Source organism: Streptomyces sp. NBC_00647 (assembly GCF_045207245.1).
Lineage (GTDB): Bacteria > Actinomycetota > Actinomycetes > Streptomycetales > Streptomycetaceae > Streptomyces.
This window is the reverse complement of record NZ_CP109040.1, coordinates 3151767-3382452: the sequence shown is the minus strand read 5'-3', so window position 1 is coordinate 3382452 and position 230686 is coordinate 3151767. Positions and strand designations below refer to the sequence as shown.

Sequence of the window (230686 nt, the reverse complement as noted above, 5' to 3'; positions counted from 1 at the left end):
CACCGCGTCCAGCCAGAAGTGGTTCGCGGTGGCGACGATGACCAGCAGAGTGGCCGCCGGATAGAGGATGCCGAGGATGCGGGCCCAGGGCGCCGAGGCCAGCGCGAAGAGGGTCAGGCCGCACCACAGGGACCAGCCGATGTGCATGGACGGCATCGCGGCGTACTGGTTGGACATGTGTTTCAGGTCGCCGGAGGCCATCGAGCCCCAGGTCTGGTGGACCATGACCGTGTCGACGAAGGTGCCGCCGGTCATCAGGCGGGGTGGCGCGAGCGGGAAGAAGTAGTAGCCCACGAGAGCCACCGCCGTGGTCGCGAACAGGACAAGCCGGGCCGCCGCGTAGCGGCCCGGATGACAGCGGTACAGCCAGACAAGAACACTCAGCGTCACCACGAAATGCAGCGTCGCGTAGTAGTAGTTCATGCCGATGATCAGCCATGTCACCGAGTTCACGGCGTGATTGACCGACTCCTCGACGGCGACGCCGAGGTGGTGTTCCACCTGCCAGATCCAGTCCGCGTTGCGCAGCGCTTCGCGTCGCTGCTCCGGAACGGCGTTCCGGATCAGCGAATACGTCCAGTAACTCACGGCGATGAGCAGGATCTCGAACCAGAGGCGGGGGCGACGCGGGGCCCGCATACGACGCAGGAGCTTGTTCCCCGCCTTCTCCTCCGCGACGGGCTGTGGAGTGGCCTGCTCCCGGCCTTCCAGTGTCGTCACGGTCGTCTCACCCATAGGCACAGAGTCTGCCAGAAAAGCCTTCCCCCACCGATCATCCCTTGGTCGGGTCCTGGTCGCACGTTCTACGCCCGGAGGAGGCACAAGGCCCACCGGCCATCCTTCCTAGGGACGATTCCGGTCCCCAGGGGCAGAAGCGGTCGAACCGCGCACCACCAGTTCCGGCATGAACACGAATTCGCTGTGCGGCGCGGGCGTCCCGCCGATCTCCTCCAGCAACGTGCGCACCGCGGCCTGTCCCATCGCGGGCACCGGCTTGCGGACCGTCGTGAGCGGCGGGTCGGTGAAGGCGATCAGCGGCGAATCGTCGAATCCGACGACCGAGATGTCCTTGGGGACCTCCAGGCCGCGCTGGCGTGCCGCCCGTATCGCGCCGAGCGCCATCATGTCGCTGGCGCACACGATCGCCGTGCAGCCGCGGTCCATCAGGGCGCTCGCGGCGGCCTGGCCGCCCTCGAGCGTGTACAGCGAGTGCTGGACCAGTCGCTCCTCGACATCGGCGGGGCTCAGGTTCAGCTGCTCCTGCATGGTGCGCACGAAGCCCTCGATCTTGCGCTGCACCGGCACGAACCGCTTGGGGCCGAGGGCGAGTCCGATGCTGGTGTGCCCGAGCGAGGCGAGGTGGGTGACCGCGAGGGCCATCGCCGCGCGGTCGTCCGGCGAGATGAACGGCGCCTGCACCTTGGGCGAAAAGCCGTCGACCAGGACGAACGGGACACCTTGACCACGCAGTTGCTCGTACCGCTGCATGTCGGCGGAGGTGTCGGCGTGCAGGCCGGAGACGAAGATGATGCCGGCGACCCCGCGGTCGACCAGCATCTCGGTCAGCTCGTCCTCGGTGGAGCCGCCCGGGGTCTGGGTCGCGAGGACGGGGGTGTAGCCCTGGCGCGTCAGGGCCTGCCCGATGACCTGCGCGAGGGCAGGGAATATCGGGTTCTCCAGCTCGGGGGTTATGAGGCCCACCAGGCCCTCACTGCGCTGCCGCAGGCGCACCGGGCGCTCGTAGCCCAGTACGTCGAGCGCGGCCAGGACGGACTGGCGGGTGGTCGCGGCGACGCCCGGCTTCCCGTTCAGGACGCGGCTGACAGTCGCCTCACTGACCCCCGCCTGGGCTGCGATGTCGGCAAGCCGTGTGGTCACAGGATTGGACTGTACCGGTCGCATCTCACCCTGCCCACCAACCAGACGCCGTGTGCGGGCGGTTGATCGGCCCGCTCCGGGCTGCTGCGTCATCGCGCTCCCTCGTGTTCTGGTCGGCTCGGCGTCCCGTGCGTGCGCCGCGGGAAAGGGGTGGCTCCTGCAAGGCGCTGAAGGGCGATGATCCCCCGTACCGGACAGCGATGGCAAGAGCTTGCAGAGTCTTGCACAGAGGCCCACATGTCTGCTGAGCGGCGTGATACCAGGGTTTCGGGGTGGACGCCACGAGGTCACGGCGGCGTAACTCTCGACAGCTCTTGCACTTTTTTGCTGCAAGGTCTTTCGCGTCGCTTACATGGCTGTTACGTTCACGTCGCCCGGCGGACGCAACGGCGCAGTCGGCAAGTCGGCAAGGGGATCGGGCGGGACCGATTCCCCACCTACTCGGGCTTTCACCCTCAAGGAGATCTCATGCGGCGTGGCATAGCGGCCACCGCGCTGGTGGCGTCCTTCGCCCTCGCGGCGACGGCCTGCGGCGGTAGTGACAGCGGCAGTGACAAGTCGGGCGGCCCCACCACCATCACCTGGTGGGACACTTCGAACGCCACCAATGAGGCGCCGACGTACAAGGCCCTGGCCAAGGAATTCGAGAAGGCCAACCCCAGCATCAAGGTCAAGTACGTCAACGTCCCCTTCGACCAGGCGCAGAACAAGTTCGACACGGCGGCCGGTTCCAAGGGCGCCCCGGACGTGCTGCGTTCCGAGGTCGGCTGGACCCCGGCCTTCGCGAAGAAGGGCTACTTCCTGCCGCTCGACGGCACCGCGGCCCTCGCGGACCAGGCGAAGTTCCAGCCCAACCTGATCGAGCAGGCGAAGTTCGACGGCAAGACCTACGGTGTGCCGTTCGTCACCGACACCCTCGCGCTCGTCTACAACAAGGCGCTGTACAAGAAGGCCGGCATCACCGAGGCCCCCAAGACCTGGGCCGACCTGAAGACCGCCGCCGCGACGATCAAGAAGAAGACGGGCGTCGACGGCTACTGGGGCTCGACCCAGGCCTACTACGCGCAGTCCTTCCTGTACGGCGAGGGCACCAACACCGTCGACGCCGACGCCAAGAAGATCACGGTGAACTCGCCCGAGGCCAAGAAGGCCTTCGGCACCTGGCAGGGTCTGTTCTCCGGCAAGGGCCTGCACAAGGCGGACACCACCGCCGACGCGTACGCCCACATCCAGGACGCCTTCGTCAACGGCAAGGTCGCCTCGATCGTCCAGGGCCCGTGGGAGATCACCAACTTCTACAAGGGCTCGGCCTTCGCGGACAAGACGAACCTCGGTATCGCCACCGTCCCGGCCGGCTCCACCGGCAAGGCGGGCGCCCCGACCGGCGGCCACAACCTCTCCGTGTACGCGGGTTCGGACAAGGCCCACCAGGAGGCCTCGCTGAAGTTCGTGAAGTTCATGACCTCCGCGAAGTCGCAGTCGACGATCGCGCTCAAGAACTCCACGCTGCCGACGCGTGACGACGCCTACACCGCCGAGGTCAAGGCCGACCCGGGCATCGCCGGCTACCAGGGTGTCCTCCCCGCCGCCCAGCCGCGCCCGGCGCTTCCCGAGTACGGCTCCCTGTGGGGCCCGCTCGACACCGAGCTGCCGAAGATCGCGGGCGGCAAGGAGTCCCTGGACAAGGGCCTGAGCAACGCCGAACTGGCGATCGCCAAGCTGGTCCCGGACTTCAGCAAGTGAGCCCGTGTGGCCGCCGGATCCTTCCCCGGCCCGACTCCGGTCGGGCCGGGGGGAACCCCCAGGACATTCGGGGGAACGGATCCGGCGGCCACCGGCTGTGTGCGCCCAACTCCTGATCTTGCAGAAGGTGTCGAACCATGACAGTCGCCATCGACCGAGCGACCGGCAAGCGCCGCGGTGACCGAGCACCGCGTCCCGGCCGGATGCAGCGTCTGAAGCACTCGTACCAGAAGTACTGGTATGCGTACGCGATGATCGCCCCGGTCGTCGTCGTACTCGGCGGATTGGTGCTCTATCCCCTGGTGCGGGGCCTCTATCTGACGTTCACGGACGCCAACAGCCTCAACTCGGCCCGCACGATCGGCGTCAACCACATCGACGCCACCTACAAGTTCATCGGCCTGGACAACTACAAGGACATCCTGTGGGGTCCGACGTCGTACGACCGCTTCTGGTCGCACTTCATCTGGACCATCGCCTGGACCGTCCTGTGTGTCGCCCTGCACTACTGCATCGGCCTCGGTCTCGCGCTGCTGCTCAACCAGAAGCTGCGCGGCCGGACGTTCTACCGGCTGATCCTGGTGCTGCCCTGGGCCGTGCCGACCTTCGTCACCGTCTTCGGCTGGCGCTTCATGCTCGCCGACGGCGGCATCATCAACGCGATGCTCGACGCGGTGCACCTGCCGGCGCCGGCGTGGCTGGAGGACACCTTCTGGCAGCGCTTCGCCGCGATCATGGTCAACACCTGGTGCGGTGTGCCGTTCATGATGGTCTCGCTGCTCGGCGGACTGCAGTCCATCGACGCCACCCTGTACGAGGCCGCCGAGATGGACGGCGCGAACGCCTGGCAGCAGTTCCGCTACGTGACCCTGCCGGGTCTCAGGTCGGTCAGCTCCACCGTCGTGCTCCTCGGCATCATCTGGACGTTCAACCAGTTCGCGGTGATCTTCCTGCTCTTCGGCAACACCGCGCAGGACGCGCAGATCCTCGTCACCTGGGCCTACTACCTCGGCTTCGGACAGCAGCCGCGCGACTTCGCGCAGTCGGCGGCCTACGGCATGCTGCTGCTGGCCATCCTGATCGTCTTCACCTCCTTCTACCGCCGCTGGCTGAACCGCAATGACCAGCAGCTCGCGATCTGAGGCAGGAGTCTCCATGAGCACCACCACACTTCAGACGCCTCCGGCCGACCAGACCTCCGGGTACGAGGAGGCGCCCCGGCCGGCGAGCAAGCGCGGTCAGCGCGGCATCGTCCGTTCGCTCGTCTCCCACGGCATCCTGATCGTCGCGAGCCTGGTCGCGCTGTTCCCGATCGCCTGGCTCGTCTACCTGTCCCTCGGCCCGGACAAGGACGACTATCTGCACCCCGAACGCATCTGGGACACGATGACGTTCGACAACTACTCCTTCGTGCTCCAGCACACGAACTTCTTCGAGTGGATGAAGAGTTCGCTCATCGTGTCGCTCGGCACCACGGTCGTCGGCGTGATGGTCGCGGCCACCACCGGCTACGCGGTCTCGCGCATGCGCTTCCCCGGCTACAAGAAGTTCATGTGGGTCCTGCTGGTCACCCAGATGTTCCCGATCGCCGTGCTCATCGTGCCGATGTACCAGATCCTCTCGGACCTGCAGCTCATCGACTCCTACCTCGGCCTGATCCTCGTCTACTGCTCGACGGCGGTGCCCTACAGCGCCTGGCTGCTCAAGGGCTACTTCGACACCATTCCGTTCGAGATCGACGAGGCCGGCCGCGTCGACGGGCTGAGCCCCTTCGGCACCTTCTTCCGGCTGATCCTGCCGCTCGCCAAGCCGGGTCTCGCGGTGGCGGCGTTCTACAACTTCATCACCGCGTTCGGTGAGGTCGCCTTCGCCTCGACGTTCATGCTGGACGACTCGAAGTACACCTTCGCCGTCGGACTGCAGAGCTTCGTCAGCGAGCACGACGCGCAGCGCAACCTGATGGCCGCGACGGCCGTACTGGTCGCGATACCCGTCTCCGCCTTCTTCTACCTGGTGCAGAAGAACCTGGTGACCGGACTCACCGCGGGCGGAACGAAGGGCTGATCCGCCGAGGAGATCCCTGTTCGCCCAAGACTCCCGCGCGCTCGACGCGCGCGGGTGGCGGCCGCGGTGCCCATCCGACCCCGCCGGTACCGCGGCCGCCTCATTCCCCCCGCCCCGACGCCTTCGCCCCGTGCTCAGGGCTTCGCGTGAGCAGGGGGTCGCCCCCACAGCCGTTTCCTCCCCGCACCCGACCGCGTTCGGGTGGGAGGACCCCCATCGCATCAAGGACGCCATGAGCCAGCACTCCGCCGACCAGGCCCCGAACTCCGGTCTCGCCACCGTCGCCGCGCACCGCGACTGGTGGCGCGACGCGGTGATCTACCAGGTCTATCCGCGCAGCTTCGCCGACAGCAACGGCGACGGCATGGGCGACCTGGAGGGCGTACGCTCCCGACTTCCGTACCTGCGCGACCTCGGCGTGGACGCCGTGTGGCTCAGCCCCTTCTACGCCTCGCCGCAGGCCGACGCCGGCTACGACGTGGCGGACTACCGGGCCGTCGACCCCATGTTCGGCAACCTGCTGGACGCCGACGCCCTGATCCGCGACGCCCACGGTCTTGGCCTGCGGATCATCGTCGACCTGGTGCCCAACCACTCCTCCGACCAGCACGAGTGGTTCAAGCGCGCCCTGCGCGAGGGCCCCGGCTCCTCGCTGCGCGACCGCTACCACTTCCGGCCCGGCAAGGGCAAGAACGGCGAACTGCCGCCCAACGACTGGGAGTCCATCTTCGGCGGCCCGGCCTGGACCCGGGTCACCGAGCCGGACGGCACCCCGGGCGAGTGGTACCTGCACCTCTTCGCGCCCGAGCAGCCCGACTTCAACTGGGAACACCCGGCCGTGGGCGACGAGTTCCGCTCGATCCTGCGCTTCTGGCTGGACATGGGCGTCGACGGCTTCCGTATCGACGTCGCGCACGGCATGGTCAAGGCGGAGGGCCTGCCCGACCTCGGCGACCACGACCAGCTGAAACTGCTGGGCAACGATGTCATGCCGTTCTTCGACCAGGACGGCGTGCACGAGATCTACCGGCAGTGGCGCACGATCCTCGACGAGTACTCCGGCGAGCGCATCTTCGTCGCCGAGGCGTGGACGCCCACCATCGAGCGCACCGCCAACTACGTGCGCCCCGACGAGCTGCACCAGGCCTTCAACTTCCAGTACCTGGGCACCCATTGGGACGCGGCCGAACTGCGCTCCGTGATCGACCGCACGCTCGACGCGATGCGTCCGGTCGGCGCCCCCTCCACCTGGGTGCTGTCCAACCACGACGTGACCCGGCACGCCACCCGCTTCGCCAACGAGGCCGGCCTCGGCACCCAGATCCGCACCGCGGGCGACCGGGCGCTGGGTCTGCGCCGGGCGCGCGCGGCGAGCCTGCTGATGCTGGCCCTGCCCGGCTCGGCCTACGTCTACCAGGGCGAGGAGCTCGGCCTGCCCGACGTCGTCGACCTGCCGGACGAGGCGCGCCAGGACCCCGCCTTCTTCCGGGGCGCCGGACAGGACGGCTTCCGCGACGGCTGCCGGGTGCCGATCCCGTGGACCCGCACCGGCTCCTCGTACGGCTTCGGCGACGGCGGCAGCTGGCTGCCGCAGCCCGCCGAGTGGGCCGAGCTGAGCGTCGAGGCGCAGACCGGCACGGAGGGCTCCACCCTGGAGCTGTACCGCGCCGCGCTCGCCGTCCGGCGCGAGCGCTCCGACCTCGGCGCGGGCGAGACCGTCAGCTGGCTCGAGGCACCGGAGGGCGTCCTCGCCTTCCGGCGCGGTGAGTTCGTGTGCACCGCGAACACCGGGAGCGAGGCCGTGTCGGTCCCCGCGTACGGCCGGGTGCTCGTCGCGAGCGGCGAGGTGACCCTGTCGCAGGACGGCGGGGCGAAGCTGCCCGCCGACACGACCGTGTGGTGGGCTGTCTGATCCACGCGTGAGCGGTGCTCCGGTCCTGACCACTGGAGCACCGCTCGTCCGATGGGTGTCCTGACCCATGCGTGAGCGGTGCTCCGGACCTGACGGCCGGAGCACCGCTTCCGTGTGTGTGCCTAGTTCCAGGTGTCGCTCACGGCGTACCCGGCGCCCGAGCCGGTGGTGTAGGCGCGGTTGCTCCCGGACTCCCAGGTCACCGTGCCCGACGCGTCCTTCTTGATGTACTTGTACGTGAACGACGTCGACTTGGGCACGATCACGAGCCGGCCCCAGTACGGGTAGGACGCCGAGGACAGCGGGATCGCGTCGGCGGTGTTCCAGGAGCCGAGCGACGGGACCGACCCGACGACGTAGACGTTGGTGCCGTAGACGGTGGTCGCGGTCACGCCGAAGGTCAGGTCCGTCGCGTCCGCGTCGGCCACGTTCCAGGAGTTGTCCGCGGCCACGGCCGTCGTGCCGGTGGTGAGTGTCCGGTTGGCGTTGGATTCCCAGGTGACGTTCCCCGAGGAGTCCTTCTTGATGTACTTGTACGCGATCGCGCTGTTCCCCGGCACCGACACGTCCGTCTTCCAGACCGGATAGCCGGACGAGGACAGCTTCACCGCGTTCGCCGGGTTCCAGCCGCCCAGCGCCGGCACCGAGCCGACCACGTACACGTCCGTGCCGGAGGCGGTCGACGCGTACTCGCCGAAGGTGGCCGTGACCGTGCCGGTGCCCGGATCGGTGCCGCCACCGCCGCAGTTGACGGTGCAGACGTAGTCCGGGTCGTAGAACGCGACGGCGCCCTTGGCGGGCACGGTCAGCGAGGCCCGGCCGCCGGTCACCGTGACCGAGGTGGCACCGCTGTCGATCACGTTCGGATAGGTGCCGTCCGCGAGACCGGTCGTATACGTGGACGTGTTGGCGCCCGAGCTGTTGTTGACGGCCACGAACCCGGCGCCGCCCCGGCCGAAGCCGATCACATTGGACGCGGGGGACTGCCAGTTGGCGACGGAGTACCCGGCCGCCGCGTTGTGCCAGCCGATCATGCCGGAGACCGCCGCTCGCGGTCCAGGCAGTACCAGCCGGAGGCGCAGTCGGTGTCGGTGACGAAGCCGCCCGAGTTCGGCGGGGCCTGGTCGCTCTGGCCGAAGGTCCAGCCGGAGTACACCGACGGCCTGCCGTAGCCGCGGGCCAGCTGGAAGACGTTGGCGAGGACGGCCGTGGCGCCGTCCTTGTAGCTCAGGGAGTAGCCGTTGCGCTCGGTGTCGTGGTTGGTGACGAACGTGTTGGAGTTCGCTTCGGCGGCCAGTCCCCAACTGCTGCCGAAGCTGGACAGGTTGGCGATGTCGCCCTGGAACTGCGCCTTGACCTGCGAGGCGAAGGTGAAGTCGAGGACGTCACCGGTGCCGTAGTACTCGTCGATCGAGGGCGGTGTGCCGGGATAGACCTCCTGGGTGATGTACGGCGCCGAACCCGAGGTCGTGGTGTGCAGTCCGGCGACGATCGCGCTCATGTCGGCGGCCTCGATGTGCTTGGCCGCGTCGACCCGGAAGCCGTCGACGCCCAGGTCGATCTGCTGGTTCAGGAAACCGGTGATCTTCGCGCGGACGCCGATCTCGGCGGTGTCCAGGTCGGGCAGGCCGAGGAGTTCGCAGTGCTGGACCTGGTAACGGCTGGTCCAGTCGGTGATGGTCGTGGTGCAGTCGTCGCTGTCGGCCGGGTCGTAATCAGGGGTGTCGTACTTGTTGGAGACGACCGTGCCGTTGTAGCCGGTGCCGGTCTGCGCGGCGGTGTGGTTGATCACCGCGTCGGTGTAGACCTTGATGCCGGCCGCGTGACACGTGTCGACCATGGACTTGAAGGCGGCCGCCGTGCCGAAGCGGCTGTTGAGGTCGTAGGAGTACGGCTGGTAGACGTCCCACCAGTAAGAGCTGGAATGTTTCAGCGACTCGGCCGGCGGGGCCACCTGCACCGCCCCGTATCCGGCCGGGTCGAGGATGTTCGTGCACTCGGACGCGACCGACTTCCAGTTCCACTCCCAGAGGTTGGCGATCACATCGCCGTTGGGGACACCGGTGTCTGCCGCGGCGGCCTGCTGGGCCGGCAGCGCGGCCAGCCCGCCCAGTGCCAGCGCGACGGTGACCAGCAGCCGGGGGATCCTTCTTCGTCGTAAGGCCATCGGGATGCGGCTCCTCTCCGGATCCGGTCGGCACGGTCGCGGGGCGCGGGGCCGACCCGTGTGGAGCGTGGGACCGCCGAAGGGGGCGCGTCAATAAGGGAGTTGGAAGTTCTTTCGACATCTTGCTGAAACTTGATTGCAAGCGGTACGTTCCGATCCCCCCACCCGCACGACGAAGTGCAGGAGCACACACACATGGCAAGGAAAACGCTTGCGGCCTCGTTCGCCCTCGCGGCGGGCCTGGCGGTCTCGGTGACCGTTCCCCCCGGTACGGCGGCGGCCTCGCCGCCGGGCACCAAGGACGTCACCGCCGTCATGTTCGAGTGGAAATTCGACTCGGTCGCCAAGGAATGCACCAACACGCTGGGCCCCGCCGGATACGGCTACGTCCAGGTGTCCCCGCCCGCCGAGCACATACAGGGCTCGCAGTGGTGGACCTCGTACCAGCCCGTCAGCTACAGGATCGCCGGCCGGCTCGGCGACGCCACCGCCTTCAAGAACATGGTCAGCACCTGCCACGCGGCCGGTGTGAAGGTCGTGACGGACACGGTGATCAACCACATGTCGGCCGGTTCCGGAACCGGCACGGGCGGTTCTTCGTACACGAAGTACAACTACCCGGGCCTCTACTCCTCCGCCGACATGGACAACTGCACGTCCTCCATCAGCGACTACACCAACCGGTCCAACGTCCAGAACTGTGAACTCGTCGGTCTCGCCGACCTGGACACCGGCGAGGACTACGTCCGGTCCGCCATCGCCGGATACATGAACACCCTGCTCGGCTACGGCGTCGACGGCTTCCGTATCGACGCGGCCAAGCACATGCCGGCCGCCGACCTGGCCAACATCAAGTCCCGGCTGAGCAATCCGTCCGTCTACTGGAAGCAGGAGGCCATCTACGGCGCGGGCGAGGCCGTCCAGCCCACCGAGTACACCGGCAACGGCGACGTCCAGGAGTTCCGCTACGCCTACGACCTCAAGCGCGTCTTCAACAACGAGAACCTCGCCTACCTGAAGAACTACGGCGAGGGCTGGGGCTACATGAGCAGCTCGGTCTCGGCCGTCTTCGTCGACAACCACGACACCGAGCGCAACGGCTCGACACTCAACTACAAGGACGGGGCGAACTACACCCTCGCCAACGTCTTCATGCTCGCCTACCCCTACGGCGCACCCGACATCAACTCCGGCTACGAGTGGTCCGACGCGGACGCCGGACCGCCCAACGGCGGTACCGTCAATGCCTGTTGGCAGGACGGCTGGAAGTGCCAGCACGCCTGGCCGGAGATCAAGTCGATGGTCGCCTTCCGCAACACCACCAGAGGGCAGTCCCTCACCAATTGGTGGGACAACGGCGGCGACGCCATCGCCTTCGGCCGCGGCAGCAAGGGCTTCGTGGCGATCAACCACGAGACCTCCTCGCTCAGCCGGACGTACAGCACCTCGCTCGCCGCGGGAACGTACTGCAACGTCCAGAACAACACGAGCATCACGGTGAACAGTTCTGGCCAGTTCACGGCGACGCTGGGTGCCAACACGGCCCTCGCGATCTACGCGGGCAAGTCCAGCTGCTGAAACATCTTTCTGCACGTTGCAAGACTCTTGCTGTAAACCTTGCGTGAGCGATACGGTCACGCGGGCGTTCGGCATCGTGGCCGAAACGCTGCGCGGGGTCGGACCCGAGTACGCCGTAATCGCTAGGAGTTCACAACTGTGGACCTGATACCGAGAGGGCCGGCGCGCCGCACAGGCCGCCCCAGGCTGCGCGCAGCCGTCCTCGCCGCCGCATTGGCCGTATCGCTTGCGCAACCCCTCGTGGCGCGGGCCCAGACCCCGCCCGCACCGCCGTCGGACGCGAAGCTCGCCGCCGAGCCCTCGCGACACGATTCCACCCGTGACCAGTTCTACTTTGTGATGCCGGATCGTTTCGCCAACGGCGACACGTCCAACGACGAGGGCGGACTGACCGGCTCCCGGCTGTCGACCGGCTACGACCCCACCGACAAGGGCTTCTACCAGGGCGGCGACCTCAAGGGTCTGACCAAGCGGCTCGACTACATCAAGGGCCTCGGCACCACCGCCATCTGGATGGCGCCGATCTTCAAGAACCAGCCCGTCCAGGGCACCGGCAAGGACGCCTCGGCCGGCTACCACGGCTACTGGATCACCGACTTCACCCGGGTCGACCCGCACTTCGGCACCAACAAGGACCTGGAGACCCTGATCTCCAAGGCCCACGCCAAGGGCATGAAGGTCTTCTTCGACGTCATCACCAACCACACGGCCGATGTCGTCGACTACGAGGAGAAGTCCTACGGCTACCTCTCCAAGGGCGCCTTCCCGTATCTGACCAAGGACGGGAAGCCGTTCGACGACGCGGACTACGCGGACGGCCGCCACGGCTTCCCGTCCGTGGACGCCGACTCCTTCCCCCGTACGCCGACGGTGCCCGCCGCGAAGAAGAGCGCCAAGGTGCCGTCGTGGCTCAACGACACGACGATGTACACCAACCGCGGTGACTCCACCTACGCCGGCGAGTCCACCACGTACGGTGACTTCTCCGGCCTCGACGACCTGTGGACCGAACGTCCCGAAGTGGTCAGCGGCATGGAGAAGATCTACGAGAAGTGGGTCCGCGACTTCGGCATCGACGGCTTCCGGATCGACACCGTGAAGCACGTGAACATGGAGTTCTGGACGCAGTGGGCGACCGCCCTCGACGCGTACGCCGCCAAGCACGGGCGCAAGGACTTCTTCATGTTCGGCGAGGTCTACTCCGCCGACACGTCGATCACCTCGCCGTACGTCACCCAGGGCCGTCTCGACTCCACCCTCGACTTCCCCTTCCAGGACGCGGCCCGCTCGTACGCCTCGCAGGGCGGTAGCGCACAGAAGCTGGCGTCCGTCTTCGGGGACGACTACAAGTACACGACCGACAAGGCCAACGCCTACGAGCAGGTCACCTTCCTCGGCAACCACGACATGGGCCGCATCGGGTACTTCCTGAACCAGGACAACCCGAAGGCGACCGACGCCGAACTGCTGAAGAAGGACAAGCTCGCCAACGAGCTGATGTTCCTCAGCCGCGGCAACCCCGTCGTCTACTACGGCGACGAGCAGGGCTTCACCGGCTCCGGCGGTGACAAGGACGCCCGCCAGACGATGTTCGCCTCCAAGGTCGCCGACTACCTCGACGACGACGAGATCGGCACCGACCGCACGCACGCGAGCGACGCCTACGACACGAGCGCCCCGCTCTACGAGCAGATCAGCGCTCTCTCCAAGCTCCGCAAGGACAACCCCGCCCTCACGGACGGTGTCCAGACCGAGCGGTACGCCGCGGACGGCGCCGGTGTGTACGCCTTCTCCCGTACGGACGCGAAGACCGGCACCGAGTACGTCGTCGCCGTGAACAACGCCGACGAGGCGAAGAAGGCGACGTTCGCGACGGGCTCGGCGAACATGAACTTCCGCGCCGTGTACGGGGCCTCGGCCTCGGTGAAGAGCGACGCGGACAAGAAGGTCGACGTCACCGTCCCGGCGGGTTCGGCGATCGTCCTCAAGGCCGCGGGCCGGCTCGCCGCCCCCGCTTCCCAGCCGACGCTGACGCTGAAGGCCCCGGCCGCGGGCGCCACCGGCACCGTCGAACTGTCGGCGGACGTCACCGGCGGACAGCTCGACCGGGTCGTCTTCGCCGCCCAGACCGGCAACGGCAAGTGGCGGACCCTCGGCTCCGCCGACCACGCCCCGTACAAGGTCACCCAGGCCATCGGCGAGGAGGTACCGGCCGGAACCGCCCTGCGCTACAAGGCCGTCGTGATCGACTCGGCCGGACGCACGGCGAGCGCGACGGCCGCCTCGACCACGGGCACCCCGCCCGCCGAGGAGATCCCCGCGGCCTCCTCGCGCGACTACGCGGTCGTCCACTACAAGCGCACCGACGGCGACTACACCGACTGGCGCCTGTACGCCTGGGGCGACATCGCCGACGGCGAGTCCACGACCTGGCCGGCCGGCCACGACTTCGTCGGCCGGGACGCCTATGGCGCCTTCGCCTACGTGAAGCTGAAGCCCGGCGCCTCCGGCGTGGGCTTCCTGGTCATCGACAAGGACGGCAACAAGGACGTCTCCGCCGACCGCACCATCGACGTCACCAAGACGGGCGAGGTCTGGCTCGAGCAGGGCAAGGAGGCCGTCCTCACCGAGCGGCCCGACCTGCCCGCCCAGGACAAGACCAAGGCGGTCCTCCACTACCACCGCGCCGACGGCGACTACGCCGGCTGGGGTCTGCACACCTGGACCGGGGCCGCGACGCCCACGGACTGGACGAAGCCCCTGGAGCCGGTACGGACCGACGCCTACGGCGCCGTCTACGAGGTGCCGCTCGCCGAGGGTGCCACCAGCCTCAGCTACATCCTCCACAAGGGCGACGACAAGGATCTGCCCACCGACCAGTCGCTCGACCTGACCGCGAACGGCCATGAGGTGTGGCTGCTGAACGGCCAGGAGAAGTACCTGCTGCCGCAGCCCGCGGGCAGCGCGGCCGCCCTCGACCTGACCACCTCCAAGGCGGTCTGGATCGACCGGAACACGGTCGCCTGGAACGGCTCCGAGGCCGCCGTGTCCACCCAGCTCCTCTCCTCCCGCGACGGTTCGATCGCCGTCAAGGACGGCGCGCTGACCAGCGACGACGAGCACTGGCTGCGACTGAACAAGACCACCCTCACCGACGCCCAGAAGGCGAGGTTCCCGCACCTGAAGGCGTACACCGCCTGGTCCGTCGACCCGCGCGACCGCGACCGGGTGCGCTCCGCGCTCGGCGGCCAGCTCGTCGCCTCGCAACGGGCCGCGAACGGCGCCGTGCTCGCGGCGACCGGTGTCCAGATCGCCGGCGTCCTCGACGATCTGTACGACGCGAAGAGCGCGCGGCTCGGGCCGGTGTTCCGCGACGGCGTTCCCACCCTCTCGGTGTGGGCCCCGACCGCGCAGTCGGTCAGCCTCGACCTCGACGGCTCCACCGTCGCCATGAAGCGCGACAGCGCCTCCGGCGTCTGGTCCGTCACGGGCAAGCGGTCCTGGACCGGCAAGCCCTATCGCTACGTCGTGAAGGTGTGGGCGCCGACCGTCCGGAAGGTCGTCACCAACAAGGTCACCGACCCGTACTCGGTCGCCCTGACCACCGACTCCAAGCGCAGCCTGGTCGTCGACCTGGACGCCAAGTCCCTCGCCCCGTCCGGCTGGTCCTCGCTGAAGAAGCCCAAGGCCGTGCCGCTGAAGGACGCGCAGATCCAGGAACTGCACATCCGCGACTTCTCGGTGGCGGACAAGACCGTCCCCGCGAAGGACAAGGGCACCTACCGCGCCTTCACCGACAGGAGCAGCGACGGCTCGAAGCACCTGAGGAAGCTGGCCGCGTCCGGCACCTCGTACGTGCACCTGCTGCCCGCGTTCGACATCGCCACCATCCCCGAGAGGAAGGCGGACCAGCAGACCACCGACTGCGATCTCGCCTCCTACGCCGCCGACTCCCAGAAGCAGCAGGAGTGCGTGGCGAAGACCGCCGCCAAGGACGCCTACAACTGGGGCTACGACCCGTACCACTACACGGTCCCCGAAGGTTCCTACGCCACGGACCCCGACGGCACCCGGCGCACGGTCGAGTTCCGCGACATGGTCAAGTCCCTGAACGAGGACGGCCTGCGGGTCGTCATGGACGTGGTCTACAACCACACCGCCGCGAGCGGCCAGGCCGACACCAGCGTCCTCGACCGGATCGTCCCCGGCTACTACCAGCGGCTGCTCGCCGACGGCAGTGTCGCCAACTCCACCTGCTGCGCCAACACGGCCACCGAGAACGCCATGATGGGCAAGCTGGTCGTCGACTCGATCGTCACCTGGGCCAAGGAGTACAAGGTCGACGGCTTCCGCTTCGACCTCATGGGGCACCACCCCAAGGCCAACATCCTCGCGGTCAGGAAGGCCCTCGACGCACTCACGCCCGCGAAGGACGGGGTCGACGGCAAGAAGATCATCCTGTACGGCGAGGGCTGGAACTTCGGCGAGGTCGCCGACGACGCCCGGTTCGTCCAGGCCACCCAGAAGAACATGGCCGGGACCGGGATCGCGACCTTCTCCGACCGGGCCCGTGACGCCGTCCGCGGTGGCGGTCCCTTCGATTCCGACCCCGGTATCCAGGGCTTCGCCTCGGGCCTGTTCACCGACCCCAACTCCTCGACCTCCAACGGCACTCCGGCCGAGCAGAAGGCCCGGCTGCTGCACTACCAGGACCTCATCAAGGTCGGCCTGACCGGCAACCTGGCCGCGTTCCGCTTCACCGACTCCGCGGGCAAGGAGGTCAAGGGCTCCGAGGTCGACTACAACGGTCAGCCGGCCGGCTACGCGGACGCTCCCGGCGACGCGCTCGCCTACGCCGACGCGCACGACAACGAGTCGCTGTACGACGCGCTGACGTACAAACTGCCCGCGACGACCGGCGCGGCGGACCGGGCCCGGATGCAGGTCCTGGCGATGGCGACGGCCACCCTCTCGCAGGGACCGTCCCTCTCCCAGGCCGGCTCCGACCTGCTGCGCTCCAAGTCCCTGGACCGCAACTCCTTCGACAGTGGTGACTGGTTCAACGCCGTCCACTGGAACTGCCAGGACGGCAACGGATTCGGACGCGGGCTGCCGCCGGCCGCCGACAACACCTCCAAGTGGCCCTACGCCACACCGCTGTTGACATCCGTCAAGGTGGGCTGCGCGCAGATCGACGGCGCCTCGGCCGCCTACCAGGACCTGCAGCGGATCCGTACGAGCGAGGACGTGTTCTCGCTCTCCACGGCCGGACAGGTGCAGTCGACGCTCTCCTTCCCGCTGTCAGGGAAGGACGAGACCCCCGGGGTGATCACGGTGCGCCTCGGCGACCTCGTGATCGTCTTCAACGCCACCCCCGAGAAGCAGGAGCAGACCGTCGGCTCCCTGGCCGGGAAGGCGTACAAGCTGCACCCGGTGCAGGCGTCGGGCGCGGACCCTATCGTCAAGTCCTCGTCCTACGCGGAGAAATCGGGCACCTTCGCCGTTCCGGGCCGAACGGTGGCGGTTTTCACCCGAACCTCGTGACAGCGGGCTAGCTTGGTGGGGGCGGAACCGGACACCCGGAGCAGATCCGGTGGCCGGAGCCGCCCTCACCAACACCCGTGCCTCGAGAGACTGTTCCCATGGACGGTGACGACACGACGTCCACCGGCCCGACGGCGGACACCGCGTCCACCGTGCTGGTCGTCGACGACACGGCGACGGGCCGCTACGCGCTCGGCGCCGTGCTCAGCCGCGCCGGGCACAGCGTCATTCCGGTGGCCAGCGCGGCCGAGGCGCTCCTCGAACTCGACGTACGACTGCGGACGGGCGTCCTGCCCGATGTGGCCCTGGTGGACGTGGGGCTGCCGGACATGAACGGCTTCGAGCTGTGCCGCAGGCTCAAGTCACGGCCGCAGATGGCCGCCCTGCCCGTCGTGCACTTCTCCGCCGTCTCGGACGGCCCCGCCTACCGCTGCCTGGGCCTCGACGCCGGCGGCGACGCCTACCTCTCGGTCCCCGCCGAACCCCGGGAGATCCAGGCCGTCGTGGGCGCCGCGGTGCGTGGCGCCAGGATGCGGGCCGACGCCGAGACGCTCGTACGACGGCTCACGCTGTTGTCCGAGACGATCGTCGCCGTCCAGACCGCGCGCTGCCCGGCGGAACTCGCCGACGCCGCCGCCGAGGGGACCGCCCGGCTCACCGGCACCCCGGCCGCCGTGTTCGTGCTCGCCGAGGACGGCGAGCTGTACCGGGGACTGTCCCGGAGCAGGGCGCGGGCGGCGCTGCCGGACTCCGGCGCGCACGAGGCCGTGGCCCGGCTGATCGGCTCCGCCATGGCCGGACGCGGCGGGGTGCGCGGCACGGTCGTGCCCGCCCCCCTGTGGCCGGCCGGCTTCTTCCGGCCCGGCGCGGCAGAGGACGCCCGGCTCGTCCTCGCCCGCACCCCCGACGGCACGACACCGGTGTGCCTCGCCACGCCCGCGCACACCGGCCGCGACAGGGCGCCGGAGACCGGCAGACTGGTGGTCCGGCTCGCCCAGGCCACCGCCCTGGCCGCCGAGCCGCTGCTCAGGTACCAGGTCGAGCGCCATGTCGCACTGACCCTGCAACACAGCTTCCTGCCCCAGGAGTTGCCCACGATGCCGGGCGTCGACGTCGTCGTGCGCTATGTCCCCGCCTCCCGGCAGACCGAGATCGGCGGAGACTTCTACGCGGCGCTGCCCACCTCCCACGGCGTGCTGACCGCCGTCGGCGACGTCGTCGGGCACTCCCTCGAGGCTGCCACGGTGATGGTCGAGATCCGGCACGCCCTGCGCGCCTACTGCGTCGAGGACCCCGACCCCGGCGTGCTGGCCGGGCGGCTCGACCGGATGCTCCAGCGCTACCACCCCGATGTCACCGCCACCGTCTGTCTGGTGCTGGTCGACCCGGTGAGCGGGCGGGCCCGGATCGCCAACGCCGGGCACATACCGCCGCTCCTCGTCGGCGACGACGCCACCGCCGAGTACGTCAAGGCCCGGGGCCCGCTGCTCGGCCTCGGCCTGGACCGCCCGCCGCCCACCGAGGCCGTCCTGATGCCCACCGACCGGCTCCTCATGGTCACCGACGGCCTCATCGAGACGCGCGGCACCGACCTGGAGGTCTCCATGGAGCAGCTGCGCCGCGCGGCGTCCGCCGCCCCACGGGGGACAGCGGCGCTCTGCGACGCCCTCCTCGACTGCTTCGGCCGGGGCAGGGAGGACGACATCGCGCTGCTGGCGATGCGGCTAGGGTGATCGGGACCGTCCCTGGAATCAGGAGTGCTCATGCCGCAGATCACCGTCGACTACTCCGCGCCGCTCGAAGACGCCTTCGACCGGCCCGGGTTCGCCCTGGCACTGCACGCGGAGGTGGTCCGGACGGTCGCCGCGAAGATCGGCGGGTGCAAGACGCAGTTCCGCCGGACCGAGGACACCGTCGTCGGCGCGGACGCCGGAGGGCACGCCGTCGTCCATGTCACCCTCGGTCTGCTCGCCGGGCGGACGGAGGAGGCCAAGGCGAAACTGACCGAGGCCGCGCTGGAGCTGCTGAAGACGCATGTGAAGCCGGCCGAGGGCGTGGAACTGCACGCCTCGGCCGAGGTGCGCGACCTCGACCCGTCGTACCGCAAGTTCGAGGCGTAGTTCCCAGGGCGGAGTCCCAGGGCTCCGGGGCGAGTCCGGCCCGTACGGGCCGCCCCCGCCGCTCCTAGGGCGCGGGGGGCGAGGCGAGCGCGAGCAGCCGGACGACGAGGTCGGTGAACGGCCCGTCGCCCGGCTCGCCGCTGAGGCCCTTGCGCAGCAACTCGGCGACCTCCGGGTCGTAGGCGGCGCTCACCGCCGCCAGGGCGGCGAAGTCGTGCACGAGCTGGACCTCCAGCTCGCCGCGCGGAATCCGCCGCCCGTCCAGCCAGATCAGCGCGGTCGACTCGACGAGCGAGATCCAGGAGCGGATCACCAGTTCCAGCCGCGCGGGCGGGTTCTCGACGTCCAGGTGCGACAGGATCTGGAGGTAGGCGGCCTGCCGCACGGCGTCGACGAGGGCGTTGGTGGTCGACGAGCCGACGGCCGGGCCGCCCCGCATCAACGCGGCGAAACCGGGCCCGTGGTCGTCCACGAAGTCGAAGAACCGGCGCATCACCCGCAGCAGCCGTGCCCCCAGCGGCCCTTCGCGGGACTCCACGAACCGGCCCGCGAGATCGTCGGCGGCGCGCTGCAACGCCGCCTCGTACAGACTGAGTTTGCCCGGAAAGTAGTGGTACACGAGCGGTCGCGAGATGCCCGCGGTCGAGGCTATCTCGTCGATGGAGACCTCGTCGGGCGAGCGTCGGCTGAACAGTTCGAGGGCGACGCCGATCAACTGCTGCCGTCGCTCCTCGACACCCATCCTGCGGCGTACCCCGGTTGTCATGCGAACACCTTACCGATCGGATCCGGCCCGGAACGGGCCGGTCCGGGCCGGGGACGTTCACATGTCCAGCACGATTCTCCCACTCCGCGTACGCGAGACACAGATCAGCATCGAGTCGTCACGCTCCGCGTCCGTCAGCAGCTCGTCCCGGTGCTCGATCTCCCCCTCCAGGACCCGCTGTTGGCAGGTCCCGCAGAATCCCTGCTCACAGGAGTAGAGCGTGTCGGGCAGTTCCGCGCGGACCGCGGCGAGGACCGACGTACCGGCCGGCACGGTCACCGTGCGTCCGCTGCGCCGCAGTTCGACCTCGAAGGCGGTGTCGCCCTCGCCGGACGCGAGGGCCGTGAACCGCTCCACGTGCAGTGTGCCGCCCTCCGGAATCCGCGCCTCGACCGCCGCCGTCAGTCCGTCCGGACCGCAGCAGTACACCACCGCTCCCCGGGGGAGGTCCGCGAACAGCGCGTCCAGGTCCGGCAGCCCGTCCTCGTCCTCCGCCACGACGGTGACCTTCGTACGGTCCAGCTTCTCGATCTCCTCCAGGAACGGCATCGAGGCGCGCGTCCGGCCACCGTACAGCAGCCGCCAGTCGGCGCCCTCCCGCAGTGCCCGCAGCATCGGCAGGACCGGGGTGATCCCGATCCCGCCCACGACGAAGACGTACGCCGGAGCGTCCACGAGCGGGAAGCGATTGCGCGGTCCGCGCACCTCGACCTCCATGCCCTCCCGGAGCCGTTCGTGCACCTCGCGCGATCCGCCCCGCCCGTCCTCGACCAGTCGGGTCGCGACCGTGTACGAGGAGGTGTCCTCCGGGTCACCGCACAGCGAGTACTGCCTGACGAGCCCCGACGGCAGCACCAGATCGAGATGGGCCCCCGGCTCCCAGGGCGGCAGGTCCGCTCCCTCCAGGCGCAGTTGGACGACGCCGTCGGCGACCCGCTCGTGCCGGGCGACCAGCAGCCGCAGGGCCCGCGAGCGGGGCCGGCCGGAGACCGGGTTCTCCAGGGCGGGCAGCGGCCACAGCGGTGACTCCCCGATCCGGCGGCGCAGCGCCCGCCGGACGATCAGCGCCGCACCCGCGACGGCCACGACGGTCCGCGCCTTGGGCATCACGCGGCACCAGCGTCCTTCTCGGCGGCCGAGGCAGCCGTCGCTGCCGGTGAGGAGGCCAGATACGCGACCGCCTGCTCGGTGGAGCCCTCCTGCGAGGGGTGGTACGTGCGGCTGAGATAGCGGGGGATGGACTTGAGCATGTCCCCGGTGGACGGAAGCACGCCCCGTTTCCCGCCGACGTAGAAGTCCTTGAAGCTCGCCCGGCCGTTCGCCAGGGTCGGGTCGTTCTCCATGAAGAACCGGGTACCGCGCTGCCACAGGAAGACGAGCGCGGTGAACGCGGTCGCCCACGTCCGCGCGCGCCGCCGGTAACTGCCGTCGACATGCAGGAACAGCTCGAACGCCACCGAGCGGTGCTCGACCTCCTCCGCGCCGTGCCAGCGCAGCAGGTCCAGCATGGTCGGATCGGCGCCTCGCCGGTCCAACTCCTCGGCGTTCAGGACCCAGTCGCCGAGGAACGCGGTGTAGTGCTCGATCGCCGCGATCAGGGCGACCCGCTCCAGCAGCCACCATTTCCGCGCCTTGCCCGGGGGCAGCGTCCGGTCGCCGAGCAGCTTCTCGAAGAGCCAGTCGACCTGTGCGGTGTACGGCGTCGGGTCGAGCCCCAGCTCCTTGAGGTGCGGCAGCACCTCGTCGTGCGCCTGCGAGTGCATCGCCTCCTGCCCGATGAACCCGATGACGTCCGCGCGCAGCCGCTCGTCACGGATGAGGGGGAGCACCTGCCGGTACACGTGCACGAACCACCGCTCGCCGGCCGGCAGCAGCAGATGCAGCACATTGATGGTGTGCGTGGCGAACGGATCGTCCGGCACCCAGTGCAGCGGTGTGTCCTCCCACGAGAACGACACCTTCCGCGCCTTGAGCGCCGTCCACTCGGACTCGACCGGCAGGGGCAGCCGGGCCTGCGTGTTAGACATGGCGTCAATGTACTGACGGGTAGGCGCACGGAGAACCCCCGTGCGCCTAGTTATTTACGTCTGTGTCAGCAATGGGTCCGGCGTGACGGCGGCGGCCGGGGTGGAGAGTGGCGCCGGGCTCAGCGCAGCCCGGTGATGCCCCGGCCGTCCTCCAGGGTCCCCTTCAGCTCGGCCTGCGCCCCCTGCTTCGTCCGTACGGCGAGCTGGGAACCCTCCGCCGACCCGCGCACCCCGCCCGTCGCGTCGACCGACGCCGTGTCCCTGCTGCCGGCCGCGAGGAGATACCAGGCCCCCGCCCCCGACTTCCACAGCACACCGGCCAGTACGTGCGGGTCGCGGGAGCCGCAGGCCGGGGAGTTCTCGGCCTTCGCGGCGACCGCCCCGTACGTCCCGCCCGAGGTGCGGAACTGGGCCAGCACCCGGGTGCCGCCGCCCCGCCAGGTGTCGGCGCGGGTGCACACCCACTCCGCCGATCCGCTCGCGTCGGGCAGCGGCTGCCGCGCGTACTGCCAGGCGTTCACGGACCGCACGCCCTGCGAGCGCACCGAGGCGAGGGAGCACGAGAACGGCGCCCACCCCCGCAGGTCCTGGGCTCCCGACGCCTCCCGGGGCGCGGCGGGCCGGCCCGAGGTGAGGTGGGCCGGGGTCAGCTCGCCGAGGTCCGTCAGCAGATGCGTGCCGGAACGGTCCTTGATCTGGAGCACGTTCCACGAGGTGCACGCGCCGGTCCGCGGCGGACCGGCCAGCGGGGAGGTGGCGCCGTCCGCGGACAGGGTGAGGTCCATCGCCCCGGCGGAGGGTTTCAGCAGGTCGCGCTCGGCGGCCTTCTTCACCCAGGGGGCCGTCAGATACCGGACGTTGCCGTCGGCCCGGCCCAGCACCACCGCGCTCGCCTCGGCCCCGCTCGCCCCGTCGACCCGCGCGAAGTCGAGGGCCGCGCCGCCCGTGCCGTCCCGCGGCTCGGCGTAGCGCGCGATGCGCAGACCGTCGTAGAGGAGCACCACCCGTGCCTGGTCGACCTCGCCCGCGTACAGCAGCTGGGGCGGGCCGGGCGGGGCGCCGGAGGGTGTGCCGGGCGTCGCCGAGACCTGCACGGACTCGCCGGGCCTGGCCCAGACGGCGAGCGCCCGGCGCAGGAGCGCGGTGTCCTCGACGAGGTCGCCGCGGGCCGGCCACACGGAGAAGTCGGTGCGCGCGGAGGACTCCCAGGCCGCCGCCGCGACCCGCTCCAGCCTGGCGGGGTCGAGGGCGGCCTCGGCGGCCGGGTTCTGCGCGTAGGAGGGAGCCGCGGCGCCGTCCGGGCCCCAGCCGTCGCCCGGCAGTCCGAGCAGGGCGCCGCAGACGGCCACGGCGGCGGTGGCGGCGAGGGCGGCCTTCATGTGCTGCCTGCGCCGCATCAGGTCGGTGGGCCGGGCGTGCAGCGAACAGGGGTCGAACTCGGGGGAGTCGAGCAGTGCGTCCCGCGCCTCGACGCTCGCGGCCTCCTTCAGCGCCGCGGCCGGGTCCGCGACGCCGGCCGCGGACAGCATCCTGCGCAGGTTCGCGTCGGACAGCTTCTCCAGGCCGCGCAGCACGTACGCGGCACGGGCCGGCCCCGACAGCGCGGACAGCCGCTGGTCCAGAGCCAGTTCCTCGGCCCCGCCCGAGCGCGGGAAGAGCCGCAGGCCCCAGACATGGGGGAGCAGGGGCGGCAGCTGGGACCGCTTGGGCCACGCCCGTCGCTTCAGCGGCAGCCCCGCCTCCAGTGCCGTACGCACCACCCGCAGGCGTACGAAGGCGTAACCCGGGTCGCCGTCGCGGCCGCCGCCGCTCTGCTGTGCCGGAATGACCGAGGCGTCGCCCGAAGCGCGGCCGCGCGGCAGCGCGCGCTGGGTGAGGGCGTGCGCGGTCAGCACCCGGCGGTTGCGGCCGAGGCTCGGCGGAAGCACCAGATAGGCCAGCCGGACCAGCCGCGGGTAGTGCTCGACCAGCGCGGCCTCGGCCTGCTCGACGTCGACGACCGCTCCGGAGGAGGCTGCGGGGCGCGGGGCTACATCCTGTGACTGCACGTTCAGCAGAACGAGCGAATCGGTGGATGGTCACAGGCCCCGCCTAGTCCTGCGAGTCCTCGGGCTCCACGAGCAGTCGCGCGTAGTTCGCCATCGACCGCTGGTAGCGCGGCAGATGGGGGGCCAGCGCGCCGATCACCAGGGACAGGCCCTCGCGTTCGCGGCCGAGGTCGGCGAGGCAGAGCGCCAGACAGGCCCGCACCGCGTCGTCCAACTCGTCGGAGGAGCCGACCAGTTCGGGGGACAGCAGCTTGACGCCCTCGTCCGCCTGTCCGATGTTCCGCAGCGAACTGGAGAGCTGGATCTTCGCGCGCCGGCCCTTGTATCCGCTCAGGCCGAGGGCCAGTGCCTCCCGGTACAGCGGTACGGCCTTGTCCGAGTGGCCCGTCGAGTCCCAGGCGCAGGCCTGCTCGAAGGGGCCGAGGGGGCTGTCCGCGGGCAGTTCGGCGACCAGGGCGTCGATCACCGCCCGGAAGTCCGCCGCCCGCTCTTCCTCGTAGTCGTCGAAGCCGGCCCAGGCCGCCGCCGTACGCTCTTCCCAGTCTTCGTTCACGGGTGACACCCTCGCACAGCTGTACCCCTGGCGGTATCGGGTTCACCACCGGGAACGGCGGCCGATTGAGCACGGGGCCGCCGGGAGCCGTATCGAAGGCAGAGCCCTCGCCGGGGCTCTCCTCGGCGTGAACGCCGACAGGTACCGGAGGAACGTATGAGGTTGACACGCGAGAAGCTTCTGGCCGGGGCGGCCGTGGCCGCCCTGCTGGCACTGGCCGGCTGCGGCGGCGGCTCGGACGACAAGGGCGCGGGAGCGAAGGAGACCGTCCCTGCCACGGCGACCGGCAGCCTGGAGGACCTGGCGGCCGAGGTGAAGTGCAAGCCGGACATCCAGACCGACGCGGACGAGATCCGCCAGGGCGTCTGCAAGATCAGCGCCGGCAAGTTCATCCTGGCGACCTTCGCCACGGACCGCGGCCAGCGCGAGTGGCTCAACGGGGCCAAGGACTACGGCGGGTCGTATCTCGTCGGCGCCAAGTGGGTCGCCGTCGGGGACCAGAAGATGGTCACGACACTGCGCGGTCAGCTCGGCGGGACCTTGGAGGAGGGGGCCTCGCACCACTCGGGAGGCAGTGGTGGTGGGGGAACCGAGACCGAGCACTCCGGTCATCACGCCGGCTGACCGCGCAGGACTTGGGGAGAAAAGAGAGCCGGTGGCGGGATGTCCCGCCACCGGCTCTCTCATGGGGGCTACCTACAACGCTGGCCGTTGTTGATGCAATTGACCATCTTGTTCATCAGCTTGTCGTCGAAGACGTTGATGAAGTCGTCGTGGTCGGTGGCGGCCTTGTGCAGCTGCTCGGGGAAACCGTCCACCGCGTAGGCGTTCTTGATCTGCCCGTTGGTGAGGGTCGGGGCCCGGAAGCCGTAGACCAGCCGCATCGTCAGCTGCGGGATGGCCTTGAAGCCGTTCGCGCAGTTGCCCTGGGCGTCGGCGAAGGCCACGTGGGTGCGGTGGTTCGCGCTGTCGGCGTTCACCCCGTCCCAGCAGCTCTGGAAGGCGAAGGTGCGGACCACGGTGCTGCCGCGCGGGCAGATCGGGTACTGCGCCGTCAGCTGGACCTTGTTCTCGAAGCCGGTGCAGCTCCAGTGGGCGTTGGCGTTCGCGAGACCGTTGGTCGTGGTCTTCGCGTCACCGGTGATGATGCGCAGGAACTTCGGCATCGCGACGACCTTGCTCTTCGCGTTGCCGACGAACTTGATCTGCGCCTGCTTCACCTGCTGGATCTTGCCGACGTTGAGTTCCTTGCCGCCGCCGTCGTTGTTCTGGTCGAAGTCCTGCGTACCGTTCTGGATACGCACGACCGGCCAGTAGTACGACGACTTGTCGCCCTGGTTGGCACAGGAGGTCTGGGCCGCCGCGAACGTGTCGTTGTTGGCGAAGGCGTCGTTCGACTGGTTGCCGACGTAGTCGTGCAGGTGGTGCGCGCCGTTGGTGACACCGGGCGCCACGATCACGTTGTCGGTGTTGAACTTCTTGTTCGCGTTGACACCGCAGGAGCTCGAGAACGTGCCGGACGAACCGCCGGCCTGCGTACGGGCCTTGCCGGCCACGTTCGGCTGGACCTTCGTGATGTCCACGAAGTCGGCCGCCACCGGACCGTTTCCGGCCTGGCCGCCGTTGCCCGCCTGCGCACCGCCGGCCGGAGCGCTGGCACTGGCACTGGCGCCGGCACCCGCACCCGCACCCGCACCCGCACCGGCACCCGCACCTGCGCTCGCGCTGGCACTCGCCGACGGACTGGCCGCGGCGCCGCCGTTGTTCTGGCCACCGGCGTTCGTCTGGTCCGCGGGCGCACCCGTGCAGGTGGAGAGACCGTCGAGCCAGCCCGGAGCCCTTCCGCCGACCCGGTTGATCTCCAGCTTGATCCGGTCGATGATCACCGACCGGTTGTTCTTCAGCGGATTGAGGATGGAGTTCTGAACGAAACTCGCGTCCCTCGTCTGCGCGTCCCGGGTGGTGGCCAGCCGCTGGTAGGCGGCGGTGATCTGCTGGTCGAGCGTGGCCAGTTCTCCGTCGACCTCACCCCGCGCCTGCTTCGGAACGTTGGTCAGCTTCTGACCGACATCCGGACAGGTGATCGTCGCGACCTGCGCACCGGCGGCCTTGGTGGTGTTGGTAGACGAGTTCTTCTCGTGTGCCGAGGCGTAGAAATTCGCCCAGACCAGCCCACCCCCGCCGATCGCGAGCGCAGCCGACGCGGCAATGGCACGAACGGCCAGCGGCGAACGGCGTTTTCGTATGTTGCGTCCCATGGAACTCCTCTGACTTCCTTGCGGGGCAGCGAGGCGCCCGACAGGAGTGAAGCGGCTCCTTTCCATACGCACGAGGCGGGTGAGGTGTTCAGGAGCCTCCAAAGAAACTTAGAAGTTCGTGAGACCAATTCGGGCACAATGGGCTCAGAAGCCCCCGAATTCACGAGAGTTGATCTGCTCATTCAGGTTTGACAGCGCTTTTTGACTGAAATTCAGTGAGCCGCCTCGGATCGAATGGGCGAACATCGCGAGGACGCTTCGGTGACCGTCGTCCGAGACTCCGCCTCGGCGAAGACGGTGGCGATGTGCCGGATGACCGCCCGCCAGGGAAAAGGGAGTTGGGCGGTGATCGCCCACTCGGCCGCCCCGTGCCGTCAGGCCGGGCCCTTCCCGTCGCCGGGGCGTGAACCACCCGTGGAAGCGATCTCGAAGCGTGGAAGCGATCTCGAAGCCGTATGCCCGAAGTATCCGGAGCGGGCCGTCGCGACGGGAAAGGATCCGCCGACCGAAGAGGGCGGTCATGGGGCCGAACACCGTGAAGGGGGCAGGCCGACGCCCACCCCCACCACGTGCGGTCATGCCGAACGGGGTCAGGAATTCCCGGGTGTCCGCATCCCGAGGACCTTCGCCTCCATCGCCGGATCCAGTCCCACCGGCGGCCGGTCGGCCCGCACGGGCGCCACCCCGCCGCGCGACCGCAGCCAGCTCCAGGTGTCGGCGACCGTCTCCTCGACCGGGCGGCACCGCAGCCCCGCGCTCACCGCCCGGGAGACGTTCGCCGAGAACAGCGCGGCCTCGAAGTCAGTCCCGGGCGGCACCCACACCGGCAGCTGGGTCCACGGCTCGATCCCGGCGGAGAGAACGGCCTCGGGCTCTGTCCAGCGGAGCTCGGCAGGCCCCCCGGTGGTCCGCACGCACGCGTCGAGCAGCGCCCCCATCGTGCTGTGACCCGAGGGGCCGACCAGGTTGTACGCCCCGTCGCGTTCCTCCTCCACCGCCCCGAGCGTCCACTCCGCGAGGTCCCGGACGTCGATGTACTGGAGCGGCAGATCCCGCGGCCCGGGAGCGAGCACGGGACCGCCCGCGGCTATCCGGTTCAGCCACCAGGGCAGCCGCCCGATGTTCTCGTACGGCCCGAGGATCAGTCCGGACCGTACGAGCACGGAGCGCTCGGTGCCGAAGGCGTCGAGCACGGCCAGCTCCCCGCCCCGCTTGTCCCGGGCGTAGTCGGTCCCGTCCGCGTCGGCCGACGCCCCGTCCACGAGCTTCGTGTCCTCGTCGTACCCGGCTTCCGGGGGCCACGCGTACACGGAACAGCTCGACACGTACACATGCCGGGACACCCGTCCGGCCAGCAGACGTGCCGCGTCCCGGACGACCCGGGGCGCCCCCGACCAGGTGTCGACGACGGCATCCCACTCGTCCGAGGTGCCGGCGAGCGCCGCGAGGCCGTCCGGCGCCGTGCGGTCACCCAGCAACGACCGCACCCCGGCAGGGGGCTGGTGCCGTCCGCGATGGAAGACGGTGACCTCCCATCCCCGGCCGAGCGCCGCCTCCACGACGGCGCGCCCCACGAACTCCGTACCGCCCAGCATCAGAAGTCTCCGTGTCATACGGACGACTCTGCACGGACTCCCCGCGCGGTGGCACGGGAATCTGCTGACAGGCGAATCATGGAAGGGAGAAGGCCCGGCCGGAGCGGTCGACGCCCCGGTGGGAGGCGTGACGTCCGGCCGGAGCCGTCCACAGCTCGTCGATGGGCCCCGGCGTCAACGGCCCGTCGGCGGAGCGTACTTGTAGCCGACGCGACGCACCGTCTGGATCGCCTGGCGGTGCCCCGCCCCGAGCTTGCGGCGCAGCCGGGCGACATGGACGTCGACGGTCCGCCCGTCCCCGACGTGCCCGTAGCCCCACACCGTGGAGACCAACTGGTCGCGGGTGTGCACCCGGTGCGGATGCCGGACGAGATGCGCGAGCAGCTCGAACTCCAGGTAGGTGAGATCCAGCACCTGCCCGTCGATCTCGGCGGTGCGCTGCACGGTGTCGATACGCACCAGCGGCTCGGCGCCGCCGTCGGCGACGGCCGGCGGCTCGGCCCGGTCCGTCACGGCGACCGGGAACAGGGGCTGCTGGTCCGCCGGTACGAGGACCAGGTAGCCGATCATCGGCGGCTGCCCCGGCAGGACCGGCAGGGCGTGCTGGGGAGCGGGCAGCCAGGTGGCGCCCGGCGGCAGGAAGTCGGCGACGTCCACCACCTCGTCCCGGTCGACGGCACGCAGTCGGTGCCGTCCCGGAGCGGTCGAGGGGGTGGGGGCCGTCGCGACGGAGGAGAAGGAACGAGTGGTCGCCATGAGAGGTCAGCTCTTTCGCGCGAGAAGTTCGTCGGAAGGTCGACGACCGCGAGTTCGTGGTCGGGGCCGTCGAGGACGTACGTCGTGCGCGCTGGCCGAAGGCCGGGGTGTACGGCTTTAGAGGGCCGGCGCGTTCATCGCGCGGCAACACACCCGGTCGAAGTCGTGGTGCTGACGAGAAGGCCAGAAGGGCTCGAGGTCATGGCGACCCGTCGCGGTGTACTTCTGGATGCTGGCCATGCCTCCATTGAAGCAGAAGCCGGAGCCCGGCAGGAGACCTCTCTCAAGGGCCGGACGCTTCCTTGGCGCGAACTTGACGGTGCGAACCCCTGCGGCGTGTCTCAGCCGACCAGGCGCTTGTGCCATGTCAGGGCCGTGACGCGGATCGCGGTGTCGGGGGAACCGTCCCACTCGGCGGACAGGCCGGCCGCGCCGAGCGCCGCGACGACCTCGCGCCCGACCGCCGCCGTGGTCTCGGCCGACCCGTCGAACCCGCCGTAGAGCAGGGTCAGTCCGTGCCCCGCGGCGGCGCTCTCCGTGCACTGGGTGTGGAAATAGACGAAGCCGTGGGCTCCCTCGCCGCGCTCCGCGGCCATCTCGGCGGTGCCGCAGCTCCGGCAGCAGGTGAAGTTCTCGCGGGCGGTGATGCCCCGCGCGTCGAGCCCCTCGAACACCTCGGTGAGGCGCTCGGGATCGGTGGCTCCCTCCCACGCCTCCTGCTCGGCCAGCCGCTCCGTCCACAGCCGGTCCACCAGCTCCCGGGCCTGCGCCCTGGACACCGGACGGTGGTCGCCGTCGACGAGATACTCCTCGGCGTCCTCGGTGAGCCGCGCCCGGTCGTCGTACCCGCAGCGCAGCAGCTCCCGGATCCGGGCCTCGACCTCCACCCGCACGTCCTCGGGGAGTTCCGGGATCTCCTGCGGGGCGTCGTGGCCGAGCGGCTCCCATGCGATGCCCGCGTCCCAGCCGTCTTCCTCGCGGGCCCATCTCTCCATGGCGTCCGCGACCCGGTCCCGGTCGCCCAGAGCCGTGCCGAAGAAGCGGTCGCGGCCCTCGCGGTGCTCCAACTGGTACGCGCCGCCCTGCTCGTGCCACACCTGGACGAAGACGTCCGGGCGGTCCGGTATCCGTTTCACGACCACGTAGCGGTCGCCGTCACCGCCGATCCGGTGCACCAGTTCGCGCAGCCGCCCGGCCGAAATCCGCGCGTGCTTCTGCCCGTTCTCCGTCTCGGCCTTGATGGCGAGGGACTCGTCGCTCTGCATGGATCAAGACTGGCACGCCCCACTGACAACGCGACGGGCGGACCGACCGACGGCCGGACCGAGCGGCGGCCGGACCGACCGAAGGGGGGCGCCCGCCGGTTCGGCGGGCGCCCCCCTTCGTGAGTGAGCGGGATCAGACCTGGCCGGCCTTCTCCAGGGCGGTGCAGCAGGTGTCGACGATGAGGCGCGTCACGACGTACGGGTCGACGTTCGCGTTAGGGCGGCGGTCCTCGATGTAACCCTTGCCGTCCTTCTCGACCTGCCACGGGATGCGGACCGAGGCACCGCGGTCGGAGACGCCGTAGCTGTACTCGTTCCACGGGGCGGTCTCGTGCAGGCCCGTCAGACGGTCGTCGATGCCGGCGCCGTAGTTCTTGACGTGGTCCATCGGCTTGGAACCCTCGCCGAGCGACTCGCACGCGGTGATGATCGCGTCGTAGCCCTCGCGCATCGCCTTGGTGGAGAAGTTGGTGTGCGCGCCCGCGCCGTTCCAGTCGCCCTTCACCGGCTTCGGGTCCAGCGTCGCGGAGACGCCGAAGTCCTCGGCGGTGCGGTAGAGCAGCCAGCGGGCGACCCACAGCTGGTCCGAGACCTCGAGCGGCGACAGCGGGCCGACCTGGAACTCCCACTGACCGGGCATGACCTCGGCGTTGATGCCGGAGATGCCGAGACCCGCCTTGAGGCAGTTGTCCAGGTGTGCCTCGACGACGTCACGGCCGAAGATCTCGTCCGCGCCGACACCGCAGTAGTAGCCGCCCTGCGCGGCCGGGAAGCCGCCCTCGGGGAAGCCGAGCGGGCGCGAACCCTTGAAGAAGGTGTACTCCTGCTCGATGCCGAAGATCGACTCCTGGGCGGCGAACTTCTCCGCGACCTCGGCCAGCGCGGCACGGGTGTTGGACTCGTGCGGCGTCATGTCGATGTTGAGGACCTCGCACATGACGAGGATGTCGTCGCCACCGCGGATCGGGTCCGGGAAGCTGGCCACGGGCTTGAGTACGCGGTCCGAGGCGTGCCCCTCGGCCTGGTTCGTCGAGGAGCCGTCGAAGCCCCAGATCGGCAGCTCAGCACCCTTGGCGTCGTCGGCCAGGATCTTCGTCTTGGAACGGAGCTTGGCCGTCGGCTCGGTGCCGTCGATCCAGATGTACTCAGCCTTGAAGCTCACGGGCCACATCCTTCGGGGTGGGTCTTGAGTCGCACTTGCGGGTGCTGCGGCGCTGCGGCACTGGGGCGCCGCTGGGGATGCCCGGCAGCCTGTCAACCAGCGATTTCCCGATCATTGCCCGAATGTGAACCCCGTGTTACCTGGGCTGTGTGTGCCCGGTCTCACACCGCCCGCCCCGCTGCCGCCGTCGGCGTGCGGGCGTTCGCGACCGCGATCGGCCGGCCCGTCGCCCGCCCGGTCCCGCAGGTCCGGGGGAGAACGCCGGGCGGACGGCTCGTATGCGATGCGCGTGGGAGCGGTACGGGGGATGTGGTCCCGTTCCGCCCCGGTTGCCTGCCCATGCGAAGGCCCTGCCGCTTCCGATCCGGGGGAATCGGCGACGGCAGGGCCTTCGACCCGTTCTGCCCGTTACCCGACCTTCTCGATGCGGGCCTTGCGGATCAGGAACTTGCCCGGTTCCCGGACCTGCTCGAAGGCCGCGTTGTTCAGCAGGACGCAGCTGCCGGAGACCGAGGTGACCTCGACGGTCGTGGACTTGTTGTTGTCCAGGTTGGTGACCTTCAGCTTCGTCCCGGCCGGGAACTGGTTGCTGGACGCGGCCGGCGCGCCGCCCTCGCCGGAGAGCGTGACGGTCGAACCGTTGCAGACCTGCTGGCCGGTGGCGGCGCCACCGCCGGCGTTGTTCGCGGGGGCGGACTGCGCCGGAGCCGAGGGAGCGGGCGCGGCCTGCGCCGGTGCGGACTGCGCCGGCTGCTGCGGGGCGGTCTGGGAGTCCTGAGCCGATTCCCCGACCGCGCAGTTGGACGCTTCCTGCTGAACCTTGATCTGCGCGATGACGGCCTCGCGGTTGGCGATCCGTGCCTCCGACTGCGCGTCGGGGGCGGCCCGCTGACCCTCGATGAACTTCTGGTTGTTGCCGAGCGCGGTGGCCAGACCCGCGCAGACCGTCGAGGACTGCGCGTTCTGCACCGACGCCGCGTTCGAGGTGGCGGCCAGGGCGAAGGCCCCACCGCCGGCCACGGTCACCGCGCTGACCAGCAGAGCGATCTTCTTCTTGGTGCTGAGAGTTCTCCTACGCGACATGCGCGCCTCCAGAGCGAGGGGGAGGGAGCGTTACGCCGCTATGTACGAGATACCGAACGGAGTTACTCAACGGTTTCGGCAATCACTTAAGTAACCTGAATCACACGGGAGTTGAGCGGCGCGGACACCGGCCGTCCCGGCCCGTTACCGGGACAGGGCGTCGCGCACCGCCTCGTCCGTGCGGCCCACCACCGCGGTCCCGTCCTCCGCCGTGATGATCGGCCGCTGGATGAGCTTCGGGTGCTCGGACAGCGCCTTGATCCACCGGTCCCGTGAACCGGCGTCCCGCGCCCACTCCTTGAGCCCCAGCTCCTTGGCGTCGGCCTCCTGGGTCCGCGTGATGTCCCACGGTTCGAGGCCCAGGCGGTCGAGGACGCCGCGGATCTCGTCCTCGCTCGGCACGTCCTCCAGGTAGCGGCGGACGGTGTAGTCGGCGCCCTCGGCGTCGAGCAGGCTGATCGCGCTGCGGCACTTCGAACAGGCCGGATTGATCCAGATCTCCATGCCGCACACGTTACGGGAGACACCTTCGTGTTCTGGTGTCACGGCGCTCTCAAAGCGCTTGTGGCCAGCGGCTTTTGTCAGTGCCCGGCGGTAGAATAGAAGCAGTGTTCGAGGGTGTCGCCGGGGGGTCCGGACGGCACCCTGACCGCGACAGGAGGATGCCTGTGCCCGCTGCCGCACTGAAGCCGCTGCCCACTCAGTCCACATCCAAGAGGGCGGTCCTGCTGGACCTGCCGTACGAGCCCGTGCCGAAGCGCCCGCTGCCGCCGGGGCGCCCCCGCGACTGGTATGTCACGCACAACCGCCGGCTGAAGGCGATGCGACTCGCCATCGCCCTGCTCGACTCCGGCGTGTACGTGCCGAACCAGGCCCGCAACGAGAAGATCCGCAGCACCGCGGAAGTCATCGGCGTCCACCCGCCGTCGGACACCACGTGTCACATGGTGCGTGCGCTGATGAGGTACGCGCGCTGAGGAGTCGAGCGAGCTGATCACCGGTGCCGGGTGGCTCCCGCCCCGAGGCGGGGTCACCCGGTACCGCCGGTCACCCGGTACCGCCGGTCACCCGGTACCGCCGGTCACCCGGTACCGCCGGTCACCCGGTACCGCCGGTCACCCGGTACCGCCGGTCACCCGGTACCGCCGGTCACCCGGTACCGCCGGTCACCCGGTACCGCCGGTCACCCGGTACCGCCGGTCACCCGGTACCGCCGGTCACCCGGTACCGCCGGTCACCCGGTACCGCCGGTCACCCGGTACCGCCGGTCACCCGGTACCGCCGGTCACCCGGTACCGCCGGTCACCCGGTACCGCCGGTCACCCGGCACTCGTACCGGTTGTCGCACGGGAACCGTGGCGGTCTCGCTCGGTGCTCACTCGGCTGACAACTCCCGCTCCAGGGGCGTCCGGAAGCGCGGAGTGACCCGGGTCCGTCCCACCCACGCCTGAAGACGCTCGGCCTCCGCGGAGATCGCGGCCCGTGCCTCGCTGCCGACACCCCCGGTGTCCAGCAGCCGCCAGACCATCTCGCCGTCGGGCCGCTGCGCCCACCCCCCGACGACCCGGCCGTCCCACCACACCGTCGGCCCGACGTTGCCGCTGCGGTCGAAGAGGGCGGGCTGCAGGGACGGGTCGAGATACCAGTCCCGCTCCTGCCGGCTCATGGGCGTCGGATCGAGGCCGGGCAGCAGGGCGGCCCACGGTGCCTCCGGCCCCGCGACCGGGCCCTCGTCACCGGCCGCCACGTACCCCGTGAGCCCGTCGTCGAGCGAGACGGCCACCGCCCCGATCGCGGCCAGTGTCCGCCGTACGTCGGTGACCTTCCAGCCCGTCCACCACTTCAGGTCGGCCTCCGTGGCGGGCCCGCACGCCGTGAGCCAGCGGCCCAGCAGCTCGGACCGCGCCTCGGCGGGCGGGAGGTGCGGATGCGGTGGCGCGACCGCCCAGCGGAACTGGCTCGACGTCCACGAACCGAGCGGGCGCCCGCGCACGACCCGGCCCTCGACGCCCAGCACCCGCATCAGCCGGGACGAAACCGGCTGCGGACTCTCGTAACTCTTCCCGGCCCCGTAGAGGAACTGCTCCTTCAACCGCGGCTCGTCCCCGGTGAGTTCGTTCACCGTGGCCTGTCCGCGCCGGGCCAGCGCGGCGAGCGCGGACGCCTCGACCTCCGTGAGCCACTCCTCGGTCAGCCGTCCGTCGCTTCCGCGGACCATGTCCTTGACCAGCCCCGCCCGGGCCTTCGCGGCGATGTCGAGCCCGGTCGAGGCGTGCACCACGGCGGCCAGGCCGGTGGGGAACACGAACACGGTGTGCCGCATGCCGTGCATCCGTACGAGCGTCCGGTCCTCGTACAGCGCCCGGTCGACCTGCGCCACCGTCTCCCCGCCGTCCGTGAGACGCGCGCCCACCGCCAGGTACACCGTCGCCGGGTCGGTGCCGTGCAGCGCCACCAAGGAGTCCGCGACCTCCTCGGGGGTCGCCGCCCGCGCGGAGCCCGCGAGCCGCTGCCGCAGCCCGAGCCGTGCCCGTCGCTCCGCCACCCCGATGTGCCGCGGCTTCCCCGTCACGTCGCCTCCGTCCCGTCGGCTCGCACTCCCTGCTCCCCATCCTCTCGAACGCCCGCCCGTCACCGCGCGGGACTCACCCGTTCGCCGTAGCCGGGCATGCGGCGGCCCTGCCCGCGGCCTTGACTGGGGCCACCGCGAGGAAGCGGGATCCGGAGGCGCACCAGGACCACATGGGGAGAGACGATGCATCAGAGGAACGGCATACGAGGACCGGTCCGCCTGATCCTGGCCGTGGCCGTGGTGGCGGCCCTGGCCGCGCAGCTGACCGCCTGTTCGGACGACAGCAGCCCCTCCGACACCGCGTCCAAGGCGGCGTCCGCCGCTTCCAAGGCCGCCTCCGCCGTCTCCCAGGCCGCGTCCGCCGCCACCGAGGCCGGTGACGCCCTCGCCTCCGCGACCGCCGAGGCCGGCAAGAAGTTCGACGAGTTCAAGAACGGCGCGGACGCCAAGGGCGAGGTGAAGCTCGGAGGCGACGCGAGCCCCGACTCCGACGGGCGCGTGAGCGTGAAGGTGACCGCCACCAACCCCACGTCCTCGGCGAAGTCCTACGTCGTCCAGGTCGACTTCCGCGACCAGAGCGGCAACCTCCTCGACACGACCGTCGTGACGGTGGACGACGTCGCGGGGGGCGCTTCCAAGGACGCCACCGCCCGCAGCAACCGATCCCTCACCGGCGACGTCAAGACCGCTGTCGCCCGCGCCGTGAGGCACTGACGGATGCTCCGGAACAGTGTCACGGCCACCTCGGCCGACCGGGCCGCCCGGGGCCGCGCGGCACGCAAGCGCGTCACCCGTTCCGCGCACGGAACCTGGATCCCCGCCGCCGACCGCCCCGATCCGGTCGGCCTCCTGCAACAACAGGGCAGGGACCGGCTTCCGGAACTCCTGCCGATCCGGTACGCGCGGATGGCGGCGTCACCGCTCGCGTTCCTGCGCGGGGCCGCCGCCGTCATGGCCGCCGACCTCGCCGCACAGCCGCACACCGGGCTCACCGTCCAGCTCTGCGGAGACGCCCACCTGCTGAACTTCGGCCTGTACGCCTCCCCGGAACGCTCCCTCCTCTTCGACCTCAACGACTTCGACGAGACCTTCCCCGGACCCTTCGAGTGGGACGTCAAACGGCTCGCGGCCAGCGTCGCGGTCGCGGCCCGTGAGAACGGGCACAAGGAGGAGCACGTCTTCGGCGCGGCACGGGCCGCGGCCGGGCAGTACCGCGAGTCGATGCGACGGCTGGCCCGGCAGGGCGAGCTGACCGTCTGGTACGAGCACATCGACGCCGATCTGCTGCTGCCGCTGGTCCGCTCCGGCCGCCGGCGCCGACGCGTCGAGGCGACCCTCACCCGGGCCCGCCGCCGCACCAGCCTGCAGGCGCTCGGCAAACTCACCGAGATCGTCGACGGACGCCGCCGCATCGTCCACGACCCGCCCCTGCTGGAACCGGCCGGCAGCCTCGACACGGCCTCGCTCCGCAAGATCTTCAGCGACTACCGCTCCACGCTCCCCGAGGAACGCCGACTCCTCCTCGACCGCTACCGGTTCGTCGACGCCGCCCGAAAGGTCGTCGGTGTGGGCAGCGTCGGCACCCGCTGCTTCATCGTGCTGCTCGCCGGACGGGACGCCGACGACCCGCTGTTCCTGCAGATCAAGCAGGCGGGACGGTCCGTACTCGAAGAGCATCTGCCCATCGGCCCGTACGTCCATCCCGGGCGCCGCGTCGTCGCGGGGCAGCGGCTGATGCAGGCCGCCGGCGACATCTTCCTTGGCTGGACGACCGGCCCCGAGGGGCGGGCGTTCTACTGGCGCCAACTGCACGACATGAAGGGGTCCGCGGACATCGCCGGCATGAACCCGGGCGAACTGCGCACCTACGCCCGGCTGTGCGGAACGGCCCTGGCCCGCGCGCACGCCCGTTCCGGCGACCGCATCGCGATCGCCGCGTATCTCGGCGGCGCCGACACCTTCGACCGTGCCGTCGCGGCCTTCGCGCTGCGCTACGCGGACCGCAACGCCGCCGACCACGCGGCACTGGGCGCGGCGGTGATCGCGGGCGTGGTCCGGGCGGCCCCGGGCGTGTGACACCTGCCGGTGCCGGCCGTCCGGAGCCGGATGCGGGACCCCGGGACCGCGCCGGCCTCCGCGCCCCGCGGAGCCGGGGGCGGCGCGCGGCCGTTCAGACCCCGGCCGCCGCCCTCCGCACTGGGTCGCCGAGTCCGGCGAGGACGAGGTCCACGAGCCGCCGCCGGTCCTCGGCGTGGTCGCGGAACCAGAGGCCCAGCATGTGCTCCGCGTCGGGCAGTTCGAAGCGGGTGAAGCGGGCACGCGCGGTGAGCGCGTCCGCGACGGCCTCCGTCACCGCGGGCGGGATGACCGTGTCCGTGCCGGGTACGGCGAGCACCGCCCGGCCCCCGTACGCCCGCAGGACGTCGAGCGCGGGAGCCCGCCGCCAGCTGTCCGGCGTACGGATGATCCGGCTGAAGCGGCTGTCCGCCGCTCCCGCGCCGTCGTGCCGGGCGGCCGGCTCCTCGTCCTCGAACGGAACCGGCCAGGCCTCGGCGCCGTACACCGCCGGTGCGCACAGTACGAGCGCCACCGCGCGATCCCCGTAGTGCCGGGCGAGATCGGCCACCGTCTGGCCGCTCATGCTGAACCCGACGAGGATCAGCGGGGCGCCCGCCGGAACCGTCGCGTCGATGACCGACACGGCCTGCTCGAAACGCCGCCGAAGGCTCAACTCGCCCAGCTTGCCGGTGCTTTCACCGTGCCCGGAGAAGTCGAAGGCGAGCCCCGAGCAGCCGCGGGCCGCGAAGTCGTCGAGCAGCGGGAGCAGTCGCTCCTTGCTGCCGTTGCCCGCGCCGTGCAGAAGGACGGCGGTGGCCGCCCCGTCACCTCCGCCGCTCCCGCTGACGCAGCTCAGTCGTTCGCCGTCGTGGTCGTGTGTGAAGGGAGAGAGCATCTCCCCATTCACTCATGATTCACTCATGCCGATCACGCGGTAACTCGCCTTCCGGGAAACGGGCTTGACGCGAAACGGCCGGCTCAGGAGGAGACTGGAGCGCCGCCGGAGTCCGGCTTGGTGGTGCTGATCGTCGGCGAAGCGGCCGTGGCACCCGCTTCCTTTGCGGTTGTGGCACCCGCTTCCGCTGCGGCCGTGGTGCCCGCTTCCGCTGTGGCCGTGGTGCCGGTCTCCGGCGCCGGGGTGGTGGCGCCCGCCTTCGCCTGTGCCGCCGCGACCGCGTCGCGCAGCGCGTCCTCCTGCTCCTGGCTCAGCGACGTCTGCACCAACTGGCCGCCGAACTCGGCGATCTGGGGGATCACCTTGTCCCCGGCCGCCTGCTTGACCAGGACGAACAGCGCGGCGGCGCCCGGCCGCAGATTCTGGCTCAGATCCTTCATGAAGTTGTCGTTGATCCCGGTGTCCGTGACCGCGCCACCGGCGGCACCGGCCGCGGCGCCCACCGCCGCGCCGAGCAGCGGCGCCAGGAAGAGCAGCCCGATGACGCCGCCCCACAGCGCGCCACCGGCCGCACCGACGGCCGTGTGGCTGACCGCCTGGTGCAGCTTGATCCTGCCGTCCTCGCTCCGCTCGACGACGACCGCGTCCTCCAGCTCGACGAGGTGCTGCTTCGACAGATCGAACAGTTTGGCGCGCACCTGGTTGGCGGTGGCGACATCGTTGTACGCGACGACGAACAGATTGCTCATGAGGGGCACCCCTTATGTCGATTTCGTTCGACTTTATAGCGATATCGGACGGGGTGCAGTCGGGAGAAATCCAGATGCGTACGGGTGACCACGCTCCCTACGCTGAAGGCGTGTTCCGGAGCAGCAGAGCACCGCTTTCCGCCGGACAGGCATCAGTTCGCGGTCGCGGGGCTACTCTCTACGCACCGACGGACGGCCGCCACCCCCAGCGCCTCGTCGGCACATCCAGAAGCCGTCAAGGCCTTCACTCACGCATACAAGGAGTCCCGTCATGGGCACCTTGATCTTCTCCGCGACCGTGATCCTGGTCGTCATGGGTTTCTCCAACCACACCCTCTGGCTCGCGGCGATCGTCCTGCTCTTCCTGTACGTCCGCTACGGCCGTACCGGGGGAGGCACGTTCACCGCTGGATCCGCGGGCCCCGCCGGATCCACGGGGTCCGCCCCGCAAGGCTCCGCCGGCTCCGCGGGCCGCACGGACTCCAGCTACCGGGCGTACCGCGACCGTCGTGACCGCCAGGCCAAGTGGGAGCGCCGCTACCGGCGCGAACGCCCGCTGGAGGCGCGCCGCCAGGAACGCCAGTAGTAGCCCCGACGCGCCGGGGCCTCACAGCCCCGGCGCGCCCCAGATCGGGAACCAGCGGGCGAGATCCTGCTCGATCCGCAGATCGTCGACGAGCACCGTGGCACTCACCGCCACCGAGGTCGGATGCTCGGTGTCACTACGGTCACGGTGGTCGTTCCTTCGTAGGGGGCCGCAGAGCGCCACGTCGGTAGTCTCCGAGGGCATGGCTCCGGCTGCTGTGGGACCTGCGCACCACGGCGCGCGGTCAGCAAGGACACCGCTTCTTGTAGCTGCTCGGGTGTGAAGCCCGACTGGATGACGGCCTCGATGAGCACGTCCGGAAGGCCTTGGGGCTTCGGTGGCAAAGACTCACCCCCTCTCCTGCCCAGGGTGGAGTCGTCCTGCTACACCTTCAGACGCTCCGGGACGAACAGCTCGAAGGAATTCCGGCGGCAGAGAAACTGGACGCCATTCTTCCGCATCAACCTCTCCAGTTCGGGCACTTCAGCCGACTCCCAGAGCTGCCGCCAGGTCTGCCCGAGGCTGCGGTACTCCCATCTGTCACCGGTCGGTTCCTCGTGCAGGAATTCGTACTCGGCGTTCAGTTTGTCGAGCATCCTTTCGGCCTGGGGGCGCGTCAGGGCCGTTCCGTAGCGTCGGCCGGGTTCCATGTCCGTCATGATGACGGACACCAGTTCCTCGATCTCGCGCATACGGGTCCCGTGGCCTTCGACTACGACGTAGATCCGCTCTTCCGCCTCGATGTCACCGAACCGTTCCATCAGGTGATGCTCGAAAGTGGCCAGCAGGCGGCCCGGCTCCCAAGACGCCTGATCCTCGCAGCCGTACCGAGTCCTCCCGCCCACCGTGCGAGGGCTGACGCATCGGAATTTCGGATACTCCTTTCGGCCGTTCTTCGTCTCCCTGCGAGACACGTGCAAGCGCATCTTTCCCCTGCAGTACCCGCAGAGAACGACGTCCAGGAAAGGGGTTACGTTGATGGGAGGGGAGACCGGGAATGAGCGCTCGCTGAGGTGGGCCTGAATTGTCTTCCACTCCTCGTCGGTAAAGATCGGTTCCGCCATGCGGATCTTGCTGCCGTTTTCCTTGATGATGGGGACGGTCTCGTAGTACTTCTTCCCGGAGACGGGACGGCTCTCCATCTTCCATCCCATCAGGGCTTCGCTCTTGAGCATCTTGCGGATGCCGGCCGCTGTCCACGCGTACTCGCGTCCTGAGTCGGCGATGCGTCTGGACGGACGTGTGCCCCGTGGAGTCGGCTCCTTTCGACTGTTCAGAGCATTGGCGATCTCGGCGGCAGTCTCCGGTGAGTCCTTGGCGAGGAGACGCTTCGCGATCTCGCGAATGACGTCGACCTGTCGGGGATTCTGGCGAAGGTGAGCAGCCCCGTCCTCCCCCCTGCAGACCTCGAAGCCGTACGCAGGCATACCTCCCGGCCAGCGCTGCTGCTCCCGAATGCTCTCTCGGAAGCTCTTGACGCGTAGGGACGTGTTACCGGCCTCCATCTCCGCAAGGACGGAGAAGAGAGAGATGATCACGTGCTGGAAGGGGCCGGTCATGTCGAAGATCGGTTCAGTGACCGAGGCGAAGGTCTTCTTCCCGTGGCCATCCGCCCAACGGAGCATGTCCTGCATGTCCGTGACTTTGCGAATGAAGCGGTCCAGCTTCCAGAACAGGATGAGGTCGAATTCCGGGGCGCGTTCCTTGAGCCAATGTCCTAGTTCGGCTCGATCCATCGGGTGTTGTTTTGTCGCCGAGACGTGTGCGTCTCGCGCTGTACCGACCTCAACCCAGTTGAGCCCATGGGAGACCTTCTCGGTGATGTATGCGCGGGCGTCCGCGAGTTGCCGTTCAAGGCTGGTGGATTCGTCGGTCAGGTAGCTGATTCGCAGTGATACGAGCACCCTGACGGGTTTCCGCCGCCCGAAGGGGTCTGCGGCTGAGCCGATTGCCGTGTCGAACGTGGTCACGGCGAAGAACCTACGTGCCTACTTCGCCGGTACAAGGCTTTCTTGTATCTGTAGACACTTTCGGGTGACTGTTCAGTCGATCAGTCCCGGCGCGTCCCAGAGCGGGAACCAGCGCGTCTTGTCCTTCTCGATGCGTAGGTCGTTCTCCAGTTGGGCGGCTACCTGGAACTCCAGAGAGTTGTCGCGTTTATGCTGACCGGGGAGTGTACACAGAGGATAGAACGAACCACGTTTGTAGAGGTAGACGAGGCCCAGGCGCCGTTGTCCGCTGTCCCTGAAACCCACCACGGAACAGAGCAGCTGGGGTCCGAAGCCGGAGCCCTCCAGGGCGCTGTTGACCGCGTGCAGATCGCTCACCAGCGCCGGCAGGTCCTCGGGTGTGCGGCGGGAGACGAGCCACGAGTACCCGTACTCGTCCCGGCCGACTTCCACCGGCGGACCCGTCCGACCGGTGTCCGCGTCGAGCAGGGCCTGTGCCTCCCGGTGCGCCTCGGCGAATGCCGCGCCCTCGGCGGACGCGAAGCACACCGCGCCCGTGCCGGTCGGGGTGAACCCGGCCGCCGCCTGGAGGGTCACGGCCGCCGACGGCAGTCCGAAGAGCTGGTCGAGGTCCGGTGCGGCCGGTTTGCTGCGGCCGAGCAGGATGTCCAGGAACCCCATACGGTCAGCCGGCCTCTCCGGGGGACGGGGCGATCGCTCCCGGCGCCGCGGGCTCGCCCAGCTCGGCGGAGATGCGGGCCAGTTGTTCGAGCCGCTGCTCCAGGCTCGGGTGGGTCGAGAAGAGGTTGGCGAGGCCCGGCTGGGCGCCGAGCGCGGGCGTGAAGTAGAAGGCGTTGAACGCCTGCGCGGTCCTCAGGTCCTTCGTCGGAATCCGGCCGATGTCCCCGGTCACCTTGGTCAGCGCCGACGCCAGTGCCGAGGGGCGGCCGGTGAGCAGGGCCGCGGCACGGTCGGCGGCCAGCTCGCGGTACCGGGAGAGCGCCCTGATCAGCAGGAAGCTGATGGCGTACACCGCCGCGGACACCGCCATCACCACGGTGAAGAGGGCCACGGTGTTCTGGTCCTTCTGGCCCCGGCCGCCGAAGAGCTGCGAGTAGAACGCGAACCGCACGATCAGTCCGGCGAGGACCCCGAGGAACGACGCCACGGTGATCACGGCGACGTCCTTGTGCGCCACGTGCGACAGCTCGTGCGCGAGGACGCCCTCGAGCTCGTCGGGCTCCAGACGGCGCAGCAGCCCCGTGGTCACGCAGAGGACGGCGTGATCGGCGTTGCGCCCCGTGGCGAACGCGTTCGGCATGTCGAGGTCCGACACGGCGACCAGCGGCTTGGGCATGTCGGCCACGGCGCACAGCCGGTCGACCACGCCGTGCAGCTGGGGATACTCCTCCCGCTCCACGATCCGCCCGTGCATGGCGTACAGCGCGATCCGGTCCGAGAACCAGTACTGCGCGACGAGCAGGCCGCCCGCGATCACCACGACGAGCACCCACGACTTCAGCAACACGATCAACGCGGCGACGAAGGCCACGTACAGCAAACCGAGCAGGAACAGCGTGACCGTCATCCGCACGGTCAGCCGCCGATCGCTCCGGAACCGGCTCTGCATCTGGTATCACCCCGCAGTCAGGCACTCGTCCCGCTCTCCATTGTGCGCCCGGGGTCCCCCATGAACAGGTGCCGATAGGCCCCGCTATGGGCAAAGAACTCCCCGGGAAGGGGGCGGCCGGAAAGGCCGGAAAGGGACGCCGTCGGGGAGAAACACGCCGGCCGTGCCCCTCCCGGAGGAAGGGCACGGCCGGTGGTGTGCGGCTGGAGCGACGGGCTTACACGTCGAAGTACAGCTCGAACTCGTGCGGGTGCGGACGCAGCTGGAGCGGCGCGATCTCGTTCGTGCGCTTGTAGTCGATCCACGTCTCGATCAGGTCGGACGTGAAGACGTCGCCCGCGAGCAGGAACTCGTGGTCGGCCTCGAGGCGGTCGAGGACGGCCGGGAGCGAGGTCGGGACCTGGGCGACGCCCGCGTGCTCCTCGGGAGCCAGCTCGTACAGGTCCTTGTCGATCGGCTCGGCCGGCTCGATCTTGTTCTTGACGCCGTCCAGGCCGGCCATCAGCAGGGCCGCGAACGCCAGGTACGGGTTGCCGGAGGAGTCGGGCGCGCGGAACTCGACCCGCTTGGCCTTCGGGTTCGAGCCCGTGATCGGGATACGCATGGCAGCGGAGCGGTTGCGCTGCGAGTACACCAGGTTGACCGGGGCCTCGAAGCCGGGGACCAGACGGTGGTACGAGTTCACCGTCGGGTTGGTGAAGGCCAGCAGCGACGGGGCGTGCTTGAGGATGCCGCCGATGTAGTAGCGGGCCATGTCCGACAGGCCCGCGTAACCGGTCTCGTCGTAGAACAGCGGGGAGCCGTTGCTCCACAGCGACTGGTGCACGTGCATGCCCGAGCCGTTGTCGCCGAAGATCGGCTTCGGCATGAAGGTCGCGGTCTTGCCGTTGCGCCAGGCGACGTTCTTCACGATGTACTTGAAGAGCTGGAGGTCGTCGGCCGCGGCGAGCAGCGTGTTGAACTTGTAGTTGATCTCGGCCTGGCCGGCGGTGCCCACCTCGTGGTGCTGGCGCTCGACCTGGAGGCCGGACGCGGCCAGCTCCAGGGAGATCTCGGCACGGAGGTCGGCGAAGTGGTCGACCGGCGGGGTCGGGAAGTAGCCGCCCTTGTAGCGGACCTTGTAACCGCGGTTGTCCTCGAGCGCACCGGTGTTCCAGGCGCCGGCCTCGGAGTCGATGTGGTAGAAGGACTCGTTCTCGGCGGTCTTGAAGCGCACGCTGTCGAAGACGTAGAACTCCGCCTCGGGACCGAAGTACGCGGTGTCGGCGATACCGGTCGACGCGAGGTAGGCCTCGGCCTTCTTGGCCACGTTGCGCGGGTCACGGGAGTACTGCTCGCCCGTGATCGGGTCGTGGATGAAGAAGTTGATGTTGACCGTCTTGTCGCGGCGGAAGGGGTCGACGCGCGCGGTGGACAGGTCGGCGCGGAGCGCCATGTCGGACTCGTGGATGGCCTGGAAGCCGCGGATGGAGGAGCCGTCGAACGCGAGCTCCTCGGCCGGGTCGAAGGCCTCGGCCGGAATCGTGAAGTGCTGCATCACGCCCGGCAGGTCGCAGAAGCGGACGTCGACGAACTTGACGTCCTCGTCCGCGATGTACTTCTTGGCCTCGTCGGCGTTCTGGAACATCCAGCTCCTCCTACTCCCGCCCACAGTGGACCGGGGTGGTAGTTCGTTCGTGCGGCCAGTGCGGTGGCACACGCTGGAGCCGACCATAGGGACGGGGGATTTCTCAAGCGTGACCCATTTGTTTCACCCAAGTTAACCGACTCGGGTCGGCCGGGCCCCTCCTGTCCGTATGGCAAAACGGGCCCAGTACCGTGGACGGGTGGACAACAGGCAAGCAATCGGATCGTGGCTCTCGGGTCCTCGCGCGGCGGCGGAGGAAGCCGGTGTCGACTTCGGATACCGGGGAGAACAGCTCGGTCTCCCGGAGCACGGACCGGGCTCGATCGCCCGCCCCGGCCGCCGTCTCGGCGCCCTCGCCGTCGACTGGGGCCTGTGCCTCTTGATCGCATACGGGCTGCTCACCGACGGCTACGACCAGGCGACGGGCAACTGGGCCCTGCTCGTCTTCTTCGTCCTCGGGCTGCTCACGGTCGGCACCGTCGGTTTCACTCCGGGCAAGCGCCTGTTCGGCCTGCGCGTCGTCCCCGAGGGCGGCGGCCGCCTGAACCCGCTGCGCACCCTGCTGCGCACGGCGCTCCTGTGCGTGGCCGTCCCGGCGCTGATCTGGGACCGCGACGGCCGCGGTCTGCACGACCGCCTGGCCCGCACGATCGAGGTCCGCATCTGACACGTCCGGCGCGCGTCGCGCCCCGCGACACACGGGGCGCACCGAGCGGCGCCGACGACAGGCCGCTACGACGACCGTCCGCTGTGACCGGCTGATCCGCTCCGGCGACCGATCCGCTACGACGACCGATCCGCTACGACGATGGGGCGCCCGGAGAATCTCCGGGCGCCCCATCGTCGTAGAACGCGTAGAACGTGTCGGTGGAGGGTCAGCCCTTCGGGCCGCCGCGCGGCATCCGCATGCCCTTGGGCATCGGACCCTTCGGCAGGGGCATGTTGCTCATCAGGTCGCCCATCGCGCGCAGCCGGTCGTTGGTCGCGGTGACCTGAGGGCCGGCGAGCACGCGCGGCAGCTTCAGCATCGTCGTGCGGAGCCTCTTCAGCTCCACCTGGCCCTCGCCGGTGCCCACGAGAATGTCGTGCACCGGGACGTCCGCGACGATCCGCGCCATCTTCTTCTTCTCGGCGGCCAGCAGGCTCTTCACCCGGTTCGGGTTGCCCTCGGCAACCAGCACGATGCCGGCCTTGCCGACCGCGCGGTGCACCACGTCCTGGCTGCGGTTCATCGCCACCGCCGGGGTCGTGGTCCAGCCTCGGCCGATGTTGTCGAGCACCGCCGCGGCTGCGCCGGGCTGTCCCTCCATCTGCCCGAAGGCGGCCCGCTCGGCCCTGCGTCCGAAGACGATCGCCGTCGCGAGGAAGGCGAGCAGAAGCCCGAGAATGCCCAGATAGATCGGGTGACCGATCAAGAAGCCGATCGCGAGGAAGACACCGAGGGTGAGAATTCCGACAGCCGCGAGTACAAGACCGATCTTGGAATCGGCCTTGCGGGTCATCTTGTACGTCAGGGCGATCTGCTTGAGTCGCCCGGGGTTCGCAGCGTCCGCTGCGGTTTCCTTCCTCGCCATGCCCACGAGTCTACGTGGCCCGTGAAGTGCGGACGACGGCAGTACCGGGCGAGCGGGGCCCCGGTACCGGGGGAGTGGCGATCAGGAGCGCGTCGAGACGGATTCCAGCACGCGCTGAGCCTCGACCCTGTCCTTGGCACGGCGACGGTCCTCCAGGACGGAGGTCCAGGCGTTGCGGCGAGCGGTGCGCTGCCCGCTGCTCATGAGCAGCGACTCGACGGCACGGAGTGCATCGGTGAACGAAGGAATCGCGGTGGCGCGTACGGGCGCGGCCTGCATGATGGAGGTCCCCCCTCGGGATCGGCGGCTCGGACGGGGCGGTGCGTGACGTGGAACCAGGGTCACTGATTGGTGTTACCAGTACGTGACTGAGCGGTCAAACACCAATGAAGCCTTGCTGCCGCGGGTCCTTTTCCTGGCGCGCTCCTGACGTCGCGTTCAGCTGCGGGGATGTCGCGGGGGGTGTGAACGGCCGGTTGTGAAGGGCGAGTTGCTTGTGCCCGGATTCACACGAAAGCGGTGGCACCGAGTGCCACCGCTTTCCTTTCGCAACGTGCGCCGTCCGGAGTACTCAGACCGCCTGGGAGGCGACGTACGCGCCACGCTTCTCGACGGCCATCTGGTACAGGCGGCCGGCCCGGTACGAGGAGCGGACCAGCGGGCCCGACATGACGCCGGAGAAGCCGATCTCCTCGGCCTCCTCCTTCAGTTCCACGAACTCGTGCGGCTTGACCCAGCGCTCCACGGGGTGGTGGCGCACGGAGGGGCGCAGGTACTGCGTGATCGTGATGAGCTCGCAGCCCGCGTCGTGCAGCTGCTGGAGCGCCTCGCTGACCTCTTCGCGGGTCTCGCCCATGCCGAGGATCAGGTTCGACTTCGTGACCAGACCGTAGTCACGGGCCTCGGTGATGACCTTGAGGGAGCGCTCGTAACGGAAGCCCGGACGGATGCGCTTGAAGATCCGCGGGACCGTCTCGACGTTGTGCGCGAAGACCTCGGGGCGCGAGGAGAAGACCTCGGCGAGCTGCTCGGGCTCGGCGTTGAAGTCCGGGGCGAGCAGTTCGACCTTGGTGCGGCCGGCCTCGCGGCCCGCCGTCTGGGCGTGGATCTGGCGGACCGTCTCGGCGTACAGCCAGGCGCCGCCGTCCTCCAGGTCGTCGCGGGCGACGCCGGTGATGGTGGCGTAGTTCAGGTCCATCGTGACGACGGACTCACCGACGCGGCGCGGCTCGTCGCGGTCCAGCGCCTCGGGCTTGCCGGTGTCGATCTGGCAGAAGTCGCAGCGCCGCGTGCACTGGTCACCGCCGATGAGGAAGGTGGCCTCGCGGTCTTCCCAGCACTCGTAGATGTTGGGACAGCCGGCCTCCTGGCACACCGTGTGCAGGCCCTCGCCCTTCACGAGTGCCTGCATCTTCGTGTACTCGGGACCCATTTTCGCCCGGGTCTTGATCCACTCGGGCTTGCGCTCGATGGGGGTCTGGCTGTTCCGGACCTCCAGGCGCAGCATCTTGCGTCCGTCGGGTGCGACTGCGGACACATCGGCTCCCTGTAACTTCGATTCTTCGGCGTACACCAGAGTACGCCCGTACGGTTCTCGGCCCCCGAGGTGGGCAACCTTCGGGAGCAGGGGTGCATTCCCGTGGGGTTCCCGCCGTGGGGGCGCGGGCTCTAGGCCGGCGCTCGTTCCACGGTCCGCGGCTTCAGGTCCGCGTGCTCGAGGATGTCTCTGAGGTGCTTCTCGGCCACCGGGAGGACCTCGGCGATGGTCACGTCGCGGCCCAGCTCGCCCGCGAGCGAGGCGACGCCAGCGTCCCGGATGCCGCAGGGGATGATCCGGTCGAACCAGGCGTTGTCCGGGTTCACGTTCAGGGCGAAGCCGTGCATGGTGACGCCCTTGGCCACGCGGATGCCGATCGCGGCGATCTTGCGGTCCTCGCGGCGCTGGCCCGCGTTGGACGGGGCGTATTCCGGGCCGTTGAGCCGCGGGTCGAACTCCTCGTCCTGGAGCCGCGGGTCGAAGTCGAGGGACAGGCCCCCGAGCGCGGACCGCTGTTCGGCGGGGTCCTTGGCGTCACCGAGGATCCAGACGCCGCTGCGGCCCTCGACCCGGCTCGTCACCAGGCCGAAGTCCGCACACGTACGGATAAGGGCATCTTCGAGGCGGCGTACATGTGCTACGACGTCCACCGGGCGCGGGAGCTTCTGGATGGGGTAGCCCACCAGCTGGCCCGGACCGTGCCAGGTGATCTTGCCGCCGCGGTCCACGTCGATGACGGGCGTGCCGTCCAGGGGCCGCTCGTTGTCCGCTGTGCGCCGGCCCGCTGTGTACACCGGCGGGTGCTCCAGGAGCAGGCAGGTGTCGGGGACCTCGTCCAGGAACCGGGCTGCGTGAACGCGGCGCTGCTCGTCCCACGCCTCCTGGTACTCGACGGCCTCGGCACCGAATCCCATGCGGACGAACCGCAACTCACTCACGGCAAGCGCCTCCCTCGAAGCTTCCTCGGGCACGTGGTGGTCCCCGTGCGGGGCGCGCGGAAGAACCTTTCGTCAGGTACGTAACGCGCCCACGCCACTGTACGTCCGTCCGATACGCGTCAGCCCGACGGCTAATCCTCACACGATCGGATGAATGAATGTCGAAGCGTGCGATGGCGTGCTCACTCTCCGCTACATTCGCGCCGTTCACGAGGCCATAAGGGCTGCTCACAGGCAATCCGGGCACCAGGCGGTCTCGGGGAGGCGAAAGCACGTTCCACGCTGCCCCGAGACCCCTTGGAGACCCGAAGGCAGGAGACCGCACCGCAGATGACGGAACGACCCGCGCAGCGCACGCCCAATCGACAGCTCGCCGCGCTCATCGCAGAAGCGGGGTTCTCCAACGCAGGTCTCGCCCGTCGCGTGGACCAGCTCGGGCTCGAACACGGACTGGACCTGAGATACGACAAGACATCCGTGACCCGGTGGCTGCGGGGCCAGCAGCCCCGCGGGACCACTCCGGCGCTCATCGCCGAGGTCTTCACCCGCCGCCTCGGCCGACGTCTGAGCGCGCAGGACCTCGGGCTCGACGCCTGCGCGCCGGTGTACGCGGGGCTGGAGTTCGCGTCGACCCCGGAGGAGGCCGTGGACATCGTCAGCGGCCTGTGGCGCAAGGACTCCGGCAGCCACGCCGAGCTCCGCAAGATCGCCTTCACCCCGGCCGGACTCGTGGTGCCCAGCCGGGACTGGCTGATCGGCCGGGCCGACGACCGGGTCGCCCGCGGCGACCAGCCCTCCCGTGTGCCGGCCCAGGGCCGCCCGGCGTCGCCCAAGGTCACGGCACCGCCCGAACCGGGCGGCCCCGCGTCCCGGCAGCGCGGCCGGACCGAGCGGGGCCCCGGCCAGCGGGTCACCGGCGGGGACATCGCCGCGCTCCGCTCGGTCGGCGAGCTCTTCCGCGCCCTCGACCACGCCTACGGCGGCGGCCACGCCCGCCAGGCGCTGGTCCGCTATCTGGAGCACGAGGCCGAGCCGATGCTGCGCGGCGCGTACGGCGAGCAGACCGGCCGGCACCTGTTCGCGGCCGCCGCCGACCTCACCCGGCTGGCCGGCTGGACGTCGTACGACATCGGCGCGCACGGACTCGCGCAGCGGTACTTCGTCCAGGCGCTGCGGCTGGCGCAGGCCGCGGGCGACCGGGTGTACGGCTCCTACGTGCTCATCACGATGAGCCGGCAGGCCGTCTACCTCGGGCACGGGCGCGAGGCCGTGCAGCTCGCGCGGGTCGCCCAGCAGGGCCTCGGCTCGGGGGGCCCGCACGTGGTGCAGGCGCTGCTGCACGCCGTCGAGGCGCGCGGCCACGGGGTGCTCGGCGAGGTGCGGGCCTGCACGGCCTCCCTGGTCCGGGCCGAGCGCGCGCTGGAGGCGTCCCGGTCCGGCGACGAGGTCCCGCACTGGGCCCGGTTCTTCGACGAGGCGCAGCTCGCCGACGAGTTCGGGCACTGCCACCGGGACCTTCAGCAGTTCCGGGCCGCCGCGCAGCACGCCGAACGCTCGCTGCAGCTGCGGGCGCCCGGCTACGCCCGCAGCCGGTTGTTCTGCCGGGTGGTGCTCGCCTCGGCGCGGCTCGGGCTCGGAGAGCTCGACCAGGCCTGTCTGCTGGGAGCGGAGGCCGCGGGTCAGGCGGCCGAGATGCGGTCGGCTCGGGCCGTCGAGTACGTACGGGACTTCGAGAAACGGCTCGAACCGTACCGGGACGCCGCACCCGTCCGGGGTTACCGGGACAAGGTGGCCGCGCTGAGCTGAGCGGGAGTCCGGGGGCGTCCCCGGCCTCCGGCCTGGGGTGCCGGAGACCGGGAAGTACGCATCCCCGGCGGGGGAGTCGGTTCCGCCGCGGAGGGCTCGGATCCCCCGCCGGAGGCCGGTCCCTTCGGGAGGGGGCCGATCCCCCGTCGGGGGCTGGGTCCGTCCGAAAGGGGCTCGGATCCCGCGGCGAGGGCTCCGTCCGGAGGGGCCGGATCTCCCGTCGGGGGCCGGGTTCGTCCGGGAAGGGCTCGGATCCCCCCGGCGGGGGGAACCGGGCCCGTCCGCGGGGGAGCTCGGATTCCCTGCGGGGGAGCCGTGGTCCGGCCGCCGGGCGCGGTCCGCGGCTCTCCCGGAGCAGGTCCGTCGTCCGCGCCCTCCCGGCGGCCCCGGCCCCGGGTCAGGCGGCCGCGGATTCCAGGTGCTCCGCCAAGGGGGCCGGGCGGACGTCCAGGTCCGTCAGGAGTGCGTGGGCGGCCCGCCGGGCCGAGTGCAGCGCGCCCTGCACCGTGCTGGTGTCCCGGTGGTCACCGCACACGTACAGGCCCGCGAGCAGCCGTACCGGACGGCGTGGGTCGTGCGGTGGCGGCATCGCCGGTACGGCCTCGGGTTCGTGATGCACCGCCAGCAGTTCCCATCGGGTCGTCGACGTCCCGTAGAGGCGGGCCAGTTGGGCGCGGACCATCGCGTCCAGGTGGGCGGCGGCGGGCGGTGTGCCGAGCACGGTCGAGGAGATCAGGGCGCGGCCCGCGGGTGCCCGGGTGGGGTCGACCTGGCTGACGACCGCCGTGTGCGCCACCGGACCGCTGCGGTCCGCGTCCAGGAGCAGCGCCGGGTCGGCGAGCGGGGGTTCGTCCGTCGTGTGGTGCAGGACGGTCACCGGATGGAAGGCGGGGACGTGCAGCCCGGGCAGGAACTCGGCGGCGGCCCGCGCCCCGGTCGCCAACAGGATGGCCCGGCAGCGGAGTTCGCCGTGGTCCTTCGTCGTCACGCTGGTCGTGGAGACGGAGGTGGCCTCGACGCCCGTGTGCACGGTGCCCGGCGGAAGGGCGGCCGCGAGCAGTTCGGGGAGCGCGTCCGCGCCGCCCTCGGGCAGACACAGCCGGCCCGTCGCGAACGAGTGCAGCGCGAGGTCGGCGCACCGGCTCGACGTCCGCAGCGCCGGATCGCACAGCAGGGCGGCGAGGAGGGGGCGCAGAAGGGTGTCGACCGTACGGGCCGGGAGGCCCCGGGAGGCCAGCGCCTGCTCCGCGGTGAGGTCGGGGCGGGCGAGCAGGCGCTCCGGCGGAGTGGCGGCGAGACGCGCGAGGGCCGTGGCCAGACGGGACTGGTCGAGGGGGCCGCCGAGCGGTCCGGGGCGGGTGGTTCCGCGTGCCGGACGGGCCAGCGGAAGCCGGGGGGCGCTCGCGAGGGCGCGCGCCGTGGTGAGTGCGCCCCTCGCGCTCCGGGGAGTGCCGGGCGCGCCCGCGTGGTGGTGCCGGCCGTCGCTGTGCAGCAGCACCCCCGGGGAGAACGGGCGCAGGGCCAGGGCGTCCAGGCCCGGGGTATGGCGCAGTTCGGGGTACGAGGTGGACAGGAGCCGGCCGAGCCGGTCCAGCCGGAAGCCGTCGACTTTCTCCGTGGACATACGGCCGCCCACATGAGGGGCGGCCTCCAGGACGGCGGTCCTCAGCCCCGCCCCGGTCAGATGCCGTGCGGCCGCGAGACCGGCGACACCGGCTCCCACGACGACGACGTCCACGTCTTCCGCGATCTCCGCCATGTGCGCGGCTTGGCGTGCGGGCTCTAGCACGTGCCCCTCCTCGAGGTTGCGCGGGCCGGTGGGGACGTCATGCCCCCAACACGCTTCAGGGATACCCGAGTTCGGATCGAGGGTGCGAGGTGCGGGCGTACGGGGGAAGTAGCGCGGATGCCGTGCACGGGGGCATGGGGGGTGCATGTGCCACCCCGGCGGAGGGGGCGGGACCCACCGGGGGCGGAACACCCGGCCGGGGAGGAGGACGTGGTGCGGGCGCCCCTTCTCAGTCCAGCGCGGCCCGCAACGCCCCCTCGATCGAGGGGAACGCGAAGGTGAAGCCCGACTCCAGGAGGCGGGTGGGCAGGACGCGCTGGCTGCCCAGGATGTCCTCGGCCATGTCGCCGAGGGCGAGGCGCAGGAGCGGGCCGGGGGCGGCGAGGAGGGTCGGGCGGCGCAGGACGCGGCCCATCGCCTCGGTGATCTCGCGGTTGGTGAGCGGGTCGGGGGCGGTCAGGTTCACCGGGCCGGAGACGGACTCCGTGTCGATGAGATGCCGGATCGCGGCCACCTCGTCGTGCAGCGCGATATAGCTCCAGTACTGGCGCCCGTCCCCCATCCGCCCCCCGACGCCCGCCCGGAACAGCGGGAACAGCTTGGCCCAGGCCCCGCCCTCGCGGGACACCACGAGCCCGGTCCTGGGCAGCACCGTGCGCACCCCCGCCTCCTGCGCGGGAGCCGTCGCCTCCTCCCACTCCACGCAGACGGAGGGCAGGAATCCGTCGCCGGGCGGCGCCGACTCGTCCACCGCGCGGTCGCCCGTGTCTCCGTAGAACCCGATCGCGCTCCCGTTGACGAAGACCCGCGGCGGTTCGTCGAGCGACGCTACCGCCTCGGCGAGCGTCGCCGTCCCGAGCACCCGGCTGTCCCGGATCTTTCGCTTGTACGTCGTCGTCCAGGGCCGCCCGGCGACCGGGGCTCCCGCCAGATTGACCACCGCGGCACATCCGAGGAGCCCCACGGCGTCGACCCGCTGCCGCTGCGGATCCCATCGGACCTCGTCCCGCGAGCGCGGCTCACGGCGCACGAGCCGGACCACCTCGTGTCCGTCCGCGCGCAGGGAGCGCGCCAGCGCGGAGCCGATCAGGCCGGACGCGCCGGCGATCACGATGCGGGAACCCGGGGGCAGCGGTGAATCGCTCATGGGTCCATCCTGCCCGCGCGGCCGCGGACTTCACCGGAACGGGCCTCAGCGCGGCGGCCGTACAGTGATCGGCATGTCAGCTGCTCCCCTCATACGCACCGCCACCCTCGACGACGAGGACGTGCTCGGCCGGCTCGACCGCGACACCTGGTCCACGCTGCACGCGGTCATGCCCCGCCCCCGGCCGCCGTACGAGCCGTTCTACAGCGAGCGGTTCGGTCCCCGGGACCATTTCGTCGCCGAGCTCGACGGCCGGCTGGTGGGATACATCCGGCTGGGCTTTCCGACTCCGCTCGCCTGCAACGCGCACGTCCGCCAGATCCTCGGACTCGCCGTCGCCGACGAGGCGCGCGGCGCCGGGGTGGGCCGCGCGCTGCTGCGGGCGGTCTGCGAGGAGGCCCGCCGTCAGGGCGCCCGGCGCATCACGCTGCGCGTGCTCGGCCACAACACCCCGGCGCGCGGGCTGTACGAGTCCGAGGGGTTCGTCGTCGAGGGGATCCTGCCCGGGGAGTTCCTGCTGGACGGCGCGTACGTGGACGACATCCTGATGGGCCGCGCCCTCTGACCACGAGCCGGGCACCCCGACGGTCGCGTGGGAACACCGGCGCCCCCGGCCGGGGCCGGGACGGTGCTCCCGGGGCGGCGTCAGGACGTGACGAGGTCGCCCGTGTCGACGCGGGCCGTGGCGTGTGCCGCCTTCCGGGCGTCGCCCGCGACCTCGCGCGCGGTCAGGACGTAGCCCGTCTCGCTGTCCGAGGTCGAACGGGCGAAGACCACGCCGTAGACCTTGCCGTCGGTGGTGAGGAGCGGGCCGCCGGAGTTGCCCGGGCGGACGGTCGAGCGGATCGAGTAGATCTCGCGGGTGACCGTCCCGGTGTTGTAGATGTTCTGGCCCGTCGCGTTGATGCGGTTCGCGACCGTGGCCGCCTGGAGATCGAGGCCGCCGTCCTGCGGGTAGCCCGCGACCACCGCGGCGTCGCCGCGCGAGGCGACGCCGTCGAAGGGAAGGACGGGCGCCCGCAGACCCGGCACGTACAGGACGGCGACGTCCTTCTGCGGATCGAAGAGCACCACCCGCGCCGGGTAGGGGCGTCCGACCCCGCCCACCCGCACGGTCGGCCGGTCGATGCCCGCCACCACGTGCGCGTTGGTCATCACGCGCCGGGCGGAGTAGACGAAACCGCTGCCCTCGCGCCCCTGGTTGCCCGAGACGCCCTCGACCTTCACGGTGCTCAGCTTGGCGGCGTTCGCCGCTGAGTCCGTCACGCTGTCCCCGGAGGGCTTGGCGACACCCGCCGTCGGTTCGTTCTCGAACGGGTTGAAGACCTGCGGGAAGCCCGCCTCGGTGAGCGCCGAGGTGGCGCGCGAGAACCAGGTCGGCGTGGTCTCCGGCATCGTCTTCTGCACCGCGCCCAGCAGCGCCGAGTTGCGGATGGACTGCGTCACCACCGTCGAGGAGGACGCGCCGAGGACGCTCGCCGCCACCCAGGCCACCAGCAGCACGGCCAGCGTGTTCGCCGCGGCCCCGCCGATCCCGTCGGCCACCCGCAGCGGCCCCTGGTCCAGCTCGCGGCGCAGCTTCAGCGCCAGCCGCCCGGCCAGCTCGTGGCCCACCACGGCGGGCACCAGCACCGTGAGCACCGCCGTCACCGTCGCCGCCGGTGTCCCCGCCGTGACCAGGTCCATCACCCAGGGCAGCACCCATACGCCGATCACTGCGCCGCCCACGAAACCCGCCAGCGAGACACAGCCGGCGACCAGTCCACGGCGGTACCCGGACGCCGCGTAGACCAGGATCACCAGCATCAGCAGGAGGTCGAGCACGTCCACGGAGCCGCCTTTCTCTAGGGCCCCTTAGTACGCGCCGGGCGGGCCCAGTGATCAGCCACGCGCGTTCGGTGCCGCGGAAACGGCCACACACCCGTGGACCTGTAGAAACGTCCCGGACACGCATGATGGTTCCACCAGGTGGCACACCACACATCGCGGCCCGCGCGGATCCGGGTCAGGGTGGCTCCATGCGTGTCTTCCGGAAGACGCGGGGGCCCCGAATACGGAGCGGGGAGCGGGCACACCGCTCCCCGCTTCACGGACGTCCGGCCCACCGGGCCCGCGGAGTCCGCATCCGTTCGGGGCGGGCGCCCCGCGCCCCCGCGCCGTCCCGCGTACGCCCCGGGTGGCCGGTGCGGCTGCCGCGACCGCTGCTCGTCCTGCTCGGCTGCGTACCCGGCCTGCTCGCCGTCCTGGCGCTGGTGATGTGCGCGGCCGGAGTGGACCGTACGGCGGCCCGCGCCGCCGTCCCGCCTCCGGTCGCGGCCCGGCCCGCCGTGGACCGCCCCGCCGTCCGGCCACCCATCGTGCCCCGGTCGACGTGGCTCGACGCCGCGAGCACGCGCGAGCAGCCGCCGCCCCACTACGACGACCGCGTCGTCGCGGTCTTCGTCCACCACACCGACTCGCCGAACTCCTACGACTGCGCCGACGTGCCCCGCATCATCCGCGACCTCTACGCGGGCCAGACCGGCGCCAAACAGTGGGACGACATCGGCTACAACTTCCTCGTCGACCACTGCGGCACGATCTACGAGGGCCGCGCGGGCGGCGTCGACCGGCCCGTCACCGGGGCCCACGCGCAGGGCTTCAACCACCGCACCGCCGGTATCGCCGCGATCGGCACCTTCACGGCGGGAACACCTGTGCCGAGGGTGATGACCGACGCGATCGCCCGCCTCGCGGCCTGGAAACTCGGGCTCGCCGGGGCCGACCCCCGGGGCACGGTCCGCCTCGTCTCCAGCAACAGCCTCAGCCGGTACCCGTCGGGCACAGCGGCCGTGCTCTCCACCATCTCCGGTCACAACGCCGGCTTCATGACCAGCTGCCCGGGCGCGGCCCTCACCGCCCGCCTCCCCGAGATCCGCGCCCTGGCCGCCCGCTACCAGGGCCGCTGACCGTCCGACGGAGCCCCCGCGCCGGTGGCCGGCCGACAGTCACAGGTACGCCCCGGACCGCTCACAGACTCCCCAGAGCCCCGCGACCTAGCGTCGTCGTACGCACTGACCGGAGGTGGGGATCATGAGGATCAGTCGGACGGAGACCGCGGGGCACGCGGGGAGCGGGGCGGGCGCGCGGCACATCGAGGGCGCGGAGGGCACAGAGGGCACAGAGGGCACGGAGGGCACGGGGAACGCGGAGCCGGCGGGCGGCTGGGCGAAGGCCGCGCGCGGCCCGTGGACGGTGGTCTGCGCGGTGGCGACGGTCGTCCTGGGCCCGGCGGCGGTCACGGCGTCCACGCTGGACCAGGCCAACGCGGCCCCGCTGCACCACGGGGTGCGGGCCGAACATGCGCGGGCGTACATCCCCTCGGACCTCGTCCGCCGGCGCACGGCGGCCTGAACCCGACAGACCGGCCCGCGGGACGGACGCACCGGGGCCGGGGGCGGGCGGACGGATCGGGACTGAGGGACGGACGCACCGGGACCGGGGGCGGACGGACGGAGCGGGACGCCCGAGTCTGTGCGGTCCGCGCCGCCGGTCAGTCCTCCCTGAACCGCTCCCACAGCTTCGGGTAGCGCTCCGCGATGACGGACTCGTTCTCGAACTCGAGCGGGGTGCCCTCGGGCTCGGCCGCCGCGGCCGGGATGCCCAGGGCGGGCGCGACGGCACCGGTCAGCTGCTCGTAGGCCTCGTCGGCCGCGTAGCCCAGCTCCTCACCGTCGCCGTCGATCTCCTCGTCGAAGTCCTCCAGGACCTCGGCGAGCGTGTCGGGGTCGTGCATCGCGCCCTCGAAGACCTCCCGGCCCTGGCCGATCAGCCAGCAACGGAAGAAGTCGAAGGCGTCGTCGCTGGCCCCGTCGAGCAGCACCCAGGCGGCGCCCCACAGATCCCAGCGGTACGCGCGGTTGTAGCGGGACTCGAAGTGCCGGGCGAAGTCCAGGACCGACTCCGGGTCCAGCTGGACGAGCCGCTCGACGAGCAGGTCGGCCTGTTCCTCGGGGTCGCCCTCGGCAGTCTCGCGGGTCGAGTCCACCAGCTGCCAGAACTCCGTCTCGTCCATCACGGGTCAAGCATCGGGCCTGTGCGGGAGGGACGCACGTGGAGTGGCGCAGATTGTTATGCATGCACATGCCGAAGGTAAAACCACCGGGTTCGTACGGATTTCAAGGGGTCGGCGCCGAGCGATTCCGCGGAGCCCGTGATCACCTGTAGAGCACCGCCGATCTGGCCGCGTCCCGCGCGCAGCGCTCGCGCAGACTCGCCGGAGCGAGCACTTCGACCTCCGGCCCGAGCCCCCACAGCTGCGTATGGGCGACCTCCTCGGACTCGACGGGCAGTGTGAGGGTCACCCAGCCCTGCCCGTCGGGGGCGCCGGACGCGCTCAGCCCCTCTTTCGCGGACGCGGGATCGAGGACGTACGGCAGCCGTCGTACGCCGTCGGGTGACAGCCGTACGACGACCTCGGACCGCAGGACGGACCGGGCGAACTCCTCGGCCCGCTCCCCCCAGAACCCCGGCAGGTCGAAATCGTCGTCCCGCCGGAACCGCTCCGCACCGGGGTCGACGGCGGTGAACCGGTCGATCCGGTACACCCGGAAGGCCTGCGTGTCCGCGACCCGCGCGCACAGGTACCAGACGCCCGCCTTGAGGACGAGCCCGTACGGTTCGAGCGCCCGCTCCACCACCGACTCGCCCCGCCGGTAGCGCGCGAGGACCGGGCGGTCGTCCCACACCGCGTCCGCGATGGAGGGCAGCAGCTCCGGCGTCCGCGGCTCGCTGAACCAGGCGGGCGCGTCCAGATGGAACCGCTGCGCCGCCGTCCGTGAGGCGTCGCGCACGGAGGGCAGCAGCGCGGCCGACACCTTCAGCCGGGCCGCCGAAGCCGTGTCCTGAAGACCCATCTCGCGCAGAGCCCCCGGTACCCCGCTCAGGAACAGCGCCTCGGCCTCGCTCCGCGCCAGGCCCGTCAGCCGTGTCCGGTACCCGCCGACCAGGCGGTAGCCGCCGGCCCGCCCCCGGTCCGCGTACACCGGGACCCCCGCCTCCGACAGCGCCTGTGCGTCCCGCGTGATCGTGCGCTCGGACACCTCCAGCTCCCGCGCCAGCTCGGCCGCGGTCATCGACGCACGGGTCTGGAGCAGCAGCACCATCTTGATCAGACGAGCGGCACGCATGTGTTCATGATGCCGGGCCCCACTGACAACGAGGGGACAAGAGGGGACAAGGAGACGTGGAGGGGAGGGGGAGGAGAGGAGAAGAGAGGAGAAGGGAGAGGAGGAGAAGGGAGCGCGGGCCCTGCCGGGCGTCGCGAAGGACGGGCCTGGGGTACGGCGAAGGGGTACGACGGCCGCCGTACCCCTTCACCGAGTCCTGCCGGGTGCTACAGGCCGTAGCGCTCCCGGGCCTCCTTCACCGCCGACGCCTTGACCTCACCGCGGCGGGCGAGCTGCGCCAGCGCCGCGACGACGATCGACTGGGCGTCCACCCCGAAGTGGCGGCGGGCCGCCGCGCGGGTGTCGGAGAGGCCGAAGCCGTCGGCACCGAGCGAGGACCAGTCCTGCTCGACCCACTGGGCGATCTGGTCCGGGACCTGGCGCATGTAGTCGGAGACCGCGAGCACCGGGCCCTCGGCGCCCTGGAGCGCCTGGCGGACGAACGGCACCCGCTCCTCGCCGCGCAGCAGGGCCGCGTCGGCCTCCAGCGCGTCACGGCGCAGCTCGGTCCAGGAGGTCGCGGACCACACGTCGGCGGCCACGCCCCACTCCTCGGCGAGCAGCTTCTGGGCCTCGAGGGTCCAGTGGATCGCCGTGCCGGAGCCGAGCAGCTGGATGCGCGGGGCGTTCGCCGCGGCCACGTTCAGGCCCGCCGACTCCGCGGTGTTGAAGCGGTACAGGCCCTTGAGGATGCCCTCGTCGATACCGAGACCGGCCGGCTTGGCGGGCTGCGGCATCGGCTCGTTGTAGACGGTCAGGTAGTAGAAGACGTCCTGGTCCTCGCCCGGGGCCGCCTCGCCGTACATCCGGCGCAGACCGTCCTTGACGATCGCCGCGATCTCGTAGGCGAAGGCGGGGTCGTAGGACAGTGCGGCCGGGTTGGTCGCCGCGATGACGGGGGAGTGGCCGTCGGCGTGCTGCAGGCCCTCACCGGTCAGGGTCGTACGACCGGCCGTGGCGCCGACCAGGAAGCCGCGGCCGAGCTGGTCGCCGAGCTGCCACATCTGGTCGGCCGTGCGCTGCCAGCCGAACATCGAGTAGAAGATGTAGAACGGGATCATCGTTTCGCCGTGCGTGGAGTACGCGGTGGACGCTGCGATGAAGTCCGCCATGGAACCGGCCTCGGTGATCCCCTCGTTGAGGATCTGGCCGTCCCTGGCCTCCTTGTAGTACATCAGCTGGTCGCGGTCGACCGGCTCGTACGTCTGGCCCTTGGGCGAGTAGATGCCGAGGGACGGGAAGAGCGACTCCATACCGAAGGTACGGGCCTCGTCCGGAACGATCGGCACCCAGCGCCTGCCGGTCTCCTTGTCGCGGACCAGGTCCTTGACCAGCCGGACGAACGCCATCGTCGTCGCCAGGTTCTGCGTGCCGGAGCCCTTGTCGAAGGACGCGAACGTCTTGTCGGCGGGGGCCGGCAGCGGGGCCAGGGCGTGCGTGCGGCGGGCTGGGGCCGGGCCGCCGAGGGCCGCGCGGCGCTCCTGGAGGTAACGGACCTCCGGAGAGTCGGCGCCCGGGTGGCCGTAGGGCACCACGCCGTCGACGAACTGGCTGTCGGAGATGGGCAGTTCGAGCAGATCACGCATCTGCTTGAACTCGTCCGTCGACAGCTTCTTCATCTGGTGGTTGGCGTTCTTCGACGCGAAGCCCTCGCCGAGGGTGTGGCCCTTGACCGTCTGGGCCAGGATGACCGTCGGCGCGCCCTTGTGGGCGAGGGCGGCGCGGTAGGCCGCGTACACCTTGCGCGACTCGTGGCCACCGCGGGAGAGGTGGAAGCACTCGAGGATCTTGTCGTCGCTCAGCAGCTTCGCCATCTCGACGAGCGCCGGGTCGGCGCCGAAGAAGTCCTGGCGGATGTAGGCGGCGTCGCGGGTCTGGTACGTCTGCACCTGCGCGTCGGGTACCTGGCGCAGGCGGCGGACGAGCGCGCCCGTGGTGTCGAGCTGGAACAGCTCGTCCCAGGCCGAGCCCCACAGCGACTTCACGACGTTCCAGCCGGCGCCGCGGAACTGGGCCTCCAGCTCCTGCACGATCTTGAAGTTCGCGCGGACCGGGCCGTCGAGGCGCTGCAGGTTGCAGTTGATGACGAAGGTCAGGTTGTCCAGACCCTCGCGGGCGGCCAGCGCGAGTGCCGCCGTCGACTCCGGCTCGTCCATCTCGCCGTCACCGAGGAAGGCCCACACGTGGGACGCGGAGACGTCCTTGATGGCGCGGTTGGTGAGGTAGCGGTTGAAGCGGGCCTGGTAGATCGCCGACAGCGGGCCGAGGCCCATGGAGACGGTCGGGAACTCCCACAGCCAGGGCAGCCGGCGCGGGTGCGGGTACGACGGGAGGCCGTTGCCGCCCGCCTCCTGGCGGAAGTTGTCCAGGTGGTGCTCGTTCAGGCGTCCGTCGAGGAAGGCACGGGCGTAGATGCCGGGGGAGGCGTGGCCCTGGATGTAGAGCTGGTCGCCGGACCCGTCACCCTCCTTGCCCTTGAAGAAGTGGTTGAAGCCGGTCTCGTAGAGCCAGGCCGCGGAGGCGAAGGTGGCGATGTGGCCGCCGACGCCGTGCTTCGCGCCCCGGGTCACCATCGCGGCCGCGTTCCAGCGGTTCCACGCGGTGATCCGGGCCTCCATCGCCTCGTCGCCGTCCACGACGGGCTCGGCGGCGGTGGGGATGGTGTTGACGTAGTCGGTCTCGAGCAGCTTGGGCAGCGCGAGACCGTTGCCCTCGGCGCGCTCCAGCGTGCGGCGCATCAGGTACGCGGCACGGTGCGGCCCGGCCGCCTGGGTGACGGCGTCCAGGGAGGCCTGCCATTCGGCGGTCTCCTCGGGGTCGCGGTCCGGGAGCTGGTCGAGCTCGCTCGGCTGGATAGCGGTGGGGTCGGTCATTGCGCCGCCTTCCGGATGCGGAGGGGGGTTCCCTCATCGGCAAGGGGTTTTCGGGTGTGCCCTTGGTCTATGGCAGGACAGGGCGGAGGGCTCTTGTAGGAGCCCGTCGGTGACTGTAACTCCCTGATCGATGATCGATCAAAGGATTCCGAGGGAAAACCTCGTCAGATCGCGAAAGTCGGCACGGGGTGCCTGGAAGCCAGGCACGGGGTGCCGTGAAAATCGTTGGTTCTCGCAGGTGAGAGCACGGTTGAGCGCGGCTGCGCTCCCCTGCGCCGACCCCGGCCGGCGGCCCTCACGGGCGCGGGGCGCACCCGAGGACATGGGCCTTCACGAGGTCGGCGATCAGCGGATCGCGCCGCCGGAAGGCGTCCACGAGGGCCTCGTGCTCCTCCGCGTACGACTGCTGCACCGTTCCCAGCCACCGGATGGACAGGGCCGTGAAGACCTCGATGCCGAGGCCCTCCCAGGTGTGCAGGAGGACGGAGTTGCCGGCCGCCCTGACCAGCTCGCGGTGGAACCCCACGGTGTGCCGCACCTGACCGGTCCCGTCGGCCAGCCGGTCGGCCTCGTACAGCGCCGTCACGTGCGGCTCCAGCGCCGAGCAGTCCTCGGCGAGCCGCTCGGCGGCCAGCTCCGCGGCGATGGCCTCCAGACCGGCTCGGACGGGGTAGCTCTCCTCCAGGTCGGCGGCCGTCAGATTGCGCACCCGCACGCCCTTGTTCGGCGCCGACTCGATCAGCCGCAGCGACTCCAGCTCGCGCAGCGCCTCCCGCACCGGGGTCTGGCTGACCTCCAGCTCGGTGGCGATCCGCCGCTCCACGATCCGCTCGCCCGGCTTCCAGCGCCCGCTGACGATCCCCTCCACGATGTGCTCGCGGATCTGTTCGCGCAGCGAGTGGACGACGGGCGCGGTCATGAAGGCTCCTTTGGGAGGGGTGCGGAACCCCGGGGGCGTTTGACGTTTAGACAATAAGGCCGTGGCCCGCTCGGTGAGGGGCGCATGGCGGCGCTTTCCCGCAGGTGAGACGAGACTTACACGCTGTCAGAGTGTTCCCGGCCGTAAAGACCTGTACCGGGTGATGTCCGGACTCGTCACGTCCGTGCCACTCCGGGAACCCGGACGTCCCGGACTCGGTGGCGATGGTCAGAGGGGGCGCCGGCGGCGGCACCCCCGGTCGCCTCGGGGGATGTCATGAATGGTCGGATACGCGCACGGGGCCTCGGCCGGACGGTCACGGCGGCAGCGGCAGCGGCAGCGGCGGTGGCACTGGTCACCGGTGGGGCGACGGGCTGCAGGCCGATGGACACGGGGGCGGATTCGCGGCCGGGCGACGTACGGACCGCGGGGGCGGTCGCCGGGGCGGGAGCGGCCGGTCCGTCGGGCTCGGCGGGGTCCGGTACCGCTCCTTCGGGGGCAGCGGGGGCAGCGGGGGCAGCGGGGGCAGCAGGGGCAGCGGGGTCCGGGAGCCCGGGAGCCGGTGTCGCGCGGCAGCCCGCCGGTCCCGGGGGCGCCTGTGTCTTCGTCAAACCGGACGGCGCCCAACGGCTCGGCCACACCGGCTGGGGCTTCCGCGTCACGGGTACCGACCGCTGGGAGTACGGCGCCGTCGAGAACCCCTCGAACGCCCTCTACACCCCGCCCGGCGGAGACATCGGAGCCTGGCACGCGCGGGGCACCTACGCCCGGATGCTGGGCGACATGTCCCGCGGCGGGCTCCTCCGGGCTCGTGCCTCCGGCCGATCGGCGGGGACCCCCGTGGCGGGTGGGCCGGCCCACCCGTACAGCCGCTACCGCTGCACGTCCTCCCCACGCGGCGACGTCACCGCGGCCCGCGTCATGATCCGCACCGTCGCCGGCCGCGGTTTCCTGGTCGGCGTCGACCCCCGCACGGGAGAGTTCGGCTCCCGCGACTGCCTCGACGCCACGTACGACATCCTGAAGGCCTACCGTGCCCGGCACCTGACGCCCGCGTTCCCTGCGGAGATCCCGAACGTGTGGGTGGAGACGCTGGTGCTGTGGAGCGACCACGAGGTGACACCCGGGTAGGCCCACACCCGGTGGGGACCAGGTCCGCATCCGGTGGAAACACGGCACCCCCGCCCGGAGTTCCGGACGGGGGTGCCGCGGCAGCGCGTGAGCGGTGGGGGCTACAGGCCGAGCTCGACCTCGAACTCGCCCGCCTCCAGGATCGCCTTGACCGCGGTCAGGTAACGGGCCGCGTCGGCGCCGTCCACCAGACGGTGGTCGTAGGAGAGCGTCAGGTAGGTCATGTCGCGGACGCCGATGACGGTGCCCTCTTCCGTCTCGATGACGGCCGGACGCTTGACCGTGGCACCGATGCCCAGGATCGCGACCTGGTTCGGCGGCACGATGATCGTGTCGAAGAGCGCGCCGCGCGAGCCGGTGTTGGAGATGGTGAAGGTCGCGCCGGACAGCTCGTCCGGAGTGATCTTGTTCGCCCGGACCTTGCCCGCCAGGTCGGCGGTGGCCTTGGCGATACCCGCGATGTTCAGGTCGCCCGCGCGCTTGATGACCGGGGTCATCAGGCCCTTCTCCGAGTCCACCGCGATACCGATGTTCTCGGTGTCGAAGTAGGTGATCGTGCCCTCGTCCACGTTGATCCGGGCGTTGACGGCCGGGTGGGCCTTCAGCGCCTGGGCCGCCGCCTTCACGAAGAACGGCATCGGGGAGAGCTTGACGCCCTCGCGGGCCGCGAAGGAGTCCTTCGCCTGCGCGCGGAGCCTCATCAGCTTGGTGATGTCGACCTCGACGACCGAGGACAGCTGCGCCTGCTCGTGCAGGGCCTTCACCATGTTGTCGCCGATGACCTTGCGGATGCGGGGCATCTTGACGGTCTGGCCGCGCAGCGGGGAGACCTCCAGGACCGGCGCCTTCTTGGCGGAGGCGGCCGGAGCGGAGGCGACCGGCGCCGGAGCGGCGGCCGCGGCCTTCACGGCCTCGGCGGCCGCGATGACGTCCTGCTTGCGGATACGACCGCCGACGCCGGTGCCCTTGACGGCGGCCAGGTCGACGCCGTTCTCGGCGGCGAGCTTGCGCACCAGCGGGGTCACGTACGCGCCGTCGTCACCGGCGGTCGCGGCGGGCGCCGGAGCCGGGGTGACGGGGGCGGGCGCGGCGACCGGCGCGGCCGGGGCGGGCTGGACCGGAGCCGGCGCGGCGGCGGCCGGAGCCGGGACGGCGGGGGCGGCCGGAGCAGCCGGAGCAGCCGGAGCCGCAGGCGCCGCAGGCGCCGCGGCGGGGGCGGCCGGAGCGGCCGGAGCGGCAGCGGCCGGAGCCGCGCCCGGAGCGCCGATGACGGCCAGCTTCGCACCGACCTCGGCGGTCTCGTCCTCGCCGACCACGATCTCCAGCAGCACGCCGGCGACCGGCGCGGGGATCTCGGTGTCGACCTTGTCCGTGGAGACCTCGAGCAGGGGCTCGTCCTCCGCGACCTCCTCGCCGACCTGCTTCAGCCAGCGGGTGACGGTGCCCTCGGTGACCGACTCGCCCAGCGCGGGCAGCACGACGTCGGTACCGGAGGCGCCACCGGCCGGAGCGGCGGGGGCGGCGGGCGCGGCCGGGGCCGCGGGAGCCTCGGCGACCGGGGCGGGGGCGGCCGGAGCGGCGGCCGGGGCCGGAGCCTCGGCGGCGGCGGGAGCCTCGGCGGCGGCGGGAGCGCCCGTGCCGTCGTCGATCACGGCCAGCTCGGCGCCGACCTCGACGGTCTCGTCCTCGGCGACCTTGATGGACGCCAGGATGCCGGCGGCGGGAGAGGGGATCTCGGTGTCGACCTTGTCCGTCGACACCTCCAGCAGCGGCTCGTCGGCCTCGACGCGCTCGCCCTCGGCCTTCAGCCAGCGGGTGACAGTGCCCTCGGTGACGCTCTCACCGAGCGCCGGAAGGGTTACGGAAACCGGCATGGTTTCTGTTGCTCCTTATTGGGGTCTCCCCTTGCTCGATCGGGATCGAGAGCTCGGGGAAGGTGCGGAAGTCTGTGGTCGTCGTCGCGCCCTGCTCGACGCGGTGACTGGGTGCAGCCGCCGGCCGGGGGGACCGGCCGGTGGCCGCGATCAGTCGTGCGAGTGCAGCGGCTTGCCCGCGAGGGCGAGGTGGGCCTCGCCGAGCGCCTCGTTCTGCGTCGGGTGGGCGTGGATGAGCTGAGCGACCTCGGCCGGCAGCGCTTCCCAGTTGTAGATCAGCTGGGCTTCGCCGACCTGCTCGCCCATGCGGTCGCCGACCATGTGGACGCCGACCACGGCACCGTCCTTCACCTGGACGAGCTTGATCTCGCCCGCGGTGTTGAGGATCTTGCTCTTGCCGTTGCCCGCCAGGTTGTACTTGAGAGCGACGACCTTGTCCGCGCCGTAGATCTCCTTGGCCTTGGCCTCGGAGATGCCCACGGAGGCGACCTCGGGGTGGCAGTACGTCACCCGGGGGACACCGTCGTAGTCGATCGGGACGACCTTCTGGCCGGCCAGACGCTCCGCGACCAGCATGCCCTCGGCGAAGCCGACGTGCGCGAGCTGGAGGGTCGGGACGAGGTCGCCGACCGCGGAGATGGTCGGGACGTTCGTCCGCATGTACTCGTCGACCAGGACGTAGCCGCGGTCCATCGCGACGCCCTGCTCCTCGTAGCCGAGACCGGCCGAGACCGGGCCGCGGCCGACGGCGACGAGCAGGAGCTCGGCCTCGAACTCCTTGCCGTCCGCGAGGGTGACCTTGACACCGTTCTGGGTGTATTCGGCCTTCGAGAAGAAGGTGCCCAGGTTGAACTTGATGCCGCGCTTGCGGAACGCGCGCTCAAGAAGCTTGGAGGAGTTCTCGTCCTCGACGGGGACGAGGTGCTTGAGGCCCTCGATGACCGTCACGTCGGTGCCGAAGGACTTCCACGCCGAGGCGAACTCGACGCCGATGACGCCGCCGCCGAGCACGATCGCGGACTGCGGGACGCGGTCCAGGACGAGCGCGTGGTCCGAGGAGATGATGCGGTTGCCGTCGATCTCCAGGCCCGGCAGCGACTTCGGCACGGAGCCGGTCGCGAGGAGCACGTGGCGGCCCTGGACGCGCTGCCCGTTCACGTCGACGGAGGTCGGGGAGGACAGACGGCCCTCACCCTCGATGTACGTCACCTTGCGGGACGCGATGAGACCCTGCAGACCCTTGTACAGGCCCGAGATGACGCCGTCCTTGTACTTGTGGACGGCGGGTACGTCGATGCCCTCGAAGGTGGCCTTGACGCCGAACTGCTCGCTCTCGCGGGCCTGATCGGCGATCTCGCCCGCGTGGAGCAGGGCCTTGGTGGGGATGCACCCCCGGTGCAGGCAGGTACCGCCGACCTTGTCCTTCTCGATCAGGGCGACGTCCAGGCCCAGCTGCGCTCCGCGCAGCGCCGCGGCGTAACCGCCGCTACCGCCGCCGAGGATCACTAGGTCGAAAACGGTGCTGGCGTCGTTCGCCACGTCACGTCCTCCATGCATGTGCGCCGTACGCCGGGCACCGTTGTCCCTTGCGGGTGGTTGACCGGTCGGTCGGCTGGTGTCCGGCCGCTCTTTCTTCGGCCCTGTGGTGGGGGCCCTGTCCTGCCGAGAACCCATCTTCGCACTTGTCGAGGGCGAGCGAGACGCCGGGCCGGTGTGTGGGACGTCTGATCCATCACGTCGACGGGGTGCGGAGCCGGGTGAACCTGCGGATTTCGTCGAAGGCGAAACCCCCGTACGGCCATACGAACGGCCCCGGGTGAGGGAACACCCGGGGCCGTGCGCCGTACGAAGGCTCAGCCCAGGTCGCCGGCCGCCGTCAGTTCGGCGAGGCGGACCAGGGTGCGGACCGCGGAACCGGTACCGCCCTTGGGGGTGTAGCCGAACGGACCGGCCTCGTTGAACGCGGGGCCCGCGATGTCCAGGTGCGCCCAGGTGATGCCCTCGCCCACGAACTCGCGCAGGAACAGACCGGCGACCAGGCCGCCGCCCATGCGCTCACCCATGTTGGCGATGTCGGCGGTCGGGGAGTCCATGCCCTTGCGCAGGTGCTCGGGCAGCGGCATCGGCCAGGACTCCTCGCCGACCTCCTCGGCGGCCTCGACGATCGAGGCGCGGAACGCGTCGTCGTTGGCCATCACGCCGAAGGTGCGGTTGCCGAGCGCCAGCACCATCGCGCCGGTCAGCGTCGCCACGTCGACGATCGCGTCCGGCTTGTCCTCGGACGCCTTCCACAGCGCGTCCGCGAGGACCAGCCGGCCCTCGGCGTCGGTGTTGAGGACCTCGACGGTCTTGCCGCTGTACATGCGCAGAACGTCACCCGGGCGGGTGGCGGAGCCCGACGGCATGTTCTCGGCGAGCGCGAGCCAGCCGGTGACGTTGACCTCGAGGCCGAGGCGCGCGGCGGCGACCACGGCGGCGAAGACCGCGGCGGCGCCGGCCATGTCGCACTTCATCGTCTCGTTGTGCCCGGCCGGCTTCAGCGAGATGCCGCCCGAGTCGTAGGTGATGCCCTTGCCGACGAAGGCGAGGTGCTTGGTCGCCTTGGCGGAGGTGTACGACAGCTTCACCAGGCGGGGACCGGCGGCCGAGCCGACGCCGACGCCGAGGATGCCGCCGTAGCCGCCCTTGGCCAGGGCCTTCTCGTCGAGCACCTGCACCTTGATGCCGTGCTCCTTGCCGGCCGCGGTGGCGACGGCGGCGAAGGACTCCGGGTTGAGGTCGTTCGGCGGGGTGTTGATGAGGTCGCGGGCGCGGTTGAGCTCCTCGGTCACGGCGGTGGCGCGCGCGATGGCCGCCTTGTACGCCGCGTCCCGGGGCTTTCCGCCGAGCAGCGCGACCTCGCCGAGGGGACCCTTGCCGTTCTTGGCGGCGTCGCCCCGGCCGGTCTCCTTGTAGGCGTCGAAGCCGTACGCGCCCAGGCGGGCTCCCTCGGCGACGGCACCGGCGTCGGCGGCGTCCGTGATCGGCAGCGCGAACGCGGCCTTCTTGGCGCCGGCGAGCGCGCGGGCGGCGACACCGGCGGCACGGCGCAGCGCCTCCGCGTCGAAGCTGTCGTCCTGCTCCGGGACCGCTCCCAGGCCGACGGCCACCACGACAGGGGCCTTGAATCCGGAGGGTGCGGGCAGCTTGGTCACCTCGCCCTCGGACCCGGAGGCGCCGAGGGTCTCCAGGATTCCGGCGAGCCCGCCGTCGTACGCCTTGTCCACGGCCTCGGCGCCCGGTGCGACGACCGGGCCCTTGGGGCCCTTCGCGACACCGACGACGATCGCGTCGGCCCGCAGACCGGACGCTGCGGCGGTGCTGAGAGTGAGAGCAGTCACGGTGGTGAGATCTCCGCTTCCATTGAAGTTCGTGTGGCCGAGTGGGGGTGGGTCGACCGGGCCCGACGGCTGACCCTAGATCCGTCCTCGGGGGCGGTCCTTGCCGGGGCCCCTGACAGGGCGGGCGAAGTACCCGGGACGAGCCTACGCTCGGGGCCGGGTTTCGCTCATTTCTGCGGGCGTTCACCCACAAGTGGCGCGGTGCTGGATTCCCGCCCCTCACTCCTGGTGACCTGAGACACACTCATCGTGTTCCAGTGGGCATGTCGCCCACTGCTTCGCACGATTTCCACAGATCCCCCTCGATTTCCACTCGAAGGGGATCTCCAAGGGGGAGGCGCCACATATGGCACAAAGTCTGCATCGCTGGAGAGGGACGGCCGCCGTTCTGGGGGCCGCCGGACTCCTGGCGCTGGGAGTGGGGGCACCCGGCGCATCCGCGGCCACCGCGCCGCGGATCGATCTCAAGGTCCTGGTCCTCGACAATGGCGCCGGCCAGGTCGGGGCCATCACCGCGGAGCTGAAGAACTCCGGAATTCCTTACACCACGGTCAATCTGGGTGACGCAGGCCGCCCGACCGTCAACGCGACGTTCCTGAGCGACACGGTGAACGGCGTCCCGCGCGCCAAGTACCAGGGCGTCGTCCTGCCGAACGAGGCGCCGTTCGGCCCGGGTTCGGCCGAGCAGACCGCGTTGGAGACGTACGAGAAGACGTTCGGGATCCCGCAGGTCGACGCCTACACCTGGGCACACCCCGAGGTCGGGCTCGACTACACCGACCAGAACGGCGGCTGGTCCGGCGTGCTGGACGGCGCACAGACCCAGGTCACGGCGGCGGGCACGACCGGCCCGTTCCGCTACCTCGACGGACCGCTCACCTTCGAGGACAACGACCCGGCGGTGCAGGAGAGCTACGGCTACGCGGCCCACCCCAGGGAGGGGTTCACCAGCTACCTGAACGCGCCCTCCGGCGGTTCGATGCTCGGCCAGTACGAGCACGACGGGCGCCGCGAACTCGTGGTGACCTTCGCGTACAACCAGTACCAGAAGCAGTTCAAGGTCCTCGCGCGCGGCATCGTCGAATGGCTGACGCAGGGCGTGCACCTCGGACAGAGCAGGAACTACTTCTCCGTCCACGTCGACGACGTCTTCGCGCCCGACGCCCGCTGGGACTCCCAGCGCAACTGCACGCCCGGCGACATCGACTGCGCGGGCGGCGACGGGGAGGACAGCACCACGCCGATCCGGATGACCGCGGACGACGCCGCCTACGCCGCCCAGTGGCAGGCCGACCACGGGTTCACGCTCGACATGGTCTTCAACGCGGGCGCGGGCGAGGAGTGGAAGGCCGAGAACGGCGGCACCGACGCCCTCACCACCCAGCTGCTCGCCGACAAGGCCAAGTTCCGCTGGATGAACCACACCTACACGCACCCGTTCCTCGGCTGCGTCCAGGACACCACGACCGTCCCCTGGACCTGCTCGAAGAACGCCGACGGCTCGACGAAGTACATGAGCCGGGCCGACATCTCCGCGCAGATCTCGCAGAACAACAACTGGGCGGCCTCCCACGGCCTCTCCATCGACCGCACCGAGCTGGTGACCGGCGAGCACTCGGGTCTCAAGACGCTGCCCCAGCAGCCCAACGACAACCCGAACCTCGCGGGCGCCCTCTCCGCCAACGGCGTCAAGTGGACCGGGTCCGACAACTCCCGTGAGCCCGAGCAGCGTGCGGTGGGCAACGCGCTGACCGTTCCCCGTTACCCGATGAACGTGTACTACAACGCCGGAACGGCCGAGGAGATGGCCGACGAGTACAACTGGATCTACAGCTCCCAGGCCGACGGCGGCAGTGGCATCTGCGAGAACAACGCCACGTCCACCTGTCTGCCGGCTCCCCTGAACACGTCCACCGGCTACGCCGACTACATCGTCCCGATGGAGGCGCGCACCGCGCTCGGGCACGCCATCGGCAACGACCCGCGCCCGCACTACGTCCACCAGTCCAACCTGGCCGAGGACCGCATCCTGTACCCGGTCCTGGACAAGGTGCTCGCCGGGTACCGCGCCCTCTACGCCGACAACGCCCCGCTGCAGAACCCCCGGCAGAGCGCGATCGGCACCGAGATGCAGCGCCGCACCGCCTGGCAGGCCGCGGTGGCGAACAACAAGGTCACGGCCTACCGCGTCGGCAACACCGTCACGGTCACCGCCCCGTCCGGGACCCTGATCCCGGTGACCGTGCCTGAGGGGACCAAGAAGCAACTCCTGGTCGGCACGGCCGCGTTCGGAACGCCGTACGCGGGACAGCGCAATGACTGGACCAAGCCGGAGCTCCTTCAGTCCGCACTCAAGCTGAACCTGCCCGCTTAGGCACGGCAGCTCCGCGGCTCGACGCGCACCCCGGTCCGACCGGCCGGGGTGCGCGTCGAGCCGTGCACCGGGGGCCGGGGGGCTCTCCGGAAGAAACAGTCCCAGGGGGGAACCACACATGATGCGCACCGGCCGTCATGTCACCATGCTCACCGAAGGCACCTATCCGCATGTCCACGGCGGGGTCAGCACCTGGTGCGACCAACTGGTCAAGGGCATGCCGGAAGTCGACTTCCACATCGTCTCGCTCACCGGCAGCGGCCGCGAACCCGTGACCTGGGAACTGCCGCCCAACATCTACCGGCACACCTCCGTACCGACCTGGGGGCCACGGCCCGGCCGCGCCCGGCCACCGCTGGGCCGCGCCCTCCGCCGCTTCACCGAGACCTACGAGCGCTTCCTGTTCGCCTTCCTCGACCCTGACACGCCAGAGGACTTCGGTGACGCCCTGTACGAACTGGCCGAACTCGCCCGTGCCGGACGCCTGTCGGCCGCCCTGCGCAGCGAATCGGCGCTCCGCTCGCTGATGTTGATCTGGACGATGCCGCATCTGCCGACGGCCGCCGCCCGGCCCACCGTGCACGACGCGCTCACGGCGACGGACCTGCTCGAGCACGCGCTGCGCCCGCTCGGTGTCCGCATCCCCGAGGACTCCGTCGCCCACGCGGTCAGCAGCGGACTCGCCACGCTGCCCGCCCTCGTCGCGCACCACCTGGACGGGGTCCCGTTCCTGCTCACCGAGCACGGCATCTACATGCGCGAGCGCTATCTCGGCTACCGCGCACTCCAACAGCGCTGGCCCGTCAAGGCGTTCATGCTCGGCTTCTACCGCGAGCTGAACTCCCTCGGCTACCGAGCCGCCGACCTCATCACCCCCTGCAACCAGTACAACCGCCGCTGGGAGGAACGCGGCGGCGCCGACGGCGACCGGATCCGCACGGTCTACAACGGCGTCGACCCGCACGCCTTCCCGCACGCCGGCCCCGAACCCGCCGTGCCCACCCTCACCTGGTGCGGCCGGGTCGACCCCATCAAGGACCTGGAGACACTCCTGCGCGCCTACGCCGTGGTGCGCGCCGAACTGCCCGACACCCGGCTCCGGTTGTTCGGTCCCGTGCCGCCCGGCGGCGAGGCGTACCGGACCCGCCTGGAGAAACTCGCCGCCGAACTGGGCGTCACCGACGGACTGACCTTCGAGGGCCGCATCACCGAGGTGTGGCGCGCCTACGCGGCCGGTCACATCGTCATGCTGTCCTCGATCTCCGAGGGCTTCCCGTTCTCGATCATCGAGGCGATGTCCTGCGGCCGTACGACGGTCTCCACGGACGTGGGCGGGGTCCGCGAGGCGGTCGGTGACACCGGCATCGTCGTCCCGCCGCGCGAGCCGGAGAAGATGGCCGCCGCCGCGCTCACCCTGCTGCGTGACGACGAACGACGCCTGGATCTAGGAGAGTTGTCCCGCCAGCGGGTCATCGACCGGTTCACTCTGCGCCGTTCCGTCGACGCCTTCAGGACGGTCTACCAGGAACTGGCGGGCCGGCCCGAGGTGTACGAGCCCGCCGTCGAGACCGTGGACGACTGGACCGTCGAACTGCGCGACCCCTGGTACCAGGCCGTCGCCACGGACGGGACCGGCTGGTGAGCGGCTCCCTGCACACGCCGCCCGGGGCCCACCGGGACACGCGTGCCCGGGTACCGAGCCAGCGCCGCTCGACGAGCTGGGCGCATCCCGACCCGATCGACGAACTGGCCGAGAGTCTCGGGGAGTTCGTCTCCGCGGCCGTCCACCCCGACGAGGTGGCCGCGCTGCTCGAATCCGACGGTCTGTCGGACGACCAGATACGCGAACGGTACGGCGTCAAGAACTCCTTCGCCCTCGCGGAGGAGTTGTTCGAGCGGGTCGACCGTGCCTATCCCGAACCGGAGGGCCCGGCTCACGACCCGTGGCGGATCGGACTCCTCGGCTGTCTCCTGAGGGGCATCGTCTTCGCCCTGCCCGGCCTCGGCTATGTCCTCGCGGCACCGCTTCTCGCGGGGCCCAAGGGCGCGTTCGGGCTTCCGGCCGGCACCGTTCCGATGCTCGCCGGGGCGTTGTGCGGGTGGACCTGGAACCAGGGGCTCGCGTACCGCGCGTACACCTGGATGGGGCTCGGCGACCGCACGGCCGCCCGCCGCGCGCTGCTCGTCGGGACACCGGTCGGCGTCCTGCTCGGTTCCCTGGTGGCCTTCGCGGCGGCCGGTACGGCCGGCGGGGGCGCCGTGGCCTTCGCCGCCGGGCAGTCCGGCTATCTGGGCGCGGCCACCGTCCTGCTCGTGACGGGCCGGGAGCGCACGCTGCTCGCCGCCCTGACGCCCATGACGGCGGGCGCGATCGTCACCGTGTTCCAGCCGGTCCCGGACCTGGCGCGGGTGGCGTTGCTGCTGGGCTCGCTGGCGGCGGTCGCCCTGCTCGGTCTGCTCGAAGTGGCGCCCGCCGTCAGGGAGTCGGGGGAGGGGAGCTGGAGCGCGGGGCTTCTCGCGCTGTTGCCGTACGGGAACGCGCCGGGCGGCGCGGAGCCGTCCGGGCGGGCCGGTGAACCGCGGGCGGCCTCCACGGGCCGGCCGTCCGCCAAGGTTTCCGAGGCAGACCCGGCCCGCCTCGAGGGCGTCGTAGCGCGGCTGCGCGCCCGCAGGTCCGCCCCGCGCCGGCACGCCGGCACCCTCCCGTACGCCCTCTTCGGGCTCGGCAGCGGTGTCCTCGTGCTGTACGCGGCACTCGGAGACGTCCTGACGGGAGCCCGCGCGTCGGTCGCCGCACCGGCCGCGGTCGCGCTGACACTCAGCATGGGGCCCGCGGAGTGGCTGCTGTTCCGGTTCCGCAGCGGGAGCCTGGCCGGGCAGCGTTCCAGCACGTCCGCGAGGCGTTTCCGGCGCGCCACCGGCGGTGCCCTGGTCCGCTGCCTGGCCGGCTACCTCGCCGCACTCCTCGTGCTCGGCCTCGGCACCTCCGCGCTGTGGCCGCACGCGCCCACGACCGCGGACGGGGTCCGGCTCGCCGGACTGCTCCTGCTGGGTGTGGTCATGTGGACCGGGCTGCTGCTCCAGTCCTTCGGCGCCGTCACCGGCACGGCCGCGATCGTCTGTGCCGCCGCGCTCGCCCAGACCGCGGCCCTCGCGACGCACACGGGCGACGCGCACTGGGTGGGCCTGATCGTGTACGGCACGGCGGCCGGCGCCCAGACCGCGCTCGTCTGCGCCCTGCTGGGAAAGGCGACGGCCCACCGATGAACCCGCCGGCCACCGGCACGCGGAGGAGAGCCCGCCCATGAGCCCGCCCATGAGACCACCCCTGAGCCCTTCCCCGAGCGCGCCCGGCGGCACTCCGGGCGCGCCGACCTCGAAGACCCTTCTCGTCCCGTACTACGAACACCCTTCCGTCCGCCCGGCCGAATGGGACGCGCTCGTCGCCGCCGCGCCCCGGCTGCACGGCGTCGTGCTGAACCCCGCCAGCGGACCCGGCAAACGTCCCGACCCGGCGTTCGCGGCTGTCGCCGGGCGATTGCGCGCGGCGGACGTCCGGGTGCTCGGCTATGTCGACACGGACTACGGGCGCAGACCGCTCGCGGACGTCGTACGCGATCTGACCCGGCATCGCGACTGGTACGGCACCGACGGCACGTTCCTCGACCAGGCCGCCGCCGTGGAGAGCGAGTTCGGGTACTACCGGCGGCTGGCGGCGGCGGCCCGGGGACTCGGCGGCGGCCTCGTCCTCAACCACGGCACGGCACCGCACCCCTCGTACGCCCGGATCGCCGACGTGCTCGTCACCTTCGAGGGCACCTGGACCAGCTACCGCAGGAGACCCCCGCCGCCGTGGACCGGTGCCGGGGCGAGCCTCTGCCATCTCGTCCACGGGGTACCGGCCGGCGCCGACACGGCGGCGCTGGCACGCGAGCGGGGGGCCGCGCTGTACTGCGCGGTCCCCGGTGTGGGGGACCACCCCTGGGGCACGCTGCCGCACGCCCTGGCGCCCGTCCCGTGAAACGCCCTCCGCCCCAGTCCCGCCACCCGAAGCCGGGCGCGACGCTTAAGGAGTGGTGAACGGGGGCGGGGTGCCGGGCATGCCGCGCCCGAGGCCCGTCACCGCGGTTCCCGACACCCGGTCCGCCAGCGAGCGGCGGCTCGGGGCGAGCACGGGCAGCGCGTTCAGGAAGAAGATCACGACGGCGACGGTCCACACCAGCACCGAGAGGACGAACTCGCCCTCCACCAACAGGATGCAGGCCACCGCGTACACGGCGACGTCGGCCGTCGTGGTCACCGCGGCCCGCAGCGCCGCACGGCGCGGAGCGGACGGCGTGACCTTCAGGCCGAGCAGGGCCTTCCCGACGGTCCGTCCGGTGAGGGCGAGCGCCGACCACTGGTAGAGGAAGGTCGCGACCACCAGCAGCCCGAAGGCCTGCTCCACGTCCCGGACCGCCCTGCGCCAGAGCGAGAGCCCGAACCCCTCGGAGGCGCCGACGACATCGCCGCGCGAGGTGAGGAGGTCCCAGCCGCCGCGCGTCGCGAGATCCGGCACGTCCGCCACGAGCGCGGAGACGCGGTGGAAGGTGAGCACGGCGAGCGCGGACGCCGCCGCGAGCACCAGCGCGAAGTCGATGAACCACGCCATGAGGCGCCGAGATTTCGGCAGTGGCAGCACGTTCGGCACAGACGTCCCCCGATCACGATCCGTTGTCTGTTCGGCCGCTCAGATTAGTGGGGGCGCCGGCTCGCGGCGGCGTTCGCCGGTGATCGTTCCAGGCCGGTGACAGAACGGTGATCAGCCCAGCGAGAGAACCACGAGCGCGGTCGTCGCCGCCGTCTCCGCGAGGCCCCCGAACACGTCGCCGGTGATCCCGCCGAAGCGGCGGGTGCAGTGCCGCAGCAGCAGTTCGGCGGCCACGCAGGAGGCGCCCGCCGCCACCGCGGCGCGCACCAGGTCGTACGACCCGACGAGCGCGCCGCCACCCGCCGCCGCGCCGGTCACGGCCACCGCCACCAGCAGCGCGGCGCGGGGCGGAACGGTTCCCGCGACCGCCGCGCCCAGGCCCTCGGGCCGGGCCGCGGGCACCCCGGTGCGGGCGGCGAGCGTGAGGGCGAGGCGGGCCACGGTGGCCGAGACGACGGCGGCGAGGGCACCCCGGGCCCAGGAGGAGTCGTAGGCCTGGGCGAGTGCGGCCACCTGGGCGAGCAGGACGAACATCAGGGTGATCACACCGAACGGGCCGATGTCCGACTGTTTCATGATCCGCAGCGCGTCCTCGGCGGGCTTGCCGCTGCCCAGCCCGTCCGCGGTGTCGGCGAGGCCGTCGAGGTGCAGGCCGCGGGTGAGCGCGGCCGGTACGGCGGCGGTGGCCACGGCCGCGAGCAGCGGGCCGGCGCCCATGGCCAGCAGTGCCAAGCCCACCAGGGCGGCGCACGCCCCGACCACGACCCCGGCCAGGGGGGCGCACAGCATGCCGCCGCGAGCCGCGTCGCGGTCCCAGCGGGTCACCTTCACGGGGAGCGCGGTGAGGGTGCCGAAGGCGAAACGGAGGCTGTCGGGGAGAGAGGCCCCGGAGGCGGTCTTGGACATCGGCGCAGGCTACCCGGACGCCCGGAGGGCGGATACAGCGGCGATGGATAAAGTTCGCATATGGGTCATTGGTTGCAGCGGAACATCGTCGAGCCCGGGAAACTCCCCCTGTTGCTGGCGCTGGCCTCGTTCGTCCTGACCTTCGTGGTCACCCGTGTCGTCGTGCGGCTCATCCGCGCCGGCAAGGGGCCCTTCGGCAACGTCAAAGCCGGTGATCTGCACATCCACCACGTGGTGCCCGGCGTCGTGCTCACGGTGATCGGGGGCTTCGGGGCGGTCGCCAGCAGCCGGTACGGGTTCTGGCCGTGCGTGTGTGCCGTGGTGTTCGGCATCGGAGCGGGCCTCGTGCTCGACGAGTTCGCGCTGATCCTGCACCTCGACGACGTCTACTGGACCGAGGCCGGGCGCAAGAGCGTCGAGATCGTGGTGATCACGGCGGCCCTGGTCGGGCTGATGCTCAGCGGCTTCTCGCCGCTCGGCGTCAACGACACCACCGACCAGGAGTTGCAGGACCGCGCCAGCGTGATCGTGACCATCGCCCTGAACTTCCTCTTCGCGCTGATCGCCCTCAGCAAGGGGAAGGCCCGCACGGCCATTTTCGGGGTGATCATTCCCTTCATCGCCCTGATCGGCTCGATCCGGCTGGCCAAGCCCGGTTCGCCGTGGGCCAAGCGCTTCTACCGGCGCCGGCCGCGCGCCCGCGCCCGGTCCCGGCTGCGCTTCTACCGGCACGACCGCCGCTGGGCGGGCCCCAGCCGCAAGGTTCAGGACTGGATCGGCGGCAAACCCGACCCCGAGCCCGCCCGTTCCCTGTCCGAAAGGCCGTGACGCGCCGCGGAGACACAGCACATCACCAGTACCGCCGCGATGGCCGCCAGGTGTTCCTTGCCCGCCAGGTTGTCCTTGAGGAGCACCTCGACCACCATGGCGCCGATCACCACCCCCGCCGTCACATACGCCCGGTAGCGCCAGCCGAGGAACACGGCGAGGCCCACCACGGCCGCCGACGGGCCGGTGTCGACGACCTGGGCGTCCGCCCCGGGCAGACCCAGCGGATGGTGCGGGCCGAGGGCGATGCCGACGCGGGCGTAGAGCGTCCCGGCCAGCGTGGCGACGTACGCGATGACGAGCGTGCGCCACCAGCCCAGACAGATCTCGGCGATCCCGAAGACGAGGAGGATCTGCGCGAGGGCGCCCCACACGGGCAGATCCAGTGCCGGTACGAACAGGGAGAGCGGAGTGCGGAGCAGGGCGAGCGGCAGCGGTTCCTCGGCCCGGACGGAGCCGGCGTTCTGCACCAGCTGATAGCCCCAGGACTGGTTCTGGACGAACTGGAGAACCGCCGTCAGGCACACCGCGCCGAGGGTCATCGGAACCGCCCGCCACCGCCTCGCCACCAGGGCCCGGCGCGCGGTGACGTACAGCGGACCCCACTCGGCGCGGGCCCAGCCGGCGAGCCTGCTCATCCGGCGGCCCCCACGGCCCGTCGCGCACCGGTCCCCGGCGGTCTCATCTGTGCGATTCCAGGTGCTTGCGGTGCAGCCACTTCGGCAGGCCCGGCGCCTCCAGGAACCCCTCGGCGCGTGCGGACGCGACACCGATGCGCAGCAGGTCGGCGCTCTTCTCGAAGAGCAGGAACCGCGGCTCCCAGATGGGCCGGTACTTGGCGTTGGCCCGGTACAGCGACTCGATCTGCCACCAGCGCGAGAAGAAGCTGAGCAGCGAGCGCCACAGCCGCAGCACCGGTCCCGCGCCGAGCCGCGCTCCGCGTTCGAAGACCGAACGGAACATGGCGAAGTTGAGCGAGACCTGGGTGATCCCGATCTCCTGGGCGCGCCGCAGGAGTTCGATCACCATGAACTCCATCAGCCCGTTCTCCGCGTCGCGGTCGCGCCGCATCAGGTCCAGCGAGAGCCCGTTCGGCCCCCACGGCACGAAGGACAGCACTGCCCTCAACCCGCCCTCGGCATCGGTGCATTCGAGCATCACGCAGCGCCCGTCCTCGGGATCGCCGAGGCGGCCGAGCGCCATGCTGAAGCCGCGCTCGGTCGCGCCGTCGCGCCAGTCGTCCGCACGCCTGAGCAGATACGCCAGCTCGGCGGCCGGGATGTCCTCGTGCCGTCGGATGCGCACCCGGTACCCGGCCCGCTTGACCCGGTTGTAGGCCTGCCGGACGGTACGCATGGCCCGTCCTTCGAGGGTGAACTCGGCCGTCTCCACGAGGGCTTCGTCGCCGAGCTCGAGGGCGTCGAGACCGTGCCGGGAGTAGATGGTGCCCGCCTCCTCGCTAGCGCCCATCACCGCCGGGATCCAGCCGTGCTCCCGGGCCTCGGCGAGCCAGGGTTCGATGGCGCCGGGCCAGGCCTCCGGGTCGCCGATGGGGTCGCCGCTCGCCAGGGACACCCCGCCCACCACGCGGTACGCCACCGCCGCCTTGCCGGTGGGCGACCAGACCACGCTCTTCTCCCGGCGCAGCGCGAAGTAGCCCAGCGAGTCCCGGTCGCCGTTGCGGTCGAGCAGGGCGCGCAGCCGCTTCTCGTCGTCCTCGGTGAGCGGGTCGACGGCACGCCGGGAGCGGAAGGCCGCGTAGAGGACGGCGAGCACCAGCAGGGTGCTGAGCACGTTGATGCCGACCACGACCCAGTTGGGCGTCGAGATCCCGGGGTAGTGGGAGTCGTCGGCGGCGACCGAGACGAGCCGCAGGGTGCCGTAGCGCCAGCGGTCCAGGAAGGTCGAACGGTGGGCGTCGTGCGCTTCGTTGGTGACCGTGACCAGCAGCGCGGCGAGCAGGGAGGTGACCAGCAGCCCGCCGACCGCGACGGCCGCGGCGAGCTTCGGGTTCGACCGGTCGCCCTTGGCGTAGAACTCCCGGCGGCCGACGGCGAGGGAGCCCACGAAGGCCGCGGTCAGCACGAGCGACACCCAGTTCTGCGCGTACTGGCGGATCTCCGGGAATGCCATCGCGACGGCGAACAGCAGCAGGAACATGCCGCTCAGCACGGAGTTGAGGATCCACGCGGCCCGCTTGCGCCGCCGCATCGTGATGGCCAGGAACATCGTGAACACCCCGGAGGCGAATCCGGCGGTCAGCAGGTACGGGGTGAAGTAGTTCTCGGTGTTGTGCCGTCGTACGTCCTGTCCGAGCGACACCCACACGGCGCTCAGAAAGTTGATGAACGTGACCGCGCGCAGATACCAGACGGCGAAGGCGGCGGACCGCCGCGAGGCGGCCGTGGACCGCCGGTCCCCGTCGTTCCGGCGGACCGACGCCCGTTCCTGGTCAACGGCAATTCGGGCATCTCCCATAAAGCGCGATGATATGGGGCATTGTGCCCCGCGCGGGGGAGGGCCGGTGCGGGTGGTGCCCCGCCGGGCGGCGGGTCCTGCTCCTACCGATGCCCCGGGGGTGCTCGGCTGCCGGGGCACCGGTTCTCATGGCCCCGGACCGGGGGCCGGGCGGCACCTCGTCCCGGCCCGGCGCCCGATGGCGGGCGTCGGGCCCGGGTGCGGCCTCGAAGCGGAGGCCGGCGACTTCGGTCGGCGCGCCGTCCCGGCCGGGACCTGGGGAGTTGGCGTCGAAGCCGGGTGCCCCGGGCCGAGGACGCCGGCTCCGGTCGGTGAACCGTCCGGGACGGGCCCGGGGAGTTGGCCCCCGCCCCGGGTGTGCCCCCGGGGCGGGGGCGGCCGGCCCGGTCGGTGAACGTCCTGGGCGGGGCCGGTGAGTCGGCGTCGCGCGTGGGCGCTCCCGAGGGCGGGGGCGGGCAGTCCGGCCGGCCGGTCGTCCCGGCGCGGGCCGGACGGTCGGCGCCGGGTACGGGCGCGGCCTCGGAGGCCGGGCGGCTACGCGTCCCGCCCGGGGGTCGGGGAGTCGGTGTCGGGCCCGGGCGCGGTCTGAGCACCGGGGGCGGACTCGGCATCAGCCTCCGACCGGGAGCCGGTCCCGGAGTCGGTTCCTGAGCCGGTCCCGGTCCCGGGGTCGGTCCCTGAGTCGGTCCCGGTCCCGGGGTCGGTCCCTGAGCTGGCCCCGGTTCCTGAGCCGGTTCCTGAGCCGGTCCCGGTGTCGGTTCCTGAGCTGCCCCCGGTCTCGGTGTCGGTTCCTGAGCCGGTCCCGGTCTCGGTGTCGGTTCCTGAGTCGGTCCCGGTCCCGGTGTCGGTCCCTGAGCCTGCCCCGGCCCCTCAGTCGGTTCCTGAGCCGGTCCCGGAGTCGGTGTCGGTTCCTGGGCCGGTCCCGGAGTCGGTGTCGGTTCCTGAGCCGGTCCCGGGGTCCGTGTCGGTCTCGGTGTCGGAAGCGGTGTCGGGCTCGGAGTCTTGCTTGGGGTCTGCTTCCGGGGCCGTCTCCGCCTCCGGAGAGGGGGCTTCCGGAAGGTCCGCCGCGAGGCTCGCCGCGGCCTGGACCAGCGGCAGCGCGAGCAGGGCGCCCGCCCCCTCGCCCACTGTCACCCCGTGGTCGAGCAGCGGTTCGAGGGCCATCCGGTCCAGTGCCTTGGCCTGCGCCGGCTCCCCGCTGCTCTGCCCGGCCAGCCACCAGTCCGGCGCGCGGAAGGCGACCCGCTGTCCGACCAGCGCGCACGCGGCCGACACGACTCCGTCGAGAATCACCGGCATCTTGCGCACCGCGCTCTGCAGCAGGAATCCGGTCATCGCCGCCAGATCGGCCCCGCCCACCGTCGCGAGCAGCTGCAGCTGGTCCCCGAGCACGGGCCGGGCCCGCCGCAGGGAGTCGCGCACGGCGGCGCACTTGCGCATCCACGCGAGGTCGTCGATGGCCTGCCCGCCCCGCCCGGTGACGACGGACGCGTCGGTCCCGCACAGCGCCGCGACCAGGACGGCCGCCGCCGTGGTCCCGCCCACGCTGATGTCGCCGAGCACCACCAGATCCGTACCGGAGTCCGCCTCCTCGTCCGCGATGGCGACCCCGGCGCGGAAGGCGGCCTCCGCCTCCTCCAGGGTCATCGCGTCCTCGACGTCGATCCGGCCCGAACCGCGCCGGACCCGATGCCGCACGACCTCGTCGGGCAGCCCCTCGGGATCGGTCTCCAGCGCCATGTCGATCACGCGCACCGGCACGCCGAGCCGGCGGGCCAGCACCGACGCCGGGCTCGCGCCCTCCAGGACCGCCCGCACCAGCCGGCCGGCGCTGCCCGCGGGGCGCGCCGACACACCGAGGGCGGCGATCCCGTGGTCGCCCGCGAACAACACGACACGCGGGTGCTCGATCGGCCGCACCGGCACAGCGGACTGCGCCGCCGCCAGCCATTCACCCAGGTCGTCGAGGCGGCCCAGTGCCCCGGGCGGCACGATCCGGCTCTCCCGGCGCGCCTCGGCGTCTCGGCGTACGCCTCCGTCGGGACGCTCGATCAGATCGGTGAAGTCGTCGAGATTAAGCGAGCTCATTCGCCGAACAGTACCGGCACCGATCGAACACGTCCGCGCCACGTCGATGCACTCCGTATCACCTTCGGATACGTACCGTTTGTGTCGGATTGTCGTACGGCTCGTCCCCGACAGGAGCGCCCATGCCCCCCACCACGCAGCCGATCGCCGAACGCCGTGCCGCCTACGCGGCCGAACTCGCCCAGGGCACCGCCCGGTTCCACGAACCGCGCCGCGCCGACTGCCCCTGGTGCGGCTCGAAGCGCCTGCGCACCCGGCTGCGTACGCCGGACCTGCGGCAGCGCAAGCCGGGGACGTTCGTGGTCGACGAGTGCGGGGACTGCTCCCACGCCTTCCAGAACCCCCGGCTCACCGCGGAGGGGCTGGCGTTCTACCACCGGGACGTCCGGGAGGACGGCCACGAGAGCCTCGCCGAGCGGCTGCTCGGCGCCCGCGGCGGAACCGGACGCCACCTCGCGGCGGCCCGCGCCATGCTGCCCTTCCCGGAGCCGGAGAGCTGGCTCGACATCGGCACCGGACACGGGCACTTCCCGGCGGCGGCCAAGGAGGTCCACCCGTACACGTCCTTCGACGGGCTCGACCCGACGCGGCGCGTCGAGAGGGCACGGGCGGCGGGACGGGTGGAGGAGGCGCACGTCGGGCGGCTCACGGACCCGCGGATCGCCGAGCGGCTGCGTGCCCGCTACGACGTCGTGAGCATGTTCCACCATCTGGAGCACACGCCCGACCCGCGCGAGGAACTGCGCGCCGCGCTGGCGGTGTTGCGCCCCGGCGGGCACCTCCTCGTCGAAGTCCCCGACCCCGAGTGCGCGTTCGGCATGCTGCTCGGCAAGTGGTGGGTGGCGTACGGCCAGCCGCGCCATCTGCACCTCATGCCGCTGCCCAATCTGCTCGGCGAACTCGAGTCCCTCGGCTGCGAGGTCGTCGCGACGGACCGCCGGGAACCGCACATCCCCCACGACCTCTCCGGCGCCCTCGCCCTGGCCCTCGGCCGCGCCCTCCCCGGCCCCGACACCCCGTGGCGCCCGACACCCCCGACCCCTCTCCAGCACACCGTGCGTCAGGCCCTGGCCCGGGTGTCCGTTCCGCTCCTCGCCTCGACCGCCGCGCTGGACCGTCTGATGGCCCCGCTGCTCCGTCGCACCCGCTTCTCGAACGCGTACCGCATCGTCGCCCGCAGGCAGACCTGAGAGCGCCCGTCCGGGGTGAACGGGGGCGAGCGCCCGGCGGAGGCGAAGAACGCGCGTCCGCCGGCGCGGAGTTCGGCAGTGGTCAGCCCCGCAGCTTCAACGCCTGCCCCGCCACCACCAGCAGCACGTGCTCGCACTCCCCGGCGAACCCCGCGTTCAGCCGCCCGAGTTCGTCGCGGTAGCGGCGTCCGGAGGCCGTGGCGGGGACGATGCCGGAGCCCACCTCGTTCGAGACCGCGACGACCGTGCGGCGGGTGTTGCGGACCGCGGCGACGAGCTCCTCCACGCGGGCGCGCAGGGCGCGTTCGCCGCCGCCGGACCACTCGGCGTCGTCCCAGGCGTTCACCGAGTCCATGGCGTCCGTCAGCCACAGCGAGAGGCAGTCGACGAGCAGCGGCGGACCGTCCTCCGCGAGGAGGGGGACCAGGTCGCAGGTCTCGACGGTGCGCCAGGAGCCGGGCCGCCGCTCACGGTGGGCGCTGACCCGCGACGCCCATTCGCAGTCCCCGTTGCGCGAACCTCCGGTGGCGACGTAGAGGACGTCGGGGAACGCCTCCAGCCGTCGTTCCGCCTCCACCGACTTGCCCGAACGCGCCCCGCCGAGCACCAGCGTCCTGCGCGGCACATCGGGCACGTCCTCGTAGACGCCCACGTCGAGGGTCATCCCGTCGGGCACGGCCCGCGCGCCGGCCGCGGCGAGCCGCCGCCGCAGTTCGGGACCCGGGGGCACGTCGTGGTCGAGGTGCACCGCGATCACGTCGGTCGTCGGGCCGACCGCGCCGACCGCGCGCAGCTTCGCCAGCGCGTCCGGCCGCCCCACCACATCGAGGAGCACCATGTGGTAGGCGTCGCCGTTCTCGTCCATTCCGGCCGGTGCCGCCCCCGGCGGCAGGTACAGCAGCCGCTGCCCGTCCGGTCCGGTCACCGCGTACCCCGTGCCCGGCGCGTCCATCGGCACCGCCCACACGCGGTGTCCCGTCATCAGCGCCAACTCCCGTCCGTCGGGCACCCGGCCGGGCTGCGGCAGCCCTGCCGGCACCTCCACGGCGGGGCCGTCGTGCGGATGCGAGAGCAGTACCTGCCGTACGCCGCCCAGCGAGTGTCCGGCGCGGGCGGCCGCGAACGCGGCGCCGGGGGTGAGATCGAGGAGCAGTGTGCCGTCCACGAGCAGCGCGGTGGCCGCCCGCGCCCTCTCGCCGAGCGCGGTCGCGCAGGCAGCGCAGGGACAGAAGGGGCGGGGCAGGCCCGCGGGGGCACCGGTGCCGAGCAGAGTCAGTTCCACGCCGTCGATTTTTGCGTGTCCCCGCAGGTCTTGCGCGTCCGGCTAGGCTTCGGACGGGAGCCGGATCTTGTCCGGCGTCCGCTGTGCAGTGTGCTCACACCTTGGAGGCGTACATGGCGGCATGGACGTGGCGGTTCGAGAAGTCCGACGGGACAGAGGTCCAACCCGCGGTGCAGCCCGAGGAGTTCACCACCCAGGGCGACGCCGAGTCCTGGATCGGCGAGGTGTGGAAGGACCTTCTGGCGGGCGGCGCGGACCAGGTGTTCCTCTTCGAGGACAGCACGCAGATCTACGGTCCGATGAGCCTGCACGCCGAGCCGGAGTAGGCCGGTCGGGGTTGCCGGGGGCGCACCCCGGCAACCCGTCACCGCCCACCCGACCCGGGAACGACCGGTCGTCCGGTGCCGACGGGCAGGGCCGTCGTCCCGTTCTGCGGGGGAGCGGCAGCCGGCCGGCTCCGTCGGGGACGGTCGCCTTTGGGCTTTGCCGGGCAGGGAGTCCCGACGGTCTCCGGGGCGTTCGGGCTCGCCCGGGGTATCCCGTCTCGCTCTGAAGGGGGTTGCCCCGGACCTGCCGGGAGAGGGGCGTCAGCCCCGCACGCCGCACAGGTGCAGCAGCGCCGCCACCTGGCGGTACGGATCCGTCCGCCCGGCCCGCTCCTCCGCCGCCAGCAGCGTCTCCGCGTCCGGCGGCAGCGGCGTACCGTCGGCGGCCGTGTCCGTGAAGACCCGCACGCCGTACCAGGCGTGCAGCGGAGCCCCGATCCCGGCGAGCGTGCCGGTCAGCGTGGCGAGCCGGTCGGCGCGGACGTCGAGGCCGAGCCGGTTCGTGTACGCGGTCGTGTCGAACGAGGCCAGCGTCGTCGCCCAGTCCCCGCCGAGCCCGGGCCGCATGGCCAGCGCGTCCGCGTTGCGCACCAGCAGCGAGAGCAGCCCGCCGGGGGCCAGCATCCGGGCCATGCCCGCCAGCAGCGCGTCCGGATCCTCGACGTACATCAGGACGCCGTGGCACAGCACCACGTCGAAACTGCCCGGCAGGAAGTGGACGCCGGTCTCGCGCCCGTCGCCCTCGATGAGGCGCACCCTGCCGCGGATGCCCTCGGGCTCGGCGGCCAGGGCCTCCCGGGCCACGGCCAGCATCGTCGCGTCCTGCTCGAGCCCGGTCACCTGATGGCCGGCCCGGGCGAGCCGCAGGGCCTGCGTGCCCTGGCCCATCCCGACGTCGAGCACCCGCAGCCGCTGACCCACCGGATAGCGCCCGGCTATCTGCTCGTCGAGCTGCCGGGCCACCAGTTCCTGTCGTACGACATCACGCAGCCCGCCCAGCTTGTTCAGCCAGGCATCCGCCGCGCCCCCGGAGAAAGACGTCGTGCTCAGGGCCGCTCTCCGCGCTTGACCTGCGGCTTCGGCAGCCGGAGTCGACGCATCTGGAGGGTACGCATCAGCGCGTAGGGGACCGCGCCCTTCTTGGGCAGGTCGGGGAAGCGCGTGTTGAGCTGCTTCTTCAGGCGGATCGCGATGCCGATCGAGTCGACCACGATCATCACGATGACGACCAGCCACAGCAGCAGCGCGATGTTCTGGAGCGAGCCGACCCGCACCATGCTCAGGACGAGGATGACCACGGCCATCGGCAGGAAGAACTCGGCGATGCAGAAGCGCGAGTCCACGAAGTCACGCGCGAACCGGCGCACCGGGCCCTTGTCGCGTACGGGCAGATAGCGCTCGTCGCCACTGGCCAGCGCCTGGCGCTGCTTCTCCATCTGGGCACGGCGGTCGTCACGCTGCCGCTTGGCCGCCTCCTTGCGCGTCGTCGGCGTCTGGGCGACGCTGCGACGCTGGGTCTGGGCCTCACTGCGCTTGGGCGTGGGGCGGCCCTTGGGGGCCTGCGGATCACGGGTCACTTTGGAGTCGGTCACCGGCGCCTTGTCGGCGGGGGCCTTCTCTTCCTTCGCACGGCTACGGAACACAAAACCCAAGGGTACGGGGTCCGCGGGCATGGACGTCGTTCGAGTGGGGAACGATCCGGCAACGCCGTGCGTCTGTAGTGGGACAGAGGGGACGTCCTTCCTGGGTGGACCCCGGGTGTCACCTACTCCCTACGCCGGAGTGGTGGAGAACGCAGTCGTCCTTGGGGATGAGCGCATCCGTCCCCGAACAGTGCGGTAATGGATGCAGGGCCCGTACTGTGGGTCCTGTTGCAGTACCTGGAGCTGGAGTCCGTCAGAAGGGGGCGCGCGAAGCCCATGAGCGGTGTCATGAAGCGTATGGGGATGATCTTCCGCGCGAAGGCGAACAAGGCCCTTGACCGGGCCGAGGACCCGCGCGAGACCCTCGATTACTCGTACCAGAAGCAGCTGGAGCTGCTCCAGAAGGTCCGGCGCGGTGTCGCCGACGTGGCGACCAGTCGCAAGCGTCTCGAACTGCAGCTGAACCAGCTCCAGAACCAGTCCTCCAAGCTGGAGGACCAGGGCCGCAAGGCTCTCGCGCTCGGTCGCGAGGACCTGGCCCGTGAGGCGCTGTCGCGCCGTGCCGCGCTCCAGCAGCAGGTCACCGACCTGGAGACGCAGCACCAGACCCTGCAGGGTGAGGAGGAGAAGCTCACCCTCGCGGCCCAGCGTCTCCAGGCCAAGGTCGACGCCTTCCGCACCAAGAAGGAGACGATCAAGGCGACGTACACGGCGGCCCAGGCACAGACCCGGATCGGGGAGGCCTTCTCCGGCATCTCCGAGGAGATGGGCGATGTGGGGCTTGCCATCCAGCGTGCCGAGGACAAGACGGCGCAGCTCCAGGCGCGGGCCGGCGCGATCGACGAGCTGCTCGCCTCCGGAGCGCTCGACGACCAGTCCGGGCTGGCCAAGGACGACATCCAGAGCGAGCTGGACCGCCTCTCCGGTGGTACGGATGTAGAGCTGGAGCTGCAGCGCATGAAGGCGGAGCTGGCCGGCGGCTCCTCGTCACAGCAGGCGATCGAGGGCGGCAAGGGCCAGTCCCAGCCGTCGTCGCAGCCCCAGGACACGCCGCGCTTCGACAAGCAGTGACCGACAGGGCCCACGCCTGAGGAGGGCGACATGATCGTACGGATCATGGGGGAGGGGCAGGTGAGGCTGGACGACGGCCACCTCACCGAACTGAACAAGCTGGACGACGAGCTGTTCTCCGAGATGGAGCGCGGCGACGAGTCCGGCTTCCGTCGCACCCTGGGAGCCCTGCTGGACGCGGTGCGCCGCGCCGGGAGACCGCTCCCCGACGACTCGCTGGAGCCGTCGGAGCTCATCCTCCCCTCTCCGGAGGCCACGCTCGAAGAGGTCCAGGAGATGCTCACCGGCGACGGCCTGATCCCCGGCTGAGCACCACCTCTCCGACCGAGCCCGGCCGCTCCCCGCTCGCGCGTGCCCCGGGGAAGGCCCGGGCGAGCGGCCGACCCGAGACAGCACCTGCGGGCCCGGCCCGACACCCGCTGCGCCCGGTCCCCGGCCTGATACACCCCGTCCACCCACCCGGCGGCCCCCACTTCCGCAGCCGGCCGGGCTCGGCATCACACGACCGATCCCCGCCTGGCCCCCGGCCCGGCGAGAGCGCGCCGCCCGGCCCGCCCGCCCCGGGTGCCCTCCCCGCTCCGCAGCCCGGCGATGGTGGCATCGCTCGGCCGGTCCCCCTGGCCGCCGGCCCGGGTAGAGCGCGCAGCCCGTTCCGCCTGCCCGGGCGGGTCCCCATTCCGCAGCCCGGGGAGGGTGGCATCGCTCGGCCGGTCCCGCCTGGGCGACGGCCCGGCGGCAGCGCACCGTACCGGCCGGTTCCCGGCCCGGCAGGGCCCCCGTACCTTTGACCGGGTGAGCACCCTGGAGCGCACGAGGGACTGGCTGCGTGCCCACCCCCTCGCCCTGGACGCCGCCCTCGCCGCAGGCGTCCTCGTCTGCATGGTGGCCGGCTCCTTCGTCGACCCGCACGGCGCCGACGGCACGACCTGGGGCGCCCGCACCCCGGACGCCCTCAGCCTCGCCCTCATGGTCCTCGGCGCCGCCGCCCTGGTCTTCCGTCGGCGCGCCCCGATGAAGATCCTCGCGGCCACCGTCGCCCTCTCCCTGGTGGAGCTGGTCACCGGCGACCCCCGGGCCCCGGTGGCGATGTGCGCCGTCGTCGCCCTCTACACCGTGGCCTCGGCCACCGACCGCCCCACCACCTGGCGCGTCGGCCTGGTCACCATGACCGTCCTGACGGCCGTCGCGATGCTCGCCGGGCCGCTGCCCTGGTACGCCCAGGAGAACCTCGGCGTCTTCGCCTGGACCGGCATGGCCGCCGCGGCGGGCGACGCCGTCCGCAGCCGGCGCGCCTTCGTGCACGCGATCAGGGAGCGCGCCGAACGAGCCGAGCGCACCCGCGAGGAGGAGGCACGCCGCCGTGTCGCCGAGGAGAGGCTGCGGATCGCCCGCGATCTGCACGACGTCGTCGCCCACCACATCGCCCTCGTCAACGTGCAGGCCGGAGTCGCCTCCCACGTGATGGACAAGCGCCCCGACCAGGCCAAGGAGGCGCTCGCCCACGTACGGGAGGCCAGCCGGTCCGCGCTGAACGAACTGCGCGCCACCGTGGGTCTGCTGCGCCAGTCCGGCGACCCCGAGGCCCCGACCGAGCCCGCCCCCGGGCTGGCCCGGCTCGACGAGCTCGCCGACACCTTCCGCAACGCGGGACTCCCCGTGGAGGTGGCCCGCGCCGACCACGGCACGGCGCTGCCCGCGGCCGTCGACCTCGCCGCGTACCGCGTGATCCAGGAGGCCCTCACCAATGTGCAGAAGCACGCGGGCACGGGCGCGAAGGCCGAGGTCAGCGTGGTCCGGGTCGGGCCGAACGTCGAAGTGACCGTCCTCGACAACGGGCCAGGACAGGACACGGCCCCGCAGGAGGGCGGCGGACACGGACTGCTCGGCATGCGCGAGCGGGTCACCGCGATCGGCGGGAGCTGCACGGCGGGTCCCCGCTACGGAGGCGGCTTCCGCGTCCATGCGATCCTTCCCGTCAAGAACCGCGCGCCTGTCCTGGGGGACCCCGTATGACGATCCGTGTCGTGCTCGCCGACGACCAGGCGTTGCTGCGCAGCGCGTTCCGTGTGCTGGTCGACTCGGAGCCGGACATGGAGGTCGTGGGGGAGGCGTCCGACGGCGCGGAGGCGCTGGCCGTGACCCGGGACGAGCGGGCCGACGTGGTGCTGATGGACATCCGGATGCCCGGGACCGACGGCCTCACCGCCACCCGGCTGATCACCGCCGACCCGGGCCTCGCGCACGTACGGGTCGTGATGCTGACGACCTTCGAGGTCGACGAGTACGTGGTGCAGTCGCTGCGGGCCGGCGCGTCCGGGTTCCTCGGCAAGGGCGCCGAGCCCGAGGAGCTGCTGAACGCCATCCGGATCGCCGCCGGTGGCGAGGCGCTGCTGTCCCCGGCGGCGACCAAGGGCCTGATCGCCAAGTTCCTCGCGCAGGGCGACGCCGACGACGGGCGAGGTCCCATCGGCTCCGACCGGCTCGACGCGCTCACCGGCCGCGAGCGCGAGGTGCTCGTCCAGGTCGCCGGAGGCCACTCCAACGACGAGATCGCCGAGCGCCTCGAAGTGAGCCCGCTCACGGTGAAGACGCATGTCAACCGGGCCATGGCCAAGCTGGGCGCCCGAGACCGGGCCCAGCTGGTGGTCATCGCGTACGAGACCGGCCTGGTACGTCCGAAGGTGGACTGACGGTTACCTGCGCGTACTGCGCCTGGAGTAGGTTCCCGGTAAGGAAATGGACCCAGGGGCTACGGATCGTCGCCCGTTCATGGCCCAAGGTGTGACGTGGGGCGTTCCCCAGTCCACCGCCTTCCGCTCGAACCACAGAAGAGAGACCCACCACCCATGTCCTGGCTGTCCAGATTCAGCCTCGCGCAGCGGGCCCTCATCGGGCTGATGTCGATCATCGCGCTCGCTTTCGGGGCGATAGCGATCCCCCAGCTCAAGCAGCAGCTGCTGCCCACCATCGAACTGCCCATGGTGTCCGTGCTCGCGCCGTACCAGGGTGCCTCTCCGGATGTGGTCGAGAAGCAGGTCGTCGAGCCCCTCGAGGACAACCTCGAAGCCGTCGACGGCATCACCGGTGTCACCTCCACCGCCGGCGAGGGCAACGCCGTGATCATGGCGTCCTTCGACTACGGCAACGACACCAAGCAGCTCGTCGCCGACGTCCAGCAGGCCGTCAACCGGGCTCGCGCCCAGCTCCCGGACGACGTCGACCCGCAGGTCATCGCCGGTTCGACGGACGACATGCCGACCGTCGTCCTCGCCGTCACCTCCGGCAAGGACCAGCAGGCCCTGGCCGACCAGCTCGACCGCACGGTCGTCCCCGCCCTCGACGGCATCGACGGCGTCGGCCGGGTCGCGGTCACCGGTGTGCGGGACCTCCAGGTCACCGTCACGCCCGACGAGAAGAAGCTGGCGAAGGCCGGCCTCACCACGGCCGCCCTCGGCCAGGCCCTCCAGGCGGGCGGGGCGACCGTCCCGGCCGGCTCCTTCGACGAGCTCGGCAGCAACCGGACCGTGCGGGTCGGCGGCGGCTTCACCTCGCTGGCGCAGATCCAGGACCTGATGGTCGCGGGGCAGCCCGGCAAGAAGCCGGTGCGCCTCGGCAGCGTCGCCACCGTGAAGCAGGAGCAGGCCAAGGCCGACTCCATCACGCGCACCGACGGCAGCCCGAGCCTCGCCGTGATGGTGACCATGGACCACGACGGCAGCGCCGTCGCCATCTCCGACGCGGTCAAGGACAAGCTGCCCGGCCTGCGGGCGGACCTGGGCGCGGGTGCGAAGATCACCGTCGTCAGCGACCAGGGCCCGGCGGTCTCGAAGTCCATCCACGGACTGACCACCGAGGGCGCCCTCGGTCTGCTCTTCGCGGTCCTGGTCATCCTGGTCTTCCTGGCGTCGGTCCGCTCGACGCTGGTCACCGCCGTGTCCATCCCGCTGTCCGTGGTGCTGGCCCTGGTCGTGCTGTGGACCCGGGACCTGTCGCTCAACATGCTGACGCTGGGCGCGCTCACCATCGCGATCGGCCGGGTCGTCGACGACTCGATCGTCGTCCTGGAGAACATCAAGCGGCACCTCGGGTACGGCGAGGAGCGCGAGGAGGCGATCCTCACGGCGGTCCGCGAGGTGGCCGGCGCGGTCACCTCCTCGACCCTCACCACGGTCGCCGTCTTCCTGCCGATCGGTCTGACCGGCGGCATGGTCGGCGAGCTGTTCGGCTCCTTCAGCCTGACGGTCACGGCGGCGCTCCTCGCCTCCCTGCTCGTCTCGCTGACGGTCGTCCCGGTGCTCTCGTACTGGTTCCTGCGTGCCCCCAAGGGCACCTCCACGGACGCGGAGGAGGCCCGGCGCCAGGCCGAGGAGAAGGAGGAGCGCAGCCGTCTGCAGCGCTTCTACGTCCCCGTCCTGCGCTTCGCGACCCGCCGCCGGCTCACCAGTGTGCTGATCGCGGCCGCGGTGCTCGTCGGCACGTTCGGTATGGCGCCCCTGCTGAAGACGAACTTCTTCGACCAGGGCGAGCAGGAAGTCCTCACCGTCAAGCAGGAGTTGAAGCCGGGCGCCAGCCTGACGGCGACCGACGAGCAGGCGCGGAAGGTCGAGAAGCTCCTCGCCGGCGTCGAGGGCGTCAAGGACTACCAGGTCACCATCGGATCCTCCGGCTTCATGGCGGCCTTCGGCGGCGGTACGGACACCAACCAGGCGTCGTACCAGGTCATGCTGGAGGACTCGGCGTCCTACAAGGACGTCCAGGACCGCATCGAGAAGGGCCTCGGCAAGCTCTCCGGGCTCGGCACCACCACGGTCGCGGCCGGTGACGGTTTCGGCAGCCAGGACCTCAGCGTCGTCGTGAAGGCGGCCGACGGGGACGTGCTGCGCAAGGCAGCCGACCAGGTCCGCGACGAGGTCGCGAAGCTCGACGACGTCACGGACGTCACGAGCGACCTGTCCCAGAGCGTGCCGCGCATCTCGGTCAAGGCCAACTCCAAGGCGGCGGCGGCCGGTTACAACGACGCCACGCTCGGCGCGGCCGTCGCCCAGGCGGTACGCGGCACGACCAGCGGCAAGGCGATCCTGGACGACACCGAGCGCGACGTCGTCATCAAGTCCGCCAAGTCGGCCGGCACGCTGGAGGAACTGCGCGGGCTGCGGCTCGGCGCGGTGAAGCTCGGTGACATCGCCGATGTGAAGCTCGTCGACGGGCCGGTCTCGATGACCCGGATCGACGGTCAGCGGGCCGCCACGATCACCGCGAAGCCGACCGGCGACAACACCGGCGCGGTCAGCGCGGACCTCACGGCGAAGCTGAAGAAGCTGAAGCTGCCGGCCGGCGCCACGGCATCGATCGGTGGTGTCTCGCAGGACCAGGACGACGCGTTCGCGTCGCTCGGCCTCGCGATGCTGGCGGCGATCGCGATCGTCTTCATGCTGCTGGTGGCGACCTTCCGTTCGCTGGTCCAGCCGCTGATCCTGCTCGTGTCGATCCCGTTCGCGGCGACCGGCGCGATCGGCCTGCTCGTCGTCACGGGCACCCCGATGGGTGTCCCCGCGATGATCGGCATGCTGATGCTCATCGGCATCGTGGTGACGAACGCGATCGTGCTGATCGACCTCATCAACCAGTACCGCGCGCAGGGTCACGGCGTGGTCGAGGCCGTGATCGAGGGCGGCCGTCACCGGCTCCGCCCGATCCTGATGACGGCACTGGCGACGATCTTCGCCCTGCTGCCGATGGCGCTGGGCGTGACCGGCGAGGGCGGCTTCATCGCGCAGCCGCTCGCGGTGGTCGTGATCGGCGGTCTCATCACGTCGACGCTGCTGACGCTGCTGCTCGTTCCGACGCTCTACGCGATGATCGAGCTCCGCAAGGAGCGCCGGGCGCGGAAGAAGGCGGCCAAGCGGGAGGCGAAGTCCGGCGAGACTGCCGTCGGCCAGGAGGACAAGTCCCCGGAGCCGGCCGGAGTCTGACCCGGTTCCAGGAAGGGGCCCCCGCCCCGGCGTTCACGCGCCGGGGCGGGGGCCCCTTCCCTTCCGGCCGGCGGCGAGCCGCCCGGAATTGGTCCATACCAAAGCCTTGACGCGCTTTTGCTCACGCCTTAAAACAACTGATGAAGAACTCTCTTTCGACCCCCCACCGGAGCGCCCGGAGCGCACCTCGGCGAAAGGTATGACATGGGCATGCATATTCGATGGAGACGTGCGGCGTACGCCGCGGTCGGCACCCTTGTCCTCGGACTGCTGAGCGTGCTCCCGGCGTCGCCCGCGGCGGCCGCCACGGGGCAGATCAGCGGCCTCGCGGGCAAGTGCGTCGACGTGGCGGGAGCGGGCACCGCCAACGGCACGGCCGTCCAGCTCTACGACTGCAACGGCACCGCCGCACAGCAGTGGAACGTCGGTGCGGACGGCACGATCCGGGCGTTCGGCAAGTGTCTGGACGTCACCGGCAACTCGACCGCCTCCGGCGCCCAGCTCCAGCTGTGGGACTGCAGCGGCGGCCCCAACCAGAAGTGGGTCGTCACCGCGGCCCGGGACATCGTGAACCCCCAGGCCGACAAGTGCGTCGACGTCACCGGGAACAACTCGGCCAACGGCACCCGGTTGCAGATCTGGACCTGCACCGGCGGCGCGAACCAGAAGTGGACGGCCCCGGCCGCCGGTGGCGGAACCCCGAGCGGATTCGTCGTGTCCGAGGCGCAGTTCAACCAGATGTTCCCGAACCGGAACGGCTTCTACACCTACAGCGGCCTGACCGCGGCCCTCGGCGCCTACCCGGCTTTCACCGGGACCGGCAGTGACACGGTCCGGAAGCAGGAGGCCGCCGCGTTCCTCGCCAACGTCAACCACGAGACCGGCGGTCTGGTCTACGTGGTGGAGCAGAACACCGCCAACTACCCGCACTACTGCGACTGGAGCCAGTCCTACGGCTGCCCGGCCGGCCAGGCGGCGTACTACGGGCGCGGTCCGATCCAGCTCAGCTGGAACTTCAACTACAAGGCCGCGGGCGACGCCCTCGGCATCGACCTGCTGGGCAACCCCTGGCTCGTCCAGAACGACTCGGCCGTGGCCTGGAAGACCGGCCTCTGGTACTGGAACACCCAGTCCGGCCCCGGCACCTTGACCCCCCACAACGCGATGGTCAACAGCGCCGGCTTCGGCCAGACCATCCGCAGCATCAACGGCTCCCTCGAGTGCGACGGCAGGAACCCCGCACAGGTCCAGAGCCGCGTCGACGCCTACCAGCGCTTCACCTCGATCCTCGGCGTCACGCCCGGAGCCAACCTCTACTGCTGAACGGCCCATCGGCAAGGGGCGCCCCTCGTGTCCGAGGAGCGCCCCTTCGCCCGTGATCCAGGTCCGCGGCGGCGACCTGCCGCCTCCGGGCCGGAGGCGGCGTCGCGGTACGCGCGGTCTACGGCAGCGCCAGCATCCGCTCCAGCGCCAGCTTCGCGAACGCCTCGGTCTCCTTGTCGACCTCGATGCGGTTGACGAGGTTGCCCTCGGCGAGGGACTCCAGGGTCCACACCAGGTGCGGCAGGTCGATGCGGTTCATCGTCGAGCAGAAGCAGACCGTCTTGTCGAGGAAGACGATCTCCTTGCCCTCGGGCGCGAAACGGTTCGCGAGGCGGCGTACGAGGTTCAGCTCCGTGCCGATCGCCCACTTGGAACCGGCCGGGGCGGCCTCCAGGGCCTTGATGATGTACTCCGTGGAGCCGACGTAGTCCGCCGCCGCGACGACCTCGTTCTTGCACTCGGGGTGCACGAGGACGTTGACGCCGGGGATGCGCTCGCGCACGTCGTTCACCGAGTCCACGCTGAAGCGGCCGTGCACCGAGCAGTGGCCGCGCCACAGGATCATCTTCGCGTCACGCAGCTGCTCCGTGGTCAGCCCGCCGTTCGGCTTGTGCGGGTTGTAGAGCACGCAGTCGTCCAGGGACATGCCCAGGTCGCGGACGGCGGTGTTGCGGCCGAGGTGCTGGTCGGGCAGGAACAGCACCTGCGAACCCTGCTCGAAGGCCCACTCGAGGGCTCGCTGGGCGTTCGACGACGTGCAGATCGTGCCGCCGTGCTTGCCGGTGAACGCCTTGATGTCCGCGGACGAGTTCATGTACGAGACGGGCACGACCCGGTCGGCTATGCCGGCCTCGGTCAGCACGTCCCAGCACTCGGCGACCTGCTCGGCGGTGGCCATGTCTGCCATCGAGCAGCCCGCGGCGAGGTCCGGCAGGACGACCTTCTGGGCGTCGCCCGTGAGGATGTCGGCCGACTCCGCCATGAAGTGCACACCGCAGAAGACGATGTACTCGGCCTCCGGTCGGGCCGCCGCGTCCCGGGCCAGCTTGAAGGAGTCGCCCGTGACGTCCGCGAACTGGATGACCTCGTCGCGCTGGTAGTGGTGGCCGAGCACGAAGACCTTGTCGCCGAGCTTCTCCTTGGCCGCACGCGCGCGCTCGACCAGGTCCGGGTCGGACGGCGAGGGCAGGTCGCCGGGGCACTCGACACCCCGCTCGCTCCTCGGGTCGGCCTCGCGGCCGAGCAGCAGCAGGGCGAGGGGCGTCGGCTGTACGTCGAGCTCCTGGGTCTGGGCGGTGGTCACGACACGCACCCTTTCTGTTCCGCGGCTCGCCGGGCCCGTAAGGAGCGGGTCCGGCGGAACGATGCCTTTTCGTCGTATTGACGTTATCTATCATAACCGCTTCACGTCACGTTGACGATGGCCATAGCGTCCATGTGACGTGAATCCCGGTCGCCTCTCCGGCGGGTGACACCCGGGTGTCCGTGGGGTTGTCCACAGGCCGGTGTTCGTGCGCAGGCGCATGTGCGAGCATGAAGAGAGAAGGCAAAGACATGAGCTCGGCCCGGAATGAATCCGCGGCCCCGCCGGTTGCAACCGTCGGCAAGCAGTCTCCGTACAACCCGGGAGAGAAGCAGATGTCCGTATCGGACGAGACCACCACCGTGAGCGACGGCATCATGCTGTCCGACGCCGCCGCGGCCAAGGTCAAGGCCCTGCTCGACCAGGAAGGCCGCGAGGATCTGGCACTGCGCGTCGCCGTTCAGCCCGGCGGCTGCTCCGGCCTGCGGTACCAGCTCTTCTTCGACGAGCGCTCCCTCGACGGCGATGTCGTCAAGGACTTCGACGGTGTCAAGGTCGTCACCGACCGTATGAGCGCCCCGTACCTGGGCGGCGCCTCGATCGACTTCGTCGACACCATCGAGAAGCAGGGCTTCACGATCGACAACCCGAACGCGACGGGCTCCTGCGCCTGCGGCGACTCCTTCAGCTAGGTCCGGGACCGGCGGGGCCCGAGAGGTATCGGGCCCGGTTCGGCCGGCCCGATTGCCACTGAGCCGAGCCCGCGGCTCACGGCTCCGGCTGAACGCGTCCGCGCACGCCGAGTACGGACGAAGGCGGCGTCCCCCTCCGACAGGGACGCCGCCTTCGCGTATCCGGGACCGGGGCGGCCGTTACCGGGGTCCCGCGGACGTCGCTCCGGACGCCTCGGGCATCGTCATCCTGCCCTCGTGGATCGCCTGGCCGTCCGTCCCCACGACCTTCCGGCCGTCGAGCGGCTTCTCCAGGTGCACCGTCTTCTCGTAGATCTTGGCGATCAGGATGCAGACCTTGTTCTTCCAGGGCTTCTCCGTCACCGTCACGGTCACCTGGCCGGAGCTCTCGCTCGCCGACACCGTGTAGTCGGCACACACCCCGCCGGTGAAGCCGACCGTCAGGTCCCTGCCCTCCGCGGTGTAGCCCTGGACGTCCACGTCACGGGTGGCCGCCGGCGAGGACGGCTCGTCCTGCGGTGCGGTCGGCACCGGGGTCGGCTGTGCCGACGGTGCCGTCGAGGCCAGGAACTTCGGGTCGACCGCCGGATGCGTCACGGTGTAGGTGTCCCCGGAGCCCGGCGACCGCACCTCGAACAGCCAGGACGGCACGAGTGCCTGCCGCCCGTTCGCGCGGTGCGCCGCCAGTCCGAAGACGGCCTTCTCGACGGTCACCGTCTCCGGCTGCAGCGTCGGGGTCGGGTGCTCGCACGGCATCTCGTCCCGGTCCTTCAGCGGTACGGGGCTGGCACAGCCGCCGATGCCCATACGGCCGTCGCCCGATGCCGACGCCGACCCGTTCATCAGGTCCAGCGTCTTCTGCGCGCCGACGACCGGGTACGTGTCCCCCTTCACCGGCGTCTTCAACTGGCCGCTGCCGCCGATGACATGACCGTCCACATCGATCCGGAGGCCGGTCGTCCATCCGTACGTGGGCAGTCCGCCCACCACCGGATCGGCGTTCACCACCCGCACAGTGCCCATGAGCTGGTTCGCGTCCAGCTTCGCGTCGTCCTGGCCGACGGCCTTCAGCACGGGCGCCGCCGCCTTCTCGGCCGCCGCCTCGCTCACCGGGTCCGGCGCGAACTGGGTCAGAGAACCGGAGCCGACGGGCCGGCACAGCTTGCCCTTGGGGCAGTTGTCGGTCCCCGGGATGTACGAGCTGAAGGTCCAGGTCCCCGGCGCGTCCGCGTTCACCCGCAGGTTCGGCTCGGCGCCGTCCTTGACCGAGCCGACCGTCCAGGTGTCCCCGGCCAGCCGCGGGGTGCCCGCGAGGTCGAGGGCCTTCGCGAGCCGGGCCACCTCGGCCCCGGTCACCCTGCCCTCGGCCCAGTGGATGGGAGCCGAGCCCGGTCCCGCGGGGAGTTCGCCGTCGGCGCGGTAGGTCGCGCCGTAGGGGTTGGGCTCGCCGGGCGCGATGCCGTCGGTGCCGCCCGTGGCCGTGCTCGTGGTGCTCTCCGAGTAGCCGTCGAGGGCGAGCGGCGGGGGAGTGCCGTCGCCGCCGGGCGTACCGGAACGGCCGCCGCCGGACGCGGTCGCGGCGAAGTACGCCCCGCCGCCCCCGACGAGCAGCACCGCGGCGACGACCGAGGCGACGACCGCCGGCGTGTTCCGCCGCCGCGCCCCACCCGCTCCGTGACCCACGACGGGCCCTCCGACGATCCCCGAGATCGGACCTTCACCGATGTCCTCGACGGGGCCCTGGGCACGACGTGCGACGGCGTTTTCGGCGGGCTCCTCGGCGTGACCTGCGACAGCGTTTTCGGCGGGCGCCTCGACAGTGCCTTCGGTGGGCCCCTCGGATCGCCCGTCGCCCGCGCCTTCGGCAGGCCGCTGGGCGTGACCGTCGACGGTGTCCTCGCCACGGCTCTCGGCCGCGCCCTCGGCGGGCCCTCCGGTCGGGCTCTCGGCGCGCCCCTCGGCCGTCCCCTCGGCCCGCGCTTCGACAGGGCGCTCGGCGGACACATCGGCGGAGACCTCGGTGGAGTCGCCGGTGGTCGCCTCGCCGGGGTCACCGTCGGGGTCCTCGGCGGAACCCTCGGCGGAATCATCGACGGGATTCTCGACGGCGCCCTCGGTGGGACCCGCGTCGGGGCCTTCGACAGTGCCGTCGACGGCGCGCTCGGTGGCGCCCTCGACGGGACCCTGGCCGTGACCCTCGACGGGATCGGTCGCGTCGTTGTCGGGTCGCTCGGTGCTCACCGCATCGCTCCTTCGGCTCCACTGCTGTCCCATGACCCGGCCCTGTCAATGACGGGCTCTCCAGGGTCGTATACCGCATCCCCTTTACGGGGGACAGCGATGGGACGCAGCGGGGGAGCGCACGGTTCCCTGCGGGCGCTCTCCGTACTCACCCGTTCGGCGCCGCCGGACTCTCACCCGTACGGCGGCACCGCTCGGGCCGCGGCCGATCAGTCGCCGTAGTCGGACATCGCGTCCAGCAGTCGTGCCGAGGTGGGCGGAACGGTCACCCCGTGGATGAGTGAGGGGGAGACAGGGAGGGAAGAGACCGGTGCGGGAGCCGACCAGTGGCCGGCCATCCGGGCGCAGTCGCCGCGCAGCGACGCCATGTCGCCTTCCAGGTCGCTGACCGGGCCGAGCGGAGCGGTGTCATGGACCTTGAGGTTCGTCATACCGGAACCGTATGCACCGTTGCCGTCACGAAGAAAGATCTACTATCGGGTAGTTTTGGCTGCTTCAGAGGGCGTCCACGGACCCGGTAGCGTTAACTGTCAATCCCCCCTCCCCTCGCAGGAGCGTGTCCTAGCCGTGCGTATCGCAGTCACCGGCTCCATCGCCACCGACCACCTCATGACCTTTCCCGGCCGATTCGCCGACCAGCTGGTCGCGGATCAGCTGCACACGGTCTCCCTCTCCTTCCTGGTCGACAACCTCGACGTACGCCGGGGAGGGGTCGGCGCGAACATCGCGTTCGGCATGGGCCAGCTCGGTACCCGTCCGGTCCTGGTCGGGGCGGCAGGCTCCGACTTCGACGACTACCGCGCCTGGCTGGACCGGCACGGCGTCGACACCGACTCCGTCCGGATCTCCGAGGTGCTGCACACCGCGCGCTTCGTGTGCACCACGGACGCCGACCACAACCAGATCGGCTCCTTCTACACGGGCGCGATGAGCGAGGCCCGCCTCATCGAGCTCAAGGCCGTCGCGGACCGGGTCGGCGGTCTCGACCTCGTCCTGATCGGCGCGGACGACCCCGAGGGGATGCTCCGCCACACCGAGGAGTGCCGCTCGCGCGCGATCCCGTTCGCCGCCGACTTCTCGCAGCAGATCGCTCGCATGAACGGCGACGAGATCCGGATACTGCTGGACGGGGCGACGTACCTCTTCTCGAACGAGTACGAGAAGGGACTCATCGAGTCCAAGACCGGCTGGAGCGACGAGGAGATCCTCTCCAAGGTCGGCCACCGGGTGACCACCCTGGGCTCGCGCGGTGTCCGTATCGAGCGCTCCGGCGAGGACCCGATCGAGGTCGGGTGCCCCGAGGAGGAGCTCAAGGCGGACCCGACGGGCGTCGGTGACGCGTTCCGCGCCGGCTTCCTCTCCGGTCTCGCCTGGGGCGTCTCCCTGCAGCGTGCCGCCCAGGTCGGCTGCATGCTGGCCACCCTCGTCATCGAGACGGTCGGCACCCAGGAGTACCAGCTGCGCCGCGCCCACTTCATGGACCGCTTCACCAAGGCGTACGGCCATGACGCCGCCGCCGAGGTCCGGGTCCACCTCTCCTAGGGAAGGTCCGGGCCCGACACGCCCGGGCGGAGGCGGGAGTCCGCCCCGCCCGGGTCGAGGTCCCGGCCCGGGCCCCCGGCACCGGGGCGGGCCCTAGGACAGCCGGCGGACCACATAGGCCGAGCCGTGGTCCGCCGCTTCCTCGCCCACGTACTCCTGGCCCCGCATCTCGCACCATGCCGGGATGTCGAGGCGGGCCGCCTCGTCGTCGGAGAGGACCCGGACCGTGCCCCCGACCGGCACGTCCCCGATGACCTTGGCCAGCTCGATGACGGGGATCGGGCACCTTCTGCCCAGCGCGTTGACCACCAGCGAGTCGACGGAGGCGGGGGTCTTCGTCGCCGTCTCCGGCGCTCCCAGCTTCTCGCGGACCCCCGAGACGGCGCCCGGGAGGACCGACAGGAAGCGGTCGACGTCCTCCTCCGGGGTGCCGGGCGGCAGCGACACCCGCACGTTGCCCTCGCTCAGCACGCCCATGGCCTTCAGGACATGGCTGGGGGTGAGGGTGCTGCTCGTGCAGGACGAGCCCGAGGAGACCGAGAAGCCCGTCCGGTCCAGTTCGTGGAGCAGGGTCTCTCCGTCGACATAGAGACAGGAGAAGGTGACGATGCCCGGGAGCCGGCGGACCGGGTCGCCGACCACCTCGACGTCCGGCACCAGCGCGGGCACCCGTGCGCGGATCCGCTCCGTCAGTTCGCGCAGCCGTGCCGCCTCCCCGGCCGCCTCCGCGCGGACGGCTCGCAGCGAGGCCGCCGCCGCCACGATCGCCGGGATGTTCTCGAACCCGGCCGCCCGCCCCGACTCCCGCTCGTCCGCGGGCCCTTGGGGCGCGAACCGGACCCCCTTGCGTACGACGAGCAGTCCGACGCCCGAAGGGCCGCCCCATTTGTGGGCACTTGCCGTCAGCAGGGACCAGTCGCCCTCCACCCGCCCCCAGCCCAGCGACTGCGCCGCGTCCACCAGCAGCGGCACCCCCGCCTCCCGGCACATCTGTGCTACCTCGGCCACGGGTTGCTCCGTGCCCACCTCGTGGTTGGCGGACTGGAGACAGGCCAGTGCGGTGTCGGGGCGCAGGGCCGCGGCGTAGGAAGAAGGGGACACCCTGCCCGCCCGGTCCACCTGAACCTGGGTCACCGCCCCGCCCGACGCCTCGTGGACGTCTGCCGAATGGAGCACCGACGAATGTTCGACGGCTGACACGATCAGGTGGCTTCCGACCCGCCGCCGGCCCGCCAGGGCGCCCTCGATCCCGGAGTGCACCGCGAGGGTGCCGGAGGTGGTGAAGGCCAGTTCGTCGGGGCGGCAGCCCACCGCGTCGGCCGCCGCCTCGCGGGCCGCGTCGAGGAGCAGCCGGGCCCGGCGGCCCTCCCGGTACAGACGGGCGGGATCGGCCCACCCCTCATCGAGCGAGGCCTGCAGGGCCTGTCGGGCGACGGGGTGCAGCGGAGCCGCGGACGCGGCGTCGAAGTAGGACACGCCACCACGCTAGCCCGTCCTCCGGAGGGGGCGTCAGAAGCCATCCGGACTGGGGCATTCCAGGAGTCCTGAGAGCGCCTTCCAGGAGAAACAGCACTCCTTCGGGGAGTCGGGCGGCGCGTTGGGCACCCTCCCCGCGCGACCCCAAATAGCGTCCAGTAGGGTTTGGTCCGCATAAACATCCAAACCCCTGCCCGACGCAGGGCGGCGACCGGACCAGCGAGAAGGCCGCAGCCAACAGCGCGGGCGAGACTCTCGGGAAGGCGCTACGTGAGTCCCAACGGCTCCGACCGCTCGCCGCGGCGCCCGATGCGGCGGAAGCTGCTGCAGGCAATGACTGCGGGCCTGGTCCTGGCGACAGCCACTGGTTGCTCGTACAACTGGGAAGACTTCCCCCGCCTTGGTATGCCCACCCCGGTCACGGAGGAGGCTCCGCGGATCCTCTCCCTCTGGCAGGGCTCGTGGGCGGCCGCGCTCGCCACGGGCGTGCTGGTCTGGGGCCTGATCCTGTGGAGCGTCGTCTTCCACCGGCGCAGCCGGACCAAGGTCGAAGTTCCTCCGCAGACCCGGTACAACATGCCCATCGAGGCGCTGTACACGGTGGTCCCGCTCATCATCGTCTCGGTGCTGTTCTACTTCACCGCCCGTGACGAGACGAAGCTCCTCAGCCTCAAGCCGAAGCCCGACGTCACGGTCAACGTGGTGGGCTTCCAGTGGAGCTGGGGCTTCAACTACGTCGCGGACGTCCCCGGTTCCTCCGGGAACGCCAAGACGGATCCGAACCTGGCCGCCATTCCGGACCGGTTCAAGGCTGACTTCCCGGCGAACGCCGGCGGTGTCTACGACGTCGGTACCCCCGGTACGAAGAACCCGCAGACGGGCAACCCCGGTCCGACCCTCTGGCTCCCCAAGGGCAAGACGGTCCGCTTCGTCCTCACTTCGCGTGACGTCATCCACTCCTTCTGGGTGGTGCCGTTCCTGATGAAGCAGGACGTCATCCCGGGCCACACCAATGCCTTCCAGGTGACCCCCAACCATGAGGGCACCTTCATGGGCAAGTGCGCCGAGCTGTGCGGCGTCGACCACTCCCGGATGCTCTTCAACGTGAAGGTCGTCTCCCCCGAGCGCTACGAGGCCCACCTCAAGGAGCTCGCGGCGAAGGGACAGACCGGTTACGTCCCGGCCGGCATTGAGCAGACGGGCCACGAGAAGAACCGGGAGACGAACAACCTGTGAGCATCCTCAATGAACCCCAGGGTGCCGCCGCCGAAGACTCGTACGAGAACGAGCTGCCGGTACGGCGCAAGCAGCCCGGCAGCGTAGTGATCAAGTGGCTCACCACCACTGACCACAAGACGATCGGCACGCTGTATCTGGTGACGTCGTTCGCGTTCTTCTGCATCGGTGGCGTCATGGCGCTGCTCATGCGTGCCGAGCTGGCGCGTCCCGGACTGCAGATCATGTCGAACGAGCAGTTCAACCAGGCGTTCACGATGCACGGCACGATCATGCTGCTGATGTTCGCGACGCCGCTGTTCGCCGGTTTCACGAACTGGATCATGCCGCTTCAGATCGGCGCGCCCGACGTGGCGTTCCCGCGGCTGAACATGTTCGCCTACTGGCTGTACCTCTTCGGTTCCACGATCGCCGTGGGCGGCTTCCTCACCCCGCAGGGTGCGGCCGACTTCGGCTGGTTCGCCTACAGCCCGCTGTCGGACGCCGTCCGCTCGCCGGGCATCGGCGCCGACATGTGGATCATGGGTCTGGCCTTCTCCGGCTTCGGCACCATCCTCGGCGCGGTCAACTTCATCACCACGATCATCTGCATGCGCGCTCCGGGCATGACGATGTTCCGCATGCCGATCTTCGTCTGGAACGTCCTGCTCACCGCGGTCCTGGTGCTGCTGGCCTTCCCCGTCCTCGCGGCGGCGCTGTTCGCGCTGGAGGCGGACCGAAAATTCGGTGCGCATGTGTTCGACCCAGCCAACGGCGGGGCCCTGCTCTGGCAACACCTCTTCTGGTTCTTCGGCCATCCAGAGGTGTACATCATCGCGCTGCCGTTCTTCGGAATCATTTCCGAGGTCATCCCGGTGTTCTCGCGCAAGCCGATGTTCGGCTACATGGGCCTGATCGGCGCGACCATCGCGATCGCCGGTCTGTCCGTGACCGTGTGGGCGCACCACATGTACGTCACCGGTGGCGTGCTGCTCCCGTTCTTCTCCTTCATGACGTTCCTCATCGCCGTACCCACCGGCGTGAAGTTCTTCAACTGGATCGGAACGATGTGGAAGGGCTCGTTGTCCTTCGAGACACCGATGCTCTGGGCCGTCGGCTTCCTCATCACCTTCACCTTCGGTGGTCTGACCGGCGTCATCCTGGCCTCGCCGCCGATGGACTTCCACGTGTCCGACTCCTACTTCGTGGTGGCGCACTTCCACTACGTGGTCTTCGGCACCGTGGTGTTCGCGATGTTCTCCGGCTTCCACTTCTGGTGGCCGAAGATGACGGGCAAGATGCTCGACGAGCGTCTCGGCAAGATCACCTTCTGGACGCTGTTCGTGGGCTTCCACGGCACGTTCCTGGTGCAGCACTGGCTGGGTGCCGAGGGCATGCCGCGTCGTTACGCGGACTACCTCGCGGCCGACGGCTTCACCGCGCTGAACACGATCTCGACGATCAGCTCGTTCCTGCTCGGCCTGTCGATCCTGCCGTTCCTCTACAACGTGTGGAAGACGGCCAAGTACGGCAAGAAGGTCGAGGTCGACGACCCGTGGGGTTACGGCCGCTCGCTGGAGTGGGCGACCTCGTGCCCGCCGCCGCGGCACAACTTCCTCACCCTGCCGCGGATCCGCAGTGAATCCCCGGCGTTCGACCTGCACCACCCGGAGATCGCCGCTCTCGACCAGCTCGAGAACGCCGGTCACGGTTCGGCGTCCCTCGCTGGTGGCAAGGAGGCCGGCAAGTGAAGGTTCAAGGCAAGATGTTCCTCTGGCTGGCCGTGTTCATCCTCGTCATGGGGATCGTCTACGGCGTGTGGTCCAAGGAGCCGGCCGGCACCACGGCCCTCTTCATGGGCTTCGGCCTCAGCATCATGATCGGCTACTACCTGGCCTTCACGGCCCGGCGTGTCGACCAGCTGGCGCAGGACAACAAGGAGGCCGACGTCGCGGACGAGGCCGGCGAAGTGGGCTTCTTCAGCCCCCACAGCTGGCAGCCGCTCTCGCTCGGCGTCGGTGGCGCCCTCGCCTTCATGGGCGTCGTCTTCGGCTGGTGGCTGCTGTACTTCTCGGCCCCGCTCATCATGCTCGGCCTGTGGGGCTGGGTCTTCGAGTACTACCACGGTGAGAACCGCACCCAGTAGCACGCGCTGAACGCCCGGGAGCCCGGACACTCCGTCAGGAGAGTCCGGGCTCCCTCGTTTGCCACGACTTTTGTCCCTCACTCGGCTCACTCGGCGCGCCGTGCTTGACGAGCGTTCATAGCGTGAGCTCATGAACCACTCACCGCGAATCCGCACGGTCGTCAGCTGCACCGCGCTGGTGGTCGCCCTCGGCGCGGGCACCACCGCCTGCGGCTCCGACGGCCACCCGCTCTCGGCGAAGCCGTACGACGCGGCGGAAGAGATCTCGTTCAAGGGTCCCGCCGGAGACAGCGAGAAGTCCGGCAAGGTCGACCCCGACAAGCCCCTGGAAATCACCTCCGAGAGTGATGACGGGCGCATCACCGACGTGACCGCCACGGACGCCTCAGGACGCTATGTCGCGGGCGAGCTGGCCGCCGACGGCAGCCGCTGGCACAGCACTTCGCCCCTGGCCGCCGGCGCCCACTACACGGTGCGCGTGAGCACCGAGGACGAGGACGGAGCCCCCGGCCGCAAGGTCATCGGCTTCGACACCAGCACGCCGAAGACCAAGAAGCTGCTGAACGTCGCATTCGGCCCCAAGGCGGGCAAGTACGGCGTCGGCCAGCCCATCACGGCCGAACTCAGCGCCCCCGTCAAGGACAAGGCGGCCCGCAAGGTCGTCGAGCGCGCCCTCAGGGTCGACTCCACCCCCGCGGTGGACGGCACCTGGCACTGGGTGGACGACAAGACGCTGCACTACCGCCCCAAGGAGTACTGGCCCACCCACGCCACCATCACGGCGCACAGCAACCTCGCCGGCGTCAGGATCGGCGAACGTCTGTGGGGCGGCAACGGCAAGACTGTGAAGATCACCACGGGCGACAGCCTGCTCGCCCTGACCGACGCCGCCACGCACTCCATGAAGGTCTACCGCAACGGCGAGGTGATCAAGGAGATTCCCGTCACCACCGGCAAGCCCGGCTTCGACACCCGCAACGGCGTCAAGGTCGTGCTGGGCAAGGAGTACTTCGTACGGATGCGCGGGACCAGCATCGGTATCGCGGAGGGCAGTTCGGACTCCTACGACCTGCCGGTCTACTACGCGACGAGGGTCACCTGGAGCGGCGAGTACGTCCACGCCGCGCCCTGGTCGACCGGCTCGCAGGGGTACGCCAACGTCAGCCACGGCTGCACCGGTATGAGCACCGGCAACGCCGAGTGGTTCTTCGACACCTTCAACGAGGGCGACCTCGTCAAGGTCGTCAACTCCGACGGCAAGACGATGGACCCGTTCGGCAACGGCTTCGGCGACTGGAACCTCGACTGGAAGAACTGGCGCGCGGGCAGCGCTCTGGTGGCCGGGTCCCCGGACGCTCCGAATCCGGCCCAGCGCGCGAGGCTGCGCCCCGAGAGTGTGTGAGGCCGCGCCCCTCGCGGGGCGCGGGTCCTCAGGCGCTCAGAAGGTTCCTGCGACGCAGCAGGGAGGCCAGAGAGGCGGCGAACTCCACCGGGTCGACCGGCAGGGTCACGGCGGCGTCGGCACGGCTCCAGGTGGCCAGCCAGGCGTCCTGCGGGCGGGCGATGAGCACCAGCGCGGGCGGGCAGTTGAAGATCTCGTCCTTGATCTGCCGGCACACCCCCATGCCGCCCATGGGCACCGCCTCGCCGTCCAGCACGCAGACGTCGATGCCGCCCTTGTCCAGCTCCATGATGACGGCCGCCGGTGTCGCGCATTCGATGAACTCGACGACGGGAACGTCCGGGGCGGGCCTGCGCCCCGTGGCGAGCCGCACCTGTGCGCGGGTGTTGGAGTCGTCGCTGTAGACCAGCACCGTGGCGGTCGGCTGCATTCTTCCTCCGAGACGTCAGCGTCGTACGGACATGAAGCGGTCGGGCTGATCCATCCCTGCCCGATGCGCGGATGCTACTCCCTTGAACACCTCGTCAGCACCGGTTCGGACACGGCTTCGATGGGCCATACGGGCTGGACACACCCCGTCAACACTCCGAACGGCACCCCCCGGGGTGAGGGCGGGATAAGCGACCGACATAATGTCGGTCGTGGCGACAGCAACGACAGTAGAAACCGGGCACGCGCACCCGTCGGTCAATCGGCCGAACCTCACCAGCGTCGGAACGATCATCTGGCTGAGTTCCGAGCTGATGTTCTTCGCGGCCCTCTTCGCGATGTACTTCACCCTGCGATCGGTGACCGGGCCGGATCACTGGAAGGAAATGGCGTCCAGCCTGAACCTTCCGTTCTCGGCGACGAACACCACGATCCTGGTGCTCTCCTCCCTGACCTGTCAGCTCGGCGTCTTCGCCGCCGAGCGCGGGGACGTGAAGAAGCTCCGGATGTGGTTCATCGTCACCTTCATCATGGGTGCGATCTTCATCGGCGGTCAGGTCTTCGAGTACACCGAACTGGTCACGAAGGACGGGCTCTCGCTCTCCTCCGACCCGTACGGCTCGGTGTTCTACCTGACCACCGGCTTCCACGGACTGCATGTGACGGGCGGCCTCATCGCCTTCCTGCTGGTCCTCGGTCGCACCTACGCGGCTCGGAGATTCACTCACGAGCAGGCAACCGCCGCCATCGTCGTGTCCTACTACTGGCACTTCGTCGATGTCGTCTGGATCGGCCTTTTCGCCACGATCTACCTGATCAAGTAATCGGGCCCACGCCCGAACATCCAGAAGCACCGACGCAGAAGATCCTGACACCGGGGTAATCCGTGAAAAAGCTCTCCGCACGACGACGCCATCCGCTGGCGGCGGTCGTCGTCCTACTCCTCGCGCTGGCGGCCACCGGGGGGCTGTACGCCGCGTTCGCACCCGCGGGCAAGGCGCAGGCCGATGAAACCGCCCAGTCCCTCGGCATCACCGAGGGCAAGAAGCTGTACGCCGTTGGCTGCGCAAGCTGCCACGGAGCCGGCGGTCAGGGCACCACCGACGGGCCGAGCCTGGTGGGTGTGGGCGCCGCGGCGGTCGACTTCCAGGTCGGCACCGGCCGTATGCCGGCCCAGCAGCCGGGCGCGCAGATCCCGAAGAAGAAGGTCATCTACACGCAGGCCGAGATCGACCAGCTCGCGGCCTTCATCGCCTCGCTCGGCGCGGGTCCCACGATCCCGACGAAGAGCCAGGTCAGCCCCGAGGGTGCGGACATCGCCAAGGGCGGTGAACTCTTCCGCACCAACTGCGCCCAGTGCCACAACTTCACCGGCAAGGGCGGCGCGCTGACACACGGCAAGTACGCGCCGGACCTGGAGGGTGTCGACCCGAAGCACATCTACGAGGCCATGCAGACGGGCCCGCAGAACATGCCGTCCTTCCCCGACACCACGCTGACGGAGAAGAACAAGCAGGACATCATCGCGTACCTCGACGCGGTCAACGGTGACGACACCGAGAGCCCCGGCGGTCTTGAGCTGGGCGGCCTCGGGCCGGTCAGCGAGGGCCTGTTCGGCTGGGTCTTCGGTCTCGGAACCCTGGTCGCCGTCGCCGTCTGGGTCGCCGCTCGGACCGCAAAGGCCAAGAAGTCATGAGTAGCCAAGACATTCCAGAAGAGAACGTGCCCGCTGAGCGGGCCACCGACGACCACGCCGAGCACGGTCGTGGCTCGGTAGCCGTCGCGGACGAGCAGAACCCGTTCGCGGACCCGGGGCTTCCGCCCCATGAGCACCGCATCCAGGACATCGACGAGCGGGCCGCCAAGCGGTCCGAACGCCTTGTCGCCATGCTCTTCGTGCTGTCGATGCTGGCCACCGTCGGCTTCATCGCCTCGTACGTGGCGATCCCGAACGACAAGTCGGTCTTCGTCTTCCCGCTCGGGCACATCAGCGCGCTGAACTTCGCGCTGGGCATGACGCTCGGTGTGGCGCTGTTCGCGATCGGCGCGGGTGCGGTCCACTGGGCCCGCACGCTGATGTCCGACGTGGAGATCGCCGACGAGCGTCACGCGATCGAGGCGGAGCCCGAGGTCAAGGCCAAGGTCATGGCCGACTTCAAGGCGGGTGCCAAGGAGTCCGCGCTCGGCCGTCGCAAGCTGATCCGCAACACGATGTTCGGCGCGCTGGCCCTGTTCCCGCTCTCCGGCGTCATGCTGCTGCGCGACCTCGGTCCGCTGCCGGGCACGAAGCTGCGCCACACGCTGTGGTCCAAGGGCAAGCTCCTCGTCAACATGAACACGAACGAGCCGCTGCGTCCCTCGGACGTGGCCGTCGGTTCGCTCACCTTCGCCAAGCCCGAGGGCCTGGAGGAGCACGACGAGGACTTCCAGAAGGAGATCGCCAAGGCGGCCCTGATGATCATCCGGCTCCAGCCGGACAACATCAAGGACAAGCAGGAACTCGAGTGGTCCTACGACGGCATCGTGGCCTACTCGAAGATCTGCACCCACGTCGGATGCCCGATCTCCCTGTACGAGCAGCAGACGCACCACGCGCTGTGCCCGTGCCACCAGTCCACCTTCGACCTCTCCGACGGTGCCCGAGTCATCTTCGGCCCGGCGGGTCACGCCCTGCCGCAGCTGCAGATCGGTGTGAACGCTGAGGGCTACCTCGAGGCGCTCAGCGACTTCAAGGAGCCCGTCGGTCCTGCATTCTGGGAGCGCGGATGAGCACTACCACCACCTCCGACTCGCGCTCCTCGCGCGAGAAGGCGCCCGCCGGTGAGCGGGTGGCCGACTGGGCCGACGGCCGTCTGGGGATCTACTCCCTGGCCAAGTCCAACATGCGCAAGATCTTCCCCGACCACTGGTCGTTCATGCTGGGTGAGATCTGCCTGTACAGCTTCATCATCATCATCCTCACGGGTGTGTACCTGACGCTGTTCTTCCACCCGTCGATGAACGAGGTGGAGTACCACGGCAGCTACGTCCCGCTGCAGGGCCAGCTGATGTCCGAGGCGTTCAACTCGACCATGCACATCTCCTTCGATGTGCGCGGTGGCCTGCTGATCCGGCAGATCCACCACTGGGCGGCGCTGATCTTCCTCGCCGGCATGTTCGTGCACATGATGCGCGTGTTCTTCACGGGTGCGTTCCGCAAGCCGCGTGAGGTCAACTGGGTCTTCGGATTCCTGCTGTTCGTCCTCGGCATGTTCACCGGGTTCACCGGTTACTCGCTCCCGGACGACCTGCTCTCCGGCACCGGTGTCCGCTTCATGGAGGGCGCGGTCCTGTCCGTGCCGATCGTGGGCACGTACCTGTCGTTCTTCCTGTTCGGCGGCGAGTTCCCGGGCGGCGACTTCGTGGCCCGCTTCTACTCGGTGCACGTGCTGCTGCTGCCGGGCATCATGCTCGGCCTCGTGGTGGGCCACCTGATCCTGGTCTTCTACCACAAGCACACGCAGTTCGCGGGCCCCGGCAAGACGAACAACAACGTCGTCGGCATGCCGCTGCTGCCGGTCTACATGGCCAAGGCCGGAGGCTTCTTCTTCCTGGTCTTCGGTGTCATCGCGGCCATCGCGGCGATCGCGTCCATCAACCCGATCTGGGCGATGGGTCCGTACCGTCCGGACATGGTGTCCACGGGCGCCCAGCCCGACTGGTACATGGGCTTCTCCGAGGGCCTGATCCGTGTCATGCCGGGCTGGGAGATCAACCTCTGGGGTCACACGCTCGTCCTGGGTGTGTTCATCCCGCTGGTGATCTTCCCGCTGGTCCTGGTCGCGATCGCGGTCTACCCGTTCATCGAGTCCTGGGTCACCGGCGACAAGCGCGAGCATCACATCCTGGACCGCCCGCGCAACGTCCCGACCCGGACCGCGTTCGGTGCCGCCTGGATCAGCTGGTACTTCGTCCTGCTCGTCGGTGGCGGCAACGACATCTGGGCCACGCACTTCCACCTGTCGATCAACTCGATCACCTGGTTCGTCCGGATCGCGTTCTTCGTCGTGCCGGTGCTGACGTTCATCGCCACCAAGCGGATCTGCCTCGGCCTCCAGCGCCGGGACCGGGACAAGGTGCTGCACGGCCGCGAGTCGGGCATCATCAAGCGCCTGCCGCACGGTGAGTTCATCGAGGTCCACGAGCCGCTCAGCCAGGACGCGCTGCACACGCTCACCGCGCACGAGCAGTACAAGCCGGCCGAGATCGGCCCGACGGTCGACGAGAACGGTGTCGAGCGCAAGGTCTCGGGCACGCAGAAGCTGCGCGCCAAGATGAGCGAGGGCTTCTACGGGGAGGACAGCCAGATCCCCAAGCCCACCGTCGAGGAGTACAAGGAGATCACGAGCGGCCACGGCCACCACTGATCCCCGGTAGTTCGCCACGGCGAGAGCCCCGTCCAGGCACTGGACGGGGCTCTTTGCCGTCTCCCGGGCTGGATAGGGTGGAGTCACCCCGCGCAAGGGGTGAGTCCCTTCGCGTCACCTACGAACCCAGGAGCGACCATGAGCGCTGTGAACCCCGCTGGAGGCGACACCGCGGCGGTCCGTTCCTGGCCCCAGGTACTGAACGGCCTGCTCGAGGGCCGCGACCAGAGCGCGGACGACACGGCCTGGGCGATGGACCGCATCATGCGCGGAGAGGCGACCGACGCGCAGATCGCCGGGTTCGTGGTGGCCCTGCGGGCCAAGGGTGAGACCGTCGAGGAGATCTCGGGACTCGTCCGGGCGATGTACGAGCACGCCAATGTGATCGAGGTGCCCGGGCACACCGTCGACATCGTCGGCACGGGCGGCGACGGCGCGAAGACCGTCAACATCTCCACGATGTCCTCGATCGTGGTCGCCGGCACCGGCGCCAAGGTGGTCAAGCACGGCAACCGGGCCGCGTCCTCCGCGTCCGGCTCCTCCGACGTCCTGGAGAAGCTCGGCGTCAATCTCCAGCTCACGGTGAAGCGGGTCGCCGAGGTGGCCGAAGAGGCCGGGATCACCTTCTGCTTCGCGGTGAAGTTCCACCCGGCGCTGCGTCATGCGGCGGCGGCCCGCGGCCAGTTGGGCATCAGGACGACCTTCAACGTGCTCGGCCCGCTGACCAATCCGGCGCGGGTGAAGGCCCAGGCGGTCGGAGTCGCCGACCCGCGCATGGCGCCGATCGTGGCGGGCGTGTTCGCCGAGCGCGGCAACTCCTCGCTCGTCTTCCGCGGCGACGACGGCCTCGACGAGCTGACCACCACCGCGGGCTCCGACGTCTGGGTGGTCCGTGACGGCTCGGTCACCGAGGAGCGCTTCGACCCGCGCGACGTCGGTCTCGACATCGTCCCGGTGGAGGCCCTCCGCGGCGCCGACGCCTCGTACAACGCGGAGGTCGCCCGGCGCCTGCTGGACGGCGAGACCGGGCCCGTACGGGACGCGGTCCTGCTGAACTCGGCGGCGGCCCTGGTGGCCCTGTCGCCGACCGACGCCCCGCTCGCGGACCAGCTCCGCGCCGGAATGGCGAAGGCGGCCGAGGCGATCGACTCCGGGGCCGCGAAGCGCACTCTGGAGCGCTGGGTGGCCGCCAGCAACGCCTGATCCACCAGTGCCGCGGAGCAAGGCGCAGTCCAGAATCCGGACTGCGCCTTGCGCGTGGAAGATCCTCTGGCAAGATGCTGTGTCAGGTCATGAGTGACAGCCATCAGGCCCCGGCCGGCTGTCCGGCAACCCTCCGTCCGTGGCGGGGTGCCCCGGGTGAAGACCAGGTCGTAGGCAGCGAGGTCTACGGCAAGCGCGGACCCCTCCCGCTCTTCCGGGCGGATGCAACCAGGGGTCCTGGTCGTTCGAGGGAGCCTTCTGTGAGCAAGCGAATGCGATAGGGCGTCGAGCCCCGCCTCCGCACACCCTTTTTCACCTTTCCCTGCGCTGAGCCCTGCTTCCGGGCGGCCGGCTCGCGCAGCGATCCCGCCTGCCTCTCACAGGAGCTCGCCATGTCTGTCTCCACCGCTGCCGCCGACCAGACCGTTTGTGCCCCCTTGGCCGTTCTCGGCCGGGATGTCACCGTCCCGCTCGTCACCGGCGGCGAGGTCACCTACGCCGCCCTCGACTACGCCGCCAGCGCGCCCGCCCTCCAGCGGGTGTGGGACGACGTGGCCGCGTACGCGCCGTACTACGGCAGCGTCCACCGGGGCGCCGGCTACCTCTCGCAGCTGTCCACCGACCTCTTCGAGAACGCCCGCAGGACCGTCGAGGAGTTCCTGGACTGCCGCGCCGGGGACCAGGTGGTCTTCACCCGCTCCACCACCGACTCGCTCAACCTGCTCGCCGCCGCGCTCCCGGCCGGCTGCGAGGTCTTCGTCTTCGAGACCGAGCACCACGCCTCGCTGCTGCCCTGGCGCGACGCCCGGGTGACCTACCTGAACGCCCCGCGCACCCCGGGCGAGGCCGTCGCCACCCTGGAGCACGCCCTCGCCGCCCGTGATCCCCACGGGCCGGCCCTGGTCTGTGTCACCGGTGCCTCGAACGTCACCGGGGAGCTGTGGCCGGTGCGTGAGCTGGCCGCCGCCGCGCACGCCCACGGCGCCCGGATCGTCCTCGACGCCGCGCAGCTCGCCCCGCACCACCCGGTGTCGGTCCAGGACCTCGACGTCGACTGGGTCGCCTTCTCCGGGCACAAGCTGTACGCGCCCTTCGGCTCCGGTGTCCTCGCGGGCCGCTCCGACTGGCTGCGCGAGGCCGAGCCGTACCTCGCGGGCGGCGGCGCCAGCCGCAAGGTCTCCCGGCGCGCGGACGGCGGCGTGGACGTGGAGTGGCACGACAGCGCCGCCCGGCACGAGGCGGGCTCGCCGAACGTCATCGGCGCCTACTCGATCGCGTCGGCCTGCAAGGCGCTCACCGAGGAGGGCTTCGACAACCTTCTCGCCCGTGAGCAGCACCTGATCCGTACCGTCCGCGCGGGTCTCGCGGAGGTCCCGGAGGTCCGGGTCCTCTCCCTCTTCGGTGACGACGCCCCGCGGGTCGGCGTCATCTCCTTCGTCGTCGAGGGATGGAACAGCTCGCACTTCGCGGCCGCGCTCTCCGCCGAGTACGGCATCGGCGTCCGTGACGGCCTCTTCTGCGCCCACCCGCTGGTCCGCACGCTGCTCGGCAGCGACCCGGAGACCCAGGGGGAGTGCGGCGCCCCGGAGGCAGCGCCCGGCGAGAAGTCCCTCAACGCCATCCGGGTCAGCTTCGGCGCCGGCACGCCCGACGAGCACGTCGAGCGTTTCGTCCGCGCGGTGCGCGAGCTGGTCCGGGACGGCGCCCGGTGGCAGTACCGCACCGAGGGCGGCCGCTGCGTCCCGGCCGTCTGACGCCCGCGCAGGTCACGCCCGGAGGCGGCGTCCCGTCGGTCAGGAATCGAGACCGATCGCGAACGCCGCCTCCAGGTCGTGCTCGGAGTACGTACGGAACGCCACGTGCGTGTCCGTCGCCTCGACGCCCGGGATCTTGCTGATCCTGCCGGGGATGACGTCCGCCAGGTCGTCGTGGGCCTTGACCCGGACCATCGCGATCAGGTCGTAGGTGCCGGTGACGGAGAAGACCTCGCTGACGCTCTCCAGTGACGCGATCGACTCGGCGATCTCGGGGATCCGGTCCACGCTGGTCTTGATGAGGACGATCGCGGTGATCACGGCTGGTTCTCTCCCTCGGGGGCCACTGCTGGGGGATCTCACCCTACTCGCGGTCCACCTGGCCCGGCTGCCGCGCCGGGGGTCCCGGCAGCGCCCCCGGGGAGGGTGCGGCGGCCCCACGGCGCCCGAAGCGCGCCCACGCGTAGACGAAGCCCAGCGAGAAGCCCACGAGGTGGGCCAGATAGGCGACCCCGGGTCCGGAGTCGCTGCGGCCCGCCGCCAGCCATTGCAGCGCGAACCAGAACGGCAGCACCACCCAGGCCGGGAACCGCAGCGGAAGGAAGAAGAGGAACGGGAAGAGACTGGTCACCCGGGCCTTGGGGAACAGGTACAGAAACGCGCCGAGTACCGCGGAGATCGCCCCGGACGCCCCGACCAGGGACTGCTGCGAGCCGGCGTTGGCGGCGGCGTAACCGAGCAGGGCGACATATCCGCAGCCCAGGTAGAAGAGGGCGAACTCGACATGGCCCATGCGTTCCTCGGTCATCACCCCGAAGACGTAGAAGAACAGCATGTTGCCCAGGAGGTGGAGCCAGCTGCCGTGGATGAACAGGGCCGTGGCCGGGGTGAGTGCCTCGCGCGGGGCCCCGCCGAAGAGGTCGGACGGCACCACGCCCCAGCGGCGGAAGTACGCGCGCTGGGCGACCAGCAGTTCGTCCCCGGTGCCGTACGCGGGATCGAGGCCCGAGGCGGGACCGATGACGAAGATCAGACAGCACAGGACGATCAGCCCGTACGTCACCGGCGCGGACTGGCCCCGCAACGCCCTGCCGACCGCCGTACTCCAATTGCCGATCATGGTACAGAGCATGACGCAACAGGACCGATCGGAGCAGACCGCCTCGCCGCCGCGGACACCAGAGCGTCGAGTACCCGCCAGGCCGTAGGGTTACGAGCCACATGCACCGGGAGACCGGCGCCGGACGGACACTAGAAGGAAAGAGCGACTGCCCTATGACGGTTCCCCTGCCCGACGCCAAGACTCGCTGGCGCTGTGCCCTCTGCGGCAACCTCACGCGTTTCGACGTGACCCGCTCCTCGAAGGTCGTCGAGTATGTGCACCTCGACCTCGCCGGTGAGCCGAAGGTCGAGGAGCGCGAGGTGGTCAATGAGACCATCGAGTCGGTGCGGTGCCGCTGGTGCAACGCGGTGGATCAGGTCGAACTCGTGGACAGGCCGGGTGCCGGCTCCTGAGGGAGCGGGCCCCGCACGGATATTGGGGTGACGGATGGTGGAGACCACAGGCGGGGAGCCGGACGACGGCACCGCTGAGGTGCTCGACCGTCCGCTGCCCGACGGCGTGCGCCGACGCGTCGTACAGATCGTCTCGGACGGCTTCGGCGGACTGACGGTGGCCGAACTGCCCGTCCAGCTGAGGCAGTACGCCCGGTTCGCGCCGAACCGGCGGGCCAAGTTCGCCGGCAACGCCATGGCCGCCGCCCTGGAGACTGACCCGCTGTTCAGACAGCGCATCGCCGAGAAGCTGAGAGAGGCCCAGCCCGAGATCGTCGGGACCCTCGAATCGGGCGCGCCGCCCCCGGCCGCGGATCCGCTGGACGTGGCGGCCGCGGCCTATGTGCTGCGCCCGGCGGGCTGGGTGAAGCTGGTCACCGCCGCGGGCGAGGAGGCCCTGCGGGCGGACGCGGAGCGCGCCGACGAGGAGAACCGCGCCGAGCTGGAGCGGCTGCGCGAGGAGCTCGAAGAGGCCCGCGGGCAGACGAGGTCCGAGACCGAGCGGCTGCGCGCGGAAGTGGAGTCGGCCAGGAAAGAAGCGGAATCGCTTCACCGCAAGCTGCGCGGTGCCCTCAGTGACGTCAAGCGCGGCGAGGCGGCCCTGCGCAAGCTCCAGGCCGAGACCGACACGGCGAAGGCGGAGGGGCAGGCCCAGGTGTCCGCCGCCGAGAGCGAGACCCGGCGGCTCAAGGCGCGCCTCTCGGAGGCCGAGGCCGCCCTGGAGGCCACGCGCAAGGCGGCGCGTGAGGGGCGCAGTGTCGAGGACATGCGCGTACGGCTGCTGCTCGACACCGTGCTGGACGCGGCCCAGGGTCTGCGCCGGGAACTGGCGCTGCCTCCCGTCTCCGTCCGGCCCGCCGAGACCGTGGACGCGGTCGAGCCGGGACGCATGACGCCGAAGGACATCGCCGCCCGCGCGCTCTCCGAGAACGACCCCGCGATCCTCGACCAGTTGCTCGCGCTGCCCCAGGCGCATCTGGTCGTCGACGGCTACAACGTCACCAAGACCGGCTATCCCCAGATGCCGCTGGAGAAGCAGCGGCTGAGGCTGCTCGGGCAGCTCTCGCAGCTGGCCGCGCAGACCGGCGCCGAGGTCACCTGTGTCTTCGACGGGGCCGAGCTGGCCGCGCCGGTGCTGCTCGCGCCGCCGCGCGGGGTGCGGGTGCTGTTCTCCAAGCCCGGAGTCACGGCGGACGAGCTGATCCGTCAGCTGGTGCGGGCCGAGCCGCCAGGCCGGCCGGTCATCGTCGTCTCGACCGACCGTGAGGTGGCGGACGGCATCGCCAAGGCGGGCGCCCGGCCGGTGGCGTCCGTGGTGCTGCTCAAGCGCTTGTCGCGCGGCTGAGCGACCCCTTTCGCCTTCTATCTCCCTTGCGTTTCCTTTTGCTCGTTTCGTTCCGGGTGATTCCTCCCGTTCGCCCCCTTCCGTGCTTCTTCTCGTGCGCCTTCGGGGTCGTCATCTCCCGCTGCCGGTCCGGGGTTTCGCGTGGACGGCGATCCGGGGCCTAAGTCGCATGAGCCACCTACGTCCCATGCGTAACCTCTGGGCTTGATGACCGAATTGACAGGATCTTCACGCGACGTAGTGTCAAGCGCACATCACTGCAGGTGAGTTGAGTGCAAAGAATGCGCTCCTGACAAAGAATTTTCAGGTTTGGATTTGAACTGATCACAAGTAGGTCACTAGGGTCATGCCTCGAACCTCCAACTAGGGTGATCACTCATGAGGAGTGACGGTGGAGGGGCACCGCCCGTCGGCGTCTTCGGCAGGCGGCTGGAGGAAGAAGGAGCTCGCCTTCGTGGCGTCCCACCGTCGACCCAAGCAGCCGAGCCGCACCCGTGTGACCGTGCTCACCACCGCCGCCGCTGCAGCCGTTGCCCTCAGTGCCAACGTCGCCAATGCCGCGCCGTCCGAGAAGCCCAACAAGGACGAGGTCAAGACCAAGGTCGACAAGCTCTACGAAGAGGCCGAGCAGGCCACGGAGAAGCTCAACGGCGCCAAGGAGAAGCAGGAGAAGCTGCAGAAGCAGATCAGCTCCCTGCAGGACAACGTCGCCCGCGGCCAGGAGGAGCTCAACGAGCTGCGTGACGGCCTCGGTTCGATGGCCAGCGCCCAGTACCGCACCGGTGGCATCGACCCCTCCGTGGCGCTCTTCCTCTCCTCGGACCCGGACGACTACCTGGACAAGGCGTCCGCCATGGACCAGCTGAGCGCTCAGCAGGTCGAGTCGCTCAAGAAGGTCCAGGAGAAGCAGCGTTCGCTCGCGCAGCAGCGTTCCGAGGCCTCCGAGAAGCTCAAGGACCTCGCCGACACGCGGACCGAGCTCGCCAAGAAGAAGAAGGAAGTCCAGGGCAAGCTGGGCGCCGCGCAGAAGCTCCTGAACTCGCTGACGGCGCAGGAGCGGGCCGCGCTCGCGGCGAAGGAGAAGGAGCGGGCGACCCGCGCCAGCGAGCGTGTCGACCTCGGCGGCGCCAAGGCCGCCTCCGGCCGGGCCGGCGCCGCGTTCAGCGCCGCGCAGACCCGGATCGGATCGCCGTACGTCTACGGCGCCACCGGCCCCAGCTCCTTCGACTGCTCCGGCCTCACCTCCTGGGCGTACGCCCAGGCCGGTGTCTCCATACCGCGCACCTCGCAGGCCCAGGCCAACGCGGGCACCCGCATCTACTCGCAGAGCGATCTGCAGGTCGGTGACCTGGTCATCTTCTACGGCGACCAGCACCACGTCGGCCTCTACGCGGGCAACGGCCAGGTGCTGCACGCCCCGCGCACCGGCACGGTCGTCCGGTACGAGTCGATCGGCAACATGCCCTTCCAGTTCGGCGTACGGGTCTGATCCCGCGGGCGGGCCGGAGCTGACTCCGGCCGGCCGCAGAGACCCGTTGCCGCACCGCCCAAACGGGCGAATTGCGACAACTTCCGCTGACCCCGCGCCCCGTCGGTGACCTGCGTCTCCGGCGGGGCGTCACTTTGTGTGCCCGCGGGGGTCTTTGGCCGGTGCGTAGTCGGACGGCTACTCTCTGGCGCGTTTCCCCCGACAGCGGGGGACCGTCAGCGGAGGGAGAGCGGCTACCTGTGGGGTTCCATCGCCGCCTTGAACCGACCGGCTTCGACCGGGGCGCCGGCGCCTTCGGCATCGCCGCCTGCGTGATGTCCGCGGCGGCCGCCGCACTCGGCACCCTGCCCGCCTCGGCGGCACCGCAGGACGACACCCGGGCCGAGGTGGACCGCCTCTACACCCAGGCGGAGAAGGCCACCGAGGCGTTCAACAAGGCCGACGAGCGTGCCGACACGCTGCGCGAGCAGGTCGGCACGGCACAGGACGAGATCGCCCGGCAGCAGGAGCGCATCAACACGATGCGGGACTCGCTCGGTTCGCTCGCCGGGGCGCAGTACCGCTCCGGCGGCCTCGACCCCTCGCTCGCCCTGCTCTTCTCCGACGACCCGGACGACTACCTCGACAAGGCCGCCGCCCTCGACCGGATCACCGCCCACCAGGCCGGCGAACTCAAGGATCTCCAGGTCGCGATGCGCGACCTCGCCCAGAAGCGCGAGGAGGCCGACGGGAAGCTCGCCGAGCTGGAGCGCAGCCGCACGGCGGTCGCCCGGAACAAGCGGGTCGTCGAGGGCAAACTGGCCAAGGCGCGGCAGCTGCTCAACTCGCTGCCGTACGCCGACCGCGCCGCCTACGACCGGGCCTCGCGCTCGGCGCGCGCCGGCATGCCGGACCTCGGGGGCGCCGTCCCGTCCTCGGCGCGGGCGGCCGCCGCCGTCGCCGCGGCCCGCTCGGCGCTCGGCCGTCCCTACGTGTGGGGCGCCAACGGGCCGGGCGGCTTCGACTGTTCGGGCCTCATGCAGTGGTCCTACGCGAAGGCCGGAGTCGGTCTGCCGCGCACCTCGCAGGCTCAGCGGTACGCCGGACGGCAGGTGCCGCTCTCCCAGGCGCAGCCCGGTGACCTGGTCACCTACCGGTCCGACGCCAGCCATGTCGGGATGTACGTGGGCAACGGCCAGGTGATCCACGCGCCCTACCCCGGCGCCCCGGTGCGCTACGACCCGGTCGGGATGATGCCGGTCTCGTCCGTCACCCGGCCCTGACGGAGCGAGGTGACGGGCACCACGCGGAACCGGTGGGCCGGCGCGGGCACCGTACGATCGGGAAGGTGGCTGGTCGAAGGCGTGCGTCGCGAGCGGGACTTTCCCTGGTGCTGCTGCTCGCCGTGCTCGTCGGCTGCGGCGGCCGGGTGTCGTCGGACACCGCCACGGCCGATGTGCAGCGGGTCCTCGACCGGCGCGCGGCCGCGGTCGTGGACCGGGACGAGGCGGCGTTCCGGGCCACCGGGGAGGCGGCCGGCGCCGGAACCGCCTTCGTGAACCTGCGCGACGTGCCGCTGGCGGCCTGGTCCTACCGCCTGAAGGAGCTGCACCGCTCCGGCGACCGGGCCACGGCCCGGGCCGAACTGCGCTACCGCGTCGAGGGCTACGACGCCGCACCGGTCACCGCCGACCGCACCCTGCGCCTGACCCGCGCCGCCGGAGCCTGGCGCGTCGCCTCCGACGAGCCCGCGGGCAAGGCAGGCGACCAGCTGTGGGACCAGGGGGCCGTGACGGCCGTACGGGGTGAGCGCAGCCTCGTGCTCGGGGTCGGACAGCCCGGTGAGCGGCTGCGGTCCTTCGCGGACCTGGCGGACCATGCCGTGCCCGCCGTGTCGGAGGCCTGGGGAAGGGACTGGGCGCGCCACGTCGTCGTCCTCGTACCGAAGTCGCTGGAGGGGATGGCGGGGCTGCTCGGGGCTCCGGCGTCCGGGTACCGGGGGATCGCGGCGGTCACCACCGGCGAGGTGAGCGAAGCGAGACCGGGGTCCTCCCGGCCGGAGGGCGGGGGAGGTTCCGCGAAGGCGCCCGCGGACCGGATCATCGTCAACCCGGACGCGTACGGCGTCCTCGGCGACCTCGGAAAGCAGGTCGTGCTCACCCACGAGACCACGCACGTCGCCACCCGCGCCCACACCACGGCCGCCACTCCGTTGTGGCTCTCCGAGGGGTACGCGGACTGGGTCGGCTACCGCGGCAGCGGGCGGGCGGCCGGGCAGGTCGCGCCGGAGCTGGAGCGCTCCGTGGCCGAGGGGCGTCTCCCCGCCGCGCTGCCCGACGACGGGGACTTCGGGTTCACCGCGGACGCGGGCCGGCTGGCGCAGGCCTACGAGGGCGGCTGGATGGCCTGCCGGCTGATCGCCGACCACTGGGGCGAGGTCCGCCTGAACGACTTCTACCGGGCGGTGGGCGACCACCGGAAGCGGGCCGGAGCGGTCGAGGGCGCGCTGCGGGACGTGCTGCACACGACACCGGAGAAGTTCACCGAGTTGTGGCGGCAGTACCTGAGGGACCAACTCGGCTGACCCGCCGGTCCGTTCATTCCTCGAGCCGGTGGACGGCCTCCGCGAGCCACGTCCGCTCCGCCTCGCCCGTCGCCCGCGCGACCCGCAGCATGCCCTGCCGGAAGAGATCGTCGGCCTCCTCCGCGCGCACCGGCCGGCCGTCCCGGTAGAAGAAGCTCGCCGGGGTCTCCAGGAACTCCTGGCGGCGGCGCAGTACCGCGGCCTGCTCGCGGGGGCTGGCCAGATGGCGCAGGAACGCCAGCAGCGTGTTGAAGCGCACCTGGTCGGTGATCTCGGCCTGCTTGGGGTGGCGCAGCCGCTCCAGGAGGTCCTCACGGCCCTTCTCGGTGAGCGACAGGATGCGCCGCGGGGCCGCGCCGCTGCCGGGCTCGGTGTGCTGGTCGAGCAGGCCCGCGGCGACCAGGCGGGTGATCGCCGGGTAGAGGGCTCCGTCGCTGACCGGACGGACATGGCCGCTGAGGGCCTTGATGCGCTCCTTCAGCTCGTAGCCGTGCAGGGGCTCCTCGTACAGAAAGCCCAGGATCGACAGCTCCAGCATCCGGTCGGCTCCTAGCTCGTGGGTCATCGGGGTACGGCGCGTCTGCCGTACCACCGCTCGGTTCGTGGCTCCCCGCGGGCGGGCTCACGGCACCTTGGTGCTCGCGGACGTCCCGAGTCGGTGTGATCGCGATCCTCCCGCAGTCGTCGTGCTCGCGGTCCTCCCGCCCCTCCGTGCTCGCGGTCCTTCGGCGTCTTCGTGCTTGCGGGCTTCACCTGCCCATGGTACCTCTTATCGAGTTACCTCTAATCGAGGTAATCGTATCGAGGGAGCCCACGTGAACGCCCATCGCAAGCAGCTCATAGCGCTCGCCCACCCCGTCTACCTCTCGCTGCTCGCCTCCGTCGCCGCCGGAATCATCAACACCGTCTGGGTCTCCCGGCTCGGCGGTGACGCCGTGGCCGCCGTGGCCGTCGCGACCAACACCGAGAACGTGCTGCTCGGTGTCGCCCTGGTCTTCGCCTCCGGCACCACCGTCCTGGTCTCGCACGCCCGGGGAGCCCGCGACCCGGGCGCGGTCCGGGCCGCCGTACGCGGAGGCTGGGCGCTGTGCGCCGTGGTCACGCCGGTGATCGCCCTCGGCGGCTACCTGCTGCGCGAGCCGCTGGCCCGGCTGGTGCTCGGCGGCGACGGACGGGCGCTGACCCTCGCCGTCCAGTACTTCGCGATCTCCCTGCCCGGCGTCGCCGTCTTCTTCGCGCAGAACCTCGTCGACGGCATCCTGAAGGGCACCGGCGACACCCGCACCCCGATGCGCCTCGCCCTGCTGGCCAACGGCCTGATCCTCGGCCTCGACCCCTTCCTCATCCACGTGTACGGGGTCCGGGGCGCCGCCGTCTCGACGGTGCTGTGCCGCGGCGTGGCGCTGGCCGTGGGGCTGCGCGCCCTGCGCCGGAACGCACTCCTGTCCGAGGCGGCCACCGCGGTGCCCGCCGAAGCCACCGGCGCCGCTCTGCGCCGCACCCTCACGACCGGGCTGCCCATGTCCGCCGACTTCACGGTGCGGCAGGGCGGCGCGCTGGTGCTCGTCGCGATCGTGGCCCGGCTGGGGACGACGGCCGTCGCGGCGTACGCGATCGCGTACAAGGTCATGTACGTCGCCACCATGGCGTTCTACTCGGTCCGGCAGGCCGCCTCGATCCACACCGCGCACACCCGGGGCGCGGGCCGCGACGAACGGGGCGCCATCGGGCGGCAGGCCGTCCTCGTCTCGGGGGCCGCCGGCCTGCTCGCCGCGGGCCTGCTCGCCGCCCTGGCTCCGTGGATCATGCGGGCCTTCGGCGCCGGCCCCGCGGTCGCCCACGACGGCGTGCTCTTCCTGCGCTGCGTCGGTCCCTACCTGCTGCTGATGGCCTGCTTCATCGCGCTCGGCGGGGTCTTCGAGGGCAGTGGGGGAGCGCCGGTCCTGCTCCGGGTGACGCTGGCCGGTACGGCGGTCCAGCTCCCGCTCGCCCACGTCCTGTCCGGACTGGGGCTCCCCGGGATCTGCCTCGCCCTCCTGCTCTCCATGACGGTTCAGTGCGCCGCCCTGTGGTGGTGGACCGGGCGGGCCGGGCGTCAGGAGGAGGCCAGGGTCTCCTTGGTGCGGGCCGCCTGAGCGGGGAGGGCCCGTGCCGGCTCGGACACCGTGCCCCGCCACAGCACCCGGGCGGCCAGCAGCGCGGCGATCACCAGGAGGCCGTTGCGGATGACGAGGAGGGTGATGCCCAGCGGGGTGCTGCCCACGACGTCCGCGAACCAGACCGGGAACTCCAGCACCGTCACGAAGCACGCGATCAGCACCAGCCAGGCGGGCACCGCCATCCGGCTCGCGCGAAAGCACAGGCAGACGGCGGCGAGCCCGACCAGCCACACCAGGTACTGCGGGCTGATGACCCGGCTGGTGGCCGTGAACATCAGGACGGCGACGAACGCGGCGTCGGCGAGCGTGTGCGTCAGGAACCGCTTGGCGCACAGGCGCCACAGCAGCAGCCAGCCGAAGGCGAGCGAGGTCAGCACCAGGGCCGCGGTGCTCACCAGGTCGACGTAGGGTCCGAGGAACTCCACCGAGCCGTAGTTGAGCAGCACCCGCCCGTTCCAGCCGTGGTGCCGGGCCACGTGGAAGACGAGGGAGCCCAGCGACTCCACCTCGGTGCCGCGGTCACGCTGGGCGGTGAGGAAGCCGAACGCGCCCGGCATCGTCATCCAGAACAGCGCCGCGATCGCTCCCGCCGTCGCCGCGGCCCAGACCCAGGCCCGGCGGCGCACCGCGGCGACCAGCAGCAGCACCGGCCACACCTTGACCATCGCGCCGAAGCCCACGAGCACCCCCATGACCCGGGGATGCCGGGCCCCCGCGAGCAGCGCGGCCACCGCGACGGCCGTCACCATCACGTCGTAGCGGGCGTACACGGTCGGCCCGAGCAGGGGAACGCCGATCACCCAGACCCAGGCGCCGCGCCGCGTCTTGCCGGAGCGCGAGCCCGCGTACAGGAGGAGCCCGAACGCCACCAGGTCGGCGACGAAGGCCAGCACGAAGAAGGCGTGCGGGTAGTCGAGGAACGGCAGCAGGCCGGGGGAGAGGACCGCGAGGGCGGCGGCGGGCGGATACTGCCAGGTCACGTCGTTCAGCGGAAAGCTGCCGTGCCGCAGGACCTCGTACCAGCCGTGGTAGATCACGGAGACGTCGCTGGTGACGTCCGGGCCGGGGAAGACGTACACCTTGGCCACGAAGAGCAGCAGCGCCAGCCTGGTCAGACCCCAGACTCCCAGCAGTGCGGCCAAGCCGAACGGGAACCTCGCGCTCCGTGCCCCCGTCATGCCCTGCCCACCTGGCCCTCTTCGTCCGGATCGAGTGCGTCGCCGCCGTGTTTTTCGCGGAGTCATGATGGCGCGCCGGTCTGTGTGCGAGCCGTCAAGCGCGGCCGTGCGGAGCTGTGAGTATAGATTCGATAGTGTCGAACACGATGCACAAGACCCTGATCGTGACGAACGACTTCCCGCCCCGCCCCGGCGGCATCCAGGCCTTTCTGCACAACATGGCGCTGCGTCTGGACCCCGGACAGCTCGTCGTCTACGCGTCGACGTGGAAGCGCGGCCAGGAGGGTGCCGAGGCGACCGCCGCGTTCGACGCCGAGCAGCCCTTCACCGTCGTACGGGACCGTACGACGATGCTGCTGCCGACGCCGGGCGCCACCCGGCGGGCGGTCGGGCTGCTGCGCGAACACGGCTGTACGTCGGTGTGGTTCGGGGCCGCGGCCCCGCTCGGCCTGATGGCGCCGGCGCTCCGCAGGGCGGGCGCGCGGCGCATCGTGGCGACCACGCACGGCCACGAGGCCGGCTGGGCGCAGCTGCCCGCGGCCCGCACCCTGCTGCGCCGGATCGGTGAGTCCACCGACACGATCACCTACCTCGGGGAGTACACGCGCTCGCGGATCGCCTCCGCGCTGACCCCTGAGGCGGCCGCGCGCATGGTCCAGCTGCCGCCCGGCGTCGACGAGGGGACCTTCCACCCCGGCTCCGGCGGCGACGAGGTCCGGGCCCGGCTCGGTCTCACCGACCGGCCGGTCGTCGTCTGCGTCTCCCGCCTGGTCCCGCGCAAGGGCCAGGACACCCTCGTGCTCGCGATGCCGCGGATCCTGGCCAAGGAGCCGGACGCCGTGCTGCTGATCGTCGGCGGCGGGCCGTACGAGAAGGAACTGCGCAAGCTCGCGCACGACACCGGCGTCGCCGGCTCGGTCCGGTTCACCGGGGCGGTGCCCTGGTCGGAGCTGCCCGCTCACTACGGGGCCGGGGACGTCTTCGCGATGCCGTGCAGGACGCGCAGGGGCGGGCTCGACGTCGAGGGGCTCGGCATCGTGTACCTGGAGGCGTCGGCGACGGGCCTGCCCGTGGTGGCCGGCGACTCGGGCGGCGCGCCCGACGCCGTGCTCGACGGAGAGACGGGCTGGGTCGTGCGCGGCGGCTCCGCAGAGGAGGCGGCCGACCGCATCGTCACCCTGCTCGGCGACTCCGAGCTGCGACGCAGGATGGGCGAACGGGGCCGCGCCTGGGTCGAGGAGAAATGGCGCTGGGACCTCCTGGCCGAGCGTCTGAGAGAGCTGCTCTAGCGTCGGCGGGGGCGCCCGCTGGGGGTGCCTGTCGGCTGCGGCTCGGTGCCTCCCCGTTGTGCCCACGAGGGTGCCGCTCGCCGAGATCTGGCGTCTGCGGGCCGCCATGGGCCGGTCGCGCAGTTCCCCGCGCCCCTGAGCACCCTGACGGGCGCCCGCCAGGGCGCTCAGGGGCGCGGGGAACTGCGCGAGCAACCACGACGAGCCTTCCGCCCGGGACGAACCCCCACTCCCCATGGCGGGAGCCGGAAACCCCCACCCCCACGGCGGGAGCCGGAAACCCCCGCCCCGCGAACGAAGGCGAACGACCCCAGGGACGGAAACGGCTCGGCCCCCTCCAGCGAAGGGGGCCGAGCCGTTGTTCCCGGCCGGGGTGGAACCCTGCCGCTGGGGCGTCAGCCCCGATAGATCGCCTCGATCTCGTTGGCGTAGTCCTTCGCGACCACGTTGCGCTTCAGCTTCAGGGACGGCGTGAGGTGGCCCGACTCCTCGGTGAACTGATGGGCGAGGATGCGGAACTTGCGTACCGACTCCGCCTTGGACACCGCCGCGTTGCCGTCGTCGATCGCGTCCTGGATGGCGGCGATCAGGTCCGCGTCCTCGCTCAGCGACGCCGCGGTCGAGCCGGCCGGCTTCCCGTGCTCCTCGGCCCAGCGGACCAGGAACTCCTCGTCGACCGTGACCAGCGCGCCGACGAACGGGCGCCCGTCGCCGACGACCATGCACTCCGCGACCAGCGCGTGCGCGCGGATCCGGTCCTCGATCACGGCCGGGGCGACGTTCTTGCCGCCCGCGGTGACGATGATCTCCTTCTTGCGGCCGGTGATGCGGAGGTAGCCGTCCTCGTCGAGGGTGCCGATGTCACCGGTGTGGAACCAGCCGTCGGCCAGCGCCTCGGCGGTCGCGCCCTCGTTGTTCCAGTACCCCTTGAACAGGTGCTCGCCGTGCAGCAGCACCTCGCCGTCGTCGGCGATGCGGATCACGGAGCCGGGCAGGGGCTGGCCGACCGTGCCGATCTTCGTGCGGTCCCACGGGTTGAAGGCCGTGGCCGCGCAGGACTCGGTGAGGCCGTAGCCCTCCAGGACCGTGAAGCCGATGCCGCGGAAGAAGTGGCCGAGCCGCTCACCCAGCGGCGCGCCGCCCGAGATCGCGTACTCGCCGCGCCCGCCGAGGACCGCGCGCAGCTTGCTGTAGACGAGCTTGTCGAAGGTCTTGTGCTTGATCTTCAGGGCCAGCGACGGGCCCGAGGGGGTGTCCAGCGCGCGGCTGTACGCGATCGCCGTGTCCGCCGCCTTGTCGAAGATCTTGCCCTTGCCGTCCGCCTGGGCCTTGGCGCGCGCCGAGTTGTAGACCTTCTCGAAGACGCGCGGCACACCGAGGATCAGCGTCGGCCGGAAGGAGGCCAGCTCGTCGGTGAGGTTCTTGATGTCCGGGACACAGCCCAGCTTGATCGGCGCCATCATCGGCGCGACCTGCACGAGCCGCCCGAAGACGTGCGCGAGCGGGAGGAAGAGCAGGACGGAACACTCGCCCGTGCGGAACAGCGGGCGCAGCCGCTCCACGATGTTGCCGCACTCCGCGAAGAAGGCGCGGTGCGTGAGGACGCAGCCCTTCGGCCGGCCGGTGGTTCCGGAGGTGTAGACGATGGTCGCCGGGTCGTCCGCCTTGGCGAGCGAGCTGCGCTCCTCGACGGTGGCGTCGCTTACGTCCTTGCCCAGGCGCCCCAGCTCCTCGACGCCGCCGGCCTCGATCTGCCAGACGTGCTTGAGGGCGGGCAGCCGGTCACGCACCGACTCGACGGAGGCCGCGTGCGTGCTCAGCTCCACGATGCAGGCGGTCGCACCGGAGTCGCCGAGGATCCACTGCACCTGCTCGGCGGAGCTGGTCTCGTACACCGGCACGGTGACCGCGCCGGCGCTCCAGATCGCGAAGTCGAGCAGCGTCCACTCGTAGCGGGTACGGGACATCAGGCCGACCCGGTCACCGGGCTGCACGCCCGAGGCGATCAGGCCCTTGGCCGCGGCACGCACCTCGGCGAGGAAGGTGGTGGCGCTGACGTCCGTCCACGTGCCGCCCACCTTGCGGGCGATGACGGCCACGTCGGGATGCTGCGCGGCGTTTCTACGGACGATATCGGTGAGATTTCCGTCCGCAGGGACCTCGTACAAAGCCGGAAGGCTGAACTCGCGCAAGACTGCTGCTCCTCATAGGGCGCCGACGCCACGACTCTGTGTGATGCGACGGTGCGGTCCAAGGCTCGGGCAGGTACTCAAGAGATCACTTGTTGAATTCCTGAGTACGACTGGACTGCCCGGACGTTACCCGTCGGTATGGCTTCTTCGACAGGGGGTCCCGACGAGATGTTCTATGCGTCACACGTGTTGGCGTTCCTTCGCGCACAGTAGTCCACGCCCTTCCTGACTAGCCAGTAATCGCAGGTCCGGCCGCCTCTGTTCACGTTTGCCGCACAGGCCTACGCTTGATCGTCATGGCATCCACACCGGTCGGTAATCCACGGACGCGCGTCCATGTGGTCAGTGACGTGCACGGCAACGCCCGGGACCTGGCCCGCGCGGGCGACGGCGCCGACGCCCTGATCTGCCTCGGTGACCTGGTCCTCTTCCTCGATTACGCCGACCACGCGCGCGGCATCTTCCCGGATCTGTTCGGCGTGGAGAACGCCGACCGCATCGTCGAGCTGCGCACCGCCCGCCGCTTCGAGGAGGCGCGCGCGTTCGGCGCCCGGCTGTGGGCGGGCATCGGCGCCGACCGGGCCGCCGCCATCGAGAAGGCGGTACGCAAGCAGTACGCCGAGATGTTCTCCGCGTTCCCGACGCCGACGTACGCGACGTACGGCAATGTCGACATGCCGACGCTGTGGTCGGAGTACGCCGGCCCCGGCACCACCGTCCTCGACGGCGAGCGGGTCGAGATCGGCGGCCGGGTCTTCGGTTTCGTCGGCGGGGGGCTGCGGACGCCGATGCGGACGCCGTACGAGATCAGTGACGAGGAGTACGCGGCCAAGATCGAGGCGGTCGGCGAGGTCGACGTGCTGTGCACGCACATCCCGCCGGAGGTGCCGGAGCTGGTCTACGACACCGTGGCGCGCCGCTTCGAGCGCGGTTCCCGCGCGCTGCTGGACGCGATCCGGCGTACGCGCCCCCGGTACGCGCTCTTCGGTCACGTCCACCAGCCCCTTGTCCGCAGGATGCGTGTCGGGGCGACGGAATGCGTGAATGTGGGGCACTTCGCGGGGTCGGGCCGGCCCTGGGTGCTGGAGTGGTGAGCCGGCGGCGGTGCTGAACGGCAGGTGGGGTGACAGTGCCCGTGGTCGTGCGCGGTAGCCTTCACGCTGCACACACGTGCGCACCGACCTCCCTCACCGGACCGCATCTGGAGGAGCCACCGCGATGGCGGAACACACCAGTTCGAGCATCACGATCGAGGCGGCACCGGCTGACGTCATGGCGGTGATCGCCGACTTCGCCCGCTACCCGGACTGGACGGGTGAGGTGAAGGAGGCGGAGGTGCTCGGTACGGACGAGCGGGGCCGCGCCGAACAGGTCCGCCTCGTCATGGACGCCGGCGCCATCAAGGACGACCAGACCCTCGGTTACACCTGGACCGGCGACCACGAGGTCTCCTGGACCCTGGTCAAGTCCCAGATGCTCCGCTCCCTGGACGGCTCCTACATCCTCAGGGCCGCGGGCAGCGGCACCGAGGTCACCTACCGGCTGACCGTCGACGTCAAGATCCCGATGCTCGGCATGATCAAGCGCAAGGCCGAGAAGGTCATCATCGACCGAGCGCTGGCGGGCCTGAAGAAGCGCGTCGAGGAGACGGTCTAGCCACCCACGGGCGCCCGCCCCCACCCCTGGGCGGCCGCGCCTCACCCTGGCGAGCCCCGGAAGGCACGCCGCCGGAGCCCCAACCTTCTCCCGCCCCCTCCGCCCCTGCCCGTCCCACCCCTGGGGCTCCGCCCCAGACCCCGCTCCTCAAACGCCGGAGGGGCTGAATCTTCGCCACGTACGACCCGCACCCGTCCACGCACGGGAGGGGACGTGCCGGTACATCACATGCCCGCAGGCCGGACGGATCACCACCCGCGCCCACTTCGCAACGCCGCTGGGATCCGTTCGGATGCGGGCGGATGTACCGGCGCGCCCCGACCCCCCCGGACCGGAACCCGAGAACCGCCGAGGCCATCGCACCGGTAGCGTTCACCCCCATGCGCACCATCCTGATCACCGGCCAAGGCGGCACCGGCCGTACCACCGTCGCCGCGGCCACCGCGCTGAAGGCGGCCCGCGAGGGCACCCGCACCCTGCTGCTCACCGCCGACCGCACCGACACCCTCGGTGCCGTCCTCGGCGTCCCCACCGGCCCGAACCCCGTCGAGGCCGTCCCCGGTCTGACGGCCTGGCGCCCCGACGCCGCCGCCCGCTTCCGCGACGACCTCACCGCCTTCCAGCGTCGCGCCACCACCGCCCTCGACCTCCTCGGCGCCTCCCGACTGGACGCCGAGGAAGTCACCCCGCTCCCCGGCGCCGAGGAACTGGCCCTGCTGCGCGCCCTGCGCGACGCCGCGCTGTCGGAGAGGTACGGCCTGCTCGTCGTGGACCTCCCCCCGGCCCCCCAGGCCCTCGCTCTCCTCGCCCTGCCCGAGGAACTCCGCCGCTACCTGCGCCGCCTGCTCCCGCCGGAACGCCAGGCGGCCCGCGCCCTGCGCCCCGTCCTCGGGCGGCTCGCGGGCGTGCCCATGCCCTCCGAGTGGCTGTACGAGACGGCGGCGCGCTGGGACCTCGAGCTGGCCGCCGTCCAGGCCGTGGTCGAGGACCGCGCCACGACCGTACGGCTGGTCGCCGAGCCGGGACCGGCCGGCGCCGACGCCGTCCGCACCGCCGCCACCGCCCTCGCCCTGCGCGGCCTGCCCGTCGACGGCCTGGTCGCCAGCCGGGTGCTGCCCGGCGCCACCAACGACGCCTGGCTGGCGGCCCTCGCGGCCCAGCAGCGCAAGGCGCTGGACGAGTGGCAGGAGACGTACGACCTGCACGAGGTCCCGCACCGCGGCCACGACCCGCGCGGCACCGACGACCTCGCCGCGCTTCCCGTGCCCGGCGTCAACACCCCGCCCACCCCTGTCGAGTGGCCCGTCACCGACCACCTCGCCGACGACGGCGTGCTCGTCTGGCACATTCCGCTGCCCGGCGCGATACGCGACGAACTCGACCTCATCCGGCGCGGAGACGAACTCGTCGTCACCGTCGGCCAGTTCCGCAGGATCGTCCCGCTTCCCTCGGCGCTGCGCCGCTGCACGGTGGCGGGCGCGGCACTGCGCGAGGGCGAGCTGCGTATCCGCTTCGCACCCGATCCCGGGCTGTGGCCGCGCGAGAAGTGACCGCATCGCGACAAGGGGCGCCGGAGACGGTGAACGGGGTACCCCCGTTCGGGTAACGTCGAAGGCACGAAAACGCTAGGCAGGAGTCCGCCATGAGCGAAGAGCGCCCCACATCCGACGCCGCTCAGGAGGAGACGGCCGACGAGGTGCGTGTCGAAGAGGTGCACGCCACCGACGACGACGCGTGGGCCACGGCCTGTGCCGAGGACCTCGCGCAGGAGAAGGCCCGCCGCCGCGCCCAGCACGGCCCGCCTCCTGGCTCGGCCGCCGAGGAACTGCGCAAGCTCGTCGACGCCGTCGCCGAAAAACTCTCCGGGCTCCAGTCCCCGCTGTTCGGCGCGGTCGCCTCCGGCACCGCCCAGCAGATGGTCAGCCAGGTCGTGCAGCAGGCCAAGGCCGCCGTCGAACCGGTGATGGAGCGCAACCCGGAGGTCTTCGACCACCTCGCGGCCGCGGGCTCCGAACTGCTCGCGGCCTACCGCTCGGCCGTCGAGAACCAGGAGCGCCGCTGGACCACCCGGGGCACAGGATCCCCCGACGGGGAATCCGGTCCGGGCGAACACATCGACTTGGACTAATCGCCCCTCGGGTACGGTTGGCCGTAGCGGGGCTCGACCGAAACTGAGGGATTCATGGGACTCACCATCGGCGTCGATATCGGCGGCACGAAGATCGCGGCCGGTGTGGTCGACGAGGAAGGCAACATCCTCTCGACGCACAAGGTGCCGACCCCGACCACGCCGCAGGCGATCGTGGACGCCATCGCCTCGGCCGTGGAGGGCGCGCGTGCCGGTCACGACATCGTGGGCGTCGGCATCGGTGCCGCCGGATACGTGAACCGCCAGCGCTCGACGGTCTACTTCGCGCCGAACATCGACTGGCGGAACGAGCCGCTCAAGGCCGAGGTCGAGCAGCGCGTGAGCCTGCCGGTCGTCGTGGAGAACGACGCGAACGCGGCCGCCTGGGGCGAGTACAAGTTCGGCGCGGGCAAGGGCCACCGCAACGTCATCTGCATCACCCTGGGCACGGGCCTCGGCGGCGGCATCATCATCGGCAACAAGCTGCGCCGCGGCCACTTCGGCGTGGCCGCGGAGTTCGGCCACATCCGGATGGTGCCGGACGGTCTGCTGTGCGGCTGCGGCTCGCAGGGATGCTGGGAGCAGTACGCCTCCGGGCGCGCTCTCGTCCGCTACGCCAAGCAGCGGGCCAACGCGACCCCGGAAGCCGCGGAGGTCCTGCTGGGCCTCGGTGACGGCACTCCCGATGGCATCGAGGGCAAGCACATCTCCATGGCCGCCCGCCAGGGCGACCACGTCGCGGTGGACTCCTACCGCGAGCTGGCCCGCTGGGCCGGCGCGGGTCTGGCCGACCTCGCCTCGCTCTTCGACCCGTCCGCCTTCATCGTCGGCGGCGGTCTCTCGGACGAGGGCGAACTGGTCCTCGACCCGATCCGCAAGTCGTACAAGCGCTGGCTGGTCGGCGGCAACTGGCGCCCGGTCGCCGATGTGATCGCCGCCCAGCTGGGCAACAAGGCGGGTCTCGTCGGAGCGGCGGACCTGGCCCGCGAGCCCGACCCGATCATGTAGCGCACGCAGACCCTGTCGCACGGCAGCGCCCGCCGCACCCCACGGGACGGCGGGCGCCGCCGTGTCCGGCCTCACCCGATCGAGTGGCCGACGGAGCCACGAGACGCATGGCGCCACGCGCTCGGGGGTGTCCGCATCCAGGCGCAGGGACGGAACCGGCCGCGCCTGGGCACGGGGTACGCGGGCGACGCGAGGGGACGCCCGACAACGGTGGGCGTGACGCATCCGGAGTCGGAGCGGCCCTTCGCCCCTTCCGGAGGGCCCTCGGCGCGTATCTTGATCGCCATGCCGACCAGCCCTTCCGCCAGTCCGCTGCCCGCGTCCCGTACCGAATCCGACGGTTCGGCCGTGATCCGCGTGCTCAGCTACAACATCCGCTCGATGCGCGACGACACCGCCGCGCTCGCCCGCGTGATCAGCGCCTGCGCACCGGACCTCGTCCTGGTCCAGGAGGCGCCGCGCTTCTTCCGCTGGCGCAAGAAGCTCGCGCGTCTCGCGGCCGCCTCCGGCCAGGTCGTCCTGTCCGGAGGTGCCACCGCCTCCGGCCCGGCCCTGCTGTGCACCCTGCGGGCCACCGTGGAACGCACCGAGGACGTGCTGCTCCCGCTCACCCCCGGTCGGCACCGACGCGGCTTCGCCACGGCGGTCGTCCGGTTCGGCGGCGCCCGGCTCGGTGTGCTGAGCTGCCATCTGTCGCTCCACAAGGACGAGCGGTACGAGCAGAGCGGCATGCTCCTCGACCGGCTCGCCGGTCTCGGCACCCCGTACGCCGTCGCGGGCGGTGACCTCAACGAGCGCCCGGCCGGCCCCTCGTTCCGGCGCCTCGCGGGCACGCTCCAGGACGGCTGGGCGACCCGTCCCTGGGGCACGGAGCACACCTGGACGCGTACGGGGCCCGAGCGGCGCATCGACGCGATCTTCGCCACGCCCGGTATCGAGGTCCTCGGCTGCGGGGTGCCGCTCGGCCTTCCCGGCATCACCGGAACAGACCTGAGGGCGGCCACGGACCATCTGCCCGTACTCGCCGCCCTCAAAGTGCCCGCGTCCTAGGGCGTGTCCCGGCGCGCCCGGTCGGAGCCCCGTCAGACCACCGCGCCGCGCCCCGGATCGTCGAGGTCCTCGTCGTCGCCCTGCATGCGCATCACCAGCGTGGCGAACCCGCCGAGGAAGCCGCCGATGCCGAGCGTGGTGAGCCACCAGGTCATGTCCCAGCCGAGCAGCACGGCCAGCAGCAGCAGGGCGGGGCCGCCGAGCACGCCGAGCCAGGCGAACTTGGCGGTCGTGTCCGCGGCCGGCAGCGGAGGCGGCTCCGGCGGTACGAAGTGGCCCTCGTCGTCCTCGTCGAAGTCGTCCTCGGCCGGCTCGGGCGCCCGGTAGTCACGCGGTCCGCCGACGCCCGGCGCGAAGGCGATCGAGCTGCCGAGGGGCTTGGCGGTGGGGGGCTGGTCGCCGGAGGCGGCCTCCGGCTCGGACGCGGCTCCCGGAGCCGATGCGTCGGCCGCCTCGTCCGTACCGTCCTCGGCACCCTTGGTTCCCTTGGCGCTCTTGGCACCGGCCTCGGGCCCCGCGGCGGTCACCGTCCCGGGCTCCGGGAGCGCCAGGTCCTCCACCGACCTGAACGGCTTCGAGCCGGGCGGGTCCGGCGGCTCCTCGCCGTAGCTCTCGACGATCGACCGCCAGGCGGCGTCCTCGTCGAAGGGCACGCTCTGCTCCTCGCCGAGCGACTCCCCGCGGGCATCACCGAGCGACTCGCCGAGCGGCGGGTCGGCGAGGGAATCCCCGCGCCCCTCGCCCAGAGCCCCGTCGAGCGGCTCGCCGACAGGTACGCCCTTCTCCTCGGAATCGCCGCGGTCCGCGTCGTGCTCAGCCACCGGCTGCCGTCCCTTCCTGCCGACCCACCTGACCCGCGTCGGCCTCCTTGCCGGCACCGGGCGCGAGCCGGGTGACGAAGGAGTAGCTCTCCTCGAAGACACGGTCCGCGTCGTGGTCCAACGTCGCGACGTGGTAGCTCTGTTCCAGCACGATCTCCGTCACGTCCGTGGACGACACCCGGCCGAGGACGCGCGCCGAGTCGGCGGGGGAGACCACATGGTCCTGGAGGCTGTGCAGCAGCAGGAGCGGCTGGGTGACCTGCGGCAGCTCCGCGTCCACGACCGCGCACAGCTTTCGCATCGAGTGCGCGGCGTGCAGGGGCACCCGGTCGTAGCCGATCTCCTCCGAGCCCTCCTTCGCGATGTCGCTCGCGATGCCCTTCGTCGAGGGAACGAGGTGCCGGAGCACCGGCAGGGCGTGCGCGGCGAGGCCGTGCACCTTGTTCAGCGGGTTCACCACCACGACGCCGCTGATCTCGTCGCCGTGCTTGGCCGCGAGCCGCAGGGCCAGCGCGGCGCCCATGGAGAGCCCGAAGACGAAGACCCGGGAGCAGCTCTCGCGCAGGGCACGCAGCTCGCGGTCCAGCTCCGCGTACCAGTCCTGCCAGCCGGTGAGCTGCATGTCCTCCCAGCGGGTGCCGTGTCCCGGCAGCAGGGGCAGCGCGACGGTGAGACCGCGCTCGGCGAGGTACTCCGCCCAGGGGCGAAGCGACTGCGGGGTGCCGGTGAAACCGTGGCAGAGAAGGACACCGACCTCTCCGCCCTCGTGGCGGAACGGCTCGGCTCCAGGAAGGACCGGCACCTCGGTCTCCTGTTCATGAGAAGGGCGGGAACGACTCCAGGTGTGCTTCACCGTACGCGACCGTACTGACACCGACCAGGGTCGTCGGGTCCTTTGGCGGTGCTCCGGGTTAAGGTCTGATCTACGACACAGGAGGCACTCGGGTGATCTACGGCGCAATGAAGTTTTCCATCGGAGGGCCACTGAAGCTCGCCTTCAGACCCTGGGTGGAAGGCCTCGAGAACATCCCCGCCGAGGGCCCGGCCATTCTGGCGAGCAATCACCTGTCGTTCTCGGACTCGTTCTTCCTGCCCGCGGTCCTCGACCGCAAGGTGACCTTCATCGCGAAGGCCGAGTACTTCACGACACCCGGTATCAAGGGGCGGATGACCGCCGCCTTCTTCAAGGGGGTCGGCCAGCTCCCGGTGGACCGTTCCGGCGCGCGCGGCGCGGGCGAGGCGGCCATCAAGAGCGGCATCGACGTGATCGAGCGCGGTGAGCTGTTCGGCATCTACCCGGAGGGCACGCGCTCGCCCGACGGCCGTCTCTACCGGGGCAAGCCCGGTGGCCTCGCGCGCGTGGCCCTCGCCACCGGCGCGCCCGTGATCCCCGTCGCGATGATCGACACGGAGAAGATCCAGCCGCCGGGCAAGGTGATGCCCAAGCTGATGCGCCCGGGCATCCGCATCGGCAAGCCGCTGGACTTCAGCCGCTACAGCGGGATGGAGCACGACCGGTTCGTACTCCGAGCGGTGACCGACGAGGTCATGTACGAGATCATGAAGCTCTCGGGCCAGGAGTACGTCGACATGTACGCGACGGCCGCCAAGCGGCAGATCGCGGACGCGGCCAAGGCCGAGAAGGACGCGGAGAAGGCGGCGAAGGCGGCACTCGCGCAGGCCGAGAAGCAGGCGGCCAAGGAGCAGGCCGAGAAGCAGGCGGCCGAACAGGCGGAGAAGCAGGCGGCAGAGAAGCACGTGGCCGAGGAGCAGGCGGCCGAGGAGCCGGCGGGGAAGCAGGCCGAGCAGGGGACCGCCGGGGAAGCCGAACCGACCGACAGGCAACGGTCCGGCTCCTAGGAGCGTCCGTCAGGACGTCGGCAGTGTGGGGTGGGGGGCATGGCCAAGCGCGAGAGAGTCATGAGGATGTCGGTCGAGCAGCCGCTGTGGCGTGCGCTGACCGGGTACCGGGTGCTGACGGTGCTGTACGCGATCGGGCTCTTCGCCACCGCGTACGACAAGTTCACCCGCCCGTGGGTGGCCATCGCGTTCTTCGCGTTCCTGCTCGTCTGGACGCTGGCCACGCTCCCGAAGGTCGCCGGCGCGGCGAACTGCACGAAGCGGTTCCTCGCCGCGGACCTCACCGTCGCCCTGGTCGGCATCATGCTCACCCGGGTCGCCGACTCCGGCGCGCGCATCGAGTCGGGCGGCCCGACGCTGCCGTCGATATGGACGGCGGGTGCCGTTCTCGCCTTCGCGATCAAGGGCGGCTGGCGGTGGGCGGCCTTCGCCTCCACACTCGTCGCCGCGGCCAACATCATCGAGCGCGGCGCCCCGACCCGCGACACCGTGCACAACGTGATCCTCGTCTGGGTCGCGTCCATCGCCATCGGCTATGTCGTCGAGGTCGCCCGCGCCTCCGAGCGCACCCTCGCCCGCGCCCTGGAGATCGAGGCCGCCACCCGCGAACGCGAGCGTCTCGCCCGTGACATCCACGACGGCGTGCTCCAGGTCCTCGCCATGGTGCAGCGGCGCGGCAGCGCGCTCGGCGGCGAGGCGGCCGAGCTGGGCCGGATGGCCGGTGAGCAGGAGGTCGCGCTGCGCACGCTGGTGTCGGGCGGCCTGGTGCCCGTCTCCCGTGTGTCGGAGGACGCCGCGCTCGGCGCGGTCGTACGGGCCGTCGACGAACCCGACGACGAGGACCCCGCGGGCACGGACGCCGTCGACCTGCGCGCCCTGCTCGCCCCGTACGCCACCGCGCGCGTGACCTTCTCCGAGCCCGGCGCGCCGGTGCCGCTCACCCCGGCCGCCGCGCGGGAGCTGGCCGCGGCCGTCGGTGCCGCCCTGGACAATGTGCGCAAGCACGTGGGCGCGGACGCCCGTGCCTGGATCCTGGTCGAGGACGAACCGGACGCGGTGATCGTGACGGTGCGCGACGACGGCCCCGGCATCCCGGAGGGGCGGCTGGCCCAGGCCGAGGGCGAGGGGCGGCTCGGAGTGGCGCTGTCGATCCGCGGCAGGCTGCGCGAGCTGGGCGGCGCGGCCGAGCTGATCTCGATCCCGGGGCAGGGCACCGAGGTCGAGCTGAAGGTACCGAAGGACGCACGGGGGAAGGCGAAGACACGATGACGAAGGCGACGGTAGGGCGATGACGGGCGGGACGACGGCACCGGAGCGCCGGGCGGGGGAGGACCCCATCAAGGTCATGTTGGTGGACGACCACCCCATGTGGCGTGACGCCGTGGCCCGTGACCTGGCCGCGGCCGGGTTCGACGTGGTCGCCACCGCGGGCGACGGCGAGCAGGCGGTGCGGCGCGCCCTGGCGGTGGCGCCCGACGTGCTCGTCCTCGATCTGAACCTGCCCGCCAAGCCCGGTGTCCAGGTCTGCAAGGAGCTGGTCGGCGCCAATCCGGCCCTGCGTGTTCTGGTCCTGTCGGCCAGCGGTGAGCACGCCGACGTGCTGGAGGCGGTGAAGTCCGGCGCGACCGGCTACCTGCTGAAGTCGGCGTCCGCGGAGGAGCTGACCGACGCGGTGCGCCGTACGGCCGTCGGCGACCCGGTGTTCACACCGGGCCTCGCGGGCCTGGTCCTCGGCGAGTACCGCCGGCTGGCCTCGGAGCCGGTCACCGCCACGGGCGGCGACGAGCCGAGGGCCCCGCAGCTGACCGACCGTGAGACCGAGGTGCTCCGCCTGGTCGCCAAGGGGCTGAGCTACAAGCAGATCGCCGAGCGCCTGGTCATCTCCCACCGCACGGTCCAGAACCATGTGCAGAACACCCTGGGCAAGCTCCAGTTGCACAACCGTGTCGAGCTCGTCCGCTATGCCATCGAGCGCGGCCTGGACGAGGCCTGACCCGCCCGGTACGGCCCTTCGGGTGATCTGTCTTGATCAACTGCCGGACAATTCACCGGAATAGACCTTCCGCACCATGCCGAAGTGACCTGGATCACTACTAGCGTGAGTCCGACAGCCAACCATGGCGAAGGGACTTTCCATGCGGGTCGGAGTACTGACCGGAGGCGGCGACTGCCCCGGGCTCAACGCCGTCATCCGGGGCATCGTCCGCAAGGGCGTGCAGGAGTACGGCTATGACTTCGTCGGCTACCGGGACGGCTGGCGGGGGCCGCTCGAAGGCGACACCGTCCGGCTCGACATCCCCGCCGTGCGCGGGATCCTGCCACGCGGCGGCACCATCCTCGGATCCTCGCGCACCAACCCCCTCAAGCACGAGAACGGCATCCGCCGGATCAAGGAGAACCTCGCCAAGCAGGAGGTCGACGCGCTCATCGCGATCGGCGGCGAGGACACCCTGGGAGTCGCCGCGCGCCTCGGCGACGAGTACGGCATCCACGTCATCGGCGTACCGAAGACCATCGACAACGACCTCTCCGCCACCGACTACACCTTCGGATTCGACACGGCGGTCAACATCGCGACCGAGGCCATCGACCGCCTCCACACCACCGCCGAATCGCACATGCGCGTCCTCGTCTGCGAGGTGATGGGCCGCCACGCGGGCTGGATCGCCATCCACTCGGGCCTCGCCGGCGGCGCGAACGTCATCCTCATCCCCGAGCAGCGCTTCGACGTCGAGCAGGTCTGCGCCTGGGTGACCTCGCGCTTCAAGGCGTCGTACGCGCCGATCGTGGTCGTCGCCGAGGGCGCCATGCCCAAGGACGGCGACATGGTCCTCAAGGACGGCACGCTGGACTCCTTCGGACATGTCCGGCTCTCCGGAGTCGGCGAGTGGCTGGCCAAGGAGATCGAGCGGCGCACCGGCAAGGAGGCCCGCACCACGGTCCTCGGGCACGTCCAGCGCGGCGGGACGCCCAGCGCCTTCGACCGCTGGCTCGCCACCCGCTTCGGCCTGCACGCCATCGAGGCCGTCCGGGACGGCGACTTCGGGAAGATGGTGGCCCTGCGCGGCACGGACATCGTCCGCGTTCCGATCGCGGAGGCCACCGCCAAGCTGAAGACCGTCGACCCGAAGCTCTACGAGGAGGTCGGCGTCTTCTTCGGCTGACGGCGGCGCGTCCGCGATCTGCGGAGCCCCTGCGACCTGGGGGTACGGGCCGTATATTCGGCCCGTACCCTCCAGAACGGGAGAAGCCGGTGGAGATCGTGGCGTTCGGCGTCCAGTCCGACGAGAAGCCCCTGATGGAGAAGGCCTTCGCGGGACGCCATGAGGTCCGCTGCCTCGACGTCTTCCTCACCGAGGACACCGCTCCCATCGCGGCCGGCTACGAGGCCGTCTCCACCAGCGTCAACTGCGGCCTGGGACACCGTGTCCTGCAGACCCTGGCGGCCGGCGGCACGCAGCTCGTCGCCCAGCGCTCCACCGGGTTCAACAACATCGACCTCGAGGTCGCCGAGCGCCTCGGCATGACGGTCGCCCGGGTCTCGTACTACTCGCCCTACTCGGTCGCCGAGTTCGCCTGGACCCTCGGCATGGCCGTCAACCGCCGGATCGTGCGCGCCGCCAACCGCACCCGCGACTTCGACTTCCGCCTCGACGGACTGATGGGCCGTGACCTGCACGGCCGCACCGCGGGCGTCATCGGCACCGGGAAGATCGGCGAGGCCTTCACCCGGATCGCGCACGGCTTCGGCATGAACCTGCTCGGCTGGGACATCGCCGAGAACCCCGCCTGCGCCGCACTCGGCATGAAGTACGTCTCCAAGGAGCGCCTTCTCGCCGAGTCCGACCTCGTCACCCTGCACGTCCCGCTGATGCCGGGGACCCAGCACCTCATCGACGCCGACGCGCTGCGGACGATGAAGGACGACGCGATCCTGGTGAACTCCAGCCGCGGTGGCCTGATCGACAGCCAGGCCCTCGTCGCCCAGCTGCGCGAGGGCCGCTTCACGGGTGTAGGCCTCGACGTGTACGAGGCGGAGGCCGGGCTGTTCTTCCTCGACAAGTCCCTCGAGACCGTCGAGGACGACACCCTGGCCCGCCTGGTCACCTTCCCGAACGTCCTGGTCACCTCGCACCAGGCGTACTACACCGGTGACGCCGTCGGCCAGATCGTCGAGGCCACGGTCAAGAACGTCCTCGACTACACCGAGGGCCGCCGCTCGGAGAACGTGCTGGTGCCCCGCAGCTGACCGGTCAACTCCCGCACGACCGCCGTACCGTTCAGCGTCAGCACCGACTCCGGGTGGAACTGCACACCCGCGAACCCGGGACCGCGCAGCGCGTGCACCTCGCCGTTCGCGCCGCGGCTGACCTCGACGCCGTGCGCCGACAGCTCCACCAGCGCGTCGTCGTCGCAGCGCGCCACGAAGCTGTTGTAGAAACCGACGGTCTCCGCCCGCCCGAAGAGGTCGATGCGGGTCTGCGCGCCCTGGTACGGCACGTCCTTGCGGACGATCTCCAGTCCCAGCTCGGCCGCGATCAGCTCGTGGCCGAGGCAGACACCGAGCACGCCGTGCGGGTGTTCCCGGATCACCTCGGCGGTGAGCGCCCGCAGGAAGCGCATCTTGGGGTCCGCCGGATCGGAGGGGTCACCGGGACCGGGGCCGAGGACCACCGGCCCCTCGTGCGCGCGGACCGCGTCCCGCAGCCCGGGCTCGTCGTAGCGGCGCACCGTCACCGCGAGCCCGGACGACCGCAGCAGGTGCGCCAGCATCGCGGTGAAGGTGTCCTCGGCGTCCACGATCAGCGCGTGGCCCTCGAGTTCCCGGGAGCGCTCCTGCATCCGCAGCCAGAACGGCGCCAGCGAGGCCCGCCGGCCGTCCAGCGACGCCCGCACCCGGGGATCGTCGCCCAAACTCGGCCGTACGCCCTCCGGACGCGGCCTGCCGGGGCGCACTCCCAGCGCGGCCAGCACACCCGCCGCCTTGGCGTGCGTCTCGGCGACCTCGCCCACCGGGTCCGATCCCCGTACGAGGGTGGCGCCGACCGGCACCCGCAGCCGTCCGCCCGCGTCGATGTCGGCGGTACGGATGAGGATCGGGGAGTCGAGCGTCTGCCCGGCCGTTCCCTCCGGGCCGTCCCCCGGGTGCCGCCCGACCAGCGCGAGCGCGCCCGCGTAGTAGCCGCGCCCGCCGACCTCGTGGCGTTCGATGACCCGGCAGGCGTTCTGCACGGGCGAGCCGGTGACGGTCGCCGCGAACATCGTCTCCCGCAGCACCTCCCGCACGTCCAGCGAGGAGCGGCCCCGCAACTCGTACTCGGTGTGCGCGAGATGGGCCATCTCCTTGAGGCGCGGTCCGATCACCACGCCGCCCATGTCACCGACCGTGCACATCATCTTGAGCTCCTCGTCGACGACCATCGAGAGCTCCTCGATCTCCTTGCCGTCCGAGAGGAACGCGAGCAGATCCTCGGGCGTCGGGCCTCCGTCCGGGTAGCGGTAGGTCCCGCTGATCGGGTTCATCACGACGGTCCCGGCGGACATCCGCACATGCACCTCAGGGCTCGCCCCGACCAGCGTCCGCTCCCCGGTGTGCACGACGAACGTCCAGTACGCGCCCCGCTCACCGGTGAGGAGCCGGCGGAACAGCGCCAGGGCGTCGGCCCGTCCGAACCCCGGGATCCGTCCCTCGTACGTCCGCCGGATCACGAAGTTCGCACCCTCGCCGCGCCCGATCTCCTCCCGGAGCACGCGTTCCACGATCCCGGAGTACTCCTCGTCGTCGACGTCGAAGCCGCCGTCCTCGACCCGCACGTCGTGCGCCGGCAACTGCGCCAGCGCCTGCGCGAGCGGCAGTTCGTGACGCTCCTCGGGGGTGAGCACGGCGAGCGGGGTTCCGTCGTCGCGGACGTCGAAACCGCGCTCCCGGATCTGCCGGAACGGGATCAGCGCGAGGCCCTCGTCGGGGATGTCGGCGAGGTGCTCCACCTCGCGTACCGGCCCCAGCAGCAGCTCCACCACGTCGTGGTCGCGGCCCGGAGTGCGGCGGCGCAGCAGGGCGAAGGGGCGTGGGTCGTCCAGCAGGTCGAGCAGATTCATCGGTGCGGTCCTTCTCTCGAATGATGCATCTCGGAGAGGAACGACCCGGGTCCGCAAACACCGAAGGCCGCCCCTCGGGCGGCCTTCGCGAAGTCGTGCGTACGCGCAGTCAGTGGGCCGCCGGATGAGCGGTCCACCACCAGTTCTGGTTCGAATGCGCGAACATGCGCCGCACCCTACCCGACGGCGAGGGGCGGGCAACAGCGTGAACCGTCCCCGCGTGGCGTTCCGACCGCACGGCCACCGGCCATGGATGGCCAGACAGACCGAACCCACCGAGAAGCGAGAACCATGCTCACAGCCCGCTCGTCCCAGACCCGCCGGACCGGCGCCCGTGCCCTGACCGTGCTCCTCGCGGCCGCCGCCTTCGCCGCCGGGCCGCTCGGCCCCGCGCTCTCGGCCCCGCGCCCCACCGACTCCGAGGACCTGACCCAGGTCGACTACCGCGGTCACTCCTTCACCGTTCCCGCCTCCTGGCAGATCGTCGACCTGAAGAAACATCCCGACGCCTGTGTCCGCTTCGACCGGCACGCCGTCTACCTCGGCAGGCCGGGCAGCCACCAGAACTGCCCGGCCCGGGCCAGCGGACGTACCGAGGCGCTGCTGATCCAGCCCGCCCCCACCGCCCCGAGCGCCGTCACCGAGAACCCCACGGCCCGCACCTACCGGGCCACGGGCCACCGCATCGTCGTCACCGCCGCCTATGGATACGACCGCACCCGGATCCAGGACGTCCTGCGCAGCGCCGGGCTGCCCGTCGGCGCCGCACGGGTCGACGAACCCGCGGAACGGCCCGCGGCGGCCCCGCTGCCCGCCGACGCGACCTCCTTCCGCGGGGAGGGCTTCGACGCCTGCACCGCCCCGAGTCAGTCGGCGATGGACGCATGGCGCGACGACTCCGGCTACGGCGCCATCGGCGTCTACATCGGAGGACTCAACCGCGCCTGCGCCCAGCAGCACCTCACCGCCGACTGGGTGCGCACCCAGTACACGCGCGGCTGGCGGTTCTTCCCCCTGTACGTCGGCCGGCAGCCCTCCTCCGACGGCGGCAGCTGCGGGGGCGGCTGCGCGGCGATCACCAGCCCGGTGCCGCAGGGCACCGCGGCCGCCGACGACGCGGTCAAGCAGGCCGCCGCACTGGGCTTCGGCAAGGGCACGGTGATCTACAACGACCTGGAGCACTACGAGCCCGGCGGAAAGGTCACCGACCAGGTGCTCGCCTACATCGACGCCTACACCGAGCGCCTGCACGCGCTCGGCTACCGCTCCGGCGCGTACGGCAACACCTCGTCCCTGGTCTCCGACCTGATCGCCAACCGGGCCGGCGTCACCCTGCCCGACGTGATCCACTTCGCCCGCTGGAACCGCGAGTCGACCACGTCCGACGCGTCGATCCCCTCGACGCTGTGGTCCAAGCACCAGCGCATCCACCAGTACATCGGCGACACGACCGAGACCCATGGCGGTGTGAAGATCTCCATCGACCGCGACCGGCTCGACGTGGGGTAGCGGAACCCTTCTCCGGGCGGCCGCGGCGACCCCGTCGTACGGCCGCCCGAGAGACGTCGATCGAGCGGGGGTCGTCTCACTTGATGAGCAGGGGAATGGACGGCCGACACGACCCCGTAATGTTGGGGGGGTGACCGTGAACGCTAAGTCCAGCGCGAGCGCTGGCAACACCTGGCGAGACCTGCCCGCGGCGCAGCAGCCCGAGTACCCCGATGCCGAGGCTCTGCGCGATGTGATCGCGGACCTCGAGTCGTATCCGCCGCTCGTCTTCGCGGGCGAGTGCGACCAGCTGCGCGCCCGGATGGCGTCCGTCGCCAAGGGAGAGGCGTTCCTTCTCCAGGGCGGCGACTGCGCCGAGGCCTTCGACGCCGTGTCGGCCGACCACATCCGCAACAAGCTCAAGACCCTCCTCCAGATGGGCGCCGTGCTCACGTACGCCGCCTCGGTGCCGGTGGTGAAGGTCGGCCGGATCGCCGGCCAGTACTCGAAGCCGCGCTCCAAGGGCACCGAGACCCGTGACGGCGTGACCCTGCCGACCTACCGGGGTGACTCGGTCAACGGCTTCGACTTCAACGAGAAGGCCCGCATCCCGGACCCCGAGCGCCTGAAGCGGATGTACAACGCGTCCGCCTCCACGCTCAACCTGGTGCGCGCCTTCGCCACCGGCGGCTACGCCGACCTGCGCCAGGTGCACGCCTGGAACCAGGACTTCGTGAAGTCGTCCCCCTCCGGTCAGCGCTACGAGCAGCTGGCACGCGAGATCGACAACGCGATGAACTTCATGCGGGCCTGCGGCACCGACCCGGAGGAGTTCAAGACCGTCGAGTTCTACGCCTCCCACGAGGCGCTGCTCCTCGACTACGAGTCGGCGCTGACCCGTGTCGACTCGCGCACGGGCCACCTGTACGACGTCTCGGGCCACATGGTGTGGATCGGTGAGCGCACCCGTCAGCTGGACGGCGCGCACATCGAGTTCGCGTCGAAGATCCGCAACCCGATCGGGATCAAGCTGGGCCCGACGACGACGGCCGAGGAGGCGCTGCAGTACATCGAGCGCCTCGACCCGGACCGCGAGCCGGGCCGTCTCACCTTCATCGTGCGGATGGGCGCGGACAAGGTCCGCGACAAGCTGCCCGAGCTGGTCGAGAAGGTCACCGCCTCCGGCGCGACCGTGGCCTGGGTGACCGACCCGATGCACGGCAACACCTTCGAGGCTGCCTCGGGCCACAAGACCCGCCGCTTCGACGACGTGCTCGACGAGGTCAAGGGCTTCTTCGAGGTCCACAAGGGCCTCGGCACGCACCCGGGCGGCATCCACGTCGAGCTCACCGGTGACGATGTCACCGAGTGCGTGGGCGGCGGCGACGAGATCTTCGTCGACGACCTGCACCAGCGCTACGAGACGGCCTGCGACCCCCGTCTGAACCGCAGCCAGTCCCTTGACCTGGCGTTCCTCGTCGCGGAGATGTACCGCGACCAGTAGCAGATCAACAGGCGCTGCGCCTGTTACCGGCACATGATGTGGGGCGCGGATCACATACGATCCGCGCCCCACACCACTTTTCTGGTTCCTGTGTGACGGGTAAGGTTAGGTTAGCCTCACCGATTAACGGGATGGCGCGACCCCATGATTCCGGCGGGAGGTGAACCGCGTGTACGTCTGCAGTTGCTTCGGGATCACCGAACAGCAGGTGAAGAAGCACGCGGAGGACGGCGCCTGCACTCCTCGGCAGATAGCCTCGGCCTCCAAGGCGGGCACGGACTGCGGTTCGTGCGTACGCCGGATCCAGGCGCTGCTGGGCAGGGGCTCGTGTCCGCGCCGTGAGCTGGCCGACCAGGGCATGCCGGTGCTCTCCGAAGTCCTCGGCCCGGTCGAGACCGCCCGGCGCGAGGCCGCCTAGCTCTCCGGCTGCTCGACGAGCTGCGCGATGTAGAGCGCCTCGCCGAGCTTCTCGACCAGTTCCAGCTGGGTGTCGAGATAGTCGATGTGGTGTTCCTCGTCCTCGAGGATCGACTCGAAGATGTTCGCGGACGTGATGTCGCCCTTGGCGCGCATCACCTCGATCCCGCGCTTGAGGCGGTCGATCGCCTCGACCTCCACCTGCCGGTCGGCCTGGAACATCTCGGTGACGGTCTGCCCCACCCGGACGTGGAAGAGCCGCTGATAGTTCGGCAGTCCGTCCAGGAAGAGGATGCGGTCGGTGAGCACCTCCGCGTGCTTCATCTCGTCGAACGACTCGTGCCGGGTGTACTTCGCGAGCTTCGTCCAGCCGAAGTTCTCCTGCATCTTCGCGTGCAGGAAGTACTGGTTGATCGCGGTCAGCTCACCGGTCAGCTGCTCGTTGAGGAATTCGATGACCTCGGGGTCGCCCTGCATCGCAGAGGCTCCTTCCATGCGGGGGACTGGGCAGGTTGCGCCGCATCTTTGCATCGGCACCCGGGACCGTCCAGTAAGTGCATGCTTAGTAGGAGTTGCCCGAATCGGACCCCTGCTGGTCACAGGCACTGTCCCGGGTCTGTCAGGATGGAGTCATGGGTCAGCCGGTGGAGCGTGAATCTGGAGAAACAGCACAGTCGGAGCTTCCGCCGGGGCAGCGACTTCAGCGCGGCTGGCCGGTCACGCACTACGGGCCCGTACCCAAGTTCCGCCCCGAACGCTGGGAGTTCAGGGTCTTCGGCGCCACCGCCGACGGCGAGAAGCAGTGCTGGAGCCACGAGGAGTTCACCGCCCTCCCGTACGCCTCCGTCGTCGCCGATCTGCACTGCGTCACGAAGTTCAGCATGCTCGGGGCCGAATGGGGTGGTGTCCCCGCCCGTACGATCCTGGAGCTCGCCCCGCCCGCACCCGCCGTGACCCATGTGATGGTCTGGGCCGAGTACGGCTTCAGCTCGAATCTGCGCCTCGAGGACTTCGCCGCCGAGCGCTCCATTTTCGCCACCCACAAGGACGGCGAACTGCTGACGGCGGAACACGGCTTCCCGCTGCGCCTGGTCGTCCCGCACCTGTACGCGTGGAAGGGTCCCAAGTGGGTGCGCGGCGTCGAGTACATGACCGCCGACCGCCGTGGCTTCTGGGAGGAACGCGGCTACCACAACGTCGGTGACCCCTGGCGCGAGCAGCGTTACTCCTACCAGGAAGAGCCCGGGGACGGCCCCGAGCTCTGATCCCGGCGTCGCTGTCCGGGCGTCTCAGTGGTGGTATCGGTGGACCACCGCGTGCCCCTTGCCGCGGCCGATCATCCACTTGTTGACGGGCGTCGTGACCGCGAAGGCGATCATCAGGGACGCGGCCAGCGAGAACCAGAAGAGCGCGTCGGCCAGTTCCGCGTCCATCGCGGCGGGCCACAGTGCGATCACCCCGTTGTCGATCAGCTCCATCACGGCGATCGACAGGGTGTCCGCGGCCAGTGCCACCCGGAACGCCGTCCGGAAGTCGACCCCCGCCCTCAGGACGCCGCGCAGCGTGAGCGAGTAGCCGAAGAAGAAGGCCAGCACGATCGCGAGGGCCGTCGTGGGCGCGTTGGCCCAGCCGAACGCCGTGCCGATCACCATGCCCAGCACCTCGCCGATGGCGCAGCCGGTGAGGCAGTGCAGCGTCGCCCGGGCGGCCATCGACCAGGTCGCCCCCGACGGCGCGTGCGGGTGGCCGTGCGCCTCGTGATGCCCGTGCGCATCGCCGGCCGGTCCCGCGTCAGGCGTGTGCCCCGCCTGGTGCGTGTGCGTTTCGTGTTGCATGAGTGGCCCCCAACGTCAGGTGACGGTTCCTCCACGTAGCAGGAACCATATACCCCCCAGGGGTATTCCTGAAGAGGCCGCGAAGCGCCGGGGCGGTGTCGGCCTCAGCCGTCGCGGAGCTTCTTCAGCCGCTCCACATCCGCCGCGTGCCCCTCCTTCCCGCCGGGTGTCTCGATGATCAGGGGGACACCCTCCGTGGCGGGGTGCGTCATCAGGGCACGGAACGGGTCCTCGCCGATGTGGCCGGAGCCAATGTTCTCGTGACGGTCCTTGTGTGCGCCGACCACATCCTTGGAGTCGTTGGCGTGGATCAGTCTGAGCCGGCCCTCACCGACGGTCTCGACGAGCAGATCGAGGGTCCGGTGCATGCCGCTCGGCCCGGTCAGATCGTGGCCCGCCGCGAAGATGTGGCAGGTGTCGAGGCAGACGCCCAGCTTGGGGTGGGCGTCGAGAGCCTCGAAGTACGGGCCGAAGTCCCAGGTGCGGGAGCAGAGGGAGGAGCCCTGGCCGGCCGTCGACTCCAGGAGGAGGAACGGGTCGTCGTCGTGGGTCAGTTCGTCCAGCAACGGCAACAGATGGGTGCGCACCTGCTTGAGCGCGACGGACCGGTCCCGGCCGCCCGTCGCGCTCCCGGTGTGCACCACCACCCCCAGGGCGCCGATCTCCCGCCCGCGCCGCAGCGAGTGCCGCAGCGACTCCACCGACTTCTCGACCGTCGCCTCGGTGTGCGAACCGAAGTTGATCAGATACGGGGCATGGACGTACGCGGGGATCGCCCCGTCGGCGCAGGCGGCACGGAAGGCCTCGTCCTGCTTCGGGTTCCCGGCGGGGGTCGCCCAGCCGCGCGGGTTGGCGACGAAGACCTGAACGGTCTCGGCCGCGAGGTCGCGGGCGTAGGCCATGCCGACGGAGTCGAGGCCACCGGCCACGGGAACATGGCCGCCGACGGGATTGCGGAGCTGCTTGCTGGTCACACCCATCAGGGTGTCACGCGCCGCCGGGCGCCCCGCGGGCGGACCGGGTGGGGGAGCGGCCCCCGGGCGCGGGCGCGCCGGGGGCCGGGTGTCCCTGGGGGCTCAGCGGATCTCGATCGTGATCGTCGAGCCCTTGGGCGCCGTGTCGCCGCCGTCCACCGACTGGCTCTTGACCGTGTCCCCGAAGAGTCCGAGCAGCCCGCGGTCCTCGTCGACCTCGAACCCGGCGTCCTCGAGCGCCTGCTTCGCGTCGTCCACGCTGTCGCCCACGACGTCCGGGACCTCGACCATCGGGGGGCCCTTGGAGACCGTCAGCGTCACCGTGTCGCCCTTGGCGGCCTCGCTGCCCGGGACCGGTGACTGCTCGGCGATCTGGCCCTTGTCGAAGTCCGAGGTGACGCGGTTCGCGGCGATCTTCACCTTCAGGCCCGCATCCTCCAGCTCCGCGGTGGCGTCCTCGACGGACGAGCCGGTCACCTCGGGCACGTCCACGGCACTGCCCTTGCTGACGATGATCGCGATCGCCGAACCCGAGTGCCGCGGCGTCCCCGCGATCGGATCGGTACCGATCACGAAGCCCCTGGTCACGTCGTCGCTGAACTTCCGGGTGACCATGCCCGCGGCGAGCCCTTCGCCCTTGAGCACGTCCTTCGCCTTGAACAGGGCGAAGCCCTTCAGGTCGGGCACCTTCACCGTCTCCGGGCCGTTCGAGACGGTCAGCGTCACGGAGTCGTTGTCGCGGATCCGTTCGCCGACACCGGGGTCGGTGCTGATCACCTGGCCGCGCTTCACGGTGTCGCTGTAGGCGTGCTTGACCTGCTTGACGTCGAGCCCGGCGTCCCGGAGCCGGGCCTCGGCCTGCTGCTGCGTCTTCGTCAGGACCGGCGGGACCTTGGTGAACTGACCGGAGTTGATGTACCAGACACCGCCGCCGAGGCCGAGCACCAGCACGATCGCGGCGACGACCATCAGAATCCCGCGCCGCGGACGTGTGCCCGGCTGTCGCACGGGCGCGGTCGGCGCGGCACCGAAAGGGCTGGCCTGCTCGAAGCGGCTGGTCCGGTTCAGGTCGTGGCCGTCGTCCTCGTTCACGGGCAGCGGACGGGGGACGGACAGCGAGCGCGGGATCACGCTCGTGCGGTCGTCGGCGTTGGTGTGGCCCACGGCGAGGGCTCCCGGCGGTACGGCGTCGAGCTGGTCCGCGGTGAGACCGGCCCGTGCCTCGAGGACCTGGCCGAGCAGCGCCACCGCGTCTGCCGGGCGCACGTCGGGATTGCGGGCGGTGGCCGTGGTGACCAGTACGTCCAGCGCGTACGCCATGCCGGGCACGGCGGCCGACGGAGGCGGCACGTCCTCGTGGAGGTGCTGGTAGAGAACCTGCGCGGGAGAGTCCCCGGTGTACGGCTTGGCGCCGGTGAGCATCTCGTACAGGACGACACCGCAGGCGTACACGTCGACACGGGTGTCGGCGGTGCCGTGCTCGATCTGCTCGGGGGCGAGGTACGACACGGTGCCGAGGACGGCGCCCGTCGTGCTCGTGACCGTGTCCACGGCGCGGACCAGGCCGAAGTCCGCCACCTTGACCCGGCCGTCGTCCCCTATCAGGACGTTCTCCGGCTTCATGTCGCGGTGCACGAACCCGGCGCGGTGCGCGGCGCCGAGTGCGGCGAGCACCGGCTCCAGGATGTCGAGCGCGGCCCGCGGCTGCAGGGCGCCCCGCTCGCGCAGCACGTCACGCAGGGTGCACCCGGCGATGTACTCCATGGCCAGATAGACGTACGACCCGTCCGTCCCCTGGTCGAAGACCTGCACCACATTGGGGTGCGCCAGCCGGGCCACCGACTTGGCCTCGCGGATGAACCGCTCGACGAAGGAGGCGTCGGCGGCCAGCGTCGGGTGCATCACCTTGAGCGCGAGCACGCGGTCGAGGCGGGTGTCCAGGGCCCTGTAGACCGTGGCCATCCCGCCGACCGCGATCCGTGCGTCGACGCGATAGCGGCCGTCGAGCACGTGTCCGACAAGCGGGTCCTGAAGGGTCGTATCCACGCAGGTGAGTCTACGAGCCGCCACTGTCACACCGCCCCGTTCGGCCGATACCGGGGCCCGACTGCAGCCGACCTGTGACGCACGCCGCACGCACGGGGACGCTGACGTCGCACTGATGTCCGATCGGACCCCTGTCCACCTTCACAAGGCCACAACGCGACAACCTGCGCCCGGCGGAAGCCGAACGCGGCCGGAAAGGGACGCTGCGCGGACATCGCGCGGGCGGACGACTCAGAACGCGGGGCGCTCCGGGTCCAGCGCCGCCATGCCCTCCGTGGGGGAGGAGGCCGCGGCGAAGTGCCGCCGCGGGATGCGCCCCGCCCGGCGGGCCAGACGACCCGCCTCCACCGCGTGCCGCATGGCCTCCGCCATCAGCACCGGCTCCTGCGCCCGTGTCACCGCCGAGGCCAGCATCACGCCCGCGCACCCCAGCTCCATCGCGAGCGCGGCGTCCGACGCCGTACCCGCCCCGGCGTCCAGGATCACCGGCACGCGCGCGTGCTCGACGATCAGCTGGAAGTTGTGCGGGTTGCGGATCCCGAGCCCGGACCCGATGGGTGAGCCGAGCGGCATGATCGCCGCGCAGCCGACGTCCTCCAGCTTCCGCGCCAGCACCGGGTCGTCGTTCGTGTACGGCAGCACGGTGAAGCCGTCGTCGACCAGCGTCTCCGCCGCGTCGAGCAGCTCGATGGGATCGGGCAGAAGCGTCCGCTCGTCGGCGATGACCTCCAGCTTGACCAGGTCGGTGCCCAGCGCCTCGCGCGCGAGCCGGGCGGTCAGCACGGCCTCACCGGCGGTGTAGCAGCCGGCCGTGTTCGGCAGGACGCGGATGCCGAGCCGGTCGAGCACCGACAGGACCGAGCCGTGCACGGACGCGTCCACGCGCCGCATCGCGACCGTCGTCAGCTCCGTGCCGGACGCCGCCAGGGAACGCTCCAGGACGTCGAGGCTGGGCGCGCCGCCCGTCCCCATGATCAGCCGGGACGCGTAGGACCTGCCACCGAGGACGAAGGGATCGTCGGCCATGGGTCAGCCTCCCTGGACGGCGGTGAGGACTTCGACGCGGTCGCCCTCGGTGAGAGCGGTGGACGACCACTGCGCGCGCGGGACGACGGTCTCGTTCAGGGCGGCGGCCACTCCGGACGGCGCTGGGGTGAGGGTCGCGACGAGCGTGTCGAGAGCGGTCCCGGCGGCGATCCGCTGCCGCTCCCCGTTGACGACGATGTTCATGCGGGCTGCTCCGTGAGGGCCGTGGCGCCGAAGCGCAGAGGGCTGAAGGGGCGGGCTTCGGCGGGGAGTTCGCCGGTGGTCAGGACGTGGGCCATCGCGTCGCCGGTGACGGGCGTCAGGAGCACGCCGTTGCGGAAGTGCCCGGTGGCCACCAGCAGTCCGTCCAGCGCGGTGGGTCCGAGCAGCGGCGCGTTGTCGGGCGAGCCGGGGCGCAGCCCCGCGCGGGTCTCGACGAGCGGCAGCTCGGTGATCCCGGGAACCAGCTCATGGGCGTCGCGCAGCAACTCGTAGACGCCGCCCGCCGTCACGGTGGTGTCCCAGCCCAGTTCCTCGCTGGTCGCGCCCACCACGAGCTCGCCGTTCTCGCGCGGCACCAGGTAGACGTGGCTGCCGCGCACCATGGCCCGCACCGTGCGGTTCAGGAAGGGCGCGTACCGCTGCGGCACGGCCAGCCGCAGCACCTGCCCCTTCACCGGACGCACGGGCGGCAGGACGTCTTCGGGCACGCCCGCCAGACGCCCGCTGAGGCTGCCCCCGGCCAGCACCACCTGGCCCGCGGTGAGTTCGGTGCCGTCCGTGGTGACCACTCCGGCGGCCCGGTCCCGTACGACGGTCAGACGCTCCGCCCAGCTCCGGTGCAGCACCACTCCGGCCCGCTCGCACGCCGTGACCAGGGCTCCCGCGAGGCGCCGCGGATCGATCTGGTGGTCGCCGTCGACCCGCAGACCACCGCGTACACCGGGTGCGAGCATCGGCTCGAGACGGCGGCACTCACGGCCGCTCAGCCACTCCGACTCCAGCCCCGACCGGCTCTGCAGAGCGTGCAGTTCCCGCAGGTGCGCGCGGTCGTCGGCGTCCAGCGCGACGGCCAGCGTGCCGCACCGGAGATAGCCGAGGTCCTGGCCGGACACCTCGGTCAGCTCGGCGGCGAAGTCCGGATAGCGGCGCGCGGAGGCGAGGTTGAGGCCCAGCAGGGTCTCCTCGCCGTAGTGCAGCTCGGTGACGGCGGCGAGCATCCCGGCCGCGACCTGGGCGGCCCCGCCGCCCGGCTCGGGGTCCACGAGCGCCGTGGCGAACCCGCGCTGAGCGGCCCGCCAGGCCGTCACCAGGCCGATGATTCCGCCCCCGATGACGAGGACGTCTGAGGAACGTGCAGGCGACATGGGCGTCCAGCCCCTCCCTTCGCCGGCATGACCCGGATCAGGTTCGTACGGTCGGAGGCCGCCCAGCCTCCCTCTCAGCCCGGTGCGTCCGGGCTCCCGCGAGTGCTTTACGTTGGCCACCCTAGCCCGCCCCCGCCCGTCCCAGTAAGGGAGCCTCAGCCCGTGGCACGATCGCTCGACGGCCTCGTCCTCGCCCCCGTCGCCGACCAGGCGCCGGGCCAGGTCGGCACCCGCACCCGCTTCAGGTACCACGAGGAGGACGGCGTGGTCTGGGCCGACTACGCGGGCGGCGACGTGGTCCGCGGGCACCTCGTGGGCACCCGTGAGGGCGACCGCCTCGACTTCCGGTACGTGCAGCTGAAGCACGACGGGACCACCTCGTCGGGCCACTGCGCGTCCCTCGTGGTGGAACTGCCCGACGGCCGCGTGCGGCTGGAGGAGAGCTGGGCGTGGGAGTCCCGGACAGGCACAGGGACGAGCGTGGTGGAAGAGGTGCGCGCGACCGGCCGTGTGGAACAGGTCACTGAGCACGTCCGCTGACTGACGAATTGTCAGGTGTCTATGGTGATCAGGTGAGCGAGCAGACGCAGGCACAGTCTCAGAGGCCCGTACGGCGGGTCGTCGTGGTGGGCGCGGGCATGGCCGGAGTGCAGACCGCGGTCGCCCTGCGCGAGCAGGGCTTCACGGGCACGGTCACGCTGATCGGCGCGGAGCCGCATCAGCCGTACGACCGGCCGCCGCTGTCCAAGGCCGTACTCCTGGGCAAGGCCGAGGGCTCCGCCTTCGACATCGACTTCGAGGCCCTGGACATCGAGCTGAGGCTGGGCCGCGCGGCGCTCGGCGTGCGCCCCGGGGACCACGAGCTGGACACCGAGGGCGGACCGGTCCCGTACGACGTCCTGGTTGTCGCCACCGGCGCCGAACCGATCCGGCTGCCCGGCGCGGAGGGCGTGCCCGGGGTGCACCTGCTGCGCACCCTGGACGACGCCGAACGGCTGCGTCCCGTCCTCGCCCAGCAGCACGACATCGTGGTCGTCGGCGCGGGCTGGATCGGCGCCGAGTTCGCCACGGCGGCGCGTGAGGCGGGCTGCGCGGTGACGGTCGTCGAGGCCGCCGACCGGCCGCTCGCCGGCGCGCTGCCCGCCGAGGTGGCGGCGCCGATGGCCGGCTGGTACGCGGACAGCGGGGCCTCGTTGCGCACCCACGCGCGCGTGGAGCGCATCGAGCCGGGCGCGGTGGTCCTGGACGACGGCTCCCGGGTGCCCGCGGGCGCCGTCGTGGTCGGCATCGGGGCGCGGCCCGCGACCGCCTGGATCGCCGGCTCCGGAATCGACCTCGGCGCCCACCGCGAGATCGTCGCCGACGACCACCTGCGGACCTCGCTGCCGGACGTCTACGCGGTCGGCGACTGCGCCTCCTTCCCGTCGGGACGCTACGAGGGCCGCCTCCTCGTCCACCACTGGGACAACGCCCTCCAGGGACCGCGCACGGTGGCCGCGAACATCATCGGGGAGGCTCCCGCCGCCTACGACCCCGTGCCGTACTTCTGGTCCGAGCAGTTCGGCCGCTTCGTGCAGTACGTCGGCCACCACGCGCCCGCCGACACCTTGGTGTGGCGCGGCGACTCCTCGGGCGCCTCCTGGTCGGTGTGCTGGCTCCACGAGACGCGTCTGGTCGCTCTTCTGGCGGTGGGCCGCCCGAGGGATCTCGCTCAGGGCCGGCGACTCATCGAGGCGGGCGCGCTGATGGATCCGGAGCTGCTCGCGGACCCGTCGAGGCCGCTGAAGGCCGCCACGGTCTGAATCCGTCACCCCAGGTCGGGCGCCCTCGGCTTCCGACTGTCAGTCCGGGATGGCAGGCTTGTCCCGTGACCGAGATTGACGCAAAGATCGATGCTCTCGTCCCCGCCTGGCTCACCCTCCCCGACATCGCCGAGCAGTTCGGCGTCGAGGTGACGCGCGTCCGGCAGCTGGTCAAGGACGGCCAGCTGATCGCCGTACGCCGTGGTGAGAACCGCGCGCTGCACGTTCCCGCCGCCTTCATCGACGCGGACGAGCAGAAGGTCGTCAAGGGCCTGTCCGGCACCCTGACGCTCCTGAGGGACGACGGCTTCTCCGACGAAGAGGCCCTCGAATGGCTCTTCACCCCCGACCCGACCCTGCCCGGCACCCCCGCGCAGGCTCTGAGCGAGAATCGCGGCACGGAGGTGAAGCGCCGCGCCCAGGCGCTCGCCGTCTGATCCTGAACGAGACCGTCCGGCGCGGGACGCGCGGCGGCGGGACCACCCCGGCCGCCGCGCGCCCCGCGCACCGACAACGGGGGACACACGCATGCCCGAGAACGCCGCCACCACCGCGCGGGGCCGGCTCGCCGACGCCCGCGTCTACCTGTGCACCGACGCCCGCAGGCGTCAGGGCGACCTCGCCGAGTTCCTCGACGCGGTCCTGGGGAGCGGCGTCGACATCGTGCAGCTGCGCGACAAGGGTATGGAGGCGGGCGAGGAGCTGGAACACCTCCAGGTCTTCGCGGACGCCTGCGCCCGGCACGGCAAGCTCCTCGCGGTCAACGACCGGGCCGATGTGGCCCACGCCGCCCGGGCCGACGTTCTGCACCTGGGCCAGGGAGACCTCCCGGTTCCCGCGGCCCGCGCGATCCTCGGCGACGAGGTCCTCATCGGCCGCTCCACCCACGCCGCGTCCGAGGCCGCGGCCGCCGCGGTCCAGGAGGGCGTGGACTACTTCTGCACCGGCCCCTGCTGGCCCACCCCCACCAAGCCCGGCCGCCACGCACCCGGCCTCGACCTGGTCCGCAGCACGGCCTCCCTCGGCACCGACCGTCCCTGGTTCGCGATCGGCGGCATCGACCTCGGCCGGCTCGACGAGGTGCTCGAAGCCGGTGCCCGCCGGGTCGTCGTCGTACGGGCGATCACCGAAGCGGACGACCCCGGCGCGGCCGCGGCGGAGTTCGCCAAGAGGCTGCGCGCGGCGTAGGGCGCGGCAGCGGCCCCGCGAAGCCGCCGGCACGGCGGACGTCCGCGCGGAGCGTGCGGAGAAGGCCGCGAGCGCACGCTGATGCGGCCGCTGTCCGAGGGGTGGACAAGAACGCGACAGATCGGACAAATCCCGTCGGTTCGGTTGGGGGACCGACGCCCTCTGGCTAACCTGCGAGTATGGCCCTCGGATCTGCTTCCACCAGGACTGATCGCGCACGCACCGTGCGCGACATGCTCGCGACCGGCAAACAGACGTATTCGTTCGAGTTCTCGGCGCCGAAGACCCCCAAGGGCGAGCGGAACCTGTGGAACGCCCTGCGGCGGGTCGAGGCCGTCGCGCCCGACTTCGTCTCCGTGACCTACGGAGCCGGCGGCTCCACCCGGGCCGGCACGGTCAAGGAGACCGAGCAGATCGTCCTCGACACGACCCTGACCCCGGTCGCCCACCTCACCGCGGTCAACCACTCCATCGCGGAACTGCGCAACATCATCGGGCAGTACGCGGACGCGGGCATCCGCAACATGCTCGCCGTGCGCGGCGACCCGCCCGGCGACCCCATGGGCGAGTGGGTCCCGCACCCCAAGGGTCTGACCTACGCGGCCGAACTCGTGCGCCTCATCAAGGAGTCGGGCGATTTCTGCGTCGGGGTCGCGGCCTTCCCGGAGATGCACCCGCGGTCCAGCACCTGGGACCTGGACGTCTCCCACTTCGTCGACAAGTGCCGCGCCGGCGCCGACTACGCGATCACGCAGATGTTCTTCCAGCCGGAGTCCTATCTGCGCCTGCGGGACCGCGTCGACGCGGCGGGCTGTGCGACGCCGGTCATCCCGGAAGTCATGCCGGTGACAAGTGTGAAGATGTTGGAACGGCTCCCCAAACTTTCCAATGCCTCGTTCCCGGACGTCCTGAAAGAGCGGATCCTCACAGTCAAAGACGATCCGGCGGCTGTACGCTCCATTGGGATCGAGTTCGCGACGGAGTTCTGTGCGAGGCTGCTGGCCGAGGGAGTCCCCGGACTGCACTTCATCACGCTGAACAACTCCACGGCGACGCTGGAAATCTACGAGAATCTGGGCCTGCACCACCCGCAGCAGGCCTAGACCGGTCGCACCCGCGTACGACACACTGCGTAGCGGCCACTGGGAGAGGGGCGTACATGGGCTTGACGGTCCTCTATCTTGCATTCGGCATCGTCGCGCTGTGGCTGCTCGGCGAGGTGCTGCTGCAGTACAAGGCGCGGCTGCGGTTCCGGCTGCTCGCCTTCGTCGGCTTCCTCGGTGTGGTTCTCGGCGTCCTGATGCACTCGGTCGTGGTCATCGGCCTGGGCGCGGCCGCCTTCACTGTCGGTCAGACCTATGTGACGCTGTCGTTCCGCCAGGGCTTCGCGCAGGGCTGGGCCATCAACGGCCGCTCCGCGCCGGCCAAGCCCAGCAAGCGCCGCCGCGGCGAGCCGGAGGGCGAGGACCCGTCGCTCGAGGTCGCCGACCTCGAAGCGGTCGAGGAAGCGGCCTACCGGCGCGACGACGATTACGCCGCGGACGACGACGTCTTCTCGCCCGCCCAGTCCGACCGGTTCATGCCCCCGGGGTCCGCCGAGCCCGCGGCCGCCGAGTCCACCGCGGTCTACGAGCCGCAGCCCCTGCCCGAGGACACCGGCTCCTACGGCGTCTACAACGCGGCCGCCTACGCCGCCGCCACAGACCAGTCCTACGCGGGCACGGGCCAGTCCCAGGACCAGCAGGCCTACGCGACCGCCCAGGACCAGCAGGCCTACGCGACGGGCGGCCAGTCGCAGGACCAGCAGGCCTACGCGTACGACGGGTACACGGGCTACGACCAGCAGCAGTACGGCTACGACAACAGCCAGCAGCAGTACGCCGCCTACTCCGACCCGTACATCGGCCAGCAGACGTACACGGGCGCCTCGTACGACACCACCTACGCCGGTGGCGACCAGCAGTACACGCAGCAACAGCAGAATTACGGCCAGGACCAGTACGCCACCGGCACGTACGGCGGCGGCGAGACCCCGGCCGGCGGTGTCTGGGTGCCGCAGCAGCGCACCGACGACCAGTACGGCGGCGAACTCCCGCCCGAGCAGCAGCAGTACCCGTACCAGGGCAACGGCAACAACAACGCCGGGTTCGACGAGCAGTACCGGTACTGACCGGCCGGACAGCGGCTGACGGCCTCCTCGCCCCGCTGCCCGCCGGTCAGCTCACTGCGAGCCCTGGAACTCCGGTCCCTCCACGATCAGCCCGGCCACCAGGGCGCCCGACATACCCGCGTGCGGCAGACCGCCGCCGGGGTGCGCCCAGCCCCCGGCCGCGAACAGCCCGGGCACACGTGTGCTGTTCGACGGGTGCAGCAGCCGGCCGTCCCCCGCGGCGAGAGCGGGAGCGGGGACCGCGCCGCCCTCCGCGCCGGTCTCCTCCGCGATGTCGGCCGGGGTGCGGACCTCGTGCCACAGGAGCCGGTCGCGCAGGCCCGGCAGGGCACGCTCGGCCGCGTCGAGGACCCGCTCCACGTCCGCTTCGGACACCGGGGCGCCCGACGGCACCGTGACCGTCAGCGTGACCGCCTCGTGCTCCGCGTCCGGTACGAGCGCGGGGTCGTCGGGGCGGGACACCACGACGGTGGGCGATGCGGGCGGCCCGGGACGCTCGCCGAAGAGCCGGTCCAGCTCGCCCGCGCGGTCGACCGTGTGGACCACCGTCCGGTGCGCCACCCCGGCGGGCCGCCCGCCGCGCAGCGCGAGCAGCACGGTCAGCCGGCTGGCCGCCCCCGGCTGCGGCGGGACCTCGTCACCGCCCCGGACCACCTCTCCCGGGAGAAGGCCGTCCAGGACACCGGGCGCCACGCCCGCGACCACGAAGTCCGCCTCCGCGAACGTGTCCCCCGCGGAGCCGGAGGGCCGGGAGGCGCCCCCGGAGAGCTCCACGCCGACGACCCGGCCGTCCTTCTCGACGATCCGCTCGACGGACGTCCCGAAACGGAACTCGACCCGGCGCGCCACACACCGTTCGTACACCGCGCGCGCGAGCTCCCGGATGCCGCCGCGGACGTACCAGGTTCCGAAGGCGTGCTCCATGTACGGCAGCACGGCGGCGCTCGCCGGGGTGACGCGCGGGTCGAGCCCGTACGCCAGGGCGTGGCTCTCCAGGAGAGCCGTGAGGCGCGCGTCGCGCAGCTCCCAGGCGGCCACCTCGGCGAGGGTGCCGGCCCGGCGGGTGCGCAGCAGCTTCTTGTGCGGCACCGAAGGATAGGGTTCGCGCTCGGCCAGCACCGGCCAGTTGGGCCACAGCGGCTCCTCCAGGAGCGGTCTGCGCGCCCGGTCCCACGCCTCGCGGGCCCGCACCAGGAAGTCGCCCCACCGCGCGCCCGCGTCCGCGCCGAGCGCCTCGTCCAGCGCGGCGAGCACGCCCGCGCGCGAGGCGTTGGGCAGGGACACCCGTGTGCCGTCGGCGAAGACATGGTCGGTCGACGGGTCGACCTGGACCAGCTCGACGCACTCCTCCAGCGGCTGCTTGCCCGTCTTCATGAACAGGTCGCGGTAGACCGCGGGCAGCGGCAGCAGCCCCGGTCCCGTGTCGAAGGCGAAGCCGTCCCGCTCGAAGCGGCGCACCGCGCCGCCGTACGTCTCCGTCCGCTCGTACACCACCACCCGGTGGCCCGCGACGGCCAGCCGGGCGGCGGCCGCCATCGCGCCCATCCCGGCGCCGATCACCGCAATCCGTCCCATGCCGGCGACTTTATCGGCCGCCACCGACAGCCCCGTCCCGGAGGCCGGTCGGGCGGTCCCGGCCGGCCGCGTCAGCGGATCCGGCTGCCGCCCGGACCCGTCGCCCTGGTCATTCGAGGTCCGCCCGTGACGCCGGGCCGGGCGGCCGCTCCACCCGCGCGGCCATCCGTCTCTCCTCCCGGCGCTGCGCGCGGCGGCGCAGGAACCGTCTGATCCGGGAGACGAGGAAGGAGACCACCACGAGCCCGGTGACCAGCAGGACACCGGCGATGACCGCCGCCGCCTCGGGATGGAACATCGCGAACGTGAGGAGCCCGGCCACCCCGAGATCCTCGGCGGTGCTCATCACGAAGTTGCTGAACGGCTCGGGCGAGGTGTTGATCGCCATCCGTGTCCCGGCCTTGACCGTGTGGCTCGCCAGCGCCGTCGAACCGCCGATCAGGCCCGCCGTCAGATCCGAGACCGAGCCGCTCTGTCCGGCGAGCAGCGCACCGACCCACGCGCCCGCCGCCGGACGGATCACGGTGTGCACGGAGTCCCACACCGAGTCCACGTACGGGATCTTGTCGGCGACCGCCTCGCAGAGGAACAGCACGCCGACTGTGACCAGGATCTCAGGGCGTTGAAGGGACTCCGGGACCTCGTCGCTCAGCCCCGTCGCGCCGAAGACGCCGAGGAGCAGCACCACCGCGTACGCGTTGATGCCGCTGGCCCAGCCGCTGGTGAAGACCAGGGGGAGTACGGACACGGACGCGATCGTAACCAGTGGGCGAGGGCGCGTCCTGGGCATGCGTGCGCATGCCTGAGTATCCGTACCTACAGGGTGAGATGAGTAGGCGCACGGATGGGTCCCACCTGCGCGAACGACAGAGTGGAGACACGGAAAGGGGCGCGGCTCCGGCACCGCCGACACGGGGCGGCGGAACGGACCCCGCGCCCTTGGCCGCTCCTTCCGCCGACTCGCTCGGCGGGAGTGAGACACGGGGGATCCCGGGGGACGACCGAACGGGGGCCCAACGGGGGGTTCGGGGGAGCACGACGGAGCGCCGGTTCGAACGGCCCGCGGGGGACGCGGCCGTTCGGACCGGCGCTTTCGTGTGTGCGGGTGTTCAGCGGTGGCCGCTGACACGCCCCTGGAGGAGCCGGGACAGCGCCGCGTGGACGTCGTCCAGGGAGCGCTCCGGCTGGAAGGCCTGCCAGTCCAGGGCGGCCACCAGGACCATCCCGACCAGCGCCGCCGCCGTCAGCGGGATGTCGATCTCGTCGCTGAGCTCCCCGGCCGCCACCGCGTCGCGCAGCACGTCCTCGACGACCGCGACCGCCTGCTGCCGCACCACCATCAGGGTGGACTGCCAGGCACGGTTGGTGCGCCACAGCTCCGCCACGTACAGCTGGGTGAAGGCCGGATAGCGGTTGATGAAGACGAGCCCGGCCCGGATCATCGCGTCCAGCGCGTCCACTTTGCTGCCGCCGTCCCGGGCGGTCTTCTCCGCGGCCTCCCGCAGCGAGGCGGTGAGGAGCCCCACGCCGTGCCGCAACAGCTCCTCGAAGAGGACCGACTTGCTCGCGAAGTTGTAGTAGACCGTGCCTTTCGCGACCCCGGCCCGCTCGGCGATCTCGTCCACTGTGGTGGCGGAGAAGCCCTGTTCGGCGATCAGTGTGACGGCCGCCTCGTAGAGCTTCTGCCGGGTCGCCTCGCGGCGGCTTCCGCCGCCCGCCGTGGTGCTGCTGCTGTCCATGGCCCCGATTCTCACAGGAGCGCTCACGCGCTTGGTCACAGGCTCAGCTCCGGGTGCAGCCGGTCGAGGGTCCACACCTGCTTGCGGCGCGCCGACAGGGCGGTGAGCGCGAGGGCTCCCACGGTGAACGCCGTCAGGACGAGGCACGCCGTCCGGACCGGCTCGAGGCCGCCGCCGGTGATGAGCCTCCGGAGGGCCTCGACGACGTAACTCATCGGCATGAAGGGGTGGATCGCGTTGAAGAAGCCCGGACTCGTCTGGACGGGGTAGGTGCCGCCCGCCGACGTCAGCTGGAGCATCAGGAAGGCGAGGACGAGGATCCGGCCCGCCGCCCCGAAGCGCGCGTTGAGCCACTGCACGATCGCCGCGAAGCAGGCCGACACCAGGAACAGGAAGCCCACCGTTCCGGCCGCCCGGACCATCTGGAGGCCGATCGCCCAGTGGAGCACCGCCATCAGGGCGGCCGTCTGGAGCACGCCGACGACGGCGACCGGCAGCCAGCCCGCCAGCGCGATCCGCCATGCCGAGGCCCCCGCGGCGAGCGCGCGCCGGTTCAGCGGCTGGATCAGCATGTACGCCACCATCGCGCCGACCCACAGGGACAGCGGGATGAAGTACGGGGCGAATCCCGTGCCGTAATTGGGCGCCTTGTGCAGGTCCCTGGAGGCCAGCTGAACCGGGTCGGCCATGACCTGGGTGCGCCGGTCGCGGTCGGACTTGTCGTAGTCGGGGATCTGGTCGGCGCCGTCGTGGAGTCCGCCGGCCAGCTTCCCGGAGCCGCCGACGAGCCTGTACAGGCCGCCGTCGAGGTCGCTCGCGCCCGTCTTCAGCTGTCCGACGCCCTGGTCCAGGTCCGCCGCGCCCGTCTTGGCGGTGCCGAGCCCCGAGTGCAGCCGCTTCGCTCCCTTGGCGACCGCGGAGGCGCCGTCGTTCAGCTTGTTGATCTTGGAGACGCTGTCGTCGAGGTCCTCGGAGAGATGCGGCGAGCGGTCGGCGAGCGCCTGTGCCTGCTTCTCCAGCGTCGCCAGGTTCTCGTCCAGCTCGTCGAGGTCGCCGTCCTGGTCGTCGATCAGCGTGTTCACGTCGTCGGCGACCTTGACGACGTCCGCGGCCGCCTCCTTGGCCTTCTTCAGCTCGGGACACGCCGGGTCGGGGACCGGAAGGGTCTCGCACCGCGCGCGGTGGACGGTGTTCAGCGTGTCGGACGCGGCGCGCGCGCCCTTGGCCGCGGCCGGGGCCGTCTTCACCAGGGTGTCGAGGTTGTGGCGGATCCCCGCGGCCGAGTCGGCGACCAGCTGGGCCGTGTCACCGATCGACTTCTCGTTGTCCTTCAGGAAAGGGCCGACCTTGTCCGCGATCCCGTTGACCTTGTCGGCCAGCGCCTGGGTGCCGTCCGCGACCTGGCGCGAACCGTCCTCCAGGTCACCGGCGCCCGTGTTGAGCTTCTTCAGGCCCCCGGAGAGTTTTCCGCTGCCCTTCTTGGCCTCCTTCAGACCGTCCGCGAGGTCCTTGGAGCCCTTCTTCGCCTTGCCGATCCCGCCGTTGAGCTTGTCGGCGCCCTCGGCGGCCTGCACGGTCGCCCCGTGGATGTCCGAGAACGAGATGAAGATCTTGTCGAGGAACGAACGTGAGGCCTTCGTGGACGCGGCCGTCCGCACCTCGCTGAACACGGTGCGGGAGATCTGCCCGACGATGTAGTTGTTCGCGTCGTTGGTCCGCACCTTGAGCGCACCCGTCTCGGGCGATGCCCCGGAACTGGACGCGATCCTCTTGCTGAAGTCGTCCGGCATGGTCAGCGACAGGTAGTACGTGCCGTCCTCCACACCGCGGCGGGCCTCGGCGGAGCTCACCTCGTGCCACTCGAAGGTGTCGCTGTCGCGCAGCCCTTCGGTGATGTTGTCGCCGATCGTCACCTTCTTGCCGCCGGCCGTCGCCCCCTTGTCGTCGTTCACCAGCGCCACGGGGATGCGGTCGAGACGGCCGTACGGGTCCCAGAACGACCACAGGTAGAGGGCGCCGTACAGCAGGGGCAGCAGCAGGAGCGCGGCCAGCGCGGCCCGCGGCAGCTTGCCCCGGCCGAAACGACGGAGTTCAAGAGCGGCCAGTTTCGGTGAGCGCATCAGCCGTCTCCTTGTCGTTGGTCTCGCTGTCGCTGTCGCTGTCGCTGTCGCTGTCGCTGTCGCTGTCGCTGTCGCTGTCGGCGTCGGCGTCGGTGTCGGTGGTCTTGGCCGTTTCGGCGGTGGTGCTGGTGGCCGTGGCGCCGGAGTCGGCGTCGGAGTCGGAGTCGGCCTTGGTGGTGCCGGTGTCGGCCCCGGTGGTGGCCTCCGCGGCAGCGGCGGTGGCGTCGGCGGTGGTCTCGGTCTCGGGTGCCGGCGCGGTCTCGTGGGAGGCGTCGGCGCCCTGTTCGCCGGCGGACCTCGACGCGTCGCCCGGTGCGGTGGACACGACGACGGCGCCCTCGGGGGCCTCGCTGCACACCGCCACGACCGTGGTGCCGGACTCGGTGAGAGACGTCAACAGCGCCCAGAGGTCGGCCCGTTCGGCGTCCGAGAGCTTGAGGTCGGCGTCATCGACACCGAGCAGCCGAGGGCGGCCGATCAGGGCCAGCGCGAGGGACAGTCGCAGCGCTTCGAGCCGTTCCAGATCGCGTACGGCGGTTCTCGACCCCTTGGGCAGCGTCTCCGGGTCGAGTCCCGCGGCGGCGAGCGCGGTGTCGATCCGCGACTTGGCCTCGCTCACCCGCTCGCCGCGCGGTCGCAGCAGGGCACGCAGCGAACCGCCGAACCGCCGCTGCAGCAGCGCCCGTTCCCGCAGGTGCTCCCCGACGGTCAGCGCGGGGTCCAGGTCCGTGACCCCGGGCACGTGTGCGAGCGCGCTGGTACGCCGCACCGCGGCCATCTGCTTCGGCAGCCCGGCCGCGCCCACGGCCGCCGTCCCCTCGGTGGCCTTCATCCGGCCCGTGAGCGCGAGCAGCAGGCAGGTGCGGCCGGACCCGGACGGCCCCTCGATCGCGATGAGCGATCCGGGCTCCGCGTCGAGACGAACCCCGCGGAACGCCCAGCCGCGGGGCCCCTTGAGCCCGAAGTCCTCAGCCGTGACGCCCAGTCCGTGCGGACCGTCCACTGATTCCCCATCCCCTGAAACATGGAACTACTTTTGAACTGACTGGTCAGTGCAAAAACTATCCCGAACTTTCGAGCGAAGCAAAGGCGCAGGTCAGAACGGATTGTCAGTGGCATACCTCACGATGGGCACATACGGCCACAGTGCCGTCACACGACGACAGGAGGTTCGTCATGGCCAGCTCTTCCGCAGCCGCCGCCCGCCGGCGCCGCGCCACCGGCCCTGCCCCCTCACTGAACGGCCCGGCGGGCGACGTGCACCCCGTGCTCCGCCGGGCCACGGCGCCACCCGCCGCCCTCGACCTGCTCTCCCAGGCCCGCTCCGGGCTCGACGAGGCGACGGCCCTGGAAACGTCCAACGAGCGGTACGCGACAGCCCACTTGGCCGCGCTGCGCACCGCCGCCGCCGTGCTCGCCGCGCGAGGCCGCCCGGAGCCCACGTCCCGACGCCGGGCCCGTATCCGCAGCGCCTGGGAAGTCCTCCCGGAGATCGCTCCCGAACTGACCGAGTGGAGCGCGCTGTTCGCCTCCGGGGCCACCCGTCGTGCCCGCGCCGAGGCGGGCATCCAGGGAGCGGCCACCACCCGGGACGCCGACGATCTGATACGCGACGTCGCCATGTTCCTTCGCCTCGTCGAGCGGATGCTGGTGCTGCAGCCCGTGCTGCCCCAGCCCCGGCAGGACGGGGACCGGGATCGGGCGGACAGAGGGGTACCGGACGCGGGTTGACCGCGGCGGCGTCGAGCACGGGTCGGTACGAGAAACCTCGCGTCGACCGGTACGCGAATCTCGGATCGACCGTCCCCGGGGCCTCGGACGGACCCCGGGACGCCACCGGCTCGGCGCCCGTCCGGAACCCGTTCGTCCCGCGATGCGGCGCATGTGAGACGGAGGATCGTTCACGGCGGCGGAGGCAATAGGGTGGAGGCGCCTGCTGCCTCCCCGCCGGGAGGCCCGAAGATCGCTCCGCCGTTCACGAGGCGGAGCCGCGCCGAGGAGTCAACTGCCGTGTCGGACCCGATGCGCCCCCGCGCTTCTCTCCGTACCGCCGTGGTCTGGGAGGTCCTCAAGGACGCCTTGGACCGCCGGGTCAAGGCCGCCGGGCGGGAGTCGCTCGACGTGCTGGACACGGGTGGCGGCAGCGGCAACTTCGCCGTACCCGTCGCCGGTCTCGGTCACCGGGTCACCGTCGTCGACCCCAGCCCGAACGCGCTGTTCGCGCTGGAGCGCCGCGCCGCCGAGGCCGGCGTCGCCGACCGCGTGCAGGGCGTCCAGGGCGACGCGCACGGACTCTTCGACGTGGTCGAGCGCGGCGGCTACGACGCCGTGCTGTGCCACGGCGTCCTGGAGTACGTCGACGACCCGGCCGAGGGTGTCCGCAACGTGGTGGACGCGCTGCGGCCCGAGGGCGTGCTCAGCCTTCTCGCCGCCGGCCTGGGCGGCGCCGTGCTGGCCCGCGCCCTCGCCGGGCACTTCAAGGAGGCCCGCCACGCGCTCGACGACCCGGACGGACGCTGGGGCGAGGGTGATCCTGTTCCGCACCGGTTCACCGCCGAACAGCTCACCTCCCTGGTCGCCGGCGCAGGCCTGCACGTCGGCGCCGTGCACGGCGTACGGGTCTTCGCGGATCTGGTGCCCGGAGTCCTGGTGGACACCGAGCCGGGCGCCCTGGAGGCCCTGCTGAAGCTGGAGGCGGCGGCGGCCGAACGCGCCGCGTTCCACTCCGTGGCCACACAGCTCCATGTGCTCGGCGAGGCCCGGGGTACCGCCGAGGGCTGAACCGCCTCCCGTGGTGCGCCGCTGATCAGGGGCTCGGCAGCAGATGGAGTACGCCACAGACCACCCGATCGAGTGTCCGGCGCCGTATGATCGAGGGAGACCGTCCGGCATGACGGACCGTTCGCTGGGGAATGCACGCCTCAGTACATCGGGTCGCCATGACGGGTTCCGGTTGGCGAATTGGCGTAGAGGGGCGGGTTTCACGGGGGCGATTCCCTGCCTATCCTGAAGGGGACCCCCGGTCGCCCCGGCGACTGCACGATGAGGAGGACTCCGTGCCGCTCTCGGAGCACGAGCAGCGAATGCTCGAGCAGATGGAGCGAGCGCTGTACGCCGAAGATCCCAAGTTCGCGACAGCGCTTGAGGGAAGCGGGCTGCGTACGTACACCCGGCGACGGGTTTACCAGGCGGTCGCGGGCTTCCTGGTGGGTATCGCGCTCCTCATGGCTGGAATGGTCGCAGTTCAGATCTGGCTGAGCGTGGTGGGCTTCCTGGTCATGCTGGGCTGTGCGGTGCTCGCCGTCACCGGTTGGCGCAAAGCTCCCAAGCCAGGTGAACAGCCGGCCGCGTCCGGCTCACCCGCCGCTCGCCGTCAGGGTCGGCAACGCCGCTCCATGATGGACCGCATCGAACAGCGCTGGCAGCGTCGTCGCGACGAACAGGGCGGTAACTGAGCCTCCGGCGTCGCAGCCGCAGACATACGCGTGAGGGGGCGTCCACCCGGGTCCGGGTGGACGCCCCCTCACGCGTGCGTTCGGGTACCCGCGTGCACGCCGGGCGTGCCGGGCCGGAGCCGTTCCGTCTCGTGGCTCTTCCCCCGGCCGCCGGGACTCCCCTCCTTGGGTCGGCCATCCCCGAGGTGTGCCCGGCGGCTCGGACATCCTGAGAACAACCGCCGGCGGTGGGGACCCGCCCGCCCGGTGCCCGGGACCACGTTCCACGGCACCCGGCACCGGTGGCTGTGCCCACTCGTCCCGCCCTGCGGGACGACTGCCCACACAAGGTGCCCTGCCGCCTGCCGCCCACCCGTCGTGTCCTGCGGGACGACTGCCCACAGAGGGTGTCCTGCCGCCTGCCGCTCACCCGTCGTGTCCTTGCGGGACGGGGCAGGGCGGGTGACCGGCAGGCCGGCGGTGTGGCCGGCCTGCCCGGGTCAGGGGGTCTGGCTCGACGGGCGGTGCAGGAGGGTTTCCTTGCGGGCCGAGACGCGGGCTCCGAGGGTTGTCCAGGCGGTCGAGGCCGCCCAGATCACCCGGACGGCCGAACGCGGGGCGAGGAGAGCACGCAGCCGGACGGGACGGCTCGCCGAGGCGCTGAGGGCCTCCGCGACCCGGCGCGCGTCGTTCGCGAGTCCGGCCACCGGCCGGGGGTGCGGGGCGTAGAGAACCTGCTCCACGGCCGCGGCCAGCCGGTGCACCGCGGCCGAGGCCTCCGGATCGAGTTCCCCGATCCGGACGATCCGCTCGGCGGCCTTCCTCGGCGTCTGGGACTCCTCCGGCGCGATCCCGTAGTCCCACGCCGTATCGGTCACCTCCAGCCAGGCCCCGAGCGTGTACGCCGCCACGTCCGCCTCCGTGCGGCCGTGGCCGCCGAGCCGGACGGCCCGTGTCCGCATCCGCCACAGCATGGGCAGCAGCGGCACGCCCAGGATCAGGAGCCCGGCCAGGGCCAGCCCGAGGGTGTTCAACCAGGGCCAGTCGTCGTCCTGGGAGCCGACCGCCGCCGCCGAGGACTCGCTCGGACACGCCGCCAGCTTCCGCAGCTGCGGCGAGCAGCTCTCGCTGGCCGACGGTGCCGTGGAGGGCGCCGCGGACGCCGAGGACGACGGTTTGGGCACGACCGGTGCGTCGTTGCCCGGCGTGTCCGTCTGGGTGTATGCGGGAACCGTGCCCCGGCTCGGGGTCGGCTCGAAGCGGGTCCAGCCCACGCCCTCGAAGTACAGCTCGGGCCAGGCGTGCGCGTCCCGCAGGCCCACCGACATCGAACCGTTCGCCTGCGGAGACCCGGGCGTGAAGCCCACCGCCACGCGGGCCGGAATCCCCAGCGTCCGTGCCATCGAGGCCATCGCGAAGGAGAAGTGGACGCAGAAGCCCTCCTTGTCCTTCAGGAAGTTCGCGATCGCGGCGGAGCCGCTGCCGGCCTGCACCTCGGTGTCGTACCGGAAGTTCCCGCTGACGGCGAAGTAGTCCTGGAGCTTGACCGCCTGCTCGTAGTGGTTGGCGGAGCCCTTGGTGACCCTGCGGGCCGTGTCCGCCACCAGCGCGGGCAACGACTCCGGAACCTTGGTGAACTGGCGCCTCATCGCGGGCGAGGGTTCCGGGGCGTTCGCCAGCTGCTCCGCCGTCGGCTGCACCATCAGGCTCGTGACCTCGTACTGCACACCGCGTGTGTTCTGTCCGTGGTCACCGACGAGGGTGCGCCCCACGGGTTCGTACCGCCAGCTGCCGTCGATGTCGACCTTGCTGGCCGGATACGGCATCGGCAGCCAGTCCTGCGCGTACCAGTCGGCCGCCGCGATCCGGGTCCGGATCGTGGCCCGCTTGACCTGGTCGGCGAGACCGATCGGCGCCGGGAACGACTTCGGCACGTCCTCGATGTGGCGCTGGGCCGGCTTCCAGGCCGTGCCGTCGAACTCGTCCAGCGAGACGATCCGCAGATACAGGTCCTGCGTCTCCGCGGTGTTGGTGCGGTACGTCAGGACCGTGCGGTCCTCGTCCACGTTCAGGCTGTCGCGGAGCGAGACCAGCGGGTTCACCGCGGAGATCGTGCCGCCGCCCCCGGAGCCGTTGCCCACACCCCGGCCCGTGCCGTCCAGCAGCCCCCCGTCGAGCGCGGGCAGGGCGAGCGGCACCACCAGCGCGACGCCCAGCGCCACCGCGCCGATCCGCCGCCCGGTGCGGACGGGCGCGACGGCGCCGTCCGGGCCCGGAGCGCGGGACGCTCCGCCGAAAACGCGACCCCACTGCGAGAGCCGGTCCCGACCCTCGGCCAGCAGCAGCATCAGATAGCCGGCCGCCGCGAGCAGGAACCACAGCCAGGCCGCGCCGCCGCCGGAGAGGCCCGCGGCGACGGAGTACAGGGCGAGCAGCGGAAGGCCGGCGGGCGCGGCGCTGCGGTAGGTCACCGCGAGCGCGTCCACCGCGAGTCCGATCACCAGGACTCCGCCGACGACCATCAGCCGGATTCCGTCCGACAGAGGAGCCGGAATCGAGTACCGGCCGACGTCTTCGCTGCCCGCCTGGAGGAGTGTCGCGAAGTGCTGGAAGGCCTCGGGCCCGGGGACGATACCGGCGACGGCCTCCTGCCGGGCGAAGATCAGCGTCAGCAGCATCAGCGTCACCAGCGCCTGCGCCGCCACGGTCAGCGGCCGGGCCAGCGGAACCCGCCGGGTCAGCGCGCCCACACCGGTCTGCACGGCCACCAGGAACACCGCCTGGAAGATCCATGTCGCCGGGTCCACCAGCGGCAGCAGCGCGCAGGACGCCAGCAGTGTGGCCGCGGCCGCGCACAGTGTCAGTCGGGCTCGCCCGCTCATGTCCCACTACCCCCCGCGGTAGTACCTGTCGATGCCACGTGCGTGCGCTGACGGTCCGCCTCGCGCCACAGGTCGGCGAGCGACACGCCCCGCGGCACCATGACGGCGGTCCAGCCCGCCTCGCGCAGCATCCGCAGCCGGTCCACGCTCCGGTCCAACGGGCCGGGCACTTCGGTCGATTCCCGCACCCAGGACTCACTGTCCAGCAGAAACGCGACGGCCCCGCCGCTGCGCTGGCGCATCTTGCCGAGCACGGTCGCCTGCTCCTCGTCGAGATCGCCGAGGAAGGCGATCAGCAGTCCTTCGTTGCCACCGCGCAGCACGTCGTACGCCCGGGACAGGCCCGTGCCGTCCGAGTGGTCGATGACGGCGAGCGTGTCCATCATCATCCCGGCGGCGTCCGCCGATTCCTGGCTGGCGCCCGCGAACCCGTCGGCGCCCTCGCCGGGCACCGAGCTGCCGGTGTCCGTCAGAAGGCGGACCGAGAAGCCCCGTTCGAGCATGTGGACCAGGGCCGACGCCGTGCCTGAGACGGCCCATTCGAAGGCCGAGTCCGGGCCGGCGCCCTGGAAGGCGATGCCCCGGGTGTCGAGCAGCACGGTGCACCGGGAGCGCTGCGGCTGCTCCTCGCGGCGGACCATCAACTCGCCGTAGCGAGCGGTCAGCCGCCAGTGCACGCGGCGCAGGTCGTCGCCGTAGCGGTAGCCGCGCGGGATGATGTCGTCCTCGCCCGCCAGGGCCAGGGAGCGCTGCCGCCCGTCGCCGTACCCCTTCGCCTCGCCGGTCAGCCGCACCGGAGGCAGGGCCTCCACGCGCGGGATGACCGTCAGGGTGTCGTACGTGGAGAAGGAGCGGGTCAGCTCGCACATGCCGAACGGGTCGGTCAGCCGCAGCTGGAGCGGGCCCAGCGGGTAGCGGCCGCGCAGGTCCGAGCGCACCCGGTAGGACACCTCGCGGCGGCCGCCCGCCTCCACCCGGTCCAGCACGAAGCGGGGGCGCGGACCGAGCACGTACGGCACCCGGTCCTGGAGCATCAGCAGGCCGGTGGGCAGTCGCGAGATGTTGTCCATGCGCAGATGCACGCGGGCCTCGGAGCCGGCGGGCACACGCCCGGGGGAGAGCCTGCGGCTGCCCGCGACCCGGTAGCGGGTGCGGTACAGCACGGTCGCGCAGACCAGCGGCAGGGCCGCGAGGAGCAGGCCGACCCGGAGCAGATCGCTCTGCCCCAGGACGTACGCGCAGATCGCGGCGGCCACTCCGGCGGCCAGGAACGAGCGACCGCGTGTGGTGAGCCCGGCGAGCGCGGTGCGCAGCCCGCCCTTGTCCTCCTCGGCGGTGTGCCCCGTGCCCGCTTCCGTCATCACAGCCTCCGGGGCGGCTGCTGACCGTACGTGGGCACGCCCCGGCCCATCGAGAGGCCGGACTGCTGCTGGGGAGCGGCGGGCACCGGGGTGCGCTGGAGGATCTCCTGGACGACCTGCTCGGCCGTGCGGCGGTTCAACTGTGCCTGGGCCGTGGGCAGCAGGCGGTGGGCCAGGACCGCGACGGCGAGCGCCTGCACGTCGTCCGGCAGCGCGAAGTCCCGGCCACTGAGAGCGGCGGACGCCTTCGCCGCGCGCAGCAGATGCAGCGTGGCACGCGGCGAGGCGCCGAGTCTGAGGTCGGGGTGGCTGCGCGTGGCCGCCACCAGGTCCACCGCGTAACGGCGCACCGGGTCGGCGACGTGGACCGTGCGGACCGCGTCGATCAGCTTCACTATCTCGTGCGCGTGGGCGACCGGCTGGAGGTCGTCCAGCGGGTTCACGCCGCCGTGGATGTCCAGCATCTGCAGTTCGGCTTCCGCGCTGGGGTAGCCGATGGAGACACGGGCCATGAAGCGGTCGCGCTGGGCCTCGGGCAGTGGGTAGGTGCCCTCCATCTCGACCGGGTTCTGGGTGGCCACCACCATGAACGGGCTGGGCAGTTCGTAAGTCTGCCCGTCGATGGTGACCTGCCGCTCCTCCATCGACTCCAGGAGCGCGGACTGCGTCTTGGGCGAGGCGCGGTTGATCTCGTCGCCGATCACGATCTGCGCGAAGATCGCGCCCGGCTTGAACTCGAAGTCCCGGCGCTGCTGGTCCCAGATGGACACACCGGTGATGTCCGACGGCAGCAGGTCGGGCGTGAACTGAATACGCCGCACCGAACAGTCGATGGACCGTGCCAGCGCCTTGGCCAGCATGGTCTTGCCGACGCCCGGGACATCCTCGATCAGAAGATGCCCCTCGGCGAGCAGCACGGTCAGCGAAAGCCGTACGACCTCAGGCTTGCCTTCGATCACTCCTTCCACCGAACTGCGGACGCGCTCCACAGTGGCGGTCAGATCTGTAAGGCTCGCTCGATCGTCATAGGTCGTCACCCGGCCCTCCTCGGCCCTTTCCCGGGCCGACGCCCTGTGCGGACCGGCCCACCCCGAAACACGGACACCACGCGCGAAAGGTTCCGCGTGACGTCACACCCGCATTCTTGTTGCCGTTACCGGTTCGTGTCACTCGCCTGTGGATAACTGGCCGCGATATGTCAGGTTTTACGGCCCTTTGGGCAGCGGACGGTCGGGGTTTTTGGTGAAGAGAGGGTCCCACGGGCGGCTGAGGGTCGGCGACCGGGGGGTCCCGCGGTGCCGGTCAGGAGGGGTCGATCTCGCGCAGCAGGCCGGTCGTGACGTCGAAGACGAAGCCGCGGACGTCATCGGTGTGCACCAGGAACGGGGAGGTGCGCACGCGCTGCATCGACTGCCGTACGTCCTGTTCGACGTCCCGGAAGGCCTCGACCGCCCACGCGGGGCGCTGGCCGACCTCCATCTCCAGGTCGTGCCGGAACTCCTCGGTGAGGGACTCCAGACCGCAGCCGGTGTGGTGGATGAGGACCACACTGCGGGTGCCGAGCGCGCGCTGGCTGATGGTGAGGGAGCGGATGACGTCGTCGGTGACCACGCCGCCGGCGTTGCGGATGGTGTGGCAGTCGCCCAGTTCCAGCCCCAGCGCGGCGTGCAGGTCGAGCCGGGCGTCCATGCACGCGACCACCGCGACGTGCAGCACGGGGCGGGCGTCCATCCCCGGGTCGGTGAAGGCGGCGGCGTATTTCCCGTTCGCGTCGACGAGTCGGTCGGTGACCGTGCGCTCTGCGGCTATGGCGCCTTCGGGTTCGGTGGGAACAGATGCGGAAGTCGTCATACCCATGACGTTACTGGTCACGCCTGAGGCAGTCCTGCTGTGAGAGGGGACAAAAAATGCCATCGCGCCTTGTTGTGAGGTAATCCACACGGGCGGTGACGACGTGCCCGTTCGGGTGATTCTTCCGGATCCGCGGCTTCGTTCCGAGCGGGGTCCGCGACGCGCATGCCGGTTGATTGACCGCGAGACACCGTGGACTAAAGTGACGCGAAGCGGGAGGCGAGGCTCTCCCCGCTGGACTGTTTTCCCTGGAGACCCGGCGACTTTCCGGAGTCTCCCCGCGTGCGCGGCGCGTACGTACGGCTCGGCCTCCTCCCGCTCCCGGTCGGCTGACGCCACTCATCCGGCGCCAGCAGACCTCCCCTTCCCGAGCGGGTGGGGACCCGGCGGTGCGTATGGCCGCGCCGGACCTGAGAGGGCCCGGAATGACAGGGCGCGAAGCGCTCCCCAACGAGGGCGGCAGCGGGCGACCGGAGGGGCAGAGCCGACACGTTCCGGTCATGCTCGACCGGTGCCTGGACATGCTCGCCCCGGCCCTCGCCGAGCCCGGAGCCGTGGTCGTCGACTGCACGCTCGGACTCGGCGGTCACAGCGAGGCACTGCTCACCCGGTTCCCCGAAGCGCGGCTCGTGGCCCTGGACCGTGACAAGGAGGCGCTGCGCCTCTCCGGAGAACGGCTCGCCCCCTTCGGCGACCGCGCCTCCCTGGTGCACGCCGTCTACGACGAACTCCCCGACGTGCTCGACCGCCTGGACATCCCGCGTGTCCAGGGCATCCTGTTCGACCTCGGGGTCTCCTCGATGCAACTCGACGAGGCGGACCGGGGTTTCGCGTACGCGCAGGACGCCCCGCTCGACATGCGCATGGACCAGACGACCGGCATGAGCGCGGCCGAGGTGCTCAACACCTACCCGCCCGGCGAACTGGTCCGGATCCTGCGGGCGTACGGCGAGGAGAAGCAGGCCAAGCGGATCGTCTCCGCGGTCGTGCGCGAGCGCGACAAGGACCCCTTCACCAACAGCGCGCGGCTCGTCGAACTGATCCGGGACGCGCTGCCCCAGGCGGCCAAGCGCACCGGCGGCAATCCCGCCAAGCGCACCTTCCAGGCGCTGCGCATCGAGGTCAACGGTGAACTGAGCGTCCTGGAGAGGGCGGTTCCCGCGGCCGTGAAGACGCTCGCCGTCGGCGGCCGCATCGCCGTGCTGTCGTACCACTCGCTGGAGGACCGGCTGGTCAAGCAGGTGTTCGCGGCCGGCGCCGCCAACACCGCGCCGCCCGGACTGCCGGTCGTCCCCGAGCGCTACCAGCCCCGGCTCAAGCTCCTCACCCGCGGTGCCGAACTTCCCACGGAGGAGGAGGTCGCCGAGAACCGGCGAGCTGCTCCCGCCCGGCTGCGAGGGGCGGAACGCATCCGCGAGGACGCCGCCGAGTGAGGCGCGGGGAGAAGGAGGGCGTGTGAGCGGCAAACCCGAACTCAGGGGGCGGGCCGCGCGGCTCGCGCGGCTCCTTCCGGCCGGCGCCGGGCAGGCCGCCCGTACCCCCTTCGTCCTGCTGGTCGTCCTTCTCCTCGGCGGCGGTCTCATCGGGCTCCTCGTGCTGAACTCGGCGCTCAGCGAAGGGGCGTTCCGCCTCGACGACCTCCAGAAGGACACCAAGAGCCTGACCGACGAGGAACAGGGCCTCCAGCGGGACGTGGACGCCTACTCCGCCCCCGACGCCCTCCAGCGCCGCGCCCGCGAACTCGGCATGGTCCCCGGCGGCGACCCGGCCTTCCTCGCCCCCGACGGCACGGTCAAGGGCGTCCCCGGAGCCGCCCGGCAGTCCGCCGCACGGGCCCCGATGATCCCTCCGCCCGAGGTCCTCGCCCCGGCCCCGGCCCGGCCGCAGAGCCCGGCCGCGAGCCCGGCGTCGGGCGCCGCCCCGGCGCCCGCCCCGCGGCAGCCGTCCACGGGCGCGCACACCACCCGCGCCCCCGCCCCGTCCGCACAGTCCTCCACGACCCCCGGCAGGTGACGGAAGTGTCCGACAGGGAACCGCCGCGCCGCCGAGTGCCCGGCCCCGCCAGGCCCGTACGACCCGGCGGCCGGAGCCGCCCGGGTCCGGGGGGCCGCCCCGTGCGCCGTCCGGCCCCGGCCCGTCCCGGCGGCCCGCGCGTCATCCGGCTCGGCAGCCCCCGCCCTCGGCTGCGCATGGTCAGCCTCGCGCTGACGCTGGTGATGATCGCGTTCGTCGTACGGCTGCTCCAGGTGCAGGCCGTCGACGCGAGCACCTACACCGCGAAGGCCGAGCAGAACCGGTACGTCGGGCGCACGCTGGCCGCCGAGCGCGGCGGGATCACCGACCGCGACGGCGTCGAGCTGGCGACGAGCGTGGACGCGTACGACATCACCGCCGACCCGACGATGTTCACGCGCGAGGCCACCAAGGTGGGGGACGCGCCCGAGCAGGCCGCCGCGCTCCTCGGCCCGATCATCGGCCAGGACACGGACACCGTCGCCCGGAAGCTGCGGACCGCGAACACCCGCTACACGCTCCTCGCGCACCGCCGCACCCCCCAGGTCTGGCAGCAGATCAAGGACCTGAAGAGCACCCTCGGGACCAAGGCGGAGACCGACAAGGGCACGGTCAACGTCCTCGCGGGCGTCCTCGCCGTGCCGGCCAGCAAGCGCGTGTACCCGAACGGCGATCTCGCCGCCGGGATACTGGGCTGGGTCAACGCCGACGGCAAGGGCGGCGGTGGTGTCGAGCAGCAGCTCGACAAGGAGCTCACCGGCAAGGACGGCAAGATCCGCTACGCCCAGTCCGGTGGCCGCCAGGTGCCGACCGTGGGTTCCACCGAGACACCGGCCGTGGCCGGCTCCGACGTCGAGCTGACCATCGACCGGGACATCCAGTGGGCCGCGCAGGACGCCATCACCGAGCAGGTGAAGAAGTCCAGGGCGGACCGCGGGTACGTGATAGTGCAGGACACCAGGACCGGCGAGGTCCTCGCCATGGCCAACTCGCCCGGCTTCGACCCCAACGACCTCACCCAGGCCAACGCCGCGGCCATGGGCAACGCGGCCCTCCAGGACGCCTACGAGCCCGGCTCCACCGCCAAGCTGATGTCCATGGCCGCCGTCCTCCAGGAGAACGTGGCCACCCCCGGCACCCACGTCGTCGTGCCGAACCGGCTGCACCGCGGGGACCGGCTCTTCCAGGACGACATCGACCACACCACCTGGTACCTCACGCTCAACGGGGTCCTCGCCAAGTCCAGCAACATCGGCACCATCCTGGCGACCGGCCAGCTCGGAAAGACCCAGAAGCAGGCGAACCGGGTCCTCTACTCGTACCTGCGCAAGTTCGGCATCGGCAGTCACACCGGGCTCGGCTTCCCCGGTGAGACCGCGGGCATCCTCGCGCCGCCCGACAAGTGGTCGACCTCGCAGCAGTACACGATTCCATTCGGCCAGGGCGTCTCGATCAACGCGATGCAGGCGGCCTCCGTCTACTCGACGATCGCCAACGGCGGCGTCCGTATCGAGCCGACCCTGGTGCGCGGCACCAAGGGGGCCGACGGTCGTTTCACGCCCGCCGCCGAGCCGAAGAAGACCCGGGTCGTGAGCGAGAGGACGGCGAAGACCCTCGCCCAGATGCTGGAGTCCGTGGTGGACGACGAGCAGGGCACCGGCGCCAAGGCGCGCATCCCCGGCTACCGGGTCGCGGGCAAGACGGGTACGGCCAACCGCGTGGATCCGGCCACCGGCAAGTACCACGGCTACACCTCGTCGTTCGCCGGATTCGCCCCCGCGGACAAGCCACGGATCACCGTCTACTGCGCGATCCAGAACGCCACGAAGGGCCTCTACTACGGCGGCCAGATCTGCGGACCCGTCTACAAGCAGGTCATGGAGTTCGCCCTGAAGACCCTCCAGGTCCCGCCCACCGGTGCCCCCGCCGCCCGACTGCCCGTCGAGTTCACGCCGTGACCGCCTCCGACCGCATGCCCTGATCAGCGCCCCCGTACAACGGACCAGGAACCACTCGTGACAACGATCACCCCGGACCCCGGGAACCGCTCCTCCTCGCACCCCCCGCCCGCGCCCTCGCTTCGCCCCGGCGGGGGTGGGCCCGGTACGCTCACCGCCGTGCCACACGCTGATCAGTCCCAAACCACCCAGAAGGGCGTTCCTGTGACATATCCGGGGCCGCCGCGGCCGGTTCACGTCTCCGCCATCCACCTCGCGGAGCTGGCCGATCAGCTGGGCGCCGACAAGCCGGCGAGCGACGCCGGGGTCACGGGCATCACCCATGACTCCCGCGCGGTGCGACCCGGCGACGTGTACGCCGCCCTGCCCGGGGCCCGTCTGCACGGCGCCGACTTCGTGACCCAGGCGGCCGGCCTCGGCGCGGTCGCCGTACTCACCGACCCGACCGGTGCCGACCGCGCCGCGGCCACCGGTCTGCCGGTCCTCGTCGTAGAGAACCCGCGCGGCTCGATGGGCGAGCTGGCGGCCACCATCTACGGCCACCCGGGGCGCGATCTGCTCCAGATCGGCATCACGGGCACCTCCGGCAAGACCACGACGGCCTACCTCGTCGAGGGCGGCCTGAAGACGGTCCGCTCCACCGGCCTGATCGGCACGGTCGAGATGCGCATCGGCGACGAGCGCATCAAGTCGGAGCGCACCACGCCCGAGGCCACCGACCTGCAGGCCCTGTTCGCCGTCATGCGCGAGCGCGGGGTCGATTCCGTCGCGATGGAGGTCTCCAGCCACGCGCTGGTCCTCGGCCGCGTCGACGGCTGCGTCTTCGACGTCGCCGTCTTCAACAACCTCAGCCCGGAACACATGGAGTTCCACACGGGCATGGAGGACTACTTCCAGGCCAAGGCACAGCTGTTCACGGCCAGACGCAGCCGGCTCGGCGTCGTCAATCTCGACGACGAGTACGGCCGCCGGCTCAGCGAGGAAGCGACCGTCCCGGTCGTCACCTTCTCCGCCGAGGGCCACCCGGACGCCGACTGGCGCGCCGAGGACGTCGAAGTCGGCCCGATGGACTCGACGTTCACCGCGATCGGCCCCAAGGGCGAGCGGGTCACCGCCCGCTCGCCGCTCGCGGGCCCCTTCAACGTGGCGAACACGCTCGCCGCGATCGTCGCCCTCGCGGTCGCCGGAATCGACCCGCAGACCGCGGCCGACGGCATCTCCGCCGTCCCGGGGGTCCCGGGCCGGCTGGAGCGCGTGGACGAGGGCCAGCCGTACCTCGCCGTCGTCGACTACGCCCACAAGACGGACGCCGTCGAATCCGTCCTGCGCGCCCTGCGCAAGGTGACCGAGGGCAAGCTGCACGTGGTGCTCGGCTGCGGCGGAGACCGTGACAGAACCAAGCGGATGCCGATGGGGGCGGCCGTGGCCCGGCTCGCCGACACCGCCGTCCTGACCTCGGACAACCCCCGTTCCGAGGACCCGCTGGCGATTCTCGCCACGATGCTCGCGGGCGCCGCCGAGGTTCCGGCGCACGAGCGGGGCGAGGTCCAGGTCTTCGAGGACCGGGCCGCCGCCATCGCCGCGGCCGTCGCGCGCGCAAAGCCGGGCGACACCGTGCTGGTCGCGGGCAAGGGCCACGAGCAGGGCCAGGACATCGCCGGGGTGGTGCGTCCCTTCGACGACCGCCAGGTGCTTCGCGAAGCTATCCAGAAGACCCAGGGATGAACTTGTGATCGCCCTCTCTCTCGCCGAGATCGCAGCAGTCGTCGGCGGGCAGACGTACGACATACCGGATCCGGCGGTACAGGTCACCGGACCGGTCGTCAGGGACTCCCGTGAAGTGGAGTCCGGCAGTCTCTTCGTCGCCTTCGTCGGCGAACGCGTGGACGGCCACGACTACGCCGAGGCGGTGATCGCAGCCGGCGCGGCCGCCGTCCTGGCGTCCCGCCCCGTCGGCGTGCCCGCCATCGTCGTCGACGACGTGCAGACGGCCCTCGGTGCCCTCGCCCGCCACGTCGTCGAACGGCTCGGCGCGACCCTCGTGGCCCTCACCGGCTCCGCCGGCAAGACCAGCACCAAGGACCTGATCGCCCAGGTACTGCGGAGCAAGGCGCCGACCGTCTTCACCCCCGGCTCCCTCAACAACGAGATCGGACTGCCGCTCACCGCGCTCAGCGCCACCGAGGAGACGAAGTTCCTCGTGCTGGAGATGGGCGCCCGCGGCATCGGCCACATCCGCTATCTCACGGACCTCACCCCGCCGAAGATCGGCCTCGTCCTCAACGTCGGCACCGCCCACATCGGCGAGTTCGGCGGCCGCGAGCAGATCGCGCAAGCAAAGGGCGAGCTCGTCGAGAGCCTCCCCGAGGACGGCGCGGCGGTCCTCAACGCCGACGATCCCCTCGTACGCGCCATGGCATCCCGTACGAAGGCACGCGTGATCCTCTTCGGAGAGTCCGACGAAGCGGACGTACGGGCCGAGAACGTCCGGCTCACGGAGAACGGACAGCCCGCCTTCAGCCTTCGCACACCCTCCGGGTGCAGTGATGTGACCATGCGCCTGTACGGTGAGCACCACGTGTCGAACGCGCTCGCCGCGGCCGCCGTCGCCCATGAGCTGGGCATGTCCGCAGACGAGATCGCCCGCGCGCTCTCCGAGGCGGGCTCCCTCTCCCGCTGGCGGATGGAGGTCACCGAGCGTCCGGACGGCGTGACGGTCGTCAACGACGCCTACAACGCGAACCCCGAGTCCATGCGAGCCGCCCTGCGCGCGCTCGCGTCGATGGGCAAGGGACGTCGTACGTGGGCGGTGCTCGGTCAGATGGCCGAGCTCGGGGACGAGGCGCTCGCCGAGCACGACGCGGTCGGACGGCTTGCCGTCCGGCTCAATGTCGGCAAGCTCGTCGCGGTCGGGGGCAGGGAAGCGTCCTGGCTGCAACTGGGCGCATATAACGAGGGTTCGTGGGGTGAGGAGTCGGTGCACGTGTCCGACGCACAGGCGGCTGTCGACCTGTTGCGCAGCGAGCTGCGCCCAGGGGACGTCGTGCTCGTGAAGGCGTCCAGGTCCGTCGGGCTGGAACGGGTGGCGCTCGCGCTGCTCGCCGACGGTGCCGAGGGTGAGGTTTCCGCCCGATGATGAAGCAGATCCTGTTCGCGGGAGTCATTGGCCTGTTCCTGACTCTGGTCGGCACTCCGCTGCTGATCAAGCTGCTGGCCCGCAAGGGCTACGGCCAGTACATCCGCGACGACGGCCCGCGCGAGCACCACAGCAAGCGCGGTACGCCGACCATGGGTGGTATCGCCTTCATCCTCGCGACGATCATCGCGTATTTCCTGTCGAAGGTGATCACGGGCTACGCGCCCACGTTCTCGGGCCTGCTGGTGCTCGGCCTGATGGCGGGCATGGGCCTGGTCGGCTTCCTGGACGACTACATCAAGATCGTCAAGCGGCGTTCGCTCGGTCTGCGGGCCAAGGCGAAGATGGCCGGACAGCTGATCGTCGGCATCGCCTTCGCGGTGCTGGCCCTGCAGTTCGCCGACAACCGCGGCAACACCCCGGCCTCCACGAAGCTTTCCTTCGTCCAGGACTTCGGCTGGTCCATCGGCCCGGTGCTCTTCGTGGTCTGGGCGCTGTTCATGATTCTCGCCATGTCGAACGGCGTGAACCTGACGGACGGTCTGGACGGTCTCGCCACCGGTGCCGCGACGATGGTCTTCGGTGCCTACACCTTCATCGGTGTCTGGCAGTTCCAGGAGTCCTGCGCCAACGCGACGACCCTGACCAACCCGGGCGCCTGCTACGAGGTACGCGATCCGCTCGACCTCGCGGTCGTCGCCTCCGCCCTCATGGGCGCCTGCTTCGGCTTCCTGTGGTGGAACACCTCGCCGGCCAAGATCTTCATGGGTGACACCGGTTCGCTGGCCCTCGGCGGCGCGCTCGCCGGCCTCGCGATCTGCTCCCGCACGGAGATCCTGGTCGCCCTGCTCGGCGGCCTCTTCGTCCTCATCACCATGTCGGTGGTCATCCAGGTCGGCTCCTTCAAGCTGACCGGGAAGCGTGTCTTCCGCATGGCGCCGCTCCAACACCACTTCGAACTCAAGGGGTGGTCCGAAGTCCTTGTGGTGGTCCGCTTCTGGATCATCCAGGGCATGTGCGTGATCGTCGGACTCGGCCTCTTCTACGCAGGATGGGCAGCCAAGAAGTGACCAACTGGCAGGGCAAGAACGTCACCGTCGCCGGCCTCGGCGTCTCGGGCATCCCGGCGGCCAAGGTCCTGCACGGCCTCGGCGCGGTCGTCACGGTCGTCAACGACGGTGACGACGACCGGGCCCGGGCGCAGGCCGCGGAGCTGGAGGCGCTCGGCGTCACCGTGCGCCTCGGTGACGGCGCGACCCTGCCCGAGGGCACCGAGCTCATCGTGACCGCGCCCGGCTGGCAGCCGGACAAGCCGCTGTTCGCCGCGGCCGCCGCGGCGGGCGTCCCGGTCTGGGGCGACGTCGAACTCGCCTGGCGGCTGCGGGAGCAGGACGGCCGCAAGGCCGCGCCCTGGCTCGCGGTCACCGGCACCAACGGCAAGACCACGACCGTCCAGATGCTCGCCTCCATCCTGAAGGCGGCGGGCCTGCGCACGGCGGCCGTCGGCAACATCGGCGTCTCGCTCCTCGACGCGGTCCTCGGCGAGGAGCAGTACGACGTCCTCGCCGTCGAACTCTCCAGCTACCAGCTCCACTGGGCGCCCTCGCTGCGCGCCCACTCCGCGGTCGTGCTGAACCTCGCGCCCGACCATCTCGACTGGCACGGCTCCATGGAGGCGTACGCCGCCGACAAGGGCCGCATCTACGAAGGCAATCGGGTCGCCTGCGTCTACAACGTGGCCGACAAGGCCACCGAGGACCTGGTGCGCGCCGCGGACGTCGAGGAGGGCTGCCGGGCGGTCGGCTTCACCCTCGGCGCTCCCGGGCCCTCCCAACTCGGCGTCGTGGACGGCATCCTGGTCGACCGCGCCTTCGTCGAGAACCGGCAGAAGAACGCCCAGGAGCTGGCGGAGGTCTCCGACGTCCGTCCGCCCGCCCCGCACAACATCGCCAACGCCCTTGCCGCGGCGGCCCTTGCGCGTGCCTACGGGGTGCCCGCGCGGGCCGTACGGGACGGGTTGCGGGACTTCACGCCGGACGCGCACCGCATCGCGCACGTCGCCGACGTCGGCCGGGTCGCCTACATCGACGACTCCAAGGCCACCAACACGCATGCCGCGGAAGCCTCCTTGGCGGCATACGAGTCGATCGTGTGGATCGCGGGCGGACTCGCCAAGGGCGCGACCTTCGACGAGCTGGTCGCCAAGTCGGCGAAGCGGCTCCGGGGCGTCGTCCTGATCGGCGCGGACCGCGCGCTGATCCGTGAAGCCCTGGCGCGACACGCCCCTGAAGTACCCGTCGTCGACCTCGACCGGACCGACACTGGGGCGATGCTCGCGGCTGTCCGGGAGGCCGAGCGGCTCGCCGAGCCCGGGGACACGGTGCTGCTGGCCCCGGCTTGTGCGTCCATGGACATGTTCGCCAACTACAACAAGCGCGGTGACGCGTTCGCGGAGGCGGTTCGCGAACTCGGCGCCTGACCCGGCCGCCTCGCCGGGCGACCCTGGGAGGGACGGACGCGTGACATCGTTGTGGCCCGGAGACGCCGATGCCGACTAGCCGTACCGGCCGACCTCCCGTGCAGCGGGCCGGCCGGCGGCCCGTCGCCCGGGTGTCGCGCGACCATCCCCTGCGCCGCCTCTTCATCCGTGCCCGCAAGGCCTGGGACCGGCCGCTGACCGCGTACTACCTGATCCTCGGCGGCAGCCTGCTGATCACCGTGCTGGGGCTCGTGATGGTCTACTCGGCCTCGCAGATCACGGCGCTCCAGCTGTCCCTGCCCGGTTCGTACTTCTTCCGCAAGCAGTTCCTGGCGGCCCTGATCGGCGGCGTGCTGATGCTGGCCGCCTCGCGGATGCCGGTGAAGCTGCACCGGGCGCTGGCCTACCCCATACTGGCCGGCGCCGTCTTCCTGATGGCCCTGGTGCAGGTGCCCGGGATAGGAGTCGCGGTCAATGGCAACCAGAACTGGATCTCCCTCGGCGGCTCGTTCCAGATCCAGCCCAGCGAGTTCGGCAAGCTCGCCCTCGTGCTGTGGGGCGCCGATCTGCTCGCCCGCAAGCAGGACAAGCGGCTGCTGACCCAGTGGAAGCACATGCTGGTGCCGCTCGTCCCCGTCGCCTTCATGCTGCTCGGCCTGATCATGCTCGGCGGCGACATGGGCACGGCGATCATCCTCACGGCGATCCTGTTCGGGCTGCTGTGGCTGGCCGGAGCCCCCACCCGGCTGTTCGTCGGCGTGCTGTCCATCGCCGTGGCGATCGGCTTCACCCTCATCAAGACGAGCCCCAACCGCATGTCCAGGCTCGCCTGCATCGGGGCCACCGAGCCGGGGCCGCACGACACCTGCTGGCAGGCCGTGCACGGCATCTACGCCCTCGCCTCCGGCGGTCTCTTCGGTTCCGGCCTCGGCGCCAGTGTGGAGAAATGGGGCCAACTGCCCGAAGCGCACACCGACTTCATCTTCGCCATCACCGGGGAGGAACTGGGCCTCGCGGGGACGCTGTCAGTACTCGCCCTCTTCGCGGCTCTAGGCTATGCGGGTATCCGCGTGGCCGGACGCACGGAGGACCCCTTCGTGAGGTATGCCGCGGGAGGCGTGACCACCTGGATCACGGCGCAGGCCGTGATCAACATCGGTGCGGTGCTCGGTCTGCTGCCGATCGCCGGTGTCCCGCTCCCGCTGTTCTCCTACGGAGGCTCCGCCCTGCTGCCGACCATGTTCGCCATCGGGTTGCTGATCGCCTTCGCGCGTGACGACCCCGCTGCGCGGGCGGCACTCGCGATGCGGCAACCCCGCTTTGGCAGAAGGCGGGGTGCGGTGAGAGAGTCCGCAAGGGCCGGGGGGCCCCGGAGATGGAACACGATGCGACGGCGTGCCTCGGCGGCGCGTTCGTCCGGAGAGCGGTGAATTTCGGTGCATGTCGTACTCGCCGGCGGGGGGACCGCCGGCCACATCGAGCCCGCGCTCGCCCTCGCGGATGCCCTGCGCAGGCAGGACCCGACCGTGGGGATCACGGCCCTGGGCACGGAACGCGGACTCGAGACCCGGCTCGTACCCGAGCGCGGATACGAACTCGCGCTGATCCCCGCGGTACCGCTGCCGCGCAAGCCCACCCCCGAGCTGATCACCGTCCCCGGACGGCTGCGCGGCACGATCAAGGCTGCCGAGCAGATCATGGAACGCACCAAGGCGGACGCGGTCGTCGGCTTCGGCGGCTACGTGGCCCTGCCCGGCTACCTGGCGGCCAAGCGCCTCGGCGTGCCGATCATCGTCCACGAGGCGAACGCCCGCCCCGGCCTCGCCAACAAGATCGGATCGCGGTACGCGGCCCAGGTGGCCGTCTCCACGCCCGACAGCAAGCTCCGCGGGGCCCGTTACATCGGCATCCCGCTGCGCCGCTCCATCGCCACCCTCGACCGCGCCGCCGTACGGCCCGAGGCGCGTGCCGCGTTCGGGCTCGACCCGAACCTGCCGACCCTCCTCGTGTCGGGCGGCTCGCAGGGCGCCCGCCGCCTCAACGAGGTGGTCCAGCAGGCGGCTCCGTACCTCCAGCAGGCCGGAATCCAGATCCTGCACGCGGTCGGTCCGAAGAACGAACTGCCGCAGGTGCATCAGATGCCGGGGATGCCCCCGTACATCCCGGTACCGTACGTGGACCGGATGGATCTCGCGTACGCCGCGGCCGACATGATGCTCTGCCGCGCGGGCGCGATGACCGTCGCCGAACTCTCCGCCGTCGGACTGCCCGCCGCCTACGTCCCGCTGCCCATCGGCAACGGCGAACAGCGGCTGAACGCCCAGCCGCTGGTCAAGGCCGGCGGCGGACTGCTGGTCGATGACGCGGAGCTGACCCCGCAGTGGGTGCAGCAGAACGTGCTGCCCGTGCTCGCAGACCCGCACCGGCTGTACGAGATGTCGCGTGCCGCCAGCGAGTTCGGCCGCCGGGACGCCGACGAGCTGCTCGTCGCGATGGTGTACGAGGCAATCGCCTCGCGCCACCGCTAGGACCGCATGAGGGAAGGCAGGGAGCGTGGCCGGACCGAGGACCGCCGAGCGCGGTGAACGGCAGAAGCTGGAGTCCGGCCCGCCCCGGCCGCCCTTTCTCGGGCGGCTCCGCCGCCTTCATAGGCTCATCATCCTTTTGATCGCCGTGGTGTTGGCAGGCGCCGCCGCGGTGTGGATTCTCTACGGCTCCCCATGGCTGCGCGTGGAGCGCGTATCGACCTCCGGGACGCGGGTGCTGACGGCCGGGCAGGTGGAGGAAGCGTCCGATGTTCCGGTCGGATCCCCGCTGATTTCCGTCGAAACGGAGGCGATCGAGGCGCGATTGCTCCGGAAATTGCCCCGAATCGACTCCGTTGACGTCGTCCGATCCTGGCCGCACGGAATCGGTCTCAAAGTGACCGAACGTACCCCGGTCCTGATGGTCGAAAAGGGCGCAAAATTCGTCGAAGTGGACGCCAAGGGCGTGCGGTTCGCGACCGTTTCCGATGCCCCGAAGGGTGTGCCGGTACTGGAACTGACGGTTTCGCGGCCCGCCGTTCTGCGCCGCTTCCCCGTCGACCGGCTGGTGCGTGAGGCGGTGCGGATCGCCGGGGACATTCCGGACTCCGTCGCCCGCGACACCCGTACCGTCAAGGTCCGTTCCTACGACGCCGTCTCGCTGGAGTTGAGGGGCGGCCGGACCGTCGAGTGGGGCAGCGCCGAGAAGGGCCGGGCGAAGGCCAGGACGCTCCTTGCTCTCATGAAAGCCGATCCCGAGGCCCGGCACTTCGACGTAAGTGCCCCCACAGCCCCCGCCTCATCGGGCAGTTGACGAGCATCGGCGCAGGCCAGCACCCTGGTTGGGCAGCGCCGCGCCTGATCACATAGGGTGAAAAGAAAAACGGGAGGTTCGGCGTGTTCGTTGAACGTGCGCCACTTGTCGACTTAGTGTCCTGTTCGGAAGAGTCCAAGGAACAGACACACTGGTAACCCTAAACTTCAGCGTTAGGGTTCGGGTCGGCGTTCGGACCGTCCCATTCGGCATCAGTCGTCGGATCGCGACCGTGCGAGGCGACGACACGTAACTCGAGGCGAGAGGCCTTCGACGTGGCAGCACCGCAGAACTACCTCGCAGTCATCAAAGTCATCGGTGTCGGCGGCGGTGGTGTCAATGCCATCAACCGGATGATCGAGGTCGGTCTCAAGGGCGTCGAGTTCATCGCCATCAACACCGACGCGCAGGCGCTGTTGATGAGCGACGCCGACGTCAAGCTCGACGTCGGCCGGGAACTCACCCGCGGCCTCGGGGCCGGAGCCAACCCGGCAGTCGGCCGCAAGGCCGCCGAGGACCACCGTGAGGAGATCGAGGAGGTCCTCAAGGGGGCCGACATGGTCTTCGTGACGGCCGGCGAGGGTGGCGGCACCGGCACCGGCGGCGCGCCCGTCGTGGCCAACATCGCCCGCTCACTGGGCGCCCTCACCATCGGCGTGGTCACCCGCCCGTTCACCTTCGAGGGCCGGCGCCGCGCCAACCAGGCGGAGGACGGCATCGCGGAACTCCGCGAAGAGGTCGACACCCTCATCGTCATCCCGAACGACCGGCTGCTGTCCATCTCGGACCGCCAGGTCTCGGTCCTCGACGCCTTCAAGTCGGCGGACCAGGTCCTGCTCTCCGGTGTTCAGGGCATCACCGACCTCATCACCACGCCCGGCCTGATCAACCTCGACTTCGCCGACGTGAAGTCCGTGATGTCCGAGGCCGGTTCGGCGCTCATGGGTATCGGCTCGGCCCGCGGCGACGACCGCGCGGTGGCGGCGGCCGAGATGGCGATCTCCTCGCCGCTCCTGGAGGCCTCCATCGACGGCGCCCGCGGCGTCCTCCTCTCCATCTCCGGCGGTTCCGACCTCGGCCTGTTCGAGATCAACGAAGCCGCCCAGCTGGTCAGCGAGGCCGCGCACCCCGAGGCCAACATCATCTTCGGCGCGGTCATCGACGACGCCCTCGGCGACGAGGTGCGCGTCACCGTCATCGCCGCCGGCTTCGACGGCGGCCAGCCGCCGGCCAAGCGGGACAACGTCCTCGGATCGGCCTCGGCCCGACGCGAGGAGCCCGCTCCGGCGCGCCAGGCCGAGAGCCGCCCGTCCTTCGGGTCGCTCGGCAGCGTCACCCCGAAGGAGGCCGCCCCGGAGCCCGCTCCGGAGCCGGTCAGCGAACTGCCGGTGTCCCCGCCGGTCCCGCCGTCCCGCTCCTACTCGGACAGCGCGGCCGAGGAACTGGACGTGCCGGACTTCCTGAAGTGATAGGACATCGCTCCGAAACGAGCACCGTGAGCGGCGCCCACTTCGCCTTCACCGACAGGTGGGGCGGGGTGAGCGCCGTTCCGTACGAGGAGCTCAACCTCGGCGGAGCGGTCGGCGACGACCCCGACGCCGTACGCACCAACCGGGAGCTGGCCGCGAAGTCGCTCGGGCTCGATCCGGCCCGGGTCGTCTGGATGAACCAGGTGCACGGACCGGACGTGGCGGTCGTCGAGGAGCCGTGGGGCTCCTCGGAGATCCCGTCCGTCGACGCGATCGTCACGGTGCGGCGGGGGCTCGCGCTCGCCGTCCTCACCGCCGACTGCACGCCCGTCCTCCTCGCCGACCCCGTCGCCGGGGTGGCGGCCGCCGCCCACGCGGGACGGCCCGGCATGGTCGCCGGTGTGGTGCCCGCGGCCGTACGGGCCATGGTGGAACTCGGCGCCGATCCGGCCAGGATCGTCGCCCGCACCGGACCCGCGGTCTGCGGACGGTGCTACGAGGTGCCGGACGCGATGCGCGCCGAGGTCGCCGCCGTCGAGCCCGCGGCCTACGCCGAGACGACGTGGGGGACACCCGCGGTCGACGTGACCGCCGGAGTGCACGCGCAGTTGGAACGGCTCGGAGTGCGTGACCGGGAGCAGTCGCCGGTGTGCACGATCGAATCGGGGGACCACTTCTCTTACCGACGGGACCGCACCACCGGGCGGCTCGCGGGCTATGTCTGGCTGGACTGATGGGGCATGACAGACCGTAAGGCTCAACTCGCCGCGAATCTGGCGAAAGTGGAAGAGCGCATCACGGCGGCATGCACGGCCGCCGGGCGCAAGCGCGAAGAGGTGACCCTGATCGTGGTCACCAAGACCTACCCCGCGAGCGATGTGCGGATCCTGTCGGAACTCGGTGTGCGGCATGTCGCCGAGAACCGGGACCAGGACGCGGCGCCGAAAGCCGCGGAGTGCTCGGACCTGCCCCTGTTGTGGCATTTTGTCGGGCAATTGCAGACCAACAAGGTGCGTTCCGTGGTCGGTTACGCGGGCGTCGTGCAGTCGGTCGACCGTTCCCGGCTCGTCGCGGCGCTCTCGAAGGAAGCGGTGCGGGCGGAGCGCGAGGTGGGGTGCCTCATCCAGGTGGCGCTGGACGCGCAGGAGCGCGGCCGGGGTGAGAGGGGAGGCGTGGGGGTCGGCGGAATCGAGGAGTTGGCCGGCCTTGTCGCGGAGGCCCCCGGGCTCCGGCTCGACGGGCTGATGACCGTCGCTCCGCTCACCGGTGAGTACGCGGGGCGGCAACAGGCGGCGTTCGAGCGGCTGATGGATTTGTCGACTGCCGTGCGCCGGGCTCATCCGGCTGCGAACATGGTCTCGGCAGGGATGAGCTCGGACCTCGAACAGGCCGTGGCGGCCGGAGCGACACATGTACGCGTCGGTACTGCGGTACTCGGAGTCCGACCCAGCCTCGGGTAACGTCGCCAAGAAGTCGGACCACAGCAGAAAATATGGTCATTTCCGCCAAAGGCGGGCATAACGACCTCGTGGATCGCGGGCACTTGGCAATTCGTCAGCCGATCCACCACAGAGCGGAGGACTCAGAGCATGGCCGGCGCGATGCGCAAGATGGCGGTCTACCTCGGCCTCGTGGAGGACGATGGGTACGACGGCAGGGGATTCGACCCCGACGACGACTTCGAGCCCGAGCTCGACCCCGAGCCCGAGCGGGACCGACGACGGCATGAGCCGTCGCATCAGTCACATCAGGCGCACCAGTCCCAAAGGGACGAATCGGTACGAGTGGTACAGCCCCCGGCGCCGCGTGACCCCGTGCCGCATTCCGCTTCGCTCGCCGCGGAGTCCGGGCGTCCGGCACGCATCGCCCCCGTGGCGTCCATCACACAAGAACGTCAAAGCCTGGAGAAGAACGCCCCGGTGATCATGCCCAAGGTCGTGTCGGAACGAGAGCCGTACCGGATCACCACACTGCACCCCCGGACCTACAACGAGGCCCGTACCATCGGGGAACACTTCCGTGAGGGCACTCCGGTGATCATGAACCTGACGGAGATGGATGACACCGACGCGAAGCGACTTGTCGACTTCGCGGCCGGTTTGGTGTTCGGTCTCCACGGCAGCATCGAGCGGGTGACGCAGAAGGTGTTCCTGTTGTCGCCTGCTAACGTCGATGTCACGGCGGAGGACAAGGCCCGCATCGCAGAGGGCGGGTTCTTCAACCAGAGCTGAGACGCAGGACCGGGAACACCGCATGGGAAACAGGGGAGAGGGACGCACGGATCATGAGCGTGGTCGGGCAGGTTTTCTACATCGCGCTGATGTGCTTCCTCATCGTGCTGATTTTCCGGTTGGTCATGGACTACGTCTTCCAGTTCGCCCGCTCATGGCAACCCGGCAAGGCGATGGTGGTCGTTCTGGAGGCCACCTACACTGTCACCGATCCACCGCTCAAGCTTCTGCGGCGGTTCATTCCGCCGCTGCGTCTCGGGGGCGTGGCGCTTGACCTGTCCTTCTTCGTACTGATGATCATCGTCTTCATCCTGATCAGGCTTACGCAGAGCATGATGTGAGCGATGTGAACGATACGGTCTTGCCGAATGCCGACGACTACGTTGAGGTGAAGAGATGCCGTTGACCCCCGAGGACGTGCGGAACAAACAGTTCACGACCGTCCGCCTCCGAGAAGGCTATGACGAGGACGAGGTCGATGCCTTCCTCGACGAGGTCGAAGCCGAACTGACTCGCCTGCTCCGCGAGAACGAGGACCTGCGCGCCAAGCTGGCCGCTGCCACGCGCGCGGCCGCTCAGAACCAGCAGCAGCAGGGTATGCGCAAGCCGCCCGAGCAGCAGGACCAGCAGGGCCCGCCGCAGGGTATGCGAGGCCCGGGCGCCCCCGTGCCCGCCGGGATATCGGGTCCGCCGCAGGGTATGGGTGGCCCCATGGGAGGCCCGCCCCAGCTGCCCAGCGGTGCGCCGCAGCTGCCCGCCGGCCCCAGCAGCCAGGGTGGCCAGCAGGGTCAGGGTCCGATGGGCCAGGGCCCCATGGGTCAGGGTCCGATGGGTCAGGGTCCGATGGGCCAGGGCCCCATGGGTCAGGGTCCGATGGGTCAGGGTCCGATGGGCCAGGGCCCCATGGGTCAGGGTCCGATGGGCCAGGGTCCCGGTCAGATGCAGCAGATGCAGCAGATGGGCGGCCCGATGGGCGGACCCATGGGTGGCCCCATGGGCGGCCACGGCCAGCAGATGCCGCAGCAGGGCCCCGGTGGCGACAGCGCCGCCCGTGTCCTCTCGCTGGCCCAGCAGACCGCCGACCAGGCGATCGCCGAGGCCCGCTCCGAGGCCAACAAGATCGTCGGTGAGGCCCGCAGCCGCGCCGAGGGTCTGGAGCGCGACGCCCGTGCCAAGGCCGACGCCCTGGAGCGGGACGCGCAGGAGAAGCACCGCGTCGCGATGGGCTCCCTGGAGTCCGCCCGCGCCACGCTGGAGCGCAAGGTCGAGGACCTGCGCGGCTTCGAGCGCGAGTACCGCACGCGTCTGAAGTCCTACCTGGAGTCGCAGCTGCGCCAGCTGGAGACGCAGGCGGACGACTCGCTCGCCCCGCCGCGCACTCCGGCCACGGCGTCCCTGCCGTCGTCCTCCGCGCCCTCCATGGCTCCCGCGGGTGCCGGTGCGCCGTCCTACGGCGGCAACCAGGGCATGGGTGGCCCGCCGCAGGCCCCGCCGTCCTACGGTGGGCAGCAGCAGATGTCGCCCGCGATGACCCAGCCGATGGCTCCGGTGCGGCCCCAGGGCCCGTCGCCGATGCAGCAGGCGCCCTCGCCGATGCGCGGGTTCCTCATCGACGAGGACGACAACTGACGGCCATGAGCACGCCTTAGGCGTCGGCAGCGTTCAGGGCGGGGCCCCCGGATTCCGGGGGCCCCGCCCTTTTGTGCGGTCCATACCCCTCGTGAGGCCCCTCGTGCGGTCCCCTGTGCGGTCCGTGGAGCGCTTGTACGGGGTACGCAACGCCGAAGGCCCGGGGCCACCAGGATTTCTGGTGGCCCCGGGCCTTCGGTACGGGAGCGCCGGTCCTCGCTACGCCTTGCGGAGGCGGAACACCAGGGACAGGCCCTCGTCCGTGAAGGGCTCCCCGTAGGTGCCGTCGGCCTCGCCCTGGGCGAAGTCCGTGGCGAGGACCTCGTCGGCGATCAGACCGGCGTGCTCGCCGAGTGCCGCGATGACCGCCGGGTCCGTGGAGGTCCAGCGGAGCGCGATGCGGTCGGCGACGTCGAGGCCGCTGTTCTTGCGGGCCTCCTGGATCAGCCGGATCGCGTCACGGGCGAGGCCCGCACGGCGCAGGTCCTCGGTGATCTCCAGGTCGAGCGCGACGGTCGCGCCGGAGTCGGAGGCCACCGACCAGCCCTCGCGCGGGGTCTCCGTGATGATGACCTCGTCCGGGGCCAGCGTCACGGTCTCGCCGTCGATCTCGACCGACGCGGTGCCCTCGCGCAGGGCCAGGGACAGGGCGGCGGCATCGGTCTCGGCGATGGCCTTCGCCACATTCTGGACGCCCTTGCCGAAGCGCTTGCCGAGCGCGCGGAAGTTCGCCTTCGCCGTGGTGTCGACCAGTGAGCCGCCGACCTCGGAGAGTGAGGCGAGCGAACTCACATTCAGCTCCTCGGTGATCTGCGCGTGCAGCTCGGGGTCGAGGGTCCCGAAGCCGGTCGCCGCGATCAGCGCGCGGGACAGCGGCTGGCGGGTCTTGACGCCCGACTCCGCGCGCGTGGCGCGGCCGAGCTCGACGAGACGGCGGACCAGCACCATCTGGCGCGACAGCTCCGGGTCGATGGCCGAGAGATCCGCCTCCGGCCAGGTCGACAGGTGCACGGACTCGGGGGCGTCCGGCGAGACCGGGACGACCAGGTCCTGCCAGACCCGCTCGGTGATGAACGGGGTCAGCGGGGCCATCAGCCGCGTGACCGTCTCCACGACCTCGTGCAGCGTGCGCAGCGCGGCCTTGTCGCCCTGCCAGAAGCGGCGGCGGGAGCGGCGGACGTACCAGTTGGAGAGGTCGTCGACGAAGGCCGACAGGAGCTTTCCGGCGCGCTGGGTGTCGTAGGCCTCCAGAGCCTGCGTCACCTGGTCGGTGAGCGCGTGGAGTTCGGACAGCAGCCAGCGGTCCAGCACCGGGCGGTCGGCCGGGGCCGGATCGGCCGCGCTGGGCGCCCAGTTGGTGGTGCGGGCGTACAACGCCTGGAAGGCGACGGTGTTCCAGTAGGTGAGGAGCGTCTTGCGGACGACCTCCTGGATCGTGCCGTGGCCGACGCGCCGGGCGGCCCACGGGGAGCCGCCGGCCGCCATGAACCAGCGCACCGCGTCGGCGCCGTGCTGGTCCATCAGCGGGATCGGCTGGAGGATGTTGCCCAGGTGCTTGGACATCTTGCGGCCGTCCTCGGCGAGGATGTGGCCGAGGCATACGACGTTCTCGTACGAGGACTTGTCGAAGACCAGGGTGCCGACGGCCATCAGCGTGTAGAACCAGCCGCGTGTCTGGTCGATGGCCTCGGAGATGAACTGCGCCGGGTAGCGGCTCTCGAAGATCTCCTTGTTCTTGTACGGGTAGCCCCACTGCGCGAACGGCATCGAGCCCGAGTCGTACCAGGCGTCGATGACCTCCGGGACGCGAGTCGCCGTCAGGCCGCAGCCGTCCTGCGGGCACGGGAAGGTGACCGCGTCGATGTAGGGGCGGTGCGGGTCCAGGTCCGACTGGTCGGTGCCGGTCAGCTCGGACAGTTCCGCGCGCGAGCCGACACAGGTGAGGTGGCCCTCCTCACAGGTCCAGAGCGGGAGCGGGGTGCCCCAGTAACGGCTGCGCGAGAGTGCCCAGTCGATGTTGTTGTTCAGCCAGTCGCCGAAGCGGCCGTGCTTGACCGACTCCGGGAACCAGTTGGTGTCCTCGTTCTCCTGGAGGAGACGGTCCTTGACGGCAGTCGTGCGGATGTACCAGGACGGCTGCGCGTAGTACAGCAGCGCGGTGTGGCAGCGCCAGCAGTGCGGGTAGCTGTGCTCGTACGGCACGTGCTTGAAGAGCAGGCCGCGGTTCTGCAGGTCCTCGGTGAGCTTTTCGTCCGCCTTCTTGAAGAAGACACCGCCCACGAGCGGGACGCTCTCCTCGAACGTGCCGTTCGGGCGGATCGGGTTCACGACCGGGAGGCCGTACGCGCGGCAGACCTTGAGGTCGTCCTCACCGAAGGCGGGGGACTGGTGGACCAGACCCGTACCGTCCTCGGTCGTCACGTACTCGGCGTTGACCACGAAATGGGCGGACTCGGGGAACTCGACCAGCTCGAACGGACGTTGATACGTCCAGCGCTCCATCTCGGCACCCGTGAAGGACTCGCCCGTGGTCTCCCAGCCCTCGCCGAGGGCCTTCTCGACGAGCGGCTGCGCGACGACGAGCTGCTCCTCGCCGTTCGTCACGACGACGTAGGTGACGTCCGGGTGCGCGGCGACAGCGGTGTTGGAGACCAGCGTCCACGGCGTGGTCGTCCACACCAGGAGCGCGGCCCGGCCGGCCAGCGGACCGGAGGTGAGCGGGAAACGGACGTACACGGAGGGGTCCACGATCGTCTCGTAGCCCTGGGCCAGCTCGTGGTCCGAGAGGCCCGTCTCGTCGCGCGGGCACCAGGGCGCCACGCGGTAGTCCTGGACCAGCAGGCCCTTGTTGAAGATCTCCTTGAGCGACCACCAGACGGACTCGATGTACTCGGGGTCCATGGTCCGGTACGCGTCGTCCAGGTCGACCCAGTAGCCCATGCGGTTCGTCAGCTCGGTGAACGCGTCGGTGTGGCGGGTCACGGACTGGCGGCACCGGTCGTTGAACTCGGCGATGCCGTACGCCTCGATGTCCTGCTTGCCGGTGAAGCCGAGCTCCTTCTCGACCGCCAGCTCCACCGGGAGGCCGTGGCAGTCCCAGCCTGCCTTGCGGCCCACGTGGTAGCCGCGCATGGTGCGGAAGCGCGGGAAGACGTCCTTGAAGACGCGCGCCTCGATGTGGTGGGCGCCCGGCATGCCATTGGCGGTGGGCGGACCTTCGTAGAACACCCATTCCGGCCGGCCCTCGGACTGCTCAAGGCTCTTGGCGAAGATCTTCTGCTCGCGCCAGAAGTCGAGCACGGCGTGCTCGAGGGCGGGCAGGTCGACCTGGGCGGGCACCTGGCGGTACGTCGGCGCTGTCATCGGCGAGCTTCCTCCAACGGACTTTCTGCCTTCCGTCGGAGGGACGAGAGCCGTGTGGCTATGGACGCCGTGTGCGGCGCGCTCCCGCGGTACCACCCTCCTTGGCTCCCCGGTGCGCCGTTCGCACCAGTGAGCCCCCTCATTGGGGTCGCGATGCCGGGTCTACTGGCCCCTGAGGGGTGTTCTGCCGGCGGCTCCGGGGTGATCTTCGCGTCGCGCTCGCCCCCGGGCTTCCACCGTCCCCGGGTCGCTCCTGGCCGCGTACGCCGCTACTCGTCCCCATCCACGCTTCTCGCTCCGCCCAGTGTACGGCGCCCCGAGGACAGCGGCCGACCGGTTTTCCCGGGCGCGGCCCCGGCCTGCGCGGTGACCCGAATGGCGAGGCGCACGCGTCCGGATCCTGGGACGCCGGGCCCGGCGGATTACCCGGCGGGGAGCTGGGCACAACGCATGCAGGCTTGCCGCGCGGGGCTCGCGAGGCGGGCGAATCGTGGGCGTGCCCCGTTGCCGCGGGTCAGAAGTCGATTTATCGTCCCAGCACGATTCGCGAGCAAGATCACAATATGTGAAGGGGCCGCGGCCATGGTGGCGAAGAAGACCGCCGTACAGCAGTCGGCGTCCGGCAGATCCACCGGTGCGGCGGCCAAGGACGTGGGTGGGAAGAAGACCGCACAGGGGGGTCCCGCGACGGGCGAGGCGAAGCCGGTGAAGACGACCTCCAGGACCACGGCTCCGGCCGGGAAGGCGCCGCCCACGAAGACGGCGAGCAAGTCGGCCGGCACAGTCGACAAAGCCGTCGACGAAGCCGTCGACGAAGCCGTCGACGAAGCCGTCGACAAGGTTGTCGACAAGGCCGTCGACGGGACGGTGAGCGAGACGGCCGCCAGGAAACCGGTCTCCTCGAAGGCCGGGAAGGCCGCGGACGCCGAGGCCGGCGCTTCGAAGGGGGCCGTTTCCGAAGCGACGTCCTCGAAGACGGCCGGCACGACAGCGGCGTCCCCGAGCACCGCGTCCGCGAAATCCGCCTCCACGAAGGCGGCGGCCAAGAAGACCACCGCCAAGAAGACCACCGCGAAGAAGGCGGCCACAGCGGCGAGGAAGCCGGTGTCCAGGAAGTCCGCGGCCAAGAAGAGCACCGGCACGGCGAGGAAGAGCACCAGTACGGCCAAGAAGACGGCCGCCTCCGCGGCCCAGGGTGCGGCCGAGGCCGCGAAGACGACGGGAGCCACGACGGTGGTTGCGAAGAAGACTCCTGGCACGGCCACGGCTGCGAAGAAGGCCACCGCGGTCCCCAAGGCACGGCTCGCCGCGGTGGAGCCCGGCGAGCTCGCGGTGCGCCCGGGCGAGGACCCCTGGACCCCGGAAGAGGTCGGGTCGGCACGCGCGGAGCTCCAGTCGGAGGCGCTGCGGCTGCGCACCGAGATCTCGTCGTCCGAGGAGGCCCTCGCGGGCCTGATGCGGGACTCCGGGGACGGCGCGGGCGACGACCAGGCGGACACCGGCACGAAGAACATCACACGCGAGCACGAGATGGCGCTCAACTCCAACGCGCGCGAGATGCTGGAGCAGACCGAGCGCGCCCTGGACCGCCTCGACGCGGGCACCTACGGGCTCTGCGAGAACTGCGGCGACCCCATCGGCAAGGCCCGTATGCAGGCCTTCCCGCGCGCCACCCTCTGCGTGGAGTGCAAGCAGAAGCAGGAGCGCAGGCACTGAACCGCGGGCGGCGGGCGGAGCGCCGTCGCCTCGCGGTGCGCGAGTGCTCCTGAGCACAGGAGCCCAGGAGGGTGTGCCGTACCCTCGTCCTCAGTCAGGAACCTAGGTCGAGGGACTCACTCACGTGGCAGAGGCGGAGCGCATCATCGGTACGCCGGACATCTCGGGGGCGGCGGGAGCCGAGCCGGGGAAGTCCGACGGGAACGCGGCGGCGTCGGGTGACCGGTCCGGCGCGGACGGGACGGCCCCGGCCGAGCGGCCCAGGGGCAGGCGCAGGATCGCCGTGCTCTTCACGGTGGCCGTGCTGGCGTACGCCCTCGATCTCATCAGCAAGATGATCGTGGTGGCGAAGCTGGAGCACCACGACTCGATCGAGATCATCGGGGACTGGCTGAAGTTCGAGGCGATCCGCAACGCGGGCGCCGCCTTCGGCTTCGGCGAGGCGTTCACGATCATCTTCACGGTGATCGCCGCGGCGGTGATCGTCGTCATCGCCCGGCTCGCCCGCAAGCTCTACAGCGTGCCGTGGGCCATCGCCCTGGGCCTGCTGCTGGGCGGTGCGCTCGGCAACCTGACCGACCGGATCTTCCGCTCGCCCGGCGTCTTCGAGGGCGCGGTCGTGGACTTCATCGCGCCCAAGCACTTCGCCGTCTTCAACCTCGCCGACTCGGCGATCGTCTGCGGCGGCATCCTGATCGTGCTGCTGTCCTTCCGGGGCCTCGACCCGGACGGAACGGTCCACAAGGACTGATGGACGGGCCGCCCGGCCGGGCGGCCACGGCCCGCGCGGGGGCCCGCCGGCGGGCCTCCACGGGCACTGGCGTTCGGGCCGTGGTCCGGGGGTGTCCGAGCCGTCCGGCATACTCGACGGGTGAGTACCATTCCCGAGATCCGCACCCTGCCCGTGCCCGACGGCCTGGAGGGCGAGCGCGTCGACGCCGCCATCTCCCGCATGTTGGGCTTCTCCCGTACCAAGGCCGCAGAGCTCGCCGCGGCGGGGAAGGTCACGGTCGACGGCTCGGTGGTCGGCAAGTCCGAACGGGTGCACGGCGGCTCCTGGCTCGAAGTGGAGATGCCACAGGCCCCCGCGCCCGTGCAGATCGTCGCCGAGCCCGTCGAGGGCATGGAGATCGTGTACGACGACGACGACGTGGTCGTGATCATCAAGCCCGTCGGCGTGGCGGCACACCCCAGCCCGGGCTGGTCCGGCCAGACCGTCATCGGCGGTCTCGCGGCCGCCGGCTACCGGATCTCGACCTCCGGCGCCGCCGAGCGCCAGGGCATCGTGCACCGCCTCGACGTGGGCACCTCGGGCCTGATGGCCGTCGCCAAGTCGGAGCGCGCGTACACGTCGCTCAAGCGCCAGTTCAAGGAGCGCACGGTCGACAAGCGCTACCACGCGCTCGTGCAGGGCCACCCGGACCCGACCAGCGGCACCATCGACGCGCCCATCGGACGCCACCCGAACCACGACTACAAGTGGGCGGTCACGGCCGAGGGCAAGCCCTCCGTCACGCACTACGACCTCATCGAGGCGTTCCGCGCCGCCTCCCTGCTCGACATCAAGCTGGAGACCGGGCGCACCCACCAGATCCGGGTCCACATGGCGGCCCACCGGCACCCCTGCGTCGGCGACCTGACCTACGGCGCGGACCCCACACTCTCCAAGCGCCTCGGCCTCACCCGCCAGTGGCTGCACGCCGTGCGGCTCGGCTTCGAGCACCCCGAGGACGGACGGTGGGTGGAGCTCGAGAGCGACTACCCCGAGGACCTTCAGGCCGCACTCGACAAGGTCCGCGAGGAGAGCTACGCGTGAGCGGCGGCCCGGACGGGGCGGCGGGCGCCTCCCCAGCGGTGCGGAACGGCGCGTACGAGGTGCGGGTGGCCGAGGACGCCGCCGACCTCGAGGCCTGTTTCTCCGTGCGCAAGGACGTCTTCGTCGGTGAGCAGGGCGTCCCGGAGGACATCGAGTACGACGCGTACGACCCCGGCGCCCTGCACGTGCTGGCGGTCCGCGAGGACGGCCTGCCGCTCGGCACCGGGCGCCTCCTCGAGGGCGAGGCGGCCGCGGCGAAGGTCGGCGGGGATCCGGCCGTAGGCTCGCTCGGACGGCTCGCCGTGACACGCGAGGCACGCGGGCTCGGCGTCGGCGCCGCGCTCGTCGGTGCCATCGAGGACGCGGCACGCGCGCGCGGCCTGGCCGCCGTGGACCTGCACGCGCAGACCCACGCGCTGGGGTTCTACGAGCGGCTCGGGTACGTCGCGTACGGACCGGAGTTCCCGGACGCCGGAATGCCGCACCGCGCGATGCGCAAGGCCCTGTGAGCGGGCATTGTCGGCGGCGCGTGGCACGCTTGAGGTCTGGTTCGCCCTGATCGTCTAGACCCCGCCGGAGCGCTGACCGTGGATCAGTTGGCCCTGCTGTTCGTGCTGTTGCTCGGGGCCGTGATCAGTGTCCCGGTGGGAGAGCGGTTCGGGCTTCCCGCACCGGTCCTGATGACCCTGCTCGGCATAGTGCTGGCCGTGCTGGAATTCGTCCCCAACGTGGACATCCCGCCGGATCTGATCCTGCCCGCGCTGCTGCCGCCGCTGTTGTACGCGGCGGTGCGGCGCACCTCCTGGAGACAGTTCGCCGCCAACCGGCGCCCGATCTTCCTGCTCGCCGTGGCGCTCGTGTTCGTCACCACGCTCGCCGTGGCGGCCGTCGCCCACGCGATCGTGCCCGGCCTGCCGGTCGCCGCCGCGGTGGCGCTCGGCGCACTGGTGGCGCCCCCCGACCCCGTGGCGGCCACCGCCGTCGCGGGACAACTCGGGCTGCCGCGCCGGCTGGTGTCGATCCTGGAGGGGGAGGGGCTCTTCAACGACGTGACGGCCATCGTGCTGTACCACGTCGCGATCGCCGCCGCGGTCAGTGGGAGCTTCTCGCCGTGGCGGGCCGGGCTCGACCTCGTGCTGTCGGCCGTCGTCGCCGTCGTCATCGGATTCGCCCTCGGATGGGCGGCGAACAGACTGATGACCCTGCTCGGCGACGCGACCCTCCAGATCGGGCTGACCCTGCTGGTGCCGTACGCCTCGTACGTGCTGGCGGAGGAGCTGCACGGTTCCGGGGTGCTCGCCGTGCTCACCACCGCCCTGTTCCTCGCGGAGTACGCCACCGACGCCGACGACGTGATGACCCGGCTCGCCGGATCGACCGTCTGGGACGTGGTGGACACGCTGGTGACCGGAGTCGCCTTCGGGCTCATCGGGCTGGAACTCCACAACGCGATCCGTACGGCCTCGGGGCGGTGGGGCGAGATGCTCGGCTGGGCCGCCACCATCGTGGTCGTGGTCGTGCTCGTCCGCCTGGTCTGGCTGCTGCCCGCGACCTGGCTGACCAAGCGGCTGCACGCCAAGCGGGACTACGACGAGGAGATCCCGACGTCGTGGCGCGAGACGGTCGTGATGTGGTGGGCGGGGATGCGCGGGGTCGCCTCCGTGGCCCTGGCGCTCGCGATCCCGCTGGAGATGGACGACGGGTCGCCGTTCCCCGACCGGGACGAGATCGTGTTCATCGCCTTCGGAGTGATCATGGCGACCCTGGTGATCCAGGGACTCACCCTGCCGTGGCTGGTCAGAAGACTCGGGGTCCGGGCCGACGAGGACATCGGGAAGGCCTTCGAGAAGGAGCTCGCGGTGCGGGCCGCGAAGGCTGCGAAGCGGCGGCTGCGGGAGATCGAGGAGGTGGAGGAGCTGCCGGAGGAGGTCTCCGAGCAGTTGCTGCGCCGGGCCTTCGACATCGGGGTACGGATCAGCCCCGACATGGGGGACGAGGAGCGGCGCGAGGCGCACGAGCAGCGGGTGCGGCGGCTCAAGCGGATGCGGCGCATCCAGGCCGAGATGATGAGCGCGGCCCGGCACGAGGTGCTGTCCGCGCGGAGCGAGGCCGGGGCCGATCCGGAGATCGTGGACCGGGTCCTGAGACACCTCGACGTACGCAGCCTGCGCTGATCCGCCGGGGCCCGGCACCGTCCGCGCCTCGGCCGCACACGCGGTGGCACGGCCGGTCGCGAAGGACGGAGCCGGGGACCCAAGGGCGGCCTTCGGTTCTCGGCGGCGGAGTCAGCCCCGTCCGGGGCCCGTCCGGGGCGGCTCGTGGACGTGGCGGCCGTGGTTCGCGTGGGCCGCGACTCCGTCCGCGCCGTCCGGCTCCGCGTGCCCCGGGCGCCGCGTCCGGCCCGGGGGCAGCACCGCCTCGGCGGTGTTGACGCGGGGGAGCGCGTACGGGTGCTGTTCGGTCAGCCAGCGGATCAACTGCTCGCGGACCGTGACGCGCACCGTCCAGATGTCGTCCGCGTCCTTCGCTGTGACCAGGGCGCGGACCTGCATGGTGTTGGGCGTCGAGTCGGTGACGGCGAGGGCGTAGTCGCGGCCGTCCCAGGCCGGGCACTCGCGCAGGATGTCGCGCAGCTTCGCGCGCATCGCCTCCACCGGGGCGGAGTGGTCGACGTGCAGGAAGACGATGCCGGTCATCTGGGGGGTGCCGCGCGACCAGTTCTCGAACGGCTTGGACGTGAAGTACGAGACCGGCATGGTGATCCGGCGCTCGTCCCAGGTCCGTACCGTCAGGAACGTCAGCGTGATCTCCTCGACCGTGCCCCACTCGCCGTCGACCACCACCGTGTCGCCGAGCCGCACCATGTCGCCGAAGGCGATCTGCAGGCCCGCGAAGAGGTTCGCGAGGGTGGACTGGGCGGCGACACCGGCGACGATGCCGAGGATTCCGGCCGAGGCCAGCAGCGAGGCGCCGGCCGCGCGCATCGCCGGGAAGGTGAGCAGCATCGCGGCGATCGCGACCACGCCGACGACCGCGGAGACCACCCGCTGGATCAGCGTGACCTGGGTGCGGACCCGGCGGACCCGCGCCGGATCGCGGTGCGCGTTCGCGTAGCGGGTGTACGAGGTCTCGACGATCGCCGTCGCGATGCTCACCACCAGCCAGGCGGCGGCGCCGATGAGGATCAGGGTCAGGGTCCGGCCGATGCCGATCCGATGCTCCACCAGCAGCTTCGCCTGGTCGTACGAGGCTCTGAGCAGAGCCGCGAACAGGACCAGCTGGAAGGGGACGCGGCCGCGGCGGAGCAGACCCCACAGGGAGGTCTCGCTGTGCCGGTCGTCCACCCGACGCAACAGGCGGTCCACGGACCACCCGATGAGCAGCGTGAGCACGACCGAGCCGCCGACGACGATCACCGGGCGCAGTACGTTCTCCATGCCTGAGAACGTAACCGGCCTCGGGCGGTCATGAACATGTGTTCTCCGGGTGGAACGGGGTATCCCTCCGCCCGGCACGGAGCTGCCCCCTCCATCGGCGTGGAGCAGCCCCCTCCGTGGGCACGGGGCACGGGCGCCCGGCGCTGTCGGTCCCGGCTGGCACCATGGAACCCATGAACATCATGCTCTTTCACTCGACCTACGGTCTTCGGCCGGCGGTGCGCGCGGCGGCGGACCGGCTGCGGGCCGCGGGACACGAGGTGTGGACACCCGACCTCTTCGAAGGGCGCACCTTCGAGACCGTCGAGGAGGGCATGGCCTTCAACGACGAGACCGGCAAGGACGAAGTGCTCAAGCGCGCGGTCCTGGCCGCCGCGCCCTATTCCGAGCGCGGCCTGGTCTACGCGGGCTTCTCGCTGGGCGCCTCCGTCGCGCAGACCCTGGCCCTCGGCGACGAGAAGGCCGTCGGCCTGCTCCTGCTGCACGGCACGTCGGACATCGCCGAGAGCGCCTCGGTGGACGAACTGCCGGTCCAGCTGCATGTCGCCGAGCCCGACCAGTTCGAGACGGACGACTGGCTGAGCGCCTGGTATCTCCAGATGCAGAGAACCGGAGCCGATGTGGAGATCTACCGGTACGCGGGCGCGGGGCACCTCTACACCGACCCCGACCTGCCCGACTACGACGCCGAGGCGGCCGAGGCCACCTGGAAGGTGGCACTCGGCTTCCTCGACAGCCTCTAGCCCGGCAGCCGCGTACGTCGAGGGGCGCGTACGGCGGCGGGCCGGTCAGACCGGGTCGTACGTCCGCTCGACCTTCTGCGTGCCGCTGGGCGTGCGGTACGAACGGGCCCAGGACGAGGTCGCGTTCGGGTTCGTGCGGTCGGAGAGCACGTAGTAGTCCATCTGCGCGCGGGTGGCGGTGATGTCCAGGACGCCGTACCCGTGGCGGTCGGTGTCGACCCAGTGGACATGGCGGTTGGCCGCGCGGATGACCGGGGAGGCGATGGCCGAGACGGTGCCCTCGGGGACCTTGACGATGTCGTCGAGGTTGTCGGAGGTGATCGAGGTGACCACGAACTCCGTGGCGGCGGAGGCGGACAGCGGGTACGTTCCGGCGTCCACCGGCACGTCGTTGGCCCAGGCCATGTGGATGTCGCCGGTCAGGAAGACCGTGTTGCGGATGGCGTTGGAGCGCAGATGCGCGAGCAGTTCGCGGCGGTCGTCGGTGTAGCCGTCCCACTGGTCGGTGTTGAGGGCGATGCCCTCCTGCGGGAGACCGAGCAGTTTGGCGAGCGGCTTGAGAAGGTCGGCGGACAGGGAGCCCACGGCGAACGGCGAGATCATCACCGAGTTGCCGACCAGACGCCAGGTGGTGTCCGAGGACTTGAGCCCGGACTTCAGCCAGTCGAGCTGGGCGCGGCCGGTGAGCGTCCGGTCCGGGTCGTCGACCGAGCCGCTCGCCGTGGACGCCTGCTGCGACCTGAAGGAGCGCAGGTCGAGCAGCGAGAGGTCGGCGAGCTTGCCGAAACGCAGCCTGCGGTAGGTGGTGCCGGCGATCGCCGGGCGGACCGGCATCCACTCGAAGTAGGCCTGCTTCGCGGCGGACTGACGGGCCGACCAGGCGCCCTCGGCGCCCTCGGTGTGGTTGACCGCGCCGCCCGACCAGGAGTTGTCGGCGAACTCGTGGTCGTCCCAGATCGCGACGACCGGCGCCTTGTGATGCAGGGCCTGAAGGTCCGGGTCGGTCTTGTAACGGCCGTGCCGGGTGCGGTAGTCGGCGAGGGTGAGGATCTCGTTGGCGGGGGCGTGCGGCCGTACGACGGTGCCGCGGGTCCCGTACTCGCCGGACTTGTACTCGTAGATGTAGTCGCCGAGGTGCAGCCAGGCGTCCAGGTCGTTCCGGGCCGCGAGGTGGCGGTACGCCGAGAAGTAGCCGGCCTCCCAGTTGGCGCAGGAGACCACGCCGAAGCGCAGGCCCTGCACGGCCGCGTCCGCCGCCGGCGCGGTGCAGGTGCGCGCCGGAGGCGAGTCGGTGCCGCCCGCCGAGAAGCGGAACCAGTAGTCGGTGGCCGGCGCGAGGCCGCGGATGTCGGCCTTCACCGTGTGGTCGGAGGCGGCCGTCGCGAGGGTGGAACCCTTGGCGACGATCGTGGTGAACGCCTTGTCCTTGGCGACGGTCCAGCTCACCTCGGTGTCCGGGCCGAGCCCGGAGCCCGGTATCGCCTGGGAGTCGGGTGTCACCCGGGTCCACAGCAGGATGCCGTCGGGCAGCGGGTCGCCGGAGGCGACCCCGTGCAGGAAGGCCGGCGCCTCGGCGGCGCGGGCGGGCAGGGCGGCCGCGAGCGGGGCGGCGAGGACGGCGGTGGCGGCCGCGGCCTTGACGACCGTACGGCGGCGCGGAGCGCGGGAGTTGAGGCTGCCCGCGGAGTCGGTTGATCTCTGTCGACTGGTCACGGGCGATGAGGTTACCGAGCGGTACAAGCCAAGAGCGGGCGAACTGGAAAAGTTCGCCCGCTCTTTGGCTTTTCGCCGCTCGGATCACACGGACCACTGGGGCCCCGCGGGTGGCCTCGACGCCGTGGACGGCTCGGGGCCCGCCGCTGCGCCGGTCAGGCCTTGAGGGCGGCGTCGATCGCCGTGGTGAAGTCGGCCACCGTCATCGGCGCGTTGCCGTCCGCGCCGGTGAGCTTCTTGCCGTCCATCACCAGGCTCGGCGTGCCGGTGACACCGTCCTTGTTGTTGTCCCACGTCTTCGACATCGCCAGTGCCCAGGCGTCGTAGGTGCCCTTCTTGACCGCGTTCTGGAACGTGGTGTTGTCCTTCAGCGCGGGGACGGTGTTCGCGACCTTGATGAGGTAGGCGTCGTCCTTGAACTTGTCGGTCGTCTCGTCCGGGTGCCACTTCGCCGAGTACAGCGCGGTCTTGTACTTGAGGAACGCCTCGGGGCTGACGTTCAGGGCGGCGCCCATCGCGCTCATCGCGTTCTTGGAGCCCTCGCCGCGGGAGCCGATCTGTCCCTTGCCGAGCGAGTCCCCGTCGAGGAACGTGCCACCGACGTACTGGATCTTGAACTTGCCGTCGTCGAGGTCTTTCTCGACGGTCGAGCCGACGGTCTGCTCGAAGCTGGCGCACACGGGGCAGCGCGGGTCCTCGTAGAGCTTGAGGGTCTTCTTGGCGGTGTCCTTGCCGATGACGACCGTCGTGCCCTTGGTGCCCGTGGTGTTGGCCGGGGCGACGACCTTGGCGTCCTTCAGGCCCTCCCAGTAGGTGGGCTTGTTGTTCTGCACGACCGCGTAGCCGATGCCGCCCGCTATCGCGAGGACCGCGACGAGGGAACCGGCCACGATCGCCTGGCGCTTGATCTTGTCGCGCTTGGCCTGGCGCTCGCGCTCGGCACGCAGTCGCTCTCGGGCCGCGGTCTTCTCCGCCGCGCTGTTCCGCTTGCTCATGGTGGTGATCTCCATCAGGGACGCGCACTCGTCGTACGCGGAATACGTATGGGGGACTGCTGGTGCTCAGGGCTGTGCCCGGGAGCGGTCACTCAGGCGAAGGCGACCGGGCGGGGCGGTCCGCGGCGTCCCAGGGAGTGCACGAACAGGCGGGTGCGGGCGGCGGCCGACCGGCGCGCGGTGCGCGGCAGCGGACGGGCCGGGGCGAGCCGTACGGTCACCGCGGCGACGGCGAGCAGCAGCGGCCGGAACGTCGTCGCGGCCACGGCACGCAGGAACTGGTCCAGGGCGCGCTCGCCGCGGCGCAGCCAGGCGGCCGCGAGCAGGCCGACGGTGACATGCGCGCCGAGCAGCAGCCAGGAGGCGGCCGGGTCGGCCTGCGCGAGCAGGGCGGCGGCACGGTCGGGGGCGCCGCCGGTCACCCGGGCCAGCGGGGTGCCCACGCTGCTGCCGCACAGCACGTCGAAGCCGACCGAGCGCAGCGGACCCGCGACCGGGCCGCCCGCCCTGCCGTAACAGACGTGCTGGCCCGTGGTGAACACGGTGTCGGCGGCCAGTTCCAGCGGGATCAGCAGGGCCGCGATCCGGCCGAAGCCCCGCTCACGGCCCGCCAGGGCGAAGGAGAGGGCGAAGACGGCGGCGGCGATCGCGGCCACGGTGGACAGCGGCAGCGGAACGCGGGACAGCAGCACGTGCGACGCGGCGGAGAGTGTCACGACGACGGTCGTGAACACTGCCGCGCGAACGGCTCTGAGCTGGGTCCCGGATATGTCCATAGCGGAGGTGAGTCTCCCACGCGCTCCCGTAAGCGTCCCCTAAAGGGTTCCTGTGCGTTACGGGAGCGTTGTGAGGAGCAGCGCGGAGCGCGTGCCCTACAGCCCCGGGATCCGTCCGTTGCGGAACAGGTCCACGAAGATCTGGTGGTCGCCGCGGGCGCGGGTGCCGTAGTCGTGCGCGAAGTCCACCAGCAGGCCGGCGAAGCCGTCCTCGTCGGCCGCGATGGCCGCGTCGATGGCCCGCTCCGTGGAGAACGGCACCAGCTCCGAGTGGCCGCTCTCGTCGTCCGCCGCCGCGTGCATCGTGGCGGTGGCCCGGCCGAGGTCGGCGACGACCGAGGCGATCTCCTCGGGGTCGTCGATGTCACCCCAGTCCAGGTCCACGGCGTACGGCGAGACCTCGGCGACCAGCTGGCCCGCGCCGTCCAGCTCGGTCCAGCCGAGCCACGGGTCGGCGTGCGCCTGCAGGGCACGCTGGGAGATCACCGTGCGGTGGCCCTCGTGCTGGAAGTACTCGCGGATCGAGGAGTCCGTCACGTGCCGGGAGACGGCCGGGGTCTGCGCCTGCTTGATGTAGATCACGACATCGTTCTCCAGGGCGTCGCTGTTGCCCTCCAGAAGGATGTTGTAAGACGGCAGTCCGGCCGAGCCGATGCCGATGCCGCGGCGGCCCACGACGTCCTTCACGCGGTACGAGTCCGGGCGGGCCAGCGAGGACTCCGGAAGCGTCTCCAGGTAGCCGTCGAAGGCCGCGAGGACCTTGTAGCGGGTGGCGGCGTCCAGCTCGATGGAGCCGCCGCCCGGCGCGAACCGGCGCTCGAAGTCGCGGATCTCGGTCATCGAGTCGAGCAGCCCGAAGCGGGTCAGCGAGCGGGCGTCGCGCAGCGCGTCCAGGAGCGGGCCCTCGGCGGTCTCCAGCGTGAAGGGCGGCACCTCGTCGCTCTTGGCGCCGGTGGCGAGGGCGCGGATGCGCTCGCGGTAGGCGGCCGCGTACACCCGCACCAGCTCGGTGATCTGCTCGTCACTGAGCGCCTTCGCGTAGCCGATGAGGGCGACGGAGGCGGCGAAGCGCTTGAGGTCCCAGGTGAAGGGGCCGACGTAGGCCTCGTCGAAGTCGTTCACGTTGAAGATCAGGCGGCCCTGGGCGTCCATGTACGTGCCGAAGTTCTCGGCGTGCAGGTCGCCGTGGATCCACACCCGCGAGGTCCGCTCGTCCAGGTACGGGCCGCCCCGCCGGTCCTGGTCGAGGTCGTGGTAGAAGAGCCCCGCGGTGCCGCGGTAGAAGGCGAACGCCGAGGCCGCCATCTTGCGGAACTTCACACGGAACGCGGCCGGGTCGGCGGCCAGGAGCTCGCCGAAGGCGGTGTCGAAGACGGCGAGGATCTGCTCGCCGCGTTGCTCGGCGCTGAGCTGCGGGACCGACATCGCTGGGTGCCTCCTGGTGCAGGTGGTGCGTGGCTGACAGGGCGGGCGCGCCGCCCCGGGGACAAGGGGTCCGTCCACTTCCAACGGACGAAGATACGCGGGAGTGCCCGGGTCCCGGCGGCGAACCTGCGCCCGGGATCCCGGCCCCCGCATGAAGGTACGGGTGATCCTCCGCCGAGTGTCAGTCGCGCGTCATAGACTTCGACGCTGACCCCCCAGACTGTCCGCAGCCTGTCACCAATGGTTCTTCCTGGAGGCCGAAACCGTGTCGAAGCCGCCGTTCACGCACCTGCACGTCCACACCCAGTACTCGATGCTGGACGGTGCCGCGCGGCTCAAGGACATGTTCGACGCGTGCAACGAGATGGGCATGTCCCACATCGCGATGAGCGACCACGGCAACCTCCACGGGGCCTATGACTTCTTCCACACGGCGAAGAAGGCGGGCGTCACCCCGATCATCGGCATCGAGGCGTACGTCGCCCCGGAGTCCCGGCGCAACAAGCGCAAGATCAAGTGGGGCCAGCCGCACCAGAAGCGCGACGACGTGTCCGGTTCGGGTGGTTACACGCACAAGACGATCTGGGCGGCGAACCGGACGGGCCTGCACAACCTCTTCAAGCTCTCCTCGGACGCGTACGCCGAGGGCTGGCTCCAGAAGTGGCCCCGGATGGACAAGGAGACGATCTCCCAGTGGTCGGAGGGGCTCATCGCCTCCACCGGCTGTCCCTCCGGCGAGCTCCAGACCCGGCTGCGCCTCGGCCAGTTCGACGAGGCGCTGAAGGCGGCCGCCGAGTACCAGGACATCTTCGGCAAGGACCGCTACTTCCTGGAGCTGATGGACCACGGCATCGAGATCGAGCGCCGGGTCCGCGACGGACTCCTGGAGATCGGCAAGAAGCTCGGCATCCCGCCCCTGGTGACGAACGACTCGCACTACACGTACGCGCACGAGGCGACCGCCCACGACGCCCTGCTGTGCATCCAGACCGGCAAGAACCTCTCCGACCCGGACCGCTTCCGCTTCGACGGCACCGGCTACTACCTGAAGTCGACGGACGAGATGTACGCCGTCGACTCCTCGGACGCCTGGCAGGAGGGCTGCGCCAACACCCTCCTGGTGGCCGAGCAGATCGACACGACCGGCATGTTCGAGGCGAAGAACCTCATGCCGAAGTTCGACATCCCGGACGGCTTCACCGAGGTCACCTGGTTCCAGGAGGAGGTGCGCCTCGGTATGGAGCGCCGCTTCCCCGGCGGCGTCCCCGACGACCGCCAGAAGCAGGCCGAGTACGAGATGGACGTCATCATCCAGATGGGGTTCCCGGGGTACTTCCTCGTGGTCGCCGACTTCATCATGTGGGCCAAGAAGCAGGGCATCGCGGTGGGCCCCGGCCGTGGTTCCGCGGCCGGCTCGATCGTCGCGTACGCCATGGGCATCACCGACCTCGACCCGATCCCGCACGGTCTGATCTTCGAGCGGTTCCTCAACCCCGAGCGCGTCTCCATGCCCGACGTCGACATCGACTTCGACGAGCGTCGGCGCGTCGAGGTGATCAGGTACGTGACCGAGAAGTACGGCGCCGACAAGGTCGCCATGATCGGCACGTACGGCAAGATCAAGGCGAAGAACGCCATCAAGGACTCCGCGCGCGTGCTGGGCTACCCGTACGCCATGGGCGACCGGCTCACCAAGGCGATGCCCGCCGACGTCCTCGGCAAGGGCATCGACCTGAACGGCATCACCGACCCCTCGCACCCCCGCTACGGCGAGGCCGGCGAGATCCGCGGGATGTACGAGAACGAGCCGGACGTGAAGAAGGTCATCGACACCGCCAAGGGCGTCGAGGGCCTGGTCCGGCAGATGGGCGTGCACGCCGCCGGCGTGATCATGTCCAGCGAGCCCATCGTCGACCACGCGCCCATCTGGGTGCGGCACACCGACGGCGTGACCATCACGCAGTGGGACTACCCCCAGTGCGAGTCGCTGGGCCTGCTCAAGATGGACTTCCTGGGCCTGCGCAACCTCACGATCATGGACGACGCCATCAAGATGGTGAAGGCCAACAAGGGCATCGACCTGGAGATGCTCGCCCTCCCGCTGGACGACCCCAAGACCTTCGAACTGCTCTGCCGCGGTGACACCCTCGGCGTCTTCCAGTTCGACGGCGGCCCGATGCGCTCGCTGCTCCGCCAGATGCAGCCCGACAACTTCGAGGACATCTCCGCCGTCTCGGCCCTCTACCGGCCGGGCCCGATGGGCATGAACTCGCACATCAACTACGCGGAGCGCAAGAACGGCCGCCAGGAGATCACGCCGATCCACAAGGAGCTGGAGAAGCCGCTCGAGGAGGTCCTGGCCGTCACCTACGGCCTGATCGTCTACCAGGAGCAGGTCCAGAAGGCCGCCCAGATCATCGCCGGGTACTCGCTCGGCGAGGCCGACATCCTGCGCCGCGTGATGGGCAAGAAGAAGCCCGACGAGCTGGCGAAGAACTTCGTCCTCTTCCAGGAGGGCGCCCGCAAGAACAACTACAGCGACGAGGCCATCCAGGGCCTGTGGGACGTGCTGGTCCCCTTCGCCGGCTACGCCTTCAACAAGGCCCACTCCGCGGCGTACGGACTCGTCTCGTACTGGACCGGCTACCTGAAGGCGAACTACCCGGCCGAGTACATGGCCGCGCTGCTCACCTCGGTGAAGGACGACAAGGACAAGTCGGCCGTCTACCTGAACGAGTGCCGGCGCATGGGCATCAAGGTGCTCCCGCCCAACGTGAACGAGTCCGAGCAGAACTTCGCCGCCCAGGGCGACGACGTGATCCTCTTCGGCCTCTCGGCCGTTCGCAACGTCGGTACGAACGTCGTGGAGTCGATCATCCGCAGCCGCAAGGCCAAGGGGAAGTACGCCTCCTTCCCCGACTACCTCGACAAGGTCGAGGCGGTCGCCTGCAACAAGCGCACCACGGAATCGCTGATCAAGGCGGGCGCGTTCGACACGATGGGGCACACCCGCAAGGGCCTCACCGCGCAGTTCGAGCCGATGATCGACAACGTGGTGGCGGTCAAGCGCAAGGAGGCCGAGGGGCAGTTCGACCTCTTCGGCGGCATGGGGGACGAGGACACCAGCGAGCCCGGCTTCGGACTCGACGTGGAGTTCACGACCGACGAGTGGGACAAGGCCTACCTGCTCGCCCAGGAGCGGGAGATGCTCGGCCTGTACGTCTCCGACCACCCGCTCTTCGGCCTCGAGCACGTGCTGTCCGACAAGGCGGACGCGGGCATCTCCCAGCTGACCGGAGGCGAGCACGGGGACGGCGCGGTCGTGACGATCGGCGGCATCATCTCGGGCCTGCAGCGCAAGATGACCAAGCAGGGCAACGCCTGGGCGATCGCCACCGTGGAGGACCTCGCGGGCTCCATGGAGTGCATGTTCTTTCCGGCGACGTACCAGCTGGTGTCGACCCAACTCGTCGAGGACGCGGTCGTCTTCGTCAAGGGGCGCCTCGACAAGCGCGAGGACGTGCCGCGCCTGGTCGCGATGGAGCTCCAGGTCCCCGACCTGTCGAACGCGGGCACCAACGCGCCCGTGATCCTCACCATCCCGGCCCTGAAGGTCACTCCGCCCATGGTCAGCCGCCTCGGCGAGATCCTCAGCCACCACAAGGGCGAGAGCGAGGTCCGCATCAGGCTCCAGGGCCCGCGCAAGACCACGGTGCTGCGGCTCGACCGGCACCGGGTGAAGCCGGACCCGGCGCTCTTCGGCGACCTGAAGGTGCTGCTCGGCCCGTCCTGCCTGGCCGGCTGACGAGACGAGCACCGAGGGGCGCATCCGGTACCGGATGCGCCCCTCGGTGCGTGCCTGGGCCTCAATGGCCCGCGCGGTGGCCTCAGTTGTGGCCGAAGCGCTTCTGATGCTTACGGGCAACATCAGCGGGGCTGCCCTGAGCCTGCGACATCGGCGACTGCTGTGCCTCCGCCGAAGACCGCTGTGCCTGCTCCTGCGCACGCTCAGCCTGCGAGGAGCGGTCGGCGTGGCCGCCCTGCTTGCGGTTCTTGTTCTTGGCCATGGTGATCTGCCTCCTGAAGGGGATCTAGGGGCCAGGGCCGCGACCAGACTCACATAGGCTGAGAAGTGGCGCATTTCGTAGAATTACCGTGCGTAATAAGACCTGTCGGTAGGTGTTCTCGCGATCCGCCACGCCGAAGATCGAGTTCCGGCCGTTAACCTCCGCACGGTCGGGCAGACTCGAAGGAAGCCCGAAGCAAACCTCCCGGAAAGAGGGTGGATCGCGTGGACCGCTGCATCGTCCTGGTGGACGCCGGGTATCTGCTCGGGGCTGCTGCCAGTCTCCTCGCCGGGGAGCCTTCGCGATCCCGGATCACCGTCGACCACGCCGCCCTCATCCAGGGCCTGCGCGAGCGCGCCGAGTCCGACACGGAGCGGCCCCTGCTGCGCATCTACTGGTTCGACGGCGCCCCCGACCGGGTGCCGCAGCCCGAGCACCGCAGGCTGCGCGTGATGCCCCGGGTGACGGTGCGCCTGGGGGCACTGACCCGCAGCGACGGGCGGTGGGCGCAGAAGGGCGTGGACGCCGCCATGCACGCCGAGCTGACCGAGCTGGCGCGCAACCGCGCCTGCTCCGACGTGGTCCTCGTGACCGGCGACGGGGACCTGCTGCCGGGCATGATGGCCGCCAAGGAGCACGGTGTCGCCGTACACCTGTGGGCCGTGCAGGCCGCGGACGGTGACTACAACCAGTCCGAGGACCTGGTGGCCGAGGCCGACGAGCGGCGGGTGCTCGACCGGGCCTGGATCACCAAGGCGGTCCGCGCCAAGGACCTCGGCGGGATCTGCGCGCCGCCGCCGGTGCCGCGCCCGGAGATCGCCGCCATCCTCTCCGCGCCGCTGCCCGAGTCGGCGCTCGCGGCGGCGGCCGAGCGCTCCGTCCAGGAGACCGAGCACCACCAGGCGGCCGCATCGCAGAACGGCACCCAGGAGCGGGCGTCCGCCCCCAAGGGGGTCCCCACACCGAAGGACCTGGCCGCGCTGCGCGGACCGGGCACCCAGGCCGCCCAGCACCCCACGAACGCGACGCTGCGCTGGTCCTCGGACAAGGGCTGGGTCGACCGGCCCGGCGGCGCCACGGAGTCCCCGGAGGCCGCCGCGCTGCCCACGCTCGCCCAGCTCACCTCCGCGGAGCAGCGATGGGCGGACCGTGAGGAGGACATCACCACGGTCGGCGGTGATCCCTTCGAGGTCGGGCAGGTCTTTGCACGCCGCTGGATGGGGCGCCTCACCGACCCGAGTCATCTGCAGAAGCTGTCGGCGATGTACCCGCGGGTGCCGCACCGGGTGGACGGCGAACTGCTGCGCTACGCGGCCCGTTTCGGCCTGCTCGCGCACAAGGACGACCAGATCGACGAGCACGACCGCTATGCGATCCGGGCCGGATTCTGGCGGGAGATCGATGTGCGCACCGCGGCGGAACACGCCCCCGTCGGGGAGTGATCCGAAGCCGTCGGCGAGGGGGCGCGGAGGCCTTCGCCGACGGCCCGCCACGGCCCCGAGCGCATAACGGGGCATCGGACCACGTACTCTCGTCCTTCGTGAGTACGCGCACGGCACAGGCAGTCCGGAACGGACACAGGGGCGATGTCGTGTGCGCCGTCCGAGGTCTCACCAAGACCTATCCGGCGGTCCGCGGCCGTCGCGGCACCCCGGCGACACCCGAGGTCAGGGCCACCGACGGGGTACGTCTGGACATCCACCGGGGCGAGATCTTCGGGCTTCTCGGGCCGAACGGCGCCGGCAAGTCCACCCTCGTACGCCAGCTGACCGGGCTGATGCGGCCCGACAGCGGCAGTGTCGAGATCCTCGGACACGACATCGTGCGTCACCCCGAGCGGGCCGCACGCATCCTCGCCTACCTGGGGCAGGAGTCCACCGCCCTCGACGAGCTGACCGTGTCCCTCGCCGCGGAGACGACCGGACGCCTGCGCGGACTCGACCTGCGCTCGGCGCGGGCCGAGCGCGACGCGGTCCTCGACGAACTGGGTCTGACCGCGCTCGCCTCCCGCCCCCTGAAGAAGCTGTCGGGCGGTCAGCGCAGGCTCGCCTGCCTCGCCGCCGCGCTCGTCGGGCAGCGCCCGCTGCTGGTCCTCGACGAGCCCACCACCGGCATGGACCCGGTCGCCCGGCGCGCGGTCTGGGCCGCCGTCGACCGGCGCCGGGTGGAACAGGGCGCCACGGTCCTGCTGGTCACCCACAACGTCATCGAGGCCGAGACCGTCCTCGACCGGGTCGCCGTCATGGACGAGGGGCGCGTGATCGCCTGCGACACCCCGGCCGGGCTCAAGGAACGGGTCGCGGGCGAGGTCCGGGTCGAACTCGTCTGGCGTACCAGCGCCCCGCTCCATGTCCCCGAGGTCGCCGCGCTGCGCGACCGCGCCGTCGAGTCGGGCCGCCGCTGGACCCTGCGGCTCGCGCCCGAGGAGGCCCGCGCGGCCGTGGCCACGGTCACCGGTGGGGCCGCCTTCGCCGCGCTCGACGACTTCACGCTGGCCACGCCCAGCCTGGAGGACGTCTACCTGGCACTGGGCGGCCACGCGACACAGGGACTGGTGAAGGCGTGAGTGTCCGGGGCGTGGAATCCGTACGGGAGAGGGGCGTCGTACGTGTGCGGAACAGGACGGCTGCCGGAGCGAAGGGGAGCAGTTCGACGTGAGTGTCGTACCCGCTGAAGTGCTGCCGGGCAGCGTGCTGCCCGTGGCCGAGGACGCCGACGGCGCCGCGGAGCTGGGGCCGCGCGCCCGGCTGTGGCCGTCGCTGGCCGCCGTGTACCGGGCGCAGCTCTCCCGGGCCCGTGTCGCGCGGATCCCGCTGCTGTTCGTGGCCACCTTCCAGTCCGTGGGCATCATGATCATGATGCGTGGGGTGGTGGACGGCGGCGACGAGGCGCGCGCCGTGGTGGCCGGGTCGACCGTCCTGGTCGTGGCCTTCGTCGCGCTCAACCTGCTCGCGCAGTACTTCGGGCAGCTGCGGGCGAGCGGTGGGCTCGACCACTACGCGACGCTGCCGGTGCCGCCGGCGGCCGTGGTGCTCGGCGCCGCGGCCGCGTACGCGTCCTTCACCGTGCCCGGCACCGTCGTCACCGCCGTCTTCGGGTGTCTGCTCTTCGGGCTGCCGCTGGCCCATCTGTGGGTGCTCGCCGCGGTCGTCCCGCTCGCGGGCGCCGCGCTCGCCGGGCTCGGGGCCGCTTTCGGGCTGCTCGCGCCGCGGCCCGAGCTCGCCACGCTGCTCGGCCAGCTGGGCATGTCCGCGGCCCTGCTGCTGGGCGTGCTCCCGGCGGACCGGATGCCGGCCGTGGTGCAGTACGCCCGGGACCTGCTGCCCTCGACGTACGGTGTCGAAGCCTTCGCGCGCACCTTCGGGGCACACCCCGACTGGGCCGTCGTCCTCGGTGATCTGGCCGTGTGCGCCGGAGTCGGGGTGGCCTCGCTGGCCCTCGCGGCCTGGGCCTATCGCCGGGCAGCCGTCCGGTGACGCGGCCGACGGCGGGGCCTGGCACGATGTCAGGGTGACCGCTCCGCTGACTCCACCTCCGCCGCCGCACGAACAGTCCCCCGAGGGCCGGCAGCAACCGCACCCTGCCTGGCAGGCTCCGCCCGCTTCCGGCCCCGCGGGTTACCCCGTGTATCCGGCCGCGTACGAGGCCTCCTACGGACAGGACGGACCCGGGATGAAGACCGAACTGCGGGAGGCCGCCGTGATCACGGTCGCGGTCGCGCTCGCGGGGGCTGTGCTCGGGGTGCTCTGGTGGTGGCTCGCCCCGCACGTGCCGCTGATCGCGGACGACACCGCGGTGTACCTCAAGGACACCGAGGGGGAGCAGGCCATCGGCGTCGACGGAACGTTCACCCTGCTCGCGCTGGGCTTCGGAGCGCTGAGCGCCCTCGTCGTGTTCCTCGTCCGGCGGCGCGGCGGTGTGCCCCTGGTGATCGGGCTCGCCGTCGGCGGTCTGCTCGGATCGCTCCTCGCCTGGCGGATCGGGATCTGGCTCGGGCCCACACAGAACGTGGTCGCGCACGCCAAGGCCGTGGGCAAGGGCGTCACGTTCTCCGCGCCGCTGAAGCTCGGGGCCAAGGGCGCGCTGCTCGCGTGGTCCCTGAGCGCCCTGGTGGTCCACCTCGGCCTCATGGCCCTGTTCGGCCCCCGGGACCCCGACCCGTACCAGCAGAGCCCCTACCCGGCCACGCCGCCGGGGCCTCCCACCGCTTAGTCCCTGTCCGGTCGAAGGACCGGCGGGCGGACGGGGCGGACCGGGCAGGACCGGCCGGACGTCGGAAGAGGTGCCGCCCGGCCGGCCCCGGGTGCGGGGCGTGGGTCACGCCGGACGGCGGCCGTGGTTCGAGCGACCCTTCCTGATGCGCCACTTGCGTTTCCGCGTCTTCTTCGACATGTCCCTCGTGCTTAACCGAGGACGGGACATCCGTCGAGGGGTCACGCACGCCCGACGGGCGCGGACACCGCTTCCGTGAGCTTCGCCAGATCGGCGGGGGAGAGCTCGACCTCCAGGCCACGGCGGCCCGCGGAGACGCAGATCGTGGCGTGGCCGGCCGCCGAGGAGTCCAGTACGGTGCGGAGCTTCCTGCGCTGGCCGAGCGGCGAGATGCCGCCGCGGACGTACCCGGTCGTGCGCTCGGCCGCCGCCGGGTCGGCCATCGCCGCCCGCTTGCCGCCCACCGCCGTGGCGAGGGCCTTGAGGTCCAGGGAACCCGCCACCGGCACGACCGCGACCACGAGCGCGCCGTCCACGTCCGCCACCAGGGTCTTGAAGACCCGGTCCGGCGAGACGCCCATCGCCTCGGCCGCCTCCTCGCCGTAGGACGGGTGGGACGGGTCGTGCTCGTAGGCGTGGACGGTGTACGCGACGCCCGCCTCCGTCAGCGCCACCGTCGCCGGGGTGCCGCCGGACTGCTGCTTCTTGGACTTCTTGGCCATCGACCTTCTCGCATGCGTCAGTTCAGGCTCGTCGGGCCGCGCGTCAGGTCCGACGCCGGCAACGACGGAAGATTACGGATGATCGCGGTCTCCGCGCGCAGCAGTTTCAGCTCCTCGCGCAGCCGGGACGCCGTGTCGGAGGCCTGCAGCAGCCGCTGCCTGGCCGGGACGTCCAGCATCACGGCGGCGGCGACGAGATAGGAGACGACCGCCGGTTCGTCCGGCAGGTCCGCGCCGGTCGACAGCGAGCGCTCCCGCGCTCCGGCCAGCCGCTTCTGGTACTGGCGGAAGGCGCGCAGGACGCCCTCGGCGAGCGCGCCCGCCTCGTCGCCCGGGTCCTCGGGCAGTTCCTCCAGTTCGGCCGTCAGGAACGCGCCGGAGGCGTCCACGGACAGCAGACGGACCCGTGTGGTGCCCGTCGCCAGCACCTCGAAGCTGCCGTCGGCGCGCTCGCGGACCGTCGCCGCGTCCGCGATGCAGCCCACTTCGTGGAAGGCCTTGAGCGGATCGTCGCCGAAGCCGGCGGCGGGCCCGCGCTCGGGAACGGCGGTCTGGTCCGGCATGCCGGGCGCGGTGGGCGACACCTCATGGCCGTCGCGGATGGCGACGACGGCGAAGCGGCGGGGTTCGTCCTCGGGGGTCTTGAGCAGATCGCGCATCATCGCGCGATAGCGCTCCTCGAACACGTTCAGAGGAAGCACGAGCCCGGGGAACAACACCGAGTTCAGGGGGAAGAGCGGGAGCCGGACGGTGGTCACGACGGGAAAGCCTAATGGTCGCCGGAGCGGGCGCGTCCGCCGTGCCCGCTCCCTGGATGCGGATCGGGGTCCGCATCCCGCAGCGGAAGCCCCGAGGCGACCTCCAGACGGATGCCGTCGCGCAGCTCCAGGAACTGCCCGAGCGGGTCGTCGGAGACCCGGTCCCAGGGGAACGAGGTCGCGTACGGGCCGATGAGACGCAGCTGCTCCAGCGCGTCCTGCCAGCGCTCCAGCCGGACCAGGACGTACGTCAGCAGATTGCGTACCTCGGCGGGCCACGGGTCGGCGGCGGCGTAGGACGCGGAGACCGCGATCGCGAGGTCGGCCGCGGCGTCGAGGCGCTCGCGGGGGACCTCGGGACCGCCGCCCTCGGTCAGATAGGCGAAGGCCGCGCGCACCGGCAGCGCCTGGACCAGGGAGCCCGGCAGCGCGTCCTGCGCGGCCGGCTCGGCGAAGTCGAAGCACTCCCGGTGCGAGCCGTACCAGGCGGCCGAGAGGTACTGGAGAGCGGCGACGTGGCAGCCGTAGTGGTGCGGGGAGCGCCGGACGGCCTGGGCCCACAGCTGCTCGAACTCGGTGTGCCCGGTGTTCGTGCCGCGGGCGTGGTCGAGCGCTATCCGCCACGGAACCGGGTCGTGCGGGTCGCCCTCGGCGGCGGACATGATCAGCGGACCGACCTCGCGCAGCAGCTCGACCCGCGCGGGCGACTCCCAGCCGCGGCGGACCGCCAGCTCGGCCCTGACGAGCAGGACGTCCGGGTCGTGCGGGTCGGCGGCCTGCCACTCCGTGAGCCACGTGTCGCGGGAGCGCGCGAAGGTGGCGAGGCGCATGGCGTACCGGTCGCGGTTCTCCCACTCGGCGGACTCGCGGGTGGTGGCCAGCAGCTTGGCCGCGGGGACGTGGTCGCCCCCGGCCGCCGCGACGAGTGCGGGGCCCAGACGGTCGTCGGGCGCGTCGAGCAGTACCTCGTCGTCGGCGGGCAGTCCGGAGGCGAGGCGTGAGGTGTTCCGTGCCATCCGGGCCGTACGGAGGAGAGCGCGCAGCAGTGCCATGGTGTCGACCATTGAAAGCCGCAGGTCGGAGCAGTGCCAGAGGTGGGCGGTGACACTTTCGTAACCACCGTTTGGTTGTGCGACACACGGTCAAGGGCGGCTAAAAGGTTGATGGAGATCCGGTGTGCGGCACCGGCCTCCCGGAAGCCGAGCGGGGCCCGGTCCGCCGTGCGGAGGACCGGGCGGCGGAACGGACGGGAGAGGGCTCGGACGCGAGACGGTACGGGCAGGTGGCGGCACGGATCGGAGGCCGCACTTCGGCACAGCCCCTCGCGACCGGCGCCCCGCGCGTCATCCCGGGCCCCCTTCGCGACCGGCGCTCCGCGCGTCAGCCGGGCTCCCTTCGTGCCGGCGCTCCGCGCGTCAGCCGGCCCCCCTCGCCCCGACGGCCCGCGCGTCAGCCCCGGCGCCCCGCGCGTCGGCCCGCGCGTCAGCCCCGTCGCAGCAGTCGTGTGGCCCCCGCGGCCACCGTCGTCGCCAGGATCCAGCCGAGGAGGATCACCACCGCCGCCAGCCACTGCCAGCCGCCGCGCAGCTGCCAGAATCCGGCCTGGCCCAGGTCGATGACCGGCAGCAGCAGATCCAGGGCGAAGAGCGAGGCGTTCCACGGGGGATGCCCGTCGCCGTTGGCCGGGGTGCGGCCGGCGTGCGCGAACGCGACCGACGTCGCCGCCCACAGCACCGCCATCCACAGGGCCGCCCGGCCCGGCCGGTACCCGTAGGCGACCGTCCAGTCCTGCGCGTAGCCCCAGAGCTTGGCGGCCAGCGGCAGGGTCTCGCGGCGGCGGCGCTGCTTGGCGAGCAGCACCTCGCGGGCGTCCTCGTCCTCGCCGGAGTTGCGCAGCACCGTGGCCAGACGCTCGTACGGCTCCGGGTTGTACTCGGCGGTCGCCGCCGTCACCCACTCCAGGCGCCGGGTCAGCGGGAAGGCGCCCTGCGGGACCAGGCTCTCGTACGTGAAACCGCCCATGTGGAGGTTGCCCGGCGCCGGCCAGCTGGACGCCCGGTCCACCAGGTTGACGATCCGCGCCCCGGACAGCACGACCTTGCCGCGCTCGGGCCGCTCGCCGAGGAAGCGCAGCTCGGGCGTCTGGACCCGGAGCAGCGACAGCTCCTGGTCGTCGTCGAAGGTGAAGCGGGCCCGCTCGAGGTCGAGCGCGTCACCGAACCGCCCGTCGTCCAGGCGGACCCCGCCCTGGCACTCGAACCGCTGCACCAGCGTGCCGCGCGCAGGTGTGGTGCCGCTGGTCAGCACCGGATTGCCGAGGCCCGCGGGGGTCATGTACAGCGTGCGGTTGACGGTCAGCTGGGGGGCGTTGAGGGCGAGCCGGGTGTACGGGTTGCTCAGCCTGCTGCCGCGCAGACTCAGCGACACGCCCACGGTGGCGCCGCGCAGGCTCAGCTCGCCGTGCGACTCCAGCATCTCGGCCTGGAGGTCCTGTCCGACGGTCATGCCGTCGCCGGTGATGGAACGCCCGCGCCGGTCCCGGTAGACCACGGCCTGGTTGAGCAGCAGGTCCGTGCCGATGTGCGCGTCCGTCAGCCGTACCCCGTTGTGGAAGCGGCAGCGCGGCAGATGAAGATCGCCCTCGGTGTGCAGCCGGGCCGCCTCCAGGCGCGGCACCGCGCAGTCCACCAGCCGTACGGTCGTGAACCGCGCCTCCGGCAGCAGGACCTCCTTCTCGAACCGGCACCCCTTCAGCTCCACGTACGGCACCACCGTGCCGCCCGCGAGATCGAGCACATCGGTGATCCGCACGCCGGTCAGCTTCAGGGAAGCGACCCGGCCCTGGAGGGCGGGCGGCCCGTCGAGCAGCAGCCAGGCGACTATCCGGGCCCGGACACTCCGCTCGGGCCCCCACGGATGGCCGCCGTGCGGATCGTCGACGGTGGTGTCGCCGGCGCGCAGGTCGTACACGCTGCCGTTGCGGAAGGCCTGCCACATCCCGGCTTCGGCGGCGGTCAGTTCGTCCGGCAGGTCCCCGGTGCGGATGCCGGCACCCTCGGTCACGGCACGTCCCTTCCTCCCCAGCTACTCGCGGGTTTCGTACATTCGTGCAATGCCCGCTCAGTGACGGCCCGAACGCTACTGGTGACGGGGATCTTCCGCGGAACCGAAGGTGGCTTGTATCAGCCATTGATACGGGCGTCCGGCGCCTTGTCGCCGTCTGAGAGAATTGGGTCCGTGATCTCCCGAATCGATCTGCGCGGCGACGCCCTCCCCGAGGGGTCCGCCCTGCGCGACCTGCTGCCCCGAGCCGACTTCGACGTCTCGGCCGCCCTGGAGAAGGTGCGACCGATCTGCGAGGCCGTGCATCATCGGGGCGACGCGGCGCTGATCGACTACGCGGAGAGGTTCGACGGAGTACGGCTGGACTCCGTACGTGTTCCGGCCCGGGCCATCGCCGACGCCCTGGAGCAGCTCGACCCCGCCGTGCGCGCGGCCCTCGAGGAGTCCATCCGCCGCACCCGTCTCGTCCACCGCGAACAGCGCCGCACGACGCACACCACCCAGGTCGTGCCGGGCGGCTCGGTCACCGAGAAGTGGGTACCCGTCGACCGCGTGGGGCTCTACGCCCCCGGCGGCCGCTCCGTGTACCCGTCTTCCGTGATCATGAACGTGGTCCCGGCGCAGGAAGCCGGCGTCGGGTCCATCGCGCTCGCCTCCCCGGCCCAGTCCGAGTTCGGCGGCCTGCCGCACCCGACGATCCTCGCCGCCTGCGCCCTCCTCGGCGTCGACGAGGTGTACGCGGCCGGCGGCGCCACGGCCGTCGCGATGTTCGCGTACGGCACCGAGTCCTGCCCGTCCGCCGACATGGTCACCGGCCCCGGCAACATCTGGGTCGCCGCGGCCAAGCGCTACTTCACCGGCCGGATCGGGATCGACGCCGAGGCCGGCCCGACCGAGATCGCGGTCCTCGCGGACGACACCGCCGACCCGGTGCACGTCGCCGCCGACCTGATCAGCCAGGCCGAGCACGACCCGCTCGCCGCCGCCGTCCTGGTCACCGACTCGGCGGCCCTCGCGGACGCGGTGGAGAAGGAGCTGGAGCCGCAGGTCACGGCCACCAAGCACATCGACGACCGGATCGTCCCCGCCCTGCGCGGCAGGCAGTCCGCGATCGTCCTCGTCGACGGAATCGACGAGGGCCTGCGGGTCGTCGACGCGTACGGCGCCGAGCACCTGGAGATCCAGACGGCGGACGCGGCGGCGGTCGCCGACCGGGTCAGGAACGCCGGAGCGATCTTCGTCGGCCCCTGGGCCCCGGTCTCGCTCGGCGACTACGCGGCGGGCTCCAACCACGTCCTGCCCACCGGCGGTTGCGCCTGCCACTCCTCGGGCCTGTCCGTCCAGTCCTTCCTGCGCGGCATCCACATCGTCGACTACACGAAGGACGCGCTCGCCGACGTCGCCCATCACGTGGTGACGCTCGCGGAGGCGGAGGACCTGCCCGCGCACGGCGCGGCGATCAAGGCAAGGTTCGGCTGGAAGGTACCCGAAGGCAAGTGACCGGCATCGACGATCTCCCCGTACGGGACGAGTTGCGCGGCAAGACCCCCTACGGCGCACCCCAACTCGACGTCCCCGTACGCCTGAACACCAACGAGAACCCCTACCCGCTGCCCGAGCCGCTCGTCGAGCGGATCACCGAGCGGGTCCGCGAGGCCGCCCGCGGCCTCAACCGCTACCCCGACCGCGACGCGGTGGAGCTGCGGACCGAGCTGGCCGCCTATCTGACGAAGACCGGCAAGCACCTGGTCGGCACCGAGAACGTCTGGGCCGCCAACGGCTCCAACGAGGTCATCCAGCAACTGCTCCAGACCTTCGGCGGACCCGGCCGCAGCGCGATCGGCTTCGAGCCCTCGTACTCGATGCACGCGCTCATCGCGCGCGGCACGGGCACGGCCTGGATCTCGGGTCCCCGGAGCGGGGACTTCACCATCGACCTCCTCGCCGCCGAGCGGGCGATCGCCGAGAACCGGCCGGACGTCGTCTTCGTCACCACCCCCAACAACCCCACGGGCAACGCGGTCCCGCCCGAGACGGTCCTCGCGCTCTACGAGGCCGCGCAGGCGGCGAAGCCGTCGATGGTCGTGATCGACGAGGCGTACATCGAGTTCAGCCACGGCGACTCGCTGCTGCCGCTGCTGGAAGGTCGGCCGAATCTCGTCGTCTCCCGGACGATGTCGAAGGCCTTCGGCGCCGCCGGACTGCGCCTCGGGTATCTCGCCGCGCACCCGGCGGTGGTGGACGCCGTCCAGCTCGTACGGCTGCCGTACCACCTGTCGGCCGTCACGCAGGCGACCGCGCTGGCCGCCCTGGAACACACCGACACGCTGCTCGGCTACGTCGAGCAGCTGAAGGCCGAGCGGGACCGGCTGGTCGTCGAACTGCGCGCGGCCGGCTACGAGGTGACCGAGTCGGACGCGAACTTCGTGCAGTTCGGGCGGTTCGCCGACGCCCACGCCGCCTGGCGGAAGATCCTCGACCGGGGCGTCCTGGTCCGGGACAACGGTGTACCGGGGTGGCTGCGGGTCTCCGCCGGAACCCCGGAGGAAAACGACGCGTTCCTCGACGCGGTACGTGAGATGAAGAAGGAGCAGAGCGCATGAACCGCGTAGGACGCGTGGAGCGGGTGACGAAGGAGACGTCGGTCCTCGTCGAGATCGATCTCGACGGCTCCGGCAAGGTCGACGTGGCCACCGGCGTCGGTTTCTACGACCACATGCTCGACCAGCTCGGCCGGCACGGTCTGTTCGACCTGACGGTGAAGACCGAGGGCGACCTGCACATCGACTCGCACCACACCATCGAGGACACCGCCCTCGCGCTGGGTGCCGCCTTCAAGCAGGCACTCGGCGACAAGGTGGGGATCTACCGCTTCGGCAACTGCACGGTCCCGCTGGACGAGTCGCTCGCCCAGGTGACCGTCGACCTGTCCGGCCGCCCCTACCTCGTGCACACCGAGCCCGAGAAGATGGCGCCGATGATCGGCGAGTACGACACGACGATGACCCGGCACATCCTGGAGTCCTTCGTCGCCCAGGCCCAGATCGCGTTGCACGTGCACGTGCCCTACGGGCGCAACGCGCACCACATCGTGGAGTGCCAGTTCAAGGCGCTGGCCCGTGCCCTGCGTTACGCCTCCGAGCGCGACCCGCGCGCCGCCGGCATCCTCCCCTCCACGAAGGGCGCGCTGTGACAGGCCTGTCGAGCATCCTGATCGTCGTCGGCCTCTTCCTCCTCGGAGGCATCTACTCCTTCGTCAAGCAGGACATGCCCAAGAGCCTTGTCGTGCTGCTGTCCATCGGCGCCGCGATGTGTCTCGTCGCGGGCGTCATGAGGCTGGAGGTGTGGAGTTGAGCGCATCCAAGAAGGTCGTCGTCTTCGACTACGGCTTCGGAAACGTACGGTCCGCCGAGCGCGCCCTCGCACGCGCCGGCGCCGAGGTCGAGATAACGCGCGACTTCGACACCGCGATGAACGCCGACGGTCTGCTGGTGCCCGGCGTCGGCGCCTTCGCCGCCTGCATGCAGGGCCTCAAGGAGGCGCGCGGCGACTGGATCATCGGCCGCCGGCTGTCCGGCGGCCGTCCCGTCATGGGCATCTGCGTCGGCATGCAGATCCTCTTCTCGCGCGGCATCGAGCACGGCGTGGAGACCGAGGGCCTGGACGAGTGGCCGGGCACGGTCGGGCCGCTGGAGGCCGACGTCGTGCCCCACATGGGCTGGAACACCGTCGACACCCCGGCCGGCTCACGGCTCTTCGCCGGTCTCGACGCCGACGCGCGCTTCTACTTCGTCCACTCCTACGCCGTCCACGACTGGTCCCTGGAAGTCGGCAACCCGCTGCTGCGCGCACCCGTGGTGACCTGGTCGACGCACGGCAAGCCCTTCGTGGCGGCCGTCGAGAACGGCGCCCTGTCGGCCACGCAGTTCCACCCCGAGAAGTCCGGCGACGCCGGAGCCCAGCTCCTCACCAACTGGATCGGAACACTGTGAGCAAGCTCGAACTCCTCCCCGCCGTCGACGTCCGCGACGGCCAGGCCGTCCGTCTCGTGCACGGCGAGTCCGGGACCGAGACCTCGTACGGCTCCCCCCTGGAGGCCGCTCTGGCCTGGCAGAGCGCGGGCGCCGAGTGGCTGCACCTCGTCGACCTGGACGCCGCGTTCGGCACCGGCGACAACCGGGACCTGATCTCCGAGGTCACCAAGGCGATGGACATCAAGGTCGAGCTGTCGGGCGGCATCCGGGACGACGCCTCCCTGGCGGCCGCCCTCGCGACCGGCTGCACCCGGGTGAACCTCGGCACCGCCGCCCTGGAGACCCCCGAGTGGGTCGCCAAGATCATCGCCGAGCACGGCGACAAGATCGCGGTCGGCCTCGACGTCCGCGGCACGACCCTGCGCGGCCGCGGCTGGACCCGCGACGGCGGAGACCTGTACGAGACGCTGGAGCGCCTCAACTCCGAGGGCTGCGCGCGCTATGTGGTGACGGACATCGCCAAGGACGGCACGCTGCAGGGCCCGAACCTGGAACTGCTGCGCACCGTGTGCGCGGCGACCGACCGCCCGGTGGTCGCCTCCGGCGGGGTGTCGTCGCTGGACGACCTGCGCGCCATCGCCGAGCTCGTGCCGCTCGGCGTCGAGGGCTCCATCGTCGGCAAGGCCCTGTACGCCAAGGCGTTCACCCTCGAAGAGGCCCTGGCGGCGGTAGCCCGGTGAGCGCCGTACGCCGCGTCTCGACCGGCGCGCCCTGGGAGGACACCTTCGGTTACTCCCGCGCGGTGGAACTGCCGAACGGCCTGGTGCTGGTGTCCGGCTGCACCTCCGTGATCGACGGCCAGATCGCCGAAGGCGACCCGTACGAGCAGGCGCTCAACTCCTTCCGCGTCGCGTTCGACGCGCTGGAGCAGCTCGGCCTCGGCCGCGACGACGTCGTCCGTACGCGGATGTACATCACCCATGCCCGGGACGTGGAGGCTGTCGGCCGCGCCCACAAGCTGCTGTTCGACGTCGTCCGCCCCGCCGCCTCCATGATCATCGTCGCGGGTCTGGTGGACTCGCGGCTCGTGGTCGAGGTCGAGGTGGAGGCGTTCCGTTCCGCCGAGGACCCTGCCGGACGGTCCGGCGAAGACCCCACAGAACAGGGAGAAGCGCAGTCATGACCCTGGCGGTCCGAGTGATTCCCTGCCTGGACGTGGACAACGGCCGGGTCGTCAAGGGCGTCAACTTCCAGAACCTGCGCGACGCGGGCGACCCCGTCGAGATGGCCAAGGTGTACGACGCCGAGGGCGCCGACGAGCTCACGTTCCTGGACATCACCGCGTCCTCGGGCAACCGTGAGACCACGTACGACGTGGTGCGGCGTACGGCCGAGCAGGTCTTCATCCCGCTGACGGTCGGCGGCGGTGTCCGCACCGCCGCGGACGTCGACAAGCTGCTGAGGGCCGGCGCCGACAAGGTCGGCGTCAACACGGCCGCCATCGCCCGGCCCGACCTCATCCGGGAGATCGCGGAGCGGTTCGGGCGGCAGGTGCTCGTGCTGTCGGTGGACGCCCGCAGGACCGAGGGCGGTTCCTTCGAGGTGACCACGCACGGCGGTCGCCAGGGCACCGGCATCGACGCCGTCGAGTGGGCCCACCGGGCCGCCGACCTGGGCGCGGGCGAGATCCTGCTCAACTCGATGGACGCGGACGGCACGAAGGACGGCTACGACATCGAGATGATCGAGGCCGTACGCAAGCACGTCACCGTTCCGCTGATCGCCAGCGGCGGTGCCGGCCGGCTCGGTCACTTCCCGCCGGCCATCGAGGCGGGCGCCGACGCGGTGCTGGCCGCGTCCGTCTTCCACTTCGGGGACCTGCGGATCGGCGAGGTCAAGGACGCCCTGCGCGAGGCGGGCCATCCCGTCCGCTGACGATCCCGCACCACCGCACCACCGTTCACGGCCCGCACCCGGGCAGCCTCAGCTGCCGGGTGCGGGCCGTGTCCTGTGCGGGCCGTGTATTTTGCGGGGCCGTGTTCTGTGCGGGGCCGTGTTCTGTGCCCGAGGGACCCGACCCGCGCCGCGGACCCTCGGCACCGCGGGTCGGGGCCGGGGTGCGAGGGGCCGGCGGTGTGCCGGGTGCGGGGGTGTGCGGGCCAAGACCGGTGATTCTGCCGATGTACGGGCCGGGTTCGGGGCGGACAGTTGCCACCGCAACCACCGAGACGGACCCCCGCCGTCATCGCAGCGTGCGCCTTCCGACCCATGCCAGGGCGGCGCTCCGGCCGCGGCGCGGGTCCGTCCTCCCTCACCGAGAGGATGCACCCACCGTGCAGCAGCCGAACCGCCCCTTCCCCGCCGCACCCGTCGGCCCCGATCCGTCCCCCCGCCGCCCGCACCGGCTCACGAGCCGTCTGGCGCGGGCCGGCCTCGCGGTGCTCCTGGCCGCGGGCGGCCTCGTCGCCGCGCAGGCCACCGGAGCGCAGGCCATCGGAGCACCGGTCGTCTCGGCGCAGGCCGCCGCGAACCCGTACGAGCGCGGCCCCGCCCCCACGGTCGCCAGTATCGAGGCCGCCCGTGGGTCGTACGCCGTCTCCCAGACCACCGTCTCCTCGCTGTCCGTGAGCGGCTTCGGCGGCGGCACCGTCTACTACCCGACCTCGACCAGCGACGGCACCTTCGGCGCGGTCGTCATCTCACCCGGGTACACGGCCTACCAGTCGTCCATCTCCTGGCTCGGGCCCCGGCTCGCCTCCCAGGGCTTCGTGGTGTTCACCATCGACACCCTCACGACCCTCGACCAGCCCGACAGCCGTGGCCGGCAGTTGCTGGCCGCGCTCGACTACCTGACGCAGCGCAGTTCCGTGCGGACCAGGATCGACAGCAGCCGGCTCGGGGTCATGGGGCACTCGATGGGCGGTGGCGGCACGCTGGAGGCCGCGAAGAGCCGCCCGTCGCTCCAGGCGGCGATCCCGCTCACCGGCTGGAACCTGGACACCACCTGGCCGGAGATCAAGACGCCGACCCTGATCGTGGGCGCCGACGGCGACACGATCGCACCGGTGGCCACGCACTCCCAGCCCTTCTACAGCAGTCTGCCGAGCACGCTCGACAAGGCGTATCTGGAACTCAGGGGCGCCACCCACTTCACGCCCAACAGCTCGAACACGACGATCGCGAAGTACAGCATCTCGTGGCTGAAGCGGTTCATCGACAATGACACCCGCTACGAGCAGTTCCTCTGCCCGCTGCCGCAGGCCTCGCTGACGATCGCCGAGTACCGGGGCAACTGCCCGCACACCTCCTGACCGCTCGGCGCGGTCCGACCAGTGCACAGGTGACGGCCGCCGTTCCGGTGGCCGTCACCCGCGTGCGGGGGTGGCCCCGAGGCGGACCGCGGTCCTTGTGCGGGCGCACAAGCCTTGCGTGACGAGCCTGGGAGCACGCCCAGCCGAAGCCCCGCGAGGGCCTGTCCGCCCAGGTCACAGGGGTTGTCCAAGCCCGCGGGGACAAGTGAACGTGGGACTTCCGCCATCGTTTACGCGGAAGTAACGTGGCGGTCGTGACGGGAAACGCGACTGCGCGAAGTCCACTCCGGACGGCGGGCCGGAGACCATTACCGCCGCCCGCTCGGAGTGCGTCGGACGAGCCGGGCCCGGGCCGCGACCCCGGTCGGCCAACCGCTCCCGGGCGGGAGCGGGAATCCCTCCCGGCGCCGGGTTCCACGGCGCCGCCTGCCGCCGGACCCGGCCCGGCGGCACTCCTCCGTCGCGCCGGTCCCGGCGACGGAAGCGCGGGCCGACGCCGGGAGCGTCCGGAACCCCGGGCCGGTACGGGCACCGGTCCCGGTGACGACCCCGCGGTATACGACTCGGCTCCGACCGGCACCCCGTCACCGGGGTCCGGAGAGGGAGCCGAGCCCGGTACACCGCTCGCCACCCGACTTGACGCGTCGGCGGGCACACCGCCCGGCACCCGGCCCGAGGCACCGCCCGACGCCCGGCCCGGCCCGGACCGGCTGCCGACCGGTGAGCCGTCGGGCCTTCCCCCCTCCGGCTCCTCGGGCCCCTCGGGTTCCTCGGGTTCCTCGGGTTCCTCGGGTTCCTCGGGTTCCTCGGGTTCCTCGGGTTCCTCCGGTTCGGCCGGTTCGGCCGGGCTGTTCGCCCACGAGTCCGAAGAGGCCGAGCCCGCCATCCCGTCGGGTGCGTCGGCGGGTACACCGCCGGGCACCCGGCCCGCGGCGCCGCCCGGCACCCGGACCGGCGCCTCGCCAGGAAGGGACCGGCTGCCGGCCGGTGAGCCGTCGGCCCTTCCCCCCGCCAGCATCGCCAGCCCGTCCGGCTCCTCCGGGCTGTTCGTCGGCGAGCCCGTCGGGGCCGCCGTATCCGCCGTCCTGGAGGGCGTCGAGTGTCCGGACGCTCTGCGTGAGGCCCTGGTGGGCCTGTTGTTGTTGGTGGAGGCCGAGCGGGCGTGGGACATGAGGGCCGCCGGGGTGGACGCCGCGGTGGTTCTCGGGGCGGCCGGGGCGGGCGGTCTCGCCGCGGACGCCCTCGACGCCGCCGAGGCCTCGGGACTCCTCCGGCTCACCGGAGGCCGCGTCCGCGTCGTCGTTCCGGGTCCGGCCCGCACCGTCTACGCGACCGTCCCGCCCGCCCGGCGGCGCGCGGCCCACCGGCTGCTGGCCGCTGCCCACACCGGGGGCCCGCAAGCCCTGCCCGTCCTCTTCCACCGGGCCTCGGCGGCCACCGCTCCCGCGCCCCGCCTCGGGGACGCGCTCGCCGCGGCTGCGGCGCTGCCCGGCGGCGGACCCACGCACGCGGAGCGATCGGCGGCCTGGGCGCGGTCGGCCGAGCTGGCCGTCGACGAGGGCCTGCGCGCCGTCCGCCTGATCCACGCCGCCGATCAGGCGCGGCTGGCGGGACTGCCGCACCGCGCGCGGGAGTTGCTCGCGCAGGCCGGGTGCGAGGGGCCGCACGACGCCGTGCGCGGCTCGGCCCAGCTGGTGAGCGGACAGCTCGCGCTGCAGGACGGCCCGGTCGCCGACGCCCGTGAAGCCCTGCTGCTGGCCGCCGAGTCACTGGCTGCCACCGACCCGCACCGCGCCCTGGCCGCCCGTCTCGCCGCCGTGGAGGCGTCCTGGGCGATGGGTGACGCGGCGGCCTGCCGGGAAGCCCTGGACCTCGCCCCGGCGCGGCCGGAACCCGACCGGCGGCTCGCGGCGTACCGGGCGGGCATGTCCGCCGTGATGCACGGCCGTCTGGACACGGGACGGCAGCCGTTGCGGGAGGTGGTGGCCGGAGCGGGGGCGGCGGGAATCCTCGACAGCCCCGAGGTCCTCCTGCGGGCCGGGGGCGCCGCACTCGTCGTCGGTGATCTCCCCGCCGCCTGCCGCGCCAACTCCCGTGCGCTGGCCGTCGCCAGGGCCCGGGGCCCGCACATCCTGATCGCCCAGGCGCTGGAACGCCTGGCCTACGGAGAGCTGCGCGCCGGCCGGCACGCCCGCGCCCGCGCCCACGCCGAGGACGGCCTGCGCACGGCCATCGGCGCCGGTCAGGACAACCTCGCGGCGCATCACCACGCGATCCTCGCGCTGGTGGCGTCGGTCGAGGGATCCTCGGAGGCCGTGGCCGAGCATGCCGCCGCCGCCGAACGCGTCGCCGCGCCGCACGGTCTGGTGCAGGCGGCCACACTGGCGCAATGGGCGCGGGCCCGCGCCGATCTCGCCGACGGCCGGCTCGC

The 230686-nt window shown here is 71.0% G+C and carries 199 protein-coding genes and 2 riboswitches (2 of these 201 only partly in view); of the genes, 112 read left to right on the top strand and 87 right to left on the bottom strand.

Annotated elements, in window-relative coordinates; all coding sequences use genetic code 11:
* Together OG788_RS14905 and OG788_RS14900 are read right to left on the bottom strand one after the other, a co-directional pair.
* Positions 1–735, bottom strand: the 5' portion of a protein-coding gene (locus tag OG788_RS14905; RefSeq protein ID WP_351539781.1) for a phosphatase PAP2 family protein. Its footprint begins 126 nt before the window's first position; 735 of the gene's 861 nt are visible here — the first part of the coding sequence; it begins with the start codon at positions 733–735; the stop codon falls past the left edge of the window.
* Between the two features lie 108 nt (positions 736–843).
* The gene (locus tag OG788_RS14900; RefSeq protein ID WP_351539787.1) at positions 844–1878 is read right to left on the bottom strand and encodes a LacI family DNA-binding transcriptional regulator; all 1035 of its coding nucleotides are present in this window, start codon (positions 1876–1878) and stop codon (positions 844–846) included.
* Between the two features lie 468 nt (positions 1879–2346).
* Here OG788_RS14900 and OG788_RS14895 point away from each other — a divergent pair, with 468 nt between their 5' ends.
* The 4 genes from OG788_RS14895 to OG788_RS14880 all read left to right on the top strand — a co-directional run bounded on the left by OG788_RS14895 (position 2347) and on the right by OG788_RS14880 (position 7597).
* Positions 2347–3621 (top strand): extracellular solute-binding protein, encoded by a 1275-nt coding sequence (locus tag OG788_RS14895; RefSeq protein WP_351539790.1) that lies wholly within the window; start codon positions 2347–2349, stop codon positions 3619–3621.
* 137 nt (positions 3622–3758) lie between these two features.
* Positions 3759–4763: a carbohydrate ABC transporter permease gene (locus OG788_RS14890; RefSeq protein WP_406371256.1), complete on the top strand. Its 1005-nt coding sequence runs from the start codon at positions 3759–3761 to the stop codon at positions 4761–4763.
* A gap of 13 nt (positions 4764–4776) precedes the next feature.
* Positions 4777–5685, top strand: coding sequence for an ABC transporter permease subunit (locus OG788_RS14885; RefSeq protein ID WP_356755513.1), 909 nt, complete (start codon positions 4777–4779; stop codon positions 5683–5685).
* Positions 5686–5917: 232 nt separating this feature from the next.
* On the top strand, positions 5918–7597 hold the full coding sequence (locus OG788_RS14880) for a glycoside hydrolase family 13 protein (protein ID WP_406371254.1): 1680 nt from the start codon (positions 5918–5920) through the stop codon (positions 7595–7597).
* A gap of 122 nt (positions 7598–7719) precedes the next feature.
* Here OG788_RS14880 and OG788_RS14875 read toward each other — a convergent pair whose 3' ends face one another.
* Entirely contained in the window at positions 7720–8631 is a 912-nt protein-coding gene (locus tag OG788_RS14875; RefSeq protein ID WP_406371250.1) for a carbohydrate-binding module family 20 domain-containing protein, read from the bottom strand.
* Complete coding sequence (locus OG788_RS14870) at positions 8628–9764, bottom strand: alpha-amylase family glycosyl hydrolase (RefSeq protein ID WP_406371248.1); 1137 nt, start codon at positions 9762–9764, stop codon at positions 8628–8630. Before OG788_RS14870 ends, OG788_RS14875 begins: the two co-directional genes overlap by 4 nt.
* A 195-nt stretch (positions 9765–9959) precedes the next feature.
* On the opposite strand from OG788_RS14870, the gene OG788_RS14865 reads away from it, so the two are divergent.
* The 4 genes from OG788_RS14865 to OG788_RS14850 all read left to right on the top strand — a co-directional run bounded on the left by OG788_RS14865 (position 9960) and on the right by OG788_RS14850 (position 19006).
* Positions 9960–11342 carry an alpha-amylase family protein gene (locus OG788_RS14865; protein WP_406371246.1) on the top strand — a complete coding sequence of 461 codons (1383 nt, stop codon included), beginning with the start codon at positions 9960–9962 and terminating at the stop codon, positions 11340–11342.
* A gap of 144 nt (positions 11343–11486) precedes the next feature.
* Positions 11487–16886 (top strand): pullulanase-type alpha-1,6-glucosidase, encoded by a 5400-nt coding sequence (gene pulA / locus OG788_RS14860; RefSeq protein WP_406376751.1) that lies wholly within the window; start codon positions 11487–11489, stop codon positions 16884–16886.
* Positions 16887–16984: 98 nt separating this feature from the next.
* Positions 16985–18619 (top strand): SpoIIE family protein phosphatase, encoded by a 1635-nt coding sequence (locus tag OG788_RS14855; protein WP_406371245.1) that lies wholly within the window; start codon positions 16985–16987, stop codon positions 18617–18619.
* A 30-nt stretch (positions 18620–18649) separates the two neighbouring features.
* The gene (locus OG788_RS14850) at positions 18650–19006 is read left to right on the top strand and encodes a 5-carboxymethyl-2-hydroxymuconate Delta-isomerase (protein WP_406371243.1); all 357 of its coding nucleotides are present in this window, start codon (positions 18650–18652) and stop codon (positions 19004–19006) included.
* 64 nt (positions 19007–19070) lie between these two features.
* On the opposite strand, the gene OG788_RS14845 is transcribed toward OG788_RS14850, so the two are convergent.
* The 5 genes from OG788_RS14845 to OG788_RS14825 all read right to left on the bottom strand — a co-directional run bounded on the left by OG788_RS14845 (position 19071) and on the right by OG788_RS14825 (position 24400).
* Positions 19071–19772 carry a TetR/AcrR family transcriptional regulator gene (locus OG788_RS14845; RefSeq protein WP_406371241.1) on the bottom strand — a complete coding sequence of 234 codons (702 nt, stop codon included), beginning with the start codon at positions 19770–19772 and terminating at the stop codon, positions 19071–19073.
* A gap of 57 nt (positions 19773–19829) precedes the next feature.
* A complete protein-coding gene (locus OG788_RS14840) occupies positions 19830–20879 on the bottom strand; it encodes a PDR/VanB family oxidoreductase (RefSeq protein ID WP_406371239.1) in 1050 nt (349 codons plus the stop codon).
* Positions 20879–21799: a metal-dependent hydrolase gene (locus tag OG788_RS14835; protein WP_356755497.1), complete on the bottom strand. Its 921-nt coding sequence runs from the start codon at positions 21797–21799 to the stop codon at positions 20879–20881. The genes OG788_RS14840 and OG788_RS14835 overlap by 1 nt, the downstream gene beginning before the upstream one ends.
* Positions 21800–21918: 119 nt before the next feature.
* Complete coding sequence (locus OG788_RS14830) at positions 21919–23847, bottom strand: hypothetical protein (protein WP_406371237.1); 1929 nt, start codon at positions 23845–23847, stop codon at positions 21919–21921.
* A 43-nt stretch (positions 23848–23890) separates the two neighbouring features.
* Entirely contained in the window at positions 23891–24400 is a 510-nt protein-coding gene (locus tag OG788_RS14825) for a tetratricopeptide repeat protein (RefSeq protein ID WP_406371235.1), read from the bottom strand.
* Positions 24401–24556: 156 nt separating this feature from the next.
* On the opposite strand from OG788_RS14825, the gene OG788_RS14820 reads away from it, so the two are divergent.
* Positions 24557–25024, top strand: coding sequence for a hypothetical protein (locus OG788_RS14820; RefSeq protein WP_406371233.1), 468 nt, complete (start codon positions 24557–24559; stop codon positions 25022–25024).
* A 68-nt stretch (positions 25025–25092) separates the two neighbouring features.
* Here OG788_RS14820 and OG788_RS14815 read toward each other — a convergent pair whose 3' ends face one another.
* The 7 genes from OG788_RS14815 to OG788_RS14785 form a co-directional block, all read right to left on the bottom strand.
* Positions 25093–26658 (bottom strand): DUF1996 domain-containing protein, encoded by a 1566-nt coding sequence (locus tag OG788_RS14815; RefSeq protein WP_406371231.1) that lies wholly within the window; start codon positions 26656–26658, stop codon positions 25093–25095.
* 590 nt (positions 26659–27248) lie between these two features.
* The gene (locus OG788_RS14810; RefSeq protein ID WP_406376750.1) at positions 27249–28253 is read right to left on the bottom strand and encodes an NAD-dependent epimerase/dehydratase family protein; all 1005 of its coding nucleotides are present in this window, start codon (positions 28251–28253) and stop codon (positions 27249–27251) included.
* Between the two features lie 174 nt (positions 28254–28427).
* Positions 28428–29009, bottom strand: a complete 582-nt coding sequence (locus OG788_RS14805; RefSeq protein WP_351539832.1) for a winged helix-turn-helix domain-containing protein — start codon at positions 29007–29009, stop codon at positions 28428–28430.
* Between the two features lie 341 nt (positions 29010–29350).
* Entirely contained in the window at positions 29351–30274 is a 924-nt protein-coding gene (locus OG788_RS14800; RefSeq protein WP_406371229.1) for a DUF6891 domain-containing protein, read from the bottom strand.
* 133 nt (positions 30275–30407) lie between these two features.
* Positions 30408–31436 (bottom strand): glutamine synthetase, encoded by a 1029-nt coding sequence (glnII, locus tag OG788_RS14795; protein ID WP_351539837.1) that lies wholly within the window; start codon positions 31434–31436, stop codon positions 30408–30410.
* Positions 31437–31844: 408 nt separating this feature from the next.
* Positions 31845–32519, bottom strand: a complete 675-nt coding sequence (locus OG788_RS14790) for a hypothetical protein (RefSeq protein ID WP_356755481.1) — start codon at positions 32517–32519, stop codon at positions 31845–31847.
* 144 nt (positions 32520–32663) lie between these two features.
* Positions 32664–33023: an arsenate reductase family protein gene (locus tag OG788_RS14785; RefSeq protein ID WP_266757947.1), complete on the bottom strand. Its 360-nt coding sequence runs from the start codon at positions 33021–33023 to the stop codon at positions 32664–32666.
* Between the two features lie 164 nt (positions 33024–33187).
* Between OG788_RS14785 and OG788_RS14780 the strand changes: the two genes are divergently transcribed.
* Positions 33188–33496 (top strand): hypothetical protein, encoded by a 309-nt coding sequence (locus OG788_RS14780; protein WP_351539845.1) that lies wholly within the window; start codon positions 33188–33190, stop codon positions 33494–33496.
* Between the two features lie 398 nt (positions 33497–33894).
* Here OG788_RS14780 and OG788_RS14775 read toward each other — a convergent pair whose 3' ends face one another.
* Complete coding sequence (locus tag OG788_RS14775) at positions 33895–35091, bottom strand: winged helix DNA-binding domain-containing protein (RefSeq protein WP_406371227.1); 1197 nt, start codon at positions 35089–35091, stop codon at positions 33895–33897.
* A 183-nt stretch (positions 35092–35274) separates the two neighbouring features.
* Here OG788_RS14775 and OG788_RS14770 point away from each other — a divergent pair, with 183 nt between their 5' ends.
* Entirely contained in the window at positions 35275–35805 is a 531-nt protein-coding gene (locus tag OG788_RS14770) for a hypothetical protein (RefSeq protein ID WP_406371225.1), read from the top strand.
* A gap of 3 nt (positions 35806–35808) precedes the next feature.
* Complete coding sequence (locus OG788_RS14765) at positions 35809–37167, top strand: DUF2252 domain-containing protein (RefSeq protein ID WP_406371223.1); 1359 nt, start codon at positions 35809–35811, stop codon at positions 37165–37167.
* A gap of 94 nt (positions 37168–37261) precedes the next feature.
* Here the strand turns inward: OG788_RS14765 and OG788_RS14760 are convergent, their stop codons facing one another.
* Both OG788_RS14760 and OG788_RS14755 read right to left on the bottom strand, forming a co-directional pair.
* Positions 37262–38044 carry an alpha/beta hydrolase gene (locus tag OG788_RS14760; RefSeq protein WP_406371221.1) on the bottom strand — a complete coding sequence of 261 codons (783 nt, stop codon included), beginning with the start codon at positions 38042–38044 and terminating at the stop codon, positions 37262–37264.
* A gap of 83 nt (positions 38045–38127) precedes the next feature.
* Positions 38128–38793 carry a DUF1269 domain-containing protein gene (locus OG788_RS14755; RefSeq protein WP_406371219.1) on the bottom strand — a complete coding sequence of 222 codons (666 nt, stop codon included), beginning with the start codon at positions 38791–38793 and terminating at the stop codon, positions 38128–38130.
* Between the two features lie 271 nt (positions 38794–39064).
* Here OG788_RS14755 and OG788_RS14750 point away from each other — a divergent pair, with 271 nt between their 5' ends.
* On the top strand, positions 39065–39379 hold the full coding sequence (locus OG788_RS14750; RefSeq protein WP_356755467.1) for a hypothetical protein: 315 nt from the start codon (positions 39065–39067) through the stop codon (positions 39377–39379).
* Between the two features lie 21 nt (positions 39380–39400).
* Here the strand turns inward: OG788_RS14750 and OG788_RS14745 are convergent, their stop codons facing one another.
* From OG788_RS14745 to glnA, 5 genes are all read right to left on the bottom strand, one after another.
* The gene (locus OG788_RS14745) at positions 39401–39583 is read right to left on the bottom strand and encodes a hypothetical protein (protein ID WP_406371217.1); all 183 of its coding nucleotides are present in this window, start codon (positions 39581–39583) and stop codon (positions 39401–39403) included.
* Between the two features lie 179 nt (positions 39584–39762).
* Entirely contained in the window at positions 39763–41349 is a 1587-nt protein-coding gene (locus OG788_RS14740; protein WP_406371215.1) for a recombinase family protein, read from the bottom strand.
* Between the two features lie 72 nt (positions 41350–41421).
* Complete coding sequence (locus OG788_RS14735; RefSeq protein WP_406371214.1) at positions 41422–42009, bottom strand: hypothetical protein; 588 nt, start codon at positions 42007–42009, stop codon at positions 41422–41424.
* Positions 42010–42013: 4 nt separating this feature from the next.
* Positions 42014–42958 (bottom strand): zinc metalloprotease HtpX, encoded by a 945-nt coding sequence (gene htpX / locus OG788_RS14730; RefSeq protein WP_406371212.1) that lies wholly within the window; start codon positions 42956–42958, stop codon positions 42014–42016.
* 217 nt (positions 42959–43175) lie between these two features.
* Positions 43176–44585: a type I glutamate--ammonia ligase gene (gene glnA / locus OG788_RS14725; protein ID WP_351553678.1), complete on the bottom strand. Its 1410-nt coding sequence runs from the start codon at positions 44583–44585 to the stop codon at positions 43176–43178.
* A gap of 199 nt (positions 44586–44784) precedes the next feature.
* On the opposite strand from glnA, the gene OG788_RS14720 reads away from it, so the two are divergent.
* Positions 44785–45252: an RDD family protein gene (locus OG788_RS14720; protein WP_356755460.1), complete on the top strand. Its 468-nt coding sequence runs from the start codon at positions 44785–44787 to the stop codon at positions 45250–45252.
* Positions 45253–45460: 208 nt separating this feature from the next.
* Here OG788_RS14720 and OG788_RS14715 read toward each other — a convergent pair whose 3' ends face one another.
* The 4 genes from OG788_RS14715 to lipB form a co-directional block, all read right to left on the bottom strand.
* Positions 45461–46159 (bottom strand): DUF4191 domain-containing protein, encoded by a 699-nt coding sequence (locus tag OG788_RS14715; protein WP_356755458.1) that lies wholly within the window; start codon positions 46157–46159, stop codon positions 45461–45463.
* A gap of 81 nt (positions 46160–46240) precedes the next feature.
* Positions 46241–46438, bottom strand: coding sequence for a hypothetical protein (locus OG788_RS14710; RefSeq protein ID WP_266757923.1), 198 nt, complete (start codon positions 46436–46438; stop codon positions 46241–46243).
* Between the two features lie 292 nt (positions 46439–46730).
* Positions 46731–47696 (bottom strand): lipoyl synthase, encoded by a 966-nt coding sequence (lipA, locus tag OG788_RS14705; protein WP_266757921.1) that lies wholly within the window; start codon positions 47694–47696, stop codon positions 46731–46733.
* Between the two features lie 131 nt (positions 47697–47827).
* Positions 47828–48634 (bottom strand): lipoyl(octanoyl) transferase LipB, encoded by an 807-nt coding sequence (gene lipB / locus OG788_RS14700; protein ID WP_406371209.1) that lies wholly within the window; start codon positions 48632–48634, stop codon positions 47828–47830.
* Positions 48635–48964: 330 nt separating this feature from the next.
* Between lipB and OG788_RS14695 the strand changes: the two genes are divergently transcribed.
* Positions 48965–50440, top strand: a complete 1476-nt coding sequence (locus OG788_RS14695; RefSeq protein ID WP_406371207.1) for a regulator — start codon at positions 48965–48967, stop codon at positions 50438–50440.
* Positions 50441–50837: 397 nt separating this feature from the next.
* Here the strand turns inward: OG788_RS14695 and OG788_RS14690 are convergent, their stop codons facing one another.
* Complete coding sequence (locus OG788_RS14690; protein WP_406376749.1) at positions 50838–52199, bottom strand: NAD(P)/FAD-dependent oxidoreductase; 1362 nt, start codon at positions 52197–52199, stop codon at positions 50838–50840.
* Positions 52200–52458: 259 nt separating this feature from the next.
* The gene (locus OG788_RS14685) at positions 52459–53376 is read right to left on the bottom strand and encodes a TIGR01777 family oxidoreductase (RefSeq protein WP_356755452.1); all 918 of its coding nucleotides are present in this window, start codon (positions 53374–53376) and stop codon (positions 52459–52461) included.
* Between the two features lie 73 nt (positions 53377–53449).
* Here OG788_RS14685 and OG788_RS14680 point away from each other — a divergent pair, with 73 nt between their 5' ends.
* Positions 53450–53941: a GNAT family N-acetyltransferase gene (locus tag OG788_RS14680; protein WP_351553701.1), complete on the top strand. Its 492-nt coding sequence runs from the start codon at positions 53450–53452 to the stop codon at positions 53939–53941.
* Positions 53942–54021: 80 nt separating this feature from the next.
* On the opposite strand, the gene OG788_RS14675 is transcribed toward OG788_RS14680, so the two are convergent.
* Entirely contained in the window at positions 54022–55206 is a 1185-nt protein-coding gene (locus tag OG788_RS14675) for a MarP family serine protease (RefSeq protein ID WP_351553704.1), read from the bottom strand.
* Positions 55207–55631: 425 nt separating this feature from the next.
* Here OG788_RS14675 and OG788_RS14670 point away from each other — a divergent pair, with 425 nt between their 5' ends.
* Together OG788_RS14670 and OG788_RS14665 are read left to right on the top strand one after the other, a co-directional pair.
* Positions 55632–56324: a peptidoglycan recognition protein gene (locus tag OG788_RS14670; protein ID WP_351553733.1), complete on the top strand. Its 693-nt coding sequence runs from the start codon at positions 55632–55634 to the stop codon at positions 56322–56324.
* 124 nt (positions 56325–56448) lie between these two features.
* Complete coding sequence (locus tag OG788_RS14665; protein WP_406377038.1) at positions 56449–56769, top strand: hypothetical protein; 321 nt, start codon at positions 56449–56451, stop codon at positions 56767–56769.
* Positions 56770–56908: 139 nt separating this feature from the next.
* On the opposite strand, the gene OG788_RS14660 is transcribed toward OG788_RS14665, so the two are convergent.
* The 4 genes from OG788_RS14660 to OG788_RS14645 all read right to left on the bottom strand — a co-directional run bounded on the left by OG788_RS14660 (position 56909) and on the right by OG788_RS14645 (position 62375).
* The gene (locus OG788_RS14660) at positions 56909–57430 is read right to left on the bottom strand and encodes a DUF4240 domain-containing protein (RefSeq protein WP_351553735.1); all 522 of its coding nucleotides are present in this window, start codon (positions 57428–57430) and stop codon (positions 56909–56911) included.
* Positions 57431–57572: 142 nt separating this feature from the next.
* Positions 57573–58544 (bottom strand): helix-turn-helix transcriptional regulator, encoded by a 972-nt coding sequence (locus tag OG788_RS14655; protein WP_406371204.1) that lies wholly within the window; start codon positions 58542–58544, stop codon positions 57573–57575.
* A gap of 206 nt (positions 58545–58750) precedes the next feature.
* A complete protein-coding gene (gene aceE, locus OG788_RS14650) occupies positions 58751–61456 on the bottom strand; it encodes a pyruvate dehydrogenase (acetyl-transferring), homodimeric type (protein ID WP_356755445.1) in 2706 nt (901 codons plus the stop codon).
* Between the two features lie 295 nt (positions 61457–61751).
* On the bottom strand, positions 61752–62375 hold the full coding sequence (locus tag OG788_RS14645; protein WP_261708522.1) for a GntR family transcriptional regulator: 624 nt from the start codon (positions 62373–62375) through the stop codon (positions 61752–61754).
* A 276-nt stretch (positions 62376–62651) separates the two neighbouring features.
* Between OG788_RS14645 and OG788_RS14640 the strand changes: the two genes are divergently transcribed.
* Positions 62652–63506, top strand: a complete 855-nt coding sequence (locus OG788_RS14640) for a hypothetical protein (protein WP_406371202.1) — start codon at positions 62652–62654, stop codon at positions 63504–63506.
* A gap of 101 nt (positions 63507–63607) precedes the next feature.
* On the opposite strand, the gene sucB is transcribed toward OG788_RS14640, so the two are convergent.
* The 3 genes from sucB to OG788_RS14625 all read right to left on the bottom strand — a co-directional run bounded on the left by sucB (position 63608) and on the right by OG788_RS14625 (position 68760).
* Positions 63608–65380: a 2-oxoglutarate dehydrogenase, E2 component, dihydrolipoamide succinyltransferase gene (sucB, locus tag OG788_RS14635; RefSeq protein WP_406371200.1), complete on the bottom strand. Its 1773-nt coding sequence runs from the start codon at positions 65378–65380 to the stop codon at positions 63608–63610.
* Between the two features lie 150 nt (positions 65381–65530).
* Positions 65531–66919 (bottom strand): dihydrolipoyl dehydrogenase, encoded by a 1389-nt coding sequence (gene lpdA, locus OG788_RS14630; protein ID WP_351553719.1) that lies wholly within the window; start codon positions 66917–66919, stop codon positions 65531–65533.
* Positions 66920–67233: 314 nt separating this feature from the next.
* Positions 67234–68760, bottom strand: coding sequence for a leucyl aminopeptidase (locus OG788_RS14625; protein ID WP_266757899.1), 1527 nt, complete (start codon positions 68758–68760; stop codon positions 67234–67236).
* 346 nt (positions 68761–69106) lie between these two features.
* Between OG788_RS14625 and OG788_RS14620 the strand changes: the two genes are divergently transcribed.
* The 4 genes from OG788_RS14620 to OG788_RS14605 all read left to right on the top strand — a co-directional run bounded on the left by OG788_RS14620 (position 69107) and on the right by OG788_RS14605 (position 75155).
* Positions 69107–71134 carry a hypothetical protein gene (locus OG788_RS14620; RefSeq protein ID WP_406371198.1) on the top strand — a complete coding sequence of 676 codons (2028 nt, stop codon included), beginning with the start codon at positions 69107–69109 and terminating at the stop codon, positions 71132–71134.
* A gap of 118 nt (positions 71135–71252) precedes the next feature.
* A complete protein-coding gene (gene pelF / locus OG788_RS14615; RefSeq protein ID WP_406371196.1) occupies positions 71253–72776 on the top strand; it encodes a GT4 family glycosyltransferase PelF in 1524 nt (507 codons plus the stop codon).
* A complete protein-coding gene (locus OG788_RS14610) occupies positions 72773–74401 on the top strand; it encodes a hypothetical protein (protein ID WP_406371194.1) in 1629 nt (542 codons plus the stop codon). The genes pelF and OG788_RS14610 overlap by 4 nt, the downstream gene beginning before the upstream one ends.
* Before the next feature lie 37 nt (positions 74402–74438).
* Positions 74439–75155, top strand: a complete 717-nt coding sequence (locus OG788_RS14605; protein ID WP_406371193.1) for a spherulation-specific family 4 protein — start codon at positions 74439–74441, stop codon at positions 75153–75155.
* Positions 75156–75200: 45 nt separating this feature from the next.
* Here OG788_RS14605 and OG788_RS14600 read toward each other — a convergent pair whose 3' ends face one another.
* A complete protein-coding gene (locus OG788_RS14600; RefSeq protein ID WP_351555269.1) occupies positions 75201–75785 on the bottom strand; it encodes an RDD family protein in 585 nt (194 codons plus the stop codon).
* A 150-nt stretch (positions 75786–75935) separates the two neighbouring features.
* Positions 75936–76730 (bottom strand): adenosylcobinamide-GDP ribazoletransferase, encoded by a 795-nt coding sequence (locus OG788_RS14595; protein ID WP_406371190.1) that lies wholly within the window; start codon positions 76728–76730, stop codon positions 75936–75938.
* Between the two features lie 60 nt (positions 76731–76790).
* Here OG788_RS14595 and OG788_RS14590 point away from each other — a divergent pair, with 60 nt between their 5' ends.
* On the top strand, positions 76791–77558 hold the full coding sequence (locus OG788_RS14590) for a hypothetical protein (protein WP_351555275.1): 768 nt from the start codon (positions 76791–76793) through the stop codon (positions 77556–77558).
* Here the strand turns inward: OG788_RS14590 and OG788_RS14585 are convergent.
* From OG788_RS14585 to cobT, 3 genes are all read right to left on the bottom strand, one after another.
* A complete protein-coding gene (locus OG788_RS14585; protein ID WP_406371189.1) occupies positions 77495–78196 on the bottom strand; it encodes a hypothetical protein in 702 nt (233 codons plus the stop codon). The genes OG788_RS14590 and OG788_RS14585 overlap by 64 nt on opposite strands.
* A gap of 43 nt (positions 78197–78239) precedes the next feature.
* The gene (locus tag OG788_RS14580; protein ID WP_351555281.1) at positions 78240–80036 is read right to left on the bottom strand and encodes a phosphatidylglycerol lysyltransferase domain-containing protein; all 1797 of its coding nucleotides are present in this window, start codon (positions 80034–80036) and stop codon (positions 78240–78242) included.
* An 870-nt stretch (positions 80037–80906) separates the two neighbouring features.
* The gene (gene cobT, locus OG788_RS14575; protein WP_406371186.1) at positions 80907–82124 is read right to left on the bottom strand and encodes a nicotinate-nucleotide--dimethylbenzimidazole phosphoribosyltransferase; all 1218 of its coding nucleotides are present in this window, start codon (positions 82122–82124) and stop codon (positions 80907–80909) included.
* A 122-nt stretch (positions 82125–82246) separates the two neighbouring features.
* Between cobT and OG788_RS14570 the strand changes: the two genes are divergently transcribed.
* Complete coding sequence (locus tag OG788_RS14570; RefSeq protein WP_406371185.1) at positions 82247–83314, top strand: class I SAM-dependent methyltransferase; 1068 nt, start codon at positions 82247–82249, stop codon at positions 83312–83314.
* An 82-nt stretch (positions 83315–83396) separates the two neighbouring features.
* On the opposite strand, the gene OG788_RS14565 is transcribed toward OG788_RS14570, so the two are convergent.
* Positions 83397–84596 (bottom strand): bifunctional adenosylcobinamide kinase/adenosylcobinamide-phosphate guanylyltransferase, encoded by a 1200-nt coding sequence (locus tag OG788_RS14565; protein ID WP_406371183.1) that lies wholly within the window; start codon positions 84594–84596, stop codon positions 83397–83399.
* Between the two features lie 113 nt (positions 84597–84709).
* Here OG788_RS14565 and OG788_RS14560 point away from each other — a divergent pair, with 113 nt between their 5' ends.
* On the top strand, positions 84710–84922 hold the full coding sequence (locus tag OG788_RS14560; protein WP_261706966.1) for a hypothetical protein: 213 nt from the start codon (positions 84710–84712) through the stop codon (positions 84920–84922).
* 261 nt (positions 84923–85183) lie between these two features.
* Here the strand turns inward: OG788_RS14560 and OG788_RS14555 are convergent, their stop codons facing one another.
* Together OG788_RS14555 and OG788_RS14550 are read right to left on the bottom strand one after the other, a co-directional pair.
* Positions 85184–85885, bottom strand: a complete 702-nt coding sequence (locus OG788_RS14555) for a methyltransferase domain-containing protein (protein ID WP_351555293.1) — start codon at positions 85883–85885, stop codon at positions 85184–85186.
* Between the two features lie 83 nt (positions 85886–85968).
* A complete protein-coding gene (locus OG788_RS14550) occupies positions 85969–86595 on the bottom strand; it encodes a DUF3043 domain-containing protein (protein WP_266757877.1) in 627 nt (208 codons plus the stop codon).
* A 246-nt stretch (positions 86596–86841) separates the two neighbouring features.
* Here OG788_RS14550 and OG788_RS14545 point away from each other — a divergent pair, with 246 nt between their 5' ends.
* The 6 genes from OG788_RS14545 (at position 86842) to OG788_RS14520 (ending at position 94931) form a co-directional block, all read left to right on the top strand.
* On the top strand, positions 86842–87636 hold the full coding sequence (locus tag OG788_RS14545) for a PspA/IM30 family protein (RefSeq protein ID WP_351555311.1): 795 nt from the start codon (positions 86842–86844) through the stop codon (positions 87634–87636).
* A 30-nt stretch (positions 87637–87666) separates the two neighbouring features.
* On the top strand, positions 87667–87945 hold the full coding sequence (locus OG788_RS14540) for a hypothetical protein (protein ID WP_406371181.1): 279 nt from the start codon (positions 87667–87669) through the stop codon (positions 87943–87945).
* Positions 87946–88428: 483 nt separating this feature from the next.
* A complete protein-coding gene (locus OG788_RS14535; RefSeq protein WP_406371179.1) occupies positions 88429–89649 on the top strand; it encodes a sensor histidine kinase in 1221 nt (406 codons plus the stop codon).
* Complete coding sequence (locus OG788_RS14530; protein ID WP_351555302.1) at positions 89646–90326, top strand: response regulator transcription factor; 681 nt, start codon at positions 89646–89648, stop codon at positions 90324–90326. Before OG788_RS14535 ends, OG788_RS14530 begins: the two co-directional genes overlap by 4 nt.
* 156 nt (positions 90327–90482) lie before the next feature.
* The gene (locus OG788_RS14525; RefSeq protein ID WP_406371177.1) at positions 90483–93608 is read left to right on the top strand and encodes an efflux RND transporter permease subunit; all 3126 of its coding nucleotides are present in this window, start codon (positions 90483–90485) and stop codon (positions 93606–93608) included.
* 210 nt (positions 93609–93818) lie between these two features.
* Positions 93819–94931 carry a glycoside hydrolase family 19 protein gene (locus OG788_RS14520; RefSeq protein ID WP_406371175.1) on the top strand — a complete coding sequence of 371 codons (1113 nt, stop codon included), beginning with the start codon at positions 93819–93821 and terminating at the stop codon, positions 94929–94931.
* A gap of 118 nt (positions 94932–95049) precedes the next feature.
* Here OG788_RS14520 and nadA read toward each other — a convergent pair whose 3' ends face one another.
* On the bottom strand, positions 95050–96234 hold the full coding sequence (gene nadA, locus OG788_RS14515) for a quinolinate synthase NadA (protein ID WP_356758737.1): 1185 nt from the start codon (positions 96232–96234) through the stop codon (positions 95050–95052).
* A gap of 335 nt (positions 96235–96569) precedes the next feature.
* On the opposite strand from nadA, the gene erpA reads away from it, so the two are divergent.
* Positions 96570–96926 carry an iron-sulfur cluster insertion protein ErpA gene (gene erpA / locus OG788_RS14510; RefSeq protein WP_351557066.1) on the top strand — a complete coding sequence of 119 codons (357 nt, stop codon included), beginning with the start codon at positions 96570–96572 and terminating at the stop codon, positions 96924–96926.
* A gap of 180 nt (positions 96927–97106) precedes the next feature.
* Here erpA and OG788_RS14505 read toward each other — a convergent pair whose 3' ends face one another.
* Together OG788_RS14505 and OG788_RS14500 are read right to left on the bottom strand one after the other, a co-directional pair.
* Positions 97107–98930 (bottom strand): hypothetical protein, encoded by a 1824-nt coding sequence (locus OG788_RS14505; protein ID WP_406376748.1) that lies wholly within the window; start codon positions 98928–98930, stop codon positions 97107–97109.
* Between the two features lie 446 nt (positions 98931–99376).
* Entirely contained in the window at positions 99377–99598 is a 222-nt protein-coding gene (locus OG788_RS14500; RefSeq protein ID WP_266757870.1) for a hypothetical protein, read from the bottom strand.
* Positions 99599–99734: 136 nt separating this feature from the next.
* On the opposite strand from OG788_RS14500, the gene OG788_RS14495 reads away from it, so the two are divergent.
* Entirely contained in the window at positions 99735–100709 is a 975-nt protein-coding gene (locus OG788_RS14495) for a carbohydrate kinase family protein (RefSeq protein ID WP_351557046.1), read from the top strand.
* Positions 100710–100802: 93 nt separating this feature from the next.
* Here the strand turns inward: OG788_RS14495 and OG788_RS14490 are convergent, their stop codons facing one another.
* Positions 100803–102185 carry a cysteine desulfurase/sulfurtransferase TusA family protein gene (locus OG788_RS14490; protein WP_406371173.1) on the bottom strand — a complete coding sequence of 461 codons (1383 nt, stop codon included), beginning with the start codon at positions 102183–102185 and terminating at the stop codon, positions 100803–100805.
* A gap of 270 nt (positions 102186–102455) precedes the next feature.
* On the opposite strand from OG788_RS14490, the gene coxB reads away from it, so the two are divergent.
* From coxB to OG788_RS14470, 4 genes are all read left to right on the top strand, one after another.
* A complete protein-coding gene (coxB, locus tag OG788_RS14485; protein WP_406371171.1) occupies positions 102456–103421 on the top strand; it encodes a cytochrome c oxidase subunit II in 966 nt (321 codons plus the stop codon).
* Positions 103418–105151 carry a cytochrome c oxidase subunit I gene (gene ctaD, locus OG788_RS14480; RefSeq protein WP_356758746.1) on the top strand — a complete coding sequence of 578 codons (1734 nt, stop codon included), beginning with the start codon at positions 103418–103420 and terminating at the stop codon, positions 105149–105151. Before coxB ends, ctaD begins: the two co-directional genes overlap by 4 nt.
* The gene (locus tag OG788_RS14475) at positions 105148–105546 is read left to right on the top strand and encodes a cytochrome c oxidase subunit 4 (RefSeq protein WP_351539911.1); all 399 of its coding nucleotides are present in this window, start codon (positions 105148–105150) and stop codon (positions 105544–105546) included. The genes ctaD and OG788_RS14475 overlap by 4 nt, the downstream gene beginning before the upstream one ends.
* 130 nt (positions 105547–105676) lie before the next feature.
* Positions 105677–106948, top strand: coding sequence for an Ig-like domain-containing protein (locus OG788_RS14470; RefSeq protein WP_406371169.1), 1272 nt, complete (start codon positions 105677–105679; stop codon positions 106946–106948).
* A gap of 28 nt (positions 106949–106976) precedes the next feature.
* Here the strand turns inward: OG788_RS14470 and OG788_RS14465 are convergent, their stop codons facing one another.
* On the bottom strand, positions 106977–107378 hold the full coding sequence (locus tag OG788_RS14465) for a hypothetical protein (protein ID WP_351539916.1): 402 nt from the start codon (positions 107376–107378) through the stop codon (positions 106977–106979).
* A 202-nt stretch (positions 107379–107580) separates the two neighbouring features.
* Here OG788_RS14465 and OG788_RS14460 point away from each other — a divergent pair, with 202 nt between their 5' ends.
* The 6 genes from OG788_RS14460 (at position 107581) to OG788_RS14435 (ending at position 114740) form a co-directional block, all read left to right on the top strand.
* Entirely contained in the window at positions 107581–108201 is a 621-nt protein-coding gene (locus OG788_RS14460) for a heme-copper oxidase subunit III (RefSeq protein ID WP_261706947.1), read from the top strand.
* Positions 108202–108263: 62 nt separating this feature from the next.
* Positions 108264–109073 carry a c-type cytochrome gene (locus OG788_RS14455; RefSeq protein ID WP_406371167.1) on the top strand — a complete coding sequence of 270 codons (810 nt, stop codon included), beginning with the start codon at positions 108264–108266 and terminating at the stop codon, positions 109071–109073.
* A complete protein-coding gene (locus tag OG788_RS14450; RefSeq protein ID WP_351539922.1) occupies positions 109070–110146 on the top strand; it encodes a Rieske 2Fe-2S domain-containing protein in 1077 nt (358 codons plus the stop codon). The genes OG788_RS14455 and OG788_RS14450 overlap by 4 nt, the downstream gene beginning before the upstream one ends.
* A complete protein-coding gene (locus tag OG788_RS14445; RefSeq protein WP_406371166.1) occupies positions 110143–111783 on the top strand; it encodes a cytochrome bc complex cytochrome b subunit in 1641 nt (546 codons plus the stop codon). The genes OG788_RS14450 and OG788_RS14445 overlap by 4 nt, the downstream gene beginning before the upstream one ends.
* A gap of 138 nt (positions 111784–111921) precedes the next feature.
* Positions 111922–112986 carry an anthranilate phosphoribosyltransferase gene (gene trpD / locus OG788_RS14440; RefSeq protein WP_351539926.1) on the top strand — a complete coding sequence of 355 codons (1065 nt, stop codon included), beginning with the start codon at positions 111922–111924 and terminating at the stop codon, positions 112984–112986.
* An 85-nt stretch (positions 112987–113071) separates the two neighbouring features.
* Positions 113072–113188, top strand: a riboswitch (SAM riboswitch).
* Between the two features lie 190 nt (positions 113189–113378).
* A complete protein-coding gene (locus OG788_RS14435; RefSeq protein ID WP_406371164.1) occupies positions 113379–114740 on the top strand; it encodes an aminotransferase class V-fold PLP-dependent enzyme in 1362 nt (453 codons plus the stop codon).
* A 39-nt stretch (positions 114741–114779) separates the two neighbouring features.
* Here OG788_RS14435 and OG788_RS14430 read toward each other — a convergent pair whose 3' ends face one another.
* Together OG788_RS14430 and OG788_RS14425 are read right to left on the bottom strand one after the other, a co-directional pair.
* Complete coding sequence (locus OG788_RS14430; protein WP_351131704.1) at positions 114780–115061, bottom strand: Lrp/AsnC ligand binding domain-containing protein; 282 nt, start codon at positions 115059–115061, stop codon at positions 114780–114782.
* A 43-nt stretch (positions 115062–115104) separates the two neighbouring features.
* Positions 115105–115860, bottom strand: coding sequence for a rhomboid family intramembrane serine protease (locus tag OG788_RS14425; RefSeq protein ID WP_406371161.1), 756 nt, complete (start codon positions 115858–115860; stop codon positions 115105–115107).
* A 155-nt stretch (positions 115861–116015) separates the two neighbouring features.
* Here OG788_RS14425 and OG788_RS14420 point away from each other — a divergent pair, with 155 nt between their 5' ends.
* The 5 genes from OG788_RS14420 to OG788_RS14400 all read left to right on the top strand — a co-directional run bounded on the left by OG788_RS14420 (position 116016) and on the right by OG788_RS14400 (position 121691).
* Entirely contained in the window at positions 116016–116255 is a 240-nt protein-coding gene (locus tag OG788_RS14420; protein ID WP_351539939.1) for a hypothetical protein, read from the top strand.
* Between the two features lie 34 nt (positions 116256–116289).
* Positions 116290–117639: an NYN domain-containing protein gene (locus OG788_RS14415; protein WP_406371159.1), complete on the top strand. Its 1350-nt coding sequence runs from the start codon at positions 116290–116292 to the stop codon at positions 117637–117639.
* A 454-nt stretch (positions 117640–118093) separates the two neighbouring features.
* Positions 118094–119128 (top strand): NlpC/P60 family protein, encoded by a 1035-nt coding sequence (locus tag OG788_RS14410; RefSeq protein WP_351539945.1) that lies wholly within the window; start codon positions 118094–118096, stop codon positions 119126–119128.
* A 239-nt stretch (positions 119129–119367) separates the two neighbouring features.
* Positions 119368–120390 (top strand): NlpC/P60 family protein, encoded by a 1023-nt coding sequence (locus tag OG788_RS14405; RefSeq protein ID WP_406371157.1) that lies wholly within the window; start codon positions 119368–119370, stop codon positions 120388–120390.
* A 65-nt stretch (positions 120391–120455) separates the two neighbouring features.
* Positions 120456–121691 (top strand): hypothetical protein, encoded by a 1236-nt coding sequence (locus OG788_RS14400; RefSeq protein WP_406371156.1) that lies wholly within the window; start codon positions 120456–120458, stop codon positions 121689–121691.
* A 13-nt stretch (positions 121692–121704) separates the two neighbouring features.
* Here the strand turns inward: OG788_RS14400 and OG788_RS14395 are convergent, their stop codons facing one another.
* Positions 121705–122229, bottom strand: a complete 525-nt coding sequence (locus OG788_RS14395) for a PadR family transcriptional regulator (RefSeq protein WP_406376747.1) — start codon at positions 122227–122229, stop codon at positions 121705–121707.
* 277 nt (positions 122230–122506) lie between these two features.
* Between OG788_RS14395 and OG788_RS14390 the strand changes: the two genes are divergently transcribed.
* The gene (locus OG788_RS14390) at positions 122507–123826 is read left to right on the top strand and encodes an MATE family efflux transporter (protein ID WP_406371154.1); all 1320 of its coding nucleotides are present in this window, start codon (positions 122507–122509) and stop codon (positions 123824–123826) included.
* Here OG788_RS14390 and OG788_RS14385 read toward each other — a convergent pair.
* Complete coding sequence (locus tag OG788_RS14385; protein WP_406371152.1) at positions 123787–125028, bottom strand: glycosyltransferase 87 family protein; 1242 nt, start codon at positions 125026–125028, stop codon at positions 123787–123789. The two genes, OG788_RS14390 and OG788_RS14385, sit on opposite strands and share 40 nt — an antisense overlap.
* Positions 125029–125174: 146 nt before the next feature.
* Between OG788_RS14385 and OG788_RS14380 the strand changes: the two genes are divergently transcribed.
* Positions 125175–126317, top strand: coding sequence for a glycosyltransferase family 4 protein (locus OG788_RS14380; RefSeq protein WP_351540283.1), 1143 nt, complete (start codon positions 125175–125177; stop codon positions 126315–126317).
* A 395-nt stretch (positions 126318–126712) separates the two neighbouring features.
* Here the strand turns inward: OG788_RS14380 and OG788_RS14375 are convergent, their stop codons facing one another.
* Positions 126713–128509 carry an AMP-dependent synthetase/ligase gene (locus tag OG788_RS14375; RefSeq protein ID WP_351539963.1) on the bottom strand — a complete coding sequence of 599 codons (1797 nt, stop codon included), beginning with the start codon at positions 128507–128509 and terminating at the stop codon, positions 126713–126715.
* Positions 128510–128805: 296 nt separating this feature from the next.
* Here OG788_RS14375 and OG788_RS14370 point away from each other — a divergent pair, with 296 nt between their 5' ends.
* The 6 genes from OG788_RS14370 (at position 128806) to OG788_RS14345 (ending at position 134351) form a co-directional block, all read left to right on the top strand.
* A complete protein-coding gene (locus tag OG788_RS14370; protein WP_351539966.1) occupies positions 128806–129603 on the top strand; it encodes a metallophosphoesterase in 798 nt (265 codons plus the stop codon).
* A 124-nt stretch (positions 129604–129727) separates the two neighbouring features.
* The gene (locus tag OG788_RS14365; RefSeq protein WP_351539970.1) at positions 129728–130165 is read left to right on the top strand and encodes an SRPBCC family protein; all 438 of its coding nucleotides are present in this window, start codon (positions 129728–129730) and stop codon (positions 130163–130165) included.
* Positions 130166–130545: 380 nt separating this feature from the next.
* Positions 130546–131715, top strand: coding sequence for an ArsA family ATPase (locus OG788_RS14360; RefSeq protein ID WP_406371150.1), 1170 nt, complete (start codon positions 130546–130548; stop codon positions 131713–131715).
* A gap of 92 nt (positions 131716–131807) precedes the next feature.
* Complete coding sequence (locus OG788_RS14355) at positions 131808–132293, top strand: DUF5304 domain-containing protein (protein WP_406371148.1); 486 nt, start codon at positions 131808–131810, stop codon at positions 132291–132293.
* Positions 132294–132347: 54 nt separating this feature from the next.
* Entirely contained in the window at positions 132348–133301 is a 954-nt protein-coding gene (locus OG788_RS14350; protein WP_356758845.1) for an ROK family glucokinase, read from the top strand.
* A 285-nt stretch (positions 133302–133586) separates the two neighbouring features.
* A complete protein-coding gene (locus OG788_RS14345; protein WP_351539982.1) occupies positions 133587–134351 on the top strand; it encodes an endonuclease/exonuclease/phosphatase family protein in 765 nt (254 codons plus the stop codon).
* Between the two features lie 32 nt (positions 134352–134383).
* On the opposite strand, the gene OG788_RS14340 is transcribed toward OG788_RS14345, so the two are convergent.
* Both OG788_RS14340 and OG788_RS14335 read right to left on the bottom strand, forming a co-directional pair.
* Positions 134384–135172: a hypothetical protein gene (locus OG788_RS14340; RefSeq protein WP_406371147.1), complete on the bottom strand. Its 789-nt coding sequence runs from the start codon at positions 135170–135172 to the stop codon at positions 134384–134386.
* Positions 135165–135974 (bottom strand): alpha/beta fold hydrolase, encoded by an 810-nt coding sequence (locus OG788_RS14335; RefSeq protein WP_356758840.1) that lies wholly within the window; start codon positions 135972–135974, stop codon positions 135165–135167. The genes OG788_RS14340 and OG788_RS14335 overlap by 8 nt, the downstream gene beginning before the upstream one ends.
* A 158-nt stretch (positions 135975–136132) precedes the next feature.
* On the opposite strand from OG788_RS14335, the gene OG788_RS14330 reads away from it, so the two are divergent.
* The 5 genes from OG788_RS14330 to OG788_RS14310 all read left to right on the top strand — a co-directional run bounded on the left by OG788_RS14330 (position 136133) and on the right by OG788_RS14310 (position 141281).
* Positions 136133–137032 carry a lysophospholipid acyltransferase family protein gene (locus tag OG788_RS14330; RefSeq protein ID WP_406371145.1) on the top strand — a complete coding sequence of 300 codons (900 nt, stop codon included), beginning with the start codon at positions 136133–136135 and terminating at the stop codon, positions 137030–137032.
* 39 nt (positions 137033–137071) lie between these two features.
* Positions 137072–138301, top strand: coding sequence for a MacS family sensor histidine kinase (gene macS / locus OG788_RS14325; RefSeq protein ID WP_351539994.1), 1230 nt, complete (start codon positions 137072–137074; stop codon positions 138299–138301).
* A 76-nt stretch (positions 138302–138377) separates the two neighbouring features.
* The gene (locus OG788_RS14320; protein ID WP_406376746.1) at positions 138378–139025 is read left to right on the top strand and encodes a response regulator; all 648 of its coding nucleotides are present in this window, start codon (positions 138378–138380) and stop codon (positions 139023–139025) included.
* Positions 139026–139167: 142 nt separating this feature from the next.
* Entirely contained in the window at positions 139168–140196 is a 1029-nt protein-coding gene (locus OG788_RS14315; protein WP_351539999.1) for a 6-phosphofructokinase, read from the top strand.
* Between the two features lie 89 nt (positions 140197–140285).
* Positions 140286–141281, top strand: a complete 996-nt coding sequence (locus tag OG788_RS14310) for a 2-hydroxyacid dehydrogenase (RefSeq protein WP_406371143.1) — start codon at positions 140286–140288, stop codon at positions 141279–141281.
* Here OG788_RS14310 and OG788_RS14305 read toward each other — a convergent pair.
* Both OG788_RS14305 and OG788_RS14300 read right to left on the bottom strand, forming a co-directional pair.
* Positions 141233–143131, bottom strand: a complete 1899-nt coding sequence (locus OG788_RS14305) for an anthranilate synthase family protein (protein WP_406371141.1) — start codon at positions 143129–143131, stop codon at positions 141233–141235. The two genes, OG788_RS14310 and OG788_RS14305, sit on opposite strands and share 49 nt — an antisense overlap.
* Positions 143132–143240: 109 nt before the next feature.
* Positions 143241–143297: a trp operon leader peptide gene (locus OG788_RS14300; RefSeq protein ID WP_101392327.1), complete on the bottom strand. Its 57-nt coding sequence runs from the start codon at positions 143295–143297 to the stop codon at positions 143241–143243.
* A gap of 125 nt (positions 143298–143422) precedes the next feature.
* Between OG788_RS14300 and OG788_RS14295 the strand changes: the two genes are divergently transcribed.
* The 3 genes from OG788_RS14295 to OG788_RS14285 all read left to right on the top strand — a co-directional run bounded on the left by OG788_RS14295 (position 143423) and on the right by OG788_RS14285 (position 146541).
* Positions 143423–144640: a glycoside hydrolase domain-containing protein gene (locus OG788_RS14295; protein WP_406371139.1), complete on the top strand. Its 1218-nt coding sequence runs from the start codon at positions 143423–143425 to the stop codon at positions 144638–144640.
* A gap of 130 nt (positions 144641–144770) precedes the next feature.
* Positions 144771–146123 (top strand): class II 3-deoxy-7-phosphoheptulonate synthase, encoded by a 1353-nt coding sequence (locus OG788_RS14290; RefSeq protein ID WP_356758830.1) that lies wholly within the window; start codon positions 144771–144773, stop codon positions 146121–146123.
* A gap of 160 nt (positions 146124–146283) precedes the next feature.
* Positions 146284–146541, top strand: a complete 258-nt coding sequence (locus OG788_RS14285; protein ID WP_406371137.1) for a bacterioferritin-associated ferredoxin — start codon at positions 146284–146286, stop codon at positions 146539–146541.
* On the opposite strand, the gene bfr is transcribed toward OG788_RS14285, so the two are convergent.
* Positions 146538–147017 carry a bacterioferritin gene (bfr, locus tag OG788_RS14280; RefSeq protein ID WP_266757830.1) on the bottom strand — a complete coding sequence of 160 codons (480 nt, stop codon included), beginning with the start codon at positions 147015–147017 and terminating at the stop codon, positions 146538–146540. The two genes, OG788_RS14285 and bfr, sit on opposite strands and share 4 nt — an antisense overlap.
* A gap of 155 nt (positions 147018–147172) precedes the next feature.
* Here bfr and OG788_RS14275 point away from each other — a divergent pair, with 155 nt between their 5' ends.
* The gene (locus OG788_RS14275; RefSeq protein ID WP_406371135.1) at positions 147173–147805 is read left to right on the top strand and encodes a sulfite oxidase-like oxidoreductase; all 633 of its coding nucleotides are present in this window, start codon (positions 147173–147175) and stop codon (positions 147803–147805) included.
* Between the two features lie 24 nt (positions 147806–147829).
* Here the strand turns inward: OG788_RS14275 and OG788_RS14270 are convergent, their stop codons facing one another.
* The 6 genes from OG788_RS14270 to thiO form a co-directional block, all read right to left on the bottom strand.
* Positions 147830–148375, bottom strand: coding sequence for a DUF4396 domain-containing protein (locus OG788_RS14270; protein ID WP_406371133.1), 546 nt, complete (start codon positions 148373–148375; stop codon positions 147830–147832).
* 104 nt (positions 148376–148479) lie between these two features.
* Complete coding sequence (locus OG788_RS14265) at positions 148480–149355, bottom strand: deoxyribonuclease IV (RefSeq protein WP_406371132.1); 876 nt, start codon at positions 149353–149355, stop codon at positions 148480–148482.
* A 96-nt stretch (positions 149356–149451) separates the two neighbouring features.
* A complete protein-coding gene (pknB, locus tag OG788_RS14260) occupies positions 149452–151395 on the bottom strand; it encodes a Stk1 family PASTA domain-containing Ser/Thr kinase (protein WP_406371130.1) in 1944 nt (647 codons plus the stop codon).
* 231 nt (positions 151396–151626) lie between these two features.
* Entirely contained in the window at positions 151627–152421 is a 795-nt protein-coding gene (locus tag OG788_RS14255; protein WP_356758825.1) for a thiazole synthase, read from the bottom strand.
* Between the two features lie 3 nt (positions 152422–152424).
* Positions 152425–152625, bottom strand: coding sequence for a sulfur carrier protein ThiS (gene thiS / locus OG788_RS14250; protein WP_351540034.1), 201 nt, complete (start codon positions 152623–152625; stop codon positions 152425–152427).
* Positions 152622–153788, bottom strand: coding sequence for a glycine oxidase ThiO (gene thiO / locus OG788_RS14245; protein ID WP_406371128.1), 1167 nt, complete (start codon positions 153786–153788; stop codon positions 152622–152624). Before thiO ends, thiS begins: the two co-directional genes overlap by 4 nt.
* Positions 153786–153898, bottom strand: a riboswitch (TPP riboswitch). (Overlaps the previous gene by 3 nt.)
* A gap of 52 nt (positions 153899–153950) precedes the next feature.
* Between thiO and OG788_RS14240 the strand changes: the two genes are divergently transcribed.
* The 6 genes from OG788_RS14240 to OG788_RS14215 all read left to right on the top strand — a co-directional run bounded on the left by OG788_RS14240 (position 153951) and on the right by OG788_RS14215 (position 158948).
* Positions 153951–154328 carry a hypothetical protein gene (locus OG788_RS14240; RefSeq protein WP_406371127.1) on the top strand — a complete coding sequence of 126 codons (378 nt, stop codon included), beginning with the start codon at positions 153951–153953 and terminating at the stop codon, positions 154326–154328.
* A gap of 32 nt (positions 154329–154360) precedes the next feature.
* On the top strand, positions 154361–155590 hold the full coding sequence (locus tag OG788_RS14235; RefSeq protein WP_406371126.1) for an NAD(P)/FAD-dependent oxidoreductase: 1230 nt from the start codon (positions 154361–154363) through the stop codon (positions 155588–155590).
* Between the two features lie 65 nt (positions 155591–155655).
* Positions 155656–156027, top strand: coding sequence for an Rv2175c family DNA-binding protein (locus OG788_RS14230; RefSeq protein WP_351540045.1), 372 nt, complete (start codon positions 155656–155658; stop codon positions 156025–156027).
* A gap of 91 nt (positions 156028–156118) precedes the next feature.
* Entirely contained in the window at positions 156119–156778 is a 660-nt protein-coding gene (thiE, locus tag OG788_RS14225; RefSeq protein ID WP_351540048.1) for a thiamine phosphate synthase, read from the top strand.
* A 179-nt stretch (positions 156779–156957) separates the two neighbouring features.
* Complete coding sequence (gene metF, locus OG788_RS14220; protein WP_351540051.1) at positions 156958–157881, top strand: methylenetetrahydrofolate reductase [NAD(P)H]; 924 nt, start codon at positions 156958–156960, stop codon at positions 157879–157881.
* A 56-nt stretch (positions 157882–157937) separates the two neighbouring features.
* A complete protein-coding gene (locus OG788_RS14215) occupies positions 157938–158948 on the top strand; it encodes a hypothetical protein (RefSeq protein WP_406371123.1) in 1011 nt (336 codons plus the stop codon).
* A 51-nt stretch (positions 158949–158999) separates the two neighbouring features.
* Here OG788_RS14215 and OG788_RS14210 read toward each other — a convergent pair whose 3' ends face one another.
* The 5 genes from OG788_RS14210 to OG788_RS14190 form a co-directional block, all read right to left on the bottom strand.
* Positions 159000–160523 carry a phytoene desaturase family protein gene (locus OG788_RS14210; RefSeq protein ID WP_406371122.1) on the bottom strand — a complete coding sequence of 508 codons (1524 nt, stop codon included), beginning with the start codon at positions 160521–160523 and terminating at the stop codon, positions 159000–159002.
* Positions 160524–160632: 109 nt separating this feature from the next.
* Positions 160633–161271 carry a DUF4126 domain-containing protein gene (locus OG788_RS14205; RefSeq protein ID WP_406371121.1) on the bottom strand — a complete coding sequence of 213 codons (639 nt, stop codon included), beginning with the start codon at positions 161269–161271 and terminating at the stop codon, positions 160633–160635.
* A gap of 361 nt (positions 161272–161632) precedes the next feature.
* On the bottom strand, positions 161633–162262 hold the full coding sequence (locus OG788_RS14200; protein ID WP_266757807.1) for a TetR/AcrR family transcriptional regulator: 630 nt from the start codon (positions 162260–162262) through the stop codon (positions 161633–161635).
* Between the two features lie 35 nt (positions 162263–162297).
* Positions 162298–164382, bottom strand: coding sequence for a YhgE/Pip domain-containing protein (locus OG788_RS14195; protein ID WP_351540060.1), 2085 nt, complete (start codon positions 164380–164382; stop codon positions 162298–162300).
* Positions 164354–165385 (bottom strand): ATP-binding cassette domain-containing protein, encoded by a 1032-nt coding sequence (locus OG788_RS14190; RefSeq protein ID WP_406371119.1) that lies wholly within the window; start codon positions 165383–165385, stop codon positions 164354–164356. The genes OG788_RS14195 and OG788_RS14190 overlap by 29 nt, the downstream gene beginning before the upstream one ends.
* A gap of 173 nt (positions 165386–165558) precedes the next feature.
* Between OG788_RS14190 and OG788_RS14185 the strand changes: the two genes are divergently transcribed.
* From OG788_RS14185 to OG788_RS14175, 3 genes are all read left to right on the top strand, one after another.
* Entirely contained in the window at positions 165559–166113 is a 555-nt protein-coding gene (locus OG788_RS14185; RefSeq protein ID WP_406371117.1) for an SAV_6107 family HEPN domain-containing protein, read from the top strand.
* A gap of 279 nt (positions 166114–166392) precedes the next feature.
* The gene (locus OG788_RS14180; RefSeq protein ID WP_351540069.1) at positions 166393–167163 is read left to right on the top strand and encodes a methyltransferase; all 771 of its coding nucleotides are present in this window, start codon (positions 166393–166395) and stop codon (positions 167161–167163) included.
* Positions 167164–167438: 275 nt separating this feature from the next.
* Positions 167439–167837 (top strand): DUF3040 domain-containing protein, encoded by a 399-nt coding sequence (locus OG788_RS14175; protein ID WP_266757800.1) that lies wholly within the window; start codon positions 167439–167441, stop codon positions 167835–167837.
* Positions 167838–168316: 479 nt separating this feature from the next.
* On the opposite strand, the gene OG788_RS14170 is transcribed toward OG788_RS14175, so the two are convergent.
* From OG788_RS14170 to OG788_RS14155, 4 genes are all read right to left on the bottom strand, one after another.
* Positions 168317–170698, bottom strand: a complete 2382-nt coding sequence (locus OG788_RS14170; RefSeq protein WP_406371115.1) for a DUF3488 and DUF4129 domain-containing transglutaminase family protein — start codon at positions 170696–170698, stop codon at positions 168317–168319.
* Entirely contained in the window at positions 170695–172059 is a 1365-nt protein-coding gene (locus OG788_RS14165; RefSeq protein WP_406371114.1) for a DUF58 domain-containing protein, read from the bottom strand. The genes OG788_RS14170 and OG788_RS14165 overlap by 4 nt, the downstream gene beginning before the upstream one ends.
* Entirely contained in the window at positions 172059–173096 is a 1038-nt protein-coding gene (locus OG788_RS14160; RefSeq protein WP_351540079.1) for a MoxR family ATPase, read from the bottom strand. Before OG788_RS14160 ends, OG788_RS14165 begins: the two co-directional genes overlap by 1 nt.
* 265 nt (positions 173097–173361) lie before the next feature.
* Positions 173362–173910: a carbonic anhydrase gene (locus OG788_RS14155; protein ID WP_351540082.1), complete on the bottom strand. Its 549-nt coding sequence runs from the start codon at positions 173908–173910 to the stop codon at positions 173362–173364.
* A 425-nt stretch (positions 173911–174335) separates the two neighbouring features.
* On the opposite strand from OG788_RS14155, the gene rsmH reads away from it, so the two are divergent.
* The 16 genes from rsmH to OG788_RS14075 all read left to right on the top strand — a co-directional run bounded on the left by rsmH (position 174336) and on the right by OG788_RS14075 (position 192164).
* A complete protein-coding gene (gene rsmH / locus OG788_RS14150) occupies positions 174336–175343 on the top strand; it encodes a 16S rRNA (cytosine(1402)-N(4))-methyltransferase RsmH (protein WP_266757790.1) in 1008 nt (335 codons plus the stop codon).
* Positions 175344–175365: 22 nt separating this feature from the next.
* Positions 175366–175923, top strand: a complete 558-nt coding sequence (locus OG788_RS14145; protein ID WP_351540086.1) for a hypothetical protein — start codon at positions 175366–175368, stop codon at positions 175921–175923.
* A gap of 5 nt (positions 175924–175928) precedes the next feature.
* On the top strand, positions 175929–177881 hold the full coding sequence (locus OG788_RS14140; RefSeq protein ID WP_406371111.1) for a peptidoglycan D,D-transpeptidase FtsI family protein: 1953 nt from the start codon (positions 175929–175931) through the stop codon (positions 177879–177881).
* A gap of 57 nt (positions 177882–177938) precedes the next feature.
* Positions 177939–179606: a UDP-N-acetylmuramoyl-L-alanyl-D-glutamate--2,6-diaminopimelate ligase gene (locus OG788_RS14135; RefSeq protein WP_356755810.1), complete on the top strand. Its 1668-nt coding sequence runs from the start codon at positions 177939–177941 to the stop codon at positions 179604–179606.
* Between the two features lie 4 nt (positions 179607–179610).
* Positions 179611–181017 carry a UDP-N-acetylmuramoyl-tripeptide--D-alanyl-D-alanine ligase gene (murF, locus tag OG788_RS14130; protein ID WP_351540095.1) on the top strand — a complete coding sequence of 469 codons (1407 nt, stop codon included), beginning with the start codon at positions 179611–179613 and terminating at the stop codon, positions 181015–181017.
* Positions 181014–182087: a phospho-N-acetylmuramoyl-pentapeptide-transferase gene (gene mraY, locus OG788_RS14125; protein ID WP_351540098.1), complete on the top strand. Its 1074-nt coding sequence runs from the start codon at positions 181014–181016 to the stop codon at positions 182085–182087. Before murF ends, mraY begins: the two co-directional genes overlap by 4 nt.
* Positions 182069–183496, top strand: coding sequence for a UDP-N-acetylmuramoyl-L-alanine--D-glutamate ligase (murD, locus tag OG788_RS14120; protein WP_406371108.1), 1428 nt, complete (start codon positions 182069–182071; stop codon positions 183494–183496). The genes mraY and murD overlap by 19 nt, the downstream gene beginning before the upstream one ends.
* Positions 183497–183564: 68 nt before the next feature.
* Complete coding sequence (gene ftsW / locus OG788_RS14115) at positions 183565–184926, top strand: putative lipid II flippase FtsW (RefSeq protein WP_351540104.1); 1362 nt, start codon at positions 183565–183567, stop codon at positions 184924–184926.
* 6 nt (positions 184927–184932) lie between these two features.
* Entirely contained in the window at positions 184933–186024 is a 1092-nt protein-coding gene (gene murG, locus OG788_RS14110) for an undecaprenyldiphospho-muramoylpentapeptide beta-N-acetylglucosaminyltransferase (RefSeq protein ID WP_406371106.1), read from the top strand.
* 25 nt (positions 186025–186049) lie between these two features.
* Positions 186050–186835, top strand: coding sequence for a cell division protein FtsQ/DivIB (locus OG788_RS14105; protein ID WP_406371104.1), 786 nt, complete (start codon positions 186050–186052; stop codon positions 186833–186835).
* A 275-nt stretch (positions 186836–187110) separates the two neighbouring features.
* Positions 187111–188304, top strand: coding sequence for a cell division protein FtsZ (gene ftsZ / locus OG788_RS14100; RefSeq protein ID WP_406371102.1), 1194 nt, complete (start codon positions 187111–187113; stop codon positions 188302–188304).
* Entirely contained in the window at positions 188301–189038 is a 738-nt protein-coding gene (gene pgeF / locus OG788_RS14095; RefSeq protein WP_406371100.1) for a peptidoglycan editing factor PgeF, read from the top strand. The genes ftsZ and pgeF overlap by 4 nt, the downstream gene beginning before the upstream one ends.
* Positions 189039–189044: 6 nt before the next feature.
* Positions 189045–189764, top strand: a complete 720-nt coding sequence (locus OG788_RS14090; protein ID WP_406371098.1) for a YggS family pyridoxal phosphate-dependent enzyme — start codon at positions 189045–189047, stop codon at positions 189762–189764.
* 129 nt (positions 189765–189893) lie between these two features.
* Positions 189894–190535, top strand: coding sequence for a cell division protein SepF (locus OG788_RS14085; RefSeq protein ID WP_266757766.1), 642 nt, complete (start codon positions 189894–189896; stop codon positions 190533–190535).
* Positions 190536–190588: 53 nt separating this feature from the next.
* A complete protein-coding gene (locus OG788_RS14080; protein WP_266757765.1) occupies positions 190589–190876 on the top strand; it encodes a YggT family protein in 288 nt (95 codons plus the stop codon).
* 55 nt (positions 190877–190931) lie between these two features.
* On the top strand, positions 190932–192164 hold the full coding sequence (locus OG788_RS14075; protein ID WP_406371096.1) for a DivIVA domain-containing protein: 1233 nt from the start codon (positions 190932–190934) through the stop codon (positions 192162–192164).
* Between the two features lie 219 nt (positions 192165–192383).
* Here the strand turns inward: OG788_RS14075 and ileS are convergent, their stop codons facing one another.
* Positions 192384–195527 (bottom strand): isoleucine--tRNA ligase, encoded by a 3144-nt coding sequence (gene ileS, locus OG788_RS14070; RefSeq protein ID WP_406371094.1) that lies wholly within the window; start codon positions 195525–195527, stop codon positions 192384–192386.
* A gap of 582 nt (positions 195528–196109) precedes the next feature.
* Between ileS and OG788_RS14065 the strand changes: the two genes are divergently transcribed.
* From OG788_RS14065 to OG788_RS14045, 5 genes are all read left to right on the top strand, one after another.
* Positions 196110–197243 carry a TraR/DksA family transcriptional regulator gene (locus tag OG788_RS14065; RefSeq protein WP_406371092.1) on the top strand — a complete coding sequence of 378 codons (1134 nt, stop codon included), beginning with the start codon at positions 196110–196112 and terminating at the stop codon, positions 197241–197243.
* Between the two features lie 124 nt (positions 197244–197367).
* Positions 197368–197994, top strand: a complete 627-nt coding sequence (gene lspA / locus OG788_RS14060) for a signal peptidase II (RefSeq protein ID WP_351540128.1) — start codon at positions 197368–197370, stop codon at positions 197992–197994.
* A 120-nt stretch (positions 197995–198114) separates the two neighbouring features.
* On the top strand, positions 198115–199059 hold the full coding sequence (locus OG788_RS14055; RefSeq protein ID WP_351540131.1) for an RluA family pseudouridine synthase: 945 nt from the start codon (positions 198115–198117) through the stop codon (positions 199057–199059).
* A 38-nt stretch (positions 199060–199097) separates the two neighbouring features.
* A complete protein-coding gene (locus OG788_RS14050) occupies positions 199098–199568 on the top strand; it encodes a GNAT family N-acetyltransferase (protein ID WP_356755892.1) in 471 nt (156 codons plus the stop codon).
* 78 nt (positions 199569–199646) lie between these two features.
* Positions 199647–201233, top strand: coding sequence for a Na+/H+ antiporter (locus OG788_RS14045; protein ID WP_351540134.1), 1587 nt, complete (start codon positions 199647–199649; stop codon positions 201231–201233).
* A 111-nt stretch (positions 201234–201344) separates the two neighbouring features.
* Here the strand turns inward: OG788_RS14045 and OG788_RS14040 are convergent, their stop codons facing one another.
* Complete coding sequence (locus tag OG788_RS14040; protein WP_351540137.1) at positions 201345–202496, bottom strand: mechanosensitive ion channel domain-containing protein; 1152 nt, start codon at positions 202494–202496, stop codon at positions 201345–201347.
* Positions 202497–202669: 173 nt separating this feature from the next.
* Between OG788_RS14040 and OG788_RS14035 the strand changes: the two genes are divergently transcribed.
* Positions 202670–203239 (top strand): dienelactone hydrolase family protein, encoded by a 570-nt coding sequence (locus OG788_RS14035; protein ID WP_356755837.1) that lies wholly within the window; start codon positions 202670–202672, stop codon positions 203237–203239.
* Between the two features lie 45 nt (positions 203240–203284).
* Here the strand turns inward: OG788_RS14035 and OG788_RS14030 are convergent, their stop codons facing one another.
* From OG788_RS14030 to OG788_RS14015, 4 genes are all read right to left on the bottom strand, one after another.
* The gene (locus OG788_RS14030) at positions 203285–204952 is read right to left on the bottom strand and encodes an alkaline phosphatase D family protein (RefSeq protein ID WP_406371088.1); all 1668 of its coding nucleotides are present in this window, start codon (positions 204950–204952) and stop codon (positions 203285–203287) included.
* Positions 204953–205107: 155 nt separating this feature from the next.
* Complete coding sequence (locus tag OG788_RS14025; protein WP_351540145.1) at positions 205108–205947, bottom strand: thioredoxin domain-containing protein; 840 nt, start codon at positions 205945–205947, stop codon at positions 205108–205110.
* A 92-nt stretch (positions 205948–206039) separates the two neighbouring features.
* On the bottom strand, positions 206040–206723 hold the full coding sequence (locus OG788_RS14020; RefSeq protein WP_406371086.1) for a hypothetical protein: 684 nt from the start codon (positions 206721–206723) through the stop codon (positions 206040–206042).
* A 96-nt stretch (positions 206724–206819) separates the two neighbouring features.
* Positions 206820–208148 (bottom strand): DUF2252 domain-containing protein, encoded by a 1329-nt coding sequence (locus OG788_RS14015; RefSeq protein ID WP_351540151.1) that lies wholly within the window; start codon positions 208146–208148, stop codon positions 206820–206822.
* Positions 208149–208413: 265 nt separating this feature from the next.
* Here OG788_RS14015 and dnaE point away from each other — a divergent pair, with 265 nt between their 5' ends.
* Entirely contained in the window at positions 208414–211953 is a 3540-nt protein-coding gene (dnaE, locus tag OG788_RS14010; protein ID WP_406371084.1) for a DNA polymerase III subunit alpha, read from the top strand.
* Positions 211954–212035: 82 nt separating this feature from the next.
* Here dnaE and OG788_RS14005 read toward each other — a convergent pair whose 3' ends face one another.
* The gene (locus tag OG788_RS14005; RefSeq protein WP_266757739.1) at positions 212036–212215 is read right to left on the bottom strand and encodes a hypothetical protein; all 180 of its coding nucleotides are present in this window, start codon (positions 212213–212215) and stop codon (positions 212036–212038) included.
* Between the two features lie 224 nt (positions 212216–212439).
* On the opposite strand from OG788_RS14005, the gene OG788_RS14000 reads away from it, so the two are divergent.
* The 4 genes from OG788_RS14000 to OG788_RS13985 all read left to right on the top strand — a co-directional run bounded on the left by OG788_RS14000 (position 212440) and on the right by OG788_RS13985 (position 216427).
* Complete coding sequence (locus OG788_RS14000; RefSeq protein ID WP_406371082.1) at positions 212440–213657, top strand: NYN domain-containing protein; 1218 nt, start codon at positions 212440–212442, stop codon at positions 213655–213657.
* Between the two features lie 149 nt (positions 213658–213806).
* Positions 213807–214781, top strand: a complete 975-nt coding sequence (locus tag OG788_RS13995; RefSeq protein WP_406371080.1) for an ABC transporter ATP-binding protein — start codon at positions 213807–213809, stop codon at positions 214779–214781.
* Between the two features lie 88 nt (positions 214782–214869).
* Entirely contained in the window at positions 214870–215691 is an 822-nt protein-coding gene (locus OG788_RS13990; protein WP_406371078.1) for an ABC transporter permease, read from the top strand.
* 34 nt (positions 215692–215725) lie between these two features.
* Entirely contained in the window at positions 215726–216427 is a 702-nt protein-coding gene (locus tag OG788_RS13985; protein WP_406371076.1) for an AAA family ATPase, read from the top strand.
* A 221-nt stretch (positions 216428–216648) separates the two neighbouring features.
* Here the strand turns inward: OG788_RS13985 and ybaK are convergent, their stop codons facing one another.
* The 4 genes from ybaK to OG788_RS13965 form a co-directional block, all read right to left on the bottom strand.
* A complete protein-coding gene (gene ybaK / locus OG788_RS13980; RefSeq protein WP_351540171.1) occupies positions 216649–217149 on the bottom strand; it encodes a Cys-tRNA(Pro) deacylase in 501 nt (166 codons plus the stop codon).
* A 17-nt stretch (positions 217150–217166) separates the two neighbouring features.
* Entirely contained in the window at positions 217167–217907 is a 741-nt protein-coding gene (locus OG788_RS13975) for an LON peptidase substrate-binding domain-containing protein (RefSeq protein WP_266757729.1), read from the bottom strand.
* 11 nt (positions 217908–217918) lie between these two features.
* Complete coding sequence (locus OG788_RS13970) at positions 217919–218959, bottom strand: hypothetical protein (RefSeq protein ID WP_351540174.1); 1041 nt, start codon at positions 218957–218959, stop codon at positions 217919–217921.
* 430 nt (positions 218960–219389) lie between these two features.
* A complete protein-coding gene (locus OG788_RS13965; RefSeq protein ID WP_406371074.1) occupies positions 219390–220970 on the bottom strand; it encodes an oxidoreductase in 1581 nt (526 codons plus the stop codon).
* A 174-nt stretch (positions 220971–221144) separates the two neighbouring features.
* On the opposite strand from OG788_RS13965, the gene hisD reads away from it, so the two are divergent.
* The 10 genes from hisD to OG788_RS13915 all read left to right on the top strand — a co-directional run.
* Complete coding sequence (gene hisD, locus OG788_RS13960) at positions 221145–222470, top strand: histidinol dehydrogenase (RefSeq protein ID WP_406371072.1); 1326 nt, start codon at positions 221145–221147, stop codon at positions 222468–222470.
* Positions 222467–223573: a histidinol-phosphate transaminase gene (locus OG788_RS13955; RefSeq protein WP_406371070.1), complete on the top strand. Its 1107-nt coding sequence runs from the start codon at positions 222467–222469 to the stop codon at positions 223571–223573. Before hisD ends, OG788_RS13955 begins: the two co-directional genes overlap by 4 nt.
* Entirely contained in the window at positions 223570–224163 is a 594-nt protein-coding gene (hisB, locus tag OG788_RS13950; RefSeq protein ID WP_266757720.1) for an imidazoleglycerol-phosphate dehydratase HisB, read from the top strand. Before OG788_RS13955 ends, hisB begins: the two co-directional genes overlap by 4 nt.
* A complete protein-coding gene (locus OG788_RS13945) occupies positions 224160–224324 on the top strand; it encodes a hypothetical protein (RefSeq protein WP_261708150.1) in 165 nt (54 codons plus the stop codon). The genes hisB and OG788_RS13945 overlap by 4 nt, the downstream gene beginning before the upstream one ends.
* The gene (gene hisH, locus OG788_RS13940; RefSeq protein ID WP_351540187.1) at positions 224315–224962 is read left to right on the top strand and encodes an imidazole glycerol phosphate synthase subunit HisH; all 648 of its coding nucleotides are present in this window, start codon (positions 224315–224317) and stop codon (positions 224960–224962) included. Before OG788_RS13945 ends, hisH begins: the two co-directional genes overlap by 10 nt.
* Positions 224959–225684: a bifunctional 1-(5-phosphoribosyl)-5-((5-phosphoribosylamino)methylideneamino)imidazole-4-carboxamide isomerase/phosphoribosylanthranilate isomerase PriA gene (gene priA / locus OG788_RS13935; RefSeq protein ID WP_266757714.1), complete on the top strand. Its 726-nt coding sequence runs from the start codon at positions 224959–224961 to the stop codon at positions 225682–225684. The genes hisH and priA overlap by 4 nt, the downstream gene beginning before the upstream one ends.
* A complete protein-coding gene (locus OG788_RS13930) occupies positions 225681–226127 on the top strand; it encodes a RidA family protein (protein ID WP_351540193.1) in 447 nt (148 codons plus the stop codon). Before priA ends, OG788_RS13930 begins: the two co-directional genes overlap by 4 nt.
* Positions 226124–226879, top strand: coding sequence for an imidazole glycerol phosphate synthase subunit HisF (gene hisF / locus OG788_RS13925; protein ID WP_406371069.1), 756 nt, complete (start codon positions 226124–226126; stop codon positions 226877–226879). Before OG788_RS13930 ends, hisF begins: the two co-directional genes overlap by 4 nt.
* A 398-nt stretch (positions 226880–227277) precedes the next feature.
* Positions 227278–228255, top strand: a complete 978-nt coding sequence (locus OG788_RS13920) for an alpha/beta hydrolase family protein (protein ID WP_406371067.1) — start codon at positions 227278–227280, stop codon at positions 228253–228255.
* A 1127-nt stretch (positions 228256–229382) separates the two neighbouring features.
* On the top strand, positions 229383–230686 hold the 5' portion of the coding sequence (locus tag OG788_RS13915) for a LuxR C-terminal-related transcriptional regulator (protein WP_406371065.1). Its footprint extends 685 nt past the window's final position; the window shows 1304 of its 1989 coding nt (coding positions 1–1304); it begins with the start codon at positions 229383–229385; the stop codon falls past the right edge of the window.

What these genes read in the sequence shown, in the direction of transcription:
- OG788_RS14065 (WP_406371092.1), top strand. Translation starts at nt 196,110, where the DNA reads ATGGTGGCGAAGAAGACCGCCGTACAGCAGTCGGCGTCCGGCAGATCC.
- OG788_RS14355 (WP_406371148.1), top strand. Translation starts at nt 131,808, where the DNA reads ATGAGCGAAGAGCGCCCCACATCCGACGCCGCTCAGGAGGAGACGGCC.
- OG788_RS14470 (WP_406371169.1), top strand. Translation starts at nt 105,677, where the DNA reads ATGAACCACTCACCGCGAATCCGCACGGTCGTCAGCTGCACCGCGCTG.
- OG788_RS14880 (WP_406371254.1), top strand. Translation starts at nt 5,918, where the DNA reads ATGAGCCAGCACTCCGCCGACCAGGCCCCGAACTCCGGTCTCGCCACC.
- OG788_RS14660 (WP_351553735.1), bottom strand. Translation starts at nt 57,430, where the DNA reads ATGGACGAGACGGAGTTCTGGCAGCTGGTGGACTCGACCCGCGAGACT.
- OG788_RS14360 (WP_406371150.1), top strand. Translation starts at nt 130,546, where the DNA reads ATGCGCACCATCCTGATCACCGGCCAAGGCGGCACCGGCCGTACCACC.
- OG788_RS14525 (WP_406371177.1), top strand. Translation starts at nt 90,483, where the DNA reads ATGTCCTGGCTGTCCAGATTCAGCCTCGCGCAGCGGGCCCTCATCGGG.
- OG788_RS14170 (WP_406371115.1), bottom strand. Translation starts at nt 170,698, where the DNA reads ATGAGCGGGCGAGCCCGACTGACACTGTGCGCGGCCGCGGCCACACTG.
- OG788_RS14560 (WP_261706966.1), top strand. Translation starts at nt 84,710, where the DNA reads ATGGCGGCATGGACGTGGCGGTTCGAGAAGTCCGACGGGACAGAGGTC.
- OG788_RS14195 (WP_351540060.1), bottom strand. Translation starts at nt 164,382, where the DNA reads ATGCGCTCACCGAAACTGGCCGCTCTTGAACTCCGTCGTTTCGGCCGG.
- hisF (WP_406371069.1), top strand. Translation starts at nt 226,124, where the DNA reads ATGACCCTGGCGGTCCGAGTGATTCCCTGCCTGGACGTGGACAACGGC.
- OG788_RS14275 (WP_406371135.1), top strand. Translation starts at nt 147,173, where the DNA reads ATGGGTCAGCCGGTGGAGCGTGAATCTGGAGAAACAGCACAGTCGGAG.
- OG788_RS14025 (WP_351540145.1), bottom strand. Translation starts at nt 205,947, where the DNA reads ATGAGCAAGCGGAACAGCGCGGCGGAGAAGACCGCGGCCCGAGAGCGA.
- OG788_RS14380 (WP_351540283.1), top strand. Translation starts at nt 125,175, where the DNA reads ATGCACAAGACCCTGATCGTGACGAACGACTTCCCGCCCCGCCCCGGC.
- OG788_RS14665 (WP_406377038.1), top strand. Translation starts at nt 56,449, where the DNA reads ATGAGGATCAGTCGGACGGAGACCGCGGGGCACGCGGGGAGCGGGGCG.
- OG788_RS14165 (WP_406371114.1), bottom strand. Translation starts at nt 172,059, where the DNA reads ATGACGGAAGCGGGCACGGGGCACACCGCCGAGGAGGACAAGGGCGGG.
- macS (WP_351539994.1), top strand. Translation starts at nt 137,072, where the DNA reads ATGGCCAAGCGCGAGAGAGTCATGAGGATGTCGGTCGAGCAGCCGCTG.
- glnA (WP_351553678.1), bottom strand. Translation starts at nt 44,585, where the DNA reads ATGTTCCAGAACGCCGACGAGGCCAAGAAGTACATCGCGGACGAGGAC.
- ileS (WP_406371094.1), bottom strand. Translation starts at nt 195,527, where the DNA reads ATGACAGCGCCGACGTACCGCCAGGTGCCCGCCCAGGTCGACCTGCCC.
- OG788_RS14015 (WP_351540151.1), bottom strand. Translation starts at nt 208,148, where the DNA reads ATGTCGGTCCCGCAGCTCAGCGCCGAGCAACGCGGCGAGCAGATCCTC.
- bfr (WP_266757830.1), bottom strand. Translation starts at nt 147,017, where the DNA reads ATGCAGGGCGACCCCGAGGTCATCGAATTCCTCAACGAGCAGCTGACC.
- sucB (WP_406371200.1), bottom strand. Translation starts at nt 65,380, where the DNA reads ATGCCGGTTTCCGTAACCCTTCCGGCGCTCGGTGAGAGCGTCACCGAG.
- OG788_RS14805 (WP_351539832.1), bottom strand. Translation starts at nt 29,009, where the DNA reads ATGGCGACCACTCGTTCCTTCTCCTCCGTCGCGACGGCCCCCACCCCC.
- OG788_RS14710 (WP_266757923.1), bottom strand. Translation starts at nt 46,438, where the DNA reads ATGCAGGCCGCGCCCGTACGCGCCACCGCGATTCCTTCGTTCACCGAT.
- OG788_RS14425 (WP_406371161.1), bottom strand. Translation starts at nt 115,860, where the DNA reads ATGATCGGCAATTGGAGTACGGCGGTCGGCAGGGCGTTGCGGGGCCAG.
- OG788_RS14305 (WP_406371141.1), bottom strand. Translation starts at nt 143,131, where the DNA reads ATGAATCTGCTCGACCTGCTGGACGACCCACGCCCCTTCGCCCTGCTG.
- OG788_RS14870 (WP_406371248.1), bottom strand. Translation starts at nt 9,764, where the DNA reads ATGGCCTTACGACGAAGAAGGATCCCCCGGCTGCTGGTCACCGTCGCG.
- OG788_RS14090 (WP_406371098.1), top strand. Translation starts at nt 189,045, where the DNA reads ATGACAGACCGTAAGGCTCAACTCGCCGCGAATCTGGCGAAAGTGGAA.
- OG788_RS14370 (WP_351539966.1), top strand. Translation starts at nt 128,806, where the DNA reads ATGGCATCCACACCGGTCGGTAATCCACGGACGCGCGTCCATGTGGTC.
- OG788_RS14545 (WP_351555311.1), top strand. Translation starts at nt 86,842, where the DNA reads ATGAGCGGTGTCATGAAGCGTATGGGGATGATCTTCCGCGCGAAGGCG.
- OG788_RS14645 (WP_261708522.1), bottom strand. Translation starts at nt 62,375, where the DNA reads ATGACCGCGCCCGTCGTCCACTCGCTGCGCGAACAGATCCGCGAGCAC.
- OG788_RS14315 (WP_351539999.1), top strand. Translation starts at nt 139,168, where the DNA reads ATGCGGGTCGGAGTACTGACCGGAGGCGGCGACTGCCCCGGGCTCAAC.
- OG788_RS14035 (WP_356755837.1), top strand. Translation starts at nt 202,670, where the DNA reads ATGAACATCATGCTCTTTCACTCGACCTACGGTCTTCGGCCGGCGGTG.
- OG788_RS14800 (WP_406371229.1), bottom strand. Translation starts at nt 30,274, where the DNA reads ATGCAGAGCGACGAGTCCCTCGCCATCAAGGCCGAGACGGAGAACGGG.
- OG788_RS14735 (WP_406371214.1), bottom strand. Translation starts at nt 42,009, where the DNA reads ATGGGGTTCCTGGACATCCTGCTCGGCCGCAGCAAACCGGCCGCACCG.
- OG788_RS14885 (WP_356755513.1), top strand. Translation starts at nt 4,777, where the DNA reads ATGAGCACCACCACACTTCAGACGCCTCCGGCCGACCAGACCTCCGGG.
- OG788_RS14465 (WP_351539916.1), bottom strand. Translation starts at nt 107,378, where the DNA reads ATGCAGCCGACCGCCACGGTGCTGGTCTACAGCGACGACTCCAACACC.
- OG788_RS14835 (WP_356755497.1), bottom strand. Translation starts at nt 21,799, where the DNA reads ATGTCTAACACGCAGGCCCGGCTGCCCCTGCCGGTCGAGTCCGAGTGG.
- OG788_RS14765 (WP_406371223.1), top strand. Translation starts at nt 35,809, where the DNA reads ATGCTCCGGAACAGTGTCACGGCCACCTCGGCCGACCGGGCCGCCCGG.
- OG788_RS14600 (WP_351555269.1), bottom strand. Translation starts at nt 75,785, where the DNA reads ATGGCGTGGTTCATCGACTTCGCGCTGGTGCTCGCGGCGGCGTCCGCG.
- OG788_RS14540 (WP_406371181.1), top strand. Translation starts at nt 87,667, where the DNA reads ATGATCGTACGGATCATGGGGGAGGGGCAGGTGAGGCTGGACGACGGC.
- OG788_RS14460 (WP_261706947.1), top strand. Translation starts at nt 107,581, where the DNA reads ATGTCGGTCGTGGCGACAGCAACGACAGTAGAAACCGGGCACGCGCAC.
- OG788_RS14595 (WP_406371190.1), bottom strand. Translation starts at nt 76,730, where the DNA reads ATGTCCAAGACCGCCTCCGGGGCCTCTCTCCCCGACAGCCTCCGTTTC.
- OG788_RS14895 (WP_351539790.1), top strand. Translation starts at nt 2,347, where the DNA reads ATGCGGCGTGGCATAGCGGCCACCGCGCTGGTGGCGTCCTTCGCCCTC.
- ftsW (WP_351540104.1), top strand. Translation starts at nt 183,565, where the DNA reads ATGCCGACTAGCCGTACCGGCCGACCTCCCGTGCAGCGGGCCGGCCGG.
- murD (WP_406371108.1), top strand. Translation starts at nt 182,069, where the DNA reads ATGGGCAGCCAAGAAGTGACCAACTGGCAGGGCAAGAACGTCACCGTC.
- OG788_RS14210 (WP_406371122.1), bottom strand. Translation starts at nt 160,523, where the DNA reads ATGGGACGGATTGCGGTGATCGGCGCCGGGATGGGCGCGATGGCGGCC.
- OG788_RS14890 (WP_406371256.1), top strand. Translation starts at nt 3,759, where the DNA reads ATGACAGTCGCCATCGACCGAGCGACCGGCAAGCGCCGCGGTGACCGA.
- OG788_RS14865 (WP_406371246.1), top strand. Translation starts at nt 9,960, where the DNA reads ATGGCAAGGAAAACGCTTGCGGCCTCGTTCGCCCTCGCGGCGGGCCTG.
- trpD (WP_351539926.1), top strand. Translation starts at nt 111,922, where the DNA reads ATGAGCGCTGTGAACCCCGCTGGAGGCGACACCGCGGCGGTCCGTTCC.
- OG788_RS14585 (WP_406371189.1), bottom strand. Translation starts at nt 78,196, where the DNA reads ATGAGCAGGCTCGCCGGCTGGGCCCGCGCCGAGTGGGGTCCGCTGTAC.
- OG788_RS14520 (WP_406371175.1), top strand. Translation starts at nt 93,819, where the DNA reads ATGCATATTCGATGGAGACGTGCGGCGTACGCCGCGGTCGGCACCCTT.
- OG788_RS14080 (WP_266757765.1), top strand. Translation starts at nt 190,589, where the DNA reads ATGAGCGTGGTCGGGCAGGTTTTCTACATCGCGCTGATGTGCTTCCTC.
- OG788_RS14755 (WP_406371219.1), bottom strand. Translation starts at nt 38,793, where the DNA reads ATGAGCAATCTGTTCGTCGTCGCGTACAACGATGTCGCCACCGCCAAC.
- OG788_RS14685 (WP_356755452.1), bottom strand. Translation starts at nt 53,376, where the DNA reads ATGAGCGATTCACCGCTGCCCCCGGGTTCCCGCATCGTGATCGCCGGC.
- OG788_RS14435 (WP_406371164.1), top strand. Translation starts at nt 113,379, where the DNA reads ATGTCTGTCTCCACCGCTGCCGCCGACCAGACCGTTTGTGCCCCCTTG.
- OG788_RS14270 (WP_406371133.1), bottom strand. Translation starts at nt 148,375, where the DNA reads ATGCAACACGAAACGCACACGCACCAGGCGGGGCACACGCCTGACGCG.
- thiE (WP_351540048.1), top strand. Translation starts at nt 156,119, where the DNA reads ATGCCCGAGAACGCCGCCACCACCGCGCGGGGCCGGCTCGCCGACGCC.
- OG788_RS14415 (WP_406371159.1), top strand. Translation starts at nt 116,290, where the DNA reads ATGGTGGAGACCACAGGCGGGGAGCCGGACGACGGCACCGCTGAGGTG.
- OG788_RS14785 (WP_266757947.1), bottom strand. Translation starts at nt 33,023, where the DNA reads ATGGAGATCTGGATCAATCCGGCCTGTTCGAAGTGCCGCAGCGCGATC.
- pelF (WP_406371196.1), top strand. Translation starts at nt 71,253, where the DNA reads ATGATGCGCACCGGCCGTCATGTCACCATGCTCACCGAAGGCACCTAT.
- metF (WP_351540051.1), top strand. Translation starts at nt 156,958, where the DNA reads ATGGCCCTCGGATCTGCTTCCACCAGGACTGATCGCGCACGCACCGTG.
- aceE (WP_356755445.1), bottom strand. Translation starts at nt 61,456, where the DNA reads ATGACCGACCCCACCGCTATCCAGCCGAGCGAGCTCGACCAGCTCCCG.
- OG788_RS14845 (WP_406371241.1), bottom strand. Translation starts at nt 19,772, where the DNA reads ATGACAACCGGGGTACGCCGCAGGATGGGTGTCGAGGAGCGACGGCAG.
- OG788_RS14810 (WP_406376750.1), bottom strand. Translation starts at nt 28,253, where the DNA reads ATGCTGGGCGGTACGGAGTTCGTGGGGCGCGCCGTCGTGGAGGCGGCG.
- OG788_RS14640 (WP_406371202.1), top strand. Translation starts at nt 62,652, where the DNA reads ATGAATGGTCGGATACGCGCACGGGGCCTCGGCCGGACGGTCACGGCG.
- OG788_RS14620 (WP_406371198.1), top strand. Translation starts at nt 69,107, where the DNA reads ATGGCACAAAGTCTGCATCGCTGGAGAGGGACGGCCGCCGTTCTGGGG.
- OG788_RS14750 (WP_356755467.1), top strand. Translation starts at nt 39,065, where the DNA reads ATGGGCACCTTGATCTTCTCCGCGACCGTGATCCTGGTCGTCATGGGT.
- erpA (WP_351557066.1), top strand. Translation starts at nt 96,570, where the DNA reads ATGTCCGTATCGGACGAGACCACCACCGTGAGCGACGGCATCATGCTG.
- OG788_RS14815 (WP_406371231.1), bottom strand. Translation starts at nt 26,658, where the DNA reads ATGGGACGCAACATACGAAAACGCCGTTCGCCGCTGGCCGTTCGTGCC.
- OG788_RS14155 (WP_351540082.1), bottom strand. Translation starts at nt 173,910, where the DNA reads ATGACGACTTCCGCATCTGTTCCCACCGAACCCGAAGGCGCCATAGCC.
- rsmH (WP_266757790.1), top strand. Translation starts at nt 174,336, where the DNA reads ATGACAGGGCGCGAAGCGCTCCCCAACGAGGGCGGCAGCGGGCGACCG.
- cobT (WP_406371186.1), bottom strand. Translation starts at nt 82,124, where the DNA reads ATGAGCTCGCTTAATCTCGACGACTTCACCGATCTGATCGAGCGTCCC.
- OG788_RS14590 (WP_351555275.1), top strand. Translation starts at nt 76,791, where the DNA reads ATGGGTCATTGGTTGCAGCGGAACATCGTCGAGCCCGGGAAACTCCCC.
- OG788_RS14085 (WP_266757766.1), top strand. Translation starts at nt 189,894, where the DNA reads ATGGCCGGCGCGATGCGCAAGATGGCGGTCTACCTCGGCCTCGTGGAG.
- OG788_RS14450 (WP_351539922.1), top strand. Translation starts at nt 109,070, where the DNA reads ATGAGTAGCCAAGACATTCCAGAAGAGAACGTGCCCGCTGAGCGGGCC.
- htpX (WP_406371212.1), bottom strand. Translation starts at nt 42,958, where the DNA reads ATGCAGAGCCGGTTCCGGAGCGATCGGCGGCTGACCGTGCGGATGACG.
- OG788_RS14395 (WP_406376747.1), bottom strand. Translation starts at nt 122,229, where the DNA reads ATGCTGGAGCTGTCGATCCTGGGCTTTCTGTACGAGGAGCCCCTGCAC.
- OG788_RS14320 (WP_406376746.1), top strand. Translation starts at nt 138,378, where the DNA reads ATGTTGGTGGACGACCACCCCATGTGGCGTGACGCCGTGGCCCGTGAC.
- OG788_RS14875 (WP_406371250.1), bottom strand. Translation starts at nt 8,631, where the DNA reads ATGATCGGCTGGCACAACGCGGCGGCCGGGTACTCCGTCGCCAACTGG.
- OG788_RS14020 (WP_406371086.1), bottom strand. Translation starts at nt 206,723, where the DNA reads ATGGACATATCCGGGACCCAGCTCAGAGCCGTTCGCGCGGCAGTGTTC.
- OG788_RS14040 (WP_351540137.1), bottom strand. Translation starts at nt 202,496, where the DNA reads ATGGAGAACGTACTGCGCCCGGTGATCGTCGTCGGCGGCTCGGTCGTG.
- OG788_RS14295 (WP_406371139.1), top strand. Translation starts at nt 143,423, where the DNA reads ATGCTCACAGCCCGCTCGTCCCAGACCCGCCGGACCGGCGCCCGTGCC.
- OG788_RS13970 (WP_351540174.1), bottom strand. Translation starts at nt 218,959, where the DNA reads ATGGCACTGCTGCGCGCTCTCCTCCGTACGGCCCGGATGGCACGGAAC.
- OG788_RS14255 (WP_356758825.1), bottom strand. Translation starts at nt 152,421, where the DNA reads ATGGCCGACGATCCCTTCGTCCTCGGTGGCAGGTCCTACGCGTCCCGG.
- OG788_RS14420 (WP_351539939.1), top strand. Translation starts at nt 116,016, where the DNA reads ATGACGGTTCCCCTGCCCGACGCCAAGACTCGCTGGCGCTGTGCCCTC.
- OG788_RS14365 (WP_351539970.1), top strand. Translation starts at nt 129,728, where the DNA reads ATGGCGGAACACACCAGTTCGAGCATCACGATCGAGGCGGCACCGGCT.
- OG788_RS14690 (WP_406376749.1), bottom strand. Translation starts at nt 52,199, where the DNA reads ATGGCGGAGATCGCGGAAGACGTGGACGTCGTCGTCGTGGGAGCCGGT.
- OG788_RS14385 (WP_406371152.1), bottom strand. Translation starts at nt 125,028, where the DNA reads ATGACGGGGGCACGGAGCGCGAGGTTCCCGTTCGGCTTGGCCGCACTG.
- OG788_RS14530 (WP_351555302.1), top strand. Translation starts at nt 89,646, where the DNA reads ATGACGATCCGTGTCGTGCTCGCCGACGACCAGGCGTTGCTGCGCAGC.
- mraY (WP_351540098.1), top strand. Translation starts at nt 181,014, where the DNA reads ATGATGAAGCAGATCCTGTTCGCGGGAGTCATTGGCCTGTTCCTGACT.
- OG788_RS14790 (WP_356755481.1), bottom strand. Translation starts at nt 32,519, where the DNA reads ATGTCGCGTAGGAGAACTCTCAGCACCAAGAAGAAGATCGCTCTGCTG.
- OG788_RS14745 (WP_406371217.1), bottom strand. Translation starts at nt 39,583, where the DNA reads ATGCCCTCGGAGACTACCGACGTGGCGCTCTGCGGCCCCCTACGAAGG.
- OG788_RS14265 (WP_406371132.1), bottom strand. Translation starts at nt 149,355, where the DNA reads ATGGGTGTGACCAGCAAGCAGCTCCGCAATCCCGTCGGCGGCCATGTT.
- OG788_RS14075 (WP_406371096.1), top strand. Translation starts at nt 190,932, where the DNA reads ATGCCGTTGACCCCCGAGGACGTGCGGAACAAACAGTTCACGACCGTC.
- ybaK (WP_351540171.1), bottom strand. Translation starts at nt 217,149, where the DNA reads ATGGCCAAGAAGTCCAAGAAGCAGCAGTCCGGCGGCACCCCGGCGACG.
- OG788_RS14605 (WP_406371193.1), top strand. Translation starts at nt 74,439, where the DNA reads ATGAGCCCGCCCATGAGACCACCCCTGAGCCCTTCCCCGAGCGCGCCC.
- OG788_RS14550 (WP_266757877.1), bottom strand. Translation starts at nt 86,595, where the DNA reads ATGCCCGCGGACCCCGTACCCTTGGGTTTTGTGTTCCGTAGCCGTGCG.
- thiO (WP_406371128.1), bottom strand. Translation starts at nt 153,788, where the DNA reads ATGTCGCCTGCACGTTCCTCAGACGTCCTCGTCATCGGGGGCGGAATC.
- OG788_RS14840 (WP_406371239.1), bottom strand. Translation starts at nt 20,879, where the DNA reads ATGCCCAAGGCGCGGACCGTCGTGGCCGTCGCGGGTGCGGCGCTGATC.
- OG788_RS14345 (WP_351539982.1), top strand. Translation starts at nt 133,587, where the DNA reads ATGCCGACCAGCCCTTCCGCCAGTCCGCTGCCCGCGTCCCGTACCGAA.
- thiS (WP_351540034.1), bottom strand. Translation starts at nt 152,625, where the DNA reads ATGAACATCGTCGTCAACGGGGAGCGGCAGCGGATCGCCGCCGGGACC.
- OG788_RS14850 (WP_406371243.1), top strand. Translation starts at nt 18,650, where the DNA reads ATGCCGCAGATCACCGTCGACTACTCCGCGCCGCTCGAAGACGCCTTC.
- OG788_RS14200 (WP_266757807.1), bottom strand. Translation starts at nt 162,262, where the DNA reads ATGGACAGCAGCAGCACCACGGCGGGCGGCGGAAGCCGCCGCGAGGCG.
- OG788_RS14680 (WP_351553701.1), top strand. Translation starts at nt 53,450, where the DNA reads ATGTCAGCTGCTCCCCTCATACGCACCGCCACCCTCGACGACGAGGAC.
- OG788_RS14330 (WP_406371145.1), top strand. Translation starts at nt 136,133, where the DNA reads ATGAAGTTTTCCATCGGAGGGCCACTGAAGCTCGCCTTCAGACCCTGG.
- OG788_RS14655 (WP_406371204.1), bottom strand. Translation starts at nt 58,544, where the DNA reads ATGCGTGCCGCTCGTCTGATCAAGATGGTGCTGCTGCTCCAGACCCGT.
- OG788_RS14820 (WP_406371233.1), top strand. Translation starts at nt 24,557, where the DNA reads ATGAGGTTGACACGCGAGAAGCTTCTGGCCGGGGCGGCCGTGGCCGCC.
- OG788_RS14715 (WP_356755458.1), bottom strand. Translation starts at nt 46,159, where the DNA reads ATGGCGAGGAAGGAAACCGCAGCGGACGCTGCGAACCCCGGGCGACTC.
- OG788_RS14695 (WP_406371207.1), top strand. Translation starts at nt 48,965, where the DNA reads ATGACGGAACGACCCGCGCAGCGCACGCCCAATCGACAGCTCGCCGCG.
- OG788_RS14770 (WP_406371225.1), top strand. Translation starts at nt 35,275, where the DNA reads ATGCATCAGAGGAACGGCATACGAGGACCGGTCCGCCTGATCCTGGCC.
- OG788_RS14760 (WP_406371221.1), bottom strand. Translation starts at nt 38,044, where the DNA reads ATGCTCTCTCCCTTCACACACGACCACGACGGCGAACGACTGAGCTGC.
- OG788_RS14570 (WP_406371185.1), top strand. Translation starts at nt 82,247, where the DNA reads ATGCCCCCCACCACGCAGCCGATCGCCGAACGCCGTGCCGCCTACGCG.
- OG788_RS14350 (WP_356758845.1), top strand. Translation starts at nt 132,348, where the DNA reads ATGGGACTCACCATCGGCGTCGATATCGGCGGCACGAAGATCGCGGCC.
- OG788_RS14445 (WP_406371166.1), top strand. Translation starts at nt 110,143, where the DNA reads ATGAGCACTACCACCACCTCCGACTCGCGCTCCTCGCGCGAGAAGGCG.
- OG788_RS14185 (WP_406371117.1), top strand. Translation starts at nt 165,559, where the DNA reads ATGGCCAGCTCTTCCGCAGCCGCCGCCCGCCGGCGCCGCGCCACCGGC.
- OG788_RS14855 (WP_406371245.1), top strand. Translation starts at nt 16,985, where the DNA reads ATGGACGGTGACGACACGACGTCCACCGGCCCGACGGCGGACACCGCG.
- OG788_RS14580 (WP_351555281.1), bottom strand. Translation starts at nt 80,036, where the DNA reads ATGGGAGATGCCCGAATTGCCGTTGACCAGGAACGGGCGTCGGTCCGC.
- OG788_RS14215 (WP_406371123.1), top strand. Translation starts at nt 157,938, where the DNA reads ATGGGCTTGACGGTCCTCTATCTTGCATTCGGCATCGTCGCGCTGTGG.
- OG788_RS14500 (WP_266757870.1), bottom strand. Translation starts at nt 99,598, where the DNA reads ATGACGAACCTCAAGGTCCATGACACCGCTCCGCTCGGCCCGGTCAGC.
- OG788_RS14670 (WP_351553733.1), top strand. Translation starts at nt 55,632, where the DNA reads ATGTGCGCGGCCGGAGTGGACCGTACGGCGGCCCGCGCCGCCGTCCCG.
- hisB (WP_266757720.1), top strand. Translation starts at nt 223,570, where the DNA reads ATGAACCGCGTAGGACGCGTGGAGCGGGTGACGAAGGAGACGTCGGTC.
- OG788_RS14005 (WP_266757739.1), bottom strand. Translation starts at nt 212,215, where the DNA reads ATGGCCAAGAACAAGAACCGCAAGCAGGGCGGCCACGCCGACCGCTCC.